Source organism: Leisingera sp. S132, from assembly GCF_025144465.1.
GTDB lineage: Bacteria > Pseudomonadota > Alphaproteobacteria > Rhodobacterales > Rhodobacteraceae > Leisingera.
In genome coordinates this window covers 2,222,638-2,443,648 of record NZ_CP083553.1, presented here as the reverse complement: position 1 = coordinate 2,443,648, position 221,011 = coordinate 2,222,638, and the positions used below count along the sequence as shown (strand labels likewise).

Here is a 221,011-nt window from a genome sequence, read left to right as displayed (position 1 = left end):
TCACCCCGGATATCATGATGGTGGCCAAAGGCATCGGCGGCGGCTTCCCGCTGGGCGCGGTGCTGGCCACAGAGGAGGCCGCCAGCGGCATGACCGCGGGCACCCATGGCTCCACCTACGGCGGCAACCCGCTGGGCTGCGCTGTGGGCTGCGCGGTGATGGATCACGTCGCTGATCCGGATTTCCTGGCAGAGGTGAACCGCAAGGCAGGCCTCTTGCGGCAGAAGCTGGAGGGGCTGGTTGCCGATCACCCCGAAGTGTTTGAGGAAGTGCGCGGCTCCGGCCTGATGCTGGGCCTCAAGTGCACGGCGGCGAACATTGATGTGGTCAACGCAGGCTACGCCAACGAACTGATCACCGTCCCGGCAGCGGATAACGTGATCCGCCTTCTGCCGCCGCTGACCCTGACGGATGAGGACATCGCCGAGGCTGTCAGCCGCCTGGATGCGGTGGCAACAACCGTGCGCATCGGAAATTCCTGACCTTCATCTTTGCAGAAATACTCCCGGGAGTCCGGGGGCAGGCAGCCCCCGGCCTTCGCCAGCCAAGAGCGATACAGACATGAACCATTTCCTCGACATCCACAAAACCAGCCCCGCCGACCTGCGCGCCATCATCGACCAGGCCAAGGCCACCAAGCAGGCGCGCCTCGGCCGCCCCAAGGCGGCACTGGATGATGAATTGCCGCTGAAGGACCGGATGGTGGCGCTGATCTTTGAAAAACCCTCGACCCGGACCCGGGTGTCGTTCGACGTCGGCGTGCGCCAGATGGGCGGCCAGACCATGGTTCTGTCGGGCAAGGACATGCAATTGGGCCATGGCGAGACCATCGCCGACACCGCCCGCGTCCTCAGCCGTTATGTGGACATGATTATGATCCGCACCTTTGACGAAACCGTGCTGACCGAGATGGCGGAATATTCCGACGTGCCGGTGATCAACGGACTGACCGACCGCACCCACCCCTGCCAGATCATGGCTGATGTGCAGACCTACGAGGAGCACCGCGGCTCCATCAAGGGCAAGAAGGTCGTGTGGTGCGGCGACGGCAACAATGTCTGCGCCTCTTTCATCCACGCGGCCGGCCAGTTCGGCTTTGACCTGACCTTCACCGGCCCCTCGCAGCTGGACCCGGAGGAGGAATTCATGGGGCTGGCGCGCAAGGCGGGCTCCAAGATCGTGGTTGAGCGCGACGCGGTGAAGGCGGTGGAGGGGGCTGACCTGGTGGTCGCTGACACTTGGGTGTCGATGCACGACAGCCAGTCCTCCAAGGAGCGCCGCCACAACATGCTGCGGCCCTACCAGGTGAACGACGCGCTGATGGCGCATGCCAAACCGGATGCGCTGTTCATGCATTGCCTGCCCGCCCACCGCGAGGAAGAGGTGACAAGCGCCGTGATGGACGGGCCGCAGTCGGTGATCTTTGACGAGGCCGAGAATCGCCTGCACGCGCAGAAAGCCATCATGCGCTGGTGCCTGGGCGGCTGAGGCTGAGGCCATGAAACTGAACTTGCTGATGCGCGGGCTGTCCGGCGAATACGCCGTGTCACGGCTCGCACCCGGTGCCGCTGTTCCCCCATGGGTCAGCGGCCCGGGGCTGGTGAATGTGACCCATGCCGAAGATGAAATCTCGATTGTCTGCCTGGCAGAACGGGTGCCGGAGGACTGCGAAAGCTCCGCAGGCTGGGCGGCGTTTCAGGTCTCTGATCTTTTTGATTTCGACGCGCCCGGCGTTGTGCTGGCTGCGGTGCGTCCGGTTTCGGAGGCTGGTCTGGGTGTCTTTGCCATTTCCACCTTCTACCGGGACTATCTGCTGGTGCGGCAAACAGAACTGGCGGCAGCAGTGAAGGCCTGGCAGGTTGCCGGGCATCAGGTGGAAGTCTGAATTCAGGCCGCTGAGTTTCGCCTGCCGGCCGCGAAGGGCTCCCGCCTGCAGCGGACCATTCAATAGAATGATCCTTGCCAGTTGGGCGTGGCGCCGGGCCTTTGGCCCGGCGCTTGGCGTTTGGCGCGGGCGACCCGTTTTGCGGTTGAACGGATGCACGGATTGCACTGGCCTCCGGCGCAGGGTTCTGCCAGTCTCGCACCTGTATTCAAGAAAGAGGCGGTTTCCATGGATCAGAGCACAGCGTTGCTGATTGTCGACATGCAGCAGGAGATGGCCAACGTGACCGCCTCTGGCCGCCCGCAGGCCAACCCGGCGGCGGAGGAAAAGGTGGCAGAGCTGGCCGCAGCCTTCCGCACAGCGGATCTGCCGGTGGTGCATGTGATGCATGACGACCCGCGCCCCGAAAGCAAGTTCCGCCGCGACCTGCCCAGCGGCCGGCCCTTGCCCTGCGCGGTGCCGCAGGACGGCGAGGCGGTGTTCTGGAAAACCGGCTCCTCCGGGTTCTGCGGCACCGGGCTGGAGAGCCATCTGCGGGATGCAGGCATCACCCGTTTGGTGATCGTGGGCGGTGTGGCGGCCTTCTGCGTCAACTCCACCGCGCGGTCTGCCGCAAATCTCGGGTTTGTGATCGAGGTGGTTGAGGATGCGCTCATCGCCTTTGACATGCCCGCGCGCAAGGGTGGCATGCTGGATGCCAGGATTGTTCTGGAGATTACGCTGTCGGCCCTGCACGCAGGGTTTGGCAAGGTGGTGGAATCCAAGGATGTGCTGGCGGAACTGCCGGTGGTTGCGTCGGTATAGGCGCCGTCCGGCGTCCGAAGGCTGAGGCGGCTTCTCAACATTTTGTGTGCCCCTTGTGCTAGGGCTGGTTTGCCGCCAGCATTGCCCCGTCAATCACGGGGAGGAAGACCATGGCGGACACATCACCCAAACTGCAGGCGCTGATCGTAGGGGCCGGGGCCGGCCTGTCAGCGTCCTTTGCCCGGCAGCTCTCCGCTGCGGGCTATGCGGTGCATCTGGCCGCCCGCAACACGGACAAGCTGGAAACGCTGGCGGCGGAAACCGGGGCTGCACTGCATATGCTTGACGGCACCGATGCCAAAGGAACCTCCGCACTGATTGACGGTTTGCCCGGGGATCTGCGGGTGGCCTGCTATAACCCCTCGGCCCGGTTGCGCGGGCCTGTTGCGGAATTGGACCCGGAAGCGGTCCGGCAGGCGGTGGAGGTCACCGCCTTTGGCGCCTTTGTGCTGGGGCAGGCGGCGGCCAAACGGATGCTGGCGCAGCCGATGGAAAACGGGCGGCGCGGCACCATCCTGTTCACCGGCGCCTCGGCAGGCGTAAAGGGTTTTGCCCAGTCCGCGCCCTTTGCCATGGGCAAGTTCGCGCAGCGCGGCCTGGCGCAGTCGATGGCGCGGGAGCTGCACCCCAAGGGCATCCATGTCGCCTGGGTCAATATCGACGGCGGCATCCGGAATGCGTCGCGGCCTGAGCGGGTGGAGTCCGCGGACAATCCCGACAGCATGCTGGACCCGGATGCTATCGCGCAGGAGTACATGCATCTGATCAGCCAGCACCGTTCCGCCTGGAGCGACGAACTGGTGCTGCGGCCCTGGGTGGAGCGGTTCTAGGATCTTGCCGGACAAGCAAAGAAAAACCCCCGCAGCCAGGCGGCGCGGGGGGGCTTAGTTCGATAATGCTCAGGCTCAGCCGACAAAAGTGCTGAGCAGCAGGTAGATCACGGCGGACAGCAGCGCTGCGGCCGGGACGGTGATCACCCAGGCGGCGACGATGGTCATGAAGTGGCTGCGGCGCACCAGCTTGCGGCGGCGGCGTTCCTCCGGAGCGATGCGTTTCTCCGGGGGGCGGCCTGCGGCGGTCTTTTTCAGGCGGCGCTCCATGTGCCATTCGCGGAAGAAACCGACGCCGAACACCGCGCCCACCGCGATATGGGTGGAGGACACCGGCAGGCCCAGCCAGCTGGCCACGATCACGGTGATGGCGGCGGACAGCGACACGCAGTAAGCGCGCATCGGGTTCAGCTTGGTGATCTGGCTGCCGACCATGCGGATCAGCTTGGGGCCGAACAGGAACAGCCCAAAGGAGATGCCGAAGGCGCCGATCACCATCACCCAGGTCGGAATGGCCACCTTGGCGGCGAAGTCGCCAAACTCGGTCGCATGCACGATGGCGGCCAGCGGGCCAACCGCGTTGGCGACGTCATTGGCGCCGTGGGCAAAGGACAGCAGGCCCGCGGAAATCACCAGCGGCAGGCCGAACAGCGCCTTCAGCGACTTGTTGCGGTTCTCCATGCCCTCGGACTGGCGCTTGATCAGCGGCGCGGTGATCACATAGGAGACCGCCCCGACGCCGGCACCGATCAGCAGCGCGGTCTGCAGGTCGATCTTGACGATCTTTTTCAGGCCTTTGAGGGCCAGGTATGCGCCAAAGGCCCCCGCCATGATGGCGACCAGCACCGGCACCCAGCGGCGGGCTGCGGCGATCTTGTCGTCCTGATAGATGATCTTGGCCTTGATGAAGGCCAGGAACAGCGCGGCGATGATGCCGCCCAGCACTGGCGAAATGACCCAGCTGGCGGCGATCTTGCCCATGGTGGGCCAGTTCACCGCGGCGGTGCCTGCGGCGGCCACACCGGCGCCCAGCACGCCGCCCACAACCGAGTGGGTGGTGGAGACAGGCGCGCCGACCCAGGTCGCCAGGTTCACCCACAGCGCCGAGGAGATCAGCGCCGCCATCATCGCCCAGATGAAGATGCTGCTGCTGCTGACTGCGGTGGGGTCGATGATGCCCTTGGAGATGGTCGAGACCACATCGCCGCCTGCCAGCAGGGCGCCTGCGCTTTCACAAATGGCGGCAATCACGATGGCGCCGCCCATGGTCAGCGCATTTGCGCCCACCGCCGGCCCCATGTTGTTGGCGACGTCATTGGCGCCGATGTTGATTGCCATATAGGCGCCGAACGCAGCGGCGGCGATCACCACCATGCTCATCGCCGAGCCGCCGAAGAACACGCCGGCCGCAAGGCCTGCCAGCACGATGAAGGCCAGGGCGATGCCCGGCGCAACCAGCGGGCGGGAGGCATAGCTGGTAGCCAGCTCCAGCTGGGAGATCCTGTTCAGATCCTTATCCAGCGTGTTCCATTGCGGGCGCTGATCTTCGTGGCTCATCATCGCATTCCTGATTCCGGGGTCTGGGCACGCGCCTACCCCCGCTCAGGAAACGGTTCAAGCTTCTGACATGAAAATGTCACATAACTTTTACAAACGGTGCAGAATGTCCCGCAATTCCGCCTCATCGACCAGCCCGGCGGCTTTTGCCGGCGTCATCCACTGCCGCGTGCGTTCCGCGGACTCCGGGTAATCATCTTCCAGCTGCTCAACCTCAACCTCGAAGATCAGCGTCGTCACCGGCTCCTCGGTGCCGTTGTCGTGGCGCTTGGTGAAGTGGTATTCGCCGATCGGCTCCGGCGTGATGCTGGCCGGTTTCACGCCAGCTTCCTCCCAGGCTTCCTGCAGCGCCGATTCCGGGCCGTCCTTGCCTTCGACCGGCCAGCCCTTGGGCAGGATCCAGCGCCCGGTGCCGCGGCTGGTGATCATCAGCACCTCCTTGCCGTCTGCGCCGGTGCGGCAGCACAGGGCGGCAACCTGCACGCGGGCAGGGCGCTGCAGCATCGGTTTGATGATCTCGTTCCAGGCGCGGGTCAGCGGGCTTGTCATGGGTGCTCAGCCTTTGTTGTTGGGGAAGTTCCCGTGTTTATGTGTGCAATTGTGGGAATCTACGCCTGATTTTCCGGGGGTGCAAGGCGATCTGCCGGTTTGCCTGCATCTGGCCGGAGGCCGCAGGCGGGGGCTCCCGCCCGCGGATCCGCGCATCACAGATGCACGGCCAGCCGTTGGTCCGGGCAGCGCGGCTGCGCCGCGCTGTGCGCCAGGCTGCGTAATGCGGCGCTACTTGCGCCGTTTCGCCCTGAGCGTGGGGTCTTCCTGGGTCGGGTCCTCGGGCCAGGGGTGTTTGGGGTACTGGGCGCGCATGTCCTTCCGCACGTCGGCATAGGAGCCGGCCCAGAAGCCCGGCAGGTCGCGGGTGATCTGGATCGGGCGCTGGGCCGGCGACAAGAGCGACACTTTCAATGGCACCCCGCCCACGGACGGATGCCGGGTGACCCCGAACATCTCCTGCAGCCGGACCGAAATTTCCGGGATCTCGCCGTCATAGCTGATCGGGATCTTGCGCCCCAGCGGCGTGAGGAAACTGCCCGGCGCCTCGCGGTCCAGCAGCTGCGTCTGCTCCCAGCTGAGTGCGGCCTGCAAAGCGGGCAGCAGATCAAAGCGTTTCCAGTCCTCCGCCGATTTGACCCCGCCCAGCATCGGCAGCAGCCAGTCCTCCAGCGTCTCGGTCAGACCGGGCAGGGAAAAGTCCGGCAAGTCATGGCCTTCCGCCCTGACCAGTTCCACCCGCGCCGCCAGCCGCGCGGCAGCCCCGGTGAGCCGCAGGCCCAGATCGCGCACCCCGTCGAGCATTGCCCGCGCCACCGCCTCCGGCGGCACGTCCTTCCAGATCCGGTCGTCCAGCACCAGAGAACCAAAGCGCTCCTGCTGGCGTGCCGCCACCCGCCTGTCGCGCTTGGACCACTCGCAACTGTCCTCCCAGGCAATCTGATCTGCAAACAGCTCGCGGATGTCTCCTTGGGCGATCTGCGCCGCCATCCGTATCTTTGCCTCGCGCGGGTTGCCGTCGGTATCCAGCGCCACGATGAACGGCGCCCCCGCCAGCGTGTCGCCGCCATCCAGAATGGCGCCCTTGCCGCCGGACAGCACGAACCGAGGATTATCGCCCTTGCGGCGCTGGCCGGTGCGGTCGGGATAGGCCAGCGCGGCCATCATCGCCGCGGACAGCCCGGCATCGCGGCGGCCTGCCTGTTTCTCCAGCCGCCGCGCCTCGCTCTTGATGCGCTCCACGACAGGGCGGTTCAGCTGGTAGGAGTGATTGCGCGCAAACCCTTTTGGGTCTTTTAGCGCCTTCAGCCGCAGAGAGAGGTCCGCAGGCGCGCCGCGCAGCGGGTCGCGTTCACCCAAAAGCGCTGCCAAGGGCGCAGCGGCAGGTCCGGCCTGCAGCAGCATATGGCCAAGCCGGGGATGCAAGGGCAGGGCGGCCAGCGCCTTGCCATGCTCGGTGATCCGCCCCTGCGCATCCAGCGCGCCAAGCATCCGCAGCAGCGCCTGCGCCTCCGCCATCGCGCCCGCAGGCGGCTGGGTCAGGAACATCAGATCGTCCGGCGCGGCGCCCCACAGCGCCAGTTCCAGCGCCAGCGCAGTCAGGTCGGCGCTTTCGATCTCGGCGGGCGGAAAGGCCATCAGCGCGCCTTCCTCGCCCTTGGTCCACAGCCGGTAGCAGATGCCCTCCGCCACCCGGCCCGCACGGCCCTGGCGCTGGGTCGCCTCGGCGCGGGTTACCTTTTCCGTCACCAGCCGCGACATGCCGGAGCCGGGGTCAAAGCGCGCGCGGCGCGCCTGGCCCATGTCGACCACCACGCGGATGTCCTGAATGGTCAAAGAGGTCTCGGCGATCGAGGTCGCCAGCACCACCTTGCGCCCCTGCGCCTCGGGCTGGATCGCCGCGCGCTGCTCGGCAAAGGGCAGGGCGCCGAACAAGGGGCGGATATGGCAATGGCCGGGCAGGCGATTTTCCAGTGCGGCCGCCGCGCGGCGGATTTCGCCCTCGCCGGGCAGGAACACCAGGATGCCGCCGCCATTGCCGGGTCCGGCAGCGCGGGTTTCCTTCTCTGCCTGCACCACGAGATCCGCCAGCGCATCCGCGCGGCGTCCTTGCGCGGGCAGCGGGCGCTCCAGCCAGCGGGTCTCCACCGGATAGCTGCGGCCCTCGGAGGTGACCATCGGCGCGTCCATCAGCGCCGCGACCGGCCCGGCATCCAATGTCGCGGACATCGCCAGCAGGAGCAGGTCCTCGCGCAGTGCACCCGCCACCTCCAGACACAAGGCAAGCCCCAGATCGGCGTTCAGGGAGCGTTCGTGAAACTCGTCAAAGATCACCGCGCCGACGCCGGGCAGGTCCGGATCGGACTGCAGCATCCGGGTCAGGATGCCCTCGGTCACCACCTCGATCCGCGTCGCCCTGGAGACCTTGGCATCGCCGCGCACCCGGTAACCGACGGTCTGGCCGGGTTTCTCGCCCAGCGTCTCTGCCATCCGCTCGGCGGCGGCGCGCGCGGCCAGGCGGCGCGGTTCCAGCATCACGATGCGGCCCCGGATAAGCCCGGCCTCCAGCATCGCCAGCGGCACCCGTGTGGTCTTGCCCGCGCCGGGCGGCGCCTGCAGCACGGCACGGCCGCGGGCGCGCAGGGCGTCCAGCAGGTCGGGGAGGGCGTCTTCGATCGGCAATCTGGTCATCTCAGCCTTATCGCCAAAGGCGCGGGAGAGGTCCAGCGGCCTTGCAGCGCCCGGCAATGCGCAAACCGATCCAACCGCGGCGGATTTGCCGCCTTTCCTGCGGCCTGCGCTGATGTAGGGTGCGCGCCAGACGGCAGGGGCTGGACTTTGCGGCGCGGCTTGCGCCAAGGTCCCGCCCATCAAGACGGGAAGACGCGCATGGACACCGATGAACTGACACAGAAGATCCTCGACGGCGACCGCCGGGCGCTGGCCCGCGCCATCACCCTGGTGGAAAGCGGCCGCGAGGATCACCGCGCCAAGGCGCAGGAGCTGCTGTCGGAACTGGCCAAGCACAAGCGCCAGTCGCTGCGCATCGGCTTGTCGGGCACACCGGGGGTGGGCAAATCCACCTTCATCGAAAGCTTCGGCATGATGCTGACCGGCCTCGGCCTGCGGGTGGCGGTGCTGGCGGTCGACCCCAGCTCGGCCCGCTCCGGCGGGTCGATCCTGGGCGACAAGACCCGGATGGAACGGCTCAGCCGCGAGAAGAACGCCTTCATCCGCCCGTCCCCCAGCCAGAGCCATCTGGGCGGCGTCGCCCGCCGCTCCCGAGAGGCGGTGGCCCTTTGCGAGGCGGCGGGGTTCGACGTGGTGCTGATCGAAACCGTTGGCGTCGGCCAGTCGGAAACCGTGGTGGCGGAAATGTCCGATCTGTTCCTGCTGCTGCTGGCACCCGCGGGCGGGGATGAGCTGCAGGGGGTGAAGCGCGGCATCATGGAAATGGCCGACCTGATCCTCGTGAACAAGGCCGATGGCCCGCTGAAACCCGTCGCCACCCGCACCTGTGCGGATTACGTCGGCGCGCTGCGCCTCTTACGCAAGCGGCCGCAGGACCCCGAGGGCTTCCCCAAGGCGCTGATGGTCTCCGCGGTGGAGGAGCACGGGCTGGACAAGGCATGGGAAGAAATGCAAGCGCTGACCGCTTGGCGCCGCGAAAACAGCCATTGGGACCACCGCCGCGCCGAACAAGCCTGCTACTGGTTCGACCAGGAAGTGCGCCAGGCGCTGCTGGCGCGGCTGGAAACACCGGACGCCAAGGCGCAGATGGCAGAATTGGCGGGAACAGTCGCCGCGGGCGGCAAAAGCCCGGGCGAGGCGGCGCGGATCATGCTGAAGGCGCTGGGCGCGGCCTGAGGCGCCGCCGGCAGGGCCGCCGCGGCGGGTGGCGCAGGCCCCTTGCAGCGGGCCGTAAAAGGGTGCAGTAAGCCGGGCAAGAAAGCTGAGTTGAATCACTTGACGCTGTTGCCGGTTGAGCGTAAGAGCAGCGGACCAGTTTTCGGGCGCAGCCAATGGCCGCGCCCCTTGTGATTTGGCGCCGGACTGCCGGAGCCTCCAGAAACGAAGGATGAAGATATGTCGCGCCGTTGCGAACTGACCGGAAAAGGCCCGATGACTGGCAACAATGTCAGCCACGCCAACAACAAAACCAAGCGCCGCTTTCTGCCCAACCTGAACGACGTGACCCTGCAGTCCGAAGTTCTGGGCCGTGGCGTCAAGCTGAAGATCTCCGCAGCTGCCCTGCGCTCTGTCGACCACCGCGGCGGCCTGGACGCGTTCCTGGCCAAAGCCAAGGACGAAGAGCTGTCGGCAAACGCGCTGAAAGTGAAGAAAGAGATCGCCAAGGCACAAGCCGCCCAGGCTTGATCAACCTGGCCTGATCCCTTCACCGGATCGGATTAATAGACACCGCGCAGGGGCAACTCTGCGCGGTGTTTGCGTTTGCGCAATCTGCCGCAGAGCCGGGCCTTGCAGGCCGCGCGCCTTGGGGGCATATCTGCCTGTGATGATACCCGCCTTGCGCATATTCCTTGGCCTGTTCCTGGCCCTGACTGTTGCCCTGACGGCGCACAGCGCCGCTGCGCGGCAGGGGGAAGGTAACGCTGCGGGCCAGATGGTGATCTGCACCGGCACCGGCCCGGTCACCGTCTATGTGGACAGCGACGGCCAGCCGGCCAAGCCGCCGCACAATTGCCCCGACTGCGTGATGCATGTGCTGGACGCCGTGGCGCAGCCTGCGGGGCTGGTGCTGCCGGTTGCAGCCTGCAGCGAGATCGCCGCAGGGCAGGTGGCTGCGCTGGCTTCTGTGCTGCATCGTCTGCGTGCAACCGCCCGCGCACCGCCGGCCGCTGCCTGACGGCCACCCATTACCCATCTGAAATTTGAAAACCCAACTATGAGGAGACAGAACATGTCCCTGAAGTCTGTTGTCTTTGCAGCTGCGGCTGCTGCTGCCTTTGCCACTTCTGCCTTTGCGGGCGATGCTATGATCATGGTGCACGGCCAATACGCGCGGGTGTCTTCGCCCACGGCCAAGGCCGGGGCCGCCTTCATGGAGATCATGAACAAGGGCGAGGCCGATGATCAGCTGATCGACGTGCGTTCCGACGTGGCCGCCAAGGTGCAGCTGCACACCCACAAGGAAGGCGATGACGGCGTCATGAAGATGATGCATGTGGAGGAAGGATTTGCGGTGCCCGCAGGCGCGACCCATATGCTGATGCGCGGCGGCGATCACGTGATGTTCATGGGCCTGAGCCAGCCGCTGAACCACGGTGACATGGTCAAACTCACCCTGGTGTTCGAGAAGGCCGGAGAGATCGAGGTCGAGGTGCCGGTGGATCTGGAGCGCAAGGCGGAAGGCCACGGAGACCATTCCGCCCACTCCAACTGATGCCGTGACGGGCAGGGCGGGCGCGGCGTCAGGCCGCGCTGCGGCCCTCCTTCGCGCCCAAATCCCGCCCCGTGGCGGGCTTTTTGCCGCCTGGGCTCAGCCCAGCAGTTCCGCCACCCAGGCAGGCACGATCCCGCTGGCCGGGCCAAAGCGGCGCTCTGCAAAGCGGGAGACGGTGGCGGAGGGCTCCAGGTTCAATTCCACCGTTTGGGCGCCCGCCAGATGCGCCTCGTCGACAAAGGCCGCGGCGGGGTAGACTTCACCCGAGGTGCCGATGGCGGCAAAGATGGCTGCCTCTGCCAGATGCGCATAGATCTCCTCCATGAAATACGGCATCTCGCCGAACCAGACCACATCGGGCCGCCCGGCCGGTGCCGCGCAGGCAGGGCAGGGCTGGCCGGTCTGCATTTCCATCGGCGCAGCCCAGCGGTGGCCGCAGGCAGCGCAGAGCGCACCCGCCAAAGTGCCGTGCATGTGCAGAACGTTTTGCGCGCCGCCGGCCTCATGCAGCCCGTCGACATTCTGGGTGACGATCACCACTTCGCCCGGATGCTCCTGCTGCAGCCGCGCCAGCGCCCGATGCGCAGGGTTGGGGTCTGCGCCCGCTGCCTGAACGCGCCGCGCATTGTAGAAGCCATGCACCAGGTCCGGATTGCGCGCAAAGCCTTCCGGCGTTGCCACATCCTCGATCCGGTGCTGCGCCCACAGGCCGCCCTCATCGCGGAAGGTGCCCAGCCCGCTCTCGGCGGAAATCCCGGCGCCGGTCAGGATGACGATCTTCGCGCTCTTTTCCGCAGTCCTCTTTTCCATTGCGCCTAAACCTCCTATCACTGGCTTTGCCCAAAGGAGCCCCTTGCCCATGCCTACCCGTATTCTGTTTGTCTGCCTAGGAAACATCTGCCGCTCGCCAGCGGCCGAGGGCGTGTTCCGCGCGCTCTGCCCGGAAGCCGAGACCGACAGCGCGGGCACCGCGTCCTACCACGCCGGAGAGCCGCCCTACGGCCCGATGCAGGCGGCGGTAACGGCGCGGGGGCTGGATATCTCGGACCTGCGCGCCCGGCAGTTCCGGCGCGGCGATTTCGAGAGCTTCGACCTGATCATCGCCATGGATGACGGCAACCTGGAAAACATCGAAGCCCTGCGCCCGGCAGGCAGCAGCACCCCGGTGCACCTGTTCACCGACTACGCGCCGGAGACCGGGGCGGACCATGTGCCGGATCCCTATTACACCCGCGACTTCGACGGCTGCCTGGACCTGATCGAACAGGCTGCCCAGGGCCTAAAGGCGGCGCTTTAAATCACTCCGCAATAACCCGGAAACCGCCCGCCAGGAACGGCATCTGCTGCACCGCAGGGTCGATCATATGGCTCTGCACCAGGCGGCGCACAGTCTCCGCCACATCCCGCGGCACCCGGTCGGCCCAGTCGGCAGCGGTGAACAAGGAGATCGTCCGCGACATCTCCCCGAACGGCAGCGGGAAGGCGTCGATCTGGTCGTGGAAGCGGCCCGCGCGCATGTACCCCAGCGGCGTGGTGATGGCCCAGCCGATCCGCCGCGCCACCATCGCCATCAGCGCCAGATGCGAGCCGACCTCAAACCGGTTTTCGAACTCCAGCTTCTGGCGTCCCAGCAGCCCCTCGATCTGCTGCGAGATCAGCTGCTCGCGGGCATAGCGCAGGAACGGCAGGTCCTGCAGCTGATCCGCCGCCTGCGCCGCATCCGAGACCGCGCCGCGCGGTGCCACCAGGATGAAGGGATCGCGCACCAGCGGGTATTCCACCAGCCCTTCGCGCACGCCCCCGGCAGTGGCGGCAATGGCGATATGCAGCTCCCGCGCTTCCATCGCCCGCACCACATCATGGCTGGAGGCGGTGATCATCTTGAACCGGCATTGCGTCAGGCTGTCCGCAAGAATAGTGGCCAGCCGCGGCGTCAGATCATTGTCGAAGTCATCGATCAGCCCGATCGACAGCGCCTGCAGGTGGGTCAGGTCCATCACCGTCAGCTCGCTCTGGGCCAGCCGCAACTCGCCCAGCACCGCCTCGGTCCGGGCCAGAAAACTGCGCCCGGCAGCAGTCAGCACCATCGGGCGGCGGCCATGGTCGATCAGCTCGCTGTCGAGCGCCTTCTCCAGGTTGCGCATCTGCTGGCTGACGGCCGGCTGGCTGAGCCCGGTCATCTCGGCGGCCTGCGCCACGGAACCGGTCTTGGCCAGCGCCTCAAACACTTCCAGCCCGCGTAAGGAAACGCCCTTGATCAACATATCAACTGCTCCAATACCTTAGGCCGTTCTTTGCGGTTTGGGGCTGCGCGGGTCAAGGGTGGCAATGCCGCAGTCTTTCCCCCTTGCGAAAATGCCGCAGCGCGGATGCATCAAATGAAACGGCGCTCCGGGCCGCGGTGCCGCACCCCGCGCGGATCAAGGCAGCAGACCGCCGCGCGCCGCCGTTGCACAGCGCAGCGGCCAGGCCGCAAGCCCGTCAAAAAAGGGCGCCCCGCGGGAGCGCCCTCAATCATCCTGATGCTGTGCCTCAGCCTCAGCCGCAGCTGCGTGCCGCGTGGTCGCCAAAGGCCTTGTAGCGCAGCCACAGCCGCTCGTCGCTGCGGTTGGAGGACTGGCGCACCACCTGGGCCTGATGCGGATCGGCAAACCACTTGGAGACTGTCTTGCGCTCCGATGCGGTCAGGCTGACGTTGGCAACTTTCTGAATGCAGTTGCACAAGGCAGGCGAGGCCGCAGTGCGGTCCGACTGGCGGCAGGCGCGTTCAATGGCGCCGGCCCCGGCGTCTGCAGGTGCCAGTGCGGCCAGAAAGCCGGCGCACAGCGCGGTGGTCAGGAAAGTTTTCATCTGCTCATGCCCCGTTTTTGGCGCGCGGGTCTGCTGCCCGCGGAATTGGCCGCAGTATGGCGCAATCCGGTGCCGTTTTCAATCGTGGTAAACGGGGAGTGAAGGCGGCTGGAGCGCCCTGTGCCACGGCCCTCCAGCGCTGGTTTTGCTCAGGTCTGGTTCGGCCCGCGCATCGCGCGGACGGCCTGGCGGACGGCTTTCCAGTCTGCCGCCTCGCTGTCCTTGCCGGCCTCCTGGCAGGCGCGCATCTTCTGCGCGGCCTCGGCCTCGGCCTTGTCGCCATGCGCGCTGTAGAGCGCGCGGGCATATTCAGTGGCTTTGATTGCATCCATGCGGATCGTCCTCCTTTGCTGGTGTCTTCCGTCACAGGGGCGCGCGTCTCGCGGTACGGATGCACTATAGCGCATTTTGCGCAGCCGTGCAGGAGGCGCGGAGAATTTGCCGGGTTTTGGCAGCGGCGCGCGGCGGGCAGGGGCCGTCCGTGCCCCGCCGCCCGCCAAGTGTTCCCGGCCGCCCGCGCCGGAGGGATGCGCCTGGCGCCCGCGCTTTACCCTGCGGCCTCGGCGGCGCAGGTCTTGCACAGCGGGGCGGCGGGCAGCAGGTCCAGCCGCGCGTCCGAGATCCGCCCGCCGCATGCCGCGCAGAGGCCATAGGTGCCCGCCTTGATCCGCTCCAGCGCAGCATCAATCCGGCGCAGCTCGTCCAGCTCTGCGTTGCCGAGGCTTTCCAGCACCTCGTCGCCCTGCCGCTCCGACGCGCGGTCCTCCCAGTCCTGCGGCATCGGCGCGTCCAGCGTGTGCTCGACCTTGCTCAGATGCCCGGTCAGCTCTGCGCGGCGCGCCTCCAGCGCCTGTTTGCGGGTCGTAAGGTCCATGGCTCTGCCTCCTGTTTTCGGGTCCGCCAAATCCTACCCCGGCGCGCCCCCCCGCGGCCTTGACCTCGCTCAACCGCGTCAAAGCCTCTGGCCGGCGCGCGGATGGCTTGCTAGACATTTCCGCAAGAGAGAGCAGACTGGAGGAGTGACCGGAATGATGCGGATTTTTGCCTGCGCACTGATGCTGCTGGGGCTGGCAGCCTGCGAGACCGCCAAGGGCGCGGGGCGCGACATTTCCAAGGCCGGCAACGCGATCAGCGGCGCCGCCCAGGACGTGCAGAACAGCTTCTGAGCGGCCTGAGCGCCGGAACCCGCCGCAAACACGAAAAACGCCCGGTGTCCCGCCGGGCGTTTTCTGTTTCAGCTGCGGGGCCTCAGATCCCCAGCATCGCCTTGGCTTCCGCCAGGGCCGCAACCGAGCTGGCATGGTCGCCGCTGTCATGCAGGCTCTGCCCCTCGTCGCGCAACTCCTGGACGGTTGCCAGATCCTCCTCCGACAGTTCGGTCCCTGCGGCCAGCGCGGCGTCGATGGCGGCAATGTCGGCGGGGCATTGCCCGGCCAGAAGCGGCGACGCCAAGAGCGCGAACGCAGCGGCCAAAGTCAGGTGTTTCATGGTGTTATCCTCCCCAGATGAACGGGGTTGAGGATAGCATGGAACGGGTGGGTTTTCAGTCGGAGAGTTGCGGGGCGGCGGCGGATGGGCGGAGAGTGGCGCATGGGGGCGGTGGCGGTGGTGGGCAGGATTGCCCGCTCTGCGGGGAGTGAGGGAGGCCTTAAGAACGGCATTTCCTTCAACCTACTAACCAATTGCTTTATACATCAGAACATTAAAAATGCTTTCGACAGAGACGCTCGCGAACAGAATAAACAGCAGACCCAAGAAAACAAAAACGAAAAGCACCCCCCCTAGCCAACGAAAGAAAATATTGATGTTCTGGGTGAATTTATCCCTCCCTCGAAAACCTCGAACATAACACCCCAATAACAAGTGTAGAATCCTACCCGGGAGAAGACGATCATCATTCCGTACTTTCGCCGGCCCGAGAAAAATTACTACTTTCCGATAACCCTCAGCGAGCAACTGTGCAATCCGAACCCATAAGCCGGCAAGGCACCAGCCAAGACATGGACGACTCTTACTACACGAGCGACGCCCCGCTTCAACTGGCTCACCTACTGCCTCAGTATTACCTCCACCATCCTCGTCCTTTTTTGCTTGAGCGATCCTTTTTTCCTCCATCTCGAAATACGACTGACACATCAAGGCAAAGCGTATGTAAATTCGCCAGACAGAAAAATAAGTAAAATAGATCGATAAAACTATTGTTACAATTAGGGAAAAACTAGCCAAGTTCCGAACCCAAGAACTGACAGTGTAAGAATAAGATTCACCGCTGCAAATGATTTGACCACCCTGTGATACACCCCACGAACTAAGATCCGAAGCCACTCCCCCTTTCTTAAAGTTGCTGCAAATTGCTTTAGAGAAATAATCAAATGTCGGATCTCCAGCTTCAGAAAAGCAAAACGCGCACAACAGGATCACCACCCCCAGCAAGCACCAAGCCGGAATAGAGTAGAACAGTGTCATCACTACAGAAATTCTAAGCGAAACTGTTTTTCCACCCTTATTTGATATAAAAGCAAACCCCGCGTTCTCGTTTGGATATCTGCTCTCGATAGCAGTGACGCTACGCAAGGCATTTTCGATCAACTCTTGAAAGATGAAGTCAAAAAAGGAAATCACCACAATGCCGCAAAAGGCGGCTACTGTTACAGCCAACAGCGAAACAATGTAAAAGTCTAATGAGGACAGTACTGACGGCTCACCAACGCCCCCAACGATAAAGTTAATTGCAGTGTAGTATCCTGCCACAATCGAGGCGAACAGAAACCTATAGTTGAATGAAAACTTGTTGAGGTCAGTAACACGCTTCAAAGCCTGATCATACGAAAACTGCTCAAAAGTATCTGGGTCGTCCATCACACTTCTCCCCCACCCTGCGCACATAGTAAAACTGGTTTCCCACCCGTTATCCATTCAACCATTTGCAGCATGGAAATTCAACCACTCCCCCTCTCCGTTGAGTTTGTTTCCAGTGGACAACGGGCGCTTCGAATTTGCTAAGTCAATTGACTTATTCAGTGCATCTTCACGACCAAAAGGAAGTCCACCCGTAGGGGCGGATCGGCGCTGCCTGGCCTCTCAGCCGGGCGGGACTTTGGATCGGCCAAAAACAAAAAACGGGGCCGAAGCCCCGTCTTGCAACTGTCTGAATAGGTTGCGTTTCCGCCGCAGAATGCTGGGGTGCGGGCACGCAATTGGCTGCGCCAACCGCTTTCGCCCGCCGTCCCTCAAATTGGACAGCCTCAGCTGTCCATTTTGAGGGCGGAAATAAACGCTTCCTGCGGGATGTCCACCTTGCCGAACTGGCGCATCTTCTTCTTGCCCGCTTTCTGCTTGTCCAGGAGCTTGCGCTTCCGGGTGGCGTCGCCGCCGTAGCATTTGGCGGTCACGTCCTTGCGCAGCGCCGAGAGGGTCTCGCGGGCGATCACCTTGCCGCCGATGGCGGCCTGGATCGGGATCTTGAACATGTGGCGCGGGATCAGCTCCTTGAGCTTCTCGCACATCGCCCGGCCGCGCATCTCGGCCCGGTCGCGGTGCACCATGGTGGAGAGCGCATCGACCGGCTCGTCATTCACCAAGACCGACATTTTGACCAGGTTGTCCTGGCGGTAGCCGGTCATCTGGTAGTCGAAGGAGGCATAACCCTTGGTCACCGATTTCAGCCGGTCGTAGAAGTCGAACACCACCTCATTCAGCGGCAGGTCATAGACCACCATGGCGCGGGAGCCGGCGTAGGACAGGTCCATCTGGATGCCGCGGCGGTCCTGGCAGAGCTTCAGCACGTCGCCCAGGTATTCGTCCGGCACCAGGATGGTCGCCTTGATGCGCGGCTCCTGGATGTGGTCGACCTTGGAGGGGTCGGGCATGTCGGCGGGGTTGTGCAGCTCGATCATCTCGCCGGGCACATTGTCCTTGCCCTTCATGTAGACGTGGTAGATCACGCTCGGCGCGGTGGTGATCAGCTCGATGTTGTATTCGCGCTCGATCCGGTCGCGGATCACTTCCAGGTGCAACAGGCCGAGGAAACCGCAGCGGAAGCCGAAGCCAAGCGCGGCGGAGGTTTCCATTTCAAAGGAGAAGGACGCATCGTTGAGCGCCAGCTTGTCGATGGCGTCGCGCAGGTCCTCGAATTCGGCGGAGTCGACCGGGAACAAGCCGCAGAACACCACCGGCTGCGCGGGTTTGAAGCCCGGCAGCGCCACCTCGCAGCCGCCCCGGTCATTGGTGATGGTGTCGCCGACGCGGGTGTCGCGCACCTGCTTGATCGAGGCGGTGAGGAAGCCGATCTCGCCCGGCCCCAGTTCGTCCACGGTCTGCATGGCAGGGCGGAAGACGCCGATGCGGTCGACGTGGTGCAGGGTGCTGTTCGACATGAACTTGACCCGCATGCCCTTCTTGAGGACGCCGTCCATGATGCGGACCAGAACAATCACGCCGAGGTAGCTGTCGTACCAGCTGTCGACCAGCATCGCCTTCAGCGGCGCGTCGCGGGTGCCCTCGGGGGCTGGCAGGTGCTGGACAATCGCCTCCAGCGTTTCGCGGATGCCCTGGCCGGTCTTGGCAGAGACCTGAATGGCGCCGGTGGCGTCGATGCCGATCACATCCTCGATCTGCTCCGCCACCCGGTCGCAGTCGGAGGCGGGCAGGTCGATCTTGTTCAGGACGGGGACGATCTCATGATCCGCCTCAATCGCCTGATAGACGTTGGCAAGCGTCTGCGCCTCCACCCCTTGCGTCGAGTCGACAACCAGCAGCGAGCCCTCAACCGCGCGCATGGAGCGGGAGACCTCATAGGCAAAGTCGACGTGGCCGGGGGTGTCGATCAGGTTCAGGACATAGGTCTCGCCATCCTGCGCTTTGTAGTCGATGCGCACGGTGTTGGCCTTGATGGTGATCCCGCGCTCGCGCTCGATGTCCATGGCGTCGAGCAGCTGTTCCTTCATATCGCGGTCCTTCACCGTTCCGGTCTCCTGGATGAGCCGGTCAGCGAGGGTGGATTTGCCATGGTCGATATGGGCGACGATGGAGAAATTGCGGATGTGAGCGAGGTCAGTCATGCTGAGGCATATGATTTGGATTCGGGGTTTGGTCAAGGCTGATTGAATGCATAAGGAAGACCAGTCTAGCAATGAGCTAGAGACATTGTTTCGGCAACTAACGACTGAGCTCGACACACTAGCCGCGGAACACTTTCAAAACGCGCTTCTGGTTCGAACAGCACTGCGTGCGTTGCCCTTACTGGCTGCCGGGCTTCCCTCGCCCAACGCAGGTGCTAATACCAACTTGTACTTCTTGTCGCTCCTTCGTTGCCTTATCACGCAGAGCTGTCTGACTGGCTCCTCATTTGACCTAGACTTGGCGTCATCTACCGAGGCGGCACTTGCACAGGAAGAGAAGACTTCGAAGCAACTTGGTATTTGGCTACCAAACGGCAACGTCACAATTTTAGTTCGAGACATCGCTCGGCGGCTATCTGCATACATTTCTGATCCTTCAACTTCTGATATCCTAGGCCATTACTTGTCATTTTTTTCAGCGCCTTCGTACCACCGTGAAATTGGACAGATTAGAAAAGACTTAGCTCAACTTCCCCAAGAGCCAGCGGCAATATTTGATCAGAAGCTGACTAGCTCTTTTGGCCTATTGGACTGGCAAGAAAAACTTTCTCATGAGTGCTGGGCGTTCTGGCGCTTCTGGTATCAGGGCTTCCTTGACGGCAAACCTCTAGACTGGGAACTCCAACGCCGCGTTGCACTGTTAGACAATGCAATCTGGGACACAGGCCCCGAAGCCGTCGCCAAGGAAATCGAGCGCATCCGCAGCCTGTTTGAACTGGAGCAGGAAGTCGCTCGCCTCAAGGAACAACTGGCGGCTGTTGAACGCACTCCTGCAGCCGCTCTGATCGGCGACAATGGCGGGCCTCCGCTGGAGGATGCTGCGGCGCGCGCCTTACAGACCGACCTTGCGCTGATCTGGAAACAGGTTGAGGAACTGGAGGAGGAGATCGCGAAACCGTCGCCCTCTCCGTCGCTGCTGGAAAAGATCGCAAGGGCTCTCTGGGACATCTCACTGCGCATGGCGGCCTACTGCGGGTCTGTTGCGGATGGCATGATCCGGGAAGGAACCAAGGAATTGGCCAAGGCCGGCGCAAAATGGACCGCAAGGGCAACAGCCGTCACCGTCACGGCGCAAACCGATGGCGTCCAGTCCGTTGCCAAGGCCATTTGGGCATTCGTCAAAGCGCTCCAATAGGCTGAATTGACCTCCCGCCCGGCCGTAAGCCCGGGCCGCGCCGGACCTTCACGTCAAACCGCAGGTTTGCCTCCGGCAAAGCGGGAAGGGGCGATTGCGCCTCCCCAAGGTCAGCCGCGCCCCTCCGGCCGCATCCTCCGACGGTGGGCATTTACCAGAAATTTGCAACTTATAAGATAGTGCATTCCCCGTAAATCGCGAGTATCTTGACTTGGATCAAGGAAATAGAACTGACCCGGGGACACGTTGCGCGAAACCTGAACTGGAGGGCATGGACTATGGACTTTTCCGCCAGAAAACAAATACTTGAAACACGGCGTCGGCAATTGGCCGGGCTGCTGTCCCGGACCGGGCAGGCCCCGCGCGCGCCCCGCATGGGGTCGCACCGCCAGCCGCAGTCAGAGCGCGGCGCCGGCTGTGCGATTGAGGTCATGCCTTACGCCAGCCAGGAGGAGCTGCGCCGGATCGAGGCTGCGCTGGCCCGCCTGCACGACGGCTCCTATGGCTACTGCCGGATCTGCGGCGACGACATGGGCGACGACTGGCTGGACCAGCGCCCGGCCTCTGCCTTCTGCAAAACCTGCTCCCAGTAACCGCGCCGCCCGCGGCGGCGCCGGTGCGGTCCTCTCCCCCCCCCAGATGCCAGCGGCCTGCCGGACCGCTGGCTTTCTTGCGTCTTCCCTGCGCCTTCCGTGCACATGCGTGCAACGGCCCGTTGCCCCGCGGCAGCGCTGCACTACTTTAGCCTTTGCGCGCACAGGCCCCGTTGCCGTGCCGGGCGGGATATGCCACAACCGGCCTGACCGACTGAACAAATGAGTTTAGCAGATGCCAGAATTCACTGAGCGCCGCCGCATGATGGTGGATACCCAGATCCGTCCCTCGGATGTCACCAAATACCCGATCATCGAGGCCATGCTGGCAGTCCCGCGGGAGAAATTCGTGCCCGATGCGCAGCGCGAGGGGGCTTACGCGGATCAGAACGTGCCGCTGGGCGGCGGCCGGGTGCTGCTGGAGCCGCGCACCCTGGCCAAGATGCTGGATGCGGTGGATCTGCAGAACGACGAGCTGGTGCTCGATGTGGCCTGCGGGCTTGGCTATTCCACGGCTGTTGCGGCGCAGATCGCGCAGATGGTGATCGGCGTCGAGGAAGACGAGGATATGGCCGCGGACGCCCAAGAGCTGCTGTCCGAAACCGGCGCCGACAATGCCATCGTGCACACCGGCCCGCTGGCCGAAGGCGCGGCGGAACATGGCGCCTATGACGTGATCCTGGTGCAGGGCGGCGCCGAGGAGCTGCCCGCAGCATTGCTGGACCAGCTCAAGGACGGCGGCCGGGTTGCGGCGCTGATGATGACCGGCAGCCTGGGCGAGGTGAAGATCGGCTACAAGGCCGGCGGCCGGATTTCCTGGCGGTTTGAATTCAACGCCAGCGCCCCGGTGCTGCCGGGCTTTGCCGCGGCACGGGAGTTCGCGCTCTGAGGCTTGGGCCCGGGCGCTGCGGCGGCCGCCGCCGCACGACGAAAAAGAGGCCGGGCGCTGCGCACTGAGGCGCCCGGAACAGCGACCTAACCACCGCGGCTGGCGGCGCGGCAAAAGATAAGGCAACCGATGCGAATGAAATTTCCTGCGAGTGTGTTTAAGGCTTTTGTGTTTGCCGGCAGCGTGACAGCCACTGTGCTGGTGCCGCTCAAGGCGGCTGCGGACAACCTGTCCGATGCGATGATCGGCGCGTATAAGACCAGCGGCCTGCTGGAGCAGAACCGGGCGCTGCTGCGCGTTGCAGATGAGGATGTTGCGATCGCGCTGTCGCAGCTGCGCCCGCTGATCCAATGGACCGTCACCGCCAGCCACAACTATTCCCGCGGCGCCAATCAGTTCGGCAATTTCAACGAGCTCACCAGCAACGACATCAGCACCCAGCTGCAGCTGACCCAGCTGCTTTACGACGGCGGCGAGACGCGCCTGCGCAAGGACGCTGCGCAGGAACTGGTGCTGGCCACCCGCCAGCAGCTGCTCGGGGTGGAACAGCAGGTGCTCCTGTCCGCGGTGCAGGCCTATGTCGGCGTGCTGCAGGGGCAGGAAAACGTCGCCCTGCGCCGCAACAACCTGCGCCTGCTGCAGGAAGAGCAGAAGGCCGCCCAGGACCGTTTCGAGGTCGGCGAGGTCACCCGCACCGATGTCGCCCTGGCCGAAAGCCGGGTCGCCGCCGCCCGCGCCAACCTGACCGATGCCGAGGGCATCCTGCTGACCGCCCGCGCCACCTATCAGCAGGTTGTCGGCCACGCGCCCGGCAGCATCGCCGGCCAGCCGCGGCTTCCCTCCCGGTCCTCCTCGCTGGACCGCGCGCAATCCATTGCGCAGCGCAACCAGCCGGATCTGCTGGCGCAGCAGCACACGGTCAAGGCCGCCGATATCCTGGTCCAGGCCGCAACCCGCGCCCTGGGGCCGAGCGTCAGCTTCCGCGCCACCGCCGGGCTGAGCGACAACATCAACGACGGCACCGGCATCAGTTCGGATGCAACGGCGTCGGTGGTCATGTCGCAGGATCTGTATGCCGGCGGCCGCAACGCCGCCACCCGGCGCCGCGCCATTGCCAGCGCCGATGCGGAGCGCGGCACCCTGATCTCCACCCAGCGGTCGGTGCGCCAGGCGGTCAGCGCCGCCTTCTACAATGCCGAAACCGCCCGCGTCAGCCTGATCTCCTCGGGCGAGCGGGTGCGCGCCTCCAAGGTCGCCTTTGACGGTATCCGCGAGGAAGCCACCCTCGGCGCGCGCACCACGCTTGACGTGCTGCAGGCAGAGCAGGAATACCTCGACGCCCAGACAGAGCAGGTGAACTCCCGTGCCGACCAGGCCATCGCCGCCTACCAGCTGCTGCAGTCGCAGGGCCTGCTGACCGCCGAACACCTCGGCCTGGCGGTGGAGATCTATGACCCGACGCTCTATTACAACCTGGTCAAGGACGCGCCGGCCCAGCACAGCAAGCGCGGCAAGGATCTGGACCGCGTGCTCAAGGCCTTGGGGCGGAACTGACAATTCACTCTATCTGTTGTGCGGGGAAGGGAAGGCCGCTACACTCTGACTCAAGAGGCAAGAGTGGTAAAATAAATGTCCGACCCAGTGACCCACGCCGAGATTGAAGATGTCCTGTCCTCGATCCGCCGGTTGGTGAGCAATGAGACCCAGGAACAGCCTGCGGCGCCGGAACCGGCGGCGCGGCTGGTGCTGACGCCGGCCCTGCGGGTGCAGCAATCCGCCCCGCGCAGCACTCTGCCTTCTGAAGATACGGCAGCGCCGTCAAGCCAGCCGGAAACGCAATCAAAGGCTGAGCGGCAGCCGGCCGTCCCTTATGCCGCTTCGGATGCCGGCACCGCCGCCGGGGACGCCGCCAGCCTGCTGGCAGAGGAGCCGTCCCTGGCCTTCCGCCATCACCGGGAACTGTCCCTGTCGCGGCGCAATGCCGCCGCGGCTGACCCGTCCGGAACAGAACAGGCGGACACCGAACACGCAGATCCGGAACAAGCGGACTCGGAACAAGCAGACACCGGGCTGGCAGAGCCGGAACCGGCCAAAACAGAACTGTCCAACGCAGAACTGGCCAACACAGAACTGGCCAACACAGACGCACCCTGGGGCGACCCGGAAACCACCCTCTTTGAAGCCGCAGCCGGTACCAGCCGGCCTGGCGTTGCCGCGGCGGACGAGGCTGGGATGGAGGCGGAGGCCGAGGCAGCAGACCGGGCGCCCGTGTTGCTCAAGGATGGCGGGCGTGCAGGCGGCACCGCCGGTGCCCGCGCGGCCTCCGTGGTCCGCAAGATTGCCGAGATGGAGGCGCGCAGCTCCGCCGCGCAGGACCGCCCGCAGCAGCACTGGGAGCCCGACAGCCAGACCGAGGCGCCCTTTGCAGGCGCCGGCCCCGATACCATCGAATGGCGCGATGAGCCGCTGCCGCCGCGCCGCGGCCGGGACGCAGAGGAAGAGATCCTGGACATTCCGGAAACCTTCTTCGAGCCGGAAACCGCTGCCACCCCCGGCGATCCCGAGGCTGTGCTGGATCCGGGCACGGCGGCCGCTTCGGCGGAAACGGCAGTGGAAGAGGCGGTCACGGCTGCGGCCATGGACACCTTGGCGGAAGAAGGCGACAGCTACCTCGACGAGGACGCCCTGCGCGATCTGGTGGCCTCCATCGTGCGCGAGGAGTTGCAGGGGCCGCTCGGCGAGCGTATCACCCGTAACGTGCGCAAACTGGTCCGCCGCGAAATCCAGCGTGCCTTGGCCGCCCACGATCTGCTTTGATCGGGGCAGGCTGAAGTCTTCGCTTCCGGCTCAAGAGAAAACGGGGAAGCCGTCCCCTTTCCCCATCGCCTTCACAGACAGATGCCTATGGCGGACAGGAACCCGCATCAAGGACGCTGCGCGCCAGCAAGCTGGCAAGTCCTTGACGCAGAACCCCGTCCGCCATTTTCCGGCATCAGCGAAGGCGACGGAGAAAGGGGACGGCGGGCAGCACCGCGGCCGGGGTCAGGCCCGCACTTCCTGCGCCAGCTCCAGCAGCTGATCCAGATCCATGTACCGCTCCAGATGGTCCGCCAGCGCATCCAGGACTTGCTCGACGCCGTCCTCATATCCCGCCTGGCTTTCCGCCCCGAGGCTGGCCAGCACGCTGGCGCGGAAGGCGTCCCCGGAAAACAGCCCGTGCAGGTAGGAGCCCTTGACCCGCCCGTCAGCTGAGGCCGCGCCCTCAGCCCGCCCATCAATGCTGAGCCAGGCGCGGGCGCAGTCGGCGCCGGTGGTGCGGCCCATGTGGATCTCGTAACCGCTGACCGGCAGGTTGCCGTCGCGCGTGACCGCCTCGGTCAGCGTCACCCGCTTTTCCCCGGCCATCACCGTGTGCACGTCCAACAGGCCCAGCCCCTCCACCTTGCCGGGCCGCCCGTCAACACCCTCGGGGTCGTCGATGGTCTTGCCCAGCATCTGATAGCCGCCGCACAGGCCCAGCACATGGCCGCCGCGCCGGTGATGCGCCAGGATGTCGATGTCCCAGCCCTGCGCGCGCAAGTAGGTGAGGTCGCCGATGGTCGATTTGCTGCCGGGCAGAATGATCAGATCCGCATCGCCGGGCAGGGCGCGTCCGGGCGGCACGATCTCCACCGTCACCGCGGGTTCTGCGGCCAGCGGGTCCAGATCGTCGAAATTCGCCATCCGCTCCAGCTGCGGCACCACCACCTTGCAGGCGCCGCCCTTGTGCGAGGCGATGTCCATCATGTCTTCAGCGGGAAGCTTCCAGGCATCCCAGAACCACGGCACCACCCCCAGGGACGGCCAGCCGGTGCGCGCGGCAATGTCGTCCCGGCCGCCGTCAAACAGGCTCAGGTCGCCGCGGAAGCGGTTCACCAGGAAGCCCACGACCCGTTCCAGGTCCTGCGGTTCCAGCACCGCATGGGTGCCGACAATCTGGGCAATCACCCCGCCGCGGTGGATGTCGCCGGCAATCACCACGGGCACCTGTGCCGCGCAGGCAAAGCCCATGTTGGCAATATCGTTCTTGCGCAGGTTGGTCTCAGCCGGGGAGCCCGCCCCCTCGATCAGCACCAGATCGGCCTCCGCCGCCAGGCGGTGAAAGCTTTCCAGCGCCGCCTCCAAGAGGCCCGATTTGTCGCGCATGAACGATCCCGCGCCCTGGGTGCCGCGGCGCTTGCCCTGCACGATCACCTGGGCGCCGGTGTCGGTCTCCGGCTTCAAGAGCACCGGGTTCATGTCGGTATGGGGCGCGCGTTTGGCGGCGCGCGCCTGCAGCGCCTGCGCCCGGCCGATCTCGCCGCCCTCCGGCGTGACGGCGGCGTTGTTTGACATATTCTGCGGCTTGAACGGCGCCACCTTCAGCCCGCGCCGCACATAGGCGCGCGCCAGCCCCGCCACCAGCAGTGACTTGCCGACATTGCTGCCGGTGCCCTGGATCATGATTGCGCGTGCCATCCGCTGCTCCCTGCCTGCGCCCCGTCGTTCAGGGGCCTGCATAGCAGGTTAGACGCCCCCGTCCATGGGGGCTGTGCCGCAAGCGTCCCGCGGCAGCCGCCGCGCGACAGGGTTCCCCTGCGGAAACCCCGGCGTGCAAAAAGAAAAACGCGCCCCACGGGGCGCGCTTTTCAGCAATGCGCAGGGGAAGCCTCAGGCGGCTTCAGCCTGCGCAGCGTTGCGGCGTTCGCTTTCTTCACGCGACAAAGCAACCGAGGTCCGCACTCCGCGGCCCACGAAGTCCATCAGGCCTTCCACAACCCGTTCGTTCGGGTCGATGCCGGCGCAGGACAGCACTTCGCGGCCATCGCGCGAGCGCGCCCAGCGGGCGATCTGTTCCGGGCCATTGCCGTATTTCTTGTCGTCGGCGATGGCATCATCCAGTGCGGCCAGGACAACGGCTGCAAACAGTTTGCGGGCGCGGTTGCCTTGCTCGTTATTATAAGCGGTGCCGTCTACGAAATCTCGCATCTCGTATCCCTTGTTGTTCTTGCTATTGCAATTTTCGGCGTAGCGCTGCTTATGACGGAAGTGTGACGATTCGGATAGAGCGCAGATGCATAGCTTTCATGCAATTTGCGCATATCTTATTCACAGATCTTCCATACCATATCCTTGTCTTGCCAGCGATCAGCCCGCCAGATATAGGGTCTTGCAAATTATCATCAACCATCTGAAAGGCATTTTCCCATGCCCAAGATCAACGGCAACGAAATCCGTCCCGGCAACGTGCTGGAACATAATGGCGGCCTTTGGGCAGCGGTGAAGGTCGACCACGTCAAACCCGGCAAGGGCGGCGCTTTTGCCCAGGTCGAGATGCGCAACCTGCGCAACGGCTCCAAGCTGAACGAGCGTTTCCGTTCGGCCGACAAGGTGGAGCGCGTCCGCCTGGAGCAGAAAGACCAGCAGTTCCTCTATGAGAGCGACGGCATGCTGGTGTTCATGGATGCCGAGACCTATGAGCAGATCGAACTGCCCGCGGACCTTCTGGGCGACCGCCGCCCGTTCCTGCAGGACGGCATGACCATCGTGGTGGAATTCTACGAGGCCGAGGCGCTGAACGCGACCGTGCCGCAGAAGGTCACCTGCAAGATCGTCGAGACCGAGCCGGTCGTCAAAGGCCAGACCGCGGCGAACTCGTTCAAGCCCGCGATCCTGGATAATGGCGTCAAGGTCATGGTGCCGCCGTTTGTCGGCCAGGACGAGATGATCGTGGTCAACACCGAGACCATGGAATATTCCGAGCGCGCCTGATACAGGCCGCCTTCGGAAAACGGAAAAGCCGCCCTCCCTCGGGGGCGGCTTTTTCTGTGTCTGCGCACCGCCCAAGACTTTTCTGAAAAGTCTTGGCAAAAGTTTTCAAAAACTTTTGCACCAGCCGCCGCCGGGCGGATCACCCCGCAGGCAGTGCCAGGCTGAAGCCGCATTCATCCATCATCTTGCCATAGGCCGCGGTAAACCCGCTGAGCGAGGCCTCATAGAACATGTCGTTTCCCGCCCAGATCTCCACCCAGCGGCCCTGCTGCATCGCTTGCAGCATCACCAGGTGGTCCTGGAACCGCAGCGCGCTTTCGGCTTCGGCCAGGCCTTCCTCATTGATCCAGGAATTGATCCCGGCCTCAACGGAAAAGCTGCGGTCGAAGTCAAAGATGAAATCCACTGTGCCGCCCTGCTGCATCAGCGTCGGGTAGTGGCGCGGCGCATATTCCTGCACCTTGGCCATCGGGTAGAATTCCGGCGGGCCCGCGTCGCCGGAAAACACCTCCAGCGCCAGCAGCGGATCGCCATCGCCGCCGGTCCAGGCGCGGCAGGTCAGATAGCTGTCCTGCTCCGTCTCATGCGGTTCCGTGGCGACATGCCAGTCCTTGTAGCTCCAGTAGTCTGCCCAGGCAGGGGAGGCCGCCAGCACGGCGGCGCAGGCTGCAAACATCAGACGCATCAAATACCCTTTCAGCAAATTCTGCGGCGACCTTAGCGCAATCAGGTGAACAGAGGCTTGTCAGAAATCCAATGCCTGCAGCCGCGCCTCGACCATGTTCCGGTAGCTGGCACCGAACAGCCGCAGATGCACCAGCGCGGGCCACAGCTGATAGATGGCGCGGCGCGCCTCATACCCCGGTTCCAGCGCGCCATAGGCGTCCAGAAACGCCGCAGGCGGGGTTCCGAACAGGTGCAGCATCGCCAGATCCACCTCTGCATCGCCCCAGTAGCAGGCCGGGTCGATCAGATAGGCCTGGGAGCCGCTGAACAGCACATTGCCGCTCCACAGATCGCCATGCAGCAGGGAGGCGGGCGGCGCGGCGGGCAGCAGCTCGGGCAACCGCGCGCACAGCGCTTCTATGCGCGGCCGCAGATCGCGGGGCAGGGCGTTCGGGTCTGCCAGCAAGCGGCGGCTGGCCCAGAAGTCCACCCAGTTCTGCAGCGGCGCATTGGGGACCGCCACCGGGCCAAAGGCGTAATCCTCCGTCCAGCCGTAGTGCGGGCCTTTGGTAGAATGCAGCTGCCGCAAGGCATGCCCCAGCGCCTGCCAGCCCGCCGTGCTGGCCCCGGTCTCCTGCAGCGCTTCCATCAGCAGCACATGACCGGCAATCCCCAGCACCTCCGGCGCGGGCACATCTGCGTCCCGGACCGCGCCCAGCATCGTGGCTTCAGCTGCTGCCAGAGGTCCGGTTTTGGCCACAACGTGGCGGCCATCGCTTAAGGAAAGAAGCTGCACGTCCGACAAATCGCCGCCATGCAGGGGGCGGGCGCGCAAAACCTCCGCGCCCAGCAGGGACAGAACGGTATCGCTCAGCCTGCTCACTCTTGCCAGGTGACGCGGGCGTCCCCCGCCTGCATCTCCCCCTTGGCGCGGTCGAACCGCAAATAGGCAATGCCCTGGCCGCCGGCCTGGGTGTAGAGCGTGCCCGCCACCTTGCCGCCTGCTGTGATCTCCGTTCCAGCCGGCGCCTTGCCCTCGACCTGCACCGTGCGGAAGCCCTTGCGCAGCTCGGTTTTGTGCTTCATCCGCGCCGTCACCTCCTGGCCGACATAGCAGCCTTTGCGGAAATCGACGCCCTTCAGCGCCTCAAAGCCCGCTTCCAGGATATAGCTCTCCGGCCCCAGCTCGATGCCGGTTTCCGGAATGCAATGCGCCACCCGGATTGCGTCCCAGTCCGAACCGTCATCGCCGCCCTCAGGCCCATAGAGCCGCCAGCCCAGACCAGCATGGCGCGGGTCGGGCAGCGCGCCTTCTGGTGCTGTGCCAGTGCCGCGTTTCACCTGCAGATCCGTTATCTCCACCTGCACATCGGCGCGCAGCCGGTACATGTTCAGCCGTTTCATCAGGCCGTCCGCCAGCGAGGCCTCCACGTCCAGGAGCACCGCATCGCCGTCTGCGGCCAGAAAGAAATCCGCCAGATACTTGCCTTGCGGCGTCAGCAGCGCGGCATAGACCAGCCCGCTGTCCAGATGGTCCACATTATTGGTCACCAGCCCCTGCAGGAAGCTCTTGGCGTCGGCGCCGGTCAGGCGCAGGATGCGGCGGTCGCTCATTTGTGTCTCCGGGTTGCTGCCAACGGCGTTTCACTGCCTGGCCCAGTGATATAGGAAGCAGGGCGGAAGAAAACAGCAAATCCGCACCCAGGAGCCCCCATGCCCGCGCCTGTCAGCATCGTGATCCCCACCCTGAACGCCGAAGCTGAGCTGCCGGCCGCGCTGGAGCATCTGATGGAGGGGCTGGCGGCCGGGCTGATCCGGGAGCTGGTGATCAGCGATGGCGGGTCCACGGATGCGACCCGCGCCATTGCCGAAGCCTCCGGCGCCGAATGGATCAGCGGCGCCCCGTCCCGCGGCGGCCAGCTGCGGCGCGGCTGCGCGGCGGCGCAGGGAGAGTGGCTGCTGGTGCTGCACGCCGACACCCGTCTGGAAGCCGGCTGGTCCGCATCGGTGGCGCAGCACCTGGCAGAGGGGCAGGGCAGGCCGGCCTGCTTCCGCCTGCGGTTCCGGGCGCGCGGGCTGATGCCGGCTTGGGTTGCACGCTGGGCCAACCTGCGCACGCGCCTGTTCGCGCTGCCCTATGGCGACCAGGGCCTGCTGATTGCCCGCGATACATATGAGGCCGCAGGCGGCTATCCTGATCAGCCGCTGATGGAAGACGTGGCATTGGCGCGCCGTCTCAAGGGACTGGCGGTGCTGCCCTCCGCCGCGCTGACCAGCGCCGCGCGTTACCAGCGGGCCGGCTGGCTCCGGCGCGGGGCACGCAACCTGTGGACGCTGATGCGGTACTTTCTGGGGGTGAAGCCGGAACGGCTGGCGCGGTCCTACAGCAAATAGGCAAGGCCGCCCAGTGGCAGACGCGCAGGGCGCAAGCACTTCGCCGTGACCCTGCGTCAGCGGCAATTGACGCGGGTGGCGGTGCAGCTACTGTGCCGCCATGGATCAACCGCGGCGGCCACGGGGCTGCACGCTGTCAGGGAAAACCAGGCATGAACGGACCAGCGAACGTAGCGGCAGGGCGGCAGTATCTGGCTATTCCCGGCCCGTCGGTGGTGCCGGATCCGGTGCTGCAGGCGATGCACCGCCCGTCGCCCAACATCTACGCGGGCGAGCTGGTGGAGATGACCGCAGGCCTGATCCCGGATCTGCGCCGGGTGGCGCGCACAGAGCACCACGCCGCGATCTACATCGCCAACGGCCACGGCGCCTGGGAGGCGGCGCTGCAGAACACCCTGCAGCCGGGCGACCGCGTGCTGGTGCCTGCATCAGGCCGCTTTGCCATCGGCTGGTCGGAAATGGCCCAAGGCCTCGGGATCGAAACCCAGGTGCTCGACTTCGGCACCAGCGCGCCCTGGGGCATGGCCCGCATTGCCGAGGCGCTGGCGGCCGACACGGGCCACCGCATCAAGGCGGTTCTGGGCGTGCATGTGGACACCTCCAGCTCGATCCGCAACGATATCCCGGGCCTGCGCAAACTGCTGGATGAGGCAGGCCACCCGGCGCTGCTGATGGCCGACTGCATCGCCTCTCTGGGCTGCGAGCGGTTCGAGATGGACGCCTGGGGCGCCGACGTCATGGTCACCGCCAGCCAGAAGGGGCTGATGATGCCGCCGGGCCTCAGCTTTGTGTTCTTCAACGGCCGGGCCGCCGCGGCGCGGGCGGCATTGCCGCGGATCAGCCGCTACTGGGACTGGGCGCCGCGCGCCAACCCGGCGGAATTCTACCAGTATTTCGGCGGCACCGCGCCCACCCATCATCTCTACGGCCTGCGCGCCGCGCTGGACATGATCCACGGCGAGGGGCTTGAGAACGTGTGGAACCGCCATGCCCAACTGGCCCGCGCGATCTGGGCGGCCTGCGAGGCCTGGGGCGCCGATGGCCCGCTGCGGATGAACGTCGCGGACCGCGCCTTGCGCTCCCATGCGGTCACCGCGCTGCACATCGGCGCGCCGGACGGCACCCGCCTGCGCGACTGGGTGGAACGGAACCTGGGCCTGACCCTGGGGATCGGCCTTGGCATGGCGGCGCCCCAAAGCCCGGAATGGCACGGGTTTTTCCGGCTCGGCCACATGGGCCATGTGAACGGTCAGATGGTGATGGCACTGCTCGGCGGCATTCAAACCGGCCTCACCGCGCTGGGTATCCCGCACGGAACCGGCGCGCTGGAAGCGGCTGCACAGGTGCTTGCGGGCCGCTGACGGCCCGTTTCAGCATTCAGATGCGCAGGCGTCACGCCTTTTGCGAGTTCAGCCGGATCTCCAGTCTGGTGATGAAATGGTTGATCAGCACGGCCAGCACCAGCACCGGCACCAGCCCGTACATCACCCAAACCACAAAGAAGATCCACATCAGGTTGATGCCGGCAAACATGATTGCGGCAGAAAAGAAATCCGGCATGGCGTCCGGCAGTTCAGGGTCACGCATGACAATTCTCCCGGTGATACCCTTCGATGGTAGTCCGGGAGTGGTGAATGTCCGGTAAAACTGCCGCGATCAGCGCGCGGCCGGCAGGTTTCAGCCGGCCCTTGCTGCCGCCAGCGCTCTGGTCAGCGCTTCGGGCAGCGCCGCGGCAAAGGCACTAAGCTCCGCCTCCGGCCCGCAGCTCACCCGGATGCAGCGGTTTTGCGGCCCGGCAAAGGGCATCCGCACAAAGATCCCCTGATCCACCAGCCCGTCCAGCACGGCCTTGGCAAACACCCCGTCCCGGCCGCAGTCAATCGCCACGAAATTGGTGGCAGAGGGCAGGGCGGCCAGCCCGTTCTCCGCTGCAATCTCTGCAATCCGCAACCTTGCCGCCCCAATCTGCGCCAGCACCTGGTCCAGCCAGTCCTGATCCTGCAGCGCCGCCAGCGCGCCGACCTGGGCCGCCCGGTTCATTCCAAAATGATTGCGCACCTTATTGAAGGCGGCGATCAGATCCGGGTGCCCGATGGCATAGCCCACCCGCGCGCCCGCCATCGCATAGGCCTTGGAAAACGTCCGCATCCGGATCACCCGCGCATCATCGGCACTGACTGGCGCCGCGGTGCCCTCTGGCGCGCATTCCACATAGGCTTCGTCCAGCAAGAGCAGGCAGCCAGCGGGCAATTGGTCCAGCGCCGCGGCAATACCGGCGCCCTTGTGCCAGCTGCCCATCGGGTTGTCCGGGTTGGCCAGATAAACGATCTTGGCATCCGCCTCCGCGGCCCTCGCAAACAGCGCCTCATAATCCTCGCGGTCGTCCCTGTAAGGCACCGTATGGATCACCCCGCCGAACCCCGCGACATGATAGTTGAAGGTCGGATAGGCCCCCAGCGACGTGACCACCGCATCGCCCGCGCCAACCAGCAGCCGCACCAGATACCCCAGCAGCCCGTCTATACCCTCGCCGACGATGATATGCGCCGGGCTCACCCCGTGATGCGCGGCCAAGGCGTGGCGCAGATCAATGTTCTCCGCATCGCCGTATTTCCATATCTCCGCCGCGGCCTTGGCCATCGCCTCAACGGCCTTGGGCGAGGGGCCAAAGATGTTCTCATTCGCCCCCAGCCGCGCGGCAAAACCCTGGCCGCGGGCGCGCTCCTGTGTCTCGGGGCCGACAAAGGGCACGGTGGCGGGCAGGGAGAGTGCAAGCGGGGTGTAGCGGGGACCAGTCATGGGTGCAGATAAGCTGAAGCGCGCAGCCCGGGCAAGGCTTGCGTCACCGTCCCGCCCGGCGCAGTCTGGCCGCAGATTTCAAAGGGATTCTTTCATGCGCATTGCCCTGGCCCTGCTGGCCGCCGCCCTCGGCTACCTTCTGTTCTGGCCGGTGCCGGTCGCCCCCATCGCCTATGATCCGCCCGCCGCTCCGGGCTTTACCGGCGATTTCGCTGAAAACAACGCCCTCGACGCCGCCGCGCTGATCCATCTGCCGGACGGAGAGCTGGGGCCGGAGGACATCGCCCAAACCCCGGACGGTGCCATCTACACCACCAGTCTGTCCGGCAACCTCTACCGCATCGACGGGGACGAACCTGTTCTGGCAGACCGCTTGGGCGGCCGCCCGCTGGGGCTCAAGGCCGGCCCCGATGGTGCGCTCTATATCGCCGACAGCTTCCGCGGCATCCTGCGCTGGTCCGGCCCCGGCACGCTGGAAACCGTGGCGGACAGCGTCGACGGCGCCCCCATCATCTATGCCAACCAGATCGACGTGGCCCGCGACGGCACCATCTATTTTTCCAACTCATCGGACCGCTTCGACCCCGAAACAATGGGCGGCACCAAGCCCACCTCGATCCTGACCATCTGGGAGCAGTCGGACAGCGGCTACGTGGCCCGCATCCATCCGGACGGCACCGCAGAGAAAATCGCCGAAGGTTTCGTCTACACCAACGGCATTGCCCTCTCACCGGACGAAGACTTCCTGCTCATAAACGAAACCGGCCGCGCCCGGGTCCACCAGCTCTGGCTCAAAGGGGAGCGCGCAGGCCGGCAGGAAGTGTTCCTCGACAACCTCCCCGGCTACCCCGACAACCTGGAGGCCCAGGGCGGCGGCACCTACTGGCTCGCCTTCGCCAGCCCGCGGGTGCCGTCGGAGAAACTGATGCCGTACCCCTTCCTGCGCAAGGTGATCTGGCGCCTCGGCCCGATGGTGCGCCCGGCGCCGATCCACCGCGGCATGCTGGTGCAGTTTGACGGCCAGGGCAAAATCCTGCGCAGCCTGCAGGACCCCGCCGGCCGCCTCGGTGTCACCACCGGCGGCAAGGTGATGGACGGGCAGTTGTACGTGATGACCCTGGACTCACCGTTCTTCGCCCGGATGCCGCTGCAGCCCTGACGCCAGCAGGGCTGGCCTTTCCCCCACGTTGGACTGGCATCCCATCCGCCGCCGGGGCAGGCTGGCCGCAAACCAGCAGCGGGGAAGAAACCATGTCACGCGTCACCACCGGCTACAAGGACCGCATCGCCTATGTCACGCTTGCCCGCCCGGACAAGCACAATGCGCTCGACGAGGAGATGATCGAAGCGATCATCGCCGCTGGCCAGGAAGTGGCCGCCTCAGACGCCCGCGCGGTGGTGCTGTCGGGCGCCGGCAACAGCTTCTGCGCGGGCCTTGATATGGCGGCGCTGGCCAGCTTTGCGCAGCGTGACCTCAGCACCCTGATCATGGAGCGCACCCACGCCGACGCCAACGCCTTCCAGGAGGTGGCGATGGTCTGGCGCCGGGTGCCGGTGCCGGTGATCGCGGCCATTCACGGCGCCTGTTTCGGCGGCGGGCTGCAGATTGCGCTCGGCGCCGACATCCGCATCGCCCACCCGGAGGCGCAGCTTTCGGTGATGGAGATGAAATGGGGCCTCATCCCGGACATGGGCGGTATGGCGCTGTTGCCGCGGCTGCTGCGCTCGGACGTGCTGCGCCGCCTCACCTGGACGGCGGAAAAGGTGGCGGCCCCCCAGGCGCTCGACTGGGGGCTGGTCACCGAACTCGCAGGCAATCCGCTCAGCCGGGCGCAGGAACTGGCGGTGGAGATCGCCGGCAAAAGCCCCTCCGCCGTGCGCGCCGCCAAACGCCTTATCGCCTATGCTGAATCCGGCGCTTCCCAGGCGGACGTGCTGCTGCGCGAAAGCGCCGAACAGCTGGACCTGATCGGCCAGCCCGACCAGATCGAGGCGGTGGCGGCCCAGCTGCAAAAACGCCCGCCGGAGTTCCGCTGACAGGCCGCGCCGGGGCTGCCGGACCGCGGCCCCGGCGGGGATCCATCTGCCGCGCGGCTGCGCTCCTCCAGCCCCGAATCCGCGCGCCCGCTGGTTTCATCTTTCCCCAAATACTCATGCCTTGCCCCCGCCAGCCGGTGCCGCCGGCGAAGGGACGCGCCGCTGCCGCAACAGGCGTTTACGCTCCGGTAACACTTTTGGATTCTGCAACAGCGGACTTTCGCCAAATTGTCCGTAAATCCGCTCATGCAGGCGGGAAACCGCCGCCCGCCGGCGGGAAAATGCCGCGTAAAACCAGCGCCAAATCCCGTTAACTTTTTGGCAATATCTGGGGGCGAATTCTGCCTTCAGCAGGGCGCAAGAATGGCCAATCCAGCATCTGGAAATCTGCTGACCGGCGGCCCGGCGGGCCACTGGATGGCTGCTTGCGCGCTGGCGAACTGCAATAGAACCGGCAGCGGCAAGGACGCACCGCGGCCGGACTTCAGAAAGGAGTGAGGCTGATGCAACTGGTGCAGAAGAAGTGGTTCATCCTGTTTGAAAGCGGCGGCCTGCTGTCCCGGACCGGGGACCGGATCACCTATTTTTACGACGAGGCGCTGAGCTTCGGCGACCGCGAGGAGGCGCAGCGCTATCTGGCGGTGAACGAGAACAAGGTCAGCTATACGGGGCTGCGCCCCTCGCTGACCCAGGCCGCGTGAGCGGGTGGCTCGCCGCCAGCCGCACGGCGGAACGGCTTGCCGCCAGCGACGGAAAGATGCCTAGGTCCGCGCGCTGGCTGCTGGCGCTGACCGGCGTGGGGATCTCCGCCTCGGCGCTGATCTTCTGGGCCTGGCTCGGCGGTGCGGGCCAGGCGCCGGAGGACCAGCCCGGATGGTTCACCCTCACCGCGCTGCGCTTCTTCTGGCTGCCCTTTCTCAGCGGTGCGGGGCTGGTGCTGGCGGTTTGCTGCGCCGGGCGCAGCAACGGCTTCTAAGGGTTTTAAAACAACAAAAAGGGCCGCGCCCGGATGCAGGCGCGGCCTTCTCAATGTCAGCTCAGCAAAGCCTCAGAGGGAGGCGTCGTAGATCTTGGAGATGTTGGCGCCCAGGGCCGCGTCATAGTCCGCATCGGACATGGCGGCGTTCAGCCCCTCGGTCAGCGCGCGGCTGAAGGAGGCGATCATCTTGGTGTTCTGCGACAGGCGCGCGCAGGCGTCGTCGGTGGTGTAGCCGCCCGACAGCGCCACAACCCGGACCACATTGGCGTGATCGGCCAGATCGTCGTACAGCCCCGCCTGGGATGGGATGGTCAGCTTCAGCGCCACTTTGCTGTCCGCGGGCAGCGCGTCCAGCTGCGCCTTGATCTCCGCTTTCAGCAGCACCTCGGCCTCGGCTTTGGTGGCAGAGTTGATGTCCACTTCCGGCTCGATAATCGGCACCAGGCCGGCCGCAACGATCTGCTGGCCCACCTCGAACTGCTGGGCAACAACCGCCTTGATGCCCTCGGCATTGGCGTCCTTGATGACAGACCGCATCTTGGTGCCGAAGATGCCCTTTTCGCCCGCGCGCGCCAGCAGCGCGTCCAGCTCCGGCATCGGCTTCATCATCTGCACGCCATTGGCCTCATCGGCCAGGCCCTTGTCCACTTTCAGGAACGGCACCACGCCGCAGTTGTCCCACAGGAAATCCGCGGTCGGCTTGCCCTCGATCTCGCTGTCCATGGTCTTCTCAAACAGGATCGCACCCAGGATGCGCTCCTTGCCAAAGCTCGGCGAGGTGATGATGCGGGTGCGCATCTTGTGGATCTCGGCGAACATCTCGTCATCGTTCGCATAGGCGTCTTCGTTCACGCCATAAAGCGCCAGCGCCTTCGGGGTCGAGCCGCCGGACTGGTCCAGCGCGGCGATGAAACCCTTGCCTGCGGCGATGCGGTCGAGTTGTTCCTGATGTACAGAAGCGTCTTTGGCCATAATGCGTCACTCTTCTTTGGAATGGTCTGTCTTGGCGCTGTCTATAGCGCGAATCTGGTGGGAAACAACGGGGTGTTGCGCTAACGGAAGAAGGATTTCCGCGCATCCCGCGCCATGTTGTAGCGCATTTCCAGATCCGAGATCCGCGCCATTGCCGCCTTGCGCGCTTCCGGATCCGTCAGTTCCGCATATTCGCGGCGCGCTGCGGCCAGCTGCTCCTTCAGCCCGAACTCCTCCGGCACCACCCCGGCCTGCGCCATGATCCGCATGCCCGCCGCCAGCCCGGCGTCCACATGCGCCTCGCTGCTGCGATCGGGCAGGGGCTTGCCTTCCCCCTCCAGACCCTGCAGCTGGCCCTCGGCCTGGGCCTTGGTCAGCTGCCGTTCAATCAGGTTGCGGAAGGCGCGGATCATGCGGGCTCCTGTGGTTGCGGCAGCAGCATATCAGCCGCCGCTCAGCCCAGCCAGTCCTTGCGGGTGACGGCATCGTTCAGCGCCAGCAGGTCCTCGCGCAGGTCCTCCAATGTGACCGGCCCGCCCAGGCACACCCGCACCGCTTCCTGCGGCAGGCCCGAAACCGTGAAGGCATCGCTGGGCATGATGCCGATCTGGCGGCCCGCCATGCGGCCCATCACCTCGGCCCGGCTGGTGCCGCGCGGCAGGGTCAGCCACAGGTTAAAGGCCAGCGGATCGCTCTCGATGAAACACTCCTGCAGCACCTCCGCTGCCAGCGCCTGCCGCTGGGCTGCGGCCTTACGGATGAAGCGCTGGATCTCCGCCGCGGTGCCGTCCTCGATCCAGCGGCCGAGCAGCGCCAGATTCAAGGGCGACACCATCACATGCATCGACCTCAGCGCCTGGCTGAACTGCCCCAGCAGCGCCCGTTTCGGCACCGTCGTATAGGCCAGCCGCAGCCCGGCGCCGAAGCACTTGGAGAGCCCGGCGATGTGCCAGCCCAGACCGGGGATCAGGCTGCTGATCGCTGCAGGCGCGCCATTGTCGACAAAGCAATAGGCGTCATCCTCGATCAGCGGCAGCTCATGCTTTTGCAGCACTGCGGCAATCTCCTGCCGCCGCCTGGCCGGAATGGTGCGCGTCGAGGGGTTCTGCAGCGTCGGATTGAGGTACAGCGCCGCCGGCCAGTCGCCGGTGATGGCCGCCTCCAGCGCCGCCGGCAGGATGCCGTCCTTGTCGCTTGCCAGTCCAATGAGCCGGACCCCCAGCCGCGCCGCGATGGAGCGCAGCCCGGGATAGGTCACCTCCTCGCACAGCACGGTGGATCCCGGCTCGCACAGCACCGTCAGGATCGCATAGAGACTGGCGTGCGCCCCAGGGGTGATCACCAGCCGGTCCGGGGCGCAGTCCAGCCCGTTGGCCTGCATCCACTCTGCCGCGATGGCCCGGTCCTGCGGGCTGCCGGTCACCGATTGGTAGCGCAACAGCGGCACCATGTTGGCCGAGACATGCTCCAGCCCCTTTTGCATCCGTGCCAGCAGGGCGGGATCGTCCGGTTCCGGCGGCATGTTCATCATCGGATCTTCTTCCAGCGCCCGGCGCGGGTCGGGGCGCTCCGGCAGTGCCTCCCGGCTGCGCACAAAGGTGCCGCGTCCGACAAAGCTTTCGATATAGCCGCGCCGCACCGCCTCGGCATAGCCCCGCGACACGGTGGAAAAGTCCACGCCCAGCTCCTGCGCCACCCGCCGCTGCGGCGGCAGCCGGTCGCCGGGTGCCAGCACGCCCGCGTCGATGTCGGCGCCGATCGCCTCGGCCAGTTCGATGTAGCGCGGCCGGGCGCCGTCCAGACGGGCAGGGGTCCAGTGTGTCATCGCCGGGTCTCCGAGGGGTCTTTGTGTCGTGATTGATTGGTTCAATGCCGGAGTGCGGCAATAAATGCAATATCAATGTTTGCATATTGATTGCATTCAATCGGGGAATCGCGGTATCAGGCGGCGGAACCCAAGGAGACGCGCGATGACCCAAGCGGACGTTCTGGACGAGACCCAGCGGGAGCTGAAGCCGGCCCTGCTGAAGGGGCTGCGGCTGCGCTGCCCGAACTGCGGCGGCGGCAGGCTGCTGCACAGCTACCTGAAGGTGAACGACAGCTGCTCTGAGTGCGGCCAGGCGCTGCACCACCAGCGCGCCGATGACGGCCCGGCCTATCTGACCATCCTGGTGGTGGGCCACATCCTCGGCTTTGCGCTGCACATCGTCTACACCCAGCTGCGCCCGGACCCCTGGACGCTGGCGATCATCATGTCGGTGATCACTGTCGGGGCCTCGCTGCTGATGCTGCCGCGGATGAAGGGGCTGGTGGTGGCCTATCAATGGGCCAAGCGGATGCACGGCTTCTGAGCCGGCAGGAGCCAGTCAATCAAAATGCAAAAGGCGGGCCAGTGGCCCGCCATTTTCTGTTTTCTCCCAGCGCCGCGCAGCGGCGCCGGGCCCAACCGGGATGGAACAATCTGCGATTGGTCCGGGACGGGCGGGAGAGCCCCGCCTGCCGGGAATCACACCAGCCGCGAGGCGTCCTTGGCCGCGCGCACGAAATCGTCAAACAGCGGGTGCGGCGCAAAAGGTTTGGACTTCAGCTCCGGGTGGAACTGCACGCCGATGAACCAGGGGTGGTCGGTCCACTCCACGATCTCCGGCAGGCGGCCGTCCGGCGACATGCCGGAGAAGCTGAGGCCGCATTTTTCCAGCTGTTCCTGATACTTCGTGTCGACCTCATAGCGGTGGCGGTGGCGCTCCTCGATGTGGGTGCTGCCATAGACTTCCGCCACTTTGGAGCCTTCAATCAGCGCCGCGTCATAGGCGCCCAGACGCATGGTGCCGCCCTTGTCGTCGCCCACTTTGCGCTCGACGGTCATGTTGCCCTGCACCCATTCCTTCAGGTGGTAGACAACCGGCTCAAAACGCTTCTTGCCGGCCTCGTGATCGAACTCCTCCGACCCCGCTTCGGAAATGCCAGCCACGTTGCGTGCGGCCTCAATCACCGCCATCTGCATGCCGAGGCAGATGCCGAGGTAAGGCACCTTGTTCTCGCGGGCATACTGGGCCGCCTTGATCTTGCCTTCGGTGCCGCGCTCGCCAAAGCCGCCGGGGACCAGGATCGCGTGGTAGCCCTGCAGGTAGGGGGCGGCGTCTTCCTTGTCGAACAGCTCTGCGTCGACCCATTCGATCTTGACCTTCACACGGTTCGACATGCCGCCGTGGGTCAGCGCCTCGGCGATGGATTTATAAGCGTCTTCCAGCTGGGTGTATTTGCCGACAATGGCCACCCGCACCTCGCCCTCGGGGTTGTAGATGCGGTCCGCCACATCTTCCCAGCGCTCCAGGTTGGGCTTGGGGGCGGGGGCGATGCCAAAGGCATCCAGCACCGCCTGATCCAGGCCCTCGCGGTGATAGGCCAGCGGCGCCTCGTAGATGGATTTCAGATCCTGCGCGGCAATCACGCTGTCGGCGCGGACGTTGCAGAACAGCGCCAGCTTCTCGCGTTCCTTCACCGGGATCGGGCCTTCGGAACGGCAGACCAGGATGTCGGGCGCCAGGCCGATGGAGCGCAGTTCTTTCACGGAGTGCTGGGTCGGCTTGGTCTTCAGCTCGCCGGAGGCCTTGATGTAAGGGAGCAGGGTCAGGTGCATGAAGATGCACTGGCCGCGGGGCTTGTCCTGGGCGAACTGGCGGATCGCCTCGAAGAAGGGCAGGCCCTCGATGTCACCGACGGTGCCGCCGATCTCACACAGCATGAAGTCGACCTCATCCTCGCCGATGGAGATGAAGTCCTTGATTTCGTTGGTGACGTGCGGAATGACCTGGATGGTCTTGCCGAGGTAGTCGCCGCGGCGCTCCTTCTCCAGCACGTTGGTGTAGATCCGCCCCGAGGAGATCGAGTCGGTCTTGCGCGCCGGAACCCCGGTGAAGCGCTCGTAGTGGCCGAGGTCGAGGTCGGTTTCGGCGCCGTCGTCGGTCACGAACACTTCGCCGTGCTCAAACGGGCTCATGGTGCCCGGATCGACGTTCAGATAGGGGTCCAGCTTGCGCAGGCGGACCGAGTAGCCGCGTGCTTGCAGCAACGCGCCCAGTGCCGCGGACGCCAGGCCTTTGCCCAGAGATGAAACAACACCGCCAGTGATGAAGATAAAACGCGCCATATGTATTCGGCTGCCCCCGTGAGAAGTCAGATTTCAGCTGCCCGGCGGTGATTGGAATCAGTCCAAAAACCGCAGCATCACGGGACTTCATATATAAAGGATTCGCACGAAATGCGCAAGGGAACCGCAAGATGCTGTTGCGGTTCCTAAAACCCTCTCAAGGTGTAGTGGATCAGTCTGCGCTGGGAACCAGCGGAGCGTTGTCGCCTTCGGCGGGCGGCAGAAGATCGCTGCCCAGTGCCGGAACTGCAGGGGCCTCGCCGCCTTCTTCACTTTGCGGCACGCCGATGCGGTCTGCAACCGAGGAGCCTGCGGACTTTTGCGCCGCCATGATGGTCAGGGTGATCGAGGTGCAGATGAAAGCAATGGCCAGCAGCCAGGTCAGCTTGGCAAGTGCGGTCGCTGCCGAGCGGCCGGAGATTGCGCCGCCGCCGCCGCCGCCCATGCCAAGGCCGCCGCCTTCGGAGCGCTGCAGCAGAACCACGGCAATCAGGCCGAGAGCCAGAAGAAGATGGATGATCAGAACAACGTTTTCCATGGGTCCCTGCGGCGGTTGGCTAAGTACCGGGCGGTAAATAGGCAAGATTGCCCGGGGGGGCAAGGGCGGAGTTGCAGGCTGTTCCGCGAACCTGTGCCGGACGTCACGCAACGTGATACCCTGCATCAGGAAACGTGACTGGACAGCACCGCCCGCAGCGGCGCAGCATGGGTCTATGCCCCATGACCATTCCGACCACCCGCACGCCCTTCTGCCGCCTGATCCTGCCCTGCGGGTGAAGGCGCTGGAGACGATTCTGACCGAGAAGGGCCTGATCGACCCCGCCGCGCTGGAGGAGATCATCGACACCTATCAAAACCGGATCGGCCCGCAGAACGGCGCAAGGGTGGTGGCCCGCGCCTGGAGTGATCCGGAGTTCAAGGCCGCACTGCTGGCCGATGCCGATCCGGTGCTGGCGGAGCTGGGGTATTACGGCCGCCAGGGCGAGCATATGGTGGTGGTGGAGAACACCGCGGCTCAGCACAATATGGTCGTCTGCACCTTATGCAGCTGCTACCCGTGGCCGCTCCTTGGTATTCCGCCGGGCTGGTACAAATCCGATGCCTACCGCGCCCGCGCGGTACGGGAGCCGCGCAAGGTGCTGGCGGAGTTCGGTGTCACGCTGCCACCGGAGACCGCGGTGCGGGTCTGGGATTCGACCGCCGAGGTCCGCTATCTGGTGCTGCCGATGCGGCCTGAAGGCACTGAGGGGAGGAGCGAGGACGATCTGGCGGCGCTGGTCACCCGCGACAGCATGATCGGCACGGGATTGGCGAAGGTGCCGGCATGACCCGGGTGCATGACATGGGCGGGCGATTCGGCGACGGCCCGGTGCTGCCCGAGGATGAGAACGCGCCGGTTTTTGCCGAGGACTGGCATGCCCGCGCGCTGGCGGTGACGCTGGCCTGCGGCGCGCTGGGGCAGTGGAACATCGACACCTCCCGCCATGCCCGCGAGAAGCTGTCGCCCAAGGATTACACGCGGTTTTCCTATTACGAGAAATGGATCGCGGCGCTGGCGGATCTGCTGGTCGAGAAGGGTGTGCTGACGCGCGAAGACCTTGCAGGGCAGGGTGCTGCCGGGCTGCATGCGCTGGCGGAGCGGGCATTGAAGGCGGAGAATGTCGCCGCCGCGCTGGCCAAGGGCGGACCGGCGGACCGCGACGGCGGGCCGGCGCCGCTGTTCACGCAGGGGCAGGCGGTGCGGGCGCGGATCCCTGCGGACAATGCATTGGTGGATGGCGGCCACACGCGGCTTCCCCAATATGCCGCTGGCGCGCAGGGCTATATCCTGCGGCTGCATGGCACCCATGTCTTCCCCGACAGCAGCGCCCATGGGCTGGGCGAGGCGCCGGAGCCGCTTTATGCGGTGCGGTTCCATGCCAGCTCGCTGTGGGCGCATGCCGAACATCCCGAGGACGAGGTGGTGCTTGACCTGTGGCAGAGCTATCTGGAGCCGTTATGAGCGACTGTCCTGAGGTTGCAGCTCCTGAGCCTGTCTTTGCCGAACCCTGGCACGCGCAGGTCTTTGCCCTCACGGTGCATCTGAACGAGGGTGGCCGGTTCAGCTGGGCCGACTGGGTGGAGCGGTTTTCCGCGACGCTGAAGCGCCACGGCCTGGGCCGGGAGCTGGATGGCGGCGAGGATTACTTCCGCGCCTGGCTGGAGACATTGGAGATGGTTCTGGCGGAGGACGGCGCGGCTTCTCCTGCGGAGGCAGAAGTCATGCGCAGCCGCTGGGAGGAGGCGTATCTCAGCACCCCGCACGGCGCGCCGGTGCAGCTGCGGGGCTGAGCGCGCGCGGCTTTGGCCGCCGGGGCCTGGGCGGCCTGGGCGGTTTCTCTTGTTTCGTTCCGCGTTCCGTTCCGTTCGGGTGTGCCTGTGACCCAATTAAGGGGGCGGCGCCGCCGGGTGGAGTTGGACAGACCCCACGGGGAGCCTGCTCGGACAGGATTTCCTGGACGACCCCCTTTTTATCAGGGCCGGTCTCCGGGTGTTGCGCAGGCAGCCGCACAGATGCCTGCGCCTCGTATCATGGCCCATGCGCGGAGCCATGGCGGGGGATCGCGATCTTATTGCAGTGTGGCATCAGGGGGTGAGGATCGCGTGAACGGGGCGTACGGTGGGTGCGCAACACCCTGCATAGAGAAATATCATCCGCCCGGAACAAGGCGCGCAGCGCCGCCGGGCAGAGCCCGTCCGCCCCCACGGGCGGGCTCTTCTGCAAGGGAGAGTTTCAAATCTGAACTGGGGAAGTGGTGGAGGAATAAACTGCCATGCACTTCTGTACCGCCGCCAGCCCGCGGACGGTCTCTGCCCGGCTGTGTGGACGTCTTCAGTAAACGGGAATCAGCGGCAAGCCGACGCATTCGTGCCCGCCCAGGCAGGCGCAGCCCTCTGCGATTGGGCGAAAACCTTGGCTAAGCCTTCTCCTGCGGCGAATTTGCGGTTCCCCTGCCTGCGCAGCATCGCTATATGAGCGTGGGTTTGAACCAGACTGTAAAGGACCGGATATGGCCAATGTCGTCGTAGTCGGCGCCCAGTGGGGCGACGAGGGTAAAGGCAAGATCGTGGATTGGCTGAGCGAGCGCGCTGATGTGATCGCCCGCTTCCAGGGCGGCCATAACGCCGGCCACACGCTGGTCATTGACGGCAAGGTCTACAAGCTGCATGCGCTGCCCTCGGGTGTGGTGCGCGGCGGCAAGCTGTCGGTCATCGGCAATGGCGTGGTGCTGGACCCCTGGCACCTGCTGAAGGAAATCGAAACGGTCCGCGATCAGGGTGTCGAGATCACGCCCGAGACGCTGATGATCGCCGAGAACACGCCGCTGATCCTGCCGCTGCATGGCGAGCTGGACCGGGCGCGCGAGGAAGCGGCCTCCAAGGGCACCAAGATCGGCACCACCGGCCGCGGCATCGGCCCGGCTTATGAAGACAAAGTGGGCCGCCGTGCGGTCCGCGTCGCCGACCTGGCGGATGAGGCCACCCTGGTGGCACGCGTTGACCGGGCGCTGCAGCACCATGACCCGCTGCGCAAGGGCCTGGGCGTCGATCCCATCGACCGCGATGCGCTGATCGAGCAGCTGAAAGAGATCGCACCGAAGATCCTGCCCTATGCGGCGCCGGTCTGGAAAGTGCTGAACGAGAAGCGCAAGGCGGGCAAGCGGATCCTGTTCGAAGGCGCGCAAGGCGCGCTGCTGGACATTGATTTCGGCACCTATCCGTTTGTCACCTCCTCCAACGTGATTGCGGGCCAGGCGGCCACCGGCGTCGGCATCGGCCCGGGTTCGATCGATTACGTGCTGGGCATCGTCAAGGCCTATACCACCCGCGTCGGCGAAGGCCCGTTCCCGACCGAGCTGCTGAAGGAAGACGGCACCCCGGATGCGGATGGCGAACGCCTGGGCACCCGCGGCCATGAGTTCGGCACCACCACCGGCCGCCAGCGCCGCTGCGGCTGGTTCGATGCAGCCCTGGTGCGCCAGACCTGCGCCACCTCCGGCATCAAAGGCATCTGCCTGACCAAGCTGGACGTGCTGGACGGCTTTGAAACCCTGAAGATCTGCACCGGCTATGACCTGGATGGCGAGCATCTGGATTATCTGCCGACCGCGGCCGACCAGCAGGCCCGCTGCACCCCCATCTATGAGGAAATGCCGGGCTGGAGCGAGTCGACCGAAGGCGCGCGCAGCTGGAACGACCTGCCGGCCAATGCGATCAAATACGTCAAACGCGTGGAAGAGCTGATCGAATGCCCGGTTGCGCTCTTGTCCACCAGCCCGGAGCGGGACGACACCATCCTGGTGACCGACCCGTTCGCCGACTGATGGCAGAGAAGCAAGGCCTGAGCTACAAGGCCCGGCGGCGCTGGGCCCTGGTCATCCTGCTGGTGGGCATGCCGGTATACATCGTGGCTGCGGTCACGCTGATGAACTGGCTGGACCGTCCGCCCCTGTGGCTGGAGCTGATCGTCTATGTGGCCCTGGGCATCATCTGGGTGCTGCCGTTCAAATTCGTGTTCCGCGGCGTCGGCAAGGAAGACCCGGACGCCGGAGATCAGTAGAGTGAGGGGCACTGCCCCGCAGGTTTGCTGAGAAGAGGGGCGCTGCCCCTCTTGACCTGGCGGTCAATTCACCCCGGAGTATTTCCGAAAGGTGAATAACGATTTGTTTTTAAATGGAAAAAGGCGGCCTCGCGGGGCCGCCTTTTTCTGTTGATCTGCAGGCTGTTCAGCCTGCGGCGCGTTTGCCGGGCTTGAAGCCGATGTCGCCGGAGGCGGTGAACTTGCCATTGCCAGAGCGTTCGATCTTGCCGTCGCGCAAGAGCTGGCCGAAGGAGCGCAGCCCGTCTTCGCGGTTGAAGCCTTCGCTGCCGGCGCTGCGCACGGTGTTCATCAGCTGCGGGCGCGAGAAGTGGTCGCGGCCTTCGACAAAGCTCATATAGGCCGCAGCGGCCTCCAGCAGCTCATGCAGTTCGGCGGCGCCGCGTTCTTCGGCGTAGGCCGCAAAGCCGCTGCTGTCGCCGCCGGTGCCGGAGGCGAGCGCCCCGGCCGTGACCCGGCGCGGGCGGATCGGCTGCGGCTGCTGCTGTTCGGCGCCCTCGTCGATGCGCTGTTCTGCCACCAGCTTGAGCGGGGCAGGCCGGGCGGCAGGGCTGGCCGGGCGTTCCGATGCGGTCTGGCGGGTCTCTGGGCGGCGCGGCCGCACCACGCTGGCCAGATCCTCGCGGTAGGGCTGCGCCTCATCGCCATCGCTGCCCGTTTCTGCACCGTCCGCCTTGGTTGCGGCCACGGCAGCGCGCAGCTGGCTGTACGCCTCGCGCGAGGAGGCGGTTTCCGGGTCTTCCAGTTTCTCGTCTGCCGCGGCCATCAGGCGGGAGACATCGCTGTCGGCCAGGCCGGCGGCGGCTGGCTCACCCAGGTCCGAAGCGGCGGTCTCTTCTTCTTCGGGCGCGGCCTCCGGGGCGGGCTGTTCGGAGGCGGCAAGGATTTCCGCTTCCACCTCGGCCAGCTCGCGCATCAGGTCGGCTTCGTCCTCTTCCGAGAGGGCGGTCTGCGCCGCTTCAGAAGCGGCGGAGTCTGCGGTTTCCTCATCCGCTTCCTCCAGCTGGCCCGAGGCGACCGCCTCGTCGAACACGGCGCGCTTGATCTTGGTGATGCGGACGCGGGCGGGGGGCCGCGCGGGTGCGGGGGTCTCTTCCTCTTCGCCGCCGGCCGGCAGGAGGCTGTTGTCCTCTGCGGTCTCTTCCGCGCTGTCCGCGCCGGTGTCCGGAGCGTCATCAGAGAGGCTGGCGAAGATCCTGTCTTCGGCTTCATCCTCCGCTGCTGCGTCCTCGTCCCCGGCTGCGTCTTCGGCCTGGGCGGCAGCGTTCAGGTCCAGACGGTCCAGGGCGCGGGCGATTTCGTCGTCGCCCTCGTCATCGAAATCAGGGGCGCCGTCGTCTTCCAGCAGGGCGGCGGAGATGTCCTCCTCGGCGCCCTCCAGCACGTCGTCGGCGTGTTCGTCTTCGCTGAAGTCTTCCTCGGGGGTCTGCGCAACCACGGCGCGGATGCGCTGCAGCTTGGCAGCGATGCTGTCGGCGGCGGCGGACGCTGCGGGGGCTTCGGCCTCAACCGCTTCGGCCTCAACCGCTTCCGCGTCTGCCGCTTCGTCCTCTGCTTCGGTGATGCCGGCCTCGGATTCGGTCACTTCCAGCAGCTCGACTGCAGGGGCCGGTTCTTCTTCGCTTGCGGTGCCCAGCACAGCTGCGATGGCTTCTTCGGCTTCGGCTTCGGCTTCGGCTTCGGCTTCGGCTTCGGCTTCGGCTTCGGCTTCGGCTTCGGCTTCGGCTTCGGCTTCGGCTTCGGCTTCGGCTTCGGCTTCGGCAATGACGTCTGCGGTCATGTCCTCGGCCTCTGCTTCGGCCTCTGTTGCTTCGGCCTCTGTCGCGATCTCTTCGGCGGCCTGGGTGTCTTCGGCTTCCGGCTCGAAGAACTCAACCTCGGAGTCCGGGAGCGTTACCGCAGGCGCGGTCTCTGCCGGAGCGGCTGTTTCTGCGGGTGCGGCTTCGGCAGCCGGTTCCGCGGCGGGGGCAGGGGCGGGCTGCGCTGCAACCGGTTCCGCGGCGGGCGCCGGGGCGGCAGCAGGAGCGGGCGCGGGGGCAGGGGCCGGAGCGGCGGCCTCGGCAGCGGCGGCGCCAAGGGCCGGGGTGGCGGCGCGCAGGTGGATGCCGGTGTCGCTGGTGCGGGCCTCAACCTGGCGGGCGATCTCGCGCTGGGCGATGCGGGCCAGCATGTCGGCGTCGGGCTGCGGCGGTTCGGCGCCGAAGTAGCGGTCATCCGCGGCCAAGTCGCGGAAATACTCGGCAATCGCCTTCATTGTGTCGAAGGAATCCTCAAACCCTTCCAATGTGCAGGAAAAGGTTCCATAGGATACGGTCAAGACTTTGTTGTTGTGTACCATCAGCTCGCTCGTCTTCGTCACATCTGTTGTCATTCACCATAAAGGCTGGAAGGACCAATTTTGCTCGAATCCGTGCAATTGATCGTATCATTTTGTGTTCACAATATGGCTTGTTTCCAAAATAAGCGGGAATGCGCTGCATGAATACTAAGATTGTAGACGTCCCGGAACCAATCACCCTGGTGGGCGGCGGTGAGCTGGCTGCGGGGGCGCTGGCGGAGGCGCTGGCGCTGGCGCCGGTTCTGGCGGCGGCCGATGGCGGTGCGGCGGCGGCGCTGGCGGCGGGGCATGTGCCGCGGGCGGTGATCGGGGATTTCGACTCTTTGCCTGAGGAGGTGCGGGTGCAGCTGCCGCCCGAGGTTCTGCACCCGGTGGCGGAGCAGGACAGCACCGATTTCGATAAGGCGCTGAGGATGATAGCAGCGCCGGCAGTTCTGGCGGTGGGGTTTCTGGGCGCGCGGGTGGATCACCAGCTGGCGGCGTTCAGCACGCTGGTGCAGGGGCATGAGACGCCGTGTGTGCTGGTGGGGGAGACCGAGGTGATCTTTCACCTGACCCGGGCGGTGGCGCTGCCGGCCCGCGCAGGAGAGGTGATCTCGCTGTTTCCGATGCAGGAGGTGCAAGGGCGCTCGGAAGGGCTGGAGTGGCCCATTGAGGGCCTGCGGATGTCGCCGATGGGACGGATCGGCACCTCGAACCGGGCGGTGGGGCCGGTGCGGCTGGAGGCAGAGGGGCCGGGGCTGCTGGCGATTGTGCCGCGGCGGCTGCTGGCGGATGTGCTCAGCGAGGTCCGGCGGGACCGCTAGGCCGCAGGCTGGTTTTCGGGCCGGACGTCAGGCGGGGTTGATGCGTTCTTCGGTCTCAGACGCCGTGCGCTCGCGCATCACCGCGTAAAGCCCTGCGCTGATGGTCAGGAGAATGCCGAAGGCGGCGAGGGTGTTCGGCAGTTCCGAGAAAATCAGCCAGCCGAAGAACACCGCCACCGGGATCTCCAGGTATTGCATCGAGGCGAGGGTGGAAGTGGGGGCGAACCGCAGGCTCCAGGTCATCAGCAGATGGGCAACGGTGCCAAGCGCGCCTGCGGCGGCCAGCAGGGTCCAGGTGTCCTGCGGCGGCAGGGCGGTGGACAAGGCGTTGACACCGGCGGCATCGCCAATCAGGAACACCGGTGCCAGCAGCACGGTGCCCATCACGCCCGCCACCGCCTGAACCGATATGGGGTCGGTCTCCTTGGCGATCTTGCGGGTGATCAGCATGAACAGGGCAAAGATCACCGCGACCAGCAGCGGCCAGAGCGCGTTCCAGCCAACGGCGGCAAAACTGGGCTGGATGACCAGCAGGGTGCCGGTGAAGCCAACGATGCAGGCACCGAGGCGGCGCAGGCCGACCTCTTCCTTCAGCACGTATTTGCCCAGCAGCAGCATCAGGAAGGGCATCACGAAGGCAATGGCCACCGCATCAGCCAGCGGCAGGTAGCGGAAGGCGGTGAACATGGCGGCAATCCCGCCCATCTGCAGAAGGGTGCGCAGGAGCAGCAGCGGCGCCACCCGGCGCGACAGGCTGAGCGGCAGGCGCAGGGCCAGGGCCAGCGGCAGCAGGATTGCGGCCTGGGCGGCAAAGCGGATGAAAACGATCTGGGCAACCGGCACCCGGTCGGTCAGCAGTTTGGCGATGGCGTCACCCAGCGGGATAACCATGCAGAAGCCCAGCATCAGGGCGATGCCGACAAGGGGCCGGTCCTGTGTCATGGCGCCACGCTAGGCCTGCACGGTGTAAGGCGCAAGCTGGAGTTGCTGGGAATATCGGGACGTTGCGTCCCCTTTGGGACGTGACGCGCAGCGGCACGGCCCGCGCCTGACCTTCCCCCCGGGAAGGCGCATTCGCGCCCTCCCAAGGTCAGGCCCGGGCCTTATGTCCCGCTACCTTGGCAGGAAAGCGGAGTACCTCAGCAGTTCGGCACGTTCACCGCGAGGCCGCCGAGCGAGGTTTCCTTGTACTTGTCGTGCATGTCGGCGCCGGTCTGGCGCATGGTCTCAATGCAGGCGTCCAGCGGAACGAAATGCTGGCCGTCGCCGCGCAGGGCGAGGGAGGCCGCGGAGACCGCCTTGATCGCTGCGAGGCCGTTGCGCTCGATGCAGGGGACCTGCACCAGCCCTTTGACCGGGTCGCAGGTCATGCCCAGATGATGCTCCAGCGCGATCTCGGCAGCGTTTTCCACCTGCTCAGGCGTGCCGCCCATCACGGCGCAGAGACCCGCGGCGGACATGGCAGAGGCGGAGCCGACTTCGGCCTGGCAGCCGGCCTCAGCACCGGAAATGGAGGCGTTGTACTTGACCAGTCCGGCAATGGCGGCGGCGGTCAGCAGGAAATCCTCGACATGGGCCTCGGACGCGCCCGGCACGTGGTCGAGGTAGTAGCGGATCACGGCCGGCAGGGTGCCCGCGGCGCCGTTGGTCGGGGCGGTCACCACCTGGCCGCCGGCCGCGTTTTCCTCGTTCACCGCCATCGCGTAGACGCTCATCCAGTCGTTGATGGTGTGCGGTGCGGTCAGGTTCATGCCGCGTTCGGCCATCAGCGCGTCATAGATGCCCTTGGCGCGGCGGCGGACCTTGAGGCCGCCGGGCAGGATGCCGTCGCGCTCCAGCCCGCGGTTGATGCAGTCGTTCATCACCTGCCAGATGCGGGCGGTGCCCTTGGCGAGGCTCTCGGAGCAGCCGCGGGAAATCTCGTTGGCGCGCTTCATCTCGGCAATCGACTTGCCGCTGGCCTTGGCCATCTCCAGCATTTCCGCCGCCGATTTGAACGGGTAGGGCACCGGGTCGCCTTCGTCGGTGGCCTTGCCTGCGGCCAGCTCCTCCTCGGTGACGACAAAGCCGCCGCCGATCGAGTAGAACACCTGTTTCAGGATCACGTCGCCCTGGGCGTCGGTGGCCATCAGGATCATGCCGTTGGCGTGGCCCGGCAGCGCGTGATCGTAGTCGAAGATCATGTCGGCCTTGGGGTCGAAGTGCAGTTCGCCCAAGCCTTCGGGGTGCATGGTGTGGGTCTTGTCCAGCTCCGCCAGGAAGGCCTCTGCCTTGGCGTCGTCATAGTCGTGGGCGACAAATCCGCCGAGCCCGAGGATGGTGGCGCGGTCGGTGGCGTGGCCGACGCCGGTGAAGGCAAGCGAGCCGTGCAGCGAGGCGCGCAGCCCGTGGAATTCAAAGGGCGACGCGCGCATCATGTCGAGGAAGCGCGCGGCAGCGACCATCGGACCCATGGTGTGGGAGGACGACGGGCCGATGCCCACTTTGAACATGTCGAAAACGGAGAGGAACATTAGGTAGCTGATCCTTCTGGGGGATTGGCGTAGGCCGGGGATGTGAACGGGGTGGCGCCGAGGCCCTCGGCCTCGCGCGACACGGTAACAGCGGGGCGGTGTTCCAGCCCGGCGCAGATCCGCTGCAGGCTGGGGTAATGGGCCAGGGTGAACCATGTTTTGTCGGCCTGCGCAGGATAGAGCGCCATCCAGCGGATCTGGCAGGCCAGGTAGTAGTCCAGCACCGAGGGCTGCGGCGCACCGAGCCAGGCGGGGCGCTGGGCAGCGGCCTGGTCGAGGCTGGTCAGATGCACATGCAGGCGCTGGCGCAGGACCTTCTGCAGCTGCTGCTGATCTGCCTCGGCATCCCCGATGTACTTGTCCGGATAAAACAGCATCCGCAGGTCGGCGTGCAGGGTGTTGGAGGCAAAGAACAGCCATTTCAGGAACGCGGCGCGGTCCGGGCTGCCGGGCTGCGGCGCCATCACGGTGTGACGTTCGGAGAGCCACAGCAGGATGGCGGCGGTTTCAAACAGCGGCCCGTCCGGGGTTTCCAGCACCGGGATCAGCCCGCCCGGGTTCAGCGCAAGGTAGGCGGGGCTGTTCTGCGCCTGAGCCTTGCGGTCGACCAGAACCGTCTCATACGGCAGGCCAAGCTCCTCCAGCACCAGCCGGATGACCAGTGAGGCGTTGTCAGGGGCGTAGTGCAAGCGGTATTCGGGTTTCATAGCGCAACATTATAACTGGGACCGGCGGAATATGTGTCCGTTTCCGGCGTTTCCAATAGGAAACCCGCCTTTGTGATATATGTTTGGCTGGCAGGGCGAGAAGCGGCGGAAAGATGCCGTTCAGATCCGGCGCTGCGATGGGCAGTTGAGAGTCCTCTTTACCCGATGCTGCGCAGCGCATGAATGGCGGCGTCCACGATCCAGCGTGATAATAACGCTTGACCTAAAGTAGCTTCAGGTTGCTACGAACCTGAAAAGGAGGGGCCGACTGTATGAAGATTTCAGAAGTGGCTGCTAAGACCGGGCTCAGCATTTCAACGATACGCTTCTATGAGAAATCCGGATTATGTCCGTTCATCGAACGTGGCGCAGACGGTAAGCGCAGGTTTTCGAAGACGGATGCCGACTGGTTGGAGTTGCTGGCATCACTGCGTGCGACTGGAATGCCTTTGTCTGAGATGCGCAAGTTCGCTGCCTTGTATGCATCAGGCGATGCAACAATCCCGAATCGTAAGGCGGTGCTTCTAGCACACCGACAAAGCCTCAAGGCCCGGCAGGCGGAGTTGGAACGCTGCCGAAAAATCCTCGACCAAAAACTGCAAAAGTACGATGAAAGAATGAAGGATCAGACATGAGGATAATCGTCGTAGGTGCGTCTGGCGATATTGGGCGAGCCGCCTGCAAAGAGCTTGAACAGAGGCATGAAATCGTCACCGTCGGTCGCACCACCGGAGATTTACAACTCGATGTGGGCGACTTTCATGCGGTTAAGTCACTCTATGAAAAGGTCGGCACCATTGATGCCGTTGTTTCTTGCGCAGGCGATGCGACCTTCGCGCCCTTGTCTGACATGGACCATGAGATGTTCATGGTCGGTCTGCGGCAGAAGGTGATGGGGCAAGTGAACCTCGTCCTCGCTGGGCTGAGTGCCATTTCGGATGGCGGTTCCTTCACACTGACAAGCGGCGTCCTTGACCGCGATCCAATCCGAATGGGTTCAAATGCTGCGACCGCCAATGGGGCATTGGCTGGCTTCGTCACCGGTGCGGCGATAGAGATGCCGCGCGGGTTGAGAGTGAATGTTGTCAGTCCTGGAATGTTGGACGTTTCCGCACCGCGCTATGGCGCGTGGTTTCACGGTCACAAACCTGTGCCATCCCATAATGTAGGCTTGGCATATGCAAAGTGCGTTGAGGGCGCTCTGACAGGGCAAGTTGTAATTGTGGAGTAAGCGGCCAGCCGACGAAGCGGACCTTCGCGCAGCTGCAGCGCATTGGCGCTCTGTCCCGCCTAGCGTGCGTTCCAAACAGCCGCACAAAACAGCCGGTTCGACATAGGAGTTCCTGACGCGCGGAACTCACCGTTGCCCCGCGGCAGGGAATACCGGCTCAGAGCCGCCGGGCGGTGCAGACGAAGTGGGTGAGCGAGAAGAAGAACCGGCCCTCTGCCGCCAGTTCCTCCTGTTCCTGGGCCCAGGCGTCGGCGTCGTCGGCGTCGGTGGCGCCGCTTTCCACCGCATAGGCGCGGATCAGGCGGATCATCATCGCCGCCATGCCGTCCGGGCGCAGGCTGGTGTCGCAGATGGTGAGCGGGGTCAGGGCCTCGGGCGCATAGCCGCAGCCGCGCAGCTCCTCGGCCAGGCGGGCGGGCAGGGCGCGTTCGGCCATATGGGCGTTCCAGATGTCCAGGAACCGGTGCATCCGGGCGGCGTTGTCGCTGTGCCAGGCCAGCGTGTCCCAGTGGATGTCGCCGATCACCAGGCGGCCGTCCGGTTTCAGCACCTGATGCAGGGCGCGCAGCACCGGGCGGCGGCTGGTGATGTATTCGAACACCTGCACCGAGACTGCCTTGTCAAAGCTTTCCGGCTCAAACGGCAGGGTGGCGGCGTCGCTTTCGGTCAGGCTGGTGTTTTCCCGCCCCTCCAGCCGCTGGCGGGCGGCGGCCAGCATGTCGGGGCTGGCGTCCAGCCCGGTCACATGGCCCGCGGGGCCCACGGTGCGGGCGAGTTCCAGCGTCAAGAGCCCGTTGCCGCAGCCAAGATCCAGGATGCGGTCGCCCGGCTGCGGCTGCAGCGCATCGAAATTGGCCCGCCTCCGCCGGGAGATGTCGGCGCCCTGATAGGCATCTTCCAGCACGCGGGTGGTGTCCTCGTCGAATTGCAGCATTCCTGTCCCTCCGTCCGCATATGAGGACTAGGGCGAACGGGCGGGATTTCCAGCAAGGCGGCAGGACAGGGGCGCAAATGCCCCCTCGCACGCGGGCGGCGGGCCGCCTATAACGGCGGGGAAGCGTTTGCATGGAGACCTGTGATGACCGGAGAGCTGTCCCCCATCGACAAGGCGAAATTCGTGGCTGCCAAACGGGCGGCGGAAATGGTCGAGGACGGCATGCGGGTGGGGCTGGGCACCGGATCCACCGCGGCCTGGCTGGTGCGCTGCCTGGGCGACCTTGTGCAGAACGAAGGCCTGCGGATCATTGCGGTGCCGACCTCCAGCCGCACCGCGGTGCTGGCGCGGGACGTGGGCATCAAGGTGGTCTCCTTGGATGAGGCCAAATGGCTGGATGTGACCATCGACGGCGCCGATGAGGTCGATCCGGACCTCAACCTGATCAAGGGCGGCGGCGGCGCGCATCTGCAGGAAAAGATTGTTGCCACCGCATCGGACCGGATGGTGGTGATCGCGGACGCCAGCAAGATGGTGGACACGCTGGGCGCCTTCCCGCTGCCGGTGGAGGTGCTGCCGTTCGGCTGGCAGAGCAGCCAGGCGCTGATCGAGGAGACGCTGGTTTCGATGGACGTGATGGGGCGGCGCTCCACCCTGCGGATGAACGGCGGGGCGCCGTTCATGAGCGACGAGGGGAATTACATCCTGGACCTGCACCTGAAGCGGATCGGCAACGCCCGGCAGCTGGCGCTGGTCCTGAACCAGATCCCGGGCGTGATCGAGAACGGGCTGTTCATCGACATCTGCGACACCGTTGTGACCGGATATGGCGACGGGCGCGTCGAGGTGCGCGACATCAACGAGGGCACGGTTGAGAAGGACAAGCTGGAGTTTGCCGAGGCCGACAACCTGTTTACCGATCTGATGGATTGAGAGCGGCTGCGGTCTGCGTTTTGCGCGCCGGATTCCTGCAAGGAAACCGGAGTCGCGGAAGCCGAGAGGGCTGCCGCTGAAGAGGGCCTGAAATCCACGCAGGATTTCAGGACGGAATTCGCGCCGAATTCCGGTTCCTGAGGAGGCAGTGCCCCTGACCGGCCGGAATGCGCAGTTTCCGCCTCACAACCCAGTGCAAATTCAATGCAAAAGGTTGAATGCGGCGCGGGAACGCCCACTTGGGCATATGGCGTTTGGTGGTCCGTTATGGGATACACCTGATCAAGAATTGCAAAGGGCGGAACTTCATGAGCTTTGATTACGATCTGTTTGTCATCGGCGGCGGCTCCGGCGGGGTGCGGGCGGCGCGGGTTGCGGCGCAGGAAGGCGCCAAGGTGGCGCTGGCCGAAGAGGACCGTTACGGCGGCACTTGCGTGATCCGCGGCTGCGTGCCGAAAAAGCTGATGGTGTTTGCGTCCGAATACTCCGGCATGGTCGAGGATGCCCGCGCCTATGGCTGGGACATCAGCGCCGGCGGGTTCGATTGGGACGCTTTCAAGGGCAAGCTGCATGGCGAGCTGGACCGGCTGGAAGGCATCTACCGGAATATCCTGAAGAGCAATGGCGTCGAGAGCTTTGACAGCCGCGCGAAACTGGCCGATGCGCATACGGTGGAGCTGGCTGACGGCACCCGCAAGACCGCCAAGCACATCCTGATTGCCACCGGCGGCTGGCCCACAGTTCCGGAGTTTCCGGGCTCTGAGCTGGCGATCACCTCCAACGAGATGTTCCACCTGGACAAGCTGCCGGAAAGCCTGCTGATCGTCGGCGGCGGCTATATCGCCAGCGAATTTGCGGGCATCATGAACGGGTTGGGCGTCAGCACCACGCAGTTCTACCGCGGCGCGCAGATCCTGCGCGGTTTCGACGACGAGGCGCGCGGGCTGATTTCCGAGGAGATGTGCCAGGCGGGTATCGACGTGCATCTGGGCACCAATGTGCTGGAGATGCGCAAGGAAGGCGATAAGATCTGGGTGAAATCCACCAACGGCCAGGAGCGGCTGTTCGACAAGGTGATGTATGCCACCGGCCGCCATCCCAATGCCGATAACCTCGGGCTGGAGGAGGTCGGCGTGGCGCGCGGCCGCAAGGGCGAGATCATCGTCGATGAATACAGCCAGACCTCGGTGCCGTCGGTCTATGCGATCGGCGATGTGACCGACCGGGTGGCGCTGACCCCGGTGGCGATCCGCGAGGCGATGGCCTTTGTCGAGACCGTGTTCAAGGGCAATCCGACCAGCCCCGACCATGAACTGATTCCGACTGCGATCTTCACCCAGCCGGAGATGGGCACCATTGGCCTCAGCGAGGAAGAAGCGCGCGAGCAGGAACCCATTGAGGTCTATGCGACTTCGTTCAAACCGATGCAGCAGGCCTTTGCGGGCCGGGCGCAGCGGGTGCTGATGAAGCTGATCGTCTCAAAGGCCTCCCGCAAGGTGCTGGGCTGCCATATCGTCGCACCCGGCGCGGGCGAGATGATCCAGCTGGCTGGTATTGCCGTAAAAATGGGTGCAACCAAAGAAGATTTCGACCGCACGGTTGCGGTGCACCCGACAATGTCGGAAGAGTTGGTGACATTGAAAACTCCGGTGCGCTCGGCCTGAGCGGGCAAACCGGCAAGAACAGAACACACATGCCGGCCTTTCTCAGTAGCGGGGAAGGGCGGCAGCAAACAGATAGGAGACAAATGGCGGGCAATAGCGGTGGCCCATGGGGGGGCGGTGGCTCCTCCGGCGGCGGAGGCGGCAACCGGGGCAACAATGGCGGCGGGCGCAAGCCCGAGGATCCCCAGATCCCCGAAATCGATGAACTGGTGAAAAAGGGCCAGGAGCAGCTGCGCGTGCTGATGGGCGGGCGCGGCGGTTCCGGTGGCGGTCGTGGCGGACGTGGCGGGCCGGGCGGCGGCGCGCCGCTGTTCACCAAGGGCACCCTTGGGCTGGCAGTCATCGCCGGCGCGGTGCTGTGGGGCTTTGCCAGTGTGTACACCGTCAAGCCGGAAGAGCAGTCGGTTGAGCTGTTCCTGGGTGAGTATTCCGCAACCGGGCAGCCGGGCCTGAACTTTGCGCCCTGGCCGCTGGTCACTAAGGAGGTGATCCCGGTGCGGGTGGAGCAGACCGAGAACATCGGTTCCGGCGCCCGCGGTTCTGACGCCGGGCTGATGCTGACCGGCGACGAGAACATCATCGACGTGGATTTCCAGGTGGTCTGGAACATTTCCGACCCGGCGCGCTTCCTGTTCAACCTGCGCGACCCGCGCTCCACCATCAACGCGGTGTCGGAATCGGCGATGCGCGAGATCATCGCACAGTCCGAGCTGGCGCCGATCCTGAACCGCGACCGCGGCGCCATCACCGCCCGGCTGGAAGAGCTGATCCAGGAGACGCTGGACAGCTATGACAGCGGCGTGAACGTCGTGCGGGTGAACTTTGACGGTGCCGACCCGCCGGAGCCGGTGAAGGACGCCTTCCGCGAAGTGCAGTCCGCAGGCCAGGAACGCGACCGGCTGGAGAAACAGGCGGATGCCTATGCCAACCGCAAGCTGGCTGGTGCCCGCGGCCAGGCGGCACAGACGCTGGAAGAGGCCGAGGCTTACCGCGCCCGCGTGGTGAATGAGGCCCAGGGTGAGGCGAGTCGCTTTACCGCGGTTCTGGAGGAATACCAGAAAGCGCCGGAAGTGACCCGCAAGCGCCTGTACCTGGAAACCATGGAAGAGGTTCTGAGCCGCGTGGACAAGATCATCCTGGATGACAACGTAGGCGGCGAAGGCCAGGGGGTAGTGCCCTATCTGCCGCTCAATGAGCTGCGCAAGCCGCAGGAGGGCAACTGATGCGGAAATCTACTCTTCTTCTGCCCGTCCTGGTGGTTCTGGGCATTGCATTGCTGTCCTCGATCTTCATCGTGGACGAGCGTGAAAAGGCGCTGGTGCTGCGCTTTGGCCGGGTGGTGGACATCAAGGAAACCCCGGGCCTGGCGTTCAAGCTGCCGGTCATCGACAACGTCGTGCGCTATGACGACCGCATCCTGAGCCTGGAAGTCGGCCCGCTGGAGGTTACCCCGCTGGATGACCGCCGCCTGATTGTGGATGCGTTCTCGCGCTACCGGATTGCCAACGTGGATACCTTCCGCCAGGCAGTCGGCGGCGGCGGCATTGGTGCTGCGGAACTGCGTCTGGACAAGATCATGCGGGCGCAGACCCGTGAGGTTCTGGGTTCCGTCAGCTCCAACGACATCCTGTCTTCGGACCGTTTTGCGCTGATGCTGCGGATCCGCAACGGTGCCATCACCCAAGCCCGCCAGCTGGGCCTCGAGGTGATCGACGTGCGGCTGAAGCGCACCGACCTGCCGCAGGCCAACCTGGAAGCCACCTTTGCCCGGATGCGCGCCGAGCGCGAGCGGGAAGCGGCGGATGAAATCGCCCGCGGTGAAGAGGCCGCGCAGCGCGTGCGCGCGCAGGCCGACCGGACCGAGGTTGAACTGGTGTCGGAAGCGGAGCGCGAGGCTGAGGTGATCCGCGGTGAGTCGGACGCCGAGCGCAACGCGATCTTTGCACAAGCGTATGGGGCTGACCCTGAGTTCTTTGAGTTCTACCGCTCACTGAACGCCTATGCGAATTCGCTGCTGGCCGGGAACTCCTCGATGGTGCTGTCGCCGGACAACGAGTTCTTCAACTACCTGAAGTCCTCGGACGGGCAGACGGCGCGCCAGTAATGGGGTTCGTCCTTCTGGCCCTCGGGCTGGTACTGATTGCAGAGGGGCTGGTGTACGCACTGGCCCCTTCGCTTGTGGAGCGGCTGCTGGAAATGCTGCGCGCCCTGACGGAGGAGCAGCGCCGCAATGCCGGGCTGGCGGCGCTGGCGCTGGGGCTGATCCTGGTCTGGCTGGCGTTCCGGCTGGAGGTCTGACAGCGCGCTGCCGGCGGCCTGCGGAAATCAGGAAAACGCGGGCTGCCGCCAGCCCGCGCCTTGTTTTGTTTAATGCCGACCGGCGGGCGGTCAGGCCTCCAGAGCCAGCCCGGGTTCGCTGCCGTCCTGCGCCTGCCAGCCGGCGGCGGGCTCAACCGTGAAGCCGCCGACGGCCTGCACCAGGCTGCCTGCCTCGCGGCGCAGCAGCTGGCTTGCGGCGGCGGTCTCTTCCAGCATCGCTGCGTTCTGCTGCGCGTTCCGGTCCAGGGCCGTGATGGCCGTGTTCACCTCCGTCAGGCTGCCGGCCTGATCGGACGCAGCATCGGAGATTTCCCGCACCTTGCCGACGATCTGATAGACAACCTTCTGGATAACCGCCAGGGCCTCGCCGGTCTGTTCCGCAAGGCCGACGCCGGTGTCGACTTCGCGGCCGCTGTTCCTGATCAGTTCGCTGATTTCCCCGGCCGCGCCTGCGGACCTCTGGGCGAGGTTGCGGACCTCCGATGCGACCACGGCAAAGCCGCGCCCGGCTTCGCCTGCGCGGGCGGCCTCGACCCCGGCGTTCAGGGCCAGGAGGTTGGTCTGAAAGGCGATGCCGTCGATCAGGTCGGTGATCCTGGCAATGGCCTGCGACGAGTCCGCAACCCTGCGGACCGCGCGGATCGACTCGCTGGCGAGTTCATGGGCCGACAGCGCCTGCTGCTGCACATCGCTCACATAGCTGTTGGCCTGCCTTGCGTTTTCCGCCGTGCTTTGCACCGCTTCGTTCAGGGTCTGCAGGGAGCCTGCGGTTTCCTCCAGCGACGCGGCGGAGTGCTCGCCGCGGCGGGAGGCGTCCTCTGCCGCGCCGGCGATCTCATCGGAGGTGCTGAGCAGAGTGCTGCTGCTGCTGGTCAGCTGGACGACCATTTCGCTGAGATTGGCATTGAGCGTGTCGATCGTCGCGGAAATCTCCTTGAACACGCCCTGGTGGCCGCTTGGCATCCGGTGGGTCAGGTCGCCTCGTGACAGGGCGCTCAGCGCTTGCATCACGCCGCTGGCACCGCGCTCTGCCGCCTCGCCGGTCTGGTTCACGCCGCGGGCCAGGACGGCAAAGCCGCTGTCGCTGCCGCCGGTGCTGATCCGTTTGGAGAAGTCGCCCGTGCCGCAGGCTGCAATCACTTCGGACATCTCGCCCATCAGCTGGTCCTTCTGCCTGAGATCATTGCGGAATATCTCCAGAGCGCTGGCGATGGACACGACTTCGCTGATGCGGGAGGCAGGCAGGTCCTTGGAGTAGTCGCCCGCCATCAGACCTTGCAGAACGCTGCTGGCCCGGGTCAGGGGACGGGAAATGCCAAGGGCGAGCGTGAGACTGATCACGATGAACAGGGCGAGGCCGCCAAGGCCGGCCGCATGCGACGTCTTCCGGGCAGACTGTTCCGCCAGGTTTGCCTGAACGTGGACGTCCGGCAGCAGTGTGCGGGACTGGCCGCGCAGGGACATCAGGACCGGCTCCGCCTCAGCGAACGTTGCGGAAAGCTCCTTGCGCAGCTGTTTTTCGGCCATCGATTCAGCGGCGAAGGACTGGAAGGCGCTCTGGTACGCTTTGAGCAGCGCCTCGATTTCGGTGCGCTGCGCCTGATCGGCATAATAACTGCCAGGAAATTCAAGGAATTCAGCCACGCGGGCATCCAGGCGGCCAAGGTACTTGCCGGCGCCGCGCAGCATGAAGCCCTTTTCATGGCGGCGCATCATCAGCATCTTAACCTGCATTTCCGGGCGGTTGAGGTCCTTGAGCCTGGTTTCGGCGTCGTGGACTGCGCTGCGGAGGCTTCCCTGCAGGCCGGATTTCTCATCCAGTCCCAGCCGGCGGTGGCTGTCCGCAAGCTGCAGGAACCCGGCACCAAAGGCGCCGATTGAGGTTTTGAGGGCGGCAAACTCCGCTTCATGGCCGGAAAAGCCCTGAATTGCGGCACTTTGGGTACGCGCAGACTCCAGGGCTGCGGTCAGCTCTGCCATCACTTCGGCGTGGCGTTCGGCGCTTTGTTCATTGCGCCGCAGCAGAAAGTCTTTCTCCGCCCGCCGGGCTGACAGGAATTCGATTTCCAGATCGTCCAGCGTCGCGGCGAGGGATTCGATCCTGTCCATTTCTGATAATGTGCTGCTTCGGACAGCATCGGTGTACCGGGCAATGCCGATCCGGGCGAACATGACGGCGGCGGCCAGGACGACGATGGAGAGGAGTGCGGTCTTGATAGAAGTCTCCATCAACTTGAAGGCTCCGGTATTTTGAGAGAGTGGAGGTCCACCCGTAGGGCCGTAGTCCTTACAAACGGTGCAAACCGGGGCGAACCCGGGTCAATGGCCCGTGCGGTGCTGATCCGGTGCCGGCGGCGGGCCCGCGGGTCTTCACGCTGGCTTGAATGCGTGCATCATTGGTTGCGCGCCGGACGGAAGTTCCTACATTGGGACCATAAGACTCTGCCCGGCGCCGGCGGCGTTTGCGCCGGTCCGGGACGGAGGCCAAGAATTGAAAATGACAAGGAGTAGATCCGTGCAGCCACAGGCAATTGCAATTTCCGGCCGGGCAGGCAGCAGCGGCGCGATGATCCGGCTGGCCTGGCTTCTGGTGCTGAGCATGGCAGTCCTGCTGATGCAGGCGGTATCGGCAATGGCCCGGCCCGAAAGCCTGGCACCGCTGGCCGACAAGGTCAGCCCGGCGGTCGTCAACATCACCACCAGCACTGTTGTGGAGGGCCGCACCGGCCCGCAGGGCATCGTGCCGGAGGGCTCGCCGTTTGAGGATTTCTTCCGTGAGTTCCAGGACCGCAACGGCAACGGCAATGGCAACCGGCCGCGCCGGTCCTCTGCGCTGGGCTCGGGGTTTGTGATCTCCGAGGACGGCTATATCGTCACCAACAACCACGTGATCGACGGTGCAGACGAGATCGAGATCGAGTTTTTCCCGGGTGAGGGCCAGCCCAAGGAACTGCTGCCCGCCAAGGTGATCGGCACCGACCCCAACACTGACATCGCGCTGTTGAAGGTCGAGGCGCCGGCGGCGCTGAAATACGTCAAGTTCGGCGACAGCGATACCGCCCGGGTGGGCGACTGGGTGGTGGCGATGGGCAACCCGCTGGGGCAGGGGTTCTCGGTTTCCGCGGGCATCGTGTCGGCCCGCAACCGGGAGCTTTCGGGCTCTTATGACGACTACATCCAGACCGATGCGGCGATCAACCGGGGCAATTCCGGCGGGCCGCTGTTCAACATGGACGGCGATGTGGTTGGCGTGAACACCGCCATCCTGTCGCCCAACGGCGGCTCCATCGGCATCGGCTTCTCGATGGCGTCGAATGTGGTGGTCAAGGTGGTGGAGCAGCTGAAGGAATTCGGCGAGACCCGCCGCGGCTGGCTGGGTGTGAAGATTCAGGATGTGGACAGCGATCTGGCAGAGGCAATGGGGCTGGAGAAGGCCCGCGGCGCGCTGGTGACTGACGTGCCGGAGGGGCCTGCCAAGGCGGGCGGCGTTCTGGCGGGCGATGTGATCGTCAGCTTTGACGGCGCCGACGTGAAGGACACCCGCGGCCTGGTGCGCCAGGTCGGCAATGCCGAGGTCGGCAAGACTGTGCGGGTGGTGGTCTACCGCGAGGGCAAGACCGAGACGCTGCGGATCACCCTGGGCCGCCGTGAGGATGCCGAGCGCGGACCTGCCAGCGAAGACGGCAGCGGCGAGGCGCCGGGCAGCACCGAGAAGGAACTGCTGGGTCTGTCGGTTGGCGTGCTGACTGAGCAGATGCGCACAGAGCTGAACGTGGCCGAGGATGTCGAGGGGCTGGCGGTTCTGTCGGTGGACGAGACCTCGGAAGCCTGGGAGAAGGGGCTGCGTGCGGGGGATGTGATCACCGAGGCGGGCCAGCAGAAGGTTGCCGCGATCAGCGATCTGGAGGCGCGTGTGAGCGAGGCCAAGGAGGCCGGCCGCAAGTCGCTGCTTCTGCTGGTGCGCCGCGGCGGCGAGCCGCGTTTTGTGGCGCTGAACCTGTCGGAGTAATCGCGGGCAGGCATTGCTGAAAAGTCAGGAAAGGCCGGGCAGATGCCCGGCCTTTTCCGGTTGTCCCAGGGGCGGGATCCTGGTTCAAGCCCGCTGCATGAAGAGGAGACCGCGGCTGTCCTTTCCGGTGCGCCAGGTGCCGGGCTGCCTGGCAAAGAGCTGCCGGAAGTCCTCCAGATTTCGCTTTTCATCCGAGATCAGCACCCAGCCGCCGGGCCGCACATGCGGCAGGCACCGGGTCAGAAGATCCCTCCGCTGCGGCGCGGTCAGCATGTGCAGGGTGCGGTCAAACAGCAGAATGTCGTATCCGCAGTCCGGCGCCCATGCGGCGAGGTCGGCGGCGATGCCGGTCACCGCGAGGTTCTCCCGCTGCGCTGCCGCCAGCATGTCCCGGATGCCATGCGGTGAGAGGTCGATGCCGGTGACGCGGTGGCCGAGGCGGGCGATGAACAGTGCGTCCCGGCCCTGGCCGCAGCCTGCATCCAGAACGTCCAGTCCTTGCGCGTCCAGTTGCTCGAAAAAGGCGGTGAATGCGGGGGACGGCGCACCGAGCGCGTCCGGGGTTTCGCGGTAGAGTTTGTCATAATCATAAGCCATGCGCGGCACCGTAGCGGCGGGGACGTGGCTTGGCTAAGTGAATATTTTTTAACTAAGGGCGCGCGGCGGGGAGGCCCAAGACTTTTCAAAAAGTCTTGGCAAAAGTTTTCGGAAAACTTTTGCGCTGCGCGTCCGGCGAAGGGCTGACGGGCTGCAAAAAGGGGAAGAGCCATGTGCTGGCGGGCACATGGCTCTTGTTGGACAGGCAGCCGTTGGGATGGAACGGATAACGGCCGTCTATGCAAGCGTTATGGCGCGCTGCGGGCCCGTGTTCTGTGACCGGGATTACAGAGCGCGGACTTGGGTGAGGAAAACCGCAAATATTCCGACAGCAGCGGCTGGGTCAGATGGAATCCGGTTCGGCCAGAACCGCGAGTTCGCTGCGGTCGAGGATCTGCACGCCGCCGCGGCTGATGCCGACCAGGCCGCTGCGCTTCCAGGCGGCGAGCGTCTTGGAGACCGCCTCGCGGGTGGCGCCGACAAATTCGGCCAGTTCCGCCTGCGACAGGGCCACGCGGCCGTCGCTGGTTTCGGGGGCGAGATACAACAGCTTGCGCGCCAGCCGCACCGGCATCGGCAGGAACACCTGCTCGTTCAGCTGGGTGTTCATCCAGCGCATCCGCTGGCCTGCCAGCCGCAAGAGGTCGGCGGCGAGATCGGGGTGCTGGCGGATCTGCGCCAGCACGTCGCCGCTGCGCAGGCGCAGGACCCGGCTGGGCTCGGCGGCGATGGCGGTGGCGGTGCGCTCGCCGGGATCAAACAGGGTGATCTCGCCGAACACCGCGCCGGGGCGCATCATGTCGAGCGACAGTTTGCGGCCCGAGGCAGAGAGCACCGAGAACTCCAGCGCGCCTTCGGCAATCGCATACAGCGCGTCGCCCGCGTCGCCCTGCTCGAACAGCACTTCGCCCTGGCGCAGGCGCACTTCGGTGGCCTGGCTTTCCAGCATCCGGCGCAGCGGGCCGGAGGCACCGGAGAGAAAGCCGGTGTCCGGCAGGCGGGTGGTCAGCATGGTGTTTGTCTCATTTATGTCTGGTGCCCGGTGCCCGGACCTTAGCAGAGCGCGGGGCAGCTGGGAACCGGGCAGCTGAACCGCCTGGTTCAGCCCGCGACGGCAATCAGCCCCAGCCTGCGAGCGGAGGCCAGCGTCAGGGTGCCGCTGTCCAGTCCCAGGGGCGCCTGGTAGCGCTGCACCGCCGTGCGGGTGGCGGCGTCCATCTGGCCGTGCACCGGGCCGCGGTAGAGGCCGCGCGCCGCCAGCGCCCGCTGCACGGTGCGGACGAAGTCCGGTGTCATCATTTCGGGGCAGGGGATTTCGATCCACTGCTCCTGCCGCGGCCGCACGATTTGCTGGCTGGTCTCGGTGCGGAAGGCGGCGGGGCGGATGACCTTGCCGCTGGCGTCCAGCTGCGCCGGCTCGGCCAGCACCTGGCTGGTGACGGTTTCGATGACGGCCGGCGAGGTGTGCTTGCTCCAGCAGGTGCCGGGAGCGGCACCGGGCGGCGCATAGCGGCCTGCACGGGCGGTTGCGCTGCCGGGACTGCCGGGCTGCGGCTGGACGCAGGCGGGCAGCGCGGCCAGTGCCGCCAGCAGCAGGGCAGGCGCCAGGCGCCGCGCGAGTGTCAGGTTGGATGGCATCATGCCCGGTTGCCTCTTGCCGGCGCCTCTGTCTGTCCCGCTGGCGGGGGGGGGCCGTTGCTTTGGCGGCAGCCTAGCCGAGTTCGGGGGGCGGCGCAAAGGCCGGATCGTCCTGGCGCCCCTGATCCGCCAGCAGGAGGTCCAGCATCGGCGAGATGTCCTCGACGTCTTCGGCGATCACATGGGTGACGGAATGCGCCCGCTGCAGCCGCCCGGTGATCCGCAGCATCCGCCCGGAAATCACCGCGCGGCGGAACGCTTCGTAGATCTTGCGCCAGACGATCACATTGACCACGCCGGTCTCATCCTCGAGCGTGACGAAGATCACCCCCTTGGCGGTGCCGGGGCGCTGGCGCAGGATCACCAGGCCCGCGACGGTGATGCGGGCGTTTTCCGGGGGCTCCTGCAGCCGGGCGGCGGGCAGGCAATGGGGCGGGTGCGGCCAGGGCGGCGGGCTGGTCTGCCGGCCGGTTCGCAGGCCGGTTTGCGGGCCGGTTTGCAGATCGGGCCCGGCGGCTGCACGGGCTGGCACGGGAGGGGGCGCGGGGGCTGGCATGAGGAAATCACCCCTGGGGTTGAGAATATTTGAGTGTGAACAAATATAGAACATGGGGCGGTAAAGTCCAGCAGCGGCAGGGCGGCGTCGCAATTGGGGGTGGCACCGGCGCGGGCGCTTGGCTACACAGTCGCGCAAGTACCGGAAAAGGGAAGAGAGCTGAGGAATGGCAAAGATCACTTATATCGAGCACAACGGCACCGAGCACGTGGTGGATGTGGCCAACGGGCTGACCGTGATGGAAGGCGCGCGCGACAACAACATTCCGGGCATCGAGGCCGATTGCGGCGGCGCCTGCGCCTGTTCCACCTGCCACGTCTACATTGCGCCGGACTGGGTCGAGAAGCTGCCCGCCAAGGATGACATGGAAGAGGACATGCTGGATTTCGCCTATGAGCCCGACCCGGCCCGCTCGCGCCTGACCTGCCAGATCAAGGTGAGCGACGCGCTGGACGGTCTGGTGGTGCATATGCCCGAGAAGCAGATCTGATGACTGCGGGGACGGCGGCGCGGCGTCTTCCGCTGCGCGTCCGGCCCCGTTTTGCCCGCCGCGCCTGGCGGGCGTTGTGCTTGGGGCTGGCCCTGGCCGGCCCCGCTGAGCTGGCGGCTGGAGACAGGATTGTCTCGGCCCGTTTCAGCGAACCCACCACGCGCTATGGCCATGCAGTGCTGGGCGATGATGTGGAATACGGTGCGCTGGTGCTTCAGGTGGAAAACACCGGCCCCGGCGGGCTGTCCGCAAAGGCCGTATACGAGAAATCCGAGATTTTGATCCGCCTGCCGCTGGATCATGTGTTCGAGGACATTGCTCCGCGGCTGGCGGATGTGACCGGCGACGGCAGCCCCGAGGTACTGGTGGTGGAAACCGATGTGGCGCAGGGCGCCCAGCTGGCCATTTATGGCGCGCACGGTGAAAAACTTGCCGGAACCCCGCATATCGGCACCCGCAACCGCTGGCTGGCCCCCATCGGCGCCGCGGATCTGGATGGCGACGGGCATGTGGAGATCGCCTATATCGACCGGCCGCATCTGGCGAAAACCCTGCGCATCTGGCGGTTCCGGGACGGCGCGCTGCATGAAGTGGCCAGCAAGGCGGGCCTGACCAATCACCGCATCGGCGAGGACTTCATCACCTCCGGCATCCGTAACTGCGGTGAGGGGCCGGAACTGGTGATGGTGAGTAGCGGCTGGCGCCGGATCATGGCCGCGCGGCTGCGGGATGGTGAAATCACTGCCCGGGACATCGGTCCCTTTGATCCTGGCACCAGGCTGGCGGACGCATTGGCCTGCCGCTGAGCGCAGCGGGCGCAGCCGGCCCGCGCCGCGCCTTGCGCGGCGCCCGGCCCAACGGCGCGGCCCATCCCCGGATGGGCTGAAGCAGGCGGGAGAGCCGCGTCTCCGCCTTGGGTGTGATCCTTGCCTGCGTCTTCCGGCAGGTCTGCACGGGCGTTACCGAAATATTCATTCCCTTTGGATAGCCTGCGGCAAATGGGAAAGTGCCGGCGGCGCCGGCCGGGGCATGTTTTCACAGGAGACACGCGCGTGAGTTTTACACCCTATGTGTTCGGCACCGGTATCGCCGGCTGGACCTTCCTGCAGCGGACTCAGGCCCAGCAGCAGGAAGTCTATGAAAAATCGCCGATTCTGGACCGTCAGGTGCAGGATTTCAAAGAACGCATCACCAGCATTCAGAGCTCGGAGCAGCTGCTGGATGACTACAGCCTCCTGCAGGTGACGCTGGGCGCCTTTGGCCTGGATGAGGACATCGGCAACCGTGCCTTCATCCAGAAGGTGCTGGATTCCGACCTGAGTGATTCCAAGTCCTTTGTGAACCGGCTGAACGACAGCCGCTATCTGGCGCTGGCCAAGACCTTTGGCTTTAACAGCCCGGACGGCCCGCAGCTGCCCAGTGCAAAGGGCGGCAGCGAATTTGCGGGCATTTCCACAGCCGATGACCTCCTGTCCAACGCGACCCTGCTGAAAAAGGCGCTGGATAACGTGGGCCTGAAGGGGATGGAGAACAACCAGTTCTTCCTGCAGAAGGTGCTGGAATCGGATCTGAGCGATCCGGATTCTTTCGCCAACAAGCTGACCGACACCCGGTTCGCCGATTTTGCCAAACAGTTCGAATTCAACAAACCGCCGGAATATGACAGCAGCATCCAGGCGCTGGTGTCGGAGTTCAATCAGCACACCGACGGGCTGGCCAGTGCCGATGACCTGCTGGAAGATGAAGAGCTGCTGCAGGCGGTCATCGACACCTTCGATCTGGAGCGCACCAGCAAGGATTTCCTGCGCCGGGTGCTGAACTCGGACACCACGGATCCGGATTCCTTCGTGAACCAGCTGGAGGACACACGCTATCTGAATGTCTCCCGCGCGTTCGGCTTCGGCTACCCGGACATCGGCGCGATGACCGACCCGGATGAGCTGCTGCTGAACCCGGAGCTGCTGGCGGATGCGCTGGACCTGTTCAACGTCAGCGACCGGGGCGAGACCTTCCTGCGGCAGGTGCTGGAGTCCGATCTCAGCGACCCGAATTCCTTTGTGAACCAGCCGGACAACATTGCCTATTACGATTTTGCCGAGGCGTTCCAGGGCACCTGGCCGGATTATGTCAGCAAGATGCAGGTGTTCTCTGATGAGATCACCGACAAGCTGGACAGCCTGTCCACCGCCACCGAGCTGGTATTCGACCTGAACCTGTTTGAGGCCTCGCTGGATATCTTCGGGCTGAGCCACCGCGACAGCGACTTCAACGTCATGATCAAGACGCTGGATTCGGATCTGTCTTCGGAAATTTCCTATGCCAATCTGCATCATGACAACAACATGAAAGCAATGGCTTACGCCTTCTCCTTCAACAAGGGAGAAGTCGCGCAGGACTATCCGGACGGCTTTGCCGATGAGCTGGCAGACTTATACACGACCCGCCAGTTCGAGATCGAGATCGGCAATTCCGATCCCAACATGCGGCTGGCGCTGGCGCTGGAGCGCGAGTTGCAGGCGGTTGCGGATGAGGGCGGCAGCGAGAACGCCCATTGGTACAATATCATGGGCTCGCCGCCGCTGCGCACCATCTTCGAGACCGCACTGGCGCTGCCGTCCGGTTTTGGCCAGCTCGACCTCGAGCGCCAGCTGGTGGAGATGAAGGACCGGGCCTTCTCGTCCTTTGGGACCACCCATCCGGCGGATCTTCTGGAGCCGGACATGCTTGACCAGTTCCGCAGGCGGTTCCTGCTGATGACGGATCTGGGCGGTTTCTGAGGCACGGGGCAACCCGGCCCCAAGGCACTGGCAGGATGATCCGAGGCGGGCCTGAGCGCTGCGGCCGGTCCGCGTGTGCGTCACAGGCGGCCCGCTGCGGACGGACGCCGGATTTGCGGTCTCTTGAACCGCGTCTTTCACCTGACTGCCACCGGACTGCTGCCGGCGGGCTGCCCCGGACTGCCACCAGCGGATTGCCTTCGGACTGCTGCAGGATGACGGGAGGCACCTCTTTGGGGGGCAGCCATCAGGCCGGAGTGCAGGAAGCAGACCGCGTTCCTGTGCAACCTGTCCAAGCTGGTTCGGGGGCGGCTCCGCTTTGTGCCATTGAGCGCCAGCCCGTTGTTCAGTCTTGGGCCCGGCTGTCTGGCACGGCTCTTTCCATGGTGACGGAGGTCGGTCTGGCGAACCCGGGGTGCGCGGTCTCGCCCGTCTTGCGGAACCCCATCCTGGCAAAGGCTGCGTGGTTTTCCGTCAGTTCAATTCTCGACTGCAGCCGCAGCACCGGCAGCCCCAGTGCCCGGGCGCGGGCTGCGGCCAGCTCCACCAGCGCCCGGGCCAGCCCGGTGCCGCGATGGGGGGCGTCTGCCGCGAGCTTTCCAAGATAAAGGCAATCGGGGCGGGGCGTCAGGAACATGCAGGCCGCAGGCGGCGTGCCAATGACCCAGATCTCCCCGTTGCGGCATTGATCCTGCAGGGCGGCCAATGACAGGCGGTGCATGGAGGAAGGGGGATCGATGCGCCCCTCCATAAAGGCAAAGCTGCGCTGGATCAGGTCCAGCACATCCTGCAAGCAGGGATCATCGGGAGAGAGCCGCCGGGGCGCGGTCATCGATCCGGCCCTCCGGCTGCTGATCCGGGCTGCGGCAGGCGGCTGGGGGCGGGGGCGCGCATCATGAGGCTGTCCTTCCTGACCGTCAGGATATCCCGGGGCCGCACCCCTGGCAAACCGCGGGCGCGGGCACGCCGGCCGCCGGGCGCGGCAGCGTCCGGCCACGCCCAACTGTGAGGGGCAATCTGTGATTGGCCCGGAGCAGGCGGGAGGGCCTGCCTGCCGGTACCTGGGGGCGGATTACTTCAGCGCGCGCCAGCCGATGTCGCGGCGGAAGAAGCCCTGCGGCCAGATGACGCCGTCCACCATCGCATAGGCGCGGTCGCGGGCCTCCTGCAGGGTTTCACCGCGGGCGGTGACGTTCAGAACCCTGCCGCCAGCGGCCAGCACCTTGCCGTCCTGCGCCTTGGTGCCCGCGTGGAACACCATGTTGCTGCTGTCCTCGGGCAGCGCGTCCAGGCCCTTGATCTCGGAGAATTTCTCGTAAGACCCGGGATAGCCCTGGGCCGCCATCACCACGGTGATCGCATGGTCATCCGCCCAGTTCACTTGCGCCTCGCTCAGGCGGCCCTCAGCCGCGGCGTGCATCAGGTCCAGCGCCTGGGCGCCCAGGCGCATCATCAGCACCTGGCATTCCGGGTCGCCGAAGCGGACGTTGTATTCCACCAGCCGCGGCAAACCGTCCTTGATCATCAGCCCTGCGTAAAGAACGCCCTGATAGGGCATGCCGCGTTCCGCCATCACCCGCATGGTGGGCTTCACGATCTCTTCCATCGCGCGGGCCTCGATCTCTGCCGACAGAACCGGTGCGGGGGAGTAGGCGCCCATGCCGCCGGTATTGAGGCCGGTGTCGCCTTCGCCGACGCGTTTGTGGTCCTGGGCGGAGCCGATCGCCAGCACGTCCTCGCCGTCGACCAGCACAAACAGGGAGGCCTCTTCGCCTTCCATGAATTCCTCAATCACCACCTCGGCGCCGGCGCCGCCGAAGACGCCGCCGAACATGTCGTCGATGGCGGCCATCGCCTCGTCCTCAGTCATGGCGATGATGACGCCCTTGCCGGCCGCCAGACCGTCCGCCTTGACCACGGTGGGCACGCCGTGCTCGCGCACATGCGCCTTGGCGGCCGCTGCATCGGTGAAATGGCCGTAACCTGCGGTGGGGGCGTTTGCCGCGTCGCAGATTTCCTTGGTGAAGCTTTTGGAGGCTTCCAGCCGGGCGGCGTCCTCGGAGGGGCCGAACACCAGCAGGCCTGCCTCGCGCAGCCGGTCGGCGACGCCTGCCGCCAGCGGCGCCTCGGGGCCGACGATCACGAAGTCGATGGCGTTTTCCTCGGCGAAATTCACCACCGCGCCGCCGTCCTCGATGTCAAAGGCCGCGCAATCGGCGATCTGGGCGATGCCTGCATTGCCCGGCGCCACGATCAGGCGATCGCATTTGGGGTTCTGCATCACTGCCCAGGCCAGTGCATGTTCACGCCCGCCGCTGCCGAGGATAAGGATGTTCATTAGCGCATTCTCCGATCTGCCTGAGCCCTGAGGCTCCCCGGGTGGCCTCCCGGGGCTTGCCTTGCTTGCGGCGCGTTCTATGCTGCGCGCGACTTCAAAACAAGACCGGCCAAAGGCCGCAGGAGAGCAGTCCCCGATGTCCGACCTGTTTGACGATCCGCAGCCCGGGCAGAACGCCCCCGAATTCACCGTTTCGGAGATTTCCGGTGAGGTGAAACGCACGCTGGAGGGCACCTTTGGCCGCATTAGGGTAAAGGGTGAGGTGGGCCGCGTGTTCAAGGCGCGCTCCGGGCATTTGTACTACGACATCAAGGACGACCGTTCGGTGCTGGCCTGCACGACATGGAAGGGGCAGATCAGCGGCTTGTCGGTGGTGCCGGAGGAAGGGCTTGAGGTTGTTGTCACCGGCCGGCTGACGGCCTTTGGCGCGCAGTCCAAGTACAACATGAACGTGGATGAGGTCGCGGTTGCCGGCCAGGGCGCGCTGATGGCGCTCTTGGAAAAGCGCAAGAAGCAGCTGGAGGCCGAGGGCCTGTTTGCGCCGGAGCGGAAACAACCGCTGCCCTATCTGCCGCAAATCATCGGGGTGGTGACTTCGCCCTCGGGCGCGGTGATCCGCGACATCCTGCACCGGCTGCGCGACCGGTTCCCGCGCAAGGTGCTGGTCTGGCCGGTCGCGGTGCAGGGGCAGAATTGCGCAGGCGAAGTGGCCCGCGCCATCGAAGGCTTCAACCGGCTGACGCCGGGCGGTGCGCTGCCGCGGCCCGATCTGATTATCGTCGCCCGCGGCGGCGGCTCGATCGAGGATCTGTGGGGCTTCAACGAGGAGATCGTGGCCCGTGCCGCCGCCGCCTCGCAGATCCCGCTGATCTCTGCCGTGGGGCATGAGACGGACACGACGCTGATCGACTTTGTGTCCGACCGCCGGGCGCCGACCCCGACCGCGGCGGCGGAGCTGGCGGTGCCGGTGCGGCTGGAACTGATGGCCTGGAGTGAAAACCAGGGCGCGCGGCTGACCCGTGCGGCGGGGCAGGCGGTGCAACTGAGGCGGCAGCGGTTGAACGATCTGGCCCGGGCGCTGCCCAAGCCCGATACCCTGCTGGAAACCCCGCGCCAGCGGCTGGACCGGATTTCCGACCGGCTGCCCGGGGCCCTGATCTCCGGCGTGCAGCGGCGCCGGCTGCACTTGAGCGAAACCGCGGCGTCCTTGCGCCCGGCCACCCTGCGGCAGCTGGTTGAGGGGCGGCGCAACCGGCTGCAGAACCTCGCCTCGCGCCTCAGCCTGCGTCCGATCCAGCGCGAGATGACGGCGCAGAAGGATGCGCTGGGGCGGCTGGCGCAGCGGCTGGATGCGGCGCAGGCTGCACGCATCGACCGCCAGCGCCAGGCGCTGACGGCCTCCGGGCGGCAGCTGGAAATCCTGAGCTACAAAGCGACACTGGAGCGCGGCTATGCGGTGGTGCGGTCTGGCGATGAGATCCTGACCTCCAAAGCCGCCGCCGCCAAGGCAGGCGCCCTTCAGATCGAATTTGCTGATGGCACACTGGATCTGGAAGGCGGGGCGGCACAGGCGCCGAAGAAGGAAACGCCAAACCCGCCAGCAGAGGGCGGCCGCGGCCAGCGCTCGCTGTTCTAGCGGGGCATCTGCAGCGGCCTCAGGCGCCGACCTCGGGGCCGTAGCACAGCATGTCCTCGCCGATGTCTTCGGCTTCATACAGTTCGGTGGCGGAGGGGTCGTCCTCAAACCGCGCGGTCAGTCCGCGCGGCGTCAGCTCAAAGGTCCAGCACTGCGGATCGTCACGGTTTTCGTAGATGAAACAGATCCGGCCTGCATCCTCGTACCAGCTGCCTTCCTGGCACTTGCCGTCCAGGAAGGACCAGATCACCCGGCGGCCCGGCAGGTAGCGCTCGACCCCGTACATGGCGCCACCGAAGCCGTAGAACAGCGTGCGGCCCTGGGTATAGCGGTCAAACTCGCCAGCGCTCAGCGGCTCACCCGCCGCCAGCGGGGCGGGCAGGGCGGCCAGCAGGAGAATCATCAATGTGCGCATGAGGGCATTGTGCCTCAGGACGGGGTCCGGGGCCAAGCGTTGCGTGTTTCTGCCCAGCCTCCCGCGGGGTCACCTTTGACCACGCGCGGCCTGCGGGGACAGAGTGCGGGAAAACAACAGGGGAGGCAGGCGATGACGGCGGAACTGATGCTTTGGGCTGGGGCCGGGGCCTGTGCGCTGATCTATCTGCTGATGGCTGCACAGCCGCCCGGGCTGCTGCGCAGTGCGCTTAAAACGGCGTCCGTGGCCCTGCTGGCGCTGGCGGCGCTGCTGACGGGCGCGCCGTGGCTGCTGGCCGCTGCTCTGGGCCTTTGCGCGCTGGGCGATCTGTTCCTGTCGCGTGACGGCGAGGGGGCGTTCATGGCAGGCGTCGGTGCGTTTGCTGCCGGGCATCTGGCCTATGCAGCGCTGTTCCTGACCCGGGACGCGAGCGATCCGGAGCTGCTGCTGCAGATGCCCGGTGCCGCCATTGCGGCGGTTCTGCTGGTGCTGGGGCTGGGGATGGCGAAGATCCTGGCGCCGCGCGCCGGGGCGCTGAAAGGGCCAGTGCTGGCCTATATTCCGATCATTCTTGGCATGGGAGCGGCGGCGCTGACGCTGCCGTTCGGCAGTTGGGTCTTTGCCGCAGCCTGCGCCTTCATGCTGTCGGATATGGTGCTGGCGGCGGAAACTTTTGTACTGCCGCAGGATCACGCGCTGCGCCGGATCACGCCTTATGCGGTCTGGCCGCTCTATTGGGGGGCGCAAGCGGGCTTTCTGGCGGCATTTTCCTGATTTCTGCGGCGGGTTGCGCTTTGCACTCCGGCCCAATCCGCATTAGGTGGGGTGCAGACCCTTTTGCGGAGACCAAGATGGCGTTTTTCTCAAAGCTCAAGGAGCGGCTGTTCAAATCCTCCTCCAAGCTCGAGCAGGGGCTCGATGCGATTGTCGAGGAGGGTGCGGAGAGCGTTGCAGATGAGGCTGTTCAGGCCCTGGCAGAGGCCCCGGCGGTCACGCCGGAGCAGCCTGCGCCAGCGCCGGTTCCGCAGCCTGAACCCGTTGCTGAGCCGGAGCCTGCACCGGAACCGGAACCTGCGCCGGAGCCGCAGGCGGTGGCCGCACCCGAGCCCGCACCGGCACCGCAGCCTGCGCCGGAGCCTGAGAAGAAATCACCGGGCCTGCTGGGCCGCCTGATGGGCCGCTCTGCTGCGGCGGAGCCGCGCCGGGCGCTGGATGACGACATGCTGGAGCAGCTGGAAGAGCTGCTGATCGCCGCCGACATGGGGGTGGACACCGCGCTGCGCGTGACCGCCAACCTGGCCGAGGGGCGGATGGGCAAGAAGGTCTCCAGCCGCGAGATCAAGGAACTGCTGGCGCAGGAAGTGGCGCGCATCATGGAGCCGGTGGCCAAGCCCCTGCCGATCTATGCCAAGCGCCCGCAGGTGGTGCTGGTGGTTGGGGTGAACGGCTCCGGCAAGACCACAACCATCGGCAAGCTGGCCAGCCAGTTCAAAGGCGCGGGCAAAAAGGTGGTGATTGCCGCGGGCGACACCTTCCGCGCCGCCGCCGTCGAACAGCTGCAGGTCTGGGGCGACCGTGCCGGCGTGCCGGTGCTGACCGCTCCCGAGGGCTCCGACCCGGCCTCCTTGGCGTTTGACGCCATGACCAAGGCCCAGGAAGACGGTGCTGACCTTCTGATGATCGACACCGCAGGACGGTTGCAGAACCGCGCCGACCTGATGGAAGAGCTGGCCAAGATCGTCCGCGTCATCCGCAAGAAGGATGAGACCGCGCCGCACAACACGCTCTTGGTGCTGGACGCCACCACCGGCCAGAACGCGCTGAGCCAGGTTGGCACCTTCCAGCAGCTGGCGGATGTGTCCGGCCTGGTGATGACCAAGCTCGATGGCACCGCCAAAGGTGGCGTGCTGGTAGCGCTGGCGGACAAGTTCGGCCTGCCGATCCACGCCATCGGCGTGGGCGAGCAGATTGACGACCTGGCGCCGTTTGATCCGAAAGAATTCGCGGCAGCGCTAACCGGGCTGGAGAAATCCTGAACCACCGCATTTCCCGGCTGAGCAAGGGCATTTGATTTGAGCGATTGGCTGATCTCCCTGGAAGGCACCGAGGCCGGGCATCAGGCGGCGCTGTTTCTGGCCATATGGGCGGCGTTCCTGCACGCGGTGTTCGGTGCGCTGCAGAAGGGGCGGCATGATCCCTGGCTGTCGCGCGGAGCGATCGACTTTTCCTATTGCGTGATGGCGGCGCCGTTTGCACTGTTCGTGGTGCCCTGGCCGGAGCCGCACATGTGGCTGATCTTCTTCGTCGCCTGGGTGATCCACGTCTTTTACAAGCTGTTCCAGGCGCTGGCCTATACCAAGGGCAGCTACACCGTGGTCTACCCGGTGGTCCGCGGCACCGGGCCGCTGTTCACCGTCATTGGCTCCTTCTTCCTGTTCGGCGAAGTGTTCACGCTGGTGCAATGGCTGGGTGTGGCGGTGCTGCTGGCTGGGATCTTTGGCCTTGCGGGGTACAACTACCGCTACCTGACAGTGAACCGCGACACGCTGGGGATTGCGCTGGGGCTGGCGGTGGTGACCGGCTTGTTTGTGGCCGCCTACACCACATATGACGCCTATGGCATCCGGGCGACGGCGGATCCGTTCACCTTCCTCGCTTGGTTTTTCATGATCGACGGGCTGGTGTTTCCGGTCATTGCCTTCAGCCGCTGGCGCAGTATGGCAGAACCGCCTGCACCCGGGCCGCTGATGGTGCGGGGCTTCTTTGGCGGGCTGGTCGCCTTTGCGTCCTTTGGGGCGATCATGCTGGCGACGCGGCTGGACAAGGTGGGGGAGGCCGCGGTGCTGCGCGAGACCTCCACCGTGTTTGCCGCCCTTATCGGCTGGCTGGTGCTGAAGGAAACCGTGGGGCCGCGGCGGATTGCGCTGATGGCTTTGATCGCCTTGGGCGCCGTGATAGTGGAAATGGGCGGCTGAAGCCCGCGTGCAGAACTGACAGGAGGCCCCATGGCCGCAAAGAAGATCAACCCGACTTTGAAGATGCTGCTGGAACTGGGCCCCGTTGTCCTGTTTTTCATCGGCTATCTGAAGCTGAAGGATGAGGTGTTTCTGATCGGCGGCAGCGAATACAAGGGCTTCATCGTCATCACCGCGGCGTTCATCCCGCTGATGATTGCCTCCACGCTCGCGCTGTGGAAGCTGACGGGCCACCTGTCGCGGATGCAGTTTGCCACATTGGTGCTGGTGGTGCTGTTCGGCGGCATGTCGGTGTGGTTCAACGACGACCGCTTTATCAAGATGAAGCCGACGATGCTGTATCTGCTGTTCGGCGGCCTCTTGGGCATCGGCCTTTTGCGCGGGCAGAGCTGGCTCAAGGTGGTGATGGAAGAGCTGATGCCGCTGCAGCAGGAGGGCTGGATGATCCTGACCCGGCGGCTGTGCGCGTTTTTCTTTGGCCTGGCGGTGGCGAATGAGCTGATCTGGCGCACGCAAAGCACCGAGATCTGGGTCTATTTCAAGACCTTCGGCCTGCCGGTGGCGATGTTTGCCTTTTTCATGTTTCAGGGAACGCTGCTGCAGAAATACGGCAAAGAAGAAGAGGCCGGCCCCGCGGAGTGACCTCTGGCGGCAGCGGCGGGCTCCCGCGTCTTCGCGCGTCATCAAAGATGAAGCCTTGGGCAGGGCAGCGCACCTGCGGTGCGCTACGGGCGCGCGGCTTAGCGGTCTTGGCCGAAAATCACCTGCTGCGCCTTGGTGTCGGACCGGTCGGCGCGCAGGTCCGCGTGCAGTGCCCGGCCCGCCACCACGCCGGGGCGCGACCACATCAGATCCAGCCAGCGGGCTAAATTCGGCTTGTCTTCAAGGGCCTGCTGCTGGCCTTCCCAGAGCGAGGCCCAGGGCCAGACCGCCATATCGGCAATCGTGTAATCTGCACCTGCCACATACTCAGTTTCTGCCAGCTGCCGGTCCAGCACGCCGTAGAGGTGGGCGACCTCAGAACGGTAACGGTCCTTGGCATAGGGCAGGTCCTCAGGCGCATACTTCAGAAAATGGTGCGCCTGGCCTGCCATAGGTCCGACGCCGCCCATCTGCCACATCAGCCATTGATCCACAGTCAGGCGGGCGCGCTCATCCGCGCCGTAGAACTGCCCGGTCTTGCGGGCAAGGTACTGCAGAATGGCGCCGCTTTCGAACAGCGAGACCGGCGCGCCGTCCGGCCCGTCCGGGTCGATGATCGCGGGCATCCGGTTGTTGGGGGAGATCTTCAGGAACTCCGGCGCAAACTGATCGCCTTTGCCGATGTCGATCAGGGTGACGTCAAAGGGCAGGCCCATTTCCTCCAGCGCGATGGAGATTTTCCAGCCATTCGGCGTAGGCCAGTAGAACAGCTGGATGGGGTCCTGCATCATGCGCCTCCGTCTGTGTGCGGGACCACAGGAGCACGGGCGGCGGCGGTGAAGCAAGGGGCGGAGTGCCTCACATCGCTGTGATTGCCGGACATGCTGCCGCTTGACCGAATCCCGCAAGATGCGTAAAGCCCAAGCATCACATCGTGGCGATTTGTTACCGGATTGCGGGCCACGTTAAACAATCCCGCTAAAGAGGTCAGGACGTGAAGGACCCCCTTTCGCTTGGCCGATTGGGGGTTTTTTGTGCGCTTAGGGCGCGAGGAGACAGAAGAGATGAGCGACAACTGGAACAAGCGCACCACGCTGGTGCATGGCGGTACCCGCCGCAGCCAGTACAACGAGGTGAGCGAGGCGATCTTCCTGACACAAGGGTTCGTCTATGAGACCGCCGAGCAGGCCGAGGCACGCTTCATCGAAACCGGCCCGGACGAGTTCATCTATGCCCGTTACGGCAACCCGACCGTCGACATGTTCGAAAAGCGCATCGCGGCGCTGGAAGGGGCCGAGGACGCCTTTTCCACCGCCTCCGGCATGGCGGCAGTCAACGGCGCACTGACCTCGCTGGTGAAGGCGGGCGACCATATCGTTTCGGCCAAGGCGCTGTTCGGCTCCTGCAACTATATCCTGGCCGATGTGCTGGGCCGCTTCGGGGTTGAGGTCACCTTCATCGACGGCACTGATCTGGACGCCTGGAAGGCCGCCGTGCGTCCGGACACCAGGGCGGTGTTCTTTGAGAGCATGTCGAACCCGACGCTGGAGGTGATTGACATCGCTGGCGTTGCGGAGATTGCGCATTCTGTTGGCGCCACGGTGGTGGTGGACAACGTGTTCTCGACCCCGGTGTTCTCCAACGCCATCGCGCAGGGCGCCGATGTGGTGATCTATTCCGCGACCAAGCATATCGACGGCCAGGGCCGGGCGCTGGGCGGGGTGGTGCTGGGCACCAAGGACTATATCCGCGGCACGCTGGAACCCTATATGAAGCACACCGGCGGATCGCTCAGCCCGTTCAATGCCTGGGTGATGCTGAAGGGGCTGGAAACCATTTCGCTGCGGGTGAACGCCCAGGCGGAGACTGCGCTGAAAATCGCTGAGGCCCTGAACGGCCACCCGGCGCTGGAACGCACCATTTATCCGGGGCTGAAGGACCACGCGCAGAACGCGCTGGTGCAGACCCAGCTGGGCGGCAAAGGCGGCACCGTCTTGTCGCTGGACCTGAAGGGCGGCAAGGCGGCCGCGTTCAAGTTCCTGAACGCGATGACCATCCCGGTGATCTCCAACAACCTGGGCGACGCCAAGTCCATCGCCACCCATCCGGCGACCACGACCCACCAGCGGCTGACCGACGAGCTGAAAGACGAACTGGGCATCACCCCGGGTCTTGTGCGCTTTTCGGTGGGCCTTGAGGATGCCGATGACCTGATCGCCGACCTGAAGGCAGCGCTGGAGGCCTCGCAGGGCTGATACCAAAGACCCGGCGGGATTTCATCTTTCCTGAAATACTCTCGGGGGTGAATTGAGCCGGAGGCTCAAGAGGGGGCAGACAGCCCCCTCTCTTTTTTAACCGGGTCACATTTCCCAGGGAAAACTGTCGAGCCGCACTGGTCCGTCTGCGGTGACCAGCACCTGGGTTTCCAGCTTGACCGACTCGGAGCCTTTCTCGCCGATCAGGCTTTCGATGCAGATCACCATATTCTCCTCGAACTCACCGCCGTGGGCGCCCTCAAAATCCACATGCAGCGGCACCACCGGCCATTCATCGGCCATGCCCACGCCATGCGCAGCCAAAGAATAGCGGTAGGGCTGGTAAGGTTCCGGGATCTGCCAGCTTTTGACGTTGAACTCCGCGAAACTCAATCCGGGCTGCAACAGCGCCATGTTGTGTTCGATCTGCGCCCGCGCCGCCGCGTACAGACGCTTTTGCGTATCATTCATCGGCACATAGCCGCAGGTCCAGCTGCGCGAGAGGTCAGCGCAATAGCCGTAGGGGCCGATCATGTCGGTGTCGAAGGAGATCATTTCGCCTTCGCGGCACTCGCGGGCGGAGCATTCCTTGTACCAGGGGCTGGTGTTGGGTCCGCATGTGAGCAGCTTGGTTTCCAGCCATTCGCCGCCGGAGCGGGCATTCTCGAAATGCAGATGCGCCCAGAGCTCCTGCTCGGTCACGCCGGGCACCGAGTGTTCGTAGATCCGGGCCATACCGGCCTCGCAAACGCGGATGGTCCAGCGCATCAGTTCGATTTCATCCGCCGATTTGATGGCGCGGGCGGTCTCGGTGACTTGGCCGCCGTCGATGATCTGCAGGCCGTGTTCTGACAGGGCGTGCACGCCCTCGGGCTCCATCCTGTCGACGCCCAGCCGCAGGTTGCCGCCGCCGTATTGCGTGACCAGCTTGGCGATCTCCGCCGCCCAGGGCGTCAGCCGGTCCGCGGCCTGGTCGCCGGCGCACATGAACATCCAGCCGATGGCATGCCTGACCTCGTCAATGCCGGGCAGCCCGTCGTTCAGATGCTCGCAGCCCTTGAATTCGAACATGATGCCCGGCCCGCCATTCAGGATCAGCGCGAAGCGGATCGGGTTGTGGGCGGTCCAGATCGACATGTTGGAACAGTCAAACGCATAGCGGATGTTGACCGGGTCATAGAGCAGCAGGCCCGCCACGTCCTGGCACGCCATTTCATCGCGCAGCCGCTGCAGGCGGTAGGCGCGGGCGCGGTCCAGAATGTCTTGACCCAGCGGTGATTTCAGCGGCTTATCGGCACCCTCCGCATTCAGGAAGGTGCGTTTGCGCTCGTCCTTGAAAACGGCCAGTTCGGTCATGAGGCGCGGCCGTAGAAGCCGATGTTTTCCGCGTCCGTGAACCGCACGCCCGGGTTTTCGTAGAAGGTGAAGACGGCGATCACCCGCGTCTTGTCCCCCTTGACGGTGCCGACCCGGTGCGGCGAGTTCTTGCCGCGGAAAATGTTGAGGGTGCCGGGATCAAGGGTGATTGTGCGCATGTTGGGGTCTTGGCCCGCCAGCAGCCGCTCGACGCCTTCGTAGTTCGGGTCGTCATCCGTGCGCAGTTCGGGGCTGTAGATGAACTCGCCGCCTTCTTCGGGGGCTTGCAGCAGCATGGTGGTGGTGAACTCGGAGCGGTCGAAATGCCAGTTCAGCGCCTGGCTTGCGCCGTAGGACATGATGTTCAGCCGCGCCAGCGGGTCGTCCATGGTGTAGAGCGCGGGCTTGTCCATGGTGGCAGCGAGGAACTCTGCAAAGGGCGGCCAATCATACAGGCGTAGCACCGGTGAGTCTGGGAACTGGTCGGCGCAGAGGGTGAAGTTCGAGGTCTCAACCTTTTGCAGCGCGGGGTGGTCCGGCGCCAGGCCGTCGACCGCGTCCTTGAAATAGATGTTGTGCCAGCGCTTGTGGTGGAAGCTTTCGGTCTCGAACTTGCCCTTCAGTGCATCGGCAGCGCCCTGGGCCGCCTCTGGTTTCATCAGACCTTCGAGGCTGAACATGCCGTCGGCAGCCAGCTCTGCGCGGCAGCGGTCCACCAGCGCCTGCCATTCCGGGGTGCCGGGGCGGTCGAGCGGGTAACGGTCGAGATCGAGGATGTCGCGCATGGGGTGTTCCTTGGGGCTTCGTGTTTTCCCAAGCCTGCGCGCTGTGCGGGGATCTGACCACTATAAAATATCTTGGCGAGCATAAGGTTTTCTTGCACTGTGCCGCCATGAAGCTGCCGCCGCTCAATGCCCTGCGCGCCTTTGAATGCGCTGCCCGGACCGGGAGCTTTTCGGCTGCCGGGGCGGAACTGGGGGTCAGTTCCGCGGCGGTGTCGATGCAGGTGAAGAACCTGGAGGAGTGGCTGGGGCTGAAACTGTTCACCCGCCGCGCCAACCAGGTGCGGCTGACCGATGCCGGGCGGGATTATTATCAGAAGGCGGCGATGTCGCTGGCGGAGATTGCCAGTTTCACAGAGGCGCTGACCGAGGGCGGCACCCGGCGGCCGCTGGTGATCTCCGCCACGCCCGCATTGGCGCAGCTGTGGCTGCCGGAGCGGCTGAAGGCATTTGCGGAGGTGCGGCCGGATGTGCCTGTGCGGCTCAGGATCGAGGATGACCGGATCGATTTGGAGGCCGAGGGCATTGATGCGCGGCTGACCTATGGCGGCGAACACCCCGAGCACCGGACGCAGCCCCTGTTCACGGACCGGCTGGTGCCGGTTGGCCTGGATCCGCGAATGGAGATCCGCACGGCGCCGCTGGTGGAGGTCAGCTGGGGCGAGACCATTTCCTCCGTTCCGGGCTGGCGGCAGTATTTTGTGCAGCACGCAATTGAGCGGGCGGAATTGGCCTCGGCAGTCATCGGGCAGTCGGTGCCTTCGGTGGTGGCTCTGGTGCAGGCGGGGCTGGGGATTGCGCTGCTGCCGGAACAGGTAATAGGCGGCGAAATCCGCGCGGGCAGGCTGCACCGCCTGAACGGGCCGGTGCAGGAAATGCCGCGCCCCTATGTGCTGGTGACCGCGCATTACAAGTCGCGCTCACGGCGCTTGCGGACCCTTGCGGAGGTGCTGGGGGTCCGATAAGGCGCCGGTTCTGCCGCAAATGGCGGATCCGTTTTGAAAATTGCCGCGTAACAGTATATGAGGGTGGCCTGCCGCACCCTATATGGGGCCCGTATCACTGGGGGAAACGCCGATGAACATTCACAACCGCGACGCTGCCGAGGCGCCGGACCGCGAGGCAGCTGCTGCCGCGCTGGATGTGCTGCGGGCCTGGGCCGGCACCGTGACCGATACCGAGATTGCCGAACTGGACCCGGCGGTGGCGCGGCTGCTGCCGGGCCGCGAGGTTGGCAATTATCCTGAACTGTCGCGTCAGTACCCTGAGGAGTTCAAATCCGACGAAGCCTACCGCGCGACACTGCCTGACCTGCAGAACGGGCCGACCAGCCTGATCCGCGGCGCCAAGGAGCAGATCCAGCATGTGGGGATTTCGAACTTCCGCCTGCCGATCCGCTTCCACACCCGTGATGATGGCGATCTGACGCTGGAGACCAGCGTGACCGGCACTGTCAGCCTGGATGCGGGCAAGAAGGGCATCAACATGTCCCGGATCATGCGCACGTTTTACAAGCACGCGGAGCGCACTTTCAGCTTTGAAGTGATGGCAAGCGCGCTGGATGATTACCTGAGCGACCTGGACAGCCCGGATGCGCGCATCCAGATGCGGTTCTCCTTCCCGGCGCGGGTCAGCAGCCTGCGTTCCGGTCTCAGCGGCTACCAGTATTACGATTTTGCGCTGGAACTGGTGGACCATGACGGGGTGCGTGAGAAGATCATGCATCTGGACTATGTCTATTCCTCGACCTGCCCGTGCTCGCTGGAGCTGTCGGAGCACGCCCGCCAGGCGCGGGGGCAATTGGCGACGCCGCATTCGCAGCGCTCCGTCGCGCGGATTTCGGTGCAGTCGGTGCCCGGCAGCGACTGCCTGTGGTTTGAGGATCTGATCGAGCTGTGCCGCAGGGCGGTGCCGACCGAAACCCAGGTGATGGTCAAGCGCGAGGACGAACAGGCCTTTGCCGAGCTGAACGCTGCCAATCCGATCTTTGTCGAGGATGCGGCGCGGCTGTTCTGTGAGGCGCTGCAGGGCGACGCGCGGATTGGTGATTTCCGGGTGGTGGCGAGCCATCAGGAAAGCCTGCACAGCCATGATGCGGTCAGCGTGCTGACGCAAGGCGACCTGTTCAAGGCGATGAGCCTGGACCCGAAACTGTTCGCAACCCTTATCCATCAGGGCTAAAGCGGGCCGGACTGCCTGATTTTCAGGCGGGTTTCCGCCGGGTCAGCCGGTTGGTCTTCCGGCAATTTCTGCATTGCCGCATTTTTTACGCCGCAACGCAGCGCTTCATGCTAGCGTCAATGCGAATCCCCCCGGCCGTCCTGCCGGGGGTGAGGGGAGCTTGCGCGCAGGTGTCTGCAATTGACGGCCCGTTTTCCGCTGCATCAGGCCCGGGACACCCCCGGCGGCCGCTCCCGTATTTCTTTGCCCGGGAACTGCAGCGCGGTACCGGAGCAAGTGCAGTGCAGGACTTTAGGAGTAACAAATGACGAGCTTTCACAATATCCCCGGCCTGACGGTCAAGACGCATGAATGGGCAGGCTATGCAGCCGGGCTGCAGCTGAAGCTGTGGCGCCAGGCGGCAGAGGCCGCGCTGCAGGCGCCGCTGGCGCAGATGCAGCTGGCGCAGTCGATGCTGGAGGCCCAGCGGCGGCTGCTGCAGGCGGGTGTTCCGGTTGTGGCAGGGGATGCCGCTGCTGCAGCTGAGGACGCGCCGGAAGCAGAGCCCGCAGCAGCGGTGGAAGCCGATGAGCCGGCAGCAGCCAAGTCCAAAAAGCCCGCCCCGCGCAAGGCTGCGGGCCGCAAACCCGCGGCGCGCAAGACAACTGCGCGCAAGGCACCGGTGCGCAAAAGGGCTGCTCCGAAGCCGGCTGAAGCAGCTGCGGAGCCCAATCCGGAGGCTGTCAAGCCGGTGGCCGCAAAGCCAGAGGCATCGCAACAAGCAGCGGCCGGGGCCGAAGCGGTCAAGGAAACAGTGAAACCTGCGCCTGCGGCTGAACCGGTCAGCTCAACCGGAAAATCGGTCGGGGGGAAGGCGGAGGCGAAGCCTGCGGAGTTCCGCAGTGTCTCCGCCCGCCGCGGCGAAGGTGCGCAGGAAGGTTCAAAAGGTGCCGGCGGTGGAACGGCAGCACCCGCGGCCAAGCCGGCAGCGGCCCAAGCACCCGTGGCCCCGGCAGGTTCCCAAGTGCAAAAGCCGCAAGGTGAGCCGTCGAAGCGCCCGCGCAAGCCGTCCACCCCGCCGCAGATGCCGCAGCGCAACGCAGCGGCCACCAGCGGCAGCGGCGACTGACGCCGCCCACTTGACACTGGCTGCGCGGGGGGCCAACGCTGCGCCGCATGTTGGATCTCCGCCCGGTTGGGTATGTCATCGGCCTGCTGGTCGTCATTCTGGGAGCCATGATGGTGTTCCCGCTGCTGGTCGATCTATATGATGGCCGGGGCGAGTGGCCCGTGTTCCTGGAGAGCGCCGTGTTCACCGTTTTGGTGGGCGGGCTCTTGTCGCTCAGCTGTGCCAACGGGGTGAAGGAGGGGCTGAGCATCCGCCAGACCTTCCTTCTGACCACGCTGGTCTGGGTGGCGCTGCCGCTGTTCGGCGCCGTGCCCCTGATGCTGGGGGCAACCGAGCTGCGGTTTGTCGACGCGTTTTTCGAGGCGATGTCGGGGCTGACCACAACCGGCTCAACCGTCATTTCCGGTCTGGATGATCTGCCGCGCGGGCTGCTGCTCTGGCGCGGCATTCTGCAATGGCTGGGCGGCATCGGCATCATTGTTGTGGCAATGGTGTTCCTGCCTGAGCTGCGGGTCGGGGGGATGCAGATCTTCCGCTCCGAAGCCTTTGACACTATGGGGAAAATCCTGCCGCGCGCGCAGGCGATCGCCAAGCAGATCTCTTTGATTTACGTGACGCTGACGCTGATGTGCATGATCGTCTACCTGATGCTGGGCCTGGAGGGGTTCGATGCGCTGGTGCATGCGCTGACCACCATGTCCACCGGCGGGTTTTCAAACTACGACGCTTCCTTCGGCACTTTCTCGGGGCCTGCCGAATATGCAGCCTCTGTTTTCATGATCATCGCGGCGCTGCCGTTTGTGCGTTATGTGCAGCTGATCAACGGCCATGCGGAGCCGCTGTTCCGCGACAGCCAGATCCGGGTGTTCCTGATCCTCATCCTGCTGCTGGTCGTCGTCACCAGCAGCGTGCTGGTCTATGTGTTCCCGCACCACCCCGAACAGGCGTTCCGCGAGGCGCTGTTCAATATCACTTCGATCATCTCCGGCACCGGATATGCCAGTGTGGACTACATGGGCTGGGGCAGCTTCCTGATCATGGTGTTCTTCTTCATCGGGCTGATCGGGGGCTGCGCGGGCTCCACGGCCTGTTCAGTGAAGATCTTCCGGTATCAGCTGCTGTTCTCGGCGATCCGGGTGCAGATCCAGCGGATCCGGTCACCGCATGGAATCTTTGTTCCGCGGTTCGAGGGGCGGGCGGTCAGTGCTGATGTTCTCAGCTCGGTGATTTCCTTCTTCATGTTCTTCGTGGTGACCATCGGCATCGTCGCCTGGATGCTGGCGCTGACAGGGCTGGATTTCGTGACCTCGGTCTCAGGCGCGGCGACGGCGGTGGCCAATATCGGGCCGGGGCTGGGGGACATCATCGGGCCTGCGGGCAATTTCTCATCCCTCAACGATCCCGCGAAGTGGATTCTGAGCGTCGCAATGCTGATCGGCCGTCTGGAGCTGATGGCGGTGTATGCGATCCTGACGGTTCGGTTCTGGCGCGCCTGAGCGCGCGGCAGGCGGCACCTTTGCAGGGGGACGGGCAGGTTGCCCGCGCTGCGGGTGCGGAATTGGCAGATGTTGCGCAAGCGGCGCTCTGTGGCGCTTTGCCGCGCCGAAATCTCTGGCAGCTCCGCAGCTTCCTTGCCGGGAAGGCCCGCGCGCCCTTGCCCTTGGGGGGCGGCTCGCATATGAGGCACGGGACCGAAACCCGCAAGCGCAGGGAGACCCGTTCCATATGCCCGTACTTGTGATGAAATTCGGCGGCACGTCTGTCGCCAACCTGGACCGCATCCGCCGCGCCGCCAAACGCGTCGGCGTTGAAGTGGCCAAGGGCTATGACGTGATCGTCATCGTCTCTGCCATGTCCGGCAAGACCAATGAACTGGTGGGCTGGGTCGATGAGACCTCGCCGCTGTATGACGCGCGCGAATATGATGCCGTTGTATCCTCTGGCGAGAACGTGACCGCGGGCCTGATGGCCCTGACGCTGCAGGAGATGGATATCCCGGCGCGCAGCTGGCAGGGCTGGCAGGTGCCGCTAAAGACCAGCTCAGCGCACAGCCAGGCGCGGATCGAGGAGATCCCGCCGGAAAACATCAACGCCAAGTTTGCCGAGGGCATGAAGGTGGCGGTTGTTGCCGGTTTCCAGGGCATCAGCCCCGAGGGCCGCATCACCACCCTGGGCCGCGGCGGGTCCGACACCACCGCGGTGGCCTTTGCCGCCGCGTTTGATGCGGAACGCTGCGATATCTACACCGATGTGGACGGCGTCTATACCACCGACCCGCGGATCTGCGGCAAGGCACGCAAGCTGGACAAGATTGCGTTTGAGGAAATGCTGGAGCTGGCCTCGCTGGGGGCCAAGGTGCTGCAAACACGCTCCGTTGAACTGGCAATGCGCTACAATGTGAAGCTGCGCGTGCTGTCGAGCTTTGAGGAACAGTCCGACGAGGCCGGAACCCTGGTCTGCGACGAGGAGGAAATCATGGAATCCAATGTTGTAAACGGCGTTGCCTACTCCCGCGATGAGGCCAAGCTGACCGTGCAGTCGGTGGCCGACCGCCCCGGGATCGCGGCGACGATCTTTACCACGCTGTCCGAGGCGGGTGTGAATGTCGACATGATCGTGCAGGACGTCTCTGAGGATGGCCGCACCGACATGACCTTCTCCTGCCCGACCGATCAGGTGGCGCGCGCCGAAAAGGCGCTGCTGGCGATCAAGGAGCAGGGCGAGCTGAACTATGCCGAGCTGCTGGCCGACAAGGATGTGGCCAAGGTGTCGGTGGTCGGCATCGGCATGCGCTCGCAGTCCGGCGTGGCGGCCAAGATGTTCAAGGTGCTGTCGGATGAGGGCATCAACATCAAGGTGATCACCACCTCCGAGATCAAGATCTCGGTGCTGATCGACCGCAAGTACATGGAGCTGGCCGTGCAGGCGCTGCATGACGCGTTCGAGCTGGAAAAAGCAAGCTAAACGCTTCTTTTAAAAGCAGTATCACGAAACACGCAAGGGCGCCGTTCAGGCGCCTTTGTCATGTCCGGCCCATGGAGGGCGGTGTTCTGCCCATCACCCGGGCGGGATGCATTGATTGCGGGCAATGCTGCAAAAACACTTGGACTTTTTCCGCCGGGGTGGGACAAGTGGGTGGAGGAGAGAGCGCTGGCGTACTACTCTGGGCGGTGTCCGTTTCCAGAGAGCAATCGGGGCGGCAGCGTGCGGGGAAGAAACCTCGGGAGAGGGTGAGAATGGCCGATACCACGGAATCCGAAAGCCGAAAGCTTCTGGTTCGTTTGCGCGAGGCGATGGCGGGCGATGATGCCGGCCAGGCGCGGCTCGACAAGATCACCCATCTGATCGCCGACAGCATGGGGACCGAGGTGTGCTCGGTCTATCTGTTCCGAGACGACGAGACGCTGGAGCTGTGCGCCACCGAAGGCCTGAACACCGAATCGGTGCACCAGACCCGGATGCGGATCGGCGAGGGCCTGGTGGGGCGCGTTGCCAAATACGGCAAGGTGGTGAACACGCCGGATGCGCCCAATGCCAAAGGTTTCCGCTATATGCCGGAAACCGGGGAGGAGCGGTTCTCCTCCTTCCTGGGCGTGCCGGTGCAGCGGCTGGGCGAGATGCTGGGCGTGCTGGTGGTGCAGTCCAGGGAGGCGCGCGAGTTCTCGGCGGATGCGGTTTATGCGCTGGAAGTGGTGGCGATGGTGATCGCCGAGATGACCGAACTGGGTGCCTTTGTCGGCGAGGGCGCGGCACTGTCGCCGCTGCACCAGCAGGCGGTTCTGGTTCACGGGGTTTCGGCACAAGAAGGCGCTGCAGAGGGCCATGTCTGGCTGCATGAGCCGCGGGTGATCGTGACCAACCCCATTGCCGATGATCCGCACAAGGAGCTGGAGCGGCTGAACGAGGCCGTGGAAGAACTGCGGGTTGGCGTCGACAAGATGCTGGAAGTGTCGCGCAACGGCGACAAGGAGCAGCTGCAAGTCCTTGAGGCCTATAGGATGTTTGCCAACTCCAAGGGCTGGATGCGGCGGATGGAAGAAGACATTGCCCGGGGCCTCAGTGCTGAGGCGGCGGTGGAGAAGGAGCAGTCCCAGGCCCGCGCCCGGATGAGCCAGGTGCAGGACGCTTACTTGCGCGAACGGCTGAGCGACCTGGACGACCTGTCGAACCGGCTGCTGCGGATCTTGACCGGGCAGGGCGCCAACACCGGAGCGGAGCTGCCGGAGAACCCGATCCTGATTGCCCGCAACATCGGTCCCGGCGACCTGCTGGAATACGGACGTTCCTTGCGCGGGATCGTGCTGGAGGAGGGCTCTGTCGGCTCGCACGCGGCGATTGTGGCGCGGGCGCTGGCGATTCCCCTGGTGGTCAATGCCAAGCGGGTCACCACCGAGGCGCTGAACGGTGACCACATCATGGTGGATGGCGACCAGGGGGTCGTGCATCTGCGCCCGGACGAGACCGTGGTTGGCGCTTTCCGTGACAAGATCGCAATGCAGGCCAAGGCGCAGGAGCGCTATGCCTCGATCCGCGACAAGCCCGCTGTCACCACGGACGGGCAGCGCATCAACATGGTGATGAACGCAGGCCTGATGGCGGATCTGCCGTCGCTGGATGGTTCCGGCGCCGAGGGCGTGGGGCTGTTCCGCACGGAGCTGCAATTCCTGGTGCGCAACCAGATGCCCAAGCGCTCGGAACTGGTGGCGCTCTACAAGCGGGTGCTGGATGCCGCCCATGGCAAGCCGGTGGTGTTCCGCACGCTGGATATCGGTTCTGACAAGGTTCTGCCCTACATGAAGCCCACGGATGAGCCGAATCCGGCGCTGGGCTGGCGGGCGATCCGGGTGGGGCTCGACAAGCCGGGCGTGATGCGGATGCAGCTTCAGGCGCTGCTGCGCTCTGCCGAGGGGCGGCCGCTGTCGATCATGTTCCCCTTTGTCGCCCAGTTCGAGGAATACCGCGCCGCCAAGGCCGAGGTAGACAAGACCATCGAGCGTGAGCGCATCCTGGGCCATGTGCTGCCTGCCGATTTGAAGATCGGCGCGATGCTGGAGACGCCGTCGCTGGCCTATGCGCCGCAGAAGTTCTTTGACGAGGTGGCGTTCATTTCGATCGGCGGCAATGACCTCAAGCAGTTCTTCTTTGCCGCCGACCGCGAGAATGAGCGGGTGCGGCGGCGCTATGATACCCTGAACGTCAGCTTTCTGAGCTTCATCGAGCGGATCGTGGAGCGTTGCGCGATCTCCGGCACGCCCCTGAGCTTCTGCGGCGAGGATGCGGGCCGCCCGGTCGAGGCCGTCTGTCTGGCCGCCATGGGCATCCGAACGCTGTCAATGCGGCCGGCCTCCATCGGTCCGGTCAAATCGCTGCTGCTGCGGGTGGATCTGGGCGAGCTGCGCAAGATCATCTCTGACGCCCGCCACCGCGGCGATCAGGCGGTGCGCCCGGCGGTGATGGAATACCTGCGGGGGTTGTGACCCGCACCGGCCCGCAATGGGGATTGCGTGAAAGGGCCTGCGCCTCACGGGGCGCAGAGAGATTTCTGCGATCAAATACTTCAAGCTTAAAACTTTAGGCTTGAAGTTTTTCTGCCTCTGCTTATCCTGATCCCCAAGAGACGTGCGCTGAGCGGGAAAGGATGATCATGAAAGTCGTCTGTCTGGGAGGAGGGCCTGCGGGCCTTTACTTTGCCATCTCGATGAAGCTGCGCCAGCCGGAGGCCGAGGTCACGGTGGTCGAGCGCAATAAGCCTGACGATACCTTTGGCTGGGGTGTGGTGCTGTCGGATGACGCGCTGGAAAACCTGAGCGCCAACGATCCCAAGAGCGCAGAGGCAATCCGCGAGAGCTTTGCCTATTGGGATGACATCGCCGTGGTGCATGATGGCGCCCGCACGGTGTCGGGCGGGCACGGGTTTGCCGGGATAGGGCGCAAGCAGATGCTGCTTTTGCTGCAGGACCGGGCGCGGGAGCTGGGCGTGGACCTTCAGTATGAAACCGCGGCCAAGCCCGCGTCGGAGTACCAGAAAGACTATGACCTGGTGGTCGGTTGCGACGGGTTGAATTCCAGTGTCCGCACCGAGTTCGCGGAACATTTCAAACCGGAAATCGACGTGCGCCCGTGCAAGTTCATCTGGCTGGGCACCCATCAGAAGTTCGACGATGCCTTCACCTTCATTTTCGAGAAGACCAAGCACGGCTGGATGTGGATTCATGCGTATCAGTTTGATGCCGGCACCGCGACGGTGATCGTCGAATGCTCCGCCGAGACCTGGGAGAACTGGGGCTTCGAGGGCATGAGCAAAGAGGAGATCATCCGCACGTGTGAGGAGATATTTGCCGATCATCTGGATGGCCACGCGCTGATGTCGAATGCCGCGCATCTGCGCGGGGCGGCGGTGTGGATCAACTTCCCGCGGGTGCTGTGCGAGAAGTGGCACCATGAGAACGTCGTGCTGCTGGGCGATGCCTCTGCCACTGCGCATTTCTCAATCGGGTCAGGGTCGCGGCTGGCCTTTGACAGCGCGATCGCGCTGGCGGAACTGGTCAGCAGTGAGCCGACGCTGGAGCGTGCGTTCGAGCGGTACCAGGAGGAGCGGCGGCTGGATGTGCTGCGGCTGCAATCGGCGGCGCGCAACTCTTTGGAGTGGTTCGAGGAGGTCGAGCGCTACCTGGACATGGACCCGGTGCAGTTCAATTACTCGCTGCTGACCCGCTCGCAACGGATCAGCCACGAGAACCTGCGGCTGCGCGATGCCGCGTGGCTGCAAAGCGCCGAGAAATGGTTTCAGGACAAGGCCGGTGCGCCTGCCGATGCGCCGGTGCGGCCGCCGATGTTTGCGCCCTACCGTTTGCGCGGGATGGAGCTGATGAACCGCATCGTGGTCTCCCCCATGGCGCAATACAAGGCGGTGGAGGGCTGCCCGACCGACTGGCACCTGATCCACTACGGCGAACGTGCTAAGGGCGGGGCGGGGCTGGTTTACACCGAAATGACCTGTGTGTCGGCTGAGGGCCGGATCACGCCCGGCTGTCCGGGCCTTTATGCGCAAGAGCATGAGGCGGCGTGGACGCGGCTGACGGATTTTGTGCATGTTGAAACCAGCGCAAAGATTTGCTGTCAGATCGGCCATTCGGGCCGCAAGGGCTCAACTCAGCTGGGCTGGGAGGAGATGGATGCGCCGCTGCCGGAAGGGAACTGGGAGACGGTTTCGGCCTCCGCGATCCCCTGGTCGGCAAACAACCCTGCGCCGCGGGAAATCACCCGGGCTGAAATGGATCAAATTCGCGACGAATTTGTTGCATCCGCGCAGATGGCGGAGCGCGCCGGGTTTGACATGATCGAACTTCATGCGGCGCATGGATATCTGATTTCGTCCTTTATCTCGCCTAAATCGAACATTCGCACGGATGAGTACGGCGGTTCCTTGGAGAACCGTCTGCGCTATCCGCTGGAGATGTTCCGGGCGATGCGCGCTGTCTGGCCGGAAGCCAAACCGATGTCGGTGCGGATCTCTGCCAATGACTGGGTGGGCGGTGAGGGCGTGACGCCGGAGGAGGCGGTGGAAATCGCCAGGGCCTTCACCGCTGCCGGGGCTGATATCATCGATGTCTCCGCCGGGCAGACCTCGACGGACGCACAGCCGGTTTATGGCCGCATGTTCCAGACGCCGTTTTCCGACCGCATCCGCAACGAGGCCGGAGTTGCCACCATGGCGGTGGGCAACATATATGAGGCGGATCATGCCAATTCGATCCTGATGGCGGGGCGGGCCGATCTGGTCTGCGTGGGCCGGCCGCATCTGGCCGATCCCTATTGGACGCTGCATGAGGCCGCGCGGATCGGCGACCGGCATGGCGGCTGGCCGCTGCCCTATCATGCAGGCCGGGATCAGGCCTGGCGCCTGGCGGACCGCGAAGCGGAGGAGATCCGCGCATGACACGCAGGGTACTGGTCACTGGCGGCGGTACAGGGATTGGCAAGGCGATCGCCCATGCCTTTGCCGCCCAAGGCTGCCATGTCACCATTGCCGGGCGCCGCCGGGAGCCGCTGGAGGCGGCGGCAGAGGGGCAGGGGCTGGAGATCCGGGTGGCGGATGTGACGGATGAAGCGCAGGTGGAGGCGTTGTTTGACACGCCCTACGACGTGGTGATTGCCAATGCTGGGACTGGCGTTGCAGCGCGGATTGAGGATGTTGAGCTGGAGGAGTGGCAGCGCACCCTGACGGTCAACATGACCGGCACCTTCCTGACCTTCCGGGCGGCCTTGCGGGCGGGAATGGAACCAGGCGGGCGGCTGATTGCCATCGCCTCCACCGCGTCCTTGCAGGGCGGGGCGCAGATCCCGGCCTATGCGGCGTCGAAACACGGGGTGCTTGGGCTGGTGCGCTCAGTCGCGCAGGACGTCGCTAAACGCGGGATCACCTGCAATGCGGTCTGCCCCGGGTTTGTCGATACCGAGATGGCAGAAACCGCGATCACCGGGCTGATCGCGCGGCATGAAATTTCGCGGGAGAAGGCGCTGAAGATGGTGGTTGGCGGCAACCCGATGCAGCGGCTGATCGCGCCGGAGGAAGTGGCGGCGACGGTGGTTTTCCTTGCATCTGACGGCGCGGCTTCGGTCAATGGGCACGCAATGAGCGTGTCGGGAGGGGAAATTTGAGCACGACATCAAAAGACCGGCTGCGGCTGTGGCTGAAAGTGCTGAAGGCCACCAAGGCGGTGGAGAGCGAAGTGCGCGAGAACCTGCGGCGGGAGTTTGCGACCACGCTGCCGCGGTTTGACGTGATGGCGGCCCTGATGCAGCACGAAAAAGGCCTCAAGATGAGTGAGTTGTCGGGCGTTCTGAAAGTTTCCAACGGCAATGTGACCGGCATTGTCGAGCGGCTGGTCGAGGACGGCCATGTGCAGCGCGAGAAGGTCGAGGGCGACCGCCGCGCCAATCTGGTGCGGCTGACGGAAGCCGGGCGGATTGAGTTCTCCCGCCAGGCGGAGGCGCATGAGGGCTGGATCAACGCAGCCTTTGACGGGCTGACCGCAGATGAGGCGCAAGGGATAGCCGAGAGCCTGGACGCGGTGGCGCGGCGGCTGGATGAGGGGAGCAAGGCATGAAGGTGAACCGGGACCCCAGGCATTTCCTGTGCCGCATTGAGGATGGCATCGCCACGGTTTCCTTGGACCGGCCGGAGCGGAAAAACCCGCTGACCTTCGACAGCTATGCGGAGCTGCGCGACTGGTTCCGCGACCTGCACTACGACGACAGCATCAAGGCGGTGGTCTTTGCCTCCAACGGCGGCAATTTCTGTTCCGGCGGCGATGTGCATGACATCATCGGGCCGCTGACGAAGATGAGTATGAAGGAGCTGCTGGCCTTCACCCGGATGACCGGCGATCTGGTCAAGGCGATGGTGAATTGCGGCAAGCCGGTGATTGCGGCGATTGACGGCATTTGCGTGGGTGCAGGCGCGATCATCGCCATGGCCTCCGACATCCGGATTGCCACACCGGAGGCGAAGACCGCGTTTCTTTTCACCCGGGTCGGGCTGGCGGGCTGCGACATGGGCGCCTGCGCGATCCTGCCGCGGATCATCGGCCAGGGCCGGGCCGCGGAACTTTTGTACACGGGCCGGTCGATGAGCGCAGAAGAGGGCCACGCCTGGGGGTTTCACAACAAGCTGGTTGCGGCGGACGAGCTGGAAGCGGAGGCGCAAAGCTGGGCCGCGCGGATCGCGGCGGGCCCGAACTTCGGCCACATGATGACCAAGACCATGCTGGCGCAGGAATGGTCGATGTCGATCGAGCAGGCGATCGAGGCCGAGGCGCAGGCGCAGGCGATCTGCATGCAGACGGCGGATTTCGAACGCGCCTACCATGCCTTTGTGAACAAGGAAAAACCGCTGTTCGAGGGCGATTGAGCCGCGGGACTGGCGCTTGGGGCGAGGGAGGATGCCTCCGGCGGGAGTATTTAAGGCAAGATGAAAGAGGGAGGGCCGCAGGATGGCGGACAGGACGTTTCTGAGCTGGCCGTTCTTTGAGGACCGGCACCGGGCGCTGGCGGAGGAGCTGGAGGCCTGGGCCGCGGCGCAGCTGGCGGGCATTGATCATTCAGACACCGATGCTGCCTGCCGGGCACTGGTCGCCGCACTGGGTGAGGGCGGCTGGACGCAGCATTCCGGCGCCATGACGGGCGAGAAGCTGGATGTGCGCAGCCTGTGCCTGATCCGCGAGACGCTGGCGCGCCATGACGGGCTGGCGGATTTTGCCTTTGCCATGCAGGGGCTGGGCACCGGCGCGGTCTCGCTGTTTGGCACCGAGGCGCAGCAGCAGGAATGGCTGCCGCTCACGCGCGCGGGCAAGGCAATTTCGGCGTTTGCCCTGACGGAGCCGCAGTCTGGGTCGGATGTGGCGAACTCCACCATGACCGCCACGCTGGACAGCGACACTTACGTGCTGAACGGCGAGAAGACCTGGATCTCCAATGGCGGCATTGCAGATATCTATACGCTGTTTGCCCGCACTGGCGAGGCGCCGGGAGCGAAGGGGCTGAGCGCCTTCATTGTGCCGGCCGGCCTGCCGGGGTTCGAGGTCGTGGAACGGCTGGAAACCATCGCGCCGCATCCGCTGGCAACGCTGCGGTTCACGGATTGCCGGATCCCGAAATCGGCGCTGCTGGGGCAGCCGGGCGCGGGCTTCAAGATCGCGATGTCGGTGCTGGATGTGTTCCGCTCAACCGTGGCGGCTGCCGCGCTGGGCTTTGCCCGCCGGGCGCTGGACGAGGCGCTGGCGCGGGTAACCGCGCGGCAGGTGCAGGGCGCGCCGCTGTTCGATCTGCAGATGGTGCAGGGGCATATCGCCGATATGGCGCTGGATGTGGATGCAAGCGCGCTGCTGGTCTACCGTGCGGCCTGGGCCAAGGATTCAGGGGCTGCGCGGGTCACACGCGAGGCGGCAATGGCCAAACTGTTTTCCACCGATCAGGCGCAGCAAGTCATCGACAAGGCGGTGCAGCTGCATGGCGGTGACGGCGTGCGCCGTGGCCAGAAGGTGGAGGAGCTTTACCGCGATATCCGGGCCCTCCGCATTTACGAGGGCGCCTCGGACGTGCAGCGGGTGGTGATCGCGCGCCAGGCGCTCGGCGCCTTTCAGGGAGGGAAGTGAGATGCTGGGACCAACCGCGCATGTGGACACGTTCGCCCGGGACAACCTGCCGCCCGTGGACCAGTGGCCGGAATTCCTGCTGGAAGGGTTTCAGTACCCGGAACACCTGAACGCTGCGGTCGAACTGACCGATGCGATGGTCGAAAAAGGATTTGGCGACCATACCGCGCTGATCGGCAACGGCCGCTACCGCACCTATAAGGAGCTGGCAGACTGGACCAACCGGCTGGCGCATGTGCTGAGCGAGGACCTGGGCGTGAAGCCCGGCAACCGGGTGCTGATCCGCTCTGCCAACAATCCGGCGATGGTGGCCTGCTGGCTGGCGGCGACCAAGGCGGGCGCGGTGGTGGTCAACACCATGCCGCTGCTGCGCAAGGGGGAGCTGGCCAAAATCGTCGACAAGGCGGAGATCTCCCACGCGCTGTGCGACACCAGGCTGAAGGATGAGCTGGTCGCCTGTGCCAAGGAATCGAAATTCCTTAAAACGGTTGTGGGTTTTGACGGCACCTCCAACCATGATGCGGAGCTGGACCGGCTGGCGCTGGAGAAACCTGTTGCCTATGAAGCCGTGAAAACGGGCCGCGATGATGTGGCGCTCTTGGGGTTCACGTCCGGCACCACCGGATCGCCCAAGGCGACGATGCACTTCCACCGCGATTTGCTGATCATTGCCGACGGCTATGCGCGCGAAGTGCTGGATGTGCAGCCGGAGGACGTGTTTGTCGGCTCGCCGCCGCTGGCCTTTACCTTCGGTCTGGGCGGGCTGGCGATCTTCCCGCTGCGGTTTGGGGCAGCGGCGACGCTCTTGGAGAATGCCACGCCGCCGAACCTCATCGAGATCATCGAGAAATACAAGGCCACGGTTTGCTTCACTGCGCCGACGGCGTACCGCGTGATGCTGCGGGCGATGGAGGAGGGCGCGGATCTGTCCTCGCTCCGGGCGGCGGTCTCAGCGGGGGAGACGTTGCCGGCGCCAGTCTATCAGGAATGGATCGACAAGACCGGCAAGCCGATGCTGGACGGGATCGGCGCGACGGAGCTTCTGCATATCTTCATCACCAACCGGTTCAGCGATCACCGGCCCGCCTGCACCGGCAAGCCGGTCACGGGGTACCAGGTGAAGGTACTGGATGCGGACGGCAACGAAGCGCCCCGCGGCGCGGCCGGGCGGCTGGCGGTCAAGGGGCCAACCGGCTGCCGGTATCTGGCGGATGAGCGGCAGGCGGAATACGTGCAGGACGGCTGGAACATCACCGGCGACAGTTTCATCCGGGACGCGGACGGGTACCTGCATTTTGCGGCCCGGAATGACGACATGATCGTCTCCTCCGGCTACAATATTGCAGGCCCTGAGGTGGAGGCGGCGCTGCTGGCGCATGCGGCAGTGGCGGAATGCGCAGTCATTGGGGTGCCGGATGAGGCGCGCGGCGAGATCGTGCAGGCACATGTGGTGCTGGCCGAAGGGCAGGCGCCGTCGGAGGCGCTGGCCAAGCTGCTGCAGGATCATGTGAAGGACACCATCGCGCCTTATAAATATCCGCGGTCCGTGGTGTTCACGCAGGCGCTGCCGAAGACCGAGACCGGCAAGATCCAGCGCTTCAAGCTGAAGGCCTGAAGTTTCGGGATCGGCGCCGGGGGCCGCTTTGCCGGCCCCGCGCTCCTACTTGCTGCGCAGCGCAGCCGGGTCCTGCTGCAGGAACCAGTCGTAGGTGCCGGCGATCCCGTCTTCGAGGGGAATAGAGGCGGTCCAGCCGAGGCGCGAGAGGCGTGACACATCGGTCAGCTTCTGCATGGTGCCGTCCGGTTTGGACCTGTCGAACACGAGGCGGCCCTGAAAACCGGTGATGCGCGCGATCATTTCTGCAAGGGAACGGATCTCCAAAGCCTGACCGGTGCCGACATTGATATGCGAGAGCATCGGGCTGGTTTCCCTCTGGTAGATTTCCGCGGGCAGGTCCATCACGAACAGCGAGGCCGCGGCCATGTCGTCGACATGCAGAAACTCGCGCTGAGGGGTGCCGCTGCCCCAGATCACCACTTCTTCGCGGCTGTCGCGCACCGCCTCGTGAAAGCGGCGGATCAGCGCAGGCAGCACATGCGAGTTTTCCGGGTGAAAATTGTCGCCGGGGCCGTAAAGGTTGGTCGGCATAACCGACCGGTAGTCGGTGCCGTACTGGCGGTTATAGCTTTCACACAACTTGATGCCCGCGATCTTGGCGATCGCATAGGGCTCATTTGTCGGCTCCAGCGGGCCGGACAGAAGCTGATCTTCCCGGATCGGCGGTGCGGCCTCCCTGGGGTAGATGCAGGAAGATCCCAGCTGCAGGAGGCTGTGCACGCCGGCCGCATAGGCGGCGTGGATCACATTGCACTGGATCATCAGATTTTCGTAGATGAACTGCGCGGGGTAGGTGTTGTTGGCATGAATGCCGCCAACCCTTGCGGCTGCCAGAATGACCCGGTCCGGCCGCTCTGCCTGCATGAAGCGGGACACGGCCTGCTGATCGGTCAGATCCAGTTCGGCTGAGCTGCGGGTGAGCAGCTCCAGCGGTTCGCCGTTGGCCTGGCGTGCGGCGAGCCGGCGCAGAATTGCGCTGCCCACCATGCCACGGTGACCCGCCACAAAGATCTTCATGCGTTCAGTCCTCCAGAGAGACCGGCATTTCGTAGCCGTGCTCCTTGAGCAGCGCATGGCGGCGGGCTGTATGCAAGTCCTCGGCAATCATTTCCGCGCACATTTCCTTCACCGTGATTTCCGGCACCCAGCCGAGTTTCTCCTTGGCCTTGCTGGGATCACCCAGCAGCGTTTCCACCTCTGCCGGGCGGAAATAGCGCGGGTCGATCCGCATCACCACGTCGCCGGGTTTGAGCGCCGGGGCCTGGTCGCCCTCAATGGCGGCAACGGTGGCAATCTCCTCAACCCCGGTGCCGGAAAACTCCAGCATGATGCCCAGTTCGGCGGCTGCCCATTGGATGAACTGGCGCACTGTGTACTGCTGGCCGGTTGCGATGACAAAATCATCGGCGGCTTCCTGCTGCAGCATCATCCACTGCATCCGCACATAGTCGCGCGCATGGCCCCAGTCGCGCAGCGCGTGGATATTGCCCATGTAGAGGCAGGGCTCCAGCCCTTGTGCAATGTTGGCGAGACCGCGGGTGATCTTGCGGGTGACAAAAGTTTCGCCGCGGCGGGGGCTCTCGTGGTTGAACAGGATGCCATTGCAGGCATACATGCCATAGGCCTCGCGGTAGTTCACGGTGATCCAGTAGCTGTAGAGCTTGGCCACCGCGTAAGGCGAGCGCGGATAGAATGGTGTGGTCTCGCGCTGCGGGGTTTCCTGCACCAGGCCGTAGAGTTCCGAAGTCGAGGCCTGGTAGAAGCGGGTTGTTTTCTCGAGGCCGAGGAACCGGATCGCTTCCAGGAGGCGCAGGGTGCCGATACCGTCCACATCCGCAGTGTATTCCGGCGCCTCAAAAGAGACTGCCACATGGCTCTGCGCGCCGAGGTTATAGACCTCGTCCGGCTCAACCTCCCGCATGATGCGGGTCAGGTTCGAGGTGTCGGTCAGATCGCCATAGTGCAGCCTGAACCGGGCATGATCGGTATGCGGGTCCTGGTAGATGTGGTCGATGCGCTGGGTATTGAACGACGAGGCGCGCCGTTTGATGCCGTGCACCTCATAGCCTTTTTCCAGCAGCAGTTCCGCCAGATAGGAACCGTCTTGTCCGGTGACACCTGTGATCAGAGCTTTTTTCATAGCGTGTTCTCCGCCGTGTTCTGTGAGGGGGGCCGATAGGGGGCTCGTGTTTGTCAGGCTGAGGCCGGCTGCATGTCCTTGGGCCGGGCCACCGACGCAAAGACAGATGCAACCCGGCTGGCATCAGCGCGGCTCAGGTTGTGGTGGTTTGGCAGATAGATGCCGTACTCATGCACCAGATCCGCGTTGGGCAGGATCTGCTCGCCGTATTCCCGCACCCAGAACGGGTGGCGGGCGATGTTGCCGCAGATCAGCGGCCGGCATTCGATCTGATGCGCTTTCAGCGTCTCGAAAACCTCCATCCGGTTCTCGACCAGCGTGCCGTAGGCAAAGGACGACAGAAGCCTGGTATCGCTTGTCTGCTTGTAAAAGCCGGTCAGTGCTTCGGCGTAACAGTCGAAGTTCTGCGACCGGACGCTGCAGATGCCGTCCAGTTTCTTCAGCTGCATCCGCCCGATGAAGGCTTGCAGGTCGGTGGAGCGCAAATTGAAGCCGGCATGGTAGAAAGTGTAGAAATTGCGGAACTCGTCAATCTTGTGCTGGCTTTTCAGCCGCTCGCGGCGTTGCGGGTCCAGGTCCCGGCTCCAGCCGTGGGAGCGCAGCGACAGCATCACCTGGTGCAGTTCCGGATCGTCGGTCACGACCATGCCGCCTTCGATGGTGGAAATGTGGTGGCCGTAATAGAAGGAGAAGCTGCCCGCCGCGCCGTGGCAGCCCAGCTTGCGGTCTCCGTATGTCGATCCCAGCGCCTCGCAGCTGTCTTCCAGCAGCAGGATGCCGTAGCGGTCGCAAATCGCCTGGATTTCCTTCATGTGGTTTGCGTGGCCCAGCACATGCACCAGAATGAGCATCGACGGCGCCTCGGTCCGGCAGAGCTCCTCCAGATGGTTGAGGTCGAGGCCCAGATTGTCCGGGTCGCAATCGCAAAGCCGCACGTCAAAGCCGAGCTGCATCAGCGGCGACACCGTGGTGACCCAGCTCACGGCCGGGGCAATCACCTTGTTGTTGCGCAACCGGCCAGCTTCCTTGGCGGCATAGATCATCAGCAGGTTGGCCGAAGACCCGGAATTGACGAACACCGCGTGATTGCAGCCCATCCAGTCCGCGAATTCGCGTTCGAATTCCACTGTCAGCTTGTCCTTGGTCAGCCGGTTTCCGGCCAGCATCCAGTCCGCGGTGGCCTCAAGCTCAGCCTGTGAGATGGTGTCTTCGGCCAGGGTCACCGGTTTGGGTGAATGCATGTTCATGCGCGCGCCTCCCGCACGGCCTGCATGGCCTTCAGTTCTACGTAATAGTGGCGCACCTCATTATAGGCGGCGGCGATGTTTGCCTTCTTCTGCTGGTCCTTGAAGGCATCGATCGTGATGCTGCCGTCATGGGCGCGGAAGCTGGCCAGCGGCTCCTTGACGAAACCGACCTTGGGGTAGCGCAGCATCGACAAAAGCGAGGCAAAGATGTCGGGGCCAACGCCATGGTATTCATGGCCCTGCAGCGGCAGGCGGCCCTGATAAAGCGCGTCGATCAGGATCTGGCGGCGGAAAACCGCGGCACCCGGAGATATCAGAGAGCCGACGATCTTCTCTTCCGCCAGGCGGTTTTCAAAGATGCCTGTATCGGGCAGCCAGTCCAGGAACTGGGTCATCATCTGGTTGCCGGTTGCATCATCGACAACCTCCGCGCCGGTGAAGGCAAAGCCGACATCACCCTTCAGCAGGTCTGCGCATTTCTCGATGAAGGTCGGGTGGATCCAGTCGTCGTCATACTGAAGATGGACATAGTCGCCGGTGGCGTGCAGCACCCCTTCGAGCCAGCAGAAATGCGGGCCGAAATCGCGCTCGCGGCGCACATAGGTGATCTTGCTGCCATAGCCCGCCGCCACCTCCGGCGTGTTGTCGGTGGAGCCGTGATCCACCACGATCACCTCGCAGGGGCGGGTTTGCGCCAGCGCGCTGTCGATGGCCTTTGGCAGCATCTCCGCCCGGTTGAAGGTCGGGATAACGATGGAAATCTGTTCAGGCATTACTGTCTCCGAGTATCTCATGGAGGCGCGACACGTCGGCCACCAGGTTGTTGCTTTGCCCCAGGGGAGTGATCTTGAGCGGGAACGGCGCCAGCGACTGGGCAAAGCCGGCAACCGTGATTGGCTTGCCGGAGGCCACGTTCACCACCCCCTCCGCATCCGACAACGCCAGCCGCACCAGGTAGCGGGCAGCGTCGCGCGCGGTCAGGAAATCGCGCAGCCCTTCCGCGCCATAGAGTTCAAAGTCGGCCTCCGGGTCGGCCCCGGCAAACCTGTTTTCCAGCGAGGGCCGCAGGTAGCTGCCGGTTTGTTCCGGGTCATGGATGGAGAACAGCCGGCCAATGCAGAGCGAACGGTTTGCGGCGGCGCAGATCTCCAGCGCGGCCTGTTCGGCTATCAGCTTGCTCTGCCCGTAGACGGAAACGGGTGTGGTTTCCGCTGTCTCCGCGATCGGGGTGTCCTGGCTGGCGTAGACATGGCTGGATGAGCACAAGAGCATCCGGGCAGAGGAGCCCGCCAGGGCCGACAGCAGGTTCATCGTGCCGCCCGCATTGACCGCGTACGCTCTGGCCGGGTCCGCATTGACCTGCGCAACCGGCACCATCGCGGCAAGGTGAATGACCAGGTCCAGCGGCCCGGCTGCCGCTATGGCTGCAGCGGTTTCGGGGAGGCTTGTCAGGTCCGCTGTGTTGCGGATCACTTCGGCGACGGGGGCAAGCTCAGCCAGGGCCTTGAGCGCATGGCGCCCGACGATCCCGCCGCTGCCCGTGATATAAATTTTCGCAGCCATCGTTACTCCGCTGCAACCTGCTGCGCGGGCAGGCCGAAGATTTTGCGGTAGCGGGCTTCCAAATCGGCGCTTGCCTTCTCAACTTTGTTGCGCGGCTGCTTTTGGGCAGTGGCCTGCAGCCTGCCATGCCAGGAGAAGTCGCCGCTCAACACCGCGTCGGCAAAGGACCGGGTGCTCAGCCCGTGCGATTTCAGAAGTTCATTGTCCTTGTGCGGCCGGAATTCGGCCTGCGCGTTCGGACTTGAATAATAGCGTCCGATGATCCTGGGCAGCCGGGTCAGTTTCAGCTGCTTGTCCTGCAGGACTTTCCAGAAAATGGCATCGCCAACCGACAGGACCGGTTCGCCGTTGCTGAAGTAGGTGGGATACCATTTACCCACCATCTCCAGGTCCCACATGGTTGCAGCGCCGTAGGTGCCGCGCTCGCCGGACCCGCTGCCCAGCCGCAATCCTTCGCAGGGGCGGGGCGGCCAGTCGGGCAGGAATTGCGTATCTGTGTAGCCAGATACCGGGAAATCCTGGGCAAGGTGCTCCCGGCCGAAGGAAATCAGCCAATCCCCCCCGATCAGGGCGGATTTGGTAACCATCGCGGTCTCAGCGAGTTCCTGCGCAGCGCCTGTGGCCAGCCGGTCGTCCATGTTGAGGTTCATGGCATACCGGGTGCGGGCCAGCGCGGCCCCTGCGGCCCAGGCTTCGTAGATGGTCAGCGGTTCCGAAAAGGAGTGCCAGGGCGCCTCAAGCCAGTCCGGGGCCTGGTCGCCATTGTCGAAGATGTAGCAGGGCTCGACCGGGATGGACTGTGCTTTCAGGTTTTCCCAATGCGAACGCAGCAGTTCCAGCTTGTCTTCCTGTTTGTGCCAGACAGCGCAGAATACGGTCACCAGCGGGCGGGTCTCCTGACCGGAGTCCGGCTGGTTGTGCGATTCAAAGTACATTCGGCGGATTCTCCAGAACCGGGGTGTCGAGGCTTCTCCTCTTTGACTCCCGGATATCCGGCAAAAAATAATTTTAGGTTAAGTGGGCTCTGTTGCACAAATCGGCTGATGGGCTGATGGCCGGTGTTCCCCTTTCCCCGGGCAGACTTATCCCACGGGCTCTGTGACAGGGATGCCGAGCGCAGTGTAGCCGTTCAGAACGGCGATACGGACCTGAAGCTCCGCGACCTGTCGGTCGAAGTCCCGCGCCATGAGGCGCTGCCCCAGCAGTTTCACGCAATGCATCTTCGTTTCGACGCGGCTTCGGCGGTGGTATCCGCTCCATCGTCGCCAGAGGGCACGACCGAGGTATTTCGATGCCCGCAGTGCTTCGTTTCGTGCGACCGCGCCGGCGGTGACGGTCTTCCACGGTTTGGCGTTCTTGCGGGGCGGGATGACAGCGTGGGCGCCGCGGTCAGCGATTGCATCGTGGCATTTGCGGGTGTCGCAGGCACCGTCGGCAGTGACGCTGCTGATCTGCTCGTACGCCGGGATCTGGTTGAGCAGGCCGGGTAACACCGGCGCATCGCCGATATGGTCCCTGTGATCTCTACGGCCCGAACCTCCAGCGTTTCCTCATCAATCCCCAAGTGGATCTTGCGCCAGACGCGCCGCTTGGGACCGCCATGCTTGCGGGCGTGCCGCTCGCCTTCGCCCTCGACCTTGATGCCCGTGCTGTCCGCTGCCCGGCAGTGCATCACGCAGTGATGTCACGAGAGGGGATCAGCAGGTGCAGTGGGCCCTTCGACCCGCGATACGGGATGTTCACGGCCAGGGTCTTCTGACGGCGGCTCAGCGTGCTGAAGTCGGGCACCGACCAGTCGAGGCCGACCAGCCGCAACAGGCTCTCGACGAAGCCTGTCGTCTGCCGAAGCGCCATGCCGAACAGCACCTTCATCGAAAGGCATGCCTGGATGGAGGCATCGCTGTAGGTCTGCTGGCGGCCACGCTTGCCTGTCGGCGCGGCATCCCAGCTCATCTCAGGGTCAAACCAGATCGTCAGCGAGCCGCGGCGCTTGAGCGCTCTATTGTAGGCTGGCCAGTTCCTGGTCCTGTAGGTCGGGGGTGCAGGTCTGCTCATGCATCCCAGCTACCACGCTGGATTCATGAGATGAATCCCACACGGAATTTGTGCAACAGAGCCATGTCGACCCGCAGGCTTGGCTCACTTGGGTTCTCGCCCGGATCGCAGATCACAAGATCACTCACCTGAACGAACTCATGCCCTGGCGCTACGCTGCTATTGCAGCGTAGCAGGCAGCTCCGGAACAACACCAGAGCGCCTTCGCCGGGCGTTCACCAGGCATAGTATGGAATCGCGTTGTAGTTTTCTGCTGTGTCAGCATATTGCACACGTATTGATTGATAGACTTACAGGGGCGTCTGATGGCACAGGCGGAAGATGACTATTGGCTGGATTTGGGAACTGTGCCTCCGGCCACTGCCGAAGAGCACAGACCCGTTTTGAGTATTGAGGAACTCCAAGGCATTGATCCGTTGGATGCGCAATTTGGTGTTTGGCCTCAGAAGACAGTGCCGGATTCCTTATATCGGGCGCTATTTGGTCAAACGGATCCGGCGCTGATCGAGGGCAAAGCTCAGGGCGGAGAGCCAGCGGAAGAGCTGCCTTTGCAAACCTATGCTATTCTGGACGCTGCAAAGTTCACTGGCGGGCTAAGCGAGTTAGAGCGGTGCGGCGTGCGCTTCCAGTGCTTGTTCAAGGGGGACACAGCAGAGGAGTTGAAGGATGTCGCCCCCTACTTGTTTCAGCTTTCTGCCGACGCTGATTTTACCCGTTGTTTGATGACCCATATTCCAACAGTTTCCGAACGTATGACCTCTGTGCATGCATGGCATATGGAGCCTGGCATCTACTTTAGGTCGACCTCCTCATTTGAGGAAATTTGGTCGCAATTTCGAAAATTCACTAGGATAAAAGATCAAAAGCTCGGTTGGATCTACTATCGTTTTTGGGATCCTAGGATTCTTCTCAAGTTGACCAAAATGAAATCGCTTGAGCGTCCGCACTGGCTGTGGCGTATGTTCGTTGGTATCGAAAGTATGATTTTCATAAGAAAATCGTCTACTGCGATCCTTACCGTACCGCAAGATATATGTGAACGAAGTAAGGGGATGGAAATACGTGCTGAAGATATTTTAGCGGAATTGCGTTTCGTAAAGCTGGATATCTTTTGTGAAGATATGGCTGAAAAAATTGGTAGTGATGATAGTCTGGGTTTCCTGGATCGCGACACATGTACCTTGGTGGAAAAGGTCACCTATCTCACCGAGCATGCTCGCACTTTGGGGCTTACAGAGGAGCGATCTGTAGAGCGTTATGTTACTTCATGCCATATATTGAATATGTTTGCGGAGTCGAACCCTGAAGCCTTTTCAATTTTGACAGGAGGGCAGCATGAACTTGATAAGTCACGTCGCCTTTTGGAAATTTCATTAAAGACATTGGAGAGTTAAATTGGCTAAATGTGATGATCCATTGCAGCGTTGCTTTCAGGGAAACTTGTTTCGCGCCGATATGCCACGTAGCAACGTGATTATTGAAGGGGCCGTGAACGGGATCCGTACGGGGCCGTTGCCGAGCGGGGAGGTGTTCAAGCTGGAAAACACACTGCGCGGCACCACCGGCCGGGCTGATTTGTACGTTGGCGGCAAACAGTTTCCCATCATTGATGATCTGGATGAATTTAACATCTCCAAGCCTGAAGACGTTGGCATGGCGGTCAGTGAAATTCCCCCTCCAAAATCACAAGGCGGCAACCAAGTACATTCGAACGCCGAGGTTGAAGATGCTTTGGTGCTGCAGGTCCCGCCGTCTCTGGTGGCAAGCGCCCCCGCTTTGGGGGACTTTGATGTAGACACTGCGCCAGAGGAAGCGTTGCTGTGGATTGCGACCGTTGTTGTGACCTCGCTGGAGGTTATTGATGAGGGGGCGGGGTTAACCGGCCTTTACGAATGGTCGAAAGGACATGTGGATCTGCAATTGAGCGGCACGGATTCAACACCTGTCCTTGCAGAATTGGCGAACCTGATCCTCCAGAACGATATCCGCAATGGAATGCGAGCGATCCTGCGCGGCGGTGGAGGGCTTATCAAAGTTGGTATGAATGCAGGCGGAGTCATGTTTGTCGCTTTCCGGCACAGCAGGTCCTTGGGCATTTTCGTTTCCGGCACCGCCGCTGCCTTGGCCCGGTCCCGGGCAAATACCATCGTGGCTGGCGTCAAAGGCTCCTTGTCCCGCACCGCAGAAGGGGTTCGGGGGGTTCCACTGATTGGCTTTGTTATTGTTGGGACGCTCGACTTTCTGGAGTGGTACGCAGACCCTGACAGACGCGGCGACTGGTCGGACCTGATGGCTGTTCTTTTGGTGGATATGGCGGCTTTGACGATTTCGACAATCGCTGGCGGGCTTGCTGCTGCTGCAGCGGCCACGGCGCTTAGTGCTGTTGCCTCAACGGTGGCGGGTGTGGTGATCATAGCAGCAGTCGGAATTCTAGCCGGTTTAGCCGTTGGAATGATTGCAACAGGTCTTTCAAACGCTGTTGGCCTCACACCGCTGGTCGAGCGGGGCCTTGAACGGGTTGCACGCGGTGCCGTAGCAGTCATGGAATTCACTGCTGATCTGGTAGATGATGCCGTCGACTTTGCCACACATGCCACCCCCAGGGACGGACGTGTAACCGGCCCAACGGACTATTTGATGGAGATAGACCGAGGATTGATGGACTACATAAACAGCCGGCTTAGGATGCCATCATTTTAAATGAATAAACCGTCCTATTTGGAACCTGGAAGAGGATGTTTGATAAGGTGAATAATGTTTATCTGAGGGTGGTTGATGATGAATCCTATAAGTACAAGTTTTCATCCATTTTTAAATTTTTCCCAATTATTGTTGCGATGTTCACTCTGTGCCCCTACGTAATCTCCATTTACCTATACTCAAGTGAATTTAGTCAAATGGAGCGCCTCTGGACGGCTCCTGTAGTTATATTCAACTTTGTGTTTTTTGTATACTGGTTCGCTTTTGTGGTTTCCTTTTACTTCTTTTTTTTCCTCAATAGGTGTGAGGCTTTGATCATTTCCCTTTTTTCAGTGTCGAGCCCCATTCATTACCTGGTAGCTTTGGGGATTTCTGCCGCTGTCATTCAATCAGTCACCTTTACGGCGATCACCATGATCTCAATCTTGTTTACAGTTTCAAACTTTAAGAGGGCAAATGACGCTGTTGACCATAGCATGGTGAAAAACTTCGCAAGTCATGCCATAAGGTTGGAATATGGTAATAACGTATATGTTCATGGCGGGGTGGGTCAGGATGATTATATACCTCTAGGTCGACTTGCAGGTGGGGGGCGGTATTTTGTCGAACTCATTTTTGCCCTTCCTTTGATACTTGGGATGATCCTAGTTTGGCCTTTTGTATTTGTGATTGATGACCTGCAAGAACATGTCCCGATTTCGACGTTGTTTTGGGCCGCGCATGTGATCATTGGGCTGATGACCCGCGGCCCAGTTCTCAACCAGGCCTGGCTTCTTGTCCGGGTTCTGCGCCTGGTGCGTTCGGGCGCCTGGGAAAAGCCAGGGCAACAACCCAAGAGGGTATAGTGGTGCAGGCATGCGCCATTTGCGAGAAGGCGCTGTGGCCTGAGAGCGCTCGTCCTTAAGGCTAAGTGATAAATGAACAATATTCGAACGCCCCTTGGTGGAGCTGCGTTCTGTGAATGCCACAAAGGGATTATGCTATGAAACTGAGAAACCTTATACGTTCCCGTTCAATCCTTTGCCGCCCTGGACACCCCTTTGTTTACCGCAACCTGCGCATTTGGGTGCATATGGTGCTGCTGGCGGACTCTGTTGCGCAAATCGGTTGAGGGCCAAGGTTCCCCTTTCCCCAGACGGACTTATCCCACTGCCTCTGTGACGGGTATGCCAAGCGCGGTGAATCCGTTCATGACCGCAACACGGAGCTGAAGCTCGGCAACCTGACGTCCAGGATCCCGTGCCATCAGTCTTTGTCCCAGCAGTTTCATGCAGTGCATCTTGGTTTCGGCACGACTTCGGCGGTGGTATCCACTCCATTTCCGCCAAAGCGCTCGGCCAAGGTATTTCGACGCCCGCAGCGCTTCGTTGCGCGCAATCGCGCCTGCGGTGTCGGGTTTCCAGGGCTTGGCGTTCTTGCGGGGCGGGACGACGGCATTGGCACCTCGGTTGGCGATGGCATCGTGGCACTTGCGCGTATCGTAGGCGCCATCTGCCGTGACACTGCCGATCTCCTGCTCGGGCGGGATCTGATTAAGCAGTTCCGGCAGCATGGGCGCATCACCAATGTTGCTACTGGTGAACTCGACTGCCCGGATTTCCAGTGTCTTTTCGTCGATACCGAGGTGAACCTTGCGCCACACGCGGCGTTTCGAGCCACCGTGCTTGCGCGCATTCCACTCGCCTTCGCCCTCTACCTTTATCCCAGTGCTGTCGATCAGCAGGTGTAGCGGCCCCTCAGAACCACGATACGGGATGTTCACGGCGAGAGACTTCTGGCGGCGTGAAAGCGTGCTAAAATCCGGTACCGACCAGTCCAATCCACTCAATCGCAGGAGACTTTCCACGAAGCCGGTCGTCTGCCTGAGCGCCATACGGAACAGCACCTTCATCGTCAGGCAGGTCTTGATCGCGGCGTCGCTATAGATGGGCTGTCGGCCTCTCTTGCCGGTCGGCCGGGCCTCCCACGTCATCTCGGGATCGAACCAGATCGTCAGAGAGCCACGACGCTTCAGCGCTTCGTTATAGGCCCGCCAGTTCTTGATCTTGTAGGTCGGGGGTGTTGGTCTGCTCATGCCCTCCAGCTATCACGCTGGATTCATGAGATGAATCCCTCACCCGATTTGCGCAACAGAGCCTCACACTAGTGCAAACTGCAAGAAGAATAATCTTGAATGGGGAAACCATTCTAAACTCGAGGGTATCTCTGTTCGTTTGATACGCACAGGGCTAGCTCTATCCCGGCTCTGAGCTGAAGCCGGTCTACTGGACCTAGGGATCGTCTATGGTCGTAAGTTGTCCATACCTTCTGAGCCTCTAGACTTGTCGCCATCTCAAAGGCTAGCTCCCATCTATCCGGCTTCTTCCTACCTAGGGTTTGCTCTATCTTTCACTTATCTAAACCACACCTATTCTGCTTTATTCTTATAGATACTTGTTAATCTAACCATGATCTACTAGAGGTGCTTACCTATACCTGCTTTGGGCTGATCAGATCTTACCGAGCTATCTATGCTAACTGGTTCTTATCCATGGCTAACTCTACCATAAATCTGTTCTAATCTATGCCTCTTCTCCCCGGCCTGCTCTAGATACGTCCCTATCTTCGATAGTTTTGAGACAGATACAGCAAAATAAGGGCAATACCTGCAAATCTCCGGCAAGGGAGGCTGTTCTATCTTAAGGAGGCACACAAGTGCCAACCCCGGGCTAGCCCTATCAATAAGCCAAGGGTGCACAGGTGCAAAATAGATAGATGTAAGGCAGCAGACCGTACGCTGCACTAGCAGCGCTAGCAACGAGGTTAACCCCTCAGGGTGCCCCTACTTCCTAGGCCATGGGTTCCGGCCCTCAGGCGGGCGCTGCGGCGCTCTCAGGCCAAACACCATACTGCCTCCGTCCCGGCCTTGGTTTGCACTAAGCCAGGCCCACGGGGGAAGCTCGGCGGTTGGGTTGAGTAGAACCCACCTCGCAAAATTTTTTGCAGAATTATGTCTTGAGTTCCGAAAGCTGGCGGACTGCCTCTGCCGGGTCGAAACCAAGCACTTCTCCTAGTTTGATCAGTTCAATAACGTCGATGCGCCGCTGTCCGCTCTCGATACGCGCTATGTGTGACTGGTACTCGCCGAGCAGTTGGGCAACCTCGGTTTGGTTTAGCCCAGCTGCCAACCTGTAAGTTTTTATGTATGCAACGAGTGCGTCGTGCCTCTTGTCGCCTAAGGTCTTTGGCATTCGCTGCACTCCATCCTTGCCAGATGGAAGACGCTCTTATATCCATTATTCGGTTATCTAAAAAATGGATATTTGTGGGTGTCACATGTGGATCTTTGGACTGGCAGTAGTTGTATTCTTCTTAGTGCGTCACTCGGTTCGACGAGGGCGCACGTTTGTTCGTGCTGTAGACTACTTACGGCTGGTAGATGCTGGGGCTTCGGTGGCTGAAGCGAACGACCTTTCCAGCAATCTGTTCACCCCAAACTCGAACCCCGGTTTCGATCAACTAGCCACTCAGCGCGCCAAGTCTATTGCCGATAGGTGCTATGCAGGTAAGCAGTTGCCGCTGATCCAATTGGCACGCTCTAAAGGGTTCAAAGTTATGTGAAGAAACGATGAAGGGCGCTCAGGTGCAACTCAAGGTCCCGCTTTGCGTGGATAGTGCCCTTTGCAACATGAGCGCGACCGGTCATGCGGGAAGTGCCCACCGGCCTTTTCCGGTCTTTCATCGCGCCACCCGCCTCCGTAGCGCAGGGTACCTATTGCGGCCATTCATGCTGAGCGCAGCAAAATCGCCGGGGGAATCGCCGAGGCCGGGACCAAGCCGTCTTTCGCTGCGCGCGCAGCTTGGGCAACCCCGGGCGTCTGCTTTCGCACTAAGAGCCGTCGCAGAAAATCGTGATCAACGCAGCTTCAAAACCAACAATCCAATTTATTGCAACACAGCAAAACATCCTTTCCCTACACTAAAGTGGAAAGAACTTAAACAACCAAGGCTCAGCCGAACACGCCTAGTTCCGCAGGAACAGGTGCGACGTTATCCATTATTGAAGCCAAAGCCTGCAATGACTCTAAAAGTTCGACATGGTGGTCTTTTGCATCATAGGTAAGACATTTAAGGTTTCTATTAGACCGCAAAGAGCTAACCATATCTTTTGGAACTTTTGAGGACGTCACCAAGTAGTGAGGTCTCGAGTGAGGAAAGTTGAACCTGTGGTTTTCGAGCAGAAGGTTGAGGTCCGGGTCAGAAATTCCACAACCAATAAATAGAAAAGTGTGAGACAAGAGACATGCATCTAGAACATCATAAAATGCCGAATGAGAAACGCGTGCCTTAGCATAGTCATGCTGGGTGAATATAAGTTCAGCGGGATGCTCGATGGAGCCATGAACTTTAATAATATGTGTTCTGTCCTCTCTCAAAAAATTATGCACATCAGGATCTGTATAACGCATGACCGAAACAAGACCGCCGGTTACGCCACTCACGTAGTTTTCAAAAATCTGATCGAAGTTTGGCGTTAAGTAGATCCGCTGATCCAAGTTAAAGATGACCTTGTGAATTTCTGCTGGTGAAAATCCAGGGGTCACAAATTTCGCACGAAGGAATGGGGACCACTCCTCTTCCATTTTGTTTTTAAGCCACTCGCAAGCATGCAAGAGATCGTTCTCTTTGATGGCCTTCTTGATATGCGAAGTTCCTTTGCTACCCACTTTTTCCAAGGCCGAGTTGAGAAATTCAACCCAAAGTGGCGGGCGAGTCTCTCCATCCTGCCCAATTGAATTTTTCGAGACGCCGCTGCCGAGGAAGACAACTACCCTCCGCGCCAATAAATCTCGCTTGAGTTGATCTGGCCAGTCAATCATTCCAGCCACCCAGACCGTTCGACAATCTCTTCTGCCACAGCACCAAAGGTTTCTCTAGAATCTTTTACTTTTGAAAAATGTGCCCCACGAACCCCATCTTGGGCTTTGAGCTTAAACACTGGCGCTCGCGCTGATTGAGATAGCGGGATCAAACTATGCAAGTTTGGAATTGCACCAAGATCAAATCTCTTGTTTGGAGCAGCTAATGGAGTGGTTTCGGATAGTTCCCGAGACACGACATCCTCAAATTGTCGCATTATCCGCTCGTAGGCGTTAACCGCTCTCTTGTTTCCTTTCGAGTCAGCTTTAGCAATATACTGTTGAGAAACGTATCCGACGAACTGGAGTTCCCGCGCCAGTTCAACGTCCACTTCGTCAGGATCGTCTACATTCAATACACCAACATCCCATTGCTTTTTCCATTTTGACATCCACGTGGAAATGTTTTCTATTGCCTTGACGCTAAAAATATCAATCGACATTGGGGCTACAAAAAAATCGCTCGCCAAAAGCACAGCTCGATTTATGGATCCCAGCGAAGGGCCGACATCAAAAAATACATAGTCATACCCATCGCAACGTTTCATCAATTCTGCAAAAAGAAGAGTTGTCCTCATACCCCGAGCGTCTCCACCAATTGCGGATCCCCAGTCCTTTGCAAGCAAGTCCTCAGTGAGAGCGAGACGCGGATCACCGGGCAGGACGTCCACATCGAAACGTGGACTCGTAGAAACGCTGAGTTCTCGGCTATACCCTTTCCCAAGTGACAGCGGTCGAATAACATTGTAGAGAGTGAAGGATGATGTCTCTTCATAAAAGTATGACAGCTTTTTGTCACCAAACATGTACTGAGTCGCGTTGCACTGAGGGTCTGCATCGATAACTAGAACCTTCGCGCCATATTCGTCGGCAACGTATGCAGCTATATTGCAAAGCAGGGTCGTCTTTCCGACACCACCTTTGTTATTAAAAAATGTAATTGACCTAGCCACGGGTAGCCTCCTCATGCTTCCGCATAGGTTTTTCAAATATTAGGCGTTGGCGCAAGCTTTCGATCACTTTTACAGGTTTGGGGCTTCTGGCTCGCACTGCGATCGACATGCTGCGCTAGCGAAAGGCTGCTTGCAAAGCCGCGGCGGCAAAGGGCTCAGGCTAACAGGGCTCACCGCGGTGCGGGGCGTGATCGAGTCCAACCGAGGCCTCAGGGGTGGCTGGCTGGTTCACTTCCTTCGGCGTGCAGAGATCAAGAGTTCTACACGTCTCGCCGTGAAACACGCCATGCCTCTTCCGACTTGGATCGAGCCTTATCTGTGGTCGAGAATCGGTTGGGGTGCTCCTGGCTGAACTCACGAAGGCAGATTCGCACCAGTTCGGACAATGAACGCCCGTATGTCTTTGCGCCAGCCTGAAGCCATTCATCGATGTCTGGATCGACTGTGATGGTGATCCTGTGCTTACTCATCGTTTGCACGCCTTAGATCATTGATGGCTGCTGCCGCAACCGCGACTCCAAAAACGACCCCCATCTCAGCCACCGTGCTGCCGCCGAGTGGTAAGAAGTGGAATACGTCCGGTAGTAGACCTTTGGCGACTGCGAGCAAGAGCAGTACCACGCCACCAATAGCAATAAACTTCATAAACGCCTCCATTTTAGCGCCCTCGATGATAGCTGGAGAAGGTTAATAATAAGTTGCTACTGCATCACATTGCGCCGATTAATCTCGCTTCTGGCGCCGAAACCGCCAGAGGCCAAGAACGCCTGTGAATGTACCGATTGTTCCTGTGATTGCCCCCAAATAGCGAGCGCTAGTGTTCCCGTTAGAGCGCTGAAACCCAAGCCCAATCCGCTTAATCAAGTGTTGAAAGTCCGCTAAACGCCGTTTGCGACTTGCTGCACTGGCAAGGGAATGCCAGTGGGCGGACGACAGCAAAGGGCTCACTGCAACTCAAAAGTCCAAGCTGAGATGAGGTCTACTGCTCGCAGCGTCTGCACAGGTGTGGTCTCAGTTTGAAGAAAGCAATCACTTAAAAGACAGAGGTTTCTTTCTAGAATGCGGGTCTCTGGGGCTGAACATTAAGTTAGTGCTTCCGAAGCGCACCTGGCCCGAAAAAGTCTCAGCACACTCTCAAAAACGTTTTCCATATCTGAAATGCTAAAGGAGCCGTGCGTCATTTCATGCATGTATCGCCATTTCACGAAGGCGTCAGCATGATGGTCCAGTATTGACGCGGCATCCATGCCGAGGGGATCCAGAGGGGAAGGACTGTGCCAAGGGCACGATATCCAAAGATCGTTTTCTATTTTCTCCTGCTGTTCCGGCTTGAGCATACTGAAGAGCTTGGAGAGATTGTGCTCTCGAATGGTTTTGGAGCCTTGATCCAAGGTAATCCAAGCCTTTAGTGCCAACTCCATCGCGAGGGCCAACAGCATCGGATCTATCCCAAGTCCAGCGGGGGGGTTGGGTTCTGCTATTAGCCCCTTATTTGCTTCTCTTACGCGCTCTACCAGCGCCTCCGCGGTATCCGCCATCTTGATGGCGATTCTCAGTTCGTTTCGCATGAATACCTAAGCCTGTTTGTGTGATCCTAAGCCTTAGGCTGAGTGGTGCCTCCGGGCAAACAATCAGTCTCGACAGCCTACAGAAGCGAACTTTCAATTTTATCAGGGAGATCGAAAGGAACGTTCAGGCGCTGATGATCGACCGCAGGCTGGAGCTGCAGCATACAATAGTTGCGGGCAACAATCGCTTTACTGTCGTTTCCGTAGTTCAGCTCTTCGCGGGAGGTGCTAGGCAATTCACGGCTTCCTGGAGCTGTAGAAGGGTGTAGCCTTCGCGATTATACACTTCTTGAGTTACGCCTGACCTTGCGTGGCCGACTAGGCATTGAATAATCGGTTCTGGCACACTTGCTTGGCTAAGGCGTGTAACGACAGTGTGTCTCAGGCTATGGAAAACCAGCCCTGGTTCTTTCATAGCCAGCTTGGGTAGGAAACTTTCGTTGCACCAGCGCCCTAAGTTGCGGCCATATCCACCGTTGGCGCTAAAGCTATAGTCGGGAAACAGCCTAGTGGCGGAATTACGGCTTTTCACGAAGTCAAGAAACCCGATACTGATCAACTCTGAATGCAGAGGTACCTTGCGCTTCCCTGCTGTTGTTTTAAGCCGCTTATTGTTGTCACCTTCGTCAGTGATATTCAGGAACCAAATGCCATCACTGACCTGCACATCAGCGACGTCGAGCTGGCAGATCTCGTTGAGGCGTGCCCCGGTGAACATGCCAAGGAGCATTGCCCATTTATGGCTATCTTTGCGCACCAGCCCGGATGTGTTTTCAGTCAACTCATTGTAAAGCTGACGGGCTTGTTCATGCGAGAAGGGTTTGCGCTCAGTGTCACTGTTCTTGGCCTTGGCAACTTTCATGCCGTCAAAAAGGGTATGCGGCGCATAGCCGTGTCTCTCTGCCCAGTCGAAGAAACCCTTGAACATTTGAATGTGGCTGTTGATCGTCTTGGGTGCGATCTTGTTGTGGCCAGGTTCTTTGATGACCTGCCTTAGTGGCATGGCCTTCAACTTTGGCTTTGTGTTCCTGCTTGCCGGTAGTGCCTGCAAAACCTTCTTGACCTCATTCGCGTCTTGCTTGGTGATGGTGCCAAGGGGACGGTCTGGGCCAAAATACTCCACGAGGATGTTCAGGTATGCCTTGTTCTGGCCGATAGTTTTTTTAGCCCACTGGCGTGAATGTTCTGTGATGAAATCCTCCACCGCCGTTCCCAATGGTGAGGATGCCTCCACCGGCTGCGTAGCGGGCTGCTCAGGGGCTTCGTGCATGTTTTGGAAGGAGTACCGCTCCAGATTTGAGATGCGCTCCAGAAGGGCCTCTATTTGGTCCCTGCGTGCCTTTCGCAGTTCTTGCAGAATTTGATCGACGTTCTCTGGCGCGGCGGCTCCTGGGAGGGTGCAAAAGTTAATGAATTTGGTTTTGTGATTTTCAAGGTACGTATCGGAGGCGAGGTCGTCGAGTCCACCTAGAGCGTAGCAATGGCTTTCGTGTTCCAGCTCAAGGATTTGCTTCGCCTTGGGTGAACCGCCAGTCCGAGCCAGCCAGTCATCGTATTTCTCGAGCGAGCGCCTAAAATAGTCTTTGACATGAGCGCGTAAGTGTTCGTGCCGCAGGTGTGCCAACGAGGGATCTTTCGAAATGGATTTACCGCAACATGCAAGATAGCGAGCCAAGTCACTAGCCCGATTAGGGCATCCTGTCCGTAACGAAACTCTTACTGTTGTACGGTGTGCTTGAGGAATCTTGGGTAACGGCCAGCGGAAGTAATATACTCCATGCCGGGACTTGCTCAGGTAAGATGACAGCATCATGGATCGTGTGTCTCACTGGGTGTCACACTCGATAGCCAAAATGCTAAGTCATTGATTTAGAGTAATATGGAGGCGAGTACCGGAATCGAACCGGTGTACACGGATTTGCAATCCGCTGCGTCACCACTCCGCCAACTCGCCATCCGTGGTGTAAGGCGTGATTAATCACATGCCCGTGGCTGGCGCAAGAGGTCAAATGCCTTTGCTTGAGCCGAAAACTGCTTTTCTTTCCGGAAGGCTAGAATTTCACTCAGACGCGCTGGGGTCAAGGCTTGCGCGGCGGATGGCTGCGGCGATCAGGGCCGGGGCTCCAGGCAGGGCGCCGGCCACTGGCAGCACCGTGCCGCCAAAGCCTGCGGCTTCCAGGGCTTCGGGGATATCCTCTTTCACGTGATCGCCTGCCTGGGCAAAAAACGGCAGGCAGAGGGACTGTGCGGGCAAGGGGGCGGCAGCGGACGCGAGGCGCGGCGCCTGCTCAATGTAGCCCAGAGACAGGGTGCAGCCCGGCAGCAGCGGGGTGAGCCGGGCCGCGAAATCCTCTGCGGCTTCTGCGGCGCGGGGGCCGCGGGCAGAGCCATGGGCGGCCAGCAGCAGGTTCAGTGCGTTGAGCGGCCAGCCTCGTTGCGATGCCGCCTGCTGCACCGCATGTGCAGCAAGATCCGGCAGGCCGCTGTCCAGACCGAACGGCGTGGCCATCCGGACGTTCCGGCCCTGCAGACGCCCCGGCAGCACCTTGCTGGTGAAAAAACCGCGCGACATGAAAAACGGGTAGACCACGGCGCCGTCCTCCACCACCGTTTCCAGTCGGCCGGGATCAGCCAGGGTGGCAGAGCGGACATCCCAGCCCGGAAGATGCGCGGCAACGGCCCTGGCTGTGCCAGCCAGATCTGCCTCTGCCGGAGCGGGGGCGGAGGGCTGGCCATGGGCGGTGATAACTGCGGTCGTCTGAGAGCGGGTCACGGCGGGTTTCCGGTATTTTGGACAGGCGGCGGGGCGGTTTATTTATGCTGTTATCTGGGGGGCTTGGCAGGGCTTTCGCAAGGGGGGCGGTGAAATTTCCATCCCTGCAAAGGCAAACGAAAACAAGGTGGTTGACCTTCCCCGGCGCTTCACCTAAATCAGCAAATGTCCTGAGCGGGTATGGTGAAATGGTATCATAAGAGCCTTCCAAGCTTAAGGTGCGGGTTCGATTCCCGCTACCCGCTCCAGACCTTCCCAGACCGCCGGATTGATACCCCATGACGCAGGGCGCGGCTGTTTTCAGGCGCGTTTTGAAACGGCTCAGCGCTTGACGCGCCGGGCCTGCGGGGCCATGAACCTTGGCGACTATGCGGGTTCAGGACCCGCGGGACCAAAGTGCAGAAGGATCCGGAATGGCGCGGAATAATGCGGCCCCGAATGCGGAGCAAGAGCGGGAGAAGTCCCGGAAAATCGGCGTGCTGTCGGCCCTGTGGCCGTTCATGCGGCCCTACCGGCTGCTGATGCTGGCCGCGGCCTGCGCGCTGGTGCTGACGGCGGGCCTTTCGCTGACGCTGCCCCTGGCGGTGCGCCGGGTGGTGGATAACTTCCGGTTCTCCGATTCCGAACTCCTGAATCTTTATTTCAGCGCAGCACTGGTGATCGCCGCGCTGCTGGCGGTGGGAACCGGTGTGCGCTATGCGCTGGTGACGCGGCTGGGCGAACGGGTGGTGGCCGATATCCGCAAGGCGGTCTTCGACCGGGTGATCGGCATGAGCCCGGAGTTCTATGAGCGCATCATGACCGGCGAGGTGCTGAGCCGGATCACCACCGACACCACGCTTATCCAGTCGGTGCTGGGCTCGTCGGTGTCAATTGCGCTGCGCAACCTGCTGATTTTCCTGGGCGGCATGGTGCTGATGCTGCTGACCTCAGCCAAGCTGACAATGATGGTGCTGCTGATCGTGCCGGCGGTGATCGTGCCGATCCTGGTGCTGGGCCGCCGCCTGCGCGCCATAAGCAAGGAGAACCAGGACTGGATCGCGGCCTCCTCCGGCAACGCGGGCGAGGCGCTGGGCGCGGTGCAAACGGTGCAGGCCTTCACCCATGAAGCCGCCAGCCGTGAGACGTTCTCCGGGCTGACCGAAACCGCCTATGACGTGTCGCTCCGCCGTATCCAGACCCGCGCAATGCTGACGGTGATCGTGATCTTCCTGGTGTTTTCCGGCATCGTGGGCGTGTTGTGGATGGGTGCCAACGACGTGCGCGCGGGCGTGATGTCCGAGGGCACGCTGATCCAGTTCGTGATCTATGCAGTGCTGGTGGCGGGATCGGTCGCGGCGCTGTCGGAGATCTGGAGCGAGCTGCAGCGCGCAGCCGGGGCAACCGAACGTCTGGTTGAGCTGCTGAATGCCGAGGATACCGTGCTGGACCCGGTTGCGGCCCAGGTGCTGCCTGCACCGGTCCGGGGGGAAATCGCGTTTGACAACGTCTCGTTCCGCTACCCTTCGCGCCCGGATGTTTCGGCGCTGGATGACGTGTCGCTGACGGTGAAGCCGGGCGAGACTGTGGCCTTTGTCGGTCCGTCGGGCGCGGGCAAGACCACCATCATCCAGATGCTGCAGCGGTTTTACGATCCCAGCCAAGGCGCGGTGAAGCTGGATGGCGTGGCGCTGACGCAGCTGCAGCGGGATGAGTTCCGCCGCCACATCGCGCTGGTGCCGCAGGATCCGGTGATCTTTGCTGCTTCGGCGCGCGAGAATATCAGGTTCGGCCGGCCTGAAGCCACCGATGCAGAGGTTGAGGCTGCTGCTGAAGCGGCTGCGGCGCATGACTTCATCTCCAAGCTGCCGGACGGCTATGACAGCTTTGTCGGGGAGCGCGGTGTGATGCTGTCGGGCGGCCAGAAGCAGCGGATTGCTATTGCCCGCGCCATCCTGCGCGACGCGCCGGTGCTGCTGCTGGACGAAGCGACTTCGGCGCTGGATGCCGAAAGCGAGCGCTTGGTGCAGGCGGCGGTGGATGAGCTGAGCCAGGGCCGCACCACGCTGATCGTGGCGCACCGGCTGGCGACGGTGAAAAAGGCCGACCGCATCGTGGTGATGGACCAGGGCCGGATTGTCGCCACCGGCACCCATGATGAGCTGGTGGGGCAGGGCGGGCTTTATGCACGCCTGGCCAAGCTGCAGTTCACCGAAGGGCTGGCGGCGGAGTGAGCGCTGCGCTGTTTAACATGACAAACGCCCCGGAGCCGATCCGGGGCGTTTTTCCTTAAAAACTGCCCGCTGCCGGAAAATGGCGCGACGTCACCGCCAAAGCTGCCTTGGCGTGACCCTGCCGCGGCGCTTGCGCAATCAGGTGATTGCAATAATCTGGGCAAAAAACAGAGACACCCTCCGTGCACCGCCCGTACACCCCCTGTACACCGGCTGTCCAGCGGAGGAACGGGGAGGAGAGTTATGGGTTTTTCCGGAATCGCGGACCGCGATGCGCTGCAGAATGAAATGCCGTATGAGGCGCGGGACCTGCCGGCCACATTGTACGGGCTGCTGTCGCGCACCGCGGACAAGTTTCCCAACAGCAAGGCGGTCAGCTATCAGATCTTCTCCGGCGCCCAGGACAAGGCGGAGACGCTGACCTGGAGCACGCTGAGGGAGCAAGTGTGCCAGGCGGCCAACATGTTCCGTGCGCTGGGCATCGGTGAAAGCGACGTGGTGGCCTATGTGCTGCCCAACTGCAACGAGACGCTGGTCACCATGCTGGGCGGTGCGGTGGCGGGGATCGTGAACCCGATCAACCCGCTGTTGGAGCCGGAGCAGATCGCCTCGATCCTGCGGGAGACCAAGGCCAAGGTTGTTGTCACCCTGCGGCCGTTCCCGAAAACGGATGTGGCCCAGAAAGTGGCTGAGGCGGTGCGCCATGCGCCGGGTGTGAACACGGTGCTGGAAGTGGACCTGAACCGCTATCTGACGCCGCCGAAGTCCTGGATCGTGCCGCTGATCCGGCCCAAGATGGACGGCCGCCCCAGCCATGCGGATTACCTGAATTTCTCCAAGGAGATGGCGAAACAGCCCAAGACGCTGAATTTTGCCGACAGTGCGGGCGACCGGGTGGCGTGCTATTTCCACACCGGCGGCACCACCGGCATGCCCAAGGTGGCGCAGCACAAGTATTCGGGGCTGGTCTATAACGGCTGGCTGGGCAGCACCCTGTTGTTCACCGAAGAAGACAACATCATGTGCCCGCTGCCGCTGTTTCATGTCTTTGCTGTGCATGTGATCATGATGGCGGCCATCGCCTCTGGCGCGCATGTGGTGTTCCCGACGCCGCAGGGGTACCGGGGCGAGGGCGTGTTCGACAGCTTCTGGAAGCTGATCGAGCGCTGGAAGATCACCTTTATCATCACTGTGCCCACCGCCGTTTCGGCGCTGATGCAGCGGCCGGTGGATGCGGATATCTCCTCTGTGAAAACCGCATTTTCCGGTTCCGCGCCGATGCCGATGGAGCTGTTCAAGCGGTTCGAGAGCGCTTGCGGCGTCGCCATCGTCGAGGGTTACGGTCTGACGGAGGCCACCTGCCTGGTCAGCTGCAACCCGCCGGGCGGCGAGAAGAAAGTGGGGTCAGTGGGCATTCCGTTCCCCTATACGGATGTGCGGATCGTCAAGCAGACCAACGACGGGGCGCTGGAGTGCGGCCGCGACGAAGTGGGGGAGATCTGCGTGTCGAACCCCGGTGTTTATGCCGGCAATACCTACACTGAGGCCGACAAGAACGTGGACCTCTACTACCAGGAGAAATACCTGCGCACCGGCGATCTGGGCCGGATCGACGAGGATGGCTATCTGTGGATCACCGGCCGGGCCAAGGATCTGATCATCCGCGGCGGCCACAACATTGACCCGGCAGAAATCGAAGAGGCGCTCTTGGGCCATGATGCGGTGGCCTTTGCTGGGGCGATCGGCCAGCCGGACGCGCATTCGGGCGAGCTGCCTTGCGCCTTTGTCGAACTGGTGGCCGGCGCCAGCGTCAGCGAGGCGGAGCTGCTGGAATACTGCAAGGTGCATGTGCATGAGCGGGCGGCAATCCCGAAGCATCTGACGGTGCTGGACGAGCTGCCGAAAACCGCGGTGGGCAAGGTGTTCAAGCCCGACCTGCGCAAGATGGCGATCACCCGCGTCTACAACGGCGCACTGGAGCAGGCCGGCGTGGCGGCGCGTGTTGTCAGCGTGACCGACGACAAGAAACGCGGGCTGGTGGCGCAGGTGGCAGCCAACGGCAGCTCTGACGCGGACATCGGCGGTGTGCTGAACAATTTCACCCGGCCATGGGAGCCGGCGGCGGCCGCGTGACCCCGCCGGACAGTGTGGGATAAGAAGCGCCCTTCGGGGCGCTTTTTCTTTCAGGCATTCCATTTGCGCAAAACTGTGCCTAGGCTCTCCGGGACAGCGGCGTGCAGGGAGGCTCGCAGATGGATTACGAACGGCTGATCGACGAGGAGACCTGGGACTTCATCCAGAAGACCGGGGAGCTTTATCCTGATGACGCCGTTGACATGAGCATCGCGGAGCAGCGCCGCATCTACAATTCAATGGCGCTGGAATTCCGGGTACCGCGGCCCGATGTGGTTGCGGTGGAGGAACTGTCGGCCAACGGCGTGCCTGTGCGTGTCTATACCGCGGGCGATCCGACACGGACGGTTGTGTTCTGCCACGGCGGCGGCTTTGTTGTCGGCGGCCTGGACAGCCACGATGATGTCTGCGCCGAGATCTGCGCCCAGACCGGATACCGGGTGGTGGCAGTGGATTACCGGCTGGCACCGGAACACAAGCATCCGGCGGCCTTTGAGGATGCCTGGGTGGCGCTGGGCTGGGTCGAGGCCGGGTACGGCAAGGGTGTTGTCCTGATGGGGGACAGCGCCGGGGCCAACATTTGCGCCGCGGTGGCGCATCACGCGCGCGGCCGCTGCGAGACGATTCTGGGCCAGGTGCTGATCTATGGCACCTTTGGCGGTGACGTGAACCAGGGGTCCTACATTGAACATGCGCAGGCGCCGATGCTGACCCGCGAGGACGTGCTGTACTACATGGATATCCGCACCGAAGGGGAACCGCCGAAGGATGATCCGCTGTTTGCACCGCTGGCTGACAGTGACTTTGCGGGTTTGCCGCCAACGGTGCTGGTGACGGCGGATTGCGATCCGGTGCGCGATGACTCGCGCGATTACCGTGACCGTATCGTGGAGGCCGGCGGCAAGGCGCATTGGATCAACGAACCTGGTCTGATCCACGGCTACCTGCGTGCGCGCCACAGCGTGGGCCGGGCGCGGGACAGTTTCGAGCGGATTTCGGTCGCGGTTGAGGCGCTGGGGCAGGGGATCTGGCCCTATGACGAGTAGCCCGGTCTATCCGGCAATTTCCCGGCACTGCTCCTGAACCAAAGACGTGTCCAGCCAGCCGCCGCTGGTGACCTGCCAGTCAGGGTCCGAGGTGGTGACATAGGTCCAGCGGCCCACCGGAATGTGGGAGTATTTCACGTAGTCGCCCGGATCGATCTGCCCGACCAGCGGCGCATCAGGATTGTGGCCGGCCCGCAGCCCCACGACCGGTCCCAGCCAGCCCAGGCAGGCGCTTTCAAGCTCGTCGCGCAGCGGCAGGTCCCAGAGCTGGTAACGCAGCAACAGGTCATCCAGGTCCAAACGGGTTTGCTTGGTGTTGACCCGGCAGCCGAAGCGGGCCTCCATCTGCTTCACGTCCGCAACCAGGCGTTCCGCCTGCGGCGGCAGGGATACTGATTTGCCGGTGCAGCCGCCGTTGTTGAACACGGCCTGTCCCAAAGGGGAGCCGAAACAGTATCCGGCCCGGTCGATCAACGCATTGCGGGTGAACCAAAGATCGTGGCAGGCGTCGCTGGCCAGCGCCGGGGCGGCCAGCAGGGAAAACACGGCAACAAGAGATTTCATGGCAAAGTCCTGATGGCTGAAAACGGCGGCTGGGGGCCATCCTAGCACAGAGCCGCCGTTTCAGGTTATTTCAGGAACGGCTCTGCCTTCATCGTGTCCGCAACCGGCGCGCCCAGCCGTTTGAGGATTGTGGGCGCCAGCTGCCGCTGGTCGATCACGTCGCCATGATCCGGCCCGTCCGCTTCGCCGAAGTAGTAGAGCGCGGTTTCCTGCTGCAGCGCGCCGCGGCCGCCATGATGGCCGCGTTCGTCCTGGCCATGGTCGGCGGTGACGATCACCTCATAGCCCAGATCGCGCCAGCGGGTGATAAAGGGGGCCAGCATCTCATCCATCACGAAACAGGCGTGGTCCATTTCCTGGCAGTCGTGGAAAAAGCGGTGGCCCATGCTGTCCAAGGTGCAGGCGTGCAGCATGCCGTAGTCCAGCCCGAAGCGCAGGCAGAGGTTGGTCAGGGTGGCAAACAGATCGACATCAGACGGAGTCATCTGGTTGTCCTTGCCATAGCCGGTCATGGTGTGGAAACGGCCATGGTTGATGGTCTTGCTTTCCGGCTCGTCATATTCGATGTCGCGCACATAGTCGAAGGGGTGGCGGTTGAAGAAGGACGACCAGTAGCTGTGCGCCACGGCCCCGGTGACGCCGCCGGCTTCGCGGACCTGGCTGAACACGTCTTTTTCTTTGAGCCGGAACACATTGGCATTGCCGGTGCAGCCGTGGATGGCGGGCGCGACGCCGGTGTGGATCGAGGCATAGCAGCTGGCCGAAATCGACGGCAGCACCGCCCGCAGTTTCCAGACGCGGGCATCTCCGCTGTCGACCCAGCCTTCGAGGTTCCCGAACAGGCGGCGGAAATTGCGCCAGGGCACACCGTCCAGAATGATGAGCAGGAGTTTGTTGTCCATTCGCCGAATCCCTTTGCCTTGCGATGGCTTCGGGAGGGTATCATTGCGCCCATTTCTTGAATTGCCATTCAAAAAAACGGCGGATCGGCCGCAAACGGGCATTTTCGCAGGGGCGTTGCAGAATTGCCGGTTCGCGGCGGCAGTCTCAGGGGGCTGTCACAATCACATAGCTGCCTGCAAGAAGCAGCAGAGCGCCGGAGCCTGCAGTCAAGAACCTGGGCCAGGGCAGGGTCTTCTCGGCCAGCACAAACAGCGCCAGCCCGGCGATCCAGTGGAGGTTCATGATGCCGCCGGCAAACAGCAGCAGCATCAGCGCCCAGCAGCAGCCAAGGCAGAAGGTTCCGTGGTGGGCGCCCATCAGTACAGCACCAGCCAGGCCTGTGCGGTTGTGCCGGGTCAGAAATTGAACCGGCAAACGGCAATGGGAGAGGCAGGCGTGCTTGTAGGGGGTAAACTGATAGGCGCCCGCCGCCAGCAGCAATGCACCGCCAAGGGTGCGGCTGCTGAGCGACATCATGGGGCCGTCGGACAGGCCCATTGTTTCCAGCCTCCACTGCAAAGCGGTGGCGGCAGCAGAGAAGAAGGCCCAGGCCAGCAGGTAGCCGCTCAGGAACAGCAGGCTGAGCAGCGGGGCGCGGCCGGCGCGGGACCCGGATTTCTTGATGGCGGTGAACAGCAGCAGCACCGGGGCCGCGCTGGGGGTCATCATGGCGATCATCATCACCCACCACATCACAAAGATCAGCATCGCATAGCCCGCAGTCCACGGCGTGCCTGCGCCCATCGCCATCGGCTCACCGATGGGACGCGCCATCCGGGTCATCTCAACCGCGGTCATATCCATGCCCGCGCCAAAGACAGTGCAGAGCCCGCTGAGCAGCACGACGAACGCAACTGCCGCGAGAACAACCATCCGGTCATTGCGGGCCAGGCATTCGGCTGTGCCGGGTATATGCTGCGGGAGGGCCATTGCAGGTCAGGCCGCGCGCTCAACGCCCCTGCCGGTCAGGTGCAGCTCGGCGACGTGGGCGTGGGTTCCGCTGTTCTTGTCCAGGCTGATGGCTGACCCTGGCGTCCGGGTCGTGCCCTGACAGACGGAGGCCTCGGAATACTCAAAGCCATTGGGCAGCTTGATCTGGACCGAATGCGGCGCCCCTGACACGATATGTGCAATCGGTTCGACCCTGGTTTCTCCGATACTGCCTGCCTTGCCATGGCCAATGCCGGTTTCCGCGTCAAAACTCAGCGACACCGGCGCGCTGAGGGTCTCATGCCTGGTTGTGCACATGGCATTGAAGACAAAGAACATCGTTGCAAACTCTTCGGTGTCCTGGCCGGTCATGATCGCCTCCACCGCGGATTTCTGCTCCGCCGTGGCGCTGTCGTCGATGATGATCTGCATCTCGCCGTTGCCCTCGTGAATGGGGCCTGGCCATTTGTAGATGGCCGCGGCGTGCAGCCCGTCCAGCTTGGTGTCCCCGTAGTGGCCGGTATCGATGCGGAAGGTCAGCATTGCTTCGCAAGTGCCGTCATTGGGGAGCTGCGAAAACTGGCAGGGACACCCTGGGACGCAGTTGCAATTGGCGATCTCGAAGCCGTGAATTGCCCAGTCTTTCATGAAGGTTCCTCCCCTTTTTCCTGCAGTCGCAACAAAACTGCCCGGTAATTCGGGTTGGCTTGCCCCACCTTAGCCACGCTCAGAGTTTTTATATTTTTCGCAGCGCATTTCGCTGCATTACCCCTGTTGCGATAAACTATCACAAAACTGTGATATTTGAAAAAGAAAAAGCCCCCGCTGGCAAACAGCAGGGGCTTTGCATCCATTTGTGGATTTAGTTGCCGGCGCTTTCCATCTTGCGGTGTGCGATCACTTCTTCCAGCCACCCCAGTTTCATCTCCGGGACGGAACTGAGCAGAAGGTCAGTGTAATCGTCAAACGGCGGGCTCAGCACCTTTGACTTGCCACCGTAGCGCTGCACCTTACCCTGGTACATCACTGCGATGTTGTCGGAGATGGCACGCACCGTTGCCAGATCGTGGGTGATGAACAGATAGGCCACATCTTCGATCTTCTGCAGTTCCAAGAGCAGCTTCAGGATGCCGTCTGCCACCAGCGGGTCGAGCGCCGAAGTGACCTCGTCGCAGATGATCATCTTGGGCTTGGCCGCCAGCGAACGGGCGATGCAGACACGCTGCTTCTGGCCGCCGGACAGCTCTGCCGGATAGCGGTCCATGAACTTCTCACCCAGCTCGATCTCGTCCAGCAGCTCGATGATCCGCTTACGCTTCTCTTTGCCCCGCATGCCAAAGTAGAACTCCAGCGGGCGGCCGATGATGGTGCCGACGGTCTGGCGCGGGTTCATTGCCACGTCTGCCATCTGGTAGATCATCTGCAACTCGCGCAGGTCCTCGCGGGTACGGCCCTTGAGGTCAGGCGAGAGGGTGCGGCCGGCAAATTCGATCTCGCCCTCACGCGGCGGCAGCAAGCCGGTGATCACCCGGGCGAGGGTGGATTTACCAGAGCCGGATTCGCCCACCACCGCCAGCGTCTGGCCGGGGTACAGATCGACGTTCACATTATGCAGCACGTCGAACTGGGTGCCCTTGTAGCGCGCGGTGATGTTGCGCACGCTCAGCACCGGCTCTGCGGTGGGGGCCTTCTCCTCATGCTCGATGGAGCGGACCGAGACCAGCGCCTGGGTGTACTCCTCCTGCGGGTTGTTGATGATCTGGTCAACAGGGCCGTATTCGACGGTGTTGCCCATCCGCAGAACCATGATGTCGTCGCTCACCTGTGCCACAACCGCCAGGTCGTGGGTGATGTAGAGCGCGGCAACGCCTGTGTCGCGGATCGCCTCCTTGATCGCCATCAGAACGTCGATCTGGGTGGTCACGTCGAGCGCGGTTGTCGGCTCGTCGAACACCACCAGATCCGGCTCCGGGCACAGCGCCAGCGCGGTCATGCAGCGCTGCAGCTGGCCGCCGGACACCTGGTGCGGGTAGCGTTCGCCGATGTTGTCCGGATCCGGCAGGCCCAGCTTGGCAAACAGCACCCGGGCGCGGGCCTCGGCGTCCTTGCGGGAGAACTTCTTCTGCTCCACCGCTGCCTCGACCACCTGGTCCATGATTTTCTTGGCCGGGTTGAAGGAAGCTGCCGCCGATTGCGACACATAAGTCACTTCGGCGCCGCGCAGTTTGCGGATGTCCTTGTGGCTGCCCTTGAGGACATCGCGGCCGTTGACCCAGACCTCGCCGCCGGTGATCTTCACGCCGCCGCGGCCATAGGCCATCGACGCCAGCCCGATGGTGGATTTGCCGGCACCGGATTCACCGATCAGCCCCAAAACCTTGCCGGGCGCGAGGTCAAAGCTGACCCCGTGCACGATCTCGATGTCGCGGGGGCGTTCGCCCGGCGGGTAGACGGTCGCGCCGATTTTCAGGTCGCGGACTTTCAACAGAGTATCGCTCATCCGCGGCCTCCTTTCAGCGATGTGGTCCGGTTCAGCACCCAGTCAGCCACCAGGTTGACCGAGATCGCCAGGGTGGCGATGGCAAAGGCCGGGATCAGCGCGGCAGGAATGCCGTAGACGATGCCTTCCTTGTTTTCCTTCACGATGCCGCCCCAGTCAGCTTCTGGCGGCTGCACGCCCAGACCCAGGAAGGACAGGGTGGAGACAAACAGAACCGCAAAGATGAAGCGCAGGCCCATCTCCGCGATCAGCGGGGACAGTGCGTTGGGCAGGATCTCGCGGAAGATGATCCAGGCGGTCTTCTCGCCGCGCAGGCGGGCTGCCTCGACGTAGTCCATGACCTCGATGTCGACCGCAACGGCACGGGCCAAACGGTAGACGCGGGTGGCGTCCAGAAGGCCCATCACCAGGATCAGCATCGGAATGGTGACCGGCGCAACCGACAGCACCACCAGGGCGAAGATCAGGGTTGGGATCGACATCACCAGATCGACAAAGCGCGACAGCGCCTGGTCAATCCAGCCGCCCATCACTGCGGCAAAGAAGCCGAGGACAGAGCCCAGGGTGAAGGACAAAACCGTCGCGGCGGTGGCGATGAAGATAGTGGTGCGGCCGCCATAGATCATCCGGCTGAGAAGGTCGCGGCCGATGTTGTCGGTGCCCAGCAGGTAGTCTGCGCTGGAGGGCTCCCACACATCGCCGACCACTTCGCCGACGCCATATGGGGCCAGCAGTGGCGCAAAGATGGCGCCGAGGAAGTAGAGGGCCGTGAAGAACAGCCCGATGAGTGCGGAAATGGGGATATTCTTCATTTCGGATGCCTCAGGCGCGGGTTGCTCAGGATGGCGACGATATCGGCGATCATGTTGAGGCCGATATAGACGGCGGCAAAGATCAAACCGCAGGCCTGCACAACAGGCACGTCACGCTTGGACACGTGGTCCACCAGATACTGGCCCATGCCGGGGTAGACAAAGACCACTTCGATCACCACGACGCCGACCACCAGATAGGCGAGGTTCAGCATCACCACGTTGACGATCGGTGCAATCGCGTTGGGGAATGCGTGGCGGTAGATCACCTGAAAGGCGTTGAGGCCCTTGAGTTCAGCGGTTTCGATATAGGCCGACTGCATCACGTTGAGGATCGCGGCGCGGGTCATCCGCATCATATGCGCCAGAACAACCAGCGTCAGCACGGCAATCGGCAGCGCGATGGCGTTCAGCTTCTCGAACAGGCTCATGCTGTCGTTGACCATGGCCACCGAGGGGAACCAGCGCAGCTGCACTGCGATGAAGTACATCAGCACGTAGCCGATCAGGAACTCTGGGATCGAGATCGAAGCCAGGGTGACGGCGGAGATCATCTTGTCGGGCCAGCGGTCCTTGAAGCGGACGGCAAGCAAGCCCAGGAAGATCGCCAGCGGAACCGCAACCACGGCAGCCCAGAAGGCGAGGAACAGGGTGTTCCAGAAACGGCTGCTGAGAGCCTGGGCGATGTCCTGGCCGCTGGTCAGTGCGGTGCCAAGATCGCCCTGCATGGCGCCGAAGAGCCAGGCAAAATAGCGTTGTACGGGAGGATCGTTCACACCCAGCTCAGCCCGCAGGTTGGCCAGTGCCTCCGGTGTTGCCGACTGACCCAGGATCGATTGCGCAACGTCGCCCGGCAGAACGATGGTGCCGGCGAAGATCACGATTGAGATGAGCAACAAAAGAAGGAGGCTCAGCGCTATGCGCTGAGCCAGGAGTTTTACGATCGGTGACATATTAGGCTTTGACCCACAGCTTGCTGGCAGCATAGCCGTTCATCAGAACCTGGCCCGGGATGCCTTCGACAAAACCGTCCACATTGTCGGTGGTCGCTTCGACGAAGTCGTTGAACATCGGGCAGATCAGGCCGCCTTCGTCGCGCAGGATGGTCGACATGTCGGCATACATCTGCGTCCGTTTGGCCACGTCCAGTTCGCCGCGCGCTGCCACCAGCATCTGGTCGAACTGCTCGTTGTTGAAGCGGGTGTCGTTCCAGTCCGCGGTGGAGAGGTAGGCGGTGGTGAACATCTGGTCCTGGGTCGGACGGCCGCCCCAGTAGCTGGTGCAGAACGGCTTGGCGTTCCAGACTTCCGACCAGTAGCCGTCGTTCGGCTCGCGCTTCACGTCCAGCTGGATGCCGGCGCTGGACAGCGACTGCTGGAACAGGGCGGAGGCATCCGGTGCGCCCGGGAAAGAGTTGTCCGAAGTGCGCAGCAGGATGGAACCGTCGTGGCCTGCCTTCTTGAGGTGGTGCATCGCCTTGTCCGGATCGAACTGGCGCTGTTCCAGCTCGGTGTACATCGGGTAGGAGGCGTTGATCGGGGTGTCGTTGCCGACGGTGCCGTAGCCGTTCAGGATCTTGTCGACCATTTCCTGGCGGTTAATGCCGTATTTCAGCGCCATGCGCACGTCGTTGTTGTCAAACGGTGCGGTGTTGCAATGCATGATGAACACGTAGTGACCGGCCGCGGAGGTCGAGTGCACCGTGATGTTCGGTGCGCGGTCCACCAGTTTCGCGGTGCGCGGCGGCACCCGGTCGATGACGTCCACCTGGCCGGACTGCAGCGCTGCAACGCGGGCGGTGTCGTCGTTGATGACGATGATTTCCACGGTGTCCGCATTGCCCAGATCGCCCCAGTAATTCGGGTTCTTCTCGGCCACGAAGCGCACACCCATGTCGGCGGACTTCATGATGTAGGGGCCGGTGCCGATGGCGGCTGCCGGATCGTCGTTGCCGCCGTTCGGCTGGATGATCAGGTGGTAGTCGGCCAGCAGGTAGGGCAGGTCGGCGTTCGGGCTGTCCAGTTCGAAGACAACGCTGTCGCCATCGGCACGGACGTCCTTGATGCCGCGCATGATGCCCAGGGCGCCGGACTTGGTGTCTTCGCCGCTGTGGCGCTCCATGGTCTTGACCACGTCATCGGCCGTCACGCTCTGGCCGTTCGAGTAGGTCACGCCGGAGCGCAGTTTGAAGGTCCAGGTCTTGGCGTCGGCAGAGGCTTCATAGCTTTCCGCCAGCTTGCCTTCGATGCCGCCGTCGTCGGCCAATTCAACAAGGGTCTCACCCCACAGGCGGGTGACCATCAGGCCAACGGTGTTGGTGACCAGTGCCGGATCCAGGCTGTCGGTGGTGGAGCCGCCCTGCAGGCCGAGACGGATGGTGCCGCCTTTTTGCGGGCCGGCCGCCTTGGCGGCGGTGGACAGCAGCAGGTTTGCGGACACGGCGGTAAAGCCCAGTGCGGCGGCCTTGCCCAGGAAGTCACGGCGCGACAGTTTGCCTGCCGCGGCCTGGCTGGCCAGATACTGCATATGACGGTTCATTGAGATCTCCCGATTGGTTGCGGTGCTGACGGCACCTGTTTTTTGATTGGCGATTTAAGATTTGCGTATTTACCGCTAACTCGCAAGCGTTATTAGCGTTGCGCGGGGGCAGGCCCTTGTGCGGGGCAATGCTGGCCGGATCGTGGGTGTCGCCTTTTTCAGGCAAGGTGCCGTTTTTGCGATTTTGCTGCCTTGTAAGACTGAAAAATTGCGGGAATGCGACAGGAAATATTCCTGCGGGGATTTTGCGAATTTTTTGTGAATCTGACCGGCAAGCCGGACTGTCCGGCCCGCCGAAGGACAGAATCGATGCTTTCCGGTCAAAAAACGCCGCATTCGCCGCCTGACGGGGCCGCACCGTGGCTAAGGCGGATGCAAGTGTGCCTATTGTTTGCGGCACGCCTGCGCGCCGGACGGGCGGCCTGTGTCAGGCCTGTTCGGTGTCCATCCAGATGGTCACAGGACCGTCGTTCAGCAGCCGGACTTTCATATCGGCGCCAAACCGTCCTTTTGCAGTTTTCAAACCCAGCGCCTCCAGCCGGGCGGCAAAATACCCGTAGAGCCGCTCGCCATCCGCCGGGGCTGCAGCGGTGGAAAACCCGGGCCGGTTGCCGCTGCGGGTGTCGGCGGCCAGGGTGAACTGGCTGACCACCAGCACGCTGCCGCCGGTGTCCAGCACCGAACGGTTCATCTTGCCGGCTTCGTCCTTGAAGATCCGCAGCTTGGATATCTTTGCGGCCAGCTGGTCCGCCTGCGCCTCGCTGTCGCCCGCCATGGCGCAGATCAGCACCAGCAGCCCGGGGCCGACTTCGCCGATGACCTCTCCGTCAACTGTGACCGAGGCCTCGCTGACCCGCTGAATGAGTGCCCGCATGATTGCTCCCTTTGCTGAACTGGCTTGTCTGCCCTTGCTGCGGGCAGGTCTGCAACAGCTCTACCCCCTTTGGCGCGCGCGGGCGAGAGCGCCGCCTGAATTCTTGCTGAGCAGGCAGGGTAATTGCGCGGGATCAAGGCTGGAATGCCGTGCCCGGGGTACAATGGGACGCAGCAGAAAAGGAGGTTGAACAATGGTGGAAAAAACCGAACATGGCGGCTTCTGGCCGTCGCTTTATGATCCCTTCCGCAGTTTTGGCGCGCGGCTTGCCGACTGGCTCACCCCGGCAACCGAGGCGTCCTCGGGCAAAGAGGCTTATGACATCGCCATGGAGCTTCCGGGTGTTTCGCTGGAGGACGTGGAACTGACCGTGGACAACGGCGTTTTGACGATCCGCGGCGAGAAGAAGACGCAGTCCGAGAAGACGGGCGACACCTGGTATTTCAGCGAGCGTCAGTATGGCGCGTTCCGCCGCTCCTTCCGCTTGCCGGAGGACGCGGACGGGCAGGGGGCCTCGGCCCGGATGGAGGATGGTGTGCTGCACATTGCGGTGCCGAAGAAGGCGCTGGAGCAGCCGGAAACCGCCCGCAGGATTGAGATCAGCAAAGGCTGACAGGGAGGCCGGCCAAGGGTTCCGGCTCAGAATCCGGGGAAAGGAACCGGCCGGTTCAGGAAGGGGGCGGCTGCGCCCCCTTCCGCTTCGAACGCTATTGCTGGCTGGCCAGCAGGGCGATCCCGGCACCGATCAGCAGGGCCAGCAGCACGGCAAAGGCAATTTTCCAGGCCGAGTAGGGCCGCTCCCCCTGCACCCGGCCTGATTGGCCGTTGACCACAAAGCGGTAAGTCTTGCCGCGGTATTTGTAGGCCGCCAGCCACACCGGCAGCAGGATATGCTTGAAGGTCACGTCAGACACTTTAGTGTCGATATGGGCAATCCGCTGGCGGTCGCCGCCGATGTCAAAGCGCACGTCGCGTTCGATCACACGGTCCATCTTCTGACCCGCCTCGGCAAAACCTGCCTCCAGATCCACCGTGTAGGCTTCGGCCCGGAAGCCTGCCAGATACTGCGGCTGGTAGGGTTCCAGCTGCGCCAGGTCCCAGGGCTCCAGCCCCTCCGTGTACTTTTTGGGCAGGCTTTTGGAGGCCAGCACCAGCACATCGTCAAAGAACCGCTGCACCCGGCCCGAAGCGGGTGTCCAGCGCACCTTGGCGACCTGCCGGGTCCGGGTCTTGCCGTCCTGCTGGAAAGTTTCAGTCACATAATAGACGGTGCCGCGCTGGCCGGTGTAGCTGCTGCGGGTCTGGGCGTCATAGGTCCAGTAGGGCACATAGATGCCCTGCATCCGCCGCCCCTTGCGGGCGTATTCCCTGAGGCCGTTCGGGGCAAACCACAAGCCGCCCAGCCAGTCCGTCATCGCCTTATGCGCTGCGCGTTCCTCCACCGCAAAGGGCAGCACGCCCTTGGGCTTGATGTGCCGGTTCTCACCGGTGCCGGTCACCACAGGGGTGGCGCAGAACGGGCATTCCCTGGCGTGAGTGTCCGGGTCGAATTCCACCTGCGCGGCGCAGTTGGGGCAGGTGGAGACGCGGGTGACCTCGATCTCCGTCTCCGGCAGCTGCTCGGCCACTGCGGCGCGGAAATCCAGCTCCTGCAGGGCGGTGCCTTTCCAGGGGCCGCTGCGGATGCTTTCAGTGTGGCCGCAATGGCCGCAGGTCAGGGTGCCATTGGCCGGGTCATAGGTGTAGTCCGCACCGCAGTTCTCGCACGGGAAGCGGTGGGTCTCTTCGTCGGGGGCAGGCACGGTTTCAGCGGGCGGCGGCGGGGGCATCGTCACGGGGAGGCAACCTGTCGGCAGTGTCAGTCAAGCGGGCTGGGCAGCGGCTGGCGGCCGGTAGCGGTGTCAGCCGGCAGGCGGCGGCGGGGGAGGCGGCAGGATGGTGAACAGCTGCGCCAGCTCCATCACCTCGCCCGCGCGTTTCCAGCCGTCCTGGCCGGGGGTCCAGACATGGGTTTCGCGCGTTAGCGTGCCGTCCTGCGCCATCCGGCCCATCCGCGCCTTGGAAAACGGGCCAGAGGTCTGGCCGTCCACCGCGATGTGCCAGACGTGTTCCACCGGCGGCGGAGGCGGTGCTGCGGGCGCCGGCCTTTGCGGGGCAGCGGGTTCGGGCCGCGCGCCCCAAGGGCCGGACGGCTGACCCGCTGCCTGAGAGGTGGCACCGCCCTGCAGGGCCTGGCCCATCTGCTGCGCCATCGCCATTCCCATACCCATCCCCATCCCCATGCCGGCACCCATGCCGCTGTTCGGGGTTTTTGCGGCGGCGGTCATCGCCTCGGCTGCCGAAAATTGGGTGTAGCGGCCCAGATCGCCCAGCACGCCCATCTGGGTGCGCTTGTCCATCGCCTCTTCCACCGCGGGCGGCAGCGAGATGTTCTCAATGTACAGCTCGGGCATGGACAACCCGTATTCCGCCAGCGTGCCGGAAATCTCCGCCGCCACCAGCTTGCCCAGGTCGGCGGTGTTGGCGGCCATGTCCAGCACCGGAATGCCGGAGCCAGCAATGACGCGGGAGAACTCCTGCACGATGATGTTGCGGATCTGGTACGAGATCTCGTCCATGGTGAATTCACCATCGGTGCCGACGATCTCGGACAGGAAGCGGGCCGGTTCGGCGACCTTGATCGTATAGGTGCCATAGGCGCGCAGGCGAACGGGCCCGAATTCCGGATCGCGGCAGATTATCGGGTTCTTGGTGCCCCACTTCAGGTCGCTGAACCGGGTGGTGTCGACGAAATAGATCTCCGACTTGAACGGTGACTGGAAGGCGTGGTCCCAATGCTGCAGCGTGGTCATGACCGGCATGTTGTTGGTCTCCAGCATGTAGAGACCGGGGGTGAACACATCGGCCAGCTGGCCTTCGTGCACGAACACCGCCGCCTGGCCCTCGCGCACTGTCAGCTTGGCGCCATACTTGATTTCGTGGCCCTCGCGCTCGAACCGCCAGACCATCGTGTCATGGGTGTCATCCACCCAGTGAATGACGTCAATGAATTCGCCTTTGAGAAAATCGAAAATACCCATGTTTCAGGTCCTCTTCCTGTGGCGGCCTACAGTTCCTGGCCCATCGCCTCGCGGGCGAGAATGCGGATGATGGGGCGGGCCTCTTCCAGGCTCATCCCCACCTTCAGTCTTGGATCATACAGCATCTGCAGCAGTTTTTCGTCAAAGCTGGTCAGCAGCGCAAATTCGTCGTCGTCATTGAAGATCGAGGGCCGCGCGCGCGGACTGTCGTTCCTGAGGCCCAGGCCTTGCGCCACTTCTTCATGCACGCAGCTTTTGCGCACCAGATCGGGATGCTCGGCCCGGATCAGCGCGACGCCGCGGGTATAGGACAGCGGATCGGTTTGCGGCCCGCCTGCGACCACCAGGCAATAGTAGCTGCGCGGAGGCGCCGCCAGCAGCGACAGGTCGCGGGCGCTGATCGCGGGCAGCAGCTCGCGCACCCGTTCGGCAACATAGGCGCTGTCGTCGAGGCTGGCAAAGATCACGTGGAAGTTGGCACGCCCGCTGACGGTGCTGATGGAATGGCCGGTGATCCGCGCCAGCCGCGCTGCGTAGTCTGCCAGTGTTTCCCGATCCTGCGCCCGTTGCTCTGCCTGCACAGAAGGACCGAATTCAGCCGCGATCCGGACAGGGCCGGACCAGCGGCCCAGACCGCCGGAGATGCCGGCACCGCCGTATTCGTCAAAAAAGGCCAGCTGCTCAAAGCTTCTGGCCAGATCCTCCGCGTCATAAGGCGTATCCGGCCCGCCGCCATCGGTGCGCAACAACCCGCGGGTCAGCAGGTCGCGCTGCAGCGCATTGTAGTAATAGGCCAGCTGGGCGCTGTCGGCAGAGGGTTTGTAGACCGCAGGCCGTGGCACCGCGGGCCGGGCCTGAGGCACCAGCGATTCCGCCTGGTCAAAGGGCAGGCAGGCGCTGAGTGCGGCAAGCCCGGTTAGGGCCGCCGCGCACTTCCATAATGTCTGGACAGCCTGCACGCCCGCTGCCTTTCTTAACCCGGGACCGCGGTGCTGGCGGTGTCGCCGACCCCGTCGCGCCGCGCCTTGGCGGCAGCCAGCGTGTCGCGCAGTTCGGCTTCCATTTTCTGCAGATCCTCCTCGGCCGCTGCGCGTTTGGCCTTGCCCTCGTCCGCGATTCTGAGGCTGTCCTGTATGGTGCCGATCAGGTCCGCATTGGCCTGTTTCACCGCTTCAATATCAAACACCCCGCGCTCCATTTCCTGACGGATCATCTCATTCGACTGGCGCAGGTTCGCAGCGTTGGAAGTGAGCAGCTCATTGGTCAGGTCATTGGCGTCGCGCACGGCTGCGGCGGCCTGGGCCGAACGCTGGATGGTCAGGGCCTGCGCCAGCTGGGTTTCCCACAGCGGCACGGTGTTCACCAGGGTGGAGTTGATCTTGGTCACCAGCGACTTGTCGTTCTCCTGCACCAGCCGGATCGAGGGCAGCGACTGCATGGTGACCTGGCGGGTCAGCTTCAGGTCATGCACCCGCCGCTCCAGATCGTCACGGGCGGCGCGCAGGTCGCGCAGCTCCTGCGCCTTCATCACCTGATCGCCTTCGGGGGCGGCCTGCACTTCGGCCTCCTTGGCAGGGATGGCGGTGCTGTCCAGCTCTGCGAGCTTGGCTTCGCCCGCTGCGATATTGAGCGCCAGCTCATCGTAGAATTGCAGCGTCTTTTCATAGAGAAGATCGAGCGACTTGATGTCTTTCAGCAGGGTATGCTCATGGCCCAGGAGGTCGTCGGTGATCTTGTCGATCTGCCCCTGCACGGTTTCATAGCGCGCGGTGAACTTTACAAAGGGCGTGGCCTTGCCCAGCAGACGCTCCCAGAAAGTCGCCTTGCGGCGCACGTCCAGTTCGGAGACCGAAAAACCGCGGATCGCGGCCACGATGTTGCGTAAGGAGTCGCCCGCAGGCCCCACGTCTTTGTTGCGCACATCAGACAGCATCGCCTGGCTGATTGTTTGCAGCTCTTCCTGCGCGGCGGAGCCGAAATGGATGATCGAGTTGGTGTCACCCGTGTCGATCTGGTCCATCCGCTGCCGGATCGCCTCGCTGGTTGGCGCGTCAGCCTGTTCCAGAGGCTGAACCTCAGCAACGGGTTCAGGCAGCTCAATGGCGGTAACTTCGGTAACCAGGGCTTCGGCCTCGGCGGCCTTTTGTTGAACGGCTTCAGACATGAATGGCTCCCCTTAATCAGTTCTGGTCCAAGTGGACCCCTTCACGCTGCAACCGGTCGCGCAGCACATCGATTTCAATGGCCAGGTCCGTGCGGTCCTCCACCAGCATCTTGCGGGTGCGCGCGGCAAAGTTCTGTTCCAGATCGTCCAGCAGCACCATGTAATCAGCGCGGGCCTGAGCGTCCTGGCTGCGGGCATAGATATCAGCAAATTTCACCGTCGCGTCGCGGGCGCCCTGCAAATAGACGGTCAGGTACTTACGGGCGGCGGTCAGGTCGCGCGGGTCTTCCTCCACCGTGCGGAACAGCTCGCGGGCGACGGACTGGAACTGCTCCACCCGCGCCTCGACAGTCCGGTCGCGGGCGCGCAGGGCGGCGTCCTTCATCGCGGCAAGATTTTCCTCGGCTTCATCCACCGCGCGGGCCACGCGTGATTGCTGGAAATCATCGACGCCTTCGACGCCCTTGTCCTGCAGCGGGTCGATGCCGAAGGCGGTAATGTGCAGTCCCGCCGCCGCGGCGCCATAGATGGCGGCAATCAGAATGCCGGGTTCAGCTTTCCATGCAGCCAGTGCGGCGCCGCCGCCTGTTAGCAACGCTGCCAGGATCTTGCGGGGCAGGGCGGGTTTGCGCGCTACCTTGCGCGCGGCATAGGCGGCCTCGGCCTTAAGTCCCTCGCGCAGCAGAAAGGCGCCGCCGGTCCAAAGGCCCGCGCCGATCAGCCCCAGTGCCAGGCCGGTGGCGCCGTCGTTCAAGGACAACAGGGTGAGGATCGCGGGCGGCACGAACATCACGTTGACCCGCACCCCGGCGGGGTCTACCTGCGCATTGCGGTAAGAGTGCTGCGGGGGCGTGTCCTGGGCAGGGGGCTTGCCGTCGGGGCTGTATTTGCCGCCATAACGCTGTGCCATGCGGTCAGCCTCCTACGATCCAGCCGGTGCTCAGGCCGAACATCAGGATCAACAGAGCAGCATAGGCAAGTTTCTGCACGCGAAAGTCCCCCCAAACCGCCAGCAAAGATTAACTGATTGGAAATCTAGGGGATAGCGGGCGGTGTTGCTAGGGGGAAGTCTGCGGGAATCGGCTCAGCGGCGGGGATTCTTGCCGATCGGGCGCTTGCCGCCGTTACGCTGGGCGGGGCGGTCGCCGCGCGGTGCTGCGGGCTTGCCGCCCGGTTTGCCGGCTTTAGCCGGCGTCTTGCCAGCCGGTTTGCTGCCGGGCTTGCCCGCAGGCTTGCCGCCGCGGGACCGGGTGGGGCGGCCTGCCGGCTTTTCCACTTCCGGCTCCAGGCCGAGCTGGTCGCGCACCACGCGCGGACGCAGTTCTTCCACGTCGCCCGGTTTCAGATCACCCAGCTGGAATGGCCCGTAGGACACCCGCAGCAGGCGGTTGACGCTATAGCCGATATCCTCCATCGCGCGGCGGATTTCGCGGTTCTTGCCTTCGCGCAGGCCAACGGTCAGCCAGGCATTTGCGCCCTGCTGGCGGTCCAGCGACACGGTCATCGGCTGAAACTTCTCGCCCTCGATCACCAGGCCCTTGCGCAACGGGGCGAAATCCTCGTCCTTGGGCCGCCCGTTGATCCGCACCCGGTAGCGGCGCAGCCAGCCGGTGGCGGGCAGCTCCAGCTTGCGTTTGATGCCGCCGTCATTGGTCAGCAGCAAGAGCCCTTCGGAATTGAGGTCGAGCCGTCCCACCGTCATCACCCGCGGCATGTCCTCCGGCAGCTCGTCAAAGATCGTCTTGCGGCCCTTCTCGTCGCTGTTCGAGGTCACCAGACCGGTGGGCTTGTAATACAGCCACATCCGCGGCGCCTCGGCCTCCGGCAGCGGCTGGCCGTCAATGCTGATCCGGTCTGCCGCGGTCACGTTCAGCGCCGGGCTGTCAATCTTCTTGCCGTTCACCGACACACGGCCCTCGGCAATCATGCGCTCAGCCTCGCGGCGCGAGGCAACGCCGGCACGCGACAGGACCTTGGCGATGCGGTCGCCCTCAGACGCGGCGCCTTCGGGTTTGGAAGGCGCTTTGCGGGGCTGGGATTTCGGGGCCGGTTTGCCCTTGGGGGATGCGGGTGTTTTGCTCATGCCCGTGCCATAGAGCATTCCGTCGCCTTGCGAAAGCGGGCATTCGCGGGCGTCTAAAGTGAGGGGAGGGCAGAGCCCGGCGGCGGGCGGGAAGCGAAGCGCCCGCCCATGGGGTGGGATGGGCGCTGCCCGGCGTTGCCGCCTGGCCGAAACTTTCCTAAGTGTATAGCCTTGCTGCATTCAAGCTGAGCGGAGCGTATGGCATTCAAATCGCACATGGATAAGGCGCTGGAGCAGGCGCGGCTGGCAGCGCAACGCGGCGAGGTGCCCGTGGGTGCTGCGCTGATCGCGCCGGACGGGCAGGTAGCGGCGCTGGCAGGCAACCGCACCCGGGAGCTGAATGACCCCACGGCCCATGCCGAAATCCTGACCATCCGCGCGGCCTGTGCCGCCTTGGGCAGCGAGCGGCTCACGGGCTACGACCTTTATGTGACGCTGGAGCCCTGCGCCATGTGCGCCGCGGCCATCGCTGCCGCCCGCATCCGCCGGGTGTACTACGGCGCCGCAGATCCCAAGTCCGGCGGCGTGGCGCATGGCGCCTGCGTGTTCTCCCACCCGCAGGCGCATCATGCGCCGGAGGTCTATGACGGGATTGCCGAAGGCGAAGCCAGCGCGCTGCTCAAGGAGTTCTTTGCAGGCAAGCGCTGATCATTGAGCCGGTGACGTGTCGTCGCTTCTCTTGCCGGTTGCACCTGTAGGTCAAATGTCCTAACTTGCCATTAGGTCAAAAGTCCTAGGGGTGGAGATGCCACAGCCAGCAACCAAAGACAGGATCGCCCAAGCCGCGGACCAGCTGTTCTATGAGCGCGGGTTCGAGGCCACGTCGTTTGCGGATATCGCTGCAGCGGTTGGCATCTCGCGCGGCAATTTCTACTATCACTTCAAGACCAAGGACGAGATCCTCGAAGCAGTGATCGCGCGCCGCTTGGCCGCGACCCGCGCCATGCTGAACACCTGGCAGGCCGAGGGCGCCGGTCCGGAGCAGCGGATCATCTGCTTTATCCGCATCTTGATCGCCAACCAGGCCAGGGTCACCCTCTATGGCTGTCCGGTCGGGACGCTGGTGGCGGAGCTGGGCAAGCTGAACCATGCGGCGCAGGATCAGGCAAATGCGGTTTTTACCCTGTTCCGGACATGGCTCTGCCGCCAGTTCGAAGAGCTGGGCTGCGGTACGGACTCGGATGCCCTGGCCTTGCACCTGCTGGCGCGCAGCCAGGGGGCAGCGGCGCTGGCGCAGGCATTTGGCGATGTGGAATTCATCAACCGCGAAGTGGCGCTGATGCAGGACTGGCTCGCCTGTCAGCTGCCACAGGATCCCCCCCGTTAATATGCATCACAGGAGACAAGCATGTATTTCATTTTGCTGACATTTGCCGAGCAGAAAGACCGCCTGGCCGAATACCTGGACGGCCACAAGGCCTGGCTCCAGCAAGGGTTCGCAGACGGGGTTTTCCTTGCCGCAGGATCCATGACCGATGGTGAGGGCGGTGCGATCCTCGCTGTGGGTGAAAGCGAGGAGGCCCTGTTTGCCCGCGTCGCCCAGGATCCCTTTGTGTCCGGCGGGGTGGTGGAGCCGGAAATCATCGGCGTGGCGCCGACCATGATGGATCCCCGGCTTGATTTCCTGCGGGGCGGGGAATGAGCCGCTTGTTTACCGCGCCTGACGGCCATCCCCGTTGCGCCTGGGCCGCATCGGCGCCGGATTTCCTGCGCTACCACGACGAGGAATGGGGCTACCCGGTGGGCGACGACATCCGCCTGTTCGAGAAGGTCTGCCTCGAAAGCTTCCAGTCCGGGCTCAGCTGGCGGACCATTCTGGACAAGCGCGAGAACTTCCGCGCCGCCTTTGCCGGGTTTGATTTCAACGAGATGGCGAAGTTCGGCGCGGCTGATGTGGAGCGGCTCTTGCAGGACAAGGGCATCATCCGCCACCGCGGCAAGATCGAGGCGGTGATCAACAACGCCGCTCGCGCGCAGGAACTGGTGGCGGAGACGGGGACTCTCGCCGCGTTTTTCTGGAGTTTCGAGCCAAAGCCGGAGGACTTGCCGGAGCCGCAGACCGCCTCCACCAGCCCCGAATCCGTGGCGCTGTCCAAGGCGCTCAAGAAACGCGGCTGGAAATTCGTCGGCCCGACCACGGTCTTTGCTTTCATGCAGGCGATGGGGCTGATCAACGACCACGCCCGCGGCTGCATCTGCCGGGAGAAGGCGGCTGCAGCCCGTGCGGCGTTCACCGTGCCGCAGATGAAACCGGCGGCCTGAAACCTGTCTGCGCCGGGCCGCAAGGCCCGGCGCCACGCCCAACGGGAGCAGATCTGCCCGGCAGATCCGGCGACGGGCGGGAGAACACGGTCAGCCTGCCTTGTTCAGACTTCGATTGCCTTCATCACTTCCGGCTCAATGACCTCAACGCCTGGCAGCCCTTCGATCAGGTCTCTGGCGTCCTGCTCCAGGACCGGGAAGCTCTTGTAGTGGCAGGGAATCACCGTCTTGAAGCTGAAATACCGCTTGGCCGCATAGGCCGCCTGTTTCATGTCCATGGTGAAATGCCCGCCCGCCGACAGGATGCCCACGTCCGGCTTGTAGTAATCGCCCATCCACTCCATGTCGGCCATGATTGCGGTGTCGCCGGACAGGTAGACAGTCTTGCCCTCCGCCATCAGCATATAGCCGACCTCCGAACCGCCAGTGCGCAGGCCGTCCTGGGTGTTGAAGGTGGAGCTGTGCGAGGCCGGCACCATCGCAACCTTGACCCCGCCCAGATCCACCGTGCCGCCCTTGTTGAAGCCCACGGTCTGCACCCCTTCGGTCTCCCCCCAGAGCCCCATCAGGTCATACTGCCCCACCACTGGCACCTCCAGCCGCTTCGCCAGGGGCAGCACGTCCACCACATGGTCGAAATGCACGTGGGTCAGCAGGATATGGGTTGCCCCCGCAACCGCGGCCTCGTGGCTTTCTTCCGGCAGCACCGGGTTGCCGCTTAGCCAAGGGTCTACCAGCAGCACCAGGCCGCCTGCTTCGATACGGAATGAGCCGTGGCCCAGCCAAATGATCTTCATCGGATTTCCTCCCGTTGGCCTTGCCGTTGTTGTTGGCGGCAGCCTAACAGGCTGCGGGCGAAAAGGAATGCGGACGTGCCGGAAATTATGCCTGCGGGTCTGATTGCCGCCCGCCCGCCCGTTGCAGGCTTGCAGCGCAGGCGGCACGGCGGTAAATGCCTACCCAACACCAGATGAGGGTTTCCATGTCGATTGACCAAAGCACCGCCGCCAAGGTGGCCAAACTGGCCCGGATCAAGGTCGAGGACGACGCTCTGCCGGCACTGGCAGACGAGTTCAACAACATCCTGGGCTTCATCGAGCAGCTGAACGAGGTGGATGTCGAGGGCGTCGAGCCGATGACCTCCGTCACCCCGCAGCGCCTGAAGCGCCGCAAGGACGAAGTCACCGACGGCAGCCAGCAGGACAAGGTGCTGGCCAATGCGCCGGACGCCCGCGAAGGCTTCTTTGCAGTGCCCAAAGTCGTGGAGTGAGAGACATGAGCGATCTGAACAAACTGGGCCTGGCAGAGGCCCGCGATGCGCTGCGCAAGGGCGACACCACTTCCGTTGAGCTGACCGAAGCCTGCCTCAAGGCAATCGACGCGGCGGACGCGCTCAACGCTTTTGTGCACAAGACGCCTGAGCTGGCGATGGAACGCGCCAAGGCGGCGGACGACCGTATCAAGGCGGGCGGAGCGCCCTCCATGTGCGGCCTGCCGATCGGCATCAAGGACCTGTTCTGCACCAAGGGCGTGCCCTCGCAGGCGGCCTCCAAAATCCTCGAAGGCTTCAAGCCGGAGTATGAATCCACCGTCAGCCAGAAGCTGGCCGATGCCGGTTCCGTCATGCTGGGCAAGCTGAACATGGATGAGTTCGCCATGGGCTCCTCTAATGAGACCTCCGTCTACGGCAATGCTGTCAGCCCCTGGCGCCGCGGCAATGACGAGGCCCAGCTGACCCCGGGCGGCTCCTCTGGCGGGTCCGCATCCGCTGTCGCCGCCGACCTCTGCCTTGCAGCGACCGGCACCGACACCGGCGGTTCGATCCGCCAGCCCGCAGCCTTCACCGGCACCGTCGGCATCAAACCGACCTACGGCCGCTGCTCGCGCTGGGGCATCGTCGCCTTTGCTTCCTCGCTGGATCAGGCCGGGCCGATGACCAAATCGGTGCGCGACGCGGCGATCATGCTGGAAGCCATGTGCGGCCACGACCCCAAGGATTCGACCTCTGCCGAACTGGCGGTGCCGGATTTCGAGGCGATGCTGACCGGCGACATCCGCGGCAAGAAGATCGGTATCCCCAAGGAATACCGCATGGACGGCATGCCGGGCGAGATCGAGAAACTGTGGTCCGACGGTGCCGAGATGCTGAAGGCTGCTGGTGCCGAGATCGTCGACATCTCGTTGCCCCACACAAAGTATGCGCTGCCCGCGTACTACGTGATTGCCCCGGCTGAGGCCTCCTCGAACCTGGCCCGCTATGATGGCGTCCGCTACGGCCGCCGCGCCACGCTGGAGGCTGGTGACGGCATCACCGAGATGTACGAGAAGACCCGCGCCGAGGGCTTTGGCCACGAGGTGCAGCGCCGGGTGATGGTCGGCACCTACGTGCTGTCTGCAGGCTTCTACGACGCTTATTACAACCGCGCCCGCCGCGTCCGCACCCTGATCAAGAAGGACTTCGAGGACGCCTTTGCCGCAGGTGTCGACGCGATCCTGACCCCGGCGACCCCGTCCGCGGCCTTTGGACTGGGCGAGATGACCGAGGCGGATCCGGTACAGATGTATCTGAACGATGTCTTCACCGTCACTGTGAACCTGGCGGGCCTGCCGGGCGTTGCTGTGCCTGCGGGCTTGGATGCCCAAGGCCTGCCGCTGGGCCTGCAGCTCATTGGCAAGCCATGGGAAGAGGGCGATCTGCTGAACACTGCCTATGCGCTAGAGAATGCGGCCGGCTTTGTAGCCAAACCGCAGCAATGGTGGTAAACCTCTGCGCAAGCAATTGAGCAGAGCTGACAGGTACCCCATGCGCGCATTCGCATCTTACGCCGCCGCAGGCAGCCTTCTGGTTATGGCTGCCTGTTCCCCCCAGGTTCCGGACAGCGCCGCGGGCGTTGGCATCGACGGCGACCCGTTTGCGCCGCCGCCGGCCGCTGGCACCACCATTAATGGTGATCCGCTGGTGCCGCCGTCGCGGGTGTCCACCGAAACCGTTCGTTCGCAAGCCGGGACTGCACCGCGCAGCGCCGCCTCGACTACGTCTGCCGGCACTTTCAGCACCGCTGCGGCGGCGTCCAGCGACGCCGACATTGCCCGACAGACAGAGGCAGCCCTGGCCGCCTCGCGCAGCAGTTCCAGCGCCGGAACCGCGCCGCTGGATGCGAGCCCCTCCAACCCGGCGCCGGCGCTGGTCGGCAACGCAGGTATTTCGGACGAAAATGACTTCCAGGCGGTATCGTCGCGCCAATCCATTGAAAGCGATGCCGAACGGCTGCAGCGGCAGCGCTCGCAATACCAGCAGGTTGAGCCCACTGCAGTGCCGGAACGCGCTGGCGATACCGGGCCGAACATCGTGAAATACGCGCTCAGCACCTCCAATCCCAAGGGTGTGCGCCTCTATACCCGCGCGGGCATCAACCTGAAGGCCCGCAGCCAGCGCAACTGTGCTGAGTTCGCCTCGCCCGATCAGGCCCAGATCGCCTTTCTCGAAAGCGGCGGTCCCCAGCGCGACCGCAAGGTGCTGGACCCGGATGGTGACGGCTTTGCCTGCGGATGGGATCCGGCGCCCTACCGGCTGGCCGTCCAGAACTGATGACGTCTGATACGGGCAGGGCTGATCAGCCTGGCGCCATCTGGCACCCGAGCCCGAATTTCGGGCCGCGCAGGGACAGTCTGACGCCGTCCTTGATTGTTTTGCACTACACTGCGATGGACAGTGCCAAGGCAGCGCTGGAACGGCTTTGCGATCCGGCAGCAGAGGTCTCCGCCCACTACCTGATTGGTGCGGATGGGACGCTCTGGCAGATGGTGGGCGAGGACAGCCGGGCCTGGCACGCGGGCGCCGGTGAATGGGCCGGGCAGGACGACATCAACTCCCGTTCGATCGGCATCGAGCTCGACAACCGCGGCACCCATCCGTTCAGCGAGCCGCAGATGGCAGCGCTTGAGAGATTGATGAGCGGTATCATGCAGCGCCGGGACATCCCGCCTGCTGGGGTGATCGGCCATTCCTGCATGGCGCCGGGGCGTAAATGCGACCCCGGCCCGAGGTTCGATTGGGGCCGGCTGGCCCGGCTGGGGCTGTCCGCGGCAGGCTTCGGGGCGCCGCAACCGCAAAGCATGGAATTTGAGGACTTCCGCCAAGCCGCCGCCGCGGCCGGTTTCACGGCACCTGCTGATGATCAAACGCTTCTGGCGGCTGTGCGGCTGCGGTTCCGGCCCTGGGCGCACGGCCCGCTCTCGGCAGAAGACTTTCGGGTTTTGCATCCGCTGGTGCGCTAAGGGGGGCTTGTGCGAGGCTCTGCCTCGCGTTCCGGTGTCTTTGGGGTCAGGAGAATAGAGGGTCCGCTCTTCATCTGGCTGGAACTATCCTGGGGTGAATTGGCCCCGGGGCCGAGAGGGGCAAAGCCGCTGCCGCCAAACTATCCGCTTGACGCCGCGCGCCGTTGTTCCTACGCCTCGCCTCGCGCAGAAGGCTGGATGGCCGCGGGGAGCGTCCGCTCCGCGAGGAAAGTCCGGACTCCATGAAGCAGCGGTGCCGGGTAACGCCCGGGCGGGGAAACCCGACGGAAAGCGCCACAGAAAACAGACCGCCAGCCTCCGGGCTGGTAAGGGTGAAACGGTGGGGTAAGAGCCCACCGCGCCCCTGGCAACAGGGGCGGCACGGCAAGCCCCACCGGGAGCAATGCCAAATAGGGTCCCCGCGCGGGCAGGTTCCGGTCCGCCGGAAAACCGCCGCTAGGTTCGCTTCAGCCGAGAGGGACCGGGTTGGCAGCTTGAGCGGCGCAGCAATGCGCCGCCTAGATGAATGGTCATCGATCCCTGCCTTACGGGGCAGGGGGGACAGGATCCGGCTTACAGGCCTTCTGCGCGTTTCTCCGGTTCATACGCCGTTGCCGGCCCGGGAATGCCCTTCAACTCAAATTTACCGGCCTTTTGCAGGCCGGCGCCAATGGCCCGGGCCGTGGTCTCGCACAGCAGGATCTGTCCGCTGCCTGCCTTGTCGCACAGCCGGGCCGCCAGATTCGGTGCCGCGCCAATGGCTGCATAATCGAGCCGCCTTCAAAACCGAACTGCCCCAGTGTTGCCTCGCCGGTGGCAATCCCGATCCCCAGACCGATGCGGCTGCCGCCTGTTTGAAACGGTTTCACCGAATCCGGAAAGGCTGTCTGCATCTGCTTCGCCAGCGCCAGAGCCCGCTTGGCCGGGTCCTCGCAGGGCAGCGGCGCGTTGAACAGCACCAGCAGACCATCGCCCAAAAACCGCTCCAGCGTGCCGCTGGCCTTCTCAATCAGCGGCCCGGCAGTCTGGTGGAAGGCGTTGAGCGCGGCGATCACCTGTTCCGGGGCAACCGCGCTGGCAAGGGCGGTAAAGCCGCGCAGGTCTGCAAACAGAACCGTCACGGTGCGGCGCTGGCTGTTCAGCAGGGTGCTGCCGCTGCCCGCATTGACGATCATCGCCGCCACTTGCTCCGGCAAAAAGCCGCGCAGCCTGTTGGTCCGCTCCAGCTCTGCGACCTGCTGTGCCACCTTGCGCTCCAGCTGGCTGTTCCAGGATTGCAGTTCTTCCTTCTGCGCATTGACCTCCTCGTACAGTGCGCCCAACTCCCGGCTCATGCTGTTGACGTTCCGGGCCAGCCTGCCGAATTCATCCCGGTTTGAAACCGTGGCCCGGGCTGTGAAGTTTCCGGAAGCGACGGCACTGAGAGTGCGGCCGATCTGCGCCACCGGCCACAGCACAGAGGACGAAATTGCATAGCCTGCGAGTAATGACAGCAAAACCGCGGCCGCGCTTGCGCCGGCGACCAGGGCGCGGGCGCGCTCATAGGCCCGGGCCGTTTCCTGTGCGCGCAGGTTCATTTCCGCTACGATCTCTTTCTGGGTCGTGTAAGCGCTGCGCTGAAGCCTTTGGGCCTTTGGGATGAACTGCCGTTCAACCAGATCATGAACAGCAGTGAAATCCCGTCCGTTTCGGCTGTTGACGATGTCAAAAGCGATACGGGAAAGAATCTTCGCTTCAGTTCTCAGCTCTGCCATCTGGCGGCCTTCGGGCGACTCCTCGCCATCCATGCGGCGGACGGCGTGGGCCAGGAGCAGTGAAAGATCCTGTGTTTCGTTGAGGGCTTGAACAGAGGGTACGCCCATCCGGCCAGGGCGCTCCAGTATGCTGTGCAAGGCAAAGGCCATTGCGTCGCTGCTGCTTTGATACACGCGGTTATAGACGCCAATACGTTCCTGGTCGCGGATCAACTGGCGGGTCCGCTCATTCGCCTGCTGCAGCGATTGCAGCCCCAGCAGGGCAAGGACGATCAACAGACCGGTTCCGGTTAGAAAAGCCGCTAGCAGCTTGTACCTAAGCGAAACCGTGAGGCGGGCCACCGCGCGCACCAGAAGATTCGGTTGCGGCTCTGTCTGGCGGGGGTCCCCGTGCTGAGGCATTGGCAGGGCTTTCGGTATGTGGCGCGGCGGGTTATGGCAATGAAATGGAGCAAACGGCTGCCAAGGCCATGATTCACCATGTTTCAAAGGGACATGGCTGCTTGGAAGCCGGGTTCTGCCTCCAGAGGGGCAGATTTGGCCTTCCGGGGCGGCTTCCGGGCGATTTGGCTGTTGACTTGGGGCACAGGGCGGGTAAAAGCCGGGCTTCAGATAGGAATTTACCGAGAGGCCCCTGCCTTTTCGGACGCAGGAGAAGCACCATGGCGAAGCCGACCACCATCAAGATCCGCCTGAACTCGAGCGCGGGCACCGGCCACTTCTATGTGACCAAGAAAAACGCACGCACCATGACCGAGAAAATGGTTGTGCGTAAGTATGACCCGGTCGTGCGCAAGCACGTCGAGTACAAAGAAGGCAAAATCAAGTAAGCCTTCCTTACGGACTTATTTCGGGAAACGGGTCGCGCGCTGCGCGGCCCGTTTTCTTTTGGGGTATTTTGTCTGCCTGCCCGCTGCCTTCAATTGTCGGAAAATGCTGCGCGGATTGTCCAGCGCCCCGGCACCTTCTCGCCCCATTTCATGCCTAGCCTGACGCCCTGGGTGAACAAGTGAACGGGTGGATGTGCAATGCGGGTTTTCTTCTTGGCAGCGGTAATATCGGCGGCCGGAGCGCCAGTCTCCAGTTTCTTTGAGACCAAGGCGGCGGTGCCGCTGCCCCCGGCGGTCAGCGTTGAGCCTTTGCCCGCGGCTGGAGCTTCCGGGGAAGGCGGGGCAGCCCGGCAGATGGTTTCTGAACATAGCGTCGGCATCAGCGGGCGCAGTCTGACCCTAAGTGTGATGCGCGAGGGCAGCGCCGGTGTTGCGGTGCTGAGCGCAGCTGGAACCAGTGCGGTGCCTGTTCTGCCAGCTATTGCGGAAGCCCAGTTGCGGGAAGTGATCCGAAGCGCATCCGGCTGCCGTGTGGACGGAGCCCCGCGGCAGGTTGCCGGCCGGCAGGGGACACTTGCCATCTCCGCCGGCCTTGTTTGCTCCGGTTCCTGACCTCAGGCGCGCCACTCTGCCACGGTCAGCACAGGCTCCATGCCCATGCCCTGCATCAGCGCGGCTGAGGCGCTGTTGAACGGGGCATAGGTGGCGGCAACCACAGTTGCGCCTTCCGCCAGCGCCCGCGTTCTCATCGCCTCCACCAGCGCCTTGCCCACGCCCATGCGGCGCCAGGCTTCGGTCACCGAGATGTGGTGCAGCATCGCGCGTTTCTCAGCCGCCCGGACCGGCAGGGCAGGGCGGTTCTGCAGTTCATAGATCAGGTAGCCCAGCAGCGCCCCTTGCGGGCTCTCAGCGGCCAGCGCGCAGACGTTGTCCTGTTGCAGCCAGTCCTGCAGCCAGGCGGCCAGATCGCCGTTGCCGGGTGCCGGAATGTGGCGCTCCGGCTGATGCTGGGCGTGCAGCGCGTGCAGGTCCTGCAGCAGCGGCAGCAGGCGGTCTGCCTCTGCCGCCGGGATCTCAATAATTTCCATGGGTGTTGCCCTTGTTATTGTTGTTCAAATGAAAAGGGGCGGATCCTTGCGGTCCGCCCCTCGCTGTTTGGTATGTGGCCTGCGGTTATTCGCGGTTGCCAAGCAGCTGGAGCAGCATCATGAACATGTTGATGAAGTCCAGATACAGGCTCAGTGCGCCCATGATCGCGGACTTTGCCAGCCACTCCTGGTCGCCCGCATGGGCCATCTGCAGGTAGTCGTTCTTGATGCGCTGGGTGTCATATGCGGTCAGGCCCGCAAAGATCAGCACGCCGATCACGGAGATCGCAAACGCCATGGCAGAGGACGCCAGGAAGATGTTGACGATCGAGGCCACGATCAGGCCGATCAGGCCCATGATCAGGAAGGAGCCCATGCCGCTGAGGTCCTTCTTGGTGGTGTAGCCCACCAGCGACAGGCCCGCAAAGGCGATGGAGGTGATCAGGAATACCTGCACGATGCTTTCGCCGGTGAAGACCAGGAAGATCGAGCTGATCGACAGGCCCATCACGGTGGCAAAGACATAGAACAGCAGCTGCACGCCGGCCGCGGACATGCGGTTGGCGGCGGCACCGATGCCGAAGATGAAGGCCAGCGGGGCAAACATGATAACCCACTTCAGCGGCGAGGCATAAAGCGCATAGCCGATGTTGGTGAGGTATTTGTCAGCACTCAGCTGGGCCACGGCGTTGGCCGGGTCCGAAGTAACCGCCAGGCCGGCAATCGCCCAGGCGGCCAGGAAGGTGATGAACGTGCCTGCCGACATGGTGGCATAGACTTTGTTCATATGGGCGCGCAGGCCCTCATCAATCTGCTGGGCGCGGGCGCCTGCGGCAGAGCGGATGGTGTCGAATTGTGCCATATTGAATGGTCTCCGTAATCTACTCCCTCGCTGCCGGCACACGAAACGGACCGCGGGCCGCAGCTTTCCTGCCAAATATCGGGTGAAGCGGAGTTCGGTTCAAGTATTTCAGACAAAGAAATACATGAAAAACAGCCAAACGGGCCGCTGGAATGCGGCCCGCCTGCACAGGAGCTGCCCCTTGTGGCTCAACCTGATCAGAAACTCCAGTGATCCGGCGCTTTCCAGAACCCGCCGCGGGCCTCTGCATCTGCCTGGGCACGGGTCAAGCCTATGTCCTTCAGCGCGCGGTCATCCAGCCGGGCCAATTGGCGGCGCTGGCGCCAGGCGGCCAGGTGCAGCCGCAGGCGGGCAGTCAGGGACAGCTGCGGCTTGGCAGCGGTGCAAGGAGCTGAGCAATGGGAGGTCGCGAGGGTCATTGGCGTGGTCCTTCAGTTGAGTTTGTGATGCATCCCTTCTGGGTGATCAATTGTGTTGATGAATATGGCCCTCTGTGGCATATTTTGAAAACGAATGTTTTTGATCCAATGAATCAGGTTCTGTGATGGTAAGAAATCTCGATATCACCACGCTCCGCTCGTTTGTGGCGGTGGCGGAATACGGCGGGGTGACCCGCGCCGCCGGTTTTCTGCATCTGACCCAGTCGGCGGTCTCGATGCAGATGAAGCGGCTGGAGGAGCTCTTGGGGCTGGAACTGCTGGACCGGTCCGGCCGCACCATTGCGCTGACGGCCGAGGGCGAGCAGATGCTGGGCTATGCCCGCAAGATGGTGGCGCTGAACGATGAGGTGATGAGTCGGCTGACCGACCAGGCCTTTGAGGGCGAAGTGCTCCTGGGGGTGCCGCATGATGTGGTGCACCCGGTTATCCCGCAGGTGCTGAAGCGGTTCAGCCTCAGCTATCCGCGGGTCAACGTGAACCTCTGCACCTCCAATACACGGGATCTCAAGACCGAGTTCGCGCGCGGTGCCTTTGACCTGATCCTGACCACCGAGACCGGCGCGGGCGAGGGCGGTGAAACCATTCACAGCATGCCGCTGCGCTGGGTCGGGGCGCCGGACGGATCGGTCTGGCGGCAGCGGCCCCTGCGGCTGGGATTCTGCCGCAACTGCAGTTTCCGCCCGGTGGCGACCGCGGCGCTGGATGAGGCCGGTATCGAATGGGAAATGGCGCTGGACAGCGACTCGGACCGCACGGTCGAGGCAACCGTCAGCGCCGACCTGGCCGTCGGCGTGCTGCTGGAGGGCACCCAGCCGTCCTATCAGGAACTGATCGGGCCGGGTTGCAGTCTGCCGGAGCTGCCGATGCAGCATATCAACCTGTATGGGGCTGGGCGTGTGCATGCGCCCTATGTCGAGGAACTGGCAGCGTTCATCCGGCAGGGTTTCCAGGGGCTTTGGTCGACACCTCTGCGCGCCGCCAGCTGACCCGCAGGCCGGGCGGGCCTCCCGCGCCCGCAGGCTGCCCTGGCTTTGCCAGAGCATCCTTGGCGGCCTTGGGCCAGGCTCAGCGCCGCAGGCGCTGAGCCTGGCCCAACCGCTGCGGTGCATTTCACAGAAATGCTCTGTCTGCGGGCAGGAGCCCCTGCCGCGGCCGCTGGAACCGTCAGCGGCCGACCATGGTGATCACCACCTTGCCAGTGGACTTGCGGCTGCGCAGCAGCTCCAGGCCTTTGCCCGCCTGCTCCAGCGGCAGGGTGTGGCTGATGTGCGGCTTGATGCGGCCCTCGCCGTGCCAGGCAAACAGCGTTTCAAAAGACTGCCGCACCGCTTCGGGGCGGAATTTCATGTAGCCGCCCAGATAGAAACCGATCACCGTCAGGTTCTTCACCAACAGGTGGTTGGCCGGGATCTGCGGCACTTCGCCGCCTGCGAATCCGACCGGCAGCAGCCGCGCGCCGGGATTGGCAGAGCGGAAGGCCGCATTCCACACGTCGCCGCCAATGGCATCATAGACCACATCGGCCCCGCCAAGCGCCTTGACCGCGCTGCGCAGGTCCTCGCCGGCATCAATCAGGTGATCGGCGCCTGCGGCAGCGGCGACATCCAGCTTGTCCCGGCCGCGGGCCTGGGCGATCACCGTTGCGCCCATCAGCTTGCCGATTTCCACCGCGGTCAGCCCGACGCCCCCCGCGGCGCCGGTCACCAGAAGGGTCTCCCCCGGCTGCAGGCGGGCGCAGTGATCCAGCGCCATATGGCTGGTGCCATAGGCGATCTGCATCGCCGCGGCATGTTCAAAACTCATCGCATCGGGGATCCGGATCAGCCGGGCAATATCAAAGACGCCAGCCTCCGCCAGCCCGCCGGAACCGCCAAACACTGCCACCCTGTCGCCGATGGCAAAGCCTTCGGTGCGGGGGTCAAGCGCTGTCACCACTCCGGCGGCCTCCAAACCCAGGGTGAAGGGCGGCTCAGGCGTGTCCTGATAGGTGCCCTTCATCATCAGCAGATCGGCAAAGTTCAGGCCGCAGGCGTGAAGGGCAACAGCCGCTTCACCCGGACCGGGGGCCGGGCATTGCGTTTCCGCCAGGATTGGCGGTGTGCCAAAAGCCGAAACTTGGAAAGCCTGCATGTGTTCTCCTCACCTTTTGCGGGAATCGCCATGATTCGCCGGGGCACACTGCCGGGGCGCACCTGGGGCCTGCACCTCGCTATTTCTGGGGAGGTACGCGATCCGCAGCCAATTGGCAATAAAACGTTTGGAAAAATGCTGCATGAAATCATGCGCTTGAGACAATAGTCCCCGTCATGCGCGACGGCAGTCTTGCAATCAACCGCAAGGGTTGTACACTTTTGCTCAGAGGTTGAAGACTGATCGCGCTGATGGGGAAACGTGTTTCCGGCAGGCATCCAAAGCTGCCAGAAAGGTTTGATTGGTAGAGCGGTCCGGGTTTTGGCCATAATGACAGTTAGGAGAAACGCATGGCTCATCCCGTAGACGTGCATGTGGGAAAGCGCATCCGCCACCGCCGGTGGCTGATTGGCATGACGCAGCAGCAGCTTGCCGAACAGGTCGGCATCAAGTTCCAGCAGATTCAGAAATATGAAACCGGTGCCAACCGGGTCAGCGCCTCCCGTTTGTGGGATATCTCCGATGCGCTGGAAGTTCCGGTGAGCTTCTTCTTCGAAGGCTTGCAGGAAGAGGGCAAGGCCCCGGCGGAGAAGGCCTCCGTGCCAGAGGACCTGATGGGTGACAAGGAAGCCCTTGATCTGGTGCGGTCCTACTACTCGATTCCTGAAAATCAGCGCCGCCGCCTGTTTGAACTGGCCCGCGTGCTGAGCGACGTCGCCTGACGACGGGACAGGGCCGGGATCCGGATCCCGGCCTGTCAGGGAATTGCAGCGCAAAACCGGTGAGTGGCGGGGTTTGCGCTTGCAATGAAAACGCCTGAGTGGCACCCGTTGGGGTATGACAAAGGCATCACTCACGGACCTCGACGTAGCGAACAGGATGGCAGACGCGGCACGCGCTGCCATCCTGCCGCATTTCAGAACCCCCTCCCTCAATGCCGAGAATAAGCTCGACGGCGGGTTTGATCCGGTGACCGTGGCTGACCGTGCCGCCGAACAGGCAATGCGGGCGGTGCTGGCAGAGTTGCGCCCCGAGGACGGCATACTGGGCGAGGAATTCGGTGCCGCAGCCGGCAGTTCCGGCCGCACCTGGGTATTGGACCCGATCGACGGCACCCGCGGCTTCATCAGCGGCACACCGACCTGGGGGGTGCTGATTGCACTGGCAGATGACACCGGCCCGTTCCTTGGCGTGATCGACCAGCCCTACACCGGCGAGCGGTTCTGCGGCGGGGCGGAGATTGCTTCGATGACCGGTCCGATGGGGGCGATGCCCTTGAAGACCCGCGGCACCGCGGTCCTGTCGGACGCAATCCTGTTCACCACCTTCCCGGAAGTTGGAACCGCGGCAGAGCGTGCCGGCTTCGAACGCGTCGCAAAGCAGGCCAAGCTTACGCGGTACGGTATGGATTGCTATGCCTATGCGCTGGTGGCAGCCGGCCAGGCGGATCTGGTAATCGAGGCGGGCCTCAATGCCTATGACATCCAGGCGCCGATTGCAGTGATCCAGGCGGCCGGCGGCATCGTGACTGACTGGGACGGCAAGCCGGCCCACAACGGCGGCCGTGCCCTGGCTGCGGCCAATGCGGACCTCCATGCGGCAGCGCTGGACCTGCTGCGACAGACCTGAACGGGTTGAAAAGGGCTGCCCCGGCCTGTACTTTCCCTGCAGGCCGGTTCTTCGCCCGTTTTCCATCGGCCGATCACACATTCCCATGAAGCGGGCTGTCTATTGGAGTGTGTGGATATGACAGAGATCCTGATTCAAAACGCTGATACCGTCCTGACGATGGATGATGAACGCCGTGTGCTGCACGGCGCTGACGTGCTGATCCGGGGCGGCGTGATTGCTGCTGTGGGGCAGGGGCTGCAAACCAGCGGCGGCGTCGTCTCCGGCCGCGGCTGCGTGGTCACCCCCGGGCTGGTGAACACCCACCACCACCTGTACCAGAACCTGACCCGCGCGGTGCCGGGCGGACAGGACGCGCTGCTGTTCGGCTGGCTTCAGACCTTGTACCCGATCTGGTCGCGCTTTGGCCCGGACGAAATGTTCATCTCCGCTCAGCTGGGCCTTGCCGAACTGGCGCTGTCGGGCTGCACCCTCAGTTCCGACCACCTGTACCTCTACCCCAACGGCGCGCGGCTGGAGGACACCATTCACGCGGCCCGCGATATCGGGGTGCGGTTCCATCCGACCCGAGGCGCCATGAGCATCGGCGAAAGCGACGGCGGCCTGCCGCCCGACAGCCTTGTTGAGGATGAACGTGCCATTCTGGACGACATGATCCGGGTGGTGGACGCTTTTCACGACCCTGAAGAAGGCGCCATGTGCCGGGTCGGCCTGGCGCCGTGCTCGCCGTTCTCCGTCAGCCGTGAGCTGATGCGCGATGCCGCACTGCTGGCCCGTGATAAGGGCGTGATGCTGCACACGCACTTGGCCGAGAACGATGAGGATATCGCCTATTCCGAGGCCAATTTCGGCTGCCGCCCCGGCCAGTACGCAGAGGAGCTGGGCTGGACCGGCGATGACGTCTGGCACGCGCATTGCGTCAAGCTTGACGCGCAAGAGATTGATCTCTTTGCCAGAACCCGCACCGGGGTTGCCCATTGCCCGTGTTCGAACTGCCGCCTTGGCAGCGGTATTGCACCGGTGCGTGCGATGCGGGATGCGGGCGTGCCGGTGGGGCTGGGCGTTGACGGTTCTGCCAGCAACGACATGGCCAGCCTCAGCTCTGAGGCGCGCCAGGCCATGATGCTGCAGCGGGTGGCAAACGGGGCTGACGCGATGAGTGCTTATGAAGCGCTGGAAATCGCCACCCGCGGTGGCGCCGATGTGCTGGGCCGCCCCGATTGCGGGCGGCTGGAGCCGGGCAAGCGCGCTGACATCGCTATCTGGGACACCAAGGGCGTGGCCTCCAGCGGCAGCTGGGACGCGGCTGCCCTTCTGCTGGCCGGCCCGGCCCAGGTCAAGCACCTGTTTGTCGAAGGCAGGCAGATCATCCGCAGCGGCGAGCTGACGACCTTGGACCTGCCGCGGCTGATCGAACGCCACGGCAAGCTGGCGCACAAGCTGATGGAAGGATGACACAATGAAGAAACGGCCGCTTGCCGCAGCCATCCTCTTCCTTTGGGCAGCCCAGGCGCAGGCCCAGGATGTGGACCATGCTGCTGCGCTGGCCGGCGTCAACGGGCTGCGTGCAGGCTCCGGCCTGCCGCCGCTGGCCTATTCCGCCGCGCTGGAACAGGCCGCGCTGGCCCATGCCGGGGACATGGCGCGCAAAGGGTTCTTTTCTCACACCGGCAGCAGCGGCAGCACGCTTGGCACCCGCCTGACGCGCGCTGGCTACGGCTGGTGCGCGGCAGCCGAGAACATTGCCAAGGGCCAGCCAGGGCTGACTGAAGCGATGGCCAGCTGGCAGGCTTCCCGAGGTCACCGCAAAAACATGCTCAGCCGCGAGGTGACCGAATTCGCAATTGCCCGCGGCGCGGGCAATATCTGGGTGATGGTGCTGGCGCGCCCGGGCTGCTGAAGCCGCGCAGCTATCTGCCTGTAACCGGCTTGCCGCCGATCCAGACCTCGGCAATGGCCCGGTCATCACCCATCATGATGGTCGGGAACACCGCTTCCCACACATCTTCGGCCTGCCCGGACCGCTGGGCGATAGCCGGGGTGGAGGCCAGGTCCAGCACCACCAGATCCGCTTCCATGCCTGAAGCGATGTTGCCGATCCTGCCTTCCATCCGCAGCGCCGTGGCCGAGCCTTGGGTCGCCAGCCACAACAGCTGCGCCGCGTGCAGCGGGGTGCCACGCAACTGGCCGATCTCATAGGCCGCTGCCATCGTGCGCAGCATCGAGAAACTCGATCCGCCGCCGGTGTCGGAGGCAAGGCCGATCCGCTGGCCTTCGGCCATCAGCCCGGCCATATCAAAAAGGCCGGAGCCGATGAAGGTGTTCGATGTCGGGCAATGGATCAGCGCCGCGCCGTAGTCCCGCAGCCGGTGCCGCTCGCGCTCCTCCAGGTGGATGGCGTGGCCGTAAAGCCCCTTGGCGCCTAAAAGGCCGAACTCTTCATAGGTGTCCAGGTAATCGCGGGCCTGCGGGAACAGCGATTTCACCCACTCGATTTCATCCGTCTGCTCGCTCAGATGCGTCTGCATCAGGCATTCCGGGTGCTTGGCCCACAGCGCGCCCATTGCCTCCAGCTGTTCCGGGGTTGAGGTGGGGGAGAACCGCGGAGTGATCGCATATTCCAGCCGGTCCACCCCGTGCCAGCGCGCAATCAGCGCCTCGCTGTCGTCATAGGCTGACTGCGCAGTGTCGCGCAGCCCGTCGGGCGCGTTGCGGTCCATGCAGGTCTTGCCGGCCACAACCCGCTGCCCGCGGGCCTGCGCAGCGGTGAAAAACGCATCCACGCTTTCCGGGTGGATTGTGCAATAGCTGCAAACCGTTGTGGTGCCATGGGCCGCAGTCAGGTCCAGGTAGCGGCTTGCGATTTCATCGGCATAGCCGCGGTCGCCGAACCTCATTTCCTCCGGGAAGGTATAGCTGTTCAGCCAATCAATCAGCCGTTTGCCCCAGCTGGCGATGATCGCGGTCTGCGGGTAATGCACATGGGCATCGACGAACCCGGCCAGGATCAGCTTGCCGGTATAATCCACGAGCGCTGCCTCCGGCAGCAGCGCCTGCATCTCTGTCAGCGTGCCGGTGTCCTCAATCTTCCCGTCCTTCACTGCCACGGCTTCCTGCAGCAAGGCTGCGTCCTCTGGGCGCTCCCCGGCAAAGGGAGACGCGGAAAAGGCAAGAATCTGCCCCTTCAGGATGAAACCGGTGCCCATGCGCTGAACCCTTTCCTTGCAAAATGGCTCCACGCAGGATACCCGCCGGAATGGCGCGGGTAAATTGCGGCATTGCCATTGTTTTCCGGTGGCAGCCTCTTCTACTTTGCAGGCAAAGACCAAGAATTTGCGGGGGGCATCAGATGAGCAGCGGCGACAACATCACCGGCGATCAGTCTCAGGAAGATGCCTATGACCTCGACCGCAAGCTGGTCGCGCAGGTTCTGGAGGCGGTGGAGCAGGGCGATCAGCAAACCCTGACAGAGCTGCTGGAAGACCTGCACGCGGCTGACATCGCCGACCTTCTGGAACAAATCGATTCCGATGACCGGACCAGCCTGATCCGGCTTTATGACCGGGAGTTCGACGGCGAAATCCTGTCGGAACTGGACGAGAGCATCCGCGAAGAGGTGATCTCGATCCTGAATCCGCTGGTTCTGGCGGATGCGGTGCGGGAACTGGACAGCGATGACGTCGTCGACCTGCTGGAAGACCTGGAGGTGCCGCAGCAGGAGGCCATCCTCGACGCGCTGGAGGACGCTGACCGGGTCGCGGTCGAACAGTCGCTCAGCTACCCGGAGAACTCCGCCGGCCGCCTGATGCAGCGCGAGGTGGTGATGGCACCCGAGCACTGGAATGTCGGGCAGGCCATTGATTTCATGCGCAACTCCGACGATCTGCCGGACCAGTTCTACCATGTGGTGCTGGTCGACCCGCGTCTGCATCCGATTGGCAATGTCACCTTGGGCCGGATCATGGCGGCCAAGCGCCATGTGCCGCTGACCAGCCTGGTCGAGGACACCTTTCAGGTCATTCCCGCCGATCAGGACGAGGAAGACGTGGCCTATGCCTTCAACCAGTACCACCTGATTTCGGCCCCGGTGGTCGATGACGAGGGGCGGCTGGTCGGCGTGATCACCATCGACGATGCGATGATCGTGCTGGACGAGGAGCACGAGGAAGACATTCTCCGCCTCGCTGGTGTTGGCGAGGAAAGCTCGCTCGCCGACCGGGTGATCGAGACCACCAGGCGCCGCTTCCCCTGGCTGGCGGTGAACCTGGTGACGGCGGTGCTGGCTTCGCTGGTGATTGCCCAGTTCGAGGCCGCGATTGCCCAGATCGTGGCGCTGGCCGTGCTGATGCCGATTGTTGCCTCCATGGGCGGCAATGCGGGCACCCAGTCGCTGACGGTTGCCGTGCGCGCCATCGCCACCCGCGACCTCACCGGCTCCAACGTCTGGCGGGTGATCCGCCGCGAAGTGCTGGTGGGGCTGGTCAACGGGGTGATCTTTGCCATCGTCATGGGACTGGTGGGCCTGGCCTGGTTCGGCTCGCCGATGCTGGGCGTGGTGATTGCCGTCGCTATGTTGGTCAATCTGGTCGTGGCGGGGCTGGCGGGAACGGTGATCCCGGTTCTATTGGAGAAAAGCGGAATTGACCCGGCGCTGGCCTCTGGCGCCTTTGTGACCACGGTGACCGACGTGGTGGGTTTTTTCGCCTTCCTGGGCCTCGCGGCCGTTCTACTGCTCTAGGAGACCGCCATGACGGATCTGACCGAAATCAAGACCGCCGCCCGCAAGTCCGCCTTTGCCCGCCGCAAAGAGGCGCACGCCCGCAATATTCCTGGCGCCGCAGGCCACCTGTCGGAAGTGCTGGCCGGCTACCGCGGCGTGCCGCTGTCAGGCTATATGCCGATCCGGACTGAGATCGACCCGCTGCCTGCGATGGCCGAGGCCGCGGCGCACGGCCCCGTTGGCGTGCCGGTGATCCTGGGCGCGGGCCAGCCCTTGAAATTCAGCCGCTGGCAGCCCGAAGGAGCGCTGCGCGAAGGTCCCTTTGGCGCCATGGTGCCTGAGGTGGATGACTTCTTTGAGCCGGAGATTCTGGTGGTGCCGCTGGTTGCCTTTGACAGGCAGGGCGGGCGGCTGGGCTATGGCGGCGGTTTCTACGACCGCACGCTGGAACTGCTGCGCGGCAAGCGGGGCACCCTGGCGATCGGCTTTGCCTTTGATGCGCAGGAGGCAGAGGATCTGCCGCTGGAACCCACCGACCAGCCGCTCGACATGATTGTCACTGAAAGCCGGATCCTGCAGTTCTCGCGCTGACGCCAGCCCGCGCCCCAAGATTTTTCGAAAAAATCTTGGCAAAACTTTTCAGAAAAGTTTTGCGCGTCCGCGGCGGGACTTGTCCTGCCGCGCGCCTGCGGGTACCACGCCCGAATGCGAATTCTGTTTCTTGGCGATGTGATGGGCCGCGCCGGGCGCCGTGCCATCACCGAAACCCTGCCGCGGCTGCGTGATGAGTGGCGGCTCGATTTTGTTGTGGTGAATGGCGAAAACGCCTCCAACGGCATGGGGCTGAGCGGCGAGCATGCCAAGCTGCTGCTGGATGCGGGCGTCGACTGCCTGACGCTGGGGGACCATGCCTTCGACCAGAAGGACATGCTGCAGTTCATCGAGAAAGAGCAGCGCATCATCCGGCCGCTGAACTTTGCCAAGGGCGCGCCTGGCCGCGGCTACCGGCTGTTCAATGCGCCGGGCGGGCGCAAGGTGCTGGTGGTGCAGGTGCTGGGGCAGGTGTTCATGAAACGCGCCTTCGACGATCCCTTCGGCGCGGTGGAGGCGGTTCTGAAGTCGCACCCGCGCGGCGGGCTGGCGCAGGCGGTCATCGTCGACATGCACTGCGAGGCAACCTCAGAGAAGATGGCGATGGGCCACTTTTGCAACGGCCGCGCCTCGCTGGTTGTGGGCACCCATACCCATGTGCCAACGGCAGATGCGCAGATCCTCTCTGAGGGAACCGGGTATCTGACCGATGCCGGCATGTGCGGCGACTACAACTCGGTCATCGGCATGGACAAGGCCGAACCGATGCGCCGCTTCCTGACCGGCATGCCCAAGGCGCGGTTCACCCCGGCAAATGGCGAGGCGACGCTGTCCGGCGTGTTTGTCGAGACCGACGACCGCACTGGCGCCGCCAGGCAGATTCGCATGGTTCGCAACGGCGGGCTTCTGCAGGACGCCGCCCCCTAAGCCGCGCTTTTGCCCTTGGCCTTGCCTGTAGCCGGGAGGATTTGCCGCTGAGGCGGCAGTTCGCCGTAAAAAATCCCGAATGCAGCCGGTTAAGGGGCTGCAATTGCGGAAATTCTTGCTCAGGCTTCCGGTTTCGGGGAAACTGCGCGATGGCGGTGCGCTTGCGGGCGCAGCCTGCCTTGAACAAAATGGGCAAAGTCACGGTATATGCAGTACTTCCAACTTGGGGACACCGGCAGCGCGTTTCTGGCGCTTACGATTGTCCTGGCGATGTTCGTGGCGTTCCTGCGGGAAACCTATCCGACCGAAGTTGTCGCGCTTACGGGCGTGGCGGCGATGCTGGCGACCGGCGTGCTGCCTTATGGCGAGGCGCTGCCGGTCCTGTCCAACCCGGCGCCCTGGACCATTGCCGCGATGTTCATCATCATGGGTGCCCTGGTGCGCACCGGGGCATTGGATGCCTTCACCCAGATCGCCAAGAAACAGGCGGAGGTAAACCCCAAGCTGGCTGTCGCCCTGCTGATGGCATTTGTCGTCACCGCCTCTGCCGTGGTCTCCAACACGCCGGTGGTGGTGGTGATGATCCCGGTGTTCATCCAGATTGCCCGTACCCTCAAGGTCTCCGCTTCCAAGATGCTGATCCCGCTCAGCTATGCGGCGATCCTGGGCGGCACGCTGACGCTGATCGGGACCTCGACCAACCTGTTGGTGGACGGCGTCGCCCGGGCGCAGGGGCTGAAGCCTTTCACGATTTTCGAGGTCACGCCGCTGGGCCTGTTCCTGGTCGTCTATGGCATGATTTACCTGCGCTTTATCGCGCCGCGCCTGCTGCCGGACCGCGACAGCATGGCAGAAATGCTAAGCGACAAATCGAAGATGAAGTTCTTCACCGAGGCGGTGATCCCGCCGGAAAGCAACCTCATAGGCCGTGAAGTCACCGGCGTGCAGCTGTTCAAGCGCCCCGGCGTGCGCCTCATCGACGTGATCCGCGGCGATGCCTCGCTGCGCCGCAACCTCAAGGGGGTGGAGCTGCAGGTCGGCGACCGGGTGGTGCTGCGGACCCGGATGACAGAGCTTCTGAGCTTGCAAACCAACAAGGAACTGAAGCGGGTCGATCAGGTGTCCGCCATCGAAACCCAGACCGTCGAAGTGCTGATCACCCCCGGCTGCCGCATGGTGGGCCGCAGCCTGGGCGCCCTGCGCCTGCGCCGCCGCTACGGCGTCTATACGCTGGCGGTGCACCGGCGGAACCAGAATATCGGCGTGCAGCTCGATGACCTGGTGGTGCGGATCGGCGATACGCTGCTGCTGGAGGGGGCGCCTGCCGATATCCAGCGCTTGGCGGCTGACATGGACCTGGCGGATGTCTCGCAGCCGACCCAGCGCGCCTACCGCCGCAGCCACGCTCCGATTGCGGTTGTTGCGCTCTTGGGAATCGTGCTGTTGGCTGCCTTCGGGGTTGCGCCGATCCTGATGCTGTCGCTGCTGATGGTGTCGCTGGTCTTTGTCACCCGCTGCATTGACGCGGATGAGGCGTTTTCCTTTGTTGACGGGCGGCTGCTGGCGCTGATCTTCTCGATGCTGGCCATCGGCGCGGCGCTGCAAAGCTCCGGCGCGGTGGCCCTGATCGTCAACGCCATCGCGCCAGCCCTGTCGATGCTGCCGCCGTTCCTGCTGGTCTGGGCCGTCTACCTCCTGACCTCGGTGCTGACGGAGCTGGTCTCCAACAACGCCGTTGCCGTGGTGGTGACGCCAATTGCCATCGGCCTCGCGCAGGCGATGGGGGTGGATCCGCGCCCCTTGGTGGTTGCGGTGATGGTGGCGGCCTCGGCGTCCTTTGCGACGCCGATCGGTTATCAGACCAACACGCTGGTCTATGGCCCCGGCGGCTACAAGTTCACGGATTTCTTGCGTGTCGGTATCCCGCTGAACCTGACCGTCGGCATGGTGGCTTCGCTGATTATTCCGTTTTTCTGGCCGCTCTGAGCCCGCGGAAAGCTGCAAAAGACGGCGAAATTCCGCTGTCTGTGACCCCGGTTACATGAAACTGTTAAACTATTGCCCATATGGAGAGGAGCAGTCTCTTCATAAGGGCCAAACCCATGAGTTTCAGAAAAGTGTTTTTGTTTGTCGTCCTCGCGGGCTCCACAGCAATTGCGCTGGTGTCGCAAGTCCAGACCAGCGGCGCCGCCCGCGCGGTGCCTCTTCAGCAGGAACAGTCGCAATAAGCAGGCGTGCGGCGGCGGCTTTACAGCGGCCAAAACACCAGAATGGCGGGAATTGACACCGCGATGACCAGCGCTTCCAGCGGAAGTCCCATCCGCCAGTAGTCGCCGAAATGGTAGCCGCCGGGTCCCAGCACCAGCGTGTTGTTCTTGTGCCCGATCGGGGTCAGGAACGCGGCTGAAGCCGCCACTGCCACCGCCATCAGGAACGGATCCGGGGAGACCCCCAAGGTTTCGGCCATCTGGATGCCGACAGGGGCCGCGACAATCGCCGTGGCGGTGTTGTTCAGCACATCCGACAGCGTCATCGTGACCACCATCAGCACCGTCAGCACTGCCCAGGCGGGCAGCCCTGCGGTCAGCCCCGTCAGCGCATTGGCGATCAGGGCCGTGCCGCCGGATGTGTCCAGCGCCGCCCCCAGCGGGATCATCGACCCCAAGAGCACCACCACCGGCCATTCCACGTGGTCATAAATCTCGGCCACCGGCAGGATCTTCAGCAGCACATAACCGATGGCCACCAGCCCCAGCGCCACCGGCAGGTACAACAGCCCGACAGAGGCCGCCAGCACCGCTGCGGCAAACAGGCCGATGGCGGCCCAGGTCTTGTCGTTTGCTGTCACCGCCAGCCCGCGTTCGGCCAACGGCAGGCAGCCCAGCCAGTCCGCCACATCGGCACTGCGCCCGCGCGGAGACAGCAGCAGCAGGATGTCACCGGCCTGAACCTCTGTCTGGCGGATGTGGCGGGTGATCCGCGTGCCCTGACGGGAAATCCCCAGCAGCACCGCGCTCTGGCGCCAGGCGAGGCCAATGGACTGCGCGGTCCGGCCCCGGATGCGGGCGGTTTCCCGCACCACCAGCTCTGTCAGTTCCAGCCCGTCGCCCGCCGCCGTCAGTTTCTCGGCCCGGGCGGCGTCGGCAAACTCCAGCTTCAGCGTGCTGCGGAACTCATCCAGCGCCTCCGGTTCGGCTTCGATCACCAGCGTGTCGCCCTCGCGCAGCGTAGCCGCAGCGGAGCGCCCATAACGGCGCTTGCCGTCCCGGATCAGGCCCAGGATGGCCACATCAGCTTTCTCAGCCTCTTCGTCCAGTTCCCCCAGCCGCCTGCCAATCAGCTCCGATCCGTTGCCCACTGTCAGTTCGGCAATATAGGGCGCCAGTTGCGCCTCTGATGCGCCGGCCGCGTTATCCCGCGCCGGGATCAGACGCCAGCCGATCAGCGCCACAAAGGCAAGCCCCGCCAGCGCAGCAATCCCGCCGACAGGGGCGAAATCGAACATCTTGAACGGCTCCCCCAGCGTCTCGCCGCGGATCGCGGCAATGATGATGTTGGGGGGCGTGCCGATCAGCGTGACCATGCCGCCCAGGATGGTGGCAAAGGACAGCGGCATCAGGCTGAGCCCCGGCGCACGGCCCGCCTTCCTCGCGGTCTGAATGTCGACCGGCATCAAAAGGGCCAGTGCCGCCACATTGTTCATGAAGGCCGACAGAACAGCGCCAACCCCGCCCATCAGCGCGATGTGGCCGCCCAGGCCCCGCGCGCTGTCCACCAGCGTCCGGGTTATCAGGAACACCGCGCCGGACCGCACCAGTCCGGCAGAGACGATCAGCACCAGAGCCACCACCAGCGTCGCCGGGTGCCCAAAGCCCGCAAAAGCATCGTTTGCGGGCACAACTCCCAGCACCACGCCCGCCATAAGCGCGGCAAAAGCCACCAGGTCGTACCGGAAACGCCCCCACAGCAGCAGGGCAAAGACAGCAGCAAATAGCGCAAACAAAACAGCTTGGTCATATGTCATGGCGCCAGCTTATCCCCGAAACCCCGCGGAACAAGGGCAAAGCGGGGCAGGGGCGCTTGAAAGCCGGCGCTTCCCAAGGCTATATGAGCGCCAATTCAAAGTTACAGCAGCAAGGATGCACCATGGCAGGCCATTCAAAATGGGCTAACATTCAGCACCGTAAGGGCCGTCAGGACGCGGCGCGGTCAAAACTGTTTTCCAAGCTGGCCAAGGAGATCACCGTGGCCGCCAAGATGGGCGACCCCGATCCCGACAAGAACCCGCGCCTGCGCCTGGCCGTAAAAGAGGCCAAAAGCCAATCCGTCCCCAAGGACGTGATCGAACGCGCGATCAAGAAGGCCATCGGCGGCGACGCCGAAAACTACGACGAAATCCGCTATGAGGGCTATGGCCCCAATGGCGTTGCGGTGATCGTCGAGGCGATGACCGACAACAAGAACCGCACCGCCTCCAACGTGCGCTCGACCTTCTCCAAGAACGGCGGCAATCTGGGTGAAACCGGCTCTGTCGGCTTCATGTTCGACCGCAAGGGCGAAGTGACTTACCCCGCCTCCGTGGGCGATGCCGACACCGTGATGATGGCAGCGATCGAAGCCGGCGCCGAGGATGTCGAAAGCTCCGAAGACGGCCACATCATCTATTGCGCTGATACCGACCTCAACGACGTTTCCAACGCGCTGGAGGCCGAGCTGGGCGAATCCGAGTCGACCAAACTGGTCTGGAAACCCAGCACCACCACCGAGCTGGACCTGGAAGGCATGCAGAAGCTGATGAAGCTGGTCGATGCACTGGAGGATGACGACGACGTGCAGCGTGTCACCACCAATTTTGAGGCCACCGACGAGGTCATGGCGCAGCTCTGAGCCGGCGCCTGATGCGATTTCGAAGGCCCGCCAGCCCGGCGGGCCTTTTTTGTTTTCAAGCGCAAAAAGAAGAACAAGGGCCGCCCTATGCAGATCAGAGAGTTCCGTCCCAAGGACGCCGCAGCGCTGGCGCAGATCTTTCATGCTGCGGTGCATGGCATCGGCGCCCGGGACTACAGCCCTGAACAGCTGCGCGCCTGGAGCCCGGAACCCGCCCCGGCAGAGGTCTGGGCCAGCCGTGCCGCGGATGGCCGCCGGGTCTTTGTCGCCGCGGATGGGCCGGAGGACCAGCCCCAGGCCTTTATTGAACTGGAGATGGACGGCCATATCAACTGTTTCTACTGCCACCCGCAGGCAGCCGGCACCGGCACAGGTGCCGCGCTTTATGAACGGCTGGAGGCCGAAGCCCGCAGCCTAGGCCTCAGGTCGCTTAATGTGGAGGCCAGCGAAGCCGCCCGGCGGTTCTTCCTGCGCCAGGGCTTTGCGGTTGAAACCCGGCGCGAAATCGAACGCCGCGGTGTTGCCTTGCATAACTACCGGATGATCAAGCTGCTTAGCGGCTGACTTTCCAGGCCGCAGTGCCAGTGATCAGCGCGTGCCCTCCCGGAGGAGCCCGCCGCGGTGCAGCTCATCTCTGCCCGGCAGCCACAACTCTGCGCTGGGCACCGTAAAAATCTGGTCTGCGAAGGCCGCACTCACCCCTTGCTGCAGCAAGAAGGCGCGGTCTTTCTCCTGTTCCTGCTGCAGGTTGATCTGCGGCAGGCCGCTCTGGAACTGCAGCGCGTAGCTGTGAAAGCCGAGCTGCCCGCCCGGTCCGAGGCTGCGTTCCGCGCCGGCCGCAAAAACCAGAGTGCAGGCGGACGCGCATAGCCCGTCTGTGCGGGTGCCCCAGCCGTTCTGCCGGATCAGCCGCGCGGCGCCGCGCGCCTCTGCAATCAGCCCGCCGGGGCCCTTCAGCGCAACCTGATCCACGCCGGGGTTTTCCTCGGCCAGCTGCCGCATCCGTTTGGTCAGGCCAAAGGTGATCTCACCGTCGAAGATCAGCGTGCGGCCATCCGCGGAAACCAACAGGCTGTAAAGCGCCTCACGCTCCAGCCGCCGCTGCTCGGCATAGGCTGGCTCCTCCACTGCCTGGGCAATCAGCAGCGCATCCCACCATTGGGTCAGTGCCGCAAAGCCCGAAAACAGCAGCAGCAGGTAGCCGCCCCAGACAGGCGCCATCGCGCCGGTGCTCTGCACATGGGCGTCCGCGCTGCGCAGAAAGGCCCGCGCCTGCCACAATAGGAACAGCCCGTCCGCAGCCATCAGAACAAAGGCCAGCGGCACCGGCAGCCGGATCCAATGGTTGAGCGCCTGCCACACCAGCAGCACAGCTGCCCGCGGCAGCACCACCTGCAGCGTCAGGCTGCGGGGCAGGGAGGCCAGGCTGACGCTCATCCGGTGCCAGGTTTCATTCAAACACCTGGCAGATCTGATCCAGCGGCTTCTTCATCTTGGCAACGGCAGGCACCATGGCATTGTCCGCCGGATGGCCCACGGCGATGATCATGGTGGGCTTTTCCGATGCCGAGCGGCCGAGGGCGCCGTTCAGGAACTTCATCGGGTTCGGTGTGTGGGTCAGTGTGCACAGACCCGCCGTATGCAGCGCCGTCAGCAGCACGCCGGTGGCGATGTTCACGCTTTCCGGAACGTAGTAGTTCTTGTACCGGGTGCCGTCCGCGAACTCGCCCCAGCGCTGGGCAAAGACGACGATCAGCCAGGGCGCGGTGGTCAGATGCGGCTTGTCTGCATTTGTGCCGATCGGCTCCAGCGCTTTGATCCATTCATCGCCTGCGCCGCCCGCATAAAACCGGCGCTCTTCCTCCTCGGCCTCTGCTCGGATCTGTGCTTTCAGTGCGGGGCTGGAGATTGCGGCAAAGAACCAGGGCTGGTGATTGGCGCCCGAGGGCGCGGTGCCTGCAGCGCGGATGCAATCCTCGATCACAGCGCGCGGCACCGGCTGCTCCGTAAAGTCCCGTACCGTGTGCCGCCGCTGCATATGCGCCAGAAAGGCACCTGCCTTTTCCTGCATCTCCGCGTCGGAAAACCCTGCTCTGTCGGGCAGGGGCAGCGGGTCATAGCTGAGGGCATCCTTGGCAAACATGAACGGTCTTTCCGGGTTAGCTTTGCATCAAATACTGTTTTGCCGATTTCTGCACGGCGCGGGTCACCTCGGCAAGGGCCGGCGCCATCACCCGCGCCACTTGCCACGTGAGCGGCACCGGCAGCGTTGTGTCCGGGATCAGCGGCACCAGGCGGCCCGAGCGGATGTCCGCCTCCACCATCGCCAAGGGATTCATGCCCCAGCCCAGTCCCGCAGCAGCCGCCTCAATGAACGCCTGGGTCGAGGGCAGGAAGTGCGCGGGCGGCGCCAGACCGGGGGCCACATTGCGCTCCAGCCACAGCCGTTGCAGATTGTCCTTGGCGTTGAAGATCAGGCAGGGGGCCTTTGCGGCGGCCTCTGGCGTCACCCCGCCGGGAAACCAGCGGTCCATAAAGGCCGGACTCGTCGTTGCCACGTAGTCAGGCGCGCCCAGCGGGTAGGCATCAAAGCCGGTCACGGGTTTGGAACTGGAGGTCACTGCCGCGGAAACCTCTCCGCGCCTCAGCCATTCTGCGCTGTAGTCCTGGTCATCGACCAGCAGGTCGAACAGCACGCCCTCCACGGCTGCCATCGCATCGATGAACCAGCTCGCCAGGCTGTCGGCGTTGACCGCAATTCGCAGCCGCACCGGGCCGTGATCTGCCTCCAGCGCCAGTTCCCGTGCCAGCTGCGCTTCCAGCAGGCCGATGTCCTCGGCGTGTTTGGCAATCCTGAGGCCAGCCGCAGTGCCCGTGCAGGGCGACCCGCGCAGCACCAGCGCGGTGCCGGTCCGGTCCTCCAGCGCCTTGATCCGCTGTGATATGGCTGAGGGCGTCACCCGCAGGGAATGCGCCGCCGCCTCAAACGAGCCAAGACGCAGCACCGCGCTCAATGCGGCCAGCTGGCTGGGATCCATCTTCATTAGCAACTCTAATCTAGCCTGAATCTCTTTAACTGGATTAATGGCTGGGCGAGCGTTAGTCAAACCCAAGCACAACGATGGAGACATACATGCCCCCCAGCCTGATTGCCGGATTTGCCCTGGGTCTCAGCCTGATCATGGCCATCGGCGCCCAGAACGCCTTTGTCCTTCGTCAGGGTTTGCGGCGCCAGCATGTGTTCTGGATCTGCCTCACCTGCGCTGGTTCGGACGCGCTGCTGATTACTGCCGGGGTCCTGGGCTTTGGCTCCCTCGCGGTGGCGCTGCCCTGGTTCGAACAGATGATGCGCTGGGGCGGCGCGGCCTTCCTGCTCTGGTACGGCGCCCGCGCCCTTCTCGCAGCCTGGCAGGGCGGCGAAACGCTGGAAGCCGCGCAGGAGGGGGCGGGCAAAGCGCTGCTGCCGGTGCTGGCCACCGTGCTGGCGCTCACCTGGCTGAACCCGCATGTCTATCTGGACACGGTGGTGCTCTTGGGGTCGATCTCCGCCCAGTATCCGGACCCGCTGATCTTTGCCGCCGGGGCCGCCATTGCCAGCTTCACCTTCTTCTTCACGCTGGGTTACGGCGCCAGCCTGCTGGCCCCGGTCTTTGCCCGCCCGCGCGCCTGGCAGGTGCTGGACGCCCTGGTCGGGCTCACCATGTGGGCGATTGCCGCCAAGCTTCTTCTGATGTGATGAACAGCCCCTGTGCACCGGCGTGCCTGACGCCGGTGCAGAAATGCCCTACCTTTGCCTCAGGACAGCAGACAGGAGGGAAGGATGAGCTGGAACCCGGCACTGGAACCGCAATGCCCCGATGCGGGCAGCCTTGATGCCATCGAGACGGTGATCATTCCGCGCGCCCGCGACATCGGCGGTTTTGAAGTCCGCCGCGCGCTGCCCGCACCGCGCCGCCAGATGGTCGGGCCGTTCATCTTCTTCGATCAGGCCGGACCTGCTGAGTTTCTGACCGGGCAGGGCATCGACGTGCGCCCGCATCCCCATATCGGCCTCGGCACGGTCACCTATCTCTATCAGGGCGAGTTCGAGCACCGCGACTCGCTGGGTACTCGCCAGATGATCTACCCGGGCGAGGTGAACTGGATGGTGGCCGGCCAGGGCGTCACTCACTCCGAGCGCACTTCTGCCGCCACCCGCCAGAACCCAAGCAGCCTGTTCGGCATCCAGACCTGGATCGCGCTGCCGGAAACCCACGAGGACGTGCCCGCCGCCTTTGAACACCACGGCAAGGAGGCGCTGCCGGTGCTGGAGGGCGAGGGCAAGACCGTACGCCTGATCCTTGGCAATGCCTGGGGTGAGAAAGCTCCCGCAACCCTTTATTCCGAAACCTTTTATGCCGATGTGGTGCTGCACCCGGGCGCCAAGCTGCCGCTGCCCACCGACCATGAGGACCGCGGGCTTTATGTTACGCAAGGCTCGGTGGAGATCGCGGGTGAAACTTTTGAATCCGGCCGCATGATGGTGTTCCGCCCCGGCGATGAGATCACCGTGACGGCGGGTGCTGAGGGCGCCCGGCTGATGGCGCTGGGGGGCGCGACGCTGAACGGGCCGCGCTACATCTGGTGGAACTTCGTCGCCTCTTCCCGCGAACGGATCGAAGCGGCCAAGGTTTCCTGGGCCGCGGGCGACTGGCAGCATGGCCGCTTTCAGCTGCCGCCCGGCGATGACCAGGAATTCATTCCGCTGCCCGAGGGCCGGAAATAATTCACATGTGAAGTCTTGCGCCGCCGCCCGAACGGGTGTTCATGTCAGCCCATGAGCCAATTCGCCGCCCCCGTCCAGCATGCGCAGACCCCCCTCATGGGGGTGTTTTGGATGGTGGTGACCGGTCTCTGCTTTGTCGCGGTGACGGCGCTGGTCAAATCGCTTGGCACTCGAATTCCCCCGGCCGAAAGCGCCTTTCTGCGGTATCTTCTGGGGCTGGTGTTCCTTATACCGATGGCTGGCGCGCTGCGCAGGGCGCATCTTACGCCGCGGCTCTGGGCGCTGTTTGCCGGCCGCGGGTTGGTCCATACCGCTGGTGTGATCCTCTGGTTTTACGCCATGACCCAGATCCCGCTGGCAGAGGTCACGGCGATGAACTACCTGTCGCCGGTCTATGTCACCCTGGGCGCGGCGCTGTTTTTGGGGGAGAAGCTGGCCTTCCGCCGCATCACCGCCATCGCCGTCGCGCTGATCGGCGCGATGATCATCTTGCGCCCCGGCTTCCGCGAAATCTCACCTGGCCACATCGCCATGCTGTTCACCGCGGTTTCCTTCGGCGCCTCCTACCTGATCGCCAAGTTCACCGTCGGCAGCAACAGTCCGGCAGTGGTGGTGGGGATGCTGTCGGTCTTTGTCACCATCGGCCTTACGCCCTTTGCCCTGGCAGTCTGGGTGACGCCAACGCTGGCGGAGGTTGCAATCCTGTTCGGTGTCGCCTGCTTCGCCACCGCGGGCCATTACACCATGACATTGGCCTTTGCGGCAGCGCCCGTGACGGTCACCCAGCCGGTCACCTTCCTGCAGCTGGTCTGGGCCACCCTTCTTGGGGCGCTGGCCTTTGGCGAGCCTGCCGACATCTGGGTCATTTCCGGCGGCGGGCTGATCCTGGCAGCGGTCAGCTTCATCTCCTGGCGTGAAGCCAGGATTAAAAAGAAAGACCTTTCATCATCCGGTAATGCGGCAGGGGTTTGATCGTCTTATGGGTGTTACAAGCCCAGGGTAACATTCTGCTCTTACGGGTGCTAGCTGGGGCCGTGAATGATGAAATGCCTTTGGCTGCCGGCCCTGCTGCTGGCAGCGCTCCTTGATACGACTGCAGCTCAGGCCGGGCCGCGGATCTGCAACGACACCGACGCGTTGCATCATCTTGCTGTCGTCCTGCGCGAGGGCGGCAGCTGGGTCGCGCGGGGCTGGCAGCACCTCAATCCGGGTGAGTGCGCGGAGCCTGCGCCGGATCCGTACAATGGCAGGTTCCTCTACTTCCGCGCCGAAAGCCCGGGATACCGGTACCGCGATGACAGCGTGCGGTTCTGCACGGCACCGGGCCGGTTCCGCATCCCGCATGGCGGCGGTTGCACCGGCGAAAATCAGGTGCCGTTGCGGTTTGCGAAGGCCGCCGCAGACCAGAAGGTTTTGCTCAGCGCGCGCTCGGCGGGCGGCGCGGGGCAGGCAGCAGCCCGGGAGAAGGACCCGCATCACCCGCATGATCTGCGGACAGGCGGGCAGCATTACACGGCTGAGGTCACCTTTCAGGGCTGCAGGCTGAACCCCCGAAAGGAAACTGCGACCTGCCAGTTCATCGGCGACGGGATCGAGCTTGCCGCGCAGGGCCGCCTTCAGGTCAGCGACCCGCTCTTCACCTATTTGCTGGGCCTGCTGCGCGGCACTTCGCTGGTGATCGACGGCGAGATGACGTCCCGCTTCGGGGCTTTTGGCGAGCTGGATCTTCACAGCGTGACACCGCGGGTGCCGGGCCGTCTGGATAAGATCCTGCACCGGATGCAGGGCCGGTGGCAGTCGGAGCGCAGACCGCTCGACCGGTTCATTATTTCAGGTGCCGTGCGCCGGGCCAGCTATGGGGGCCGCCAGATGACGCCGGAGTTCCTCTCGGTGCGGAGCAGCTGTGAAGGAAAAGCGCGCAGTGAGGGGGAATACCTGCAGGCCTGGGACAGTCAGCGCGGCAGCAGCATGTGCTACCGGATTGAGGCGCTGACACAGGACCGGCTGACACTGGTCTACATGCCCAATGGCATCCGGCTGGACTACCGGCGGATACGCTAGGGCTCTGTCCCCGGGATCAGGGGATCACCAGGTCCACAACCCGGTGCGCCGCGGCGCGGGCCTCATCCGGGTCCAGCGCCTCTTCCGATTGCGCCGCTTGCAGCCAGACCCCGTCCATGTAGCACTGCAGCGCCTGGCGTGCCGTCTCCACCCGGTCCGCCGGCAAGAGCGCCCGCAGCTCGGCCAGGAAATGGCTGCGCACCCGGGCGCGGTTGATTCGGTGCAGCCGGCTCAGGCGCGTGGAATAGGGCGCATTTGCCCAGAACTGCATCCAGATGCTGCACTGGGGAACGGTGAATAACCCGTCGGCAAAGTTCGCATCCATCACCGCATAGAGCCGCTCACGCGGGGTGCGAGCGGTTGCATATCCCTCGCTCATCGCGCGGCGCAGCTTGCCCAGAAGATGCAGCATGGTGGCTTCCATCAGCCCTTCCTTGGAGCCGAAATAGTAGTTGATCGAGGCCGCTGACGCCCCAGCCTCCCGCGCGATTTCCGCCATGGTTACAACACCGTAACCGCGCTTGTGCACGGCAACGATGGTGGCTTCGATCAGCTCTTCGTTGCGGATGTCCCGGATGCGTTTCCTGCTCATGATTAAGTTGTGCGGCAATTGGGCCAGTGTTTCAACTGTTGTTCGCATGATTCCGAAACTTGAATGACCATTTAAAAAACTGTTTGGCGCTTCAGTCGGCTGTGGTATGTACTCCTCCCATGTCTGAGGGCGGAAACCGCCCGGAAATGGGAGGGACATATGACTTCAATCATCTCGTTCGGGATTCTGCTGGCCTTTGCGCTGGTGGCGTTCTGCGTGATCAAGTGGTGGAACGTCCGCAACGTCGGCGTGACCCCCGTTCACCTTTTCACCTTCATCGCAATCCTGTTCACCTCCGGTCTGGACGTGGGCCTGATCATGTTCCCGCTGGCCTGGGACTTCCCGCTTTATGCGGATACCACGGCGGAACCGGCCTATGGCTTCACCAACCCGCTGGCGCTGGAGTTCGGCTTCTGGGGCTTCCTGATCTGGGGCTTCTACTTCCTGACGACCTTCTATTTCTGTGTGATCGAACCGCGGGTGAAGTTCTTTGAGATCCCGCTGGTGAAGTGGATCAACAACATCGTGATCATCGGCACCTGCGCCTTCACCGGCGCGCTGTTCCTGATCTACCTGCCGTATTACGCCACCTTCATGGGCGACGGCGAAACCGTGATCCCGGCCTTCTATGTCATCACCTTCCTGGTGATCCTGTTTGCCGCCTTCTCCTCCACCGACATCAAATACGTCCGCATCCTGTCGGTCGGCTCCACCGTGCTGTTCCTGGCGCTGATCCTGGGCATGTGGGCCTATGCCGGCATGGGCCTGGGCGCTTTTGCGGACACCGCGTCGAACATCGGCGGCTATTTCGCCAACATCCACAAGTTCATCCTGCCGCTGACCGATTACCATGAGTTCTACCTGTTCTGGTGGTTCGCATGGTCGATCATGATCGGCCAGTTCACCTCCCGCTTCGTCGGCGGCCTGCGCACCTGGCAGGTTCTGGCAGCGCTGCTGATCTTCCCGTCGATCCCGCTGGGTGTGTGGTTCTCGGTCCTGTACTACTACCACCTGAACAGCATCGAAACGACGCTGCTGATCAACGTCTCCATGGTCGCGGTGGGCATCATTTTCGTGGTCAACTCCTTTGACTCGCTGATCCGCCTCTACACCGACAACCTGAACCTGACGGCCAAGCGTTTCGGCACCATTCCTTATGTGCTGGGCAATGCGGTTGTGCTTTTCGGCCTGACCCTGGCCTTCCAGAGCCAGTGGCTGCAGATCCAGTGGATCGGCACCATCGTGATCGCCATCTACGTGGCCTGCCTGGCCTACATCGTGGCCTTCAAGCGCAGCGAAGTCATGAGCATCGACGCCTCGCCCGAGGAAAACACGCTCGACTTCGAAAAGATCAAGACAGCCCACTAAGGGCGGTCTCCCGGCTGGCCCCCAAGTTTCCCCGAATGAGGGGACCAGCCTTTAACTGCCTGGCAGCGCCTTCGGGCCTGCCAGGCGCCTTTGCAAAGCATCGCCAATACTTGGGAGGTCCGCGATGAGTGCCCCGAATATCCTGATCCTGATGGTTGACCAGTTGAATGGGACGCTTTTCCCGGACGGCCCCGCCGAGTGGCTGCATGCTCCGAACCTGAAAAAGCTGGCGGAACGCTCCACCCGCTTCAAGAACGCCTATACAGCATCACCCTTATGCGCCCCGGGCCGGGCGTCTTTCATGTCCGGCCAGCTGCCGTCGCGCACTGGCGTCTATGACAACGCGGCCGAATTCCGCAGCGACATCCCGACCTATGCTCACCACCTGCGCCGCGCGGGCTACTACACCTGCCTCTCGGGCAAGATGCACTTTGTCGGCCCCGACCAGCTGCACGGGTTCGAGGACCGGCTGACCACCGACATCTACCCGGCTGATTTCGGCTGGACGCCTGACTACCGCAAACCCGGCGAACGCATCGACTGGTGGTATCACAACATGGGATCTGTCACCGGGGCAGGGGTGGCGGAAACCTCCAACCAGATGGAATACGACGACGAGGTCGCCTACAACGCCACTGCCAAGCTCTATGAGCTGTCGCGCGGGCTGGACGACCGCCCCTGGTGCGTCACCGTCTCCTTCACCCATCCGCACGACCCCTATGTGGCGCGCCGCAAGTACTGGGATCTCTACGAGGACTGCGAGCACCTGCTGCCCGAAGTCCCGGCGATGGAGTATGAGGATCACGACCCCCACGCCAAGCGCATCTTTGACGCCAACGACTGGCGCAGCTTCGACATCACCGAGGAGAACATCAAACGCTCACGCCGCGCGTACTTCGCCAATATCTCCTACCTGGATGACAAGATCGGCGAGATCCTGAACGTGCTGGAAACCACCCGGCAGGAAGCGATTATCCTGTTTGTCTCCGACCACGGCGACATGCTGGGCGAGCGCGGCCTCTGGTTCAAGATGAGCTTCTACGAGGGCTCCTCCCGCGTGCCGCTGATGATCTCGGCGCCGGACCTGCCTGCGGGCCTCATCGAAACCCCGGTCTCTACGCTGGACGTGACCCCGACGCTGGGCGCGCTGGCCGGTGTCGACATGGCAGAAATCGAACCCTGGACCGACGGCCAGAATCTGGTGCCGCTGGCCAATGGAACGGAACGCACCGAACCGGTCGCCGTGGAATACGCGGCCGAAGCGTCCTATGCGCCGCTGGTGTCGCTCCGCTATGGCCAGTGGAAATACAACCGCTGCGCCCTGGACCCCGACCAGCTGTTTGATCTGGAGGCCGACCCGCACGAACTCAACAACCTGGCAGATGATCCGGCCCATGCCGGCACGCTGGAATCCTTGCGCGCCAAGTCAGAGGCGCGCTGGAACCTGGAAACCTTCGACGCAGAGGTGCGCGCCAGCCAGGCCCGCCGCTGGGTCGTCTACGAGGCGCTGCGCCAGGGCGGCTACTACCCCTGGGATTACCAGCCGCTGCAAAAGGCCTCCGAGCGCTACATGCGCAACCACATGAACCTCGACAACCTCGAGGAAAGCAAACGCTTTCCCCGCGGCGAATAACCATAGCAACCACTCAGCATCTCCCCTGCTGAAGACCCCGCTGGAGACACAGAACATGACACATCCCGCACAGCCTAAGGCCAGCCACTTCATCAACGGCGCATACGTCGAGGATACCGCCGGCACCCCGATTCCGGTGATCTATGCCGCGACGGGTGAGCAGATTGCCACCGTCTACGCCGCTACCCCGGCAATCGTCGAACAGGCGCTGTCCACCGCAAAGGCCGCCCAGAAAGAATGGGCCAAGATGACCGGCACCGAGCGCGGCCGCATCCTGCGCCGCGCCGCCGACATCATGCGCGAGCGCAACCATGAGCTCAGCGTGCTGGAAACCTACGACACCGGCAAGCCGCTGCAGGAAACCCTGGTCGCTGACGCCACCTCCGGCGCCGACGCGCTGGAATACTTCGGCGGCCTTGCGGGCTCCTTGACCGGCGAGCACATCCCGATGGGCGAGGACTGGGTCTACACCGTGCGCGAGGCGCTGGGCCTCTGTGTCGGTATCGGCGCCTGGAACTACCCGACCCAGATCGCCTGCTGGAAAGGCGCGCCTGCGCTGGCCTGCGGCAACTCGATGGTGTTCAAACCCTCCGAGACCACGCCGCTCTGCGCCCTGAAAGTGGCTGAGATCCTGCACGAGGCCGGTGCCCCGGCCGGTATCTATAACGTCATCCAGGGCATGGGCGAGGTCGGCGGCGCCCTGGTCACCGACCCGCGCGTCGACAAGGTCTCGCTGACCGGCTCGGTGCCAACCGGCAAGAAGGTCTATGCCGCCGCAGCTGAGGGCATGAAGCACGTCACCATGGAGCTGGGCGGCAAGTCACCGCTGATCATCTTTGACGACGCCGACATCGACAACGCTGTCGGCGGCGCCATCAACGGCAACTTCTACTCCTCCGGCCAGGTCTGCTCCAACGGCACCCGCGTGTTCGTGCAGAAAGGCATCAAGGAGAAATTCCTGGCCCGCCTGGCCGAACGCACCGGCAACGCCATCCTGGGCGACCCGATGGATGAGGCCACCAGCTTTGGCCCGATGGTCACCGAAAACCAGATGAACATCGTGCTGGGCTACATCGAAAAGGGCAAAGAGGAGGGCGCCCGCCTGATCTGCGGCGGCCAGCGTGCAGACATGCCCGGCTACTACATCCATCCCACCGTCTTTGCCGATGTGACCGACGACATGACCATCGCCCGCGAGGAAATCTTCGGCCCGGTCATGTCGGTCCTCGATTTCGACACCGAGGAAGAGGTGATCGCCCGTGCCAACGACACCGAATTCGGCCTGTCCGCAGGCGTCTTCACCAACGACTTCAGCCGCGCCCACCGGGTGATCGGCCAGCTGGAGGCCGGCAGCTGCTTTATCAACTCCTACAACGACGCACCGGTCGAGGCGCCCTTTGGCGGCGTGAAGGCGTCGGGCGTTGGCCGCGAAAACTCGAAAGAGGCGATCAAGCACTTCAGCCAGGTGAAGTCGGTCTACGTCCGCATGGGCGACGTCGAAGCGGCGTTCTGATCGGCGCTGCCTGAAAGCAACGGCCGGGCAGGGCGCTCCGCGCGCCCGCCCAATCTGAAGAAAACGGCAGCAGTCCAGATCTTCCGGCTGCCGGATGGAGAGAAGATATGAACGCGGATTATGTGATTGTCGGGGCAGGTTCTGCCGGCTGTGCCATGGCCTACCGGCTCAGCGAGGCCGGCAGATCGGTCCTGGTGATCGAACACGGCGGCACCGATGCCGGGCCGTTTATTCAGATGCCGGGCGCGCTCAGCTACCCGATGAACATGCCGCTCTATGACTGGGGCTACAAATCCCAGCCGGAACCGCATCTGGGCGGCCGCGAACTGGTCTGCCCGCGCGGCAAGGTGATCGGCGGCTCTTCCTCGATCAACGGCATGGTCTATGTGCGCGGCCACGCGGGCGACTACAACCACTGGGCCGAGACGGGCGCGACAGGCTGGTCCTATGCCGACGTGCTCCCGTACTTCAAACGCATGGAAACCTGGAACGACCGCGGCCATGGCGGCGATCCGGACTGGCGCGGCAAGGACGGGCCGCTGCATGTGACCCGCGGCCCCCGCGACAACCCGCTGCATGACGCCTTCGTCAAGGCGGGCGAGCAGGCGGGCTACCCGGTCACCTCCGACTACAATGGCGAGCAGCAGGAAGGCTTCGGCCCGATGGAGATGACGGTCTACAAGGGCCGCCGCTGGTCCGCCGCCAATGCCTATCTGAAGCCAGCCCTGAAACGTGAAAACTGCGACCTGATCCGCGCCTTCGCCCGCAAGGTGGTGATCGAGGACGGCCGCGCCGTGGGCGTCGAGATCGAACGCGGCGGCAAGGTCGAGGTGATCCGCGCAAATGCCGAGGTGATCCTGGCGGCCTCCTCTCTGAACTCCCCCAAGATGCTGATGCTGTCCGGCATCGGCCCGGCCAAGCACCTGGCCGAGCACGGCATCGACGTGGTTGCCGACCGTCCCGGCGTCGGCCAGAACCTGCAGGACCACCTGGAATTCTACTTCCAGTTCGCCTGCAAGCAGCCGATCACCCTGTTCAAATACTGGAACCTGCTGGGCAAGGGCCTTGTTGGGGCCCAGTGGATGTTCACCAAGACCGGCCTGGGTGCCTCGAACCAGTTCGAAAGCGCCGCCTTTATCCGCTCCGACAAGGGCGTCGACTACCCGGACATCCAGTACCACTTCCTGCCAATCGCGGTCCGCTATGACGGTCAGGCGGCGGCAGAGGGGCATGGCTTCCAGGCCCATGTCGGCCCGATGCGCTCCCCCTCCCGCGGCGAGGTCACGCTGGCGTCGAAAGACCCCAAGGACGCGCCGAACATCCTGTTCAACTACATGTCGACCGAGCAGGACTGGATCGACTTCCGCAAATGCGTGCGCCTGACGCGGGAGATCTTTGCCCAGGACGCAATGAAGCCGTTCCTCAAGCACGAGATCCAGCCGGGTGCCGACCTGCAGACCGACGACGAGATCGACGGCTTCCTGCGCGAGCACGTGGAAAGCGCCTATCACCCCTGCGGCACCTGCAAGATGGGCGCGGCGGATGATCCGATGTCGGTGGTCGACCCGGAATGCCGTGTCATCGGCGTTGATGGCCTGCGCGTCGCCGACAGCTCGATCTTCCCGCGGATCACCAACGGCAACCTCAACGGCCCCTCGATCATGACCGGCGAGAAGGCCTCCGACCACATCCTGGGCCGCCGCCTGCCGTCCTCGAACGCAGAGCCGTGGTTCAATCCGAACTGGCGCGAAGCGCAACGCTGATCCTGTTGCGTTGCCAGCAAGCCGCCCGCCACCTCCCCTTTGTGCGGGCGGCTTACTTTTTCCTAGGAAATCAGCGTCTTTCCCGCATCTTTTGATCCGCGTCAAAGTGGCAGGCCGGGAAGGGCAATATCCTGCAGACGACCCTAGGAAAAAGGAGCGAGCAGGTGTCCAATACTCCCCATGAACTGGCCGAGGAATTCCCGGAAAAAGCGGCGCTGATGAGCCAGCTTAAACAGTCGGATGCGCATTTCGCCAAACTGTCCGATGAATACCACGCGGTGAACCGCGCCGTGCACCGGGCGGAAACCAATGTGGAGCCGGTCAGCGCCCAGGCAGAAACCGATCTGCGCAAACAGCGCGCCGCGCTGAAGGACGAGATCTGGGGGATCCTGTCGAAGGCGTGAGACCTTCAGGCAGGCCGTAAAACGCAGGGGGCACCAATGGTGCCCCTTTTCCATTTTTCCCCTTCGGCCTTGCTGCAAGGGGCGGCTGCGCCAATTACGCGCGGGTGAAATCCATGGTCCAATTCGTTTCCCAGGTCTTGCCGCCGTCCCGCGACATGGCCTGCTCCCAACGGGGCGTCTCTGTATCCGTTTGCAGCCACAGGAACCTGACCGTCACGGGTTCGCCGCGCAGCGTGTCCTCCGCAAAGAAAGATCCGGTGCCGTCCTCGAATCTGCCAACCACGGGCACGTCCAAGTCGTGCGGGGCGTTTGCCGACAGCCACCAGATCGCCCAAGTCCCGCTGGAAGGATCAAAAGACCGTATTGCAATGGCGCGGTACGCTCCGTCGGGGAAATTGAGAAAGTTGTCCTCTACATTGCCATTGCCGCCCAGAACCGCCCGGGTTTCCGAAGTGCCCTGAAACTCTTCCCATTCACGGCAGCCAGCCAGCCGCTCTTTCAGCCTGCGGTGACGCACATTCCAACGGCCGGTTTCGAAATCGAAATCCCGGGAAATGCTGAGCTTCTCTTCCATGGGGTGCCTTTCCTTTGACAACATTGCGTGTTCATGATTTGTTCCATATTGCCAAGAAAGTCAACGATGCCCTCGCGCTCGGCAAGTGATAGGACACAGGACAGTCCGCTTGCGTTGTTTTGCCGGATGTTGCCTCCTTTGCGCGTTTCGCTGTTTCTGCCCTCATTTCCGCAGCGCACCAGAGCGACTTTTCACCGTCCGCGCGGGATTGGTGCACTGGTTTCAACCTAAGTGCGAATCGCAGTTGCTGGATTGATCCCGTTTTGGAGACAATGTTCAATCTGACAGGGGAATGCAGGAGAGATGATCCACAATTTTTGGCAAACTGGGTTAATTTAAGGCAAATTCGTCAAAAATGTGACCGGCCGCTCTATATCTTGCCTGAAGCAGGAAATACGGTCTCAGAGTGCCTGCTGTGCAGTTGTGTGAAGGAGTAAACCGATGGGACAGGTCTATCAGCCGGGGCGCTGGCAGGAGATCGAAGGCGTGCCTGACGAAACCTCTGATGCGGACATGCTGGCAGCGGTCCGCAGCGTGGTCAGAACGGCCGCTGAAGACCCGGTGCAGGAGCCAGAGCCCGCACCCGGCCGCGTGCAGCAATGGCAGACAGCCGAGGCAGTCCAGCCCAATCAGCCGCCGCTGGCAGCGGCCGCAAAGGACCGTGCGCTGATGTCCCGCCTGCTGGACCGTCTTCGCGCCTGAATTTCCCGCATCCGCTGCCAAGGTTGTTCGACTATCCTTGGCAATTTTCTGGCAGGAAAATTGCCGCCGCCAGCACTGCGCTCAGCTTACTTCGTAGGGCAGAACACCGCGCTGATCGGTGTTGATCGTCAGCCGCCGTTCCAAGGGCGGCACAGAGCGCTGGTGGCAATCCTTGCGCTCGCAGATACGGCAGGAAATGCCGATCGGCTCATAGGCGCTGTCCTGGCTTACATCCATCCCGTCTGCATAGACCAGCGCGTCCGCGTGGCGCACCTCGCACCCCAACGCAATCGCATAGCGCCGCACCGGCGCGCCGAAGGAGCCGCCCGGCTTGGACACATCCCGCGCCAGCGAGATATAGCGCACTCCGTCCGGTGTCTCCGCCAGCTGCCGCAGGAAGCGGCCCGGGGTCTCAAACGCCCTGTGCACATTCCACAGAGGGCAGGCGCCGCCAAAGCGGGCAAATTGCAGCCGCGTGGCTGAGTGCCGCTTGGTGATCGTTCCCGCCTGATCCACCCGCACAAAGAAGAACGGCACCCCCTTGGCGCCGGGCCGCTGCATGGTCGAGAGCCGGTGCGCAATCTGTTCAATCGAGGCGCCGAAGCGGATCGCCAGCAGCTCCAGGTCATGCCGGCAGGCCTGCGCCGCCTCCAGAAACCGTGTGTAGGGCATCAGCGCCGCGCCCGCGAAGTAATTGGCCAGGCCGATCTTGGCGATGGCGCGGGCTTCCTCGCTCTGGAACTTTGCAAAATCCAGTGTGGCTTCCAGCAAGGTGTTCTGCCTGAGCAGCGCGACCTGCAGCAGCATCTGGAACAGCTGCGTCTGCGGCGCGGAGCGGTTCGACAGATGCAGCACCTGCGCCTCGGCGTCGTAATGGCGCAAGCCCTCCATTTCGGTCTGGCGCACCTTGATGCCGCCACGCTCCAGCTCGGCAATGGCCGCCGCGCGGATGTCGCTGGTGGCGGCAAACCGCTCTGCCGCGTGATCCACCGCGTCGATGTAGTTGTCGCAATAGTGGAAGAAATCGCGCACCTCTTCCCATGGGCTGGCCTGAATGCGCGCGTCCTCCCGCCCCAGCGCCTCATCCAATGAGGCAAGCCGCTCGTGGGTCTGCCGGTAGGCCCGGTGCAGCGCCAGAAACGCCCGCGCCAGCGCCGGCGCGTTTGAGGCGGTCAGCCGCAGGTCCGCCAAGGGCGGCGCGTCATCGGCAAACACCGGATCCGCCATCGCCTCGCGCATGTCACTGACCAGCCGCTCGCTGTCGCCCGCGCTCAGCTCGGTCACATCCATGCCGAACTCCTGCGCCAGTGCCAGCACCACCGTGGTCGACACCGGTCGGTTGTTGTTCTCCATCTGGTTCAGATAGGGCAGGGAGACGCCCAGCTTGGCAGCAAAATCCTTCTGCGTCAGCTCCAGCCGCTGCCGCATCTCGCGCAGCTTGGCGCCTGCATATAGTTTCCGGGTGGCCATGGGGGCGCCTTTGCAAATTCAATTCTTGCGAATGGTATAATTGCAAACTCACCCCTGCAAGCCCGTGGCGCCACTTATGCGCCGATCTGCCGCTCCCGCCAGACCACCAGCAGGATCGCAACCAGCCCCATCATCGCAGTGGCGAACATGATCACCAAGAGCGGCACCGCGGTGGACCCCGGCACCAGCAGCATCCCCGCAAAGGCGCTGAGCGCGGCACCTGCGCCGATCATGATGGCGCCGCTGAGACCGGACGCGGTGCCCGCCAGATGCGGCCGCACAGAGATCGCGCCGGCAGTTGCATTGGGGATCGCCATGCCATTGCCCAGCCCGACAAAACACATGAGGCCAAAGAAGGTGAACACGCTGTCCGCGCCTGCCATTGCAATCAGCAGCGACATCAAAACCCCGCCGCCATTGATCACGCAGCCCCACAGCACCATGCGGTTGACCCCAATCCGGGTGGAGAACCGCCCCGAAATGAAGTTGCCGGCAAAATACCCGACAGCGGGGGCAGAAAAATACACCCCCAGCTCTGCGGTGCTCAGCCCGTAAACCTCGGTGCCGACAAAAGGCGCGCCGCCCAGGTAAGCAAAGAACGCTCCGGACGCCAAACCGGACGACAGCGAATACCCCCAGAACCGCGGCGAACGCAGCAGTTCCGGATATTCGCGGAACTGCGCCACCAGCGTCTTGCCGCTCTTGTGCGCGGTCTCGCCGAAATCGGTGAAAGTGATAGCCAGAGTGGCCGCGCCGACCAGGAACAGCAGCCAGAAGTTGGCCTGCCAGCCCATCCACTGATCCAGGAAGCCGCCGATTGCGGGGCCGATCATTGGCACCACCGCCATGCCCATGGTGACATAGCCGATCATGCTGGCGGCTTCATTGGTGTCATACATGTCGCGCACCGCCGCGCGGCTCAGCACCATGGTGGCCGCCACAACGGTCTGCGCCACCCGGAAAAGCAGGAACAGCTCAGCCGTCGGCGCATAGATGCAGCCCAATGTCGCCAGCAGAAACAGCACGATACTGCCCAGGATCACCGGCCGCCTTCCCATCTGGTCGGAAATCGGCCCGACAAAGATCTGCACCACCGCATTGCCCGCCAGATACAGCGCCACCGACAGCTGCATCACCCGGTAATCGACCGCATAATATTCTGCCATTCCCGCCAGCGACGGCAGATGCAGGTTCATGCCTAGCGCCGACAGGCCTGCCAGCAGGATCAGGGTGAAAATGCGCGGAGGCGTCCGCTGGCCAGGGGCCCGGGTATCATATGTGGACATACCATCGGGTTAGAGCAGTCGGCCGGGGTTGTCCATCTGCCGCATGTGCAGCGGCGCACAGGGGTGACGCCGCGTCAGAAGACTCTTGCCTGCCAAACAATGCGCCGCCTATGCTGGGAGCAGCACTGCATTTTTTCTTGTTTTTCAATCCCGACCTATTTGCTGCCGAGGTGATCCATGGCCAACGCCCCAGATCCGCTTGCCAACAACCCCGCCATCCGCCTTTGGGCCGAACGCTTTTATGACGCCAAGGCCTGGGATATGCCGGACATGCCGGAGGCTGGCGCGGAAGCGCTGGAGGAACGGCGCACGGCGGCACTGGCAGAGCTGGACAAGACCGCCATTCCCGCAGCGCTCAGCTCTGGTGCCCGGCGCAGCCTGGCGGGCGGGCGCAAGGCGCTGAAAAAGGCCATTCTCAATGCAAACGCAGCGGAGGCCTTTGATCAGATCGACAGCGATATTGCGGCGCTGCAGGACCAGATAGCCGCTCAGCTGGCCATCGCCGCCGCCCGGGCTAAGGCACAGGCCGCCCTTTCCACGGCCGAGGATAAGTTCGCCAAGGAGCGCGATAGCCTTGATCAGGGGGCGTTCACTTTCATCGAAACCTTGATCAAGGCCGCACAAAAGGCCATGGCCGCCGCCGTCTCAGCCACTGATTTCGAAGCGGTGGAGGCGCAGGCCAAGGACATCGCCGCCAAGGCGGAGGAGGCCGGGACCTATGGCGCCTTCTTCGACAACTGGACCCGTGCCACGCTGTTACTGATCAAGCCGATGGATGACCCGGCTGCGGAAACCGCCGCCACGGCACGCGCGGCACAGATGGCAGCGGCGGCAGCGCTTTCGAAGACGGGGGATTTCGATGGTGCCAAGGCGGCACTGGAGGCTTGGAAAAGCAACCTTGAGACCGGGGACCACCTGGCGGCCGCGGTCAGCTTTGACGCGCTTCTGTGCGGCTACGAGGCCAATCACCATAAGCGCTGTCAGAACATCCTCAGCAGCCAGCTGCGGGACACCGGTGATTTCCGCAGCCATCTGAAAGATGCCAAAAAACTGGCCTATCAAGACAGCAAGTTCCCGGAGGCAGAGGCCAAGCTGGACGCGCTGATCGCCTATGGCACCAGGGACCGCGCGGCGCTGGCCAGATACCTGCGCGGCTTCGACATGTCGATGATGACGGATACGGAGTTCCGCAACGCCGTGCTGGCCGCCCAGACCAAGCAGAAGGCAGCCGGAGACAATGACCCCAAGAAGGCGCTGAAGGATCTGAAGTCCTGGGTAAACGCGCATCCCGCGCTCATGGGGCAAAGCTTTTCGACCCAGATCCTCAAGACGCTGCAGAGGCGCTATGACGCGCTGAAGCAGGTGCTGAAGGAGCCGGAGCTGACAGATCTGAACGCCACCTGGGAAGCGCACCGGCAGCTGGCCGAGGACGAAAACTTCGACATGGACACCGGCGCCCCGCAGCACCACGCCAAGCTTGATCAGCTGTTCAAGCTGGAAAGCATCACTGACAGCCGCCGGGAAATGGACGAGATCCTGCGCCGGCATCCGGAGGCTGAGGGGTATGGTTTCCACAAGCCGGTGACCGATGCCCTGGCCGGGGCGGACTATGCGGCGGCGGTTGCCGCCGCGCCGGGCGCGCTGGAAAAGCTGCTGCGGATGCCGGAGTATCTGGCCCTGCGCCGGACCGCCCAGGACCTGCTGGCCGTGCTGCCCGGCGATCCGGCGGAGCTGCGCAGCACGCTGGACGGCGCGATCCAGGCGGCGGAACTGACTGCCCGCGGCGGTGATCCGGCCACGGCAACGGCGGATCTGCAGGAAGTGCTGGATGGCACCGACTACCTCGATCTGGTGCTGGCGATGACCGATTACCGCGCCAAGCTCGCCAGGGTCCAAAAGGAGCACAGCCGCACCAGGAAATACCTCAAGCTGCCCGAGGCCGAGGACGCGCTGGATGCATCGCTCAAGACCGCCACCGACCGGGCGGATGATGGCGAATACGGCGACGCCTTCCTGCTGCTGGAACAGCACCTGACGCTCCTGAAGCAGGTAAAGCCGATGGCCACGGCGCGCTTTCAGGTGCAGGGCATTCTGGGCGCGCTGCGGCGGGCCGGGCTGGAAGCGGAAAAACTGGACCCGCTTGAACTCCGTGCCACCGCCGCTGAGGCCGAAGCCGCCAAGCCGGACTTTACTGAGGCCAGGACGCTGTTCGACGCGCTGCGCGGGGATCTCGCCGCTCTCAGCACGGAAGCGGCAGAAGCCTATGAAGCGCAGGACGGCACGGGCAGCGATGCCGGCCATTCGCTGGACCGCCATGGCCCGGATGTCAGCGACGACGACCTGATCACCCGCCTCAAGACCGGCAAGCCTCCGAATGCCAAAAGCGACGATGAACGCTCTTATGCTCCGGCGTCATCCCGTTTTGAAAGCCCGCAGGACTGGCTGGCGGGGCGCGAGCTTGCTGCCCAGGCTGCGAAGGACAAACTGGGTATCGACATCGAGGCAACCGAAATGGCCTATGACGGTAATCCGGATGCGATTAAGGACAGCGCGGAATTCTACGTTGAGCATGGCCGCCCGATCGACAAGGCCTTTATCGGCCGCAAGAAGCAGGTGCGCCTGGACGACCGCGGCGAGCCGATCAGCGACAAAGGCTATGAAACCTTCGAGGAGGCCGAAGGTCTGACCCGTGCCTTCGTGAACTTTTTGTGGGAACCGGACCCTCTTCCGGTAGAAACCACGGCCTTTCCGGTAGATCCGACACACTATCCCCAGGAGCCAGTGAACGATGCCGAAGAGTACGTCGAAAAATACACCCTCCGGCACAACAAGCCTCCCGATACGATGCCTGGCCGCTGGGTGATGATGCAGCAGTTTCCAGTTGCTGACGGCTGGGACAATGAAACCAAGACTTACACAAACGAAGATCCGGGGAATCTGATCCCATGAAAATCCGCAAGGAACTGATTGACGGGTATCTGCGTCTGCTGACCATGGGCCGCGCTGCAAACGCCGCAGACCCGATGTCTGAAACCGGCAAGATGGACGCCGACATCCGCACCATGCGCCGGCGCGCGCTCAATGAGGGAAACCTGGATTGGCTGCGCCTTTCCATGGAGGCGCTGATAAATGACCCGCAGGGGCGTATCAGCCAGTTTTCCGGGCATCGCTATCCTTACGACGAAGCGGAGCTGGTCACGCTGTTCCGCCGCGCCTATGGCATGATCTGGCCGGATCAGCCGCTCGCGGAGCCGGGTGACGAGGCCGATCTGGAGTTTGTTGAAATGAGCGCAGAAGAATGGGACGCCTTCACCGGCGCCTGAGGGAGATGCCATGTCCGGCCAGGCTTTTGACACCGATGCCGTCCTGAAACTCATCAAGAAATCCAAGGCCTCCGGCAAGGAGCTGCCCTTCGCCTTCGGTCTGGGGGTCAAGCCGGAAACCTGCGGGCTGATGATCGACCTGCGCAAGCCCGGCAAGGTGCTGCGCGGCGATCTGAAGAAGATGCCGGGGATCAGGAAAACCTGCTTCGGCACCCTGCGGGTGGAGGAGAACGAGGTCTTCCTGCAGCCGGAAAAGCCGCTGAAGGGCATTGTCAAACAGCTTAAGAAGCGGTTCATGAAGGAGGGTCTGATCAAGTTCAAGCCGGTACTGGTCGGCCCCGACGGCAGCATCATCGACGAAGAGACTCTGCCGGATGATGATGCCGAGGATCAGGAAACCGCCGCACCGGCCCAGGCGGAGGACGGTGCCGCCGCCGCCTTGAAGCAGCGCATTGCCGCCGCGGCGGAGGCGGTCAAGGCGCTGGGCAGCCCGGAGCTTGCCGGCAAGCTCGCGCAGGAGGTGAAGGCCAGCGCCAGGCTCTTGGGACAGGGCGACCCAGAGGGCTGCGCCGCCCGCCTCGGCCGGCTGGAGGCGGCATTGGCCAAGCTTCAGGCGCAGTCCGCGAAACCCCCGGCCGGCCAGGAGCAGACGGCCCGCCTTAGCAAGCTCCTGAAGGAGCAGGCCGCCAGGATCAAAGCGCTGCCGCCGGAACAGGCGGCACCTCTGGCGGCCCGGGCCAAGGAGATCGCCGCGCAGCTGAAGTCCGGCGCGCTGGGCGAGGCGGCGGCAGGGCTGAAAGCGCTGGCGCAGGCGCTGGACGCCCCGGCAAAGGCGGATGCGCCTGAGGCGGATGTGATGGTAATCTGGCAGGCCGCCAAAGAAGAGGCGGACCGCGGTATCTCCGAACTGCAAGCTGCCCTGCGCTCCCAGAACCACCCGGTGCTGGCACGCATCGCCGATGCCGGGCTGGCTGGCGCCACAGGCGGCAATCAGACCGCACTGATGATAGCCCTGTTCGAGATGAACGCCGCCACAGGTGATGCGCGCAAAAAAGCCGCCCAGGCGCTGCTGGCGCAGGTCGCAGCCTATGGCAAGTTTCTCAAGGAGGATCCGGTGATCGCGCTGGTGGAGGACAACCCCTTTGGCATCTCCGCCCCGGTCCGGGCGCCTCTGGGCAACGCCCTGCGCCAGATCGCGGGCATCGCTAAGGCGGCCTGACTACCGCCATCCGGCCCGGCAAGGGGCCGGAAACCGCCCTGAACTTTGCTGTTATTCAGATTTGCTAACTTCGTATGCAAACGGTTTGCAAATTTGCGACAATGTCCTTTGGCTTCGCCGCGGCGCAATATATGGTCGCGCTGAAACTGACAGGGGACATGTGCCATGAAAGATATCCTTTCCGAGCTGGAAGACCGCCGCCAGGACGCGCGGCTGGGCGGCGGCCAGCGCCGCATTGACGCACAGCACGGCCGCGGCAAGCTGACGGCCCGCGAGCGGATCGAACTGCTGCTGGACGAGGGCAGCTTCGAAGAGTTCGACATGTTCATCGCCCACCGCTGCACCGATTTCGGCATGGAAAACAACAAGCCGGCCGGCGACGGCGTGGTCACCGGCTGGGGCACCATCAATGGCCGCCAGGTCTATGTCTTCTCCCAGGACTTCACCGTGCTGGGCGGTTCGGTCTCCGCGACCCACGCCCAGAAGATCTGCAAGATCATGGATATGGCGGTGCAGAACGGCGCGCCGGTCATCGGCATCAACGATTCCGGCGGCGCCCGCATCCAGGAAGGCGTCGATGCGCTCGCAGGCTACGCCGAGATCTTCCAGCGCAACATCATGGCCTCCGGCGTGATCCCGCAGATCTCCGTCATCATGGGCCCCTGCGCCGGCGGCGCGGTCTACAGCCCCGCGATGACCGACTTCATCTTCATGGTCAAAGACACGTCCTACATGTTCGTGACCGGCCCGGACGTGGTGAAAACCGTGACCAACGAGGTTGTGACAGCTGAGGAACTGGGCGGCGCATCGACCCACACCCGCAAATCCTCCGTCGCCGACGGCGCCTTTGAAAACGATGTCGAAGCCCTTGCAGAAGTCCGCCGCCTGGTCGACTTCCTGCCGCTCAACAACCGCGAAAAGCCCCCGGTGCGCCCGTTCTTCGACCAGCCCGGCCGGATCGAGGAAAGCCTGGACACCCTGATCCCGGAAAACCCCAACAGCCCCTATGACATGAAAGAGCTGATCACCAAGGTCGCGGACGAGGGCGATTTCTACGAGATCCAGGAGGATTTCGCCAAGAACATCATCACCGGCTTTGTCCGGCTCGAAGGTCAGACCGTCGGCGTCGTCGCCAACCAGCCGATGGTGCTGGCCGGCTGCCTCGACATCGACTCCAGCCGCAAGGCCGCCCGCTTCGTACGCTTCTGCGACTGTTTCGAGATCCCGATCCTGACCTTCGTCGACGTGCCGGGCTTCCTGCCGGGCACCTCCCAGGAATACGGCGGCGTCATCAAGCACGGCGCCAAGCTGCTGTTTGCCTATGGCGAGGCCACCGTGCCGAAGGTCACCGTGATCACCCGCAAGGCCTATGGCGGCGCCTATGACGTGATGGCCTCCAAGCATCTGCGCGGCGACTTCAACTATGCCTGGCCGACCGCCGAGATCGCGGTGATGGGCGCCAAGGGCGCGACCGAGATCATCCACCGCGCCGACCTTGGCGATGCGGACAAGATCGCGGCCCACACGGCGGACTACGAAGACCGGTTTGCAAACCCCTTCGTGGCGGCGGAACGCGGCTTCATCGACGAGGTGATCATGCCCCAGTCCACCCGCAAACGGGTCAGCCGCGCCTTCGCCTCCCTGCGGGGCAAGCAGCTGAAAAACCCGTGGAAGAAACACGACAACATTCCGCTGTGAATTAGAACAATGAAGCGTGACGATACCAGTTATTTAGAGGCTTTGGCTGAGGTAACGGACCAATCCAAAGCGTCTATTGGAATTGCTTCTGTGCCACTGGGTATAATTTTGGTTCAGCTAAGGTACCTTGCTAATGTGGAGGGTACTTGGATCAAGGTTTTGGCCACTGGTGGTGTTGTCACGCTCTTTATCGCAACTGTTCTGGCATGGCTGATGGCGATGACAATCCAGTCCACCTACGCGATGGAACTTTACCGTAGGGATGGCAAAGAGTCGGTGAAAGGTCGTGACTATGCAAATTGGATTTTGTCTTTGGCAAAAGATCCAGCTGCATACACTGAACTCTATGCTTTGAACGTGAGTAGAAAATTAGTTGTGCCGTTCTGGGTGCTTTGTTCTACCGGCTATTTGTCCCTGTTTGCTTTGGTTGTGGCGATTATCTGGCAGTCGCCGACTGAAGCGACGCTTCCAGCACCGGTAGCTCAATGACCCGCACACCCTGGCATATCACCCGCACGGACAGCAGCCTGACGCTGTCGCGCCGCCTGCCTGCGCGTTTCGACGTGGCGGCGGAATCGGTGCTGCCCGGCGGCGATCCCCTGAGGCTGGCGCATCAGATCCGCCAGGACATGTGGCGGCAGCTGCAGTCCCTGCGCGGGTTCTCTCCGGTGGTGGAAATCACCGCCGAAGGGCAGGGGCTGAAGGTGCGCGCGGGCGGCCAGGTAATGGGCCGGGTGCCATCCAATGCGGCCGCGCAAATCGCTGAAGTTCTGGAAAATCCGGGCCGCCGCGCCCGCTGGCTCCGTCATGCGGGCCGGGGGCAGGGCGCCGCTCTGCGCGATTCCCGGGCAGATGCGAATGATTCGCACAGATTCGCGGCAAAAATTGACATGGAGGCCGAATCAGCGTCATGATCCGCGCCAGCCGATATCAGACAGCGCGCGCCACTTGCGCAGCGCCTGCAGCTCCGGCCGGAGGAGCCCGGGTGACCGGGGGCCGGGGCTGCGGATATCTGGCGGCAATCCCCTTTGCACTTTGTGCGCTTACCGCCGCGGCTGCGGAGGCCGTGCCTGTTCCCTCCGGCCAGCCCGTGACGCTGGCAGAGGTGCTGTTGGACGAGGCCCCCGGCCAGCCCGGTGGCACCTGGGCGCGGTTCCGTTTCCTGGCGCCGCAGATCGCCCGCGGAAGCGGCACGGTCAGCTATGAGGCGGCGGCCCCCGACATGGACCACCTCTGCGGCACAATCGCGCTGCCTTATCTGGCTGAGCACGGCCTGAGCGCGGCGCGGGTGGTGATCTCGCTGTCGGACCGGATGGTGCCCTTTGGCGCCCAGGACCCCGAGGCAACCCAGTTTTTCGAAGCCTACCGCCCCGAGGGCGCGGCCTGCATTTGGGAGGCTTTCTGATGTTTCCACAATATCTTGCGGGCCATGCGCAGGATCGGCGGAATCTTGCGGCATTGCAGCCACAGCCCCGTCAATTGCCGCGATTTGCATGTGACTTGCCTGCAAAGCCGGGTATCCTCGGCGCGGGCAGTCAAAAGGCTGCCTTCGTATTGAGGTTGAGGCACGCGGACGGCAGCGCCGCCGCAGGTTTCACAAAATTTATCAGGAGACAGAAATGTCCAAGAGCATCAAGCTTCTCGCCCTGGCAGGCCTGCTGGCCGCCGTCACTGCCTGCGCTCAGCAGGAAGAAGAATTCGTCGTGGTTGAGCCGGTTTCCGAAGAACCGGTCTTCACCGGCAAGTACAACTAAGCACTACAGGGGTCCGGCCCTGCGGCCGGCCCCCGCCGCCCCGTGGGGTGCCGGACCGGAGGCACCCAAATGCTGAAACACCGCGGGTTCCCGGGCCGTATGCCCGGCACTGATTTCCAATTCACCATCCGCCGCCCCAACCCCAAGGGGGTCACGCCGCTGACCCGGCGCGAGCGCTTCCGCGACCGCAAGAACGTCGACAAGCGCGTCGACCTGATGTTCATGCAGTCCCTGTGGGAGCATTTCGGCGACCAGCCGTTTGAGCGCGGCAATCTGGATGCAGGCCGCCTCAGCTGGCTGTTCGGCCGCGAGGTGATCCCGGCCGAAGATCCCTTTGATCCCGAAAGCTACGAGGCGCTGCTGGTCATCAACGAGGCGGTTGCGCGCGCGTCCTTCCCGGAGGCGTTTGACTGATGGCGCGGCCCCGGATGCATATGACGGCAAAGGCACCGCGGATTGCTCCGCGATGCCTGCTGCAGCGTCCGGGGCGCCGCAAGGTTTGTGCCGTGTCAGAAGTTCAGCTGCACCGCCAGCTGGACCCGGTCGCCGTCAAAGGTGCTGCCGGAGGCGGCATCATTGCGCTCGCCAAAGATATACTCGGCGCTGAGCGTCAGATTGTCGGTGGGGCTGTAGAACGCATTGACGTGAAGGGTCTCCAGCTCGGTGAACGACAGGCTGCCGGTCGAGGTCGCCAGATCGTAGTCCTCGCGCCCGTAGCCGATGCCGACGTTCCACTTCTGGCCGATGTCCTGACGGAATTCGAGCGTGTAACCCTCGACGTCATTGGCCTGGCCGCCGACGATGGCATCGCCCGCGCCGATCAGCAGCGGGCCAAGGGCTTCGCCGTTGACATAGGTGGCCTGGAACAGCCCGCCGTCCCAGGGGGTGATCGCGCCCGACAGGGTCACACCGGTCTGGTCCACTTCAACGCCGCCGCTTTCGATGGTGCCGGTCAGCCCGGCAATCCGTGCGGTGAACAGGTCGTTGCTGTACTGCGCGGCAGCAGTGAACACCGGATCGCTGGACGCGGAGCTGTTTTCCTCCAGCGACAGGCTGTAGTCGAAGCCCGCGCCAAAGCTGTTGCTGTAGCGGATCTGCGGCACCCGGGCGAAGGCGATGCCGACCGGCCCGTTGAACTCCACGCTGGTAGGGTACTGGCCCAGCGGCATGAAGTTGGTCCAGGTCTGGCCAAAGGTCCAGTGATCGCCGATCTGGATGTTGGCATGGCGCAGCCGCAGTTCGGACCGTCCGCCCGAGGCAAAGAGGTCAAATTCCAGCTGGCCCCGCAGGGTGCCGATATCGCTTTCGGTGGTGGTGCGAATGCCCAGGCGCGACTGGCGCACCGTGGCGCCGAAGTCACCGTCGGTGGCGTTGACCGGCTCGCCGATATTGTTGACGAAGGCCGTATCGCCTTGGATGAAATCAAAGTCGTAATAGAAATCGGCTTTGGCATAGCCGTAAATATCGACCGCCGTATTGCCCAGCCGGAAATCGCCGGGGATGCTGGCTGCCTGCTGGTTTTCGGCCTCCAGGGCCTCGACCCGCGCGCGCAGATCCTGCAGTTCGGACGTGGTGTCCGCCTGCGCCAGACCAGCGCTGCCGGCAAGTGCAGCAGCAGCCAGGACAAAGCGTCCCTTATGCACCTGTTTCATGGGGTTATCCCTCCTCCTTCAGTGGTGTGCGGCCACGCTCCCACGGGCAAAACGAGGGGGGAAATGACGTTGAGGCGAGCCGCCGTGAGGATTCGCGCCCGCAAACGTGACAGATTCTCGCGGCGCGGTCCCGCCGCTGTGACCGGTCAGTACAAGCTGTTGGCGCGGCTTGGTTTTTCCCGCGGCGGCCCGCAGCGCCGCTCACGCGCTGCAACCGTTAGCGCAGCAGCCGGGGCTGTCTGGCGCCAGTCTTGTCACAGCGATGTGACGCAGCTGACGCGCATTTGCGCCGGACACCCCGCTCAGCCCGGCAATTTCGGCGTGAAACTGCACATGCTCCGCGTGTTTCAGCAGGAATCTGCCAAAAACCGGGAGCCTGTGGCTCAGGGGCTTACAGCCGCCGTCCTCCGGTGCATCGTAAGTCAAGCAGCGCAGCCACGCTGCTGTGCCGAGCATCTGTTCCGGCCCCTTCGCCTGAACGGGCAGGTACGCGCCCCCATCCGCGGCCTGCCCGTCTTTTATCCCCTTCAGGCATTGGCGGAAGCTTGCCGTATCTCCCCCCCGGTGCGGCAAGCCTCCGCTCAACAGCCGCAGTTTGTCTCCGCAGCGTTGCGCCGTCCCGCGCAGCCTGCAAATTCGGCCGGGACAGTAACGTCCCCGGAAGAAGGAACCTGGACATGCGGGCAAAATCTCTCATCGCGGCGCTCTCGCTCAGCGGCCTCGTGGCGGCCTGTGGCGACACCACCGGCGAGCGCATCATCTACGGCGGCGGCGCAGGTGCGCTTGGCGCAGCCGTGCTGGATGCCAACCTGGTCACCGGCGCCGCTGTCGGCGTGGCCGCAAACCTCATCTATTGCGAGCAAAACCCGCGCAAGTGCTGACGCACCTGCCGCCGCTCTGAACAGCCGCCCCTCGCGGGCCGCTTCTGACATCGCGCAAACGCCGCGTCCGGGCTCTCCCCGGGCGCGGCGTTTTGCATTCCGGAAGACCAAGGAACAAGGGACTGCCTATGTTTGATAAGATCCTGATCGCCAACCGGGGCGAGATCGCCTGCCGTGTGATCAAAACCGCGCGCAAGATGGGTATCAAGACCGTTGCCATCTACTCTGACGCCGACAAGCAGGCCCTGCATGTGCAAATGGCCGACGAGGCTGTTCACATCGGCCCGCCGCCCGCCAACCAGTCCTATATCGTCATCGACAAGGTGATGGAGGCGATCCGCCAGACCGGCGCCCAGGCCGTGCACCCCGGCTATGGCTTCCTGTCCGAGAACTCCAAGTTCGCCGAGGCGCTCGAGGCCGAAGGCGTCGCCTTTGTCGGCCCCCCGAAAGGCGCGATCGAGGCGATGGGCGACAAGATCACCTCCAAGAAGATTGCCCAGGAAGCAGGCGTTTCCACCGTGCCCGGCTACATGGGCCTGATTGCCGACGCTGACGAGGCGGTAAAGATCTCCAATGAGATCGGCTACCCGGTGATGATCAAGGCCTCCGCCGGCGGCGGCGGCAAGGGCATGCGGATCGCCTGGAACGACAGCGAGGCCCGCGAAGGCTTCCAGTCTTCCAAGAACGAGGCCGCGAACTCCTTTGGCGACGACCGGATCTTCATCGAGAAATTCGTGACCCAGCCGCGCCACATCGAAATCCAGGTGCTCTGCGACACCCACGGCAACGGCATCTATCTGGGCGAGCGCGAATGCTCGATCCAGCGCCGCAACCAGAAAGTTGTCGAAGAAGCGCCGTCGCCGTTCCTCGACGAGGAGACCCGCAAGGCGATGGGCGAGCAGGCGGTGGCGCTGGCCAAGGCCGTGGGCTATTCCTCGGCAGGCACCGTGGAATTCATCGTCGACGGCGACAAGAACTTCTACTTCCTGGAAATGAACACCCGCCTGCAGGTGGAGCACCCGGTGACTGAGCTGATCACAGGTGTCGACCTGGTGGAGCAGATGATCCGCGTTGCGGACGGCGCAGAGCTGCCGCTGCGCCAGGAGGATGTGAAACTCACGGGCTGGGCGATCGAAAACCGTCTTTATGCCGAAGACCCGTATCGCGGTTTCCTGCCCTCTATCGGCCGTCTGACCCGCTACCGCCCGCCGGCGGAAACCGCCGCAGGCCCGATGCTGATCAACGGCAAATGGCAGGGCGATGCGCCCGCGGGCGAGACCGCCGTGCGCAATGACACCGGCGTCTATGAGGGCGGCGAGATCTCTATGTACTACGACCCGATGATCGCCAAGCTCTGCACCTGGGCACCAACCCGCGAGGATGCCATCGGCGCCATGCGCACCGCGCTCGACAGCTTCGAGGTAGAGGGCATCGGCCACAACCTGCCGTTCCTGTCGGCAGTGATGGACCACCCGATCTTTATCGAAGGCTCCATGACCACCGCCTTCATCGAGGAACAGTATCCCGACGGCTTCGAAGGCGTTGAACTTCACAGCGACGACCTGCGCAAGATCGCCGCTGCCTGCGCCGCGATGCACCGGGTTGCCGAAATTCGCCGCACCCGCGTGTCGGGCCGGATGGACAACCACGAGCGCAAGGTCGGCACCGATTGGGTCGTGAGTTTGCAGGGCCAGTCCTACAGCGTTGTGATCGACGCCGACCGCGACGGCGCTACTGTCAGCTTTGACGGCGGCGGCAGCCACCGGGTGACCTCTGACTGGACCCCGGGCGACCAGCTGGCCACCCTGAACGTGGACGGCGAAACCCTGGTGCTGAAGGTCGGCAAGGTGACCCAGGGCTTCCGCGTCCGCTCCCGCGGCGCCGACCTGGCCGTCAAGGTGCGCACGCCCCGCCAGGCCGAACTGGCCCAGCTGATGCCGGAAAAGGTCGCGCCCGATACCTCCAAGCTGCTGCTCTGCCCGATGCCCGGCCTGATCGTGAAGGTCGACGTCGAAGTGGGGCAGGAGGTCCAGGAAGGCCAGGCACTTTGCACCGTCGAGGCGATGAAGATGGAAAACATCCTGCGCGCTGAGCGCAAGGGCGTTGTGTCCAAGATCAACGCTGCCGCGGGCGACAGCCTGGCGGTCGACGATGTGATCATGGAATTCGAATAATGCACCTTGGGGCAGGCACATATGCACGCGGGCAGGCGGGTTTTCCCGCCCCCGCAGCCGTGCCTGCCCCGCACCGCCTGGTGCCATGCACCAAATCTTCAGTTTTTTCTGCGACACTGACGCCGTTTGACGACCCCAAGGTGCCGCATGATCCGACTCCTGACCTGTCTTTTGACCGCTCTGGCCGTCCTGTCCGGCTGCGCGCTGGACAAGGAAGAGGCCTTGCGCGCCCAGCTTTCCGCCTGGGTGGAGCTGGGGGAGACGTTCTTCTTTCAAAGTTCGATGAGCTGCACCGCAGCGGTGTTCCACACCGCGGAAAATCCCCGCATCACCTCGCTGGTGGACCGCGCCCGCTCTCTCAACACCGGCATGAAAATGCTGGAGACCGGCAAGCCGGTGATGTTTGCGGTGGCGGGCAAATCCCCCAACACGGTGACAGAGGAAATCATGTCCCGCGACCTGCCGCAGGGGCTGGGGGTGCTGAATTCCGGGCTGGCGGGGGTCGGCTGCATGACCGATCTGGTCAAATCCGTCTATTACCAGGCGATCCGCAATCCGGGCTCCAGCCTGGTGTTCGTGCCGGAAACCGGCGCGATGGTGGTGCTGGACAAGCAGGCAATGGCGCTGATCTACGTCCGCGGCAACGGCTGATTTGCGGCGCCGGGCGGGCTCACCCGCCGCGCCGCTCCTCGACTTCGCGCAAACGCTCGGGGAACTTGTCGATGGTGCGGGACAATTCGCGCACCGTCCAGGGGTGCGGCTTTCTCAGCTTGACGCCGCCGTCCTTGCCCACCAGCACCAGCATGAACCCGCGCGGCCGCAGCTTCTTGCGCAGGGCGGACTTGGCGGCCGGATCGGTATCGGTCAGCACCACCACATCACGCGTCTTCAGTGCCTCGATACCCTCCATCAGCCGCTCCATCTGCTCATGGAACCGCGGGTCTTCGGGGCTGTCGGCAAACACCACCACCGGGCGGTGCGTCCACTGGAATTCCTCCAGCTCCACATCATACCCGGGCTGGATCAAATCGGCCGCAGTGCCATCCGCCGCCGCAGCCGCCAGCGGCAGGAAACCTGCCAAAACAACGCTTAGGATTGCTCTCATGATCTCTCCTGTTGTGTTGAATATATGTGCGCCGGCAGCAAATGCGACTGTGAAAACCGCCACTTGGACAAAAAACATCTTCGTTAACGGGATAATGAGGGGTTGCCGGCCATGATCGTGCCATTCCCCTTGACCGGGCTGCGGCCTGCGGCCCTCCATCAGAGGCCCCGTAACGCTATGAAAGTCATCCTGCACACCGGCGCCCACCGCTGCGCCACCACATCGTTCCAGGAATACATGCGCCAGAACGTGCTCGGCCTGAACCAGCAGGGCATCGGCTTCTGGGGGCCGTACCGGACACGCAAGGGGCTGTTCCATGGCATCCAGCCGGGCCCGGCGCAGGTGACCGGCCGCGATCTGGTGCAGCGTGCGCAAGGCAGGCTGCAGATCCGCCTGGCGGGCTGCCGCGAACGCGGCATCAATCAGCTGCTGGTGAGCGAGGAAAACATGATCGGCGCGGTGCGCCAGAACCTGCGGGTCGGCGACCTCTACGGCGGCGTCGGCGAACGCATGGCGCGTTATGCGCAGGCCTTCGGCGGCGCCGTGACGGATGTGGCGCTCTCGATCCGCAGCCTCGACAGCTACTGGACCTCCGGCCTCGCCTTTGCGGTGGCGCGCGGGCACAAGATGCCGGCTGCCGCCAGCCTCGACCGGCTCGCCTGTTCGGCGCGCAGCTGGCGCGACGTGATCACCGACATTGCCGCGGCCATGCCGGGCGTGAACCTGCATGTGCTGCCGTTTGAGACCTTCGGCACGCGGCCGGAGGCCGCGCTGACGGCTCTCACCGGCATCAAGGCGCCGCGCGCCCACGCGCGGGTGCGCCTCAACGCCTCGCTTTGCCTGCAGGACCTGCGCGCCAGCCTGCCGCCCGCAGCGGCAGCAGACCTGCCCGAAGGGACAGGCCGCTGGCGCCCCTTCAGCGACGCGCAGACCGCTGCCCTGCGCGAGGCCTATGCCGACGACATGATGTGGCTTGCGGGCGGGGCGGACGGCCTCGCTGCGCTGGCACAAGACCCGGATAAACAGGCGGCGGGCACGAACCCGCCCCGTATCGCACTGACAAGAGGAAGACCTGATGACAAACAAAGACGAATGGCGGGCTCTGGCTGAGAAAGAGCTGCGCGGACGGGCGGTCGACGACCTCAACTGGCAGACGCTGGAAGGCATCGAGGTCAAGCCGCTCTATACCGAAGACGACACCAAAGATCTGCCCCACATGGGCACGCTCCCCGGGTTCGGCCCCTTCACCCGCGGGGTGAAGGCCACCATGTACGCAGGCCGCCCCTGGACCATCCGCCAGTATGCGGGCTTCTCCACCGCGGAAGAATCCAACGCCTTCTACCGCCGCAACCTGGCCGCAGGCCAGCAGGGCGTCTCGGTCGCCTTCGACCTCGCCACCCACCGCGGCTATGACAGCGACCACCCCCGCGTGGTCGGCGATGTCGGCAAAGCCGGCGTGGCCATCGATTCAGTCGAGGACATGAAAATCCTGTTCGACGGTATCCCGCTCGACAAGGTCTCGGTCTCGATGACCATGAACGGCGCGGTGATCCCGGTTCTGGCCTCCTTCATCGTCGCAGGCGAGGAGCAGGGCCACGACAGGTCTCTGCTGGCGGGCACCATCCAGAACGACATCCTCAAGGAGTTCATGGTCCGTAATACCTACATCTATCCGCCCAAACCCTCGATGCGGATCATCTCGGACATTATTGAGTACACCTCGAACGAGATGCCCAAATTCAACTCCATCTCGATCTCCGGCTACCACATGCAGGAGGCCGGCGCGAACCTGGTGCAGGAACTGGCCTATACCATCGCCGACGGGCGCGAATACGTGCGCGCGGCGCTGGATGCGGGCATGGACGTGGACAAATTCGCAGGGCGGCTGTCGTTCTTCTTTGCGATCGGCATGAATTTCTTCATGGAAATCGCCAAGCTGCGCGCCGCCCGCACCCTGTGGCACCGGGTGATGACCGAGTTCGGCGCCAAGTCCGAACGCTCCAAGATGCTGCGCACCCATTGCCAGACCTCCGGAGTGTCGCTGCAGGAGCAGGACCCCTACAACAACGTGATCCGCACCGCCTATGAGGCGATGTCTGCAGTGCTCGGCGGCACCCAGTCGTTGCACACCAACGCGCTCGATGAAGCCATCGCGCTGCCCACCGACTTCTCCGCCCGCATCGCCCGCAACACCCAGCTGGTGCTGCAGGAGGAAACCGGCGTCACCAACGTCGTGGACCCGCTGGCCGGCTCCTATTACATCGAGAGCCTCACGGCGGAACTGGTCGAGAAGGCCTGGGCCCTGATCGAAGAGGTCGAGGAGATGGGCGGCATGACCAAGGCTGTCGAGAGCGGCATGCCCAAGCTGCGCATCGAAGAAAGCGCCGCCCGCCGCCAGGCGATGATCGACCGCGGCGAAGAGGTGGTCGTCGGCGTCAACAAGTACCGCAAGGACAAGGAAGACCCGATCGACATCCTGGATGTCGACAACCACGCGGTGCGCGACGCCCAGATCGCCCGTCTTGAGAAGATGCGCGCCACCCGCGACGAGGCTGCCTGCCAGGCCGCCCTCGATGAACTGACCCGCCGCGCCGCATCAGGCGAGGGCAACCTTCTGGAAGCCGCAGTCGAAGCCGCCCGCGCGCGGGCCTCAGTCGGAGAGATCTCCATGGCAATGGAAAAGGAATTCGGCCGCCACCGCGCGGAAGTCAAAACCCTGGCCGGCGTCTATGGCGCCGCCTATGAGGGCGACGAGGGCTTTGCCGCGATCCAGAAATCGATTGAGGTCTTCGCCGAGGAAGAAGGCCGCCGCCCGCGTCTTCTGGTGGTCAAGATGGGCCAGGACGGCCACGACCGCGGCGCCAAGGTGATCGCCACTGCCTTTGCCGACATCGGGTTTGATGTTGACGTGGGCCCGCTGTTTCAGACCCCGGAGGAAGCCGCCCAGGACGCCATCGACAACGACGTCCATGTTATCGGCATCTCCAGCCAGGCGGCAGGCCACAAGACGCTGGCACCGCAGCTGGTCGAGGCGCTGAAAGCCGAAGGCGCAGGCGACATCATCGTGATCTGCGGCGGCGTCATTCCGCAGCAGGACTACGAGTTCCTCTATTCCAAAGGCGTCAAGGCCATCTTCGGCCCCGGCACCAACATTCCGGAAGCGGCCCAGGACATCCTGCGCCTGATCCGCGAAGCGCGCCCTTAAGCAAATAACGGGCCTTGCGGGGCAGGGAGGCTCTCCCGCTCCCGCAGGGACCCGCCCTTCGGGCCGCCCCCTTGGCGGCTTTGGGTCCGGCAGCCCGCCCCGATGGGGCGGGCTGCCTGCATCGCACGCCGGATGGCGTGCGATGCTGCGCCCAACGGGCGCGGATGTGCCAAAGGCACAAGCCGCCGCCGGGCGGGAGATCCTGTTTTTCAGAGGCTTGATGCTGCCAGCCGCGGCTTTTCGCCGGGGCGGCGGCGCCATGCCTTGGCAAATCTGCGCGGCGGTGGTTGAGTGGCGCCATGCTGCGCTCCAAACGCCCTCAGATCCTCACCGGCATGGCCCTCGGCGCCCTCTGGGGCGTGCTGATTGTTGGCCTGCCGCGATGGCTGGGCCTGCCCTATCTCCCGGCCCCCATCGCTTTGCCCGGCGCCTTCCTTGCACCCGGTCTGGTGCTGGCGCTGCTCATCGGCCGCCTGGCGCAGAGGCGGTTTTTCGATGACGCCATCATCGACGGGGAGCCCTTCATACCCGGCTCCGCGGCAGAGATCGACCAGCGGGTGCTCACCAACACCGTAGAGCAGCTGGTGCTGGCGCTGGCCATCTGGCCGGTTGCTGCTGTCACCCTGGGCGGTGCAGTAGCGATTGCCCTTGGCCTCTCTTTCGCCTTCATGCGGCTGTTGTTCTGGGCCGGCTACCACCTGTCGCCGCCGCTCCGCGGGCTGGGCTTTGCCGGGACGTTTTACCCGACGGTGATTGCCGGGATCTGGGCGCTGGCGGTCTGGGTTTAGACAACCGGTGGAAGCCACCCGCAATTCCCGCCTTGCACCCCGCCGCAGCGCCGCTAGTCTCAGGCCGCAAAAGGGGAGGGCACATATGATACTCGACCATCTGGCAGTGGCCGGCGGAACTCTGGATGAGGCCGTTGCCCATACAGAGGACGCTCTGGGCATCCCCCTCGGCCCCGGCGGCGCCCATGCCCGCTATGGGACCCATAACCGGCTGATCGGGCTGGGGGACGGGCTGTACCTTGAAGCCATCGCCATCGACCCGGACAGCGAGCCGGAAGAGCAGCCGCGCTGGTTCAACCTTGACCGTTTCGAAGGCCCCGCACGGCTGAACAACTGGATCCTGCGAAGCGGCAACCTTGAGGCAGAGAAACCGCTGCTGCCGCCCCATGCGCAGCGCCACGTGGCGATGCAGCGGGGAGACCTCAGCTGGCTGATGACGGTGCCTGACGACGGGTTTTTGCCGTTCGACAACATCTTCCCCGCGGTCCTGCAATGGCAGGGGGAGCCGCCCGCAGGCAGGCTGCCGCAATCGGGCTGCCGTCTCAGCCGCCTGATCCTCAGCCACCCGGAAGCCGCAGCGTTGCAAGCCGCACTGGACCGCATCATCAGCGACCCGCGCATCGCGGTGGAGCCGGGCGCGCCCGCTATGATGGCGGAGTTCGAGACGCCGCACGGGCGACGGGTGCTCAGATGATTATCCGTTCGGCAACCGCCGCTGATGCCGAAGCCGTTTGCGCCATCGCCAACTGGGTGATCCGCGACACCCTGGCGACCTTCAACACCATTGAAAAGACGCCGGAGCAGGTGCGCCGGCAAATTGCAGCCAGCAACGGCGCCTATCTGGTGGCGGAGCAGGACGGCGAAATCCTCGGCCACGCGCATTTCTTTCCGTTCCGCCCTGGCCCCGGCTACCGCTTCACGGCTGAGCACACCATCCACCTGCTGCCCGCGGCGCAAGGGCAGGGCGCCGGCCGCCGCCTGATGCAGATGCTGGAGAAAAAGGCCAAGGAAGCGCAGATCCACGTCCTGATCGCCAGCGTCAGCAGCGCCAACCCCGCTGCCATCGCCTTTCACGCCGCCCTCGGCTACGTGGAAACCGCCCGGATGCCGGAGCTGGGCTGCAAGAACGGCCTCTGGCTCGACACTGTTTTCATGCAGAAAATCCTGACGCCGGGTATTCCCGCCCCTGACAGTGCCGCCAAACCCGGATAGGCTCATCCCATGTCTCTCTGGACCCGCATATCCGACGCGCTTGCCGCGCTTGCCGCAGGTGAAAGCCTGACCGACGTCTTTGACAAGCTGCGCGCCCCGCCCGAGCGCACCGTGGCCTTTGCCATCGCCGTCATTGCGCTTGGCGCCAAGATGGCCAAGGCCGACGGCCAGGTCACCCGCGACGAGGTCACCGCCTTCCGCGAGGTGTTCCAGATCGCCCGCGATGATGAGGCCGGCGCCGCCCGCGTCTTCAACATGGCGCGCACTGACGTGGCGGGCTACCAGGAATACGCCCGCCGCATCCACAGCATGTTCGCCAACGACCCCACCACGCTCTGCGACCTGATGGAGGGGCTGTTTCATATCGCCATGGCGGACGGGTTCTACCATCCCGGCGAAAACGAGTTCCTGGAGGAGGTGAGCCGCATCTTCGGCCAGACCCCGCAGCAGTTCCAGGCGCTGCGCGCGCGCTTCGTGCCGGATGCGCCCAAGGACCCCTATACGGTGCTGGGGGTCTCCCCTGAGATGACCCGTGACGAGATCCGCAAGCACTGGCGCAAGCTGGTGCGCGACACCCACCCGGACGCGATGATCGCCCGCGGGGTGCCGGAGGAGGCGGTGCGGCTGGCGGAAAAGCGGATGATCGACATCAACCGCGCCTGGGACGAGATCAGCGGATGCGGCGGCAATGCGGCTGGCCACCTATAATATCGAGTGGTTTGCCTATCTGTTCGACAAGAACGACAGGCTGATGCTGGATGCCAAGCCTTCGGGCGTGCACGGCGTTGACCGCTACACCCAGGGCCGCGCCATCTCCCACGTGCTGCGCCGCATCGATGCCGATGCCATCATGGTGGTCGAGGCGCCCAACACCGGCCGCAGCCAGCGCACCACCCGGGCCCTGGAAAACTTCGCCGCTGAGGCAGGGCTGCGCGCGCGCGAGGCGGTCAGCGGCTTCCCGAACGACACCCATCAGGAAATCGCGCTGCTCTATGACCCGGATGTGCTGGACGCAGTGCATGACGCCCGCTCCAGCCCTGCCGCACCGCGGTTTGACGGGGTGTTCGAGATCGACCTCGACGTGGATGAGCGGCTGGATCAGGTGGCGTTCTCCAAACCGCCGCTGGAGTTGGCCGTCACCACCAGGGGCGGCCCGGACACACAGGGGATGGCGCTGCGGCTGATCGGTGCGCATCTGAAATCCAAGGCGCCGCACGGGGCCAGAACCGAGGCTGAGATCACCGCCGCCGCCATCGCCAACCGCCGCAAGCAGCTGGCACAGGCGATCTGGCTGCACCGCCGGGTCGCGGAGCATGTGGCGGCAGGCGAGCATGTTGTGGTGCTGGGCGACCTCAACGACGGCCCCGGCCTCGACCAGTACGAACAGCTGTTCGGCCAGTCCTCGGTGGAGATCGTGATGGGCACTCTGCTGCACGACCCCCACGCCCAGAGCCTGCTGCAGCCGCGCCCTGCGATCCCGCCCAGCACGTCGCGGTTCTACAATGCGGAAACCAAGCGCTTCACCCGGGCGCTGCTGGATTACGTGATGATCTCGCAAAGCCTGATGGGCCTGCGCCCCCAGTGGCGCATCTGGCACCCGTTCGAGGACGGCGAATGCTACGCCGATGCAGAGATGCGCCAGGCGCTGCTGGATGCCTCCGACCATTTTCCGGTGACGCTGGATATTGAGGCGGGGTGAGGGGAAGGGGCTGCCGCAACGGCAATGCTGCTGAAGCGGAAACGGCAGCTGTGAGCCCAGACTGACCGATGCTGCGGCTCGATTGAAAGTCAGCTTTGGTTGGGGCGCTCGCCTTGTGAGGTCGAGCTTGCTTCAAGGCGCTTTTTCAGGAGACTGATGATTTCTTGTGTTGTCGCGATGTCTTTTGACGATAGACCTTCGGACAGGTCATTCACCCACGGGACCTGCAGCGCGATCGCAGCGTCGAACAATTTTTGGCCCTTTGGAGTGAGCACAACAAGTTGCGCACGCTTGTGATGCGGGTTTGGCTGGAATTCTAAGATACCTTCTTTTTCCATCTCATTGACGATGCGCTGAACTCCTTGTCGGTGAACGCCCATCGTGCGCGCATGCCACGCGACAGACTCCGGGCTATCGGCATAGGCGATGGCACCAAGGATCTGCCAGCGCGCGCTGGTCAACCCAAGTTCGGCCACCAGCCGATCACCAGCAAGTTGCAACCGGCCATTCAGCCGAAACACATCCAGGATAAGCGCTGTCACCGCCTCTCCGGCCTCCGTCCATCGTTTGTTTGTCATGGGCGAAATCTGATTTATTGACAACATATTGTCAATAAGGTTATCAAGCCATATATGACAACATGTCACCATATTTATGCACTCACGGAGCAACTCAGATGGTCAACTTCAAACCCCTCGATCCCGAACATCCAATCGAACAGCAACTGGGTGTCGACGCCGGCCCGGTGGTATTGGTCAACCTCTTCACAATTGATCCGGATGATCACGATGATCTGATTGCGGCATGGAGAGACGATGCGCTCTGGATGAAAAAACAAACGGGCTACATCAGCACCCAGATGCATAAGGCTATCGGCGAAAGCAGCATGTATCTGAATTACGCCATTTGGGACTCTGTTGCCGACTTCCGCGCGGCGTTTTCGAATCCCGAGTTTCAAAAGGCGCTCAGTCACTATCCATCCAGTGCAGTGACCGCACCGCATCTCTTCGAAAAGATTGCCGTATCGAACTGCTGCACGGCCTGACGGGACCGTCGGAAAAAGACCATTTCAGGGAAAACAGAGATGAAAACACGCATTCACGCAATTGCGGGCGGCATCGGCTTCCTGATGATCCTCCTCTTCTGGACTTCCACCGTGTTCAGCGAATTATTTGCCAGCCACGAGACGATTGCAGCCGTCAAAGGATTTATCCTTAAGGGCATGTTTATCCTCATCCCTGCGATGGCAATTGTCGGCGGATCGGGCATGGCTATGGGCCGGAAACGCAAGGATGCGCCTGCAAGAGCCAAGAAAAAGCGCATGCCCATCATCGCGCTGAACGGTTTGCTGATCCTCGTACCGGCCGCTTGGTTCTTAGCTGGCAAGGCTGCGGCTGGCGAATTCGATAGCACCTTTTACCTTGTTCAGGTTGTCGAATTGGTTGCCGGTACTGCAAATCTCACGATGATGGGACTGAACATTCGAGACGGTCTGAAAATGACGGGGAGGATCAGTCGTTCAAACTGACTGCGCGCCCTCAAGTTAGGGGAGAATAGACCGCAAAATCAGGAAAGCTGACATTTGGCGTTCACCATCGGAGGTCAGCAAAGTCCGGCTATGCTGCCAAACCTATACGTCCCTGTGCAAACTCTTCCCCCTGTTACACCATGCGCGCGCTCCCTATATTAGCCCCATGAAACAGATCCTTCTGCCCGCCGCCCTCACACTCCTGACATCCGCGCCGCTTTCTGCCCAGGAGGCGGGGGAAGGGGAGGGCACCGGACCCTCACTGATGGAGCGCGGGGCGGAATTGTTCTGGGAGGGTCTGCGCAAGGAAATGGCGCCCGCTCTGGAAGATCTGCAGGGCATGATGGAGGAGATCGGCCCCTCGATGGGGGCTTTCCTGGCGGAGATGGGGCCGGCGCTGGCGGATATCGCCAAGGAAGTCGAGGACTGGAGCGCTTACGAGCTGCCGGAGATCCTGCCCAACGGCGATATCATCATCCGCAAGAAGCCCAAGGACAACGCGCCCGCCAAGGAAGACAAGGATGAGGGCGAGGGCGTCACCGAAATCTGACGCCGCTGCGGACCTCTGTCCCCAGCTCCCCCGCGCGCGTTTGCCCTGAACCTGATTGCCCTGTGCCCGTTTGCCCTGCGACCGATTGCCCTGCGCCCGTCAGTCCTGCGTCTGCGCCTGCTCCGCTTCCGGCGCGGGTTTGCTGAACTTCAGGTCAACCTCCGCCCCCAGCGCCTTGGCCAGCGACTTCAGCCGCGATTCCGCCACCTCGCCGTAGAGCGGCCGCGCCGTATCCGGCAGTGTCACATGCAGCACCCGCTTGCGTGGCTGCCATTGCAGTTCGCCGATCTCGCCGTTGCTGGTCACCATCAGCATGGCGCCGAACCGCATCGCCTTGCCCAGCACCTCCGCCTCGTGCTGGCCCTTTTCGTCCAAAAGCTCATAGAGATGCTCAAAGGAGCTGCCCTGCCGCTTGTTGCTGTAGCGGTGTAGGAGCGCGAGGCCCAGGAACACCCGTTCGGAATGCTTGAGCCCGCCCAGGTTGGCGCGGGTGGCGTTGTCGAAACAGACCTCGGCGCGGTAGTCGGGATGCGCCCGCCAGCTGACGTCATGCAAGAGGCAGGCCGCCTTGACCAGCCGCCGCTTGCTGTGGCGGGCATTGGCGAACAGCGGATGCACGAAGTCATACAGTGTCTTGCCGAAGCCGGGCACACGGGCGTCCTTCATCTCGGCAAACCGCGACGCCTCGACCAGCGGGTCGCGGGCGCGCAGCCGCTGCGGCATCTGCTCGTACAGCAGCCCCTCGCGGATGCCATAGCTTGAGACCGCGATGTCCTTAGGCTTGAAGGTATGGATAAGCCGGGTCAGCACGTCGATCGCATAGGGCACCAGCGCCATCCGGCTGGAGGAGATGCCGCAAGCGTCGCGCAGCTTGTTCAGATCGCGCTTTTCGATGTAGCGGGCGGTTTCGCGCACGTCGCTTGCGCTCATCCGGTATTCATGCAGCACCTTCAGCGGATAGCCGCGCCGGTGCATGTCGATGCGGGCAATCGCGCGCCAGCTGCCGCCGACCAGGAACAGCCGGTCGCGCTGCGCGCCCATCTCGCCCTTCAGCTGCTCAATCACCGCTTTGATATAGGCCTTGCGGCCCTTGCGCCCGCCTTTGATGTCGCGCAGCTTCAGCGGACCCAAGGGCGAGGTCACCCGGCGCCCGACAGAGTTCTCCTGGATCTCCGCCAGCTCCATCGAGGAACCGCCGATGTCGCAGACCAGCCCATAGGCACCCGGCCAGCCCAACAGCACGCCCTGGGCCGACAGCCGGGCCTCTTCGCGGCCGTCGATGACGTGGATCCTGAGGCCGGTTTCGCGCAGAACTTCCTCGCAGAAGTCCGGCCCGTCCTCGGCGTCGCGCACTGCGGCGGTGGCCACCGCAGACAAGGGCGGCAGCCCCATGCCCTGGGCCAGATGCTGGAACCGGCGCAGCGCCGACAGCGCGCGGGCGCGGCCCTCCGGGTTCAGGCGGCCCGAGTCCGTCAGGCCGGCCCCCAGCGCGCACATGATTTTTTCGTTGTAGAAATAGGCCGGGCTGCGGGCGGCGCCGTCAAACACCACCAGGCGGACCGAGTTGGAGCCGACATCGACCACCCCCACCCGCGACAGCGCCCGGGCCTTGGGGTCGTCGAAGATCGGCCGCCCGAAGGGGCCCCAATCGGTGCTGGCGGCTGCGGCGGCGGGGTCCTGGGACAGGTTCATGAGGGCTCCGTCTTGCGATCCGCGGTCAGGATGCGGCATGGGCGGGCAGGGGTCAACAGCTTGCGGATGCGTCATTTTCCGACGCCTCTCCGCGCACCTCGGACAGCACCCGCACCGCCAGGGGCCGTGTCAGGCTGCGTTTTTCCGCCAGGGACAGCTGGTCCAGCCGCCGCACGATCTGCGCCGCGGCGGCAAAGGAGCGGTCCATATGCGCCACCAGATAGGGAATCACATCCGGCTTGGGCGTGATCTGGCGGTCGTTGAACAGCTTGGCCAGCACCACCGCCAGAAGCTGGTCGTCAGGCGGCTGCAATTCGGCGTGGGTGGCGGCCTGCACCCGGCTTTGCAGGTCGGGCAGCGTCAGCCCCCAGAGGTTCGGCGCGCCGCGCCCGGTCATCACCAGCGAATGACCCTGCGCCAGCACCAGATTGTGCAGGTGGAACAGGGCGTTCTGCTGCGCTGGATCATCGGCGATCTGCGGCACGTCTTCGACCGCGACAGGGCCCTGCGCCAGCTCCGGCACCATCTGTTCGCTGAGGCGTGCGGCGGGGAGGATGCGGGCGCCGGACTGGCTGGCCCAGACATGCGCCAGATGGGTCTTGCCCGCGCCCTTGGGGCCGGTCAGCACCAGCTTGCCGCTGGGCCAGGCAAACTGCGGATCCAGCAGCGCCACGGCCATCGCATTGGACGGCGCGACAAAGAAATCCTCCCGCCCCAGCGCCGGTTTCGCCGGGAGATCAAAGCTCAGCTGCTGTGCCATGGGATCACTCCGCGCCTGCGTCCCGTTTCTCAGCATTGGGATGGCTTTGGCCCTGATACAGGCGGCTGTCCAGATACTGCTCGGTGACAAAGCGCGCGATCACGCCAAGCGCCGCCGCCACCGGCACCGCCACCAGCATGCCGACAAAGCCGAACAATGCGCCAAAGACCGACAGCGCCAGCAGCAGCCAGACCGGATGCAGGCCGACCGAGCCGCCCACCAGCTTGGGCGTCAGGATATTGCCCTCTGCCACCTGGCCGATGGCAAAGATGGCCGCCACCAGCCCGATCGACACCCAGTCGCCCCAGAACTGGAACAGGGCCAGGCCGATGGCCAGCGCGCCGCCAATGAGGGCACCGAGGTAAGGGATGAAGGTGACAAGCCCCGCGATGAAGCCCACCGCGAGGCCGAAGTTCAGCCCCACCAGCATCAGCGCCACCGCGTAATAGGTGCCGAGGATCAGGCAGACGGTGCCCATGCCGCGGATGAAGGAGGCCAGCACCGCGTCGATCTCGCCCGCCAGGCGGCGGATCACCGGCTGGTGGTCGCGCGGCAGCAGCTCGTCGATGCGGGCAACCATCCGGTCCCAGTCCAGCAGCAGATAGACCGCCACCACCGGCACGATCACCAGCAGGATCACGATGTTCAGGAAGGAGGCGGCACCGCCCAGCACCGATTGCAGCACCTCCATCGCACGCGATTGCAGGGTCTGCATGAAGGAGGTGACAGCCTGGTGTATGCGGCTGTTCTCCTCGAAAACCGTGGGGAAATGCTCGGTGGCAAAGGCGCGCGCATCGCGCAGCAGCTGCGGCAGCACCTGGGCCAGGTCGATCATCTGCGAGATCAGCGTCGGCACCACCACCACCAGCAGCAGCAGGAAGATCAGCAGGGTGCCTACCGTGATCGCGGCGGTGGCCCCGGCGCGGCTCATGCCCCAGGCCTCCAGCCGGTCGGCCACCGGGTCGATCATATAGGCGATGGCGGCGCCCAGCACGAAGGGCATCAGCACATTGCCAAGCGCCCACATCACCACCGCAAAGACAATGGCGGCGATGCCCCAGTATTTCAGCTGCTGTTTTGCCGGTAAGGCCATGGTCCGCGTGCCGCCTTTGATCCGTTTGCATCAGGTTTCTGGCGCCAGTCTTTCCTGATGCAGCAGGGGCTTGCAAGGGGGCAGGGCAAATCCCCTGTGGGCAAGGCGGGGATAAGGCGGAAAAGGCCGGGGGCAAGTGGGGGAAACCTCCCGCCGGGCCGCAGGCCGGGCAGCGCCCGCCCTCACAGTGTGGGCGGGCGCTCCGCCCCTCCCGGGGCGGGGCGTTCCGTCAGCTATGTATCGTGCCAAGTTCCGGCGTGTCTTCGCCCGCGGCCTCATCCGGCCAGTTGGTGCGCCAGATCTCTGCCGACCAGTGGCCGCAATGCACCGAAGGCCGGTCAAAGCCTTCGACAGGCGGCAGCAGCGGTTCCACCACCACATCATGGCGCGGCACCGCGAAATAGGGGAAGGAATAGCGCTCCCGCCCGCTCTTGTTGACCACCCGGTGCGGGGTGGAGACCAGCCGCCCGCCGGACCACAGTTCCAGCATGTCGCCAATGTTCACCACAAAGCCGCCGGGCGGGCAGCCCGGGGTGATCCAGCCGCCGCCCTTGGTCTGGACCTCCAGCCCGCCCACCGGGTCCGGTGCGATGATGGTCAGCGCGTCGGTGTCCTTGTGCGGGTGGATGCCGAACCCGTCCTCCTCCGGCGCCTGCGGCGGGTAGTGCAGCAGGCTCATATTGGTGAGCGGGGTCTCGAACGGTTCACGGAAGGCCGCCGGGTCCAGCCCCAGCCCCTCGGCCAGCGCGCCCAGCAGCAGGTGAAAGACACCGTCCAGCTCCGCCCAGTAGCCGAGGATCGCTTCGCGCGCCTCAGGCACTTCAACCGGCCAGCGGTTGGGGCCGTAAAGCGGGCAGATGGCGCAGATGGGATCATCCGCCGCCACCTCATGGTGCAGTTTGTAACCCTCGTATTTGTCCGCCGTCCCCGAACCGTCATTCGGCGTGAAGAACCCCAAGGGGATGTAGCCGCGGTAATTCTCCCGCGTAATTGCCTGTTCCCACTTGGATTTCCCGGGCACGGCAAAGATAGACTGAACGGCGCGGCGCACATTCCCGACCGTTTCCTGTACGATGCCTGTTCCGGTGATCGAAAGAAACCCGATATCCTCCGCTGCCGCCAGAATGGCGGCGACGGTGTCCTGCCGCCCGGGATGGCCATCCTCCCGAAGCGGGGTGATGTCGATTGTGGGGATCTCCTGCATCAGTGAATCCTCACGCCCTGGCGTATCAGCTCTCCTTGGACCTCACCGATGTTCACCGCGTCCAATTCGCAGTCTGCCTTCACCGACAGCGCCGCGGCGATGCCCGCGCCCTGGCCCGCGACGGCGCAAGCCGCCATGTTGCGGGTGGCGGCATGGGCGATCTTGTCGCCGCCGATGGCCCGGCCAGTGACCAAGAGGCCTTCCACCCCCTTGGGCAGCATCGCGCGGTAGGGGATCTGCATGTAGCGCCCGGTGGTGGGCAGGATCAGCACCCCGTAGCCGTCGATGAACTCAGGATAGATGCCGATGGTGTCCTCGAACCGGCCCTGATTGCGGGTCTCGTCCTCGGTAATGTTGTGATGCGCGTCGATCTTGCGGGTGTCGCGGATGCCGATGGTCATGCCGAAGTTCCGCAAACGCGCGCCCTCGCAGCCCGGGGTATAGGCCCGCAGCGCGTCAATTGCATGCATCGCCTGTTTGCGCCCCTCGATCTCACCCTTGGTCATGCTGTCAGGGTCGGTGCCGTCGATGCCGGCCAGATGCACCAGGTTCATATAGGTCATCTCGCCGCTGTCATGCACCGCGCCCCAGGTGCCGCCGATGGTATTGAGATGCGCCGGAATGATCCCGTCGCGGATCGCCTGCGAAAACGGCTTGGCCAGGAAGGGGGAGAACATGTCGTCCTCTTTCCCTGAGGTCTCCACCTGCCACTCGCCGGTCGACCAGTTGGCATAGGTCTGCGGATCGGCCTTGACGCCCTCCATGAACTTCTGCTTGTCGACGCCCGCGATGTGGAACATCACGCTGGCTGCCTGCATCTGCTCCACCGGGGTTTTCACGCAAGGCGCGCCCATCATATGGGCAATGTCGGCATCACCCGTGGCGTCGATCACACGCTTCGCAAGAATGGCCTCGCGGCCCGCCTTGCTCTCGACGATGACGCCGGTGATCCGGTTGCCCTCGCGGATCGGTGCCACGAAGACCCGGTGCAGCATCGGGTGGATGCCGGCTTCCTCGACCAGCTTGTCCGCGACCAGCTTGAAGCCCTCGCTGTCCAGCTCATAAGACAGAGACTGGCTTTCAGGCACCGCGGCGCCCATGGCCTTGGCGCGTTCCTCGAACTCCCAGCCGATGCCGCCGGCCTCTACCGTTTCCTCGTGACGGTACCAGGCAAAGCCCTCGACCCCCACGGTGGTGATGTTGCCGCCAAAGCAGCCGAAGCGGTCCATGAGCGTGACCTCCACGCCCGCCCGTGCTGCCGCCAGCGCCGCCGCCAGCCCGCCGGGGCCGGAGCCCACGACCAGCACCTCGGTTTCATGAATGACCGGGATCTCCCGTGCCGGCTCGCGTATGGTCTTGGCCACGTCTCTCGTCTCCCTTGTCCCTGTCTGAGAGCGGTGTTTCCGGTAACAGTTTCGAATCTTGAACAGCGGTTCAAGTTCTTTTGCGCCACGATGGCAGGAAAGCGGCATGGCGCTGCGGTCTGAATGCAGGAAAGCGGAAGCAATGCCGCAAACAGGCGCGGCGGGCCCTGCCGGAGCCGTAGCCTGATGCCAAGGGGCAGGGCAGGGAGGATGATTCGCCATGACGCGCAGCAAATACAGCAAGGACACGCCGCGGGTGGCACTGCCGCAGGCGGAGGCGCGGCGGATCTCAGAGGCCATCCTGACGGCCAAGGGCTGCCCGGCGGATATCGCGGCAGAGGTGGCGGCGCATCTGGTGGACTCGGACTTGTCGGGGGTGGAATCCCACGGCGTGTGGCGGATCCTGCCCTATGCGGGATACTACGACAGCGGCTACCTGGCCGCCGGGGTGCGCCCGCAGCTGCAGCAGAATGCCCGCGGCGCCTGGAGCGTCACCGGCAACGGCGGCATCGGCATCCCGGCGATGTCGATTGCCATCCGCGATGTGGTGGCGCGGGCGCAGGACAGCGGCATTGCGGCCATCGCTGTCACTGAGGCAGGCCACACCGGGAGGCTGGGGGCCTTTGCCGAATATGCCGCCGAACAGGGCTGCCTGGCGATCATCATCGGCGGCGGCGGGCGCGAGGCCTGGCGGCTGGTGGCACCTTACGGCGGGCGCAAGGCGCTGATGTCCACCAACCCTTATGCAATCGGCATTCCCGGCGGGCGGCGCGGGCCGGTGATCGTCGACTTCGCCACCTCAGCGGCGGCTGCGGGCTGGGTCTATGGCGCTCGGATAGCCGGGGCGCAATTGCCTGAGGGCGTGCTGATCGACCGCGACGGCAACCCCAGTACCGACCCGGAGGCCTATTTCGGGGGCGGCGCCATCCTGACCGCAGGCGGCGCCAAGGGCTATGCGCTGTCGGTGGCGGCCGAGATGATCGCCGAGGCGATGCTGGGCCCGGTCACCACCGAATGCAACTGGCTGATGCTGGCGCTGGACTGCAGCCTGTACCAGGAGCCCAGCCGCCTGCAGGAGATCGCCGAGGGTATCCTGGACGAATTCCGCAACTGCCCGCCCGCGCCCGGCTTCGACCGGGTCGAGATCCCTGGCGAGCGCGAGGCGGACGCGCGGATGGAGAATGCGCAGAAGCCGATCCTGCTGCCGGAAGCGACCTGGGCGGAGATCCGGATGCTGGCAGAAGGGCTGGGGGTGGAGACTTAGGGGCGCACCTTCTGCACCACGAGGCCCGGGCCTGACCTTGGGGAGGCGCAAATGCGCCTTCCCGGGGGGAAGGTCAGGCGCGGGCCGTGCGGCTGGCGCCTCACGTCCCAGGGAATATCCTGCCAACGCCCCTCTTTGAATTGCACGGTTGGGTGCGAAGGGCTCCGCCCGTCCACGCCTCAAACAGTCCGCCGGACTGTTTGCCCCTTCGGGAACCGGCGTGAACTCCCGGGGGGAAGGTCAGGCGCGGGCCGTGCGGCTGGCGCCACACGTCCCAAGGTGCACAGCCTGGCACAGTTGCTATCCAGAACACCGCGATTGGATCCTCCTCTTGCCCGCACCCCCATCACCCACTAAACCGGGCGGGAACTCGAACCCACATCACCGATGGAGCCAAGATGCGCCTGTCCCGCTATTTTCTGCCGGTTCTGAAAGAGAACCCCTCGGAAGCCCAGATCGTCAGCCACCGGCTGATGCTGCGCGCCGGGATGATCAAGCAATCCGCCGCCGGGATCTATTCCTGGCTGCCCTTGGGCTTCAAGGTGCTGAAGAAGATCGAAAGCATCGTGCATGACGAGCAGATCCGCGCGGGCCATATCCCGATGCAGATGCCGACCATGCAGTCCGCCGACCTGTGGCGCGAGTCGGGCCGCTATGAGGCTTACGGCCAGGAGATGCTGCGGGTGAAGGACCGGCATGACCGCGACATGCTGTTCACCCCCACCGCCGAAGAGCTGATCACCGACATCTTCCGCGCCCATGTCAGCAGCTACAAGGACCTGCCGCTGACCATGTACCAGATCCAGTGGAAGTTCCGCGACGAGATCCGCCCGCGTTTCGGCGTGATGCGCGGCCGCGAATTCTACATGAAGGACGGCTACAACTTCGACCTGACCAAGGAAGATGCGCTGCACGCCTACAACCGCCACCTGGTCAGCTACCTGCGCACCTATGAGCGGATGGGCCTGCAGGCGATCCCGATGCGTGCCGACTCCGGCCCGATCGGCGGCGACGACACCCATGAATTCCTGGTGCTGGCCGAGACCGGCGAGTCCGAGGTATTCTATGACAGCGCCGTCACCGATCTGACCTTCGGCGACCGCGAGATCGACTATGACAGCGTCGAGCAGTGCCAGAGCGTGCTGGAGGAGTTCACCTCCAAATACGCCCGCACCGACGAGACCCACGACGAGGCCCTGTTCAACCAGATCCCCGAGGAGCGCCGCCGGGTGGCGCGCGGTATCGAGGTCGGCCAGATCTTCTATTTCGGCACCAAATACTCCGACGCCATGGGCGCCACCGTGCAGGGGCCCGATGGTAAGAACGTACCGGTCCACATGGGCTCCCACGGCATCGGCGTTTCCCGCCTCCTGGGTGCGATCATCGAGGCCAGCCACGACGACAAGGGCATCATCTGGCCCGAAGGCGTGACCCCGTTCCACTGCGGCATCGTCAATCTCAAGCAGGGCGACGACGAAGCCGATGCCGCCTGCAACCAGCTCTACGCAGCGCTGACCGCTGCCGGTCTGGACCCGCTCTATGACGACCGCAACGAGCGTGCGGGCGGCAAATTCGCCACCATGGATCTGATCGGTCTGCCCTGGCGCATCACCGTCGGCCCGCGCGGCCTCAAGAACGGCGTGGTTGAGCTGACCTCCCGCCGCACCGGCGAGAGCGAAGAGCTGTCCCCGGAAGAGGCGGTGAAGAAGGTGGTTGAGGTCTACAAGGCCCACCCCACCGGCCGCGGCTTCTGAGCTTCGGCGAATAAGAGACTGTTAACAATTAAAAAGGGAGCCTCACGGCTCCCTTTTTGTTTGCATGCGCAGACCTGCACCCCCGGCTCAGAAGAGGTCCTGACCGGGAAGGAACAGAAAATTGTCCGCGCTAAGATCATCGAGATCCTTGCCCAGCAGAACAATCACATCGCCGCCGCCAAAGCTGAAGATCATGTTCGGGCCGTCCCGGGCGACGAAGCCCATCAGGTCCTCGTAGCTGTCAACGCCGCTGATTTGCAGCGCAATCACATCCTGGCTGGCATCAAACTGCATGACCCAGTCCCGCCCGTCGCCTTCGGCAAAAATGAAGGTATCGCTGCCCGCGCCGCCGATCAGGGTGTCGCGCCCGGCGCCGCCGCTCAGCTCGTCATCGCCCGGCCCGCCGATCAGCCGGTCGTTGCCGTACCCGCCCTCCATCCGGTCGCTGCCGCGTCCGCCGATCAGCACATCATCGCCGCTGCCGCCATCCATGCCGTTCAGGCCGCTGCCGCCGATCAGAAGGTCGTTGCCGTTGCCGCCTGCCATCATGTTGACGCCGCCGCCGCCGGTCAGAACGTCATTGCCATTGCCTCCGTCCAGAAAGTCGAAGCCGTCCCCGGCAGACAGCCGGTCATTGCCGTTGCCGCCCAGCAGGATGTCATTGCCACCGCCGCCGCTGATCACGTCATGACCGCCGCCGCCGGACACGAAATCGTCGCCGCCGCCCGCGCTGATCCGGTCATTGCCCGGTGTTCCGGTGATTGTGTCATTGCCGCCGGTGCCGCTGGTGCCGCCGCGCGCGGCCAGGGGGCTGAACCCGGCACCGGGGCCGGACACAGCAGAACGGATACTGTTCATTGGTAATCCTCAATGTCAGAAACGATGGGGTTCAACCTGAAATTGCGCGTGGTTAAAAAGGTATTACCTCGCGTGTTGCCGGGACCGGATGCGCCTGTTTTTGACGGAATGTTTGCGTCGGCCTGCCACTGGACCGGCAGGCCGCGCGGAGGGTCAGCGCCCGCCCGGGCCTGCAGACCGGCTTAAGATCACGGCGGACGGCGGGATTTTCCCTTGCCGGGATCAGCCGCGCCGCGCAGGGTGCCGGAAACGGGAGGAGACGGCATGAAACAGATTCTGGCTTTTGGCGACAGCCTGACCTGGGGCAGCCACCCGCATACTGGCGGGCGGCACGCCGCAGCGGACCGGTGGCCGGTGGCGCTGGGCGAAGGCCAGGCGGAGGCGGTTGTGGTTGCGGAAGGGCTGCGCGGCCGCACCACGGTTCATGCCCGCCCTTCCGCCTGTGCGGAGATGCGCGGCGATGCAGTGCTGCCCATGCTGCTGCACAGCCATGCGCCGCTGGATCTGGTGATCATCATGCTGGGCACCAATGACATTTACGAAGGCCACCCCAGCTATCTGATCCGCGACGGGCTGGAGAGGCTGGTGGAGATCATCCGCCATCACCCCTGGCGGCTGCCGGAGGCGGCGGAGCCGCAGGTGCTGCTGGTCGCGCCGCCGCCGGTGACGCTGTGCGAAACCTCGGATGTGACCCCGGCGATGGTCGAACAGTCAGAGGCACTGGCAGACGTGATCGAGGCACTGGCGGACCGGCTTGGCTGCGGCTTTTTTAATGCAGGCCAGGTGGCGCGGGCCTCTGCCGCCGATGGCTATCACCTGGAGGCGGCGGATTCGCGCGCTCTGGGCGTGGCGCTGCGGGTGCCGGTGGCGGCAATGCTGGCGCTCTGACAGCGCGGGTCCGCTCAGCTCTGTTTCAGCGGGTAGTCATGGCCCGAGAAACGGTGGAACACGGCAGCGATGGCCACCAGCGCGACGGCGCCGGTCAGCACCGGGAACAGCAGGAAGCTGATGCCGGGATCGGTGGCAAAGACCACCAGCGGGTCGGCGCCCGCGGGCGGGTGGGTCAGCCGCAGCGCCGCCATCAGGGCAATCGACAGCCCCACCGCCAGCGCCAGCGCCCACCAGGTGTCCGGCAGCAGCGCGTTCAGTGCCAGCGCGATGGCAGTGGCCAGCACATGGCCGCCCACCACATGCGCGGGCTGCGACAGCGGGCTGGCGGGCACCGCGAACAGCAGCACGCAGCTGGCGCCAAAGGGCGCGATCAGCAACAGGAGGTTGGCGTGGGTGGTGAGCAGCGACAAGGCTGCAATGGCCAGAAAGGCGCCAAGCCCGGCCATGATCACCATGCGCAGAGACGAATGCGGCAGCGCGCGTTTGAAGTATCTGTCCATCGTTTTACCCATTGAATCCGGAACCGGCCTGATAAAGCCTCGCCGGCGGGCAGATGCAAGGCAATGGGCATATGCGGCAGGTCACGATGCGGTGACGCCGGGCGGAACGGGCGCTCAAGAGTTTTGAGAAAAACTCTTGGCAAATCTTTTCCTCAAAAGATTTGCGCGCGCAGCGGATCTGTCCCGGCCCCGGCAGGCGGATTATCGGGCAGATATGCAACCGCACCTTGACCCCAGGCGTTAGGCAGCACAGTTTGCAGGCAAAATTTCCGGGCAGGACCCCTTACATGGCCACCACACCACCGCCGTTTTCACGTTTCGAATGGATCATCGCCTGGCGCTACCTGCGCGCCCGCAAGGCCGAAGGCGGGGTCAGCGTGATGACCTGGATCAGCCTCATTGGCATCACCCTGGCGGTGTTTGCGCTGATTGCCACGCTGGCGGTGCGCTCCGGCTTCCGCTCCGAATTTGTCGGCACCATCCTCGGCGCCAATGCCCATGTCACCGTCTATTCCTATGGCGAGGTCAACGAGGCGGGTGTGCTGGACCGCGCGCTGAAGGACTACGAGGCGCTGGCTCAGACGGTTGCCGCGGTGCCGGGCGTCACCCGCGCCGCGCCGCTGATCAAAGGGCAGGTGATGGCGAGCCTGCGCCAGCGCAACGCAGGCGTCGAGGTGTTCGGGATCTCCGCCAAGGACATCCAGGGCATCCCCGGCGTCGCGCAAAGCGAGGAAGCCATCGGCGACCTCGCGCGGTTTGAGGAGGGGATTTCCATCGGCTCCGGCGTGGCGCGGGAACTGGGGGTGAGCGTCGGGGACAAGATCAAGCTGATCTCCCCCAACGGCGTCAAGACCGCCTTTGGCACCAGCCCGCGGGTCAATGCCTATGAGGTGGTCTATGTCTTCACTGCAGGCCGCTGGGACATCGACCGCACCCGGGTCTATCTGCCCTTTGGTGAGGCGCAGAGCTTCTTCAACCGCGAGGGCGTCGCGGATGAGATCGAGGTTATGGTCGAAGATCCTGAAAACGTGGAGGAAATCGCCCTGCCGATCCTGGCGGCGGCGGGCGGCGTTGCGGGTGTCTGGACCTGGCGCGATGCCTCCGGCGGCTTCCTGCGCGCGCTGGAGGTCGAGGACAATGTGATGTTCATCATCCTGTCGATCCTGGTGCTGATCGCGGCGATGAATATCGTTTCGGGGCTGATCATGCTGGTCAAGAACAAGGGCCGCGACATCGGCATCCTGCGCACCATCGGCCTGAGCGAAGGCTCGGTGATGCGGGTGTTCTTCATTTGCGGCGCCTTCACCGGGGTGATCGGCACCCTCTGCGGCGTGGTGCTGGGCTGCCTGTTTGCGCTTTATATCGATCCGATCTTTTCCTTCGTGAACTACGTGATGGGCGGCGGCGTCTGGGACCCGTCGATCCGCGGCATCTATGCGCTGCCTGCCGAGCTGCGGCTGGCGGATGTGGTCTCGGCCACCGCGCTGTCCTTGGGGCTGTCGTTCTTTGTGACCATTTTCCCGGCCCGCCGCGCGGCGCGCCTCAACCCGGTGGAGGCGCTGCGCTATGAGTGAGATCACGCTGGAGCTGAAGGGGATCACCAAATCCTACCTGACCGGCACGCCGGGGCAGGTCGATGTGCTGCGCGGCGCCGATCTGAGCCTGCAGGCGGGCGAAGTGGTGGCGCTGGTGGCGCCGTCGGGTGCGGGCAAGTCGACGCTGCTGCACATCGCGGGGCTGCTCGATACGCCGGATGCGGGCGAAGTGCGGGTGGCGGGCGAAGACGTGACCCGCAAGGGCGACCGCCGCCGCACCCGTGTGCGCCGTCAGGAGGTTGGCTTTGTCTACCAGTTCCACCACCTGCTGCCGGAGTTTTCGGCGCTGGAAAACATCGTGCTGCCGCAACTGGCCAATGGCGCCTCGCAGAAATCTGCGGTGGCGCGGGCGGCGGAGCTGCTGGGCACCGTGGGGTTGGCAGGCCGCGCCGATCACCGCCCGGCGGCGCTGTCGGGCGGCGAGCAGCAGCGGGTCGCCTTCTGCCGGGCGCTGGCCAACGCGCCGCGGGTGCTGCTGGCGGATGAGCCGACCGGGAACCTGGACCCCGCAACCTCCGACCAGGTGTTCGCGGCGCTGATGGAGCTGGTGCGCGGCACCGGCTTGTCGGCGCTGATCGCCACCCACAACCTGGATCTGGCAGCGCGGATGGACCGGCAGGTGAAGCTAGAGAACGGGCTGCTGGTGCCGGTTTAGGCGGGACAGCAAATAGAGTTGGCATGCGAAGCCGCAAGGCAAGGACTGGTGAACCGGGATTGGATTATCAGCCAGAAGGAGGCAGGCGATTGCCGGTGCTAAAAGATGTGTCTCAGACAGAGATCGAGGAAATTAACAGTTGGCAGTTTCCACTTACCGTAACGATTGAGCAGACATCCGGAACCCTCTTGCGGGTGGCAATTGGTGCCGGTGCGATCGGCGGCGAGGCAGCAGACGTCGCCGGGATAACAGGTCTGAGCAGCATTGAGGCG

General features: G+C 63.8%; 222 protein-coding genes, 2 tRNA genes, 1 other RNA gene, 1 pseudogene and 1 riboswitch (2 of these 227 running past the window's edge). Of the genes and pseudogenes, 128 read left to right on the top strand and 98 right to left on the bottom strand.

Features of this window, described 5'->3' with window-relative positions; all coding sequences use genetic code 11:
* The 5 genes from K3725_RS12110 to K3725_RS12090 all read left to right on the top strand — a co-directional run.
* Window positions 1–482 carry the 3' portion of an aspartate aminotransferase family protein gene (locus K3725_RS12110; protein ID WP_260015580.1) on the top strand. Its footprint begins 700 nt before the window's first position, so the window shows 482 of its 1,182 coding nt (coding positions 701–1,182); the start codon falls outside the window, past its left edge; the stop codon is at window positions 480–482.
* Between the two features lie 79 nt (window positions 483–561).
* Entirely contained in the window at window positions 562–1,488 is a 927-nt protein-coding gene (argF, locus tag K3725_RS12105) for an ornithine carbamoyltransferase (RefSeq protein WP_260015579.1), read from the top strand.
* Window positions 1,489–1,498: 10 nt separating this feature from the next.
* The gene (locus K3725_RS12100; protein ID WP_260015578.1) at window positions 1,499–1,885 is read left to right on the top strand and encodes an ACT domain-containing protein; all 387 of its coding nucleotides are present in this window, start codon (window positions 1,499–1,501) and stop codon (window positions 1,883–1,885) included.
* A 228-nt stretch (window positions 1,886–2,113) separates the two neighbouring features.
* The gene (locus K3725_RS12095) at window positions 2,114–2,689 is read left to right on the top strand and encodes an isochorismatase family protein (protein WP_260015577.1); all 576 of its coding nucleotides are present in this window, start codon (window positions 2,114–2,116) and stop codon (window positions 2,687–2,689) included.
* A gap of 110 nt (window positions 2,690–2,799) precedes the next feature.
* Window positions 2,800–3,519, top strand: a complete 720-nt coding sequence (locus tag K3725_RS12090; RefSeq protein WP_260015576.1) for an SDR family NAD(P)-dependent oxidoreductase — start codon at window positions 2,800–2,802, stop codon at window positions 3,517–3,519.
* Between the two features lie 75 nt (window positions 3,520–3,594).
* On the opposite strand, the gene K3725_RS12085 is transcribed toward K3725_RS12090, so the two are convergent.
* The 3 genes from K3725_RS12085 to hrpB form a co-directional block, all read right to left on the bottom strand.
* On the bottom strand, window positions 3,595–5,076 hold the full coding sequence (locus K3725_RS12085) for an inorganic phosphate transporter (protein ID WP_260015575.1): 1,482 nt from the start codon (window positions 5,074–5,076) through the stop codon (window positions 3,595–3,597).
* Between the two features lie 90 nt (window positions 5,077–5,166).
* Window positions 5,167–5,625 (bottom strand): NUDIX hydrolase, encoded by a 459-nt coding sequence (locus K3725_RS12080; protein WP_260015574.1) that lies wholly within the window; start codon window positions 5,623–5,625, stop codon window positions 5,167–5,169.
* A gap of 231 nt (window positions 5,626–5,856) precedes the next feature.
* Window positions 5,857–8,316 (bottom strand): ATP-dependent helicase HrpB, encoded by a 2,460-nt coding sequence (hrpB, locus tag K3725_RS12075; protein WP_260015573.1) that lies wholly within the window; start codon window positions 8,314–8,316, stop codon window positions 5,857–5,859.
* A 198-nt stretch (window positions 8,317–8,514) separates the two neighbouring features.
* On the opposite strand from hrpB, the gene meaB reads away from it, so the two are divergent.
* The 4 genes from meaB to K3725_RS12055 all read left to right on the top strand — a co-directional run bounded on the left by meaB (window position 8,515) and on the right by K3725_RS12055 (window position 11,029).
* Window positions 8,515–9,492, top strand: coding sequence for a methylmalonyl Co-A mutase-associated GTPase MeaB (meaB, locus tag K3725_RS12070; RefSeq protein WP_260015572.1), 978 nt, complete (start codon window positions 8,515–8,517; stop codon window positions 9,490–9,492).
* Window positions 9,493–9,711: 219 nt separating this feature from the next.
* Entirely contained in the window at window positions 9,712–10,002 is a 291-nt protein-coding gene (rpmB, locus tag K3725_RS12065) for a 50S ribosomal protein L28 (RefSeq protein WP_065270033.1), read from the top strand.
* A 139-nt stretch (window positions 10,003–10,141) separates the two neighbouring features.
* Window positions 10,142–10,492: a DUF2946 family protein gene (locus K3725_RS12060; RefSeq protein ID WP_260015571.1), complete on the top strand. Its 351-nt coding sequence runs from the start codon at window positions 10,142–10,144 to the stop codon at window positions 10,490–10,492.
* Between the two features lie 54 nt (window positions 10,493–10,546).
* A complete protein-coding gene (locus K3725_RS12055; RefSeq protein WP_260015570.1) occupies window positions 10,547–11,029 on the top strand; it encodes a copper chaperone PCu(A)C in 483 nt (160 codons plus the stop codon).
* A gap of 96 nt (window positions 11,030–11,125) precedes the next feature.
* Here K3725_RS12055 and K3725_RS12050 read toward each other — a convergent pair whose 3' ends face one another.
* A complete protein-coding gene (locus tag K3725_RS12050; RefSeq protein ID WP_260015569.1) occupies window positions 11,126–11,839 on the bottom strand; it encodes an NAD-dependent deacylase in 714 nt (237 codons plus the stop codon).
* Window positions 11,840–11,888: 49 nt separating this feature from the next.
* On the opposite strand from K3725_RS12050, the gene K3725_RS12045 reads away from it, so the two are divergent.
* Window positions 11,889–12,326, top strand: a complete 438-nt coding sequence (locus K3725_RS12045; RefSeq protein WP_260015568.1) for a low molecular weight protein-tyrosine-phosphatase — start codon at window positions 11,889–11,891, stop codon at window positions 12,324–12,326.
* A gap of 1 nt (window position 12,327) precedes the next feature.
* Here the strand turns inward: K3725_RS12045 and K3725_RS12040 are convergent, their stop codons facing one another.
* The 4 genes from K3725_RS12040 to K3725_RS12025 all read right to left on the bottom strand — a co-directional run bounded on the left by K3725_RS12040 (window position 12,328) and on the right by K3725_RS12025 (window position 14,753).
* Window positions 12,328–13,293 carry a LysR family transcriptional regulator gene (locus tag K3725_RS12040; RefSeq protein WP_260015567.1) on the bottom strand — a complete coding sequence of 322 codons (966 nt, stop codon included), beginning with the start codon at window positions 13,291–13,293 and terminating at the stop codon, window positions 12,328–12,330.
* Window positions 13,294–13,567: 274 nt separating this feature from the next.
* Window positions 13,568–13,879 (bottom strand): hypothetical protein, encoded by a 312-nt coding sequence (locus K3725_RS12035; RefSeq protein WP_260015566.1) that lies wholly within the window; start codon window positions 13,877–13,879, stop codon window positions 13,568–13,570.
* A 149-nt stretch (window positions 13,880–14,028) separates the two neighbouring features.
* Entirely contained in the window at window positions 14,029–14,211 is a 183-nt protein-coding gene (locus K3725_RS12030; protein ID WP_260015565.1) for a hypothetical protein, read from the bottom strand.
* Between the two features lie 215 nt (window positions 14,212–14,426).
* A complete protein-coding gene (locus K3725_RS12025) occupies window positions 14,427–14,753 on the bottom strand; it encodes a TraR/DksA C4-type zinc finger protein (RefSeq protein WP_260015564.1) in 327 nt (108 codons plus the stop codon).
* Between the two features lie 154 nt (window positions 14,754–14,907).
* Here K3725_RS12025 and K3725_RS12020 point away from each other — a divergent pair, with 154 nt between their 5' ends.
* Window positions 14,908–15,045, top strand: coding sequence for an entericidin A/B family lipoprotein (locus K3725_RS12020; RefSeq protein WP_260015563.1), 138 nt, complete (start codon window positions 14,908–14,910; stop codon window positions 15,043–15,045).
* An 82-nt stretch (window positions 15,046–15,127) separates the two neighbouring features.
* Here K3725_RS12020 and K3725_RS12015 read toward each other — a convergent pair whose 3' ends face one another.
* From K3725_RS12015 to lepA, 3 genes are all read right to left on the bottom strand, one after another.
* The gene (locus K3725_RS12015) at window positions 15,128–15,367 is read right to left on the bottom strand and encodes a hypothetical protein (RefSeq protein WP_260015562.1); all 240 of its coding nucleotides are present in this window, start codon (window positions 15,365–15,367) and stop codon (window positions 15,128–15,130) included.
* Window positions 15,368–15,553: 186 nt separating this feature from the next.
* On the bottom strand, window positions 15,554–16,738 hold the full coding sequence (locus K3725_RS12010) for a hypothetical protein (protein WP_260015561.1): 1,185 nt from the start codon (window positions 16,736–16,738) through the stop codon (window positions 15,554–15,556).
* A 386-nt stretch (window positions 16,739–17,124) separates the two neighbouring features.
* Window positions 17,125–18,939: a translation elongation factor 4 gene (lepA, locus tag K3725_RS12005; RefSeq protein WP_260015560.1), complete on the bottom strand. Its 1,815-nt coding sequence runs from the start codon at window positions 18,937–18,939 to the stop codon at window positions 17,125–17,127.
* Between the two features lie 298 nt (window positions 18,940–19,237).
* Between lepA and K3725_RS12000 the strand changes: the two genes are divergently transcribed.
* The 5 genes from K3725_RS12000 (at window position 19,238) to K3725_RS11980 (ending at window position 24,433) form a co-directional block, all read left to right on the top strand.
* On the top strand, window positions 19,238–20,134 hold the full coding sequence (locus K3725_RS12000; RefSeq protein ID WP_260015559.1) for a hypothetical protein: 897 nt from the start codon (window positions 19,238–19,240) through the stop codon (window positions 20,132–20,134).
* A 374-nt stretch (window positions 20,135–20,508) separates the two neighbouring features.
* Window positions 20,509–20,727, top strand: a complete 219-nt coding sequence (locus tag K3725_RS11995) for a hypothetical protein (protein WP_260015558.1) — start codon at window positions 20,509–20,511, stop codon at window positions 20,725–20,727.
* A 235-nt stretch (window positions 20,728–20,962) separates the two neighbouring features.
* Window positions 20,963–21,616 (top strand): protein-L-isoaspartate O-methyltransferase, encoded by a 654-nt coding sequence (locus K3725_RS11990; RefSeq protein ID WP_260015557.1) that lies wholly within the window; start codon window positions 20,963–20,965, stop codon window positions 21,614–21,616.
* A 129-nt stretch (window positions 21,617–21,745) separates the two neighbouring features.
* Window positions 21,746–23,170 (top strand): TolC family outer membrane protein, encoded by a 1,425-nt coding sequence (locus tag K3725_RS11985; protein ID WP_260015556.1) that lies wholly within the window; start codon window positions 21,746–21,748, stop codon window positions 23,168–23,170.
* Between the two features lie 75 nt (window positions 23,171–23,245).
* Window positions 23,246–24,433 carry a hypothetical protein gene (locus tag K3725_RS11980; protein ID WP_260015555.1) on the top strand — a complete coding sequence of 396 codons (1,188 nt, stop codon included), beginning with the start codon at window positions 23,246–23,248 and terminating at the stop codon, window positions 24,431–24,433.
* A 225-nt stretch (window positions 24,434–24,658) separates the two neighbouring features.
* On the opposite strand, the gene K3725_RS11975 is transcribed toward K3725_RS11980, so the two are convergent.
* Window positions 24,659–26,113 carry a cobyric acid synthase gene (locus tag K3725_RS11975; protein WP_260015554.1) on the bottom strand — a complete coding sequence of 485 codons (1,455 nt, stop codon included), beginning with the start codon at window positions 26,111–26,113 and terminating at the stop codon, window positions 24,659–24,661.
* 192 nt (window positions 26,114–26,305) lie between these two features.
* Window positions 26,306–26,623 (bottom strand): DUF6280 family protein, encoded by a 318-nt coding sequence (locus tag K3725_RS11970; RefSeq protein ID WP_008556013.1) that lies wholly within the window; start codon window positions 26,621–26,623, stop codon window positions 26,306–26,308.
* 219 nt (window positions 26,624–26,842) lie between these two features.
* Between K3725_RS11970 and efp the strand changes: the two genes are divergently transcribed.
* The gene (efp, locus tag K3725_RS11965; RefSeq protein WP_039185609.1) at window positions 26,843–27,406 is read left to right on the top strand and encodes an elongation factor P; all 564 of its coding nucleotides are present in this window, start codon (window positions 26,843–26,845) and stop codon (window positions 27,404–27,406) included.
* 139 nt (window positions 27,407–27,545) lie between these two features.
* Here efp and K3725_RS11960 read toward each other — a convergent pair whose 3' ends face one another.
* From K3725_RS11960 to K3725_RS11950, 3 genes are all read right to left on the bottom strand, one after another.
* Window positions 27,546–28,082, bottom strand: a complete 537-nt coding sequence (locus K3725_RS11960; protein WP_260015553.1) for a hypothetical protein — start codon at window positions 28,080–28,082, stop codon at window positions 27,546–27,548.
* 69 nt (window positions 28,083–28,151) lie between these two features.
* Complete coding sequence (locus K3725_RS11955; protein WP_260015552.1) at window positions 28,152–28,955, bottom strand: fructosamine kinase family protein; 804 nt, start codon at window positions 28,953–28,955, stop codon at window positions 28,152–28,154.
* Window positions 28,952–29,686 (bottom strand): folate-binding protein YgfZ, encoded by a 735-nt coding sequence (locus K3725_RS11950; protein WP_260015551.1) that lies wholly within the window; start codon window positions 29,684–29,686, stop codon window positions 28,952–28,954. Before K3725_RS11950 ends, K3725_RS11955 begins: the two co-directional genes overlap by 4 nt.
* A gap of 99 nt (window positions 29,687–29,785) precedes the next feature.
* Here K3725_RS11950 and K3725_RS11945 point away from each other — a divergent pair, with 99 nt between their 5' ends.
* The gene (locus K3725_RS11945; protein WP_260015550.1) at window positions 29,786–30,466 is read left to right on the top strand and encodes a TIGR04283 family arsenosugar biosynthesis glycosyltransferase; all 681 of its coding nucleotides are present in this window, start codon (window positions 29,786–29,788) and stop codon (window positions 30,464–30,466) included.
* Window positions 30,467–30,618: 152 nt separating this feature from the next.
* Window positions 30,619–31,827 carry an alanine--glyoxylate aminotransferase family protein gene (locus tag K3725_RS11940; protein WP_260015549.1) on the top strand — a complete coding sequence of 403 codons (1,209 nt, stop codon included), beginning with the start codon at window positions 30,619–30,621 and terminating at the stop codon, window positions 31,825–31,827.
* A 31-nt stretch (window positions 31,828–31,858) separates the two neighbouring features.
* On the opposite strand, the gene K3725_RS11935 is transcribed toward K3725_RS11940, so the two are convergent.
* The gene (locus tag K3725_RS11935; RefSeq protein WP_260015548.1) at window positions 31,859–32,053 is read right to left on the bottom strand and encodes a histidinol phosphate aminotransferase; all 195 of its coding nucleotides are present in this window, start codon (window positions 32,051–32,053) and stop codon (window positions 31,859–31,861) included.
* A gap of 90 nt (window positions 32,054–32,143) precedes the next feature.
* On the bottom strand, window positions 32,144–33,265 hold the full coding sequence (locus K3725_RS11930; protein ID WP_260015547.1) for a pyridoxal phosphate-dependent aminotransferase: 1,122 nt from the start codon (window positions 33,263–33,265) through the stop codon (window positions 32,144–32,146).
* Window positions 33,266–33,359: 94 nt separating this feature from the next.
* Here K3725_RS11930 and K3725_RS11925 point away from each other — a divergent pair, with 94 nt between their 5' ends.
* The 4 genes from K3725_RS11925 to K3725_RS11910 all read left to right on the top strand — a co-directional run bounded on the left by K3725_RS11925 (window position 33,360) and on the right by K3725_RS11910 (window position 36,278).
* The gene (locus tag K3725_RS11925; RefSeq protein ID WP_260015546.1) at window positions 33,360–34,424 is read left to right on the top strand and encodes an SMP-30/gluconolactonase/LRE family protein; all 1,065 of its coding nucleotides are present in this window, start codon (window positions 33,360–33,362) and stop codon (window positions 34,422–34,424) included.
* 92 nt (window positions 34,425–34,516) lie between these two features.
* Complete coding sequence (locus K3725_RS11920; RefSeq protein ID WP_260015545.1) at window positions 34,517–35,302, top strand: crotonase/enoyl-CoA hydratase family protein; 786 nt, start codon at window positions 34,517–34,519, stop codon at window positions 35,300–35,302.
* A 503-nt stretch (window positions 35,303–35,805) separates the two neighbouring features.
* Window positions 35,806–36,003 carry a hypothetical protein gene (locus tag K3725_RS11915; protein ID WP_019296134.1) on the top strand — a complete coding sequence of 66 codons (198 nt, stop codon included), beginning with the start codon at window positions 35,806–35,808 and terminating at the stop codon, window positions 36,001–36,003.
* Between the two features lie 56 nt (window positions 36,004–36,059).
* Window positions 36,060–36,278, top strand: a complete 219-nt coding sequence (locus K3725_RS11910; RefSeq protein WP_260015544.1) for a hypothetical protein — start codon at window positions 36,060–36,062, stop codon at window positions 36,276–36,278.
* 72 nt (window positions 36,279–36,350) lie between these two features.
* Here the strand turns inward: K3725_RS11910 and K3725_RS11905 are convergent, their stop codons facing one another.
* The 3 genes from K3725_RS11905 to K3725_RS11895 all read right to left on the bottom strand — a co-directional run bounded on the left by K3725_RS11905 (window position 36,351) and on the right by K3725_RS11895 (window position 39,078).
* Entirely contained in the window at window positions 36,351–37,253 is a 903-nt protein-coding gene (locus K3725_RS11905) for a fructose bisphosphate aldolase (protein WP_260015543.1), read from the bottom strand.
* A gap of 80 nt (window positions 37,254–37,333) precedes the next feature.
* Entirely contained in the window at window positions 37,334–37,666 is a 333-nt protein-coding gene (locus tag K3725_RS11900) for a DUF1992 domain-containing protein (RefSeq protein WP_260015542.1), read from the bottom strand.
* A 41-nt stretch (window positions 37,667–37,707) separates the two neighbouring features.
* Window positions 37,708–39,078, bottom strand: coding sequence for a PLP-dependent aminotransferase family protein (locus K3725_RS11895; protein ID WP_260015541.1), 1,371 nt, complete (start codon window positions 39,076–39,078; stop codon window positions 37,708–37,710).
* Between the two features lie 145 nt (window positions 39,079–39,223).
* Here K3725_RS11895 and K3725_RS11890 point away from each other — a divergent pair, with 145 nt between their 5' ends.
* A complete protein-coding gene (locus K3725_RS11890; RefSeq protein ID WP_260015540.1) occupies window positions 39,224–39,604 on the top strand; it encodes a DUF983 domain-containing protein in 381 nt (126 codons plus the stop codon).
* Between the two features lie 155 nt (window positions 39,605–39,759).
* Here the strand turns inward: K3725_RS11890 and K3725_RS11885 are convergent, their stop codons facing one another.
* Complete coding sequence (locus tag K3725_RS11885; protein ID WP_260015539.1) at window positions 39,760–41,403, bottom strand: CTP synthase; 1,644 nt, start codon at window positions 41,401–41,403, stop codon at window positions 39,760–39,762.
* Window positions 41,404–41,575: 172 nt separating this feature from the next.
* Window positions 41,576–41,941, bottom strand: coding sequence for a preprotein translocase subunit SecG (gene secG, locus K3725_RS11880; protein ID WP_260015538.1), 366 nt, complete (start codon window positions 41,939–41,941; stop codon window positions 41,576–41,578).
* Window positions 41,942–42,116: 175 nt separating this feature from the next.
* Here secG and nthA point away from each other — a divergent pair, with 175 nt between their 5' ends.
* From nthA to K3725_RS11855, 5 genes are all read left to right on the top strand, one after another.
* A complete protein-coding gene (gene nthA, locus K3725_RS11875; RefSeq protein WP_260015537.1) occupies window positions 42,117–42,731 on the top strand; it encodes a nitrile hydratase subunit alpha in 615 nt (204 codons plus the stop codon).
* Window positions 42,728–43,405, top strand: coding sequence for a nitrile hydratase subunit beta (nthB, locus tag K3725_RS11870; RefSeq protein ID WP_260015536.1), 678 nt, complete (start codon window positions 42,728–42,730; stop codon window positions 43,403–43,405). Before nthA ends, nthB begins: the two co-directional genes overlap by 4 nt.
* A complete protein-coding gene (locus K3725_RS11865; protein ID WP_260015535.1) occupies window positions 43,402–43,734 on the top strand; it encodes a nitrile hydratase accessory protein in 333 nt (110 codons plus the stop codon). The genes nthB and K3725_RS11865 overlap by 4 nt, the downstream gene beginning before the upstream one ends.
* Before the next feature lie 719 nt (window positions 43,735–44,453).
* Window positions 44,454–45,767, top strand: a complete 1,314-nt coding sequence (locus K3725_RS11860) for an adenylosuccinate synthase (protein ID WP_260015534.1) — start codon at window positions 44,454–44,456, stop codon at window positions 45,765–45,767.
* Window positions 45,767–46,003: a DUF2842 domain-containing protein gene (locus tag K3725_RS11855; protein WP_260015533.1), complete on the top strand. Its 237-nt coding sequence runs from the start codon at window positions 45,767–45,769 to the stop codon at window positions 46,001–46,003. The genes K3725_RS11860 and K3725_RS11855 overlap by 1 nt, the downstream gene beginning before the upstream one ends.
* A gap of 166 nt (window positions 46,004–46,169) precedes the next feature.
* Here the strand turns inward: K3725_RS11855 and K3725_RS11850 are convergent, their stop codons facing one another.
* Window positions 46,170–48,401, bottom strand: coding sequence for a chemotaxis protein CheA (locus K3725_RS11850; RefSeq protein ID WP_311202202.1), 2,232 nt, complete (start codon window positions 48,399–48,401; stop codon window positions 46,170–46,172).
* 119 nt (window positions 48,402–48,520) lie between these two features.
* On the opposite strand from K3725_RS11850, the gene K3725_RS11845 reads away from it, so the two are divergent.
* The gene (locus K3725_RS11845) at window positions 48,521–49,186 is read left to right on the top strand and encodes a thiamine diphosphokinase (protein ID WP_260015532.1); all 666 of its coding nucleotides are present in this window, start codon (window positions 48,521–48,523) and stop codon (window positions 49,184–49,186) included.
* 27 nt (window positions 49,187–49,213) lie between these two features.
* Here the strand turns inward: K3725_RS11845 and K3725_RS11840 are convergent, their stop codons facing one another.
* The 3 genes from K3725_RS11840 to K3725_RS11830 form a co-directional block, all read right to left on the bottom strand.
* On the bottom strand, window positions 49,214–50,128 hold the full coding sequence (locus tag K3725_RS11840; RefSeq protein ID WP_260015531.1) for a DMT family transporter: 915 nt from the start codon (window positions 50,126–50,128) through the stop codon (window positions 49,214–49,216).
* 197 nt (window positions 50,129–50,325) lie between these two features.
* Entirely contained in the window at window positions 50,326–51,699 is a 1,374-nt protein-coding gene (locus K3725_RS11835; protein WP_260015530.1) for an L-serine ammonia-lyase, read from the bottom strand.
* Window positions 51,699–52,406, bottom strand: coding sequence for a glutathione S-transferase family protein (locus K3725_RS11830; protein ID WP_260015529.1), 708 nt, complete (start codon window positions 52,404–52,406; stop codon window positions 51,699–51,701). Before K3725_RS11830 ends, K3725_RS11835 begins: the two co-directional genes overlap by 1 nt.
* 272 nt (window positions 52,407–52,678) lie before the next feature.
* Between K3725_RS11830 and K3725_RS11825 the strand changes: the two genes are divergently transcribed.
* Together K3725_RS11825 and K3725_RS11820 are read left to right on the top strand one after the other, a co-directional pair.
* Window positions 52,679–53,041: a MerR family transcriptional regulator gene (locus K3725_RS11825; RefSeq protein WP_260015528.1), complete on the top strand. Its 363-nt coding sequence runs from the start codon at window positions 52,679–52,681 to the stop codon at window positions 53,039–53,041.
* Window positions 53,038–53,637 carry a short chain dehydrogenase gene (locus K3725_RS11820; RefSeq protein WP_260015527.1) on the top strand — a complete coding sequence of 200 codons (600 nt, stop codon included), beginning with the start codon at window positions 53,038–53,040 and terminating at the stop codon, window positions 53,635–53,637. Before K3725_RS11825 ends, K3725_RS11820 begins: the two co-directional genes overlap by 4 nt.
* A 157-nt stretch (window positions 53,638–53,794) precedes the next feature.
* On the opposite strand, the gene K3725_RS11815 is transcribed toward K3725_RS11820, so the two are convergent.
* On the bottom strand, window positions 53,795–54,571 hold the full coding sequence (locus K3725_RS11815; protein ID WP_260015526.1) for a methyltransferase domain-containing protein: 777 nt from the start codon (window positions 54,569–54,571) through the stop codon (window positions 53,795–53,797).
* 144 nt (window positions 54,572–54,715) lie between these two features.
* Here K3725_RS11815 and rpiA point away from each other — a divergent pair, with 144 nt between their 5' ends.
* From rpiA to K3725_RS11790, 5 genes are all read left to right on the top strand, one after another.
* Window positions 54,716–55,504, top strand: coding sequence for a ribose-5-phosphate isomerase RpiA (gene rpiA, locus K3725_RS11810; protein ID WP_260015525.1), 789 nt, complete (start codon window positions 54,716–54,718; stop codon window positions 55,502–55,504).
* A 308-nt stretch (window positions 55,505–55,812) separates the two neighbouring features.
* Window positions 55,813–57,168, top strand: coding sequence for a glutathione-disulfide reductase (gene gor, locus K3725_RS11805; RefSeq protein ID WP_260015524.1), 1,356 nt, complete (start codon window positions 55,813–55,815; stop codon window positions 57,166–57,168).
* An 83-nt stretch (window positions 57,169–57,251) separates the two neighbouring features.
* Complete coding sequence (gene hflK / locus K3725_RS11800; RefSeq protein WP_260015523.1) at window positions 57,252–58,391, top strand: FtsH protease activity modulator HflK; 1,140 nt, start codon at window positions 57,252–57,254, stop codon at window positions 58,389–58,391.
* A complete protein-coding gene (hflC, locus tag K3725_RS11795) occupies window positions 58,391–59,272 on the top strand; it encodes a protease modulator HflC (RefSeq protein ID WP_260015522.1) in 882 nt (293 codons plus the stop codon). Before hflK ends, hflC begins: the two co-directional genes overlap by 1 nt.
* The gene (locus K3725_RS11790; RefSeq protein ID WP_260015521.1) at window positions 59,272–59,466 is read left to right on the top strand and encodes a DUF2065 domain-containing protein; all 195 of its coding nucleotides are present in this window, start codon (window positions 59,272–59,274) and stop codon (window positions 59,464–59,466) included. Before hflC ends, K3725_RS11790 begins: the two co-directional genes overlap by 1 nt.
* Before the next feature lie 90 nt (window positions 59,467–59,556).
* Here the strand turns inward: K3725_RS11790 and K3725_RS22595 are convergent, their stop codons facing one another.
* The gene (locus K3725_RS22595; RefSeq protein ID WP_311202230.1) at window positions 59,557–61,716 is read right to left on the bottom strand and encodes a methyl-accepting chemotaxis protein; all 2,160 of its coding nucleotides are present in this window, start codon (window positions 61,714–61,716) and stop codon (window positions 59,557–59,559) included.
* A gap of 286 nt (window positions 61,717–62,002) precedes the next feature.
* On the opposite strand from K3725_RS22595, the gene K3725_RS11780 reads away from it, so the two are divergent.
* A complete protein-coding gene (locus K3725_RS11780; protein WP_409201570.1) occupies window positions 62,003–63,496 on the top strand; it encodes a Do family serine endopeptidase in 1,494 nt (497 codons plus the stop codon).
* Between the two features lie 84 nt (window positions 63,497–63,580).
* Here the strand turns inward: K3725_RS11780 and K3725_RS11775 are convergent, their stop codons facing one another.
* From K3725_RS11775 to K3725_RS11760, 4 genes are all read right to left on the bottom strand, one after another.
* Window positions 63,581–64,093 carry a bifunctional 2-polyprenyl-6-hydroxyphenol methylase/3-demethylubiquinol 3-O-methyltransferase UbiG gene (locus K3725_RS11775; protein ID WP_260015520.1) on the bottom strand — a complete coding sequence of 171 codons (513 nt, stop codon included), beginning with the start codon at window positions 64,091–64,093 and terminating at the stop codon, window positions 63,581–63,583.
* Between the two features lie 343 nt (window positions 64,094–64,436).
* Complete coding sequence (locus K3725_RS11770; protein WP_260015519.1) at window positions 64,437–65,105, bottom strand: Crp/Fnr family transcriptional regulator; 669 nt, start codon at window positions 65,103–65,105, stop codon at window positions 64,437–64,439.
* Window positions 65,106–65,194: 89 nt separating this feature from the next.
* Window positions 65,195–65,734, bottom strand: a complete 540-nt coding sequence (locus tag K3725_RS11765) for a peptidoglycan-binding domain-containing protein (RefSeq protein ID WP_260015518.1) — start codon at window positions 65,732–65,734, stop codon at window positions 65,195–65,197.
* A gap of 70 nt (window positions 65,735–65,804) precedes the next feature.
* Entirely contained in the window at window positions 65,805–66,287 is a 483-nt protein-coding gene (locus K3725_RS11760) for an OB-fold nucleic acid binding domain-containing protein (protein ID WP_409201568.1), read from the bottom strand.
* A 166-nt stretch (window positions 66,288–66,453) separates the two neighbouring features.
* Here K3725_RS11760 and K3725_RS11755 point away from each other — a divergent pair, with 166 nt between their 5' ends.
* From K3725_RS11755 to K3725_RS11745, 3 genes are all read left to right on the top strand, one after another.
* A complete protein-coding gene (locus tag K3725_RS11755) occupies window positions 66,454–66,777 on the top strand; it encodes a 2Fe-2S iron-sulfur cluster-binding protein (protein ID WP_039167587.1) in 324 nt (107 codons plus the stop codon).
* Window positions 66,777–67,583 carry a VCBS repeat-containing protein gene (locus tag K3725_RS11750; protein WP_260015517.1) on the top strand — a complete coding sequence of 269 codons (807 nt, stop codon included), beginning with the start codon at window positions 66,777–66,779 and terminating at the stop codon, window positions 67,581–67,583. Before K3725_RS11755 ends, K3725_RS11750 begins: the two co-directional genes overlap by 1 nt.
* Before the next feature lie 246 nt (window positions 67,584–67,829).
* Window positions 67,830–69,554 (top strand): DUF1217 domain-containing protein, encoded by a 1,725-nt coding sequence (locus tag K3725_RS11745; protein WP_260015516.1) that lies wholly within the window; start codon window positions 67,830–67,832, stop codon window positions 69,552–69,554.
* Between the two features lie 346 nt (window positions 69,555–69,900).
* Here K3725_RS11745 and K3725_RS11740 read toward each other — a convergent pair whose 3' ends face one another.
* Both K3725_RS11740 and purD read right to left on the bottom strand, forming a co-directional pair.
* Window positions 69,901–70,386: an N-acetyltransferase gene (locus K3725_RS11740; protein WP_260015515.1), complete on the bottom strand. Its 486-nt coding sequence runs from the start codon at window positions 70,384–70,386 to the stop codon at window positions 69,901–69,903.
* Between the two features lie 240 nt (window positions 70,387–70,626).
* Window positions 70,627–71,892: a phosphoribosylamine--glycine ligase gene (purD, locus tag K3725_RS11735; protein WP_260015514.1), complete on the bottom strand. Its 1,266-nt coding sequence runs from the start codon at window positions 71,890–71,892 to the stop codon at window positions 70,627–70,629.
* A gap of 136 nt (window positions 71,893–72,028) precedes the next feature.
* Here purD and xseA point away from each other — a divergent pair, with 136 nt between their 5' ends.
* A complete protein-coding gene (gene xseA, locus K3725_RS11730) occupies window positions 72,029–73,528 on the top strand; it encodes an exodeoxyribonuclease VII large subunit (protein ID WP_260015513.1) in 1,500 nt (499 codons plus the stop codon).
* Between the two features lie 19 nt (window positions 73,529–73,547).
* Here the strand turns inward: xseA and K3725_RS11725 are convergent, their stop codons facing one another.
* On the bottom strand, window positions 73,548–73,943 hold the full coding sequence (locus K3725_RS11725; protein ID WP_260015512.1) for a hypothetical protein: 396 nt from the start codon (window positions 73,941–73,943) through the stop codon (window positions 73,548–73,550).
* A 132-nt stretch (window positions 73,944–74,075) separates the two neighbouring features.
* Between K3725_RS11725 and K3725_RS11720 the strand changes: the two genes are divergently transcribed.
* The 4 genes from K3725_RS11720 (at window position 74,076) to K3725_RS11705 (ending at window position 77,560) form a co-directional block, all read left to right on the top strand.
* Complete coding sequence (locus K3725_RS11720) at window positions 74,076–74,717, top strand: lysoplasmalogenase (RefSeq protein WP_260015511.1); 642 nt, start codon at window positions 74,076–74,078, stop codon at window positions 74,715–74,717.
* 77 nt (window positions 74,718–74,794) lie between these two features.
* Complete coding sequence (ftsY, locus tag K3725_RS11715) at window positions 74,795–75,979, top strand: signal recognition particle-docking protein FtsY (RefSeq protein WP_260015510.1); 1,185 nt, start codon at window positions 74,795–74,797, stop codon at window positions 75,977–75,979.
* 36 nt (window positions 75,980–76,015) lie between these two features.
* Window positions 76,016–76,918 carry a DMT family transporter gene (locus tag K3725_RS11710; RefSeq protein ID WP_260015509.1) on the top strand — a complete coding sequence of 301 codons (903 nt, stop codon included), beginning with the start codon at window positions 76,016–76,018 and terminating at the stop codon, window positions 76,916–76,918.
* A 30-nt stretch (window positions 76,919–76,948) separates the two neighbouring features.
* Complete coding sequence (locus K3725_RS11705) at window positions 76,949–77,560, top strand: inner membrane-spanning protein YciB (RefSeq protein WP_260015508.1); 612 nt, start codon at window positions 76,949–76,951, stop codon at window positions 77,558–77,560.
* A gap of 98 nt (window positions 77,561–77,658) precedes the next feature.
* Here the strand turns inward: K3725_RS11705 and K3725_RS11700 are convergent, their stop codons facing one another.
* Complete coding sequence (locus K3725_RS11700) at window positions 77,659–78,348, bottom strand: glutathione S-transferase N-terminal domain-containing protein (RefSeq protein ID WP_260015507.1); 690 nt, start codon at window positions 78,346–78,348, stop codon at window positions 77,659–77,661.
* 136 nt (window positions 78,349–78,484) lie between these two features.
* A riboswitch (SAM riboswitch) is annotated at window positions 78,485–78,563 on the top strand.
* 61 nt (window positions 78,564–78,624) lie between these two features.
* Between K3725_RS11700 and metZ the strand changes: the two genes are divergently transcribed.
* Window positions 78,625–79,815 (top strand): O-succinylhomoserine sulfhydrylase, encoded by a 1,191-nt coding sequence (gene metZ, locus K3725_RS11695; protein WP_260015506.1) that lies wholly within the window; start codon window positions 78,625–78,627, stop codon window positions 79,813–79,815.
* Between the two features lie 105 nt (window positions 79,816–79,920).
* On the opposite strand, the gene K3725_RS11690 is transcribed toward metZ, so the two are convergent.
* Window positions 79,921–81,171 carry a Xaa-Pro peptidase family protein gene (locus tag K3725_RS11690; protein WP_260015505.1) on the bottom strand — a complete coding sequence of 417 codons (1,251 nt, stop codon included), beginning with the start codon at window positions 81,169–81,171 and terminating at the stop codon, window positions 79,921–79,923.
* Window positions 81,168–81,956, bottom strand: coding sequence for a 2OG-Fe(II) oxygenase (locus K3725_RS11685; RefSeq protein ID WP_260015504.1), 789 nt, complete (start codon window positions 81,954–81,956; stop codon window positions 81,168–81,170). The genes K3725_RS11690 and K3725_RS11685 overlap by 4 nt, the downstream gene beginning before the upstream one ends.
* Before the next feature lie 107 nt (window positions 81,957–82,063).
* On the opposite strand from K3725_RS11685, the gene K3725_RS11680 reads away from it, so the two are divergent.
* The 12 genes from K3725_RS11680 to K3725_RS11625 all read left to right on the top strand — a co-directional run bounded on the left by K3725_RS11680 (window position 82,064) and on the right by K3725_RS11625 (window position 98,013).
* Window positions 82,064–82,918, top strand: coding sequence for a LysR family transcriptional regulator (locus K3725_RS11680; RefSeq protein ID WP_260015503.1), 855 nt, complete (start codon window positions 82,064–82,066; stop codon window positions 82,916–82,918).
* A 112-nt stretch (window positions 82,919–83,030) separates the two neighbouring features.
* Window positions 83,031–84,134, top strand: a complete 1,104-nt coding sequence (gene folE2, locus K3725_RS11675; protein WP_260015502.1) for a GTP cyclohydrolase FolE2 — start codon at window positions 83,031–83,033, stop codon at window positions 84,132–84,134.
* Window positions 84,135–84,438: 304 nt separating this feature from the next.
* Entirely contained in the window at window positions 84,439–85,242 is an 804-nt protein-coding gene (locus tag K3725_RS11670; protein WP_260015501.1) for a hypothetical protein, read from the top strand.
* 47 nt (window positions 85,243–85,289) lie between these two features.
* On the top strand, window positions 85,290–86,738 hold the full coding sequence (locus K3725_RS11665; RefSeq protein ID WP_260015500.1) for a TrkH family potassium uptake protein: 1,449 nt from the start codon (window positions 85,290–85,292) through the stop codon (window positions 86,736–86,738).
* 229 nt (window positions 86,739–86,967) lie between these two features.
* Complete coding sequence (locus K3725_RS11660; RefSeq protein ID WP_260015499.1) at window positions 86,968–88,206, top strand: aspartate kinase; 1,239 nt, start codon at window positions 86,968–86,970, stop codon at window positions 88,204–88,206.
* A 272-nt stretch (window positions 88,207–88,478) separates the two neighbouring features.
* Window positions 88,479–90,719, top strand: coding sequence for a phosphoenolpyruvate--protein phosphotransferase (gene ptsP, locus K3725_RS11655; RefSeq protein ID WP_260015498.1), 2,241 nt, complete (start codon window positions 88,479–88,481; stop codon window positions 90,717–90,719).
* 167 nt (window positions 90,720–90,886) lie between these two features.
* Window positions 90,887–93,181: a bifunctional salicylyl-CoA 5-hydroxylase/oxidoreductase gene (locus K3725_RS11650; protein ID WP_260015497.1), complete on the top strand. Its 2,295-nt coding sequence runs from the start codon at window positions 90,887–90,889 to the stop codon at window positions 93,179–93,181.
* Entirely contained in the window at window positions 93,178–93,903 is a 726-nt protein-coding gene (locus K3725_RS11645; RefSeq protein ID WP_260015496.1) for an SDR family NAD(P)-dependent oxidoreductase, read from the top strand. Before K3725_RS11650 ends, K3725_RS11645 begins: the two co-directional genes overlap by 4 nt.
* The gene (locus K3725_RS11640) at window positions 93,900–94,352 is read left to right on the top strand and encodes a MarR family winged helix-turn-helix transcriptional regulator (protein WP_260015495.1); all 453 of its coding nucleotides are present in this window, start codon (window positions 93,900–93,902) and stop codon (window positions 94,350–94,352) included. Before K3725_RS11645 ends, K3725_RS11640 begins: the two co-directional genes overlap by 4 nt.
* The gene (locus K3725_RS11635; RefSeq protein WP_260015494.1) at window positions 94,349–95,155 is read left to right on the top strand and encodes an enoyl-CoA hydratase family protein; all 807 of its coding nucleotides are present in this window, start codon (window positions 94,349–94,351) and stop codon (window positions 95,153–95,155) included. Before K3725_RS11640 ends, K3725_RS11635 begins: the two co-directional genes overlap by 4 nt.
* Before the next feature lie 82 nt (window positions 95,156–95,237).
* Window positions 95,238–96,398, top strand: a complete 1,161-nt coding sequence (locus K3725_RS11630; protein WP_260015493.1) for an acyl-CoA dehydrogenase family protein — start codon at window positions 95,238–95,240, stop codon at window positions 96,396–96,398.
* 1 nt (window position 96,399) lies between these two features.
* On the top strand, window positions 96,400–98,013 hold the full coding sequence (locus K3725_RS11625) for an AMP-binding protein (RefSeq protein WP_260015492.1): 1,614 nt from the start codon (window positions 96,400–96,402) through the stop codon (window positions 98,011–98,013).
* A 45-nt stretch (window positions 98,014–98,058) separates the two neighbouring features.
* Here K3725_RS11625 and K3725_RS11620 read toward each other — a convergent pair whose 3' ends face one another.
* The 7 genes and pseudogenes from K3725_RS11620 to K3725_RS11590 form a co-directional block, all read right to left on the bottom strand.
* Window positions 98,059–99,033: a GDP-L-fucose synthase gene (locus K3725_RS11620; protein WP_260015491.1), complete on the bottom strand. Its 975-nt coding sequence runs from the start codon at window positions 99,031–99,033 to the stop codon at window positions 98,059–98,061.
* A gap of 4 nt (window positions 99,034–99,037) precedes the next feature.
* Window positions 99,038–100,156, bottom strand: a complete 1,119-nt coding sequence (gmd, locus tag K3725_RS11615) for a GDP-mannose 4,6-dehydratase (RefSeq protein ID WP_260015490.1) — start codon at window positions 100,154–100,156, stop codon at window positions 99,038–99,040.
* Window positions 100,157–100,209: 53 nt separating this feature from the next.
* Window positions 100,210–101,403, bottom strand: a complete 1,194-nt coding sequence (locus K3725_RS11610; RefSeq protein WP_260015489.1) for a DegT/DnrJ/EryC1/StrS aminotransferase family protein — start codon at window positions 101,401–101,403, stop codon at window positions 100,210–100,212.
* On the bottom strand, window positions 101,400–102,176 hold the full coding sequence (locus K3725_RS11605) for a glycosyltransferase family 2 protein (protein ID WP_260015488.1): 777 nt from the start codon (window positions 102,174–102,176) through the stop codon (window positions 101,400–101,402). Before K3725_RS11605 ends, K3725_RS11610 begins: the two co-directional genes overlap by 4 nt.
* A complete protein-coding gene (locus K3725_RS11600) occupies window positions 102,169–102,966 on the bottom strand; it encodes an NAD(P)-dependent oxidoreductase (protein ID WP_260015487.1) in 798 nt (265 codons plus the stop codon). Before K3725_RS11600 ends, K3725_RS11605 begins: the two co-directional genes overlap by 8 nt.
* 2 nt (window positions 102,967–102,968) lie before the next feature.
* Window positions 102,969–103,901 carry a glycosyltransferase family 2 protein gene (locus K3725_RS11595; RefSeq protein WP_260015486.1) on the bottom strand — a complete coding sequence of 311 codons (933 nt, stop codon included), beginning with the start codon at window positions 103,899–103,901 and terminating at the stop codon, window positions 102,969–102,971.
* Window positions 103,902–104,048: 147 nt separating this feature from the next.
* Window positions 104,049–105,021 (bottom strand): annotated as a pseudogene (locus K3725_RS11590) (IS5 family transposase).
* Window positions 105,022–105,071: 50 nt separating this feature from the next.
* Between K3725_RS11590 and K3725_RS11585 the strand changes: the two are divergent.
* The 4 genes from K3725_RS11585 to K3725_RS11570 all read left to right on the top strand — a co-directional run bounded on the left by K3725_RS11585 (window position 105,072) and on the right by K3725_RS11570 (window position 108,566).
* Window positions 105,072–105,194 carry a transposase domain-containing protein gene (locus K3725_RS11585; RefSeq protein WP_409201566.1) on the top strand — a complete coding sequence of 41 codons (123 nt, stop codon included), beginning with the start codon at window positions 105,072–105,074 and terminating at the stop codon, window positions 105,192–105,194.
* Between the two features lie 132 nt (window positions 105,195–105,326).
* Complete coding sequence (locus K3725_RS11580) at window positions 105,327–106,415, top strand: DUF4123 domain-containing protein (RefSeq protein ID WP_260015485.1); 1,089 nt, start codon at window positions 105,327–105,329, stop codon at window positions 106,413–106,415.
* A 1-nt stretch (window position 106,416) separates the two neighbouring features.
* Window positions 106,417–107,721 (top strand): hypothetical protein, encoded by a 1,305-nt coding sequence (locus K3725_RS11575; protein WP_260015484.1) that lies wholly within the window; start codon window positions 106,417–106,419, stop codon window positions 107,719–107,721.
* A gap of 35 nt (window positions 107,722–107,756) precedes the next feature.
* Window positions 107,757–108,566, top strand: coding sequence for a hypothetical protein (locus K3725_RS11570; protein WP_260015483.1), 810 nt, complete (start codon window positions 107,757–107,759; stop codon window positions 108,564–108,566).
* A gap of 296 nt (window positions 108,567–108,862) precedes the next feature.
* Here the strand turns inward: K3725_RS11570 and K3725_RS11565 are convergent, their stop codons facing one another.
* The 10 genes from K3725_RS11565 to K3725_RS11525 form a co-directional block, all read right to left on the bottom strand.
* Window positions 108,863–109,795: an IS5 family transposase gene (locus tag K3725_RS11565; RefSeq protein WP_260015482.1), complete on the bottom strand. Its 933-nt coding sequence runs from the start codon at window positions 109,793–109,795 to the stop codon at window positions 108,863–108,865.
* Between the two features lie 913 nt (window positions 109,796–110,708).
* Entirely contained in the window at window positions 110,709–110,951 is a 243-nt protein-coding gene (locus K3725_RS11560; protein WP_260015481.1) for a helix-turn-helix domain-containing protein, read from the bottom strand.
* A gap of 759 nt (window positions 110,952–111,710) precedes the next feature.
* Window positions 111,711–112,580: an SIR2 family protein gene (locus K3725_RS11555; RefSeq protein ID WP_260015480.1), complete on the bottom strand. Its 870-nt coding sequence runs from the start codon at window positions 112,578–112,580 to the stop codon at window positions 111,711–111,713.
* The gene (locus K3725_RS11550; RefSeq protein WP_260015479.1) at window positions 112,577–113,572 is read right to left on the bottom strand and encodes a ParA family protein; all 996 of its coding nucleotides are present in this window, start codon (window positions 113,570–113,572) and stop codon (window positions 112,577–112,579) included. The genes K3725_RS11555 and K3725_RS11550 overlap by 4 nt, the downstream gene beginning before the upstream one ends.
* A gap of 260 nt (window positions 113,573–113,832) precedes the next feature.
* A complete protein-coding gene (locus tag K3725_RS22630; RefSeq protein ID WP_409201565.1) occupies window positions 113,833–114,042 on the bottom strand; it encodes a ribbon-helix-helix protein, CopG family in 210 nt (69 codons plus the stop codon).
* Entirely contained in the window at window positions 114,035–114,217 is a 183-nt protein-coding gene (locus tag K3725_RS11545; protein ID WP_260015478.1) for a hypothetical protein, read from the bottom strand. Before K3725_RS11545 ends, K3725_RS22630 begins: the two co-directional genes overlap by 8 nt.
* Window positions 114,218–114,654: 437 nt before the next feature.
* A complete protein-coding gene (locus K3725_RS11540) occupies window positions 114,655–115,140 on the bottom strand; it encodes a hypothetical protein (RefSeq protein WP_260015477.1) in 486 nt (161 codons plus the stop codon).
* A 208-nt stretch (window positions 115,141–115,348) separates the two neighbouring features.
* A complete protein-coding gene (locus K3725_RS11535) occupies window positions 115,349–116,815 on the bottom strand; it encodes a site-specific integrase (RefSeq protein ID WP_260015476.1) in 1,467 nt (488 codons plus the stop codon).
* Between the two features lie 205 nt (window positions 116,816–117,020).
* A tRNA-Cys gene (locus tag K3725_RS11530) sits at window positions 117,021–117,094 on the bottom strand.
* 105 nt (window positions 117,095–117,199) lie between these two features.
* Window positions 117,200–117,913 carry a CbiX/SirB N-terminal domain-containing protein gene (locus tag K3725_RS11525; protein ID WP_260015475.1) on the bottom strand — a complete coding sequence of 238 codons (714 nt, stop codon included), beginning with the start codon at window positions 117,911–117,913 and terminating at the stop codon, window positions 117,200–117,202.
* 174 nt (window positions 117,914–118,087) lie between these two features.
* On the opposite strand from K3725_RS11525, the gene K3725_RS11520 reads away from it, so the two are divergent.
* The 4 genes from K3725_RS11520 (at window position 118,088) to K3725_RS11505 (ending at window position 123,305) form a co-directional block, all read left to right on the top strand.
* Window positions 118,088–118,161 (top strand) — tRNA-Gly (locus tag K3725_RS11520).
* Window positions 118,162–118,326: 165 nt separating this feature from the next.
* Window positions 118,327–120,126 (top strand): ABC transporter transmembrane domain-containing protein, encoded by a 1,800-nt coding sequence (locus K3725_RS11515; protein WP_260015474.1) that lies wholly within the window; start codon window positions 118,327–118,329, stop codon window positions 120,124–120,126.
* Window positions 120,127–120,369: 243 nt separating this feature from the next.
* The gene (locus K3725_RS11510) at window positions 120,370–122,259 is read left to right on the top strand and encodes an acyl-CoA synthetase (RefSeq protein WP_260015473.1); all 1,890 of its coding nucleotides are present in this window, start codon (window positions 120,370–120,372) and stop codon (window positions 122,257–122,259) included.
* 119 nt (window positions 122,260–122,378) lie between these two features.
* Window positions 122,379–123,305 carry an alpha/beta hydrolase gene (locus K3725_RS11505; protein WP_260015472.1) on the top strand — a complete coding sequence of 309 codons (927 nt, stop codon included), beginning with the start codon at window positions 122,379–122,381 and terminating at the stop codon, window positions 123,303–123,305.
* A gap of 6 nt (window positions 123,306–123,311) precedes the next feature.
* Here the strand turns inward: K3725_RS11505 and K3725_RS11500 are convergent, their stop codons facing one another.
* The 11 genes from K3725_RS11500 to dtd form a co-directional block, all read right to left on the bottom strand.
* Window positions 123,312–123,869, bottom strand: coding sequence for a DUF4453 domain-containing protein (locus tag K3725_RS11500; RefSeq protein ID WP_260015471.1), 558 nt, complete (start codon window positions 123,867–123,869; stop codon window positions 123,312–123,314).
* A gap of 65 nt (window positions 123,870–123,934) precedes the next feature.
* Window positions 123,935–124,771: an alkaline phosphatase family protein gene (locus K3725_RS11495; RefSeq protein ID WP_260015470.1), complete on the bottom strand. Its 837-nt coding sequence runs from the start codon at window positions 124,769–124,771 to the stop codon at window positions 123,935–123,937.
* A gap of 145 nt (window positions 124,772–124,916) precedes the next feature.
* Window positions 124,917–125,741 (bottom strand): DUF2182 domain-containing protein, encoded by an 825-nt coding sequence (locus K3725_RS11490; protein ID WP_260015469.1) that lies wholly within the window; start codon window positions 125,739–125,741, stop codon window positions 124,917–124,919.
* A 6-nt stretch (window positions 125,742–125,747) separates the two neighbouring features.
* Window positions 125,748–126,389 carry a DUF1326 domain-containing protein gene (locus K3725_RS11485; protein ID WP_260015468.1) on the bottom strand — a complete coding sequence of 214 codons (642 nt, stop codon included), beginning with the start codon at window positions 126,387–126,389 and terminating at the stop codon, window positions 125,748–125,750.
* Window positions 126,386–126,595 carry a hypothetical protein gene (locus tag K3725_RS11480; RefSeq protein WP_260015467.1) on the bottom strand — a complete coding sequence of 70 codons (210 nt, stop codon included), beginning with the start codon at window positions 126,593–126,595 and terminating at the stop codon, window positions 126,386–126,388. The genes K3725_RS11485 and K3725_RS11480 overlap by 4 nt, the downstream gene beginning before the upstream one ends.
* An 8-nt stretch (window positions 126,596–126,603) precedes the next feature.
* Entirely contained in the window at window positions 126,604–128,241 is a 1,638-nt protein-coding gene (locus K3725_RS11475; RefSeq protein ID WP_260015466.1) for an ABC transporter ATP-binding protein, read from the bottom strand.
* Window positions 128,238–129,053, bottom strand: a complete 816-nt coding sequence (locus K3725_RS11470) for an ABC transporter permease (protein WP_019295750.1) — start codon at window positions 129,051–129,053, stop codon at window positions 128,238–128,240. Before K3725_RS11470 ends, K3725_RS11475 begins: the two co-directional genes overlap by 4 nt.
* Entirely contained in the window at window positions 129,050–130,006 is a 957-nt protein-coding gene (locus K3725_RS11465) for an ABC transporter permease (protein ID WP_260015465.1), read from the bottom strand. The genes K3725_RS11470 and K3725_RS11465 overlap by 4 nt, the downstream gene beginning before the upstream one ends.
* Before the next feature lies 1 nt (window position 130,007).
* Window positions 130,008–131,591 (bottom strand): ABC transporter substrate-binding protein, encoded by a 1,584-nt coding sequence (locus tag K3725_RS11460; protein WP_260015464.1) that lies wholly within the window; start codon window positions 131,589–131,591, stop codon window positions 130,008–130,010.
* Window positions 131,530–131,991 carry a hypothetical protein gene (locus tag K3725_RS11455; RefSeq protein ID WP_260015463.1) on the bottom strand — a complete coding sequence of 154 codons (462 nt, stop codon included), beginning with the start codon at window positions 131,989–131,991 and terminating at the stop codon, window positions 131,530–131,532. Before K3725_RS11455 ends, K3725_RS11460 begins: the two co-directional genes overlap by 62 nt.
* Window positions 131,992–132,018: 27 nt before the next feature.
* Window positions 132,019–132,465 (bottom strand): D-aminoacyl-tRNA deacylase, encoded by a 447-nt coding sequence (gene dtd / locus K3725_RS11450; protein WP_260015462.1) that lies wholly within the window; start codon window positions 132,463–132,465, stop codon window positions 132,019–132,021.
* 193 nt (window positions 132,466–132,658) lie between these two features.
* Between dtd and K3725_RS11445 the strand changes: the two genes are divergently transcribed.
* Window positions 132,659–133,078: an Hsp20/alpha crystallin family protein gene (locus K3725_RS11445; RefSeq protein ID WP_260015461.1), complete on the top strand. Its 420-nt coding sequence runs from the start codon at window positions 132,659–132,661 to the stop codon at window positions 133,076–133,078.
* A gap of 94 nt (window positions 133,079–133,172) precedes the next feature.
* Here the strand turns inward: K3725_RS11445 and K3725_RS11440 are convergent, their stop codons facing one another.
* The 6 genes from K3725_RS11440 to K3725_RS11415 all read right to left on the bottom strand — a co-directional run bounded on the left by K3725_RS11440 (window position 133,173) and on the right by K3725_RS11415 (window position 139,792).
* Window positions 133,173–134,294 carry a TFIIB-type zinc finger domain-containing protein gene (locus K3725_RS11440; protein ID WP_260018603.1) on the bottom strand — a complete coding sequence of 374 codons (1,122 nt, stop codon included), beginning with the start codon at window positions 134,292–134,294 and terminating at the stop codon, window positions 133,173–133,175.
* A 72-nt stretch (window positions 134,295–134,366) separates the two neighbouring features.
* Window positions 134,367–135,545 (bottom strand): SPFH domain-containing protein, encoded by a 1,179-nt coding sequence (locus K3725_RS11435; protein ID WP_260015460.1) that lies wholly within the window; start codon window positions 135,543–135,545, stop codon window positions 134,367–134,369.
* A gap of 26 nt (window positions 135,546–135,571) precedes the next feature.
* Entirely contained in the window at window positions 135,572–136,504 is a 933-nt protein-coding gene (locus tag K3725_RS11430; RefSeq protein WP_409201564.1) for a DUF2927 domain-containing protein, read from the bottom strand.
* Between the two features lie 14 nt (window positions 136,505–136,518).
* Complete coding sequence (locus K3725_RS11425) at window positions 136,519–137,709, bottom strand: toxic anion resistance protein (RefSeq protein WP_260015459.1); 1,191 nt, start codon at window positions 137,707–137,709, stop codon at window positions 136,519–136,521.
* A gap of 16 nt (window positions 137,710–137,725) precedes the next feature.
* Window positions 137,726–138,619 (bottom strand): 5-bromo-4-chloroindolyl phosphate hydrolysis family protein, encoded by an 894-nt coding sequence (locus tag K3725_RS11420; protein WP_260015458.1) that lies wholly within the window; start codon window positions 138,617–138,619, stop codon window positions 137,726–137,728.
* A gap of 174 nt (window positions 138,620–138,793) precedes the next feature.
* Window positions 138,794–139,792, bottom strand: coding sequence for a pseudouridine synthase (locus tag K3725_RS11415; RefSeq protein WP_260015457.1), 999 nt, complete (start codon window positions 139,790–139,792; stop codon window positions 138,794–138,796).
* Window positions 139,793–139,990: 198 nt separating this feature from the next.
* Between K3725_RS11415 and K3725_RS11410 the strand changes: the two genes are divergently transcribed.
* The 4 genes from K3725_RS11410 (at window position 139,991) to K3725_RS11395 (ending at window position 142,054) form a co-directional block, all read left to right on the top strand.
* Complete coding sequence (locus K3725_RS11410) at window positions 139,991–140,440, top strand: nucleoside deaminase (protein ID WP_260015456.1); 450 nt, start codon at window positions 139,991–139,993, stop codon at window positions 140,438–140,440.
* Between the two features lie 97 nt (window positions 140,441–140,537).
* Window positions 140,538–141,119, top strand: a complete 582-nt coding sequence (locus K3725_RS11405) for a TetR/AcrR family transcriptional regulator (protein WP_260015455.1) — start codon at window positions 140,538–140,540, stop codon at window positions 141,117–141,119.
* Window positions 141,120–141,140: 21 nt separating this feature from the next.
* A complete protein-coding gene (locus K3725_RS11400) occupies window positions 141,141–141,434 on the top strand; it encodes a YciI family protein (protein WP_260015454.1) in 294 nt (97 codons plus the stop codon).
* On the top strand, window positions 141,431–142,054 hold the full coding sequence (locus tag K3725_RS11395) for a DNA-3-methyladenine glycosylase I (protein ID WP_260015453.1): 624 nt from the start codon (window positions 141,431–141,433) through the stop codon (window positions 142,052–142,054). Before K3725_RS11400 ends, K3725_RS11395 begins: the two co-directional genes overlap by 4 nt.
* 104 nt (window positions 142,055–142,158) lie before the next feature.
* Here K3725_RS11395 and K3725_RS11390 read toward each other — a convergent pair whose 3' ends face one another.
* A complete protein-coding gene (locus tag K3725_RS11390; RefSeq protein WP_260015452.1) occupies window positions 142,159–142,851 on the bottom strand; it encodes a metal-dependent hydrolase in 693 nt (230 codons plus the stop codon).
* 185 nt (window positions 142,852–143,036) lie between these two features.
* On the opposite strand from K3725_RS11390, the gene gatC reads away from it, so the two are divergent.
* The 5 genes from gatC (at window position 143,037) to rnpB (ending at window position 146,924) form a co-directional block, all read left to right on the top strand.
* A complete protein-coding gene (gene gatC / locus K3725_RS11385; protein WP_019295734.1) occupies window positions 143,037–143,324 on the top strand; it encodes an Asp-tRNA(Asn)/Glu-tRNA(Gln) amidotransferase subunit GatC in 288 nt (95 codons plus the stop codon).
* Between the two features lie 5 nt (window positions 143,325–143,329).
* Window positions 143,330–144,817, top strand: a complete 1,488-nt coding sequence (gene gatA / locus K3725_RS11380; protein ID WP_260015451.1) for an Asp-tRNA(Asn)/Glu-tRNA(Gln) amidotransferase subunit GatA — start codon at window positions 143,330–143,332, stop codon at window positions 144,815–144,817.
* A gap of 40 nt (window positions 144,818–144,857) precedes the next feature.
* Window positions 144,858–145,643, top strand: coding sequence for a hypothetical protein (locus K3725_RS11375; RefSeq protein ID WP_260015450.1), 786 nt, complete (start codon window positions 144,858–144,860; stop codon window positions 145,641–145,643).
* A complete protein-coding gene (locus K3725_RS11370; RefSeq protein ID WP_260015449.1) occupies window positions 145,643–146,332 on the top strand; it encodes an N-acetylmuramoyl-L-alanine amidase in 690 nt (229 codons plus the stop codon). Before K3725_RS11375 ends, K3725_RS11370 begins: the two co-directional genes overlap by 1 nt.
* 186 nt (window positions 146,333–146,518) lie before the next feature.
* Window positions 146,519–146,924, top strand: an RNA gene (rnpB, locus tag K3725_RS11365) — RNase P RNA component class A.
* 40 nt (window positions 146,925–146,964) lie between these two features.
* Here the strand turns inward: rnpB and K3725_RS11360 are convergent.
* Entirely contained in the window at window positions 146,965–148,428 is a 1,464-nt protein-coding gene (locus K3725_RS11360; protein ID WP_260015448.1) for an adenylate/guanylate cyclase domain-containing protein, read from the bottom strand.
* A 320-nt stretch (window positions 148,429–148,748) separates the two neighbouring features.
* On the opposite strand from K3725_RS11360, the gene rpmG reads away from it, so the two are divergent.
* Window positions 148,749–148,916 (top strand): 50S ribosomal protein L33, encoded by a 168-nt coding sequence (gene rpmG, locus K3725_RS11355; RefSeq protein WP_008554190.1) that lies wholly within the window; start codon window positions 148,749–148,751, stop codon window positions 148,914–148,916.
* A 614-nt stretch (window positions 148,917–149,530) separates the two neighbouring features.
* Here the strand turns inward: rpmG and K3725_RS11350 are convergent.
* The 3 genes from K3725_RS11350 to K3725_RS11340 all read right to left on the bottom strand — a co-directional run bounded on the left by K3725_RS11350 (window position 149,531) and on the right by K3725_RS11340 (window position 151,285).
* Window positions 149,531–150,004, bottom strand: a complete 474-nt coding sequence (locus tag K3725_RS11350) for a GNAT family N-acetyltransferase (RefSeq protein WP_260015447.1) — start codon at window positions 150,002–150,004, stop codon at window positions 149,531–149,533.
* An 85-nt stretch (window positions 150,005–150,089) separates the two neighbouring features.
* Complete coding sequence (locus K3725_RS11345) at window positions 150,090–150,866, bottom strand: Bax inhibitor-1/YccA family protein (protein WP_019295727.1); 777 nt, start codon at window positions 150,864–150,866, stop codon at window positions 150,090–150,092.
* A 197-nt stretch (window positions 150,867–151,063) separates the two neighbouring features.
* A complete protein-coding gene (locus K3725_RS11340) occupies window positions 151,064–151,285 on the bottom strand; it encodes a DUF1127 domain-containing protein (RefSeq protein WP_260015446.1) in 222 nt (73 codons plus the stop codon).
* Window positions 151,286–151,410: 125 nt separating this feature from the next.
* Between K3725_RS11340 and K3725_RS11335 the strand changes: the two genes are divergently transcribed.
* Entirely contained in the window at window positions 151,411–152,292 is an 882-nt protein-coding gene (locus tag K3725_RS11335) for a LysR family transcriptional regulator (protein WP_260018601.1), read from the top strand.
* Between the two features lie 178 nt (window positions 152,293–152,470).
* Here the strand turns inward: K3725_RS11335 and K3725_RS11330 are convergent, their stop codons facing one another.
* Window positions 152,471–153,436: an NADPH:quinone oxidoreductase family protein gene (locus tag K3725_RS11330; protein WP_260015445.1), complete on the bottom strand. Its 966-nt coding sequence runs from the start codon at window positions 153,434–153,436 to the stop codon at window positions 152,471–152,473.
* 350 nt (window positions 153,437–153,786) lie between these two features.
* Between K3725_RS11330 and K3725_RS11325 the strand changes: the two genes are divergently transcribed.
* The 4 genes from K3725_RS11325 (at window position 153,787) to K3725_RS11310 (ending at window position 156,965) form a co-directional block, all read left to right on the top strand.
* Window positions 153,787–154,158: a helix-turn-helix domain-containing protein gene (locus tag K3725_RS11325; protein ID WP_019295723.1), complete on the top strand. Its 372-nt coding sequence runs from the start codon at window positions 153,787–153,789 to the stop codon at window positions 154,156–154,158.
* Window positions 154,159–154,273: 115 nt separating this feature from the next.
* Window positions 154,274–155,065 carry a histidinol-phosphatase gene (hisN, locus tag K3725_RS11320; protein WP_260015444.1) on the top strand — a complete coding sequence of 264 codons (792 nt, stop codon included), beginning with the start codon at window positions 154,274–154,276 and terminating at the stop codon, window positions 155,063–155,065.
* 117 nt (window positions 155,066–155,182) lie between these two features.
* Window positions 155,183–156,520 carry an 8-oxoguanine deaminase gene (locus K3725_RS11315; protein ID WP_260015443.1) on the top strand — a complete coding sequence of 446 codons (1,338 nt, stop codon included), beginning with the start codon at window positions 155,183–155,185 and terminating at the stop codon, window positions 156,518–156,520.
* 4 nt (window positions 156,521–156,524) lie between these two features.
* The gene (locus K3725_RS11310) at window positions 156,525–156,965 is read left to right on the top strand and encodes a CAP domain-containing protein (protein WP_260015442.1); all 441 of its coding nucleotides are present in this window, start codon (window positions 156,525–156,527) and stop codon (window positions 156,963–156,965) included.
* Window positions 156,966–156,975: 10 nt separating this feature from the next.
* Here the strand turns inward: K3725_RS11310 and guaD are convergent, their stop codons facing one another.
* Window positions 156,976–158,271: a guanine deaminase gene (gene guaD, locus K3725_RS11305; RefSeq protein WP_260015441.1), complete on the bottom strand. Its 1,296-nt coding sequence runs from the start codon at window positions 158,269–158,271 to the stop codon at window positions 156,976–156,978.
* Between the two features lie 143 nt (window positions 158,272–158,414).
* Between guaD and mgtE the strand changes: the two genes are divergently transcribed.
* The 5 genes from mgtE (at window position 158,415) to K3725_RS11280 (ending at window position 163,531) form a co-directional block, all read left to right on the top strand.
* The gene (mgtE, locus tag K3725_RS11300) at window positions 158,415–159,803 is read left to right on the top strand and encodes a magnesium transporter (RefSeq protein ID WP_260015440.1); all 1,389 of its coding nucleotides are present in this window, start codon (window positions 158,415–158,417) and stop codon (window positions 159,801–159,803) included.
* A gap of 9 nt (window positions 159,804–159,812) precedes the next feature.
* Window positions 159,813–160,376, top strand: coding sequence for a 5-formyltetrahydrofolate cyclo-ligase (locus K3725_RS11295; protein ID WP_260015439.1), 564 nt, complete (start codon window positions 159,813–159,815; stop codon window positions 160,374–160,376).
* Window positions 160,377–160,490: 114 nt separating this feature from the next.
* Complete coding sequence (locus K3725_RS11290; protein ID WP_260015438.1) at window positions 160,491–161,303, top strand: TIGR00282 family metallophosphoesterase; 813 nt, start codon at window positions 160,491–160,493, stop codon at window positions 161,301–161,303.
* A gap of 207 nt (window positions 161,304–161,510) precedes the next feature.
* Window positions 161,511–163,289: an SLC13 family permease gene (locus K3725_RS11285; protein WP_260015437.1), complete on the top strand. Its 1,779-nt coding sequence runs from the start codon at window positions 161,511–161,513 to the stop codon at window positions 163,287–163,289.
* A 116-nt stretch (window positions 163,290–163,405) separates the two neighbouring features.
* A complete protein-coding gene (locus K3725_RS11280; protein WP_260015436.1) occupies window positions 163,406–163,531 on the top strand; it encodes a hypothetical protein in 126 nt (41 codons plus the stop codon).
* A gap of 20 nt (window positions 163,532–163,551) precedes the next feature.
* Here K3725_RS11280 and K3725_RS11275 read toward each other — a convergent pair whose 3' ends face one another.
* Window positions 163,552–165,327, bottom strand: a complete 1,776-nt coding sequence (locus tag K3725_RS11275) for an SLC13 family permease (protein WP_260015435.1) — start codon at window positions 165,325–165,327, stop codon at window positions 163,552–163,554.
* Window positions 165,328–165,449: 122 nt separating this feature from the next.
* Between K3725_RS11275 and K3725_RS11270 the strand changes: the two genes are divergently transcribed.
* Complete coding sequence (locus K3725_RS11270; protein WP_260015434.1) at window positions 165,450–166,190, top strand: YebC/PmpR family DNA-binding transcriptional regulator; 741 nt, start codon at window positions 165,450–165,452, stop codon at window positions 166,188–166,190.
* An 87-nt stretch (window positions 166,191–166,277) separates the two neighbouring features.
* Window positions 166,278–166,754, top strand: coding sequence for a GNAT family N-acetyltransferase (locus K3725_RS11265; RefSeq protein WP_260015433.1), 477 nt, complete (start codon window positions 166,278–166,280; stop codon window positions 166,752–166,754).
* Window positions 166,755–166,778: 24 nt separating this feature from the next.
* On the opposite strand, the gene K3725_RS11260 is transcribed toward K3725_RS11265, so the two are convergent.
* From K3725_RS11260 to K3725_RS11250, 3 genes are read right to left on the bottom strand one after another with little or no spacing between them, the layout of a single operon-like run.
* On the bottom strand, window positions 166,779–167,627 hold the full coding sequence (locus K3725_RS11260; protein ID WP_260015432.1) for a hypothetical protein: 849 nt from the start codon (window positions 167,625–167,627) through the stop codon (window positions 166,779–166,781).
* Between the two features lie 13 nt (window positions 167,628–167,640).
* On the bottom strand, window positions 167,641–168,333 hold the full coding sequence (locus tag K3725_RS11255) for a nitroreductase family protein (RefSeq protein WP_260015431.1): 693 nt from the start codon (window positions 168,331–168,333) through the stop codon (window positions 167,641–167,643).
* Between the two features lie 16 nt (window positions 168,334–168,349).
* The gene (locus tag K3725_RS11250) at window positions 168,350–169,234 is read right to left on the bottom strand and encodes a LysR family transcriptional regulator ArgP (protein ID WP_260015430.1); all 885 of its coding nucleotides are present in this window, start codon (window positions 169,232–169,234) and stop codon (window positions 168,350–168,352) included.
* Between the two features lie 89 nt (window positions 169,235–169,323).
* On the opposite strand from K3725_RS11250, the gene K3725_RS11245 reads away from it, so the two are divergent.
* The 4 genes from K3725_RS11245 (at window position 169,324) to K3725_RS11230 (ending at window position 173,016) form a co-directional block, all read left to right on the top strand.
* Window positions 169,324–169,926 (top strand): LysE/ArgO family amino acid transporter, encoded by a 603-nt coding sequence (locus tag K3725_RS11245; protein ID WP_260015429.1) that lies wholly within the window; start codon window positions 169,324–169,326, stop codon window positions 169,924–169,926.
* Between the two features lie 84 nt (window positions 169,927–170,010).
* Entirely contained in the window at window positions 170,011–170,955 is a 945-nt protein-coding gene (locus K3725_RS11240) for a pirin family protein (protein WP_260015428.1), read from the top strand.
* 51 nt (window positions 170,956–171,006) lie between these two features.
* Complete coding sequence (locus K3725_RS11235) at window positions 171,007–171,927, top strand: DMT family transporter (RefSeq protein ID WP_260015427.1); 921 nt, start codon at window positions 171,007–171,009, stop codon at window positions 171,925–171,927.
* 66 nt (window positions 171,928–171,993) lie between these two features.
* Window positions 171,994–173,016, top strand: a complete 1,023-nt coding sequence (locus K3725_RS11230; protein ID WP_260015426.1) for a DUF1036 domain-containing protein — start codon at window positions 171,994–171,996, stop codon at window positions 173,014–173,016.
* Between the two features lie 16 nt (window positions 173,017–173,032).
* On the opposite strand, the gene betI is transcribed toward K3725_RS11230, so the two are convergent.
* Window positions 173,033–173,608 (bottom strand): choline-responsive transcriptional repressor BetI, encoded by a 576-nt coding sequence (betI, locus tag K3725_RS11225; RefSeq protein WP_260015425.1) that lies wholly within the window; start codon window positions 173,606–173,608, stop codon window positions 173,033–173,035.
* 159 nt (window positions 173,609–173,767) lie between these two features.
* Between betI and K3725_RS11220 the strand changes: the two genes are divergently transcribed.
* The 5 genes from K3725_RS11220 to K3725_RS11200 all read left to right on the top strand — a co-directional run bounded on the left by K3725_RS11220 (window position 173,768) and on the right by K3725_RS11200 (window position 180,289).
* A complete protein-coding gene (locus tag K3725_RS11220; protein ID WP_260015424.1) occupies window positions 173,768–174,976 on the top strand; it encodes a BCCT family transporter in 1,209 nt (402 codons plus the stop codon).
* A gap of 124 nt (window positions 174,977–175,100) precedes the next feature.
* Entirely contained in the window at window positions 175,101–176,609 is a 1,509-nt protein-coding gene (betC, locus tag K3725_RS11215; protein ID WP_260015423.1) for a choline-sulfatase, read from the top strand.
* A 55-nt stretch (window positions 176,610–176,664) separates the two neighbouring features.
* Window positions 176,665–178,122: a betaine-aldehyde dehydrogenase gene (gene betB, locus K3725_RS11210; RefSeq protein ID WP_260015422.1), complete on the top strand. Its 1,458-nt coding sequence runs from the start codon at window positions 176,665–176,667 to the stop codon at window positions 178,120–178,122.
* Between the two features lie 107 nt (window positions 178,123–178,229).
* A complete protein-coding gene (gene betA, locus K3725_RS11205; RefSeq protein ID WP_260015421.1) occupies window positions 178,230–179,885 on the top strand; it encodes a choline dehydrogenase in 1,656 nt (551 codons plus the stop codon).
* Between the two features lie 164 nt (window positions 179,886–180,049).
* On the top strand, window positions 180,050–180,289 hold the full coding sequence (locus K3725_RS11200) for a YdcH family protein (protein ID WP_260015420.1): 240 nt from the start codon (window positions 180,050–180,052) through the stop codon (window positions 180,287–180,289).
* Window positions 180,290–180,383: 94 nt separating this feature from the next.
* On the opposite strand, the gene K3725_RS11195 is transcribed toward K3725_RS11200, so the two are convergent.
* Window positions 180,384–180,863 carry a DUF1579 domain-containing protein gene (locus K3725_RS11195; RefSeq protein WP_260015419.1) on the bottom strand — a complete coding sequence of 160 codons (480 nt, stop codon included), beginning with the start codon at window positions 180,861–180,863 and terminating at the stop codon, window positions 180,384–180,386.
* A gap of 441 nt (window positions 180,864–181,304) precedes the next feature.
* Here K3725_RS11195 and K3725_RS11190 point away from each other — a divergent pair, with 441 nt between their 5' ends.
* On the top strand, window positions 181,305–181,565 hold the full coding sequence (locus tag K3725_RS11190) for a hypothetical protein (protein WP_260015418.1): 261 nt from the start codon (window positions 181,305–181,307) through the stop codon (window positions 181,563–181,565).
* Window positions 181,566–181,646: 81 nt separating this feature from the next.
* Here K3725_RS11190 and K3725_RS11185 read toward each other — a convergent pair whose 3' ends face one another.
* Window positions 181,647–183,035 carry a short-chain fatty acyl-CoA regulator family protein gene (locus K3725_RS11185; protein WP_260015417.1) on the bottom strand — a complete coding sequence of 463 codons (1,389 nt, stop codon included), beginning with the start codon at window positions 183,033–183,035 and terminating at the stop codon, window positions 181,647–181,649.
* A gap of 74 nt (window positions 183,036–183,109) precedes the next feature.
* Entirely contained in the window at window positions 183,110–184,321 is a 1,212-nt protein-coding gene (locus K3725_RS11180) for a multidrug effflux MFS transporter (protein ID WP_260015416.1), read from the bottom strand.
* Window positions 184,322–184,498: 177 nt separating this feature from the next.
* On the opposite strand from K3725_RS11180, the gene K3725_RS11175 reads away from it, so the two are divergent.
* From K3725_RS11175 to K3725_RS11135, 9 genes are all read left to right on the top strand, one after another.
* Window positions 184,499–187,270: a hypothetical protein gene (locus K3725_RS11175; RefSeq protein ID WP_260015415.1), complete on the top strand. Its 2,772-nt coding sequence runs from the start codon at window positions 184,499–184,501 to the stop codon at window positions 187,268–187,270.
* Complete coding sequence (locus tag K3725_RS11170) at window positions 187,267–187,644, top strand: hypothetical protein (RefSeq protein ID WP_260015414.1); 378 nt, start codon at window positions 187,267–187,269, stop codon at window positions 187,642–187,644. The genes K3725_RS11175 and K3725_RS11170 overlap by 4 nt, the downstream gene beginning before the upstream one ends.
* A 10-nt stretch (window positions 187,645–187,654) precedes the next feature.
* Entirely contained in the window at window positions 187,655–188,863 is a 1,209-nt protein-coding gene (locus K3725_RS11165) for a hypothetical protein (protein ID WP_260015413.1), read from the top strand.
* A 165-nt stretch (window positions 188,864–189,028) separates the two neighbouring features.
* Window positions 189,029–190,561 (top strand): acyl-CoA carboxylase subunit beta, encoded by a 1,533-nt coding sequence (locus K3725_RS11160; RefSeq protein ID WP_260015412.1) that lies wholly within the window; start codon window positions 189,029–189,031, stop codon window positions 190,559–190,561.
* A 9-nt stretch (window positions 190,562–190,570) separates the two neighbouring features.
* A complete protein-coding gene (locus K3725_RS11155) occupies window positions 190,571–191,050 on the top strand; it encodes a hypothetical protein (RefSeq protein WP_260015411.1) in 480 nt (159 codons plus the stop codon).
* Window positions 191,047–191,475, top strand: a complete 429-nt coding sequence (locus K3725_RS11150) for a hypothetical protein (protein WP_260015410.1) — start codon at window positions 191,047–191,049, stop codon at window positions 191,473–191,475. The genes K3725_RS11155 and K3725_RS11150 overlap by 4 nt, the downstream gene beginning before the upstream one ends.
* Entirely contained in the window at window positions 191,472–191,966 is a 495-nt protein-coding gene (locus K3725_RS11145) for a DUF6497 family protein (protein ID WP_260015409.1), read from the top strand. Before K3725_RS11150 ends, K3725_RS11145 begins: the two co-directional genes overlap by 4 nt.
* Before the next feature lie 214 nt (window positions 191,967–192,180).
* Window positions 192,181–192,315 (top strand): hypothetical protein, encoded by a 135-nt coding sequence (locus tag K3725_RS11140; protein WP_260015408.1) that lies wholly within the window; start codon window positions 192,181–192,183, stop codon window positions 192,313–192,315.
* A 69-nt stretch (window positions 192,316–192,384) separates the two neighbouring features.
* Window positions 192,385–192,729, top strand: a complete 345-nt coding sequence (locus K3725_RS11135) for a hypothetical protein (protein ID WP_039186171.1) — start codon at window positions 192,385–192,387, stop codon at window positions 192,727–192,729.
* Window positions 192,730–192,824: 95 nt separating this feature from the next.
* Here the strand turns inward: K3725_RS11135 and K3725_RS11130 are convergent, their stop codons facing one another.
* Window positions 192,825–193,967: a porin gene (locus K3725_RS11130; protein WP_260015407.1), complete on the bottom strand. Its 1,143-nt coding sequence runs from the start codon at window positions 193,965–193,967 to the stop codon at window positions 192,825–192,827.
* A gap of 677 nt (window positions 193,968–194,644) precedes the next feature.
* Here K3725_RS11130 and K3725_RS11125 point away from each other — a divergent pair.
* The 3 genes from K3725_RS11125 to K3725_RS11115 all read left to right on the top strand — a co-directional run bounded on the left by K3725_RS11125 (window position 194,645) and on the right by K3725_RS11115 (window position 197,673).
* Window positions 194,645–194,848, top strand: coding sequence for a hypothetical protein (locus K3725_RS11125; RefSeq protein WP_260015406.1), 204 nt, complete (start codon window positions 194,645–194,647; stop codon window positions 194,846–194,848).
* Between the two features lie 128 nt (window positions 194,849–194,976).
* The gene (locus K3725_RS11120) at window positions 194,977–197,022 is read left to right on the top strand and encodes an acetyl/propionyl/methylcrotonyl-CoA carboxylase subunit alpha (RefSeq protein ID WP_260015405.1); all 2,046 of its coding nucleotides are present in this window, start codon (window positions 194,977–194,979) and stop codon (window positions 197,020–197,022) included.
* Between the two features lie 147 nt (window positions 197,023–197,169).
* Entirely contained in the window at window positions 197,170–197,673 is a 504-nt protein-coding gene (locus K3725_RS11115) for a hypothetical protein (protein WP_260015404.1), read from the top strand.
* Window positions 197,674–197,692: 19 nt separating this feature from the next.
* Here K3725_RS11115 and K3725_RS11110 read toward each other — a convergent pair whose 3' ends face one another.
* Window positions 197,693–198,127, bottom strand: coding sequence for a DUF4174 domain-containing protein (locus K3725_RS11110; RefSeq protein WP_039186409.1), 435 nt, complete (start codon window positions 198,125–198,127; stop codon window positions 197,693–197,695).
* 177 nt (window positions 198,128–198,304) lie between these two features.
* On the opposite strand from K3725_RS11110, the gene K3725_RS11105 reads away from it, so the two are divergent.
* The 7 genes from K3725_RS11105 to K3725_RS11075 all read left to right on the top strand — a co-directional run bounded on the left by K3725_RS11105 (window position 198,305) and on the right by K3725_RS11075 (window position 205,031).
* Complete coding sequence (locus K3725_RS11105) at window positions 198,305–199,237, top strand: hypothetical protein (RefSeq protein ID WP_260015403.1); 933 nt, start codon at window positions 198,305–198,307, stop codon at window positions 199,235–199,237.
* Window positions 199,203–201,332 carry a methylmalonyl-CoA mutase gene (gene scpA, locus K3725_RS11100; protein ID WP_260015402.1) on the top strand — a complete coding sequence of 710 codons (2,130 nt, stop codon included), beginning with the start codon at window positions 199,203–199,205 and terminating at the stop codon, window positions 201,330–201,332. The genes K3725_RS11105 and scpA overlap by 35 nt, the downstream gene beginning before the upstream one ends.
* A 299-nt stretch (window positions 201,333–201,631) precedes the next feature.
* Entirely contained in the window at window positions 201,632–202,120 is a 489-nt protein-coding gene (locus K3725_RS11095; protein WP_260015401.1) for an MAPEG family protein, read from the top strand.
* 85 nt (window positions 202,121–202,205) lie between these two features.
* Complete coding sequence (locus K3725_RS11090) at window positions 202,206–202,814, top strand: VOC family protein (RefSeq protein ID WP_260015400.1); 609 nt, start codon at window positions 202,206–202,208, stop codon at window positions 202,812–202,814.
* Complete coding sequence (locus K3725_RS11085; RefSeq protein WP_260015399.1) at window positions 202,811–203,332, top strand: GNAT family N-acetyltransferase; 522 nt, start codon at window positions 202,811–202,813, stop codon at window positions 203,330–203,332. The genes K3725_RS11090 and K3725_RS11085 overlap by 4 nt, the downstream gene beginning before the upstream one ends.
* A gap of 9 nt (window positions 203,333–203,341) precedes the next feature.
* Window positions 203,342–204,040 (top strand): molecular chaperone DjiA, encoded by a 699-nt coding sequence (locus K3725_RS11080; RefSeq protein ID WP_260015398.1) that lies wholly within the window; start codon window positions 203,342–203,344, stop codon window positions 204,038–204,040.
* On the top strand, window positions 204,021–205,031 hold the full coding sequence (locus tag K3725_RS11075; protein WP_260015397.1) for an endonuclease/exonuclease/phosphatase family protein: 1,011 nt from the start codon (window positions 204,021–204,023) through the stop codon (window positions 205,029–205,031). Before K3725_RS11080 ends, K3725_RS11075 begins: the two co-directional genes overlap by 20 nt.
* An 89-nt stretch (window positions 205,032–205,120) precedes the next feature.
* On the opposite strand, the gene K3725_RS11070 is transcribed toward K3725_RS11075, so the two are convergent.
* Entirely contained in the window at window positions 205,121–205,609 is a 489-nt protein-coding gene (locus K3725_RS11070; RefSeq protein WP_260015396.1) for a MarR family winged helix-turn-helix transcriptional regulator, read from the bottom strand.
* 98 nt (window positions 205,610–205,707) lie between these two features.
* Here K3725_RS11070 and K3725_RS11065 point away from each other — a divergent pair, with 98 nt between their 5' ends.
* The 3 genes from K3725_RS11065 to K3725_RS11055 all read left to right on the top strand — a co-directional run bounded on the left by K3725_RS11065 (window position 205,708) and on the right by K3725_RS11055 (window position 207,109).
* The gene (locus tag K3725_RS11065; RefSeq protein ID WP_260015395.1) at window positions 205,708–206,076 is read left to right on the top strand and encodes an antibiotic biosynthesis monooxygenase; all 369 of its coding nucleotides are present in this window, start codon (window positions 205,708–205,710) and stop codon (window positions 206,074–206,076) included.
* A gap of 39 nt (window positions 206,077–206,115) precedes the next feature.
* Complete coding sequence (locus K3725_RS11060) at window positions 206,116–206,559, top strand: hypothetical protein (RefSeq protein WP_260015394.1); 444 nt, start codon at window positions 206,116–206,118, stop codon at window positions 206,557–206,559.
* A 166-nt stretch (window positions 206,560–206,725) separates the two neighbouring features.
* Window positions 206,726–207,109: a hypothetical protein gene (locus K3725_RS11055; protein ID WP_260015393.1), complete on the top strand. Its 384-nt coding sequence runs from the start codon at window positions 206,726–206,728 to the stop codon at window positions 207,107–207,109.
* Between the two features lie 99 nt (window positions 207,110–207,208).
* Here the strand turns inward: K3725_RS11055 and K3725_RS11050 are convergent, their stop codons facing one another.
* The 5 genes from K3725_RS11050 to K3725_RS11030 form a co-directional block, all read right to left on the bottom strand.
* On the bottom strand, window positions 207,209–208,801 hold the full coding sequence (locus K3725_RS11050) for a Ppx/GppA family phosphatase (protein ID WP_260015392.1): 1,593 nt from the start codon (window positions 208,799–208,801) through the stop codon (window positions 207,209–207,211).
* A gap of 52 nt (window positions 208,802–208,853) precedes the next feature.
* The gene (locus tag K3725_RS11045; protein WP_260015391.1) at window positions 208,854–209,561 is read right to left on the bottom strand and encodes an HdaA/DnaA family protein; all 708 of its coding nucleotides are present in this window, start codon (window positions 209,559–209,561) and stop codon (window positions 208,854–208,856) included.
* Between the two features lie 4 nt (window positions 209,562–209,565).
* Window positions 209,566–210,654 carry an AI-2E family transporter gene (locus K3725_RS11040; protein WP_039186207.1) on the bottom strand — a complete coding sequence of 363 codons (1,089 nt, stop codon included), beginning with the start codon at window positions 210,652–210,654 and terminating at the stop codon, window positions 209,566–209,568.
* 229 nt (window positions 210,655–210,883) lie between these two features.
* A complete protein-coding gene (locus tag K3725_RS11035; RefSeq protein ID WP_260015390.1) occupies window positions 210,884–211,858 on the bottom strand; it encodes an isopenicillin N synthase family oxygenase in 975 nt (324 codons plus the stop codon).
* A complete protein-coding gene (locus K3725_RS11030; RefSeq protein WP_260015389.1) occupies window positions 211,858–213,222 on the bottom strand; it encodes an FAD-dependent oxidoreductase in 1,365 nt (454 codons plus the stop codon). The genes K3725_RS11035 and K3725_RS11030 overlap by 1 nt, the downstream gene beginning before the upstream one ends.
* Before the next feature lie 220 nt (window positions 213,223–213,442).
* On the opposite strand from K3725_RS11030, the gene K3725_RS11025 reads away from it, so the two are divergent.
* Window positions 213,443–214,486, top strand: a complete 1,044-nt coding sequence (locus tag K3725_RS11025) for an Ldh family oxidoreductase (protein WP_260015388.1) — start codon at window positions 213,443–213,445, stop codon at window positions 214,484–214,486.
* Between the two features lie 398 nt (window positions 214,487–214,884).
* Window positions 214,885–216,240 (top strand): proline--tRNA ligase, encoded by a 1,356-nt coding sequence (proS, locus tag K3725_RS11020; RefSeq protein WP_039186219.1) that lies wholly within the window; start codon window positions 214,885–214,887, stop codon window positions 216,238–216,240.
* Between the two features lie 87 nt (window positions 216,241–216,327).
* On the opposite strand, the gene K3725_RS22590 is transcribed toward proS, so the two are convergent.
* Window positions 216,328–217,098 carry a calcium-binding protein gene (locus K3725_RS22590; RefSeq protein WP_311202201.1) on the bottom strand — a complete coding sequence of 257 codons (771 nt, stop codon included), beginning with the start codon at window positions 217,096–217,098 and terminating at the stop codon, window positions 216,328–216,330.
* Window positions 217,099–217,362: 264 nt separating this feature from the next.
* Between K3725_RS22590 and K3725_RS11005 the strand changes: the two genes are divergently transcribed.
* Window positions 217,363–217,986, top strand: coding sequence for a GDSL-type esterase/lipase family protein (locus K3725_RS11005; protein ID WP_260015387.1), 624 nt, complete (start codon window positions 217,363–217,365; stop codon window positions 217,984–217,986).
* A 14-nt stretch (window positions 217,987–218,000) separates the two neighbouring features.
* Here K3725_RS11005 and K3725_RS11000 read toward each other — a convergent pair whose 3' ends face one another.
* The gene (locus K3725_RS11000) at window positions 218,001–218,489 is read right to left on the bottom strand and encodes an HPP family protein (protein WP_260015386.1); all 489 of its coding nucleotides are present in this window, start codon (window positions 218,487–218,489) and stop codon (window positions 218,001–218,003) included.
* Between the two features lie 287 nt (window positions 218,490–218,776).
* On the opposite strand from K3725_RS11000, the gene K3725_RS10995 reads away from it, so the two are divergent.
* The 3 genes in view from K3725_RS10995 to K3725_RS10985 are tightly spaced (at most 23 nt apart) and all read left to right on the top strand, a layout consistent with a single transcriptional unit that may run on beyond the window.
* Window positions 218,777–220,063: a lipoprotein-releasing ABC transporter permease subunit gene (locus tag K3725_RS10995; RefSeq protein WP_260015385.1), complete on the top strand. Its 1,287-nt coding sequence runs from the start codon at window positions 218,777–218,779 to the stop codon at window positions 220,061–220,063.
* Window positions 220,056–220,739 (top strand): ABC transporter ATP-binding protein, encoded by a 684-nt coding sequence (locus K3725_RS10990; RefSeq protein WP_260015384.1) that lies wholly within the window; start codon window positions 220,056–220,058, stop codon window positions 220,737–220,739. Before K3725_RS10995 ends, K3725_RS10990 begins: the two co-directional genes overlap by 8 nt.
* Before the next feature lie 23 nt (window positions 220,740–220,762).
* Window positions 220,763–221,011, top strand: the beginning of a protein-coding gene (locus tag K3725_RS10985; protein WP_260015383.1) for a hypothetical protein. The gene runs 270 nt beyond the window's last position; only the first 249 of its 519 coding nucleotides appear in the window; it begins with the start codon at window positions 220,763–220,765; its stop codon lies beyond the right edge, outside the window.

Coding starts and splice junctions, on each gene's coding strand:
- K3725_RS11555 (WP_260015480.1), bottom strand. CDS start 112,580: ATGATTGACTGGCCAGATCAACTCAAGCGAGATTTATTGGCGCGGAGG.
- K3725_RS11490 (WP_260015469.1), bottom strand. CDS start 125,741: ATGGCCCTCCCGCAGCATATACCCGGCACAGCCGAATGCCTGGCCCGC.
- hrpB (WP_260015573.1), bottom strand. CDS start 8,316: ATGACCAGATTGCCGATCGAAGACGCCCTCCCCGACCTGCTGGACGCC.
- K3725_RS11485 (WP_260015468.1), bottom strand. CDS start 126,389: ATGAAAGACTGGGCAATTCACGGCTTCGAGATCGCCAATTGCAACTGC.
- argF (WP_260015579.1), top strand. CDS start 562: ATGAACCATTTCCTCGACATCCACAAAACCAGCCCCGCCGACCTGCGC.
- K3725_RS11630 (WP_260015493.1), top strand. CDS start 95,238: ATGGCGGACAGGACGTTTCTGAGCTGGCCGTTCTTTGAGGACCGGCAC.
- gor (WP_260015524.1), top strand. CDS start 55,813: ATGAGCTTTGATTACGATCTGTTTGTCATCGGCGGCGGCTCCGGCGGG.
- K3725_RS11765 (WP_260015518.1), bottom strand. CDS start 65,734: ATGATGCCATCCAACCTGACACTCGCGCGGCGCCTGGCGCCTGCCCTG.
- K3725_RS11970 (WP_008556013.1), bottom strand. CDS start 26,623: ATGCGAGATTTCGTAGACGGCACCGCTTATAATAACGAGCAAGGCAAC.
- dtd (WP_260015462.1), bottom strand. CDS start 132,465: ATGCGGGCACTCATTCAGCGGGTCAGCGAGGCCTCGGTCACAGTTGAC.
- K3725_RS11545 (WP_260015478.1), bottom strand. CDS start 114,217: ATGAAGTTTATTGCTATTGGTGGCGTGGTACTGCTCTTGCTCGCAGTC.
- secG (WP_260015538.1), bottom strand. CDS start 41,941: ATGGAAAACGTTGTTCTGATCATCCATCTTCTTCTGGCTCTCGGCCTG.
- K3725_RS12085 (WP_260015575.1), bottom strand. CDS start 5,076: ATGAGCCACGAAGATCAGCGCCCGCAATGGAACACGCTGGATAAGGAT.
- K3725_RS11770 (WP_260015519.1), bottom strand. CDS start 65,105: ATGCTGACCACCCGCCTGCCGGACACCGGCTTTCTCTCCGGTGCCTCC.
- gatC (WP_019295734.1), top strand. CDS start 143,037: ATGTCGATTGACCAAAGCACCGCCGCCAAGGTGGCCAAACTGGCCCGG.
- K3725_RS11985 (WP_260015556.1), top strand. CDS start 21,746: ATGCGAATGAAATTTCCTGCGAGTGTGTTTAAGGCTTTTGTGTTTGCC.
- K3725_RS11345 (WP_019295727.1), bottom strand. CDS start 150,866: ATGGCACAATTCGACACCATCCGCTCTGCCGCAGGCGCCCGCGCCCAG.
- K3725_RS12025 (WP_260015564.1), bottom strand. CDS start 14,753: ATGGACCTTACGACCCGCAAACAGGCGCTGGAGGCGCGCCGCGCAGAG.
- K3725_RS11835 (WP_260015530.1), bottom strand. CDS start 51,699: ATGTTCCTCTCCGTTTTCGACATGTTCAAAGTGGGCATCGGCCCGTCG.
- K3725_RS11285 (WP_260015437.1), top strand. CDS start 161,511: ATGCAGTACTTCCAACTTGGGGACACCGGCAGCGCGTTTCTGGCGCTT.
- K3725_RS11240 (WP_260015428.1), top strand. CDS start 170,011: ATGAGCTGGAACCCGGCACTGGAACCGCAATGCCCCGATGCGGGCAGC.
- K3725_RS11060 (WP_260015394.1), top strand. CDS start 206,116: ATGAAAACACGCATTCACGCAATTGCGGGCGGCATCGGCTTCCTGATG.
- hflC (WP_260015522.1), top strand. CDS start 58,391: ATGCGGAAATCTACTCTTCTTCTGCCCGTCCTGGTGGTTCTGGGCATT.
- K3725_RS11945 (WP_260015550.1), top strand. CDS start 29,786: ATGCCCGCGCCTGTCAGCATCGTGATCCCCACCCTGAACGCCGAAGCT.
- K3725_RS11065 (WP_260015395.1), top strand. CDS start 205,708: ATGGTCAACTTCAAACCCCTCGATCCCGAACATCCAATCGAACAGCAA.
- K3725_RS11905 (WP_260015543.1), bottom strand. CDS start 37,253: ATGGCCAAAGACGCTTCTGTACATCAGGAACAACTCGACCGCATCGCC.
- K3725_RS11895 (WP_260015541.1), bottom strand. CDS start 39,078: ATGACACACTGGACCCCTGCCCGTCTGGACGGCGCCCGGCCGCGCTAC.
- betI (WP_260015425.1), bottom strand. CDS start 173,608: ATGAGCAGGAAACGCATCCGGGACATCCGCAACGAAGAGCTGATCGAA.
- K3725_RS11075 (WP_260015397.1), top strand. CDS start 204,021: ATGCGGCTGGCCACCTATAATATCGAGTGGTTTGCCTATCTGTTCGAC.
- gatA (WP_260015451.1), top strand. CDS start 143,330: ATGAGCGATCTGAACAAACTGGGCCTGGCAGAGGCCCGCGATGCGCTG.
- K3725_RS11650 (WP_260015497.1), top strand. CDS start 90,887: ATGAAAGTCGTCTGTCTGGGAGGAGGGCCTGCGGGCCTTTACTTTGCC.
- K3725_RS11910 (WP_260015544.1), top strand. CDS start 36,060: ATGCCTAGGTCCGCGCGCTGGCTGCTGGCGCTGACCGGCGTGGGGATC.
- K3725_RS11760 (WP_409201568.1), bottom strand. CDS start 66,287: ATGCCAGCCCCCGCGCCCCCTCCCGTGCCAGCCCGTGCAGCCGCCGGG.
- K3725_RS11160 (WP_260015412.1), top strand. CDS start 189,029: ATGAAAGATATCCTTTCCGAGCTGGAAGACCGCCGCCAGGACGCGCGG.
- K3725_RS11165 (WP_260015413.1), top strand. CDS start 187,655: ATGTCCGGCCAGGCTTTTGACACCGATGCCGTCCTGAAACTCATCAAG.
- K3725_RS11340 (WP_260015446.1), bottom strand. CDS start 151,285: ATGACCCTCGCGACCTCCCATTGCTCAGCTCCTTGCACCGCTGCCAAG.
- K3725_RS11635 (WP_260015494.1), top strand. CDS start 94,349: ATGAAGGTGAACCGGGACCCCAGGCATTTCCTGTGCCGCATTGAGGAT.
- K3725_RS11410 (WP_260015456.1), top strand. CDS start 139,991: ATGGCATTCAAATCGCACATGGATAAGGCGCTGGAGCAGGCGCGGCTG.
- K3725_RS11415 (WP_260015457.1), bottom strand. CDS start 139,792: ATGAGCAAAACACCCGCATCCCCCAAGGGCAAACCGGCCCCGAAATCC.
- K3725_RS11195 (WP_260015419.1), bottom strand. CDS start 180,863: ATGGAAGAGAAGCTCAGCATTTCCCGGGATTTCGATTTCGAAACCGGC.
- K3725_RS11315 (WP_260015443.1), top strand. CDS start 155,183: ATGACAGAGATCCTGATTCAAAACGCTGATACCGTCCTGACGATGGAT.
- K3725_RS11260 (WP_260015432.1), bottom strand. CDS start 167,627: ATGAGCGTCAGCCTGGCCTCCCTGCCCCGCAGCCTGACGCTGCAGGTG.
- K3725_RS10995 (WP_260015385.1), top strand. CDS start 218,777: ATGGCCACCACACCACCGCCGTTTTCACGTTTCGAATGGATCATCGCC.
- K3725_RS11445 (WP_260015461.1), top strand. CDS start 132,659: ATGGTGGAAAAAACCGAACATGGCGGCTTCTGGCCGTCGCTTTATGAT.
- metZ (WP_260015506.1), top strand. CDS start 78,625: ATGAGCGACAACTGGAACAAGCGCACCACGCTGGTGCATGGCGGTACC.
- K3725_RS11255 (WP_260015431.1), bottom strand. CDS start 168,333: ATGTTTGCCAAGGATGCCCTCAGCTATGACCCGCTGCCCCTGCCCGAC.
- K3725_RS11335 (WP_260018601.1), top strand. CDS start 151,411: ATGGTAAGAAATCTCGATATCACCACGCTCCGCTCGTTTGTGGCGGTG.
- K3725_RS11935 (WP_260015548.1), bottom strand. CDS start 32,053: ATGCGTGACCCTGAACTGCCGGACGCCATGCCGGATTTCTTTTCTGCC.
- K3725_RS11690 (WP_260015505.1), bottom strand. CDS start 81,171: ATGACCGAACTGGCCGTTTTCAAGGACGAGCGCAAACGCACCTTCCTG.
- K3725_RS12055 (WP_260015570.1), top strand. CDS start 10,547: ATGTCCCTGAAGTCTGTTGTCTTTGCAGCTGCGGCTGCTGCTGCCTTT.
- K3725_RS11660 (WP_260015499.1), top strand. CDS start 86,968: ATGCCCGTACTTGTGATGAAATTCGGCGGCACGTCTGTCGCCAACCTG.
- K3725_RS11560 (WP_260015481.1), bottom strand. CDS start 110,951: ATGCCAAAGACCTTAGGCGACAAGAGGCACGACGCACTCGTTGCATAC.
- K3725_RS11685 (WP_260015504.1), bottom strand. CDS start 81,956: ATGCGCGACATCCTCGATCTCGACCGTTACCCGCTCGACCGCCCCGGC.
- K3725_RS10990 (WP_260015384.1), top strand. CDS start 220,056: ATGAGTGAGATCACGCTGGAGCTGAAGGGGATCACCAAATCCTACCTG.
- K3725_RS11350 (WP_260015447.1), bottom strand. CDS start 150,004: ATGGAAATTATTGAGATCCCGGCGGCAGAGGCAGACCGCCTGCTGCCG.
- K3725_RS11625 (WP_260015492.1), top strand. CDS start 96,400: ATGCTGGGACCAACCGCGCATGTGGACACGTTCGCCCGGGACAACCTG.
- K3725_RS11890 (WP_260015540.1), top strand. CDS start 39,224: ATGACCCAAGCGGACGTTCTGGACGAGACCCAGCGGGAGCTGAAGCCG.
- K3725_RS11820 (WP_260015527.1), top strand. CDS start 53,038: ATGAGGATAATCGTCGTAGGTGCGTCTGGCGATATTGGGCGAGCCGCC.
- K3725_RS11005 (WP_260015387.1), top strand. CDS start 217,363: ATGAAACAGATTCTGGCTTTTGGCGACAGCCTGACCTGGGGCAGCCAC.
- K3725_RS11325 (WP_019295723.1), top strand. CDS start 153,787: ATGGCTCATCCCGTAGACGTGCATGTGGGAAAGCGCATCCGCCACCGC.
- K3725_RS11460 (WP_260015464.1), bottom strand. CDS start 131,591: ATGAACCGTCATATGCAGTATCTGGCCAGCCAGGCCGCGGCAGGCAAA.
- K3725_RS11840 (WP_260015531.1), bottom strand. CDS start 50,128: ATGACACAGGACCGGCCCCTTGTCGGCATCGCCCTGATGCTGGGCTTC.
- K3725_RS11245 (WP_260015429.1), top strand. CDS start 169,324: ATGCCCCCCAGCCTGATTGCCGGATTTGCCCTGGGTCTCAGCCTGATC.
- K3725_RS11295 (WP_260015439.1), top strand. CDS start 159,813: ATGACGGATCTGACCGAAATCAAGACCGCCGCCCGCAAGTCCGCCTTT.
- rpiA (WP_260015525.1), top strand. CDS start 54,716: ATGACCGGAGAGCTGTCCCCCATCGACAAGGCGAAATTCGTGGCTGCC.
- K3725_RS11120 (WP_260015405.1), top strand. CDS start 194,977: ATGTTTGATAAGATCCTGATCGCCAACCGGGGCGAGATCGCCTGCCGT.
- K3725_RS11220 (WP_260015424.1), top strand. CDS start 173,768: ATGACTTCAATCATCTCGTTCGGGATTCTGCTGGCCTTTGCGCTGGTG.
- K3725_RS11115 (WP_260015404.1), top strand. CDS start 197,170: ATGATCCGACTCCTGACCTGTCTTTTGACCGCTCTGGCCGTCCTGTCC.
- K3725_RS11275 (WP_260015435.1), bottom strand. CDS start 165,327: ATGACATATGACCAAGCTGTTTTGTTTGCGCTATTTGCTGCTGTCTTT.
- K3725_RS11290 (WP_260015438.1), top strand. CDS start 160,491: ATGCGAATTCTGTTTCTTGGCGATGTGATGGGCCGCGCCGGGCGCCGT.
- K3725_RS11995 (WP_260015558.1), top strand. CDS start 20,509: ATGGGGTCGCACCGCCAGCCGCAGTCAGAGCGCGGCGCCGGCTGTGCG.
- K3725_RS11950 (WP_260015551.1), bottom strand. CDS start 29,686: ATGAGCGACCGCCGCATCCTGCGCCTGACCGGCGCCGACGCCAAGAGC.
- K3725_RS11855 (WP_260015533.1), top strand. CDS start 45,767: ATGGCAGAGAAGCAAGGCCTGAGCTACAAGGCCCGGCGGCGCTGGGCC.
- guaD (WP_260015441.1), bottom strand. CDS start 158,271: ATGGGCACCGGTTTCATCCTGAAGGGGCAGATTCTTGCCTTTTCCGCG.
- scpA (WP_260015402.1), top strand. CDS start 199,203: ATGACAAACAAAGACGAATGGCGGGCTCTGGCTGAGAAAGAGCTGCGC.
- K3725_RS11725 (WP_260015512.1), bottom strand. CDS start 73,943: ATGCGCACATTGATGATTCTCCTGCTGGCCGCCCTGCCCGCCCCGCTG.
- K3725_RS11040 (WP_039186207.1), bottom strand. CDS start 210,654: ATGGCCTTACCGGCAAAACAGCAGCTGAAATACTGGGGCATCGCCGCC.
- K3725_RS11140 (WP_260015408.1), top strand. CDS start 192,181: ATGTCCAAGAGCATCAAGCTTCTCGCCCTGGCAGGCCTGCTGGCCGCC.
- K3725_RS11580 (WP_260015485.1), top strand. CDS start 105,327: ATGGCACAGGCGGAAGATGACTATTGGCTGGATTTGGGAACTGTGCCT.
- K3725_RS11170 (WP_260015414.1), top strand. CDS start 187,267: ATGAAAATCCGCAAGGAACTGATTGACGGGTATCTGCGTCTGCTGACC.
- K3725_RS11900 (WP_260015542.1), bottom strand. CDS start 37,666: ATGATCCGCGCCTTCCGCAACCTGATTGAACGGCAGCTGACCAAGGCC.
- K3725_RS11175 (WP_260015415.1), top strand. CDS start 184,499: ATGGCCAACGCCCCAGATCCGCTTGCCAACAACCCCGCCATCCGCCTT.
- K3725_RS11670 (WP_260015501.1), top strand. CDS start 84,439: ATGACGAGCTTTCACAATATCCCCGGCCTGACGGTCAAGACGCATGAA.
- K3725_RS11980 (WP_260015555.1), top strand. CDS start 23,246: ATGTCCGACCCAGTGACCCACGCCGAGATTGAAGATGTCCTGTCCTCG.
- K3725_RS11790 (WP_260015521.1), top strand. CDS start 59,272: ATGGGGTTCGTCCTTCTGGCCCTCGGGCTGGTACTGATTGCAGAGGGG.
- K3725_RS11815 (WP_260015526.1), bottom strand. CDS start 54,571: ATGCTGCAATTCGACGAGGACACCACCCGCGTGCTGGAAGATGCCTAT.
- K3725_RS11235 (WP_260015427.1), top strand. CDS start 171,007: ATGAGCCAATTCGCCGCCCCCGTCCAGCATGCGCAGACCCCCCTCATG.
- K3725_RS11470 (WP_019295750.1), bottom strand. CDS start 129,053: ATGAAGAATATCCCCATTTCCGCACTCATCGGGCTGTTCTTCACGGCC.
- K3725_RS11155 (WP_260015411.1), top strand. CDS start 190,571: ATGAAGCGTGACGATACCAGTTATTTAGAGGCTTTGGCTGAGGTAACG.
- K3725_RS11330 (WP_260015445.1), bottom strand. CDS start 153,436: ATGCAGGCTTTCCAAGTTTCGGCTTTTGGCACACCGCCAATCCTGGCG.
- K3725_RS11925 (WP_260015546.1), top strand. CDS start 33,360: ATGCGCATTGCCCTGGCCCTGCTGGCCGCCGCCCTCGGCTACCTTCTG.
- K3725_RS11595 (WP_260015486.1), bottom strand. CDS start 103,901: ATGTACTTTGAATCGCACAACCAGCCGGACTCCGGTCAGGAGACCCGC.
- K3725_RS11055 (WP_260015393.1), top strand. CDS start 206,726: ATGAAACAGATCCTTCTGCCCGCCGCCCTCACACTCCTGACATCCGCG.
- betA (WP_260015421.1), top strand. CDS start 178,230: ATGAACGCGGATTATGTGATTGTCGGGGCAGGTTCTGCCGGCTGTGCC.
- K3725_RS11110 (WP_039186409.1), bottom strand. CDS start 198,127: ATGAGAGCAATCCTAAGCGTTGTTTTGGCAGGTTTCCTGCCGCTGGCG.
- betB (WP_260015422.1), top strand. CDS start 176,665: ATGACACATCCCGCACAGCCTAAGGCCAGCCACTTCATCAACGGCGCA.
- K3725_RS11920 (WP_260015545.1), top strand. CDS start 34,517: ATGTCACGCGTCACCACCGGCTACAAGGACCGCATCGCCTATGTCACG.
- K3725_RS11250 (WP_260015430.1), bottom strand. CDS start 169,234: ATGAAGATGGATCCCAGCCAGCTGGCCGCATTGAGCGCGGTGCTGCGT.
- K3725_RS11050 (WP_260015392.1), bottom strand. CDS start 208,801: ATGAACCTGTCCCAGGACCCCGCCGCCGCAGCCGCCAGCACCGATTGG.
- K3725_RS11425 (WP_260015459.1), bottom strand. CDS start 137,709: ATGTCTGAAGCCGTTCAACAAAAGGCCGCCGAGGCCGAAGCCCTGGTT.
- K3725_RS11130 (WP_260015407.1), bottom strand. CDS start 193,967: ATGAAACAGGTGCATAAGGGACGCTTTGTCCTGGCTGCTGCTGCACTT.
- K3725_RS22590 (WP_311202201.1), bottom strand. CDS start 217,098: ATGAACAGTATCCGTTCTGCTGTGTCCGGCCCCGGTGCCGGGTTCAGC.
- K3725_RS11720 (WP_260015511.1), top strand. CDS start 74,076: ATGACGGCGGAACTGATGCTTTGGGCTGGGGCCGGGGCCTGTGCGCTG.
- K3725_RS11190 (WP_260015418.1), top strand. CDS start 181,305: ATGGGACAGGTCTATCAGCCGGGGCGCTGGCAGGAGATCGAAGGCGTG.
- K3725_RS12035 (WP_260015566.1), bottom strand. CDS start 13,879: ATGAAAACTTTCCTGACCACCGCGCTGTGCGCCGGCTTTCTGGCCGCA.
- K3725_RS11270 (WP_260015434.1), top strand. CDS start 165,450: ATGGCAGGCCATTCAAAATGGGCTAACATTCAGCACCGTAAGGGCCGT.
- ftsY (WP_260015510.1), top strand. CDS start 74,795: ATGGCGTTTTTCTCAAAGCTCAAGGAGCGGCTGTTCAAATCCTCCTCC.
- purD (WP_260015514.1), bottom strand. CDS start 71,892: ATGAACATCCTTATCCTCGGCAGCGGCGGGCGTGAACATGCACTGGCC.
- K3725_RS11610 (WP_260015489.1), bottom strand. CDS start 101,403: ATGAACATGCATTCACCCAAACCGGTGACCCTGGCCGAAGACACCATC.
- K3725_RS11600 (WP_260015487.1), bottom strand. CDS start 102,966: ATGGCTGCGAAAATTTATATCACGGGCAGCGGCGGGATCGTCGGGCGC.
- K3725_RS11845 (WP_260015532.1), top strand. CDS start 48,521: ATGAATACTAAGATTGTAGACGTCCCGGAACCAATCACCCTGGTGGGC.
- hisN (WP_260015444.1), top strand. CDS start 154,274: ATGACAAAGGCATCACTCACGGACCTCGACGTAGCGAACAGGATGGCA.
- K3725_RS22630 (WP_409201565.1), bottom strand. CDS start 114,042: ATGAGTAAGCACAGGATCACCATCACAGTCGATCCAGACATCGATGAA.
- K3725_RS11990 (WP_260015557.1), top strand. CDS start 20,963: ATGCCAGAATTCACTGAGCGCCGCCGCATGATGGTGGATACCCAGATC.
- K3725_RS11885 (WP_260015539.1), bottom strand. CDS start 41,403: ATGGCGCGTTTTATCTTCATCACTGGCGGTGTTGTTTCATCTCTGGGC.
- K3725_RS22595 (WP_311202230.1), bottom strand. CDS start 61,716: ATGGAGACTTCTATCAAGACCGCACTCCTCTCCATCGTCGTCCTGGCC.
- K3725_RS12010 (WP_260015561.1), bottom strand. CDS start 16,738: ATGGACGACCCAGATACTTTTGAGCAGTTTTCGTATGATCAGGCTTTG.
- K3725_RS12040 (WP_260015567.1), bottom strand. CDS start 13,293: ATGTTGATCAAGGGCGTTTCCTTACGCGGGCTGGAAGTGTTTGAGGCG.
- K3725_RS11915 (WP_019296134.1), top strand. CDS start 35,806: ATGCAACTGGTGCAGAAGAAGTGGTTCATCCTGTTTGAAAGCGGCGGC.
- K3725_RS11465 (WP_260015465.1), bottom strand. CDS start 130,006: ATGTCACCGATCGTAAAACTCCTGGCTCAGCGCATAGCGCTGAGCCTC.
- K3725_RS11390 (WP_260015452.1), bottom strand. CDS start 142,851: ATGAAGATCATTTGGCTGGGCCACGGCTCATTCCGTATCGAAGCAGGC.
- K3725_RS11435 (WP_260015460.1), bottom strand. CDS start 135,545: ATGGGTATTTTCGATTTTCTCAAAGGCGAATTCATTGACGTCATTCAC.
- K3725_RS11395 (WP_260015453.1), top strand. CDS start 141,431: ATGAGCCGCTTGTTTACCGCGCCTGACGGCCATCCCCGTTGCGCCTGG.
- K3725_RS11570 (WP_260015483.1), top strand. CDS start 107,757: ATGTTTGATAAGGTGAATAATGTTTATCTGAGGGTGGTTGATGATGAA.
- K3725_RS12095 (WP_260015577.1), top strand. CDS start 2,114: ATGGATCAGAGCACAGCGTTGCTGATTGTCGACATGCAGCAGGAGATG.
- K3725_RS11860 (WP_260015534.1), top strand. CDS start 44,454: ATGGCCAATGTCGTCGTAGTCGGCGCCCAGTGGGGCGACGAGGGTAAA.
- K3725_RS11700 (WP_260015507.1), bottom strand. CDS start 78,348: ATGCAGGACCCCATCCAGCTGTTCTACTGGCCTACGCCGAATGGCTGG.
- K3725_RS11000 (WP_260015386.1), bottom strand. CDS start 218,489: ATGGACAGATACTTCAAACGCGCGCTGCCGCATTCGTCTCTGCGCATG.
- K3725_RS11480 (WP_260015467.1), bottom strand. CDS start 126,595: ATGGATGCAAAGCCCCTGCTGTTTGCCAGCGGGGGCTTTTTCTTTTTC.
- K3725_RS11930 (WP_260015547.1), bottom strand. CDS start 33,265: ATGACTGGTCCCCGCTACACCCCGCTTGCACTCTCCCTGCCCGCCACC.
- K3725_RS11775 (WP_260015520.1), bottom strand. CDS start 64,093: ATGGCTTATGATTATGACAAACTCTACCGCGAAACCCCGGACGCGCTC.
- K3725_RS11510 (WP_260015473.1), top strand. CDS start 120,370: ATGGGTTTTTCCGGAATCGCGGACCGCGATGCGCTGCAGAATGAAATG.
- K3725_RS11145 (WP_260015409.1), top strand. CDS start 191,472: ATGATCCGCGCCAGCCGATATCAGACAGCGCGCGCCACTTGCGCAGCG.
- K3725_RS12080 (WP_260015574.1), bottom strand. CDS start 5,625: ATGACAAGCCCGCTGACCCGCGCCTGGAACGAGATCATCAAACCGATG.
- K3725_RS11180 (WP_260015416.1), bottom strand. CDS start 184,321: ATGTCCACATATGATACCCGGGCCCCTGGCCAGCGGACGCCTCCGCGC.
- K3725_RS12045 (WP_260015568.1), top strand. CDS start 11,889: ATGCCTACCCGTATTCTGTTTGTCTGCCTAGGAAACATCTGCCGCTCG.
- K3725_RS11755 (WP_039167587.1), top strand. CDS start 66,454: ATGGCAAAGATCACTTATATCGAGCACAACGGCACCGAGCACGTGGTG.
- rpmG (WP_008554190.1), top strand. CDS start 148,749: ATGGCGAAGCCGACCACCATCAAGATCCGCCTGAACTCGAGCGCGGGC.
- K3725_RS11750 (WP_260015517.1), top strand. CDS start 66,777: ATGACTGCGGGGACGGCGGCGCGGCGTCTTCCGCTGCGCGTCCGGCCC.
- K3725_RS11620 (WP_260015491.1), bottom strand. CDS start 99,033: ATGAAGATCTTTGTGGCGGGTCACCGTGGCATGGTGGGCAGCGCAATT.
- folE2 (WP_260015502.1), top strand. CDS start 83,031: ATGAACATTCACAACCGCGACGCTGCCGAGGCGCCGGACCGCGAGGCA.
- K3725_RS11405 (WP_260015455.1), top strand. CDS start 140,538: ATGCCACAGCCAGCAACCAAAGACAGGATCGCCCAAGCCGCGGACCAG.
- K3725_RS11975 (WP_260015554.1), bottom strand. CDS start 26,113: ATGGCACGCGCAATCATGATCCAGGGCACCGGCAGCAATGTCGGCAAG.
- K3725_RS11830 (WP_260015529.1), bottom strand. CDS start 52,406: ATGAAACCCGAATACCGCTTGCACTACGCCCCTGACAACGCCTCACTG.
- K3725_RS11960 (WP_260015553.1), bottom strand. CDS start 28,082: ATGTTTGCAGCCTGCGCCGCCGTGCTGGCGGCCTCCCCTGCCTGGGCA.
- K3725_RS11565 (WP_260015482.1), bottom strand. CDS start 109,795: ATGAGCAGACCAACACCCCCGACCTACAAGATCAAGAACTGGCGGGCC.
- K3725_RS11125 (WP_260015406.1), top strand. CDS start 194,645: ATGCGGGCAAAATCTCTCATCGCGGCGCTCTCGCTCAGCGGCCTCGTG.
- gmd (WP_260015490.1), bottom strand. CDS start 100,156: ATGAAAAAAGCTCTGATCACAGGTGTCACCGGACAAGACGGTTCCTAT.
- nthA (WP_260015537.1), top strand. CDS start 42,117: ATGCCCCATGACCATTCCGACCACCCGCACGCCCTTCTGCCGCCTGAT.
- K3725_RS12020 (WP_260015563.1), top strand. CDS start 14,908: ATGATGCGGATTTTTGCCTGCGCACTGATGCTGCTGGGGCTGGCAGCC.
- K3725_RS11865 (WP_260015535.1), top strand. CDS start 43,402: ATGAGCGACTGTCCTGAGGTTGCAGCTCCTGAGCCTGTCTTTGCCGAA.
- K3725_RS11045 (WP_260015391.1), bottom strand. CDS start 209,561: ATGGCACAGCAGCTGAGCTTTGATCTCCCGGCGAAACCGGCGCTGGGG.
- K3725_RS11680 (WP_260015503.1), top strand. CDS start 82,064: ATGAAGCTGCCGCCGCTCAATGCCCTGCGCGCCTTTGAATGCGCTGCC.
- K3725_RS11185 (WP_260015417.1), bottom strand. CDS start 183,035: ATGGCCACCCGGAAACTATATGCAGGCGCCAAGCTGCGCGAGATGCGG.
- K3725_RS11375 (WP_260015450.1), top strand. CDS start 144,858: ATGCGCGCATTCGCATCTTACGCCGCCGCAGGCAGCCTTCTGGTTATG.
- mgtE (WP_260015440.1), top strand. CDS start 158,415: ATGAGCAGCGGCGACAACATCACCGGCGATCAGTCTCAGGAAGATGCC.
- K3725_RS12060 (WP_260015571.1), top strand. CDS start 10,142: ATGATACCCGCCTTGCGCATATTCCTTGGCCTGTTCCTGGCCCTGACT.
- K3725_RS11940 (WP_260015549.1), top strand. CDS start 30,619: ATGAACGGACCAGCGAACGTAGCGGCAGGGCGGCAGTATCTGGCTATT.
- K3725_RS11440 (WP_260018603.1), bottom strand. CDS start 134,294: ATGCCCCCGCCGCCGCCCGCTGAAACCGTGCCTGCCCCCGACGAAGAG.
- rpmB (WP_065270033.1), top strand. CDS start 9,712: ATGTCGCGCCGTTGCGAACTGACCGGAAAAGGCCCGATGACTGGCAAC.
- K3725_RS11505 (WP_260015472.1), top strand. CDS start 122,379: ATGGATTACGAACGGCTGATCGACGAGGAGACCTGGGACTTCATCCAG.
- K3725_RS12100 (WP_260015578.1), top strand. CDS start 1,499: ATGAAACTGAACTTGCTGATGCGCGGGCTGTCCGGCGAATACGCCGTG.
- K3725_RS11090 (WP_260015400.1), top strand. CDS start 202,206: ATGATACTCGACCATCTGGCAGTGGCCGGCGGAACTCTGGATGAGGCC.
- K3725_RS11605 (WP_260015488.1), bottom strand. CDS start 102,176: ATGCCTGAACAGATTTCCATCGTTATCCCGACCTTCAACCGGGCGGAG.
- K3725_RS12030 (WP_260015565.1), bottom strand. CDS start 14,211: ATGGATGCAATCAAAGCCACTGAATATGCCCGCGCGCTCTACAGCGCG.
- K3725_RS11740 (WP_260015515.1), bottom strand. CDS start 70,386: ATGACCGCGCCCCGGCGGCTCTCTCCCGATGATCCCTGCTTGCAGGAT.
- K3725_RS12090 (WP_260015576.1), top strand. CDS start 2,800: ATGGCGGACACATCACCCAAACTGCAGGCGCTGATCGTAGGGGCCGGG.
- K3725_RS11400 (WP_260015454.1), top strand. CDS start 141,141: ATGTATTTCATTTTGCTGACATTTGCCGAGCAGAAAGACCGCCTGGCC.
- ptsP (WP_260015498.1), top strand. CDS start 88,479: ATGGCCGATACCACGGAATCCGAAAGCCGAAAGCTTCTGGTTCGTTTG.
- K3725_RS11825 (WP_260015528.1), top strand. CDS start 52,679: ATGAAGATTTCAGAAGTGGCTGCTAAGACCGGGCTCAGCATTTCAACG.
- K3725_RS12015 (WP_260015562.1), bottom strand. CDS start 15,367: ATGAAACACCTGACTTTGGCCGCTGCGTTCGCGCTCTTGGCGTCGCCG.
- K3725_RS11310 (WP_260015442.1), top strand. CDS start 156,525: ATGAAGAAACGGCCGCTTGCCGCAGCCATCCTCTTCCTTTGGGCAGCC.
- K3725_RS11025 (WP_260015388.1), top strand. CDS start 213,443: ATGACGCGCAGCAAATACAGCAAGGACACGCCGCGGGTGGCACTGCCG.
- betC (WP_260015423.1), top strand. CDS start 175,101: ATGAGTGCCCCGAATATCCTGATCCTGATGGTTGACCAGTTGAATGGG.
- xseA (WP_260015513.1), top strand. CDS start 72,029: ATGTCCGACCTGTTTGACGATCCGCAGCCCGGGCAGAACGCCCCCGAA.
- lepA (WP_260015560.1), bottom strand. CDS start 18,939: ATGACTGACCTCGCTCACATCCGCAATTTCTCCATCGTCGCCCATATC.
- K3725_RS11135 (WP_039186171.1), top strand. CDS start 192,385: ATGCTGAAACACCGCGGGTTCCCGGGCCGTATGCCCGGCACTGATTTC.
- K3725_RS11230 (WP_260015426.1), top strand. CDS start 171,994: ATGATGAAATGCCTTTGGCTGCCGGCCCTGCTGCTGGCAGCGCTCCTT.
- hflK (WP_260015523.1), top strand. CDS start 57,252: ATGGCGGGCAATAGCGGTGGCCCATGGGGGGGCGGTGGCTCCTCCGGC.
- K3725_RS11645 (WP_260015496.1), top strand. CDS start 93,178: ATGACACGCAGGGTACTGGTCACTGGCGGCGGTACAGGGATTGGCAAG.
- K3725_RS11540 (WP_260015477.1), bottom strand. CDS start 115,140: ATGCGAAACGAACTGAGAATCGCCATCAAGATGGCGGATACCGCGGAG.
- K3725_RS11420 (WP_260015458.1), bottom strand. CDS start 138,619: ATGGCACAGCGTTATGGCGGCAAATACAGCCCCGACGGCAAGCCCCCT.
- proS (WP_039186219.1), top strand. CDS start 214,885: ATGCGCCTGTCCCGCTATTTTCTGCCGGTTCTGAAAGAGAACCCCTCG.
- K3725_RS11095 (WP_260015401.1), top strand. CDS start 201,632: ATGCTGCGCTCCAAACGCCCTCAGATCCTCACCGGCATGGCCCTCGGC.
- nthB (WP_260015536.1), top strand. CDS start 42,728: ATGACCCGGGTGCATGACATGGGCGGGCGATTCGGCGACGGCCCGGTG.
- K3725_RS11370 (WP_260015449.1), top strand. CDS start 145,643: ATGACGTCTGATACGGGCAGGGCTGATCAGCCTGGCGCCATCTGGCAC.
- K3725_RS11070 (WP_260015396.1), bottom strand. CDS start 205,609: ATGACAAACAAACGATGGACGGAGGCCGGAGAGGCGGTGACAGCGCTT.
- K3725_RS11515 (WP_260015474.1), top strand. CDS start 118,327: ATGGCGCGGAATAATGCGGCCCCGAATGCGGAGCAAGAGCGGGAGAAG.
- K3725_RS11665 (WP_260015500.1), top strand. CDS start 85,290: ATGTTGGATCTCCGCCCGGTTGGGTATGTCATCGGCCTGCTGGTCGTC.
- K3725_RS11280 (WP_260015436.1), top strand. CDS start 163,406: ATGAGTTTCAGAAAAGTGTTTTTGTTTGTCGTCCTCGCGGGCTCCACA.
- K3725_RS12050 (WP_260015569.1), bottom strand. CDS start 11,839: ATGGAAAAGAGGACTGCGGAAAAGAGCGCGAAGATCGTCATCCTGACC.
- K3725_RS11495 (WP_260015470.1), bottom strand. CDS start 124,771: ATGGACAACAAACTCCTGCTCATCATTCTGGACGGTGTGCCCTGGCGC.
- meaB (WP_260015572.1), top strand. CDS start 8,515: ATGGACACCGATGAACTGACACAGAAGATCCTCGACGGCGACCGCCGG.
- K3725_RS11150 (WP_260015410.1), top strand. CDS start 191,047: ATGACCCGCACACCCTGGCATATCACCCGCACGGACAGCAGCCTGACG.
- K3725_RS11475 (WP_260015466.1), bottom strand. CDS start 128,241: ATGAGCGATACTCTGTTGAAAGTCCGCGACCTGAAAATCGGCGCGACC.
- efp (WP_039185609.1), top strand. CDS start 26,843: ATGCCCAAGATCAACGGCAACGAAATCCGTCCCGGCAACGTGCTGGAA.
- K3725_RS11500 (WP_260015471.1), bottom strand. CDS start 123,869: ATGAAATCTCTTGTTGCCGTGTTTTCCCTGCTGGCCGCCCCGGCGCTG.
- K3725_RS11035 (WP_260015390.1), bottom strand. CDS start 211,858: ATGCAGGAGATCCCCACAATCGACATCACCCCGCTTCGGGAGGATGGC.
- K3725_RS11085 (WP_260015399.1), top strand. CDS start 202,811: ATGATTATCCGTTCGGCAACCGCCGCTGATGCCGAAGCCGTTTGCGCC.
- K3725_RS11705 (WP_260015508.1), top strand. CDS start 76,949: ATGGCCGCAAAGAAGATCAACCCGACTTTGAAGATGCTGCTGGAACTG.
- K3725_RS11080 (WP_260015398.1), top strand. CDS start 203,342: ATGTCTCTCTGGACCCGCATATCCGACGCGCTTGCCGCGCTTGCCGCA.
- K3725_RS11265 (WP_260015433.1), top strand. CDS start 166,278: ATGCAGATCAGAGAGTTCCGTCCCAAGGACGCCGCAGCGCTGGCGCAG.
- K3725_RS11105 (WP_260015403.1), top strand. CDS start 198,305: ATGAAAGTCATCCTGCACACCGGCGCCCACCGCTGCGCCACCACATCG.